General features: G+C 53.4%; 229 protein-coding genes, 2 pseudogenes, 1 riboswitch and 1 other annotated feature. Of the genes and pseudogenes, 60 read left to right on the top strand and 171 right to left on the bottom strand.

Going from position 1 to position 222,778, the window contains the following annotated elements; translation table 11 throughout:
* Positions 1–110: 110 nt before the first annotated feature.
* From KNP64_RS08680 to hprK, 13 genes are all read right to left on the bottom strand, one after another.
* Positions 111–806 (bottom strand): MerR family transcriptional regulator, encoded by a 696-nt coding sequence (locus KNP64_RS08680; RefSeq protein ID WP_214787657.1) that lies wholly within the window; start codon positions 804–806, stop codon positions 111–113.
* A 57-nt stretch (positions 807–863) separates the two neighbouring features.
* Positions 864–1,304 carry a hypothetical protein gene (locus KNP64_RS08675; RefSeq protein ID WP_214792831.1) on the bottom strand — a complete coding sequence of 147 codons (441 nt, stop codon included), beginning with the start codon at positions 1,302–1,304 and terminating at the stop codon, positions 864–866.
* Between the two features lie 62 nt (positions 1,305–1,366).
* Entirely contained in the window at positions 1,367–1,882 is a 516-nt protein-coding gene (locus KNP64_RS08670) for a DUF2179 domain-containing protein (protein WP_021065440.1), read from the bottom strand.
* Between the two features lie 95 nt (positions 1,883–1,977).
* A complete protein-coding gene (locus tag KNP64_RS08665) occupies positions 1,978–2,214 on the bottom strand; it encodes a hypothetical protein (protein ID WP_021065439.1) in 237 nt (78 codons plus the stop codon).
* Between the two features lie 86 nt (positions 2,215–2,300).
* Positions 2,301–3,254 carry a DNA-binding protein WhiA gene (whiA, locus tag KNP64_RS08660; RefSeq protein ID WP_034778536.1) on the bottom strand — a complete coding sequence of 318 codons (954 nt, stop codon included), beginning with the start codon at positions 3,252–3,254 and terminating at the stop codon, positions 2,301–2,303.
* Between the two features lie 31 nt (positions 3,255–3,285).
* Positions 3,286–4,281, bottom strand: a complete 996-nt coding sequence (locus KNP64_RS08655) for a gluconeogenesis factor YvcK family protein (RefSeq protein WP_034778537.1) — start codon at positions 4,279–4,281, stop codon at positions 3,286–3,288.
* Between the two features lies 1 nt (position 4,282).
* On the bottom strand, positions 4,283–5,155 hold the full coding sequence (rapZ, locus tag KNP64_RS08650) for an RNase adapter RapZ (protein WP_029595053.1): 873 nt from the start codon (positions 5,153–5,155) through the stop codon (positions 4,283–4,285).
* 125 nt (positions 5,156–5,280) lie between these two features.
* Positions 5,281–6,234 carry a thioredoxin-disulfide reductase gene (trxB, locus tag KNP64_RS08645; RefSeq protein ID WP_029595052.1) on the bottom strand — a complete coding sequence of 318 codons (954 nt, stop codon included), beginning with the start codon at positions 6,232–6,234 and terminating at the stop codon, positions 5,281–5,283.
* A 68-nt stretch (positions 6,235–6,302) separates the two neighbouring features.
* On the bottom strand, positions 6,303–7,775 hold the full coding sequence (locus KNP64_RS08640; protein WP_251126374.1) for a tetratricopeptide repeat protein: 1,473 nt from the start codon (positions 7,773–7,775) through the stop codon (positions 6,303–6,305).
* Between the two features lie 295 nt (positions 7,776–8,070).
* Positions 8,071–8,553 (bottom strand): acyltransferase, encoded by a 483-nt coding sequence (locus KNP64_RS08635; RefSeq protein WP_034778539.1) that lies wholly within the window; start codon positions 8,551–8,553, stop codon positions 8,071–8,073.
* Entirely contained in the window at positions 8,546–9,196 is a 651-nt protein-coding gene (gene ppaX, locus KNP64_RS08630) for a pyrophosphatase PpaX (RefSeq protein WP_034778540.1), read from the bottom strand. Before ppaX ends, KNP64_RS08635 begins: the two co-directional genes overlap by 8 nt.
* Positions 9,196–10,014: a prolipoprotein diacylglyceryl transferase gene (gene lgt, locus KNP64_RS08625; RefSeq protein ID WP_138859070.1), complete on the bottom strand. Its 819-nt coding sequence runs from the start codon at positions 10,012–10,014 to the stop codon at positions 9,196–9,198. Before lgt ends, ppaX begins: the two co-directional genes overlap by 1 nt.
* Positions 10,014–10,952 carry an HPr(Ser) kinase/phosphatase gene (gene hprK / locus KNP64_RS08620; protein ID WP_214792828.1) on the bottom strand — a complete coding sequence of 313 codons (939 nt, stop codon included), beginning with the start codon at positions 10,950–10,952 and terminating at the stop codon, positions 10,014–10,016. Before hprK ends, lgt begins: the two co-directional genes overlap by 1 nt.
* 151 nt (positions 10,953–11,103) lie before the next feature.
* On the opposite strand from hprK, the gene KNP64_RS08615 reads away from it, so the two are divergent.
* Positions 11,104–11,460, top strand: coding sequence for a hypothetical protein (locus tag KNP64_RS08615; RefSeq protein WP_029595046.1), 357 nt, complete (start codon positions 11,104–11,106; stop codon positions 11,458–11,460).
* Positions 11,461–11,509: 49 nt separating this feature from the next.
* Here the strand turns inward: KNP64_RS08615 and KNP64_RS08610 are convergent, their stop codons facing one another.
* The 4 genes from KNP64_RS08610 to uvrB form a co-directional block, all read right to left on the bottom strand.
* A complete protein-coding gene (locus KNP64_RS08610) occupies positions 11,510–11,869 on the bottom strand; it encodes a hypothetical protein (RefSeq protein ID WP_214711535.1) in 360 nt (119 codons plus the stop codon).
* A 63-nt stretch (positions 11,870–11,932) separates the two neighbouring features.
* A complete protein-coding gene (locus KNP64_RS08605; protein ID WP_214792826.1) occupies positions 11,933–13,111 on the bottom strand; it encodes a DUF4097 family beta strand repeat-containing protein in 1,179 nt (392 codons plus the stop codon).
* Positions 13,112–13,177: 66 nt separating this feature from the next.
* Positions 13,178–16,051, bottom strand: coding sequence for an excinuclease ABC subunit UvrA (uvrA, locus tag KNP64_RS08600; protein WP_029595043.1), 2,874 nt, complete (start codon positions 16,049–16,051; stop codon positions 13,178–13,180).
* Positions 16,052–18,028, bottom strand: a complete 1,977-nt coding sequence (gene uvrB / locus KNP64_RS08595; RefSeq protein WP_251126373.1) for an excinuclease ABC subunit UvrB — start codon at positions 18,026–18,028, stop codon at positions 16,052–16,054.
* Positions 18,029–18,172: 144 nt separating this feature from the next.
* Between uvrB and KNP64_RS08590 the strand changes: the two genes are divergently transcribed.
* The 3 genes from KNP64_RS08590 to glpK all read left to right on the top strand — a co-directional run bounded on the left by KNP64_RS08590 (position 18,173) and on the right by glpK (position 21,384).
* On the top strand, positions 18,173–19,027 hold the full coding sequence (locus KNP64_RS08590; RefSeq protein ID WP_214792823.1) for a sulfite exporter TauE/SafE family protein: 855 nt from the start codon (positions 18,173–18,175) through the stop codon (positions 19,025–19,027).
* A 101-nt stretch (positions 19,028–19,128) separates the two neighbouring features.
* Positions 19,129–19,836, top strand: coding sequence for an MIP/aquaporin family protein (locus KNP64_RS08585; RefSeq protein ID WP_214763335.1), 708 nt, complete (start codon positions 19,129–19,131; stop codon positions 19,834–19,836).
* Positions 19,837–19,866: 30 nt separating this feature from the next.
* On the top strand, positions 19,867–21,384 hold the full coding sequence (gene glpK, locus KNP64_RS08580) for a glycerol kinase GlpK (RefSeq protein WP_214752915.1): 1,518 nt from the start codon (positions 19,867–19,869) through the stop codon (positions 21,382–21,384).
* A 41-nt stretch (positions 21,385–21,425) separates the two neighbouring features.
* On the opposite strand, the gene KNP64_RS08575 is transcribed toward glpK, so the two are convergent.
* The 11 genes from KNP64_RS08575 to cspD all read right to left on the bottom strand — a co-directional run bounded on the left by KNP64_RS08575 (position 21,426) and on the right by cspD (position 33,760).
* A complete protein-coding gene (locus KNP64_RS08575; protein WP_214752913.1) occupies positions 21,426–22,562 on the bottom strand; it encodes a PDZ domain-containing protein in 1,137 nt (378 codons plus the stop codon).
* Positions 22,563–22,602: 40 nt separating this feature from the next.
* A complete protein-coding gene (locus KNP64_RS08570) occupies positions 22,603–24,006 on the bottom strand; it encodes a S41 family peptidase (RefSeq protein ID WP_214752911.1) in 1,404 nt (467 codons plus the stop codon).
* A 99-nt stretch (positions 24,007–24,105) separates the two neighbouring features.
* Positions 24,106–25,470, bottom strand: coding sequence for a murein hydrolase activator EnvC family protein (locus tag KNP64_RS08565; RefSeq protein WP_214792820.1), 1,365 nt, complete (start codon positions 25,468–25,470; stop codon positions 24,106–24,108).
* 30 nt (positions 25,471–25,500) lie between these two features.
* Positions 25,501–26,403, bottom strand: coding sequence for a permease-like cell division protein FtsX (gene ftsX / locus KNP64_RS08560; RefSeq protein ID WP_214792817.1), 903 nt, complete (start codon positions 26,401–26,403; stop codon positions 25,501–25,503).
* Positions 26,393–27,079: a cell division ATP-binding protein FtsE gene (ftsE, locus tag KNP64_RS08555; RefSeq protein ID WP_214707244.1), complete on the bottom strand. Its 687-nt coding sequence runs from the start codon at positions 27,077–27,079 to the stop codon at positions 26,393–26,395. The genes ftsX and ftsE overlap by 11 nt, the downstream gene beginning before the upstream one ends.
* 429 nt (positions 27,080–27,508) lie before the next feature.
* Complete coding sequence (gene cccB, locus KNP64_RS08550; protein WP_021065416.1) at positions 27,509–27,841, bottom strand: cytochrome c551; 333 nt, start codon at positions 27,839–27,841, stop codon at positions 27,509–27,511.
* Positions 27,842–27,948: 107 nt separating this feature from the next.
* Positions 27,949–28,806, bottom strand: a complete 858-nt coding sequence (locus tag KNP64_RS08545; RefSeq protein WP_214792814.1) for a YitT family protein — start codon at positions 28,804–28,806, stop codon at positions 27,949–27,951.
* Positions 28,807–28,867: 61 nt separating this feature from the next.
* Entirely contained in the window at positions 28,868–29,968 is a 1,101-nt protein-coding gene (prfB, locus tag KNP64_RS08540) for a peptide chain release factor 2 (protein ID WP_214792811.1), read from the bottom strand.
* A gap of 54 nt (positions 29,969–30,022) precedes the next feature.
* A complete protein-coding gene (gene secA, locus KNP64_RS08535; protein ID WP_138859058.1) occupies positions 30,023–32,545 on the bottom strand; it encodes a preprotein translocase subunit SecA in 2,523 nt (840 codons plus the stop codon).
* Positions 32,546–32,687: 142 nt separating this feature from the next.
* Positions 32,688–33,248 (bottom strand): ribosome hibernation-promoting factor, HPF/YfiA family, encoded by a 561-nt coding sequence (gene hpf / locus KNP64_RS08530; RefSeq protein ID WP_021065412.1) that lies wholly within the window; start codon positions 33,246–33,248, stop codon positions 32,688–32,690.
* Positions 33,249–33,562: 314 nt separating this feature from the next.
* Positions 33,563–33,760 (bottom strand): cold-shock protein CspD, encoded by a 198-nt coding sequence (gene cspD, locus KNP64_RS08525; protein WP_021065411.1) that lies wholly within the window; start codon positions 33,758–33,760, stop codon positions 33,563–33,565.
* 273 nt (positions 33,761–34,033) lie between these two features.
* Between cspD and KNP64_RS08520 the strand changes: the two genes are divergently transcribed.
* From KNP64_RS08520 to KNP64_RS08485, 8 genes are all read left to right on the top strand, one after another.
* A complete protein-coding gene (locus KNP64_RS08520) occupies positions 34,034–34,528 on the top strand; it encodes a competence protein ComK (protein WP_214707226.1) in 495 nt (164 codons plus the stop codon).
* An 88-nt stretch (positions 34,529–34,616) separates the two neighbouring features.
* The gene (locus tag KNP64_RS08515; protein WP_251126372.1) at positions 34,617–36,281 is read left to right on the top strand and encodes a hypothetical protein; all 1,665 of its coding nucleotides are present in this window, start codon (positions 34,617–34,619) and stop codon (positions 36,279–36,281) included.
* A gap of 9 nt (positions 36,282–36,290) precedes the next feature.
* Positions 36,291–36,581, top strand: a complete 291-nt coding sequence (locus tag KNP64_RS08510; RefSeq protein WP_214792804.1) for an EscU/YscU/HrcU family type III secretion system export apparatus switch protein — start codon at positions 36,291–36,293, stop codon at positions 36,579–36,581.
* Complete coding sequence (locus tag KNP64_RS08505; RefSeq protein WP_214760512.1) at positions 36,578–36,958, top strand: flagellar export chaperone FliS; 381 nt, start codon at positions 36,578–36,580, stop codon at positions 36,956–36,958. Before KNP64_RS08510 ends, KNP64_RS08505 begins: the two co-directional genes overlap by 4 nt.
* The gene (locus tag KNP64_RS08500) at positions 36,942–37,766 is read left to right on the top strand and encodes a flagellin N-terminal helical domain-containing protein (RefSeq protein WP_131472868.1); all 825 of its coding nucleotides are present in this window, start codon (positions 36,942–36,944) and stop codon (positions 37,764–37,766) included. Before KNP64_RS08505 ends, KNP64_RS08500 begins: the two co-directional genes overlap by 17 nt.
* Before the next feature lie 20 nt (positions 37,767–37,786).
* Entirely contained in the window at positions 37,787–38,230 is a 444-nt protein-coding gene (locus KNP64_RS08495) for a YaaR family protein (protein WP_029595028.1), read from the top strand.
* 9 nt (positions 38,231–38,239) lie between these two features.
* A complete protein-coding gene (locus KNP64_RS08490; RefSeq protein WP_214792801.1) occupies positions 38,240–38,905 on the top strand; it encodes a DUF2225 domain-containing protein in 666 nt (221 codons plus the stop codon).
* A 282-nt stretch (positions 38,906–39,187) separates the two neighbouring features.
* Positions 39,188–39,688 (top strand): DUF1572 family protein, encoded by a 501-nt coding sequence (locus KNP64_RS08485; RefSeq protein WP_214792798.1) that lies wholly within the window; start codon positions 39,188–39,190, stop codon positions 39,686–39,688.
* 31 nt (positions 39,689–39,719) lie between these two features.
* Here KNP64_RS08485 and KNP64_RS08480 read toward each other — a convergent pair whose 3' ends face one another.
* The 3 genes from KNP64_RS08480 to KNP64_RS08470 form a co-directional block, all read right to left on the bottom strand.
* Positions 39,720–40,361 carry a DUF4352 domain-containing protein gene (locus tag KNP64_RS08480; protein WP_251126371.1) on the bottom strand — a complete coding sequence of 214 codons (642 nt, stop codon included), beginning with the start codon at positions 40,359–40,361 and terminating at the stop codon, positions 39,720–39,722.
* Positions 40,362–40,509: 148 nt separating this feature from the next.
* A complete protein-coding gene (locus KNP64_RS08475; protein WP_214792796.1) occupies positions 40,510–41,139 on the bottom strand; it encodes a DUF4352 domain-containing protein in 630 nt (209 codons plus the stop codon).
* A gap of 147 nt (positions 41,140–41,286) precedes the next feature.
* On the bottom strand, positions 41,287–41,472 hold the full coding sequence (locus tag KNP64_RS08470; RefSeq protein WP_029595024.1) for a hypothetical protein: 186 nt from the start codon (positions 41,470–41,472) through the stop codon (positions 41,287–41,289).
* 164 nt (positions 41,473–41,636) lie between these two features.
* Here KNP64_RS08470 and KNP64_RS08465 point away from each other — a divergent pair, with 164 nt between their 5' ends.
* The gene (locus KNP64_RS08465; RefSeq protein WP_214792793.1) at positions 41,637–42,014 is read left to right on the top strand and encodes a DUF3021 family protein; all 378 of its coding nucleotides are present in this window, start codon (positions 41,637–41,639) and stop codon (positions 42,012–42,014) included.
* A gap of 35 nt (positions 42,015–42,049) precedes the next feature.
* Here the strand turns inward: KNP64_RS08465 and KNP64_RS08460 are convergent, their stop codons facing one another.
* From KNP64_RS08460 to KNP64_RS08445, 4 genes are read right to left on the bottom strand one after another with little or no spacing between them, the layout of a single operon-like run.
* Complete coding sequence (locus tag KNP64_RS08460; RefSeq protein WP_214792790.1) at positions 42,050–42,403, bottom strand: flagellar protein FliT; 354 nt, start codon at positions 42,401–42,403, stop codon at positions 42,050–42,052.
* On the bottom strand, positions 42,400–42,774 hold the full coding sequence (gene fliS / locus KNP64_RS08455) for a flagellar export chaperone FliS (protein WP_214792787.1): 375 nt from the start codon (positions 42,772–42,774) through the stop codon (positions 42,400–42,402). The genes KNP64_RS08460 and fliS overlap by 4 nt, the downstream gene beginning before the upstream one ends.
* A gap of 14 nt (positions 42,775–42,788) precedes the next feature.
* Complete coding sequence (gene fliD, locus KNP64_RS08450; protein ID WP_214792784.1) at positions 42,789–44,486, bottom strand: flagellar filament capping protein FliD; 1,698 nt, start codon at positions 44,484–44,486, stop codon at positions 42,789–42,791.
* Between the two features lie 12 nt (positions 44,487–44,498).
* A complete protein-coding gene (locus KNP64_RS08445) occupies positions 44,499–44,855 on the bottom strand; it encodes a flagellar protein FlaG (RefSeq protein WP_214792780.1) in 357 nt (118 codons plus the stop codon).
* Positions 44,856–45,100: 245 nt separating this feature from the next.
* On the opposite strand from KNP64_RS08445, the gene KNP64_RS08440 reads away from it, so the two are divergent.
* Complete coding sequence (locus KNP64_RS08440) at positions 45,101–45,937, top strand: endonuclease (RefSeq protein ID WP_214792777.1); 837 nt, start codon at positions 45,101–45,103, stop codon at positions 45,935–45,937.
* A gap of 439 nt (positions 45,938–46,376) precedes the next feature.
* On the opposite strand, the gene KNP64_RS08435 is transcribed toward KNP64_RS08440, so the two are convergent.
* The 5 genes from KNP64_RS08435 to KNP64_RS08415 form a co-directional block, all read right to left on the bottom strand.
* Positions 46,377–47,564 carry a flagellin N-terminal helical domain-containing protein gene (locus tag KNP64_RS08435; RefSeq protein ID WP_214792774.1) on the bottom strand — a complete coding sequence of 396 codons (1,188 nt, stop codon included), beginning with the start codon at positions 47,562–47,564 and terminating at the stop codon, positions 46,377–46,379.
* A 232-nt stretch (positions 47,565–47,796) separates the two neighbouring features.
* Positions 47,797–49,089, bottom strand: coding sequence for a methyl-accepting chemotaxis protein (locus KNP64_RS08430; RefSeq protein WP_214792771.1), 1,293 nt, complete (start codon positions 49,087–49,089; stop codon positions 47,797–47,799).
* Between the two features lie 123 nt (positions 49,090–49,212).
* Positions 49,213–49,536, bottom strand: a complete 324-nt coding sequence (locus KNP64_RS08425) for a hypothetical protein (protein ID WP_214792768.1) — start codon at positions 49,534–49,536, stop codon at positions 49,213–49,215.
* Positions 49,537–49,546: 10 nt separating this feature from the next.
* Positions 49,547–50,374, bottom strand: a complete 828-nt coding sequence (locus tag KNP64_RS08420) for a GNAT family N-acetyltransferase (RefSeq protein ID WP_214792765.1) — start codon at positions 50,372–50,374, stop codon at positions 49,547–49,549.
* 58 nt (positions 50,375–50,432) lie between these two features.
* Entirely contained in the window at positions 50,433–50,918 is a 486-nt protein-coding gene (locus tag KNP64_RS08415; RefSeq protein ID WP_214792763.1) for a hypothetical protein, read from the bottom strand.
* 156 nt (positions 50,919–51,074) lie between these two features.
* Between KNP64_RS08415 and KNP64_RS08410 the strand changes: the two genes are divergently transcribed.
* On the top strand, positions 51,075–51,572 hold the full coding sequence (locus tag KNP64_RS08410; RefSeq protein WP_214711596.1) for a hypothetical protein: 498 nt from the start codon (positions 51,075–51,077) through the stop codon (positions 51,570–51,572).
* A 32-nt stretch (positions 51,573–51,604) separates the two neighbouring features.
* On the opposite strand, the gene KNP64_RS08405 is transcribed toward KNP64_RS08410, so the two are convergent.
* Positions 51,605–51,901 carry a putative quinol monooxygenase gene (locus KNP64_RS08405; RefSeq protein ID WP_214792758.1) on the bottom strand — a complete coding sequence of 99 codons (297 nt, stop codon included), beginning with the start codon at positions 51,899–51,901 and terminating at the stop codon, positions 51,605–51,607.
* 2 nt (positions 51,902–51,903) lie between these two features.
* A complete protein-coding gene (locus KNP64_RS08400; RefSeq protein WP_214792755.1) occupies positions 51,904–52,857 on the bottom strand; it encodes a DMT family transporter in 954 nt (317 codons plus the stop codon).
* A 117-nt stretch (positions 52,858–52,974) separates the two neighbouring features.
* Here KNP64_RS08400 and KNP64_RS08395 point away from each other — a divergent pair, with 117 nt between their 5' ends.
* Positions 52,975–53,889: a YitT family protein gene (locus tag KNP64_RS08395; RefSeq protein WP_214707187.1), complete on the top strand. Its 915-nt coding sequence runs from the start codon at positions 52,975–52,977 to the stop codon at positions 53,887–53,889.
* A 31-nt stretch (positions 53,890–53,920) separates the two neighbouring features.
* Here KNP64_RS08395 and KNP64_RS08390 read toward each other — a convergent pair whose 3' ends face one another.
* The 11 genes from KNP64_RS08390 to KNP64_RS08340 all read right to left on the bottom strand — a co-directional run bounded on the left by KNP64_RS08390 (position 53,921) and on the right by KNP64_RS08340 (position 61,747).
* Positions 53,921–54,976 (bottom strand): GGDEF domain-containing protein, encoded by a 1,056-nt coding sequence (locus KNP64_RS08390; RefSeq protein ID WP_251126369.1) that lies wholly within the window; start codon positions 54,974–54,976, stop codon positions 53,921–53,923.
* A 99-nt stretch (positions 54,977–55,075) separates the two neighbouring features.
* Positions 55,076–55,303, bottom strand: coding sequence for a carbon storage regulator CsrA (csrA, locus tag KNP64_RS08385; RefSeq protein ID WP_021066562.1), 228 nt, complete (start codon positions 55,301–55,303; stop codon positions 55,076–55,078).
* Positions 55,303–55,740 carry a flagellar assembly protein FliW gene (fliW, locus tag KNP64_RS08380; protein WP_138859041.1) on the bottom strand — a complete coding sequence of 146 codons (438 nt, stop codon included), beginning with the start codon at positions 55,738–55,740 and terminating at the stop codon, positions 55,303–55,305. Before fliW ends, csrA begins: the two co-directional genes overlap by 1 nt.
* Before the next feature lie 15 nt (positions 55,741–55,755).
* Positions 55,756–56,331, bottom strand: coding sequence for a DUF6470 family protein (locus KNP64_RS08375; RefSeq protein WP_214792753.1), 576 nt, complete (start codon positions 56,329–56,331; stop codon positions 55,756–55,758).
* A gap of 3 nt (positions 56,332–56,334) precedes the next feature.
* Positions 56,335–57,264: a flagellar hook-associated protein FlgL gene (flgL, locus tag KNP64_RS08370; RefSeq protein ID WP_138859039.1), complete on the bottom strand. Its 930-nt coding sequence runs from the start codon at positions 57,262–57,264 to the stop codon at positions 56,335–56,337.
* Between the two features lie 6 nt (positions 57,265–57,270).
* Entirely contained in the window at positions 57,271–58,764 is a 1,494-nt protein-coding gene (flgK, locus tag KNP64_RS08365) for a flagellar hook-associated protein FlgK (protein WP_214792750.1), read from the bottom strand.
* A 12-nt stretch (positions 58,765–58,776) separates the two neighbouring features.
* A complete protein-coding gene (locus KNP64_RS08360; RefSeq protein WP_214763394.1) occupies positions 58,777–59,133 on the bottom strand; it encodes a flagellar export chaperone FlgN in 357 nt (118 codons plus the stop codon).
* Positions 59,134–59,245: 112 nt separating this feature from the next.
* Positions 59,246–59,497: a flagellar biosynthesis anti-sigma factor FlgM gene (locus KNP64_RS08355; protein ID WP_034778628.1), complete on the bottom strand. Its 252-nt coding sequence runs from the start codon at positions 59,495–59,497 to the stop codon at positions 59,246–59,248.
* Positions 59,498–59,521: 24 nt separating this feature from the next.
* Positions 59,522–59,866: a flagellar protein gene (locus KNP64_RS08350; RefSeq protein ID WP_052090149.1), complete on the bottom strand. Its 345-nt coding sequence runs from the start codon at positions 59,864–59,866 to the stop codon at positions 59,522–59,524.
* Positions 59,867–59,924: 58 nt separating this feature from the next.
* Positions 59,925–60,593, bottom strand: a complete 669-nt coding sequence (locus KNP64_RS08345; protein WP_214792747.1) for a ComFC family protein — start codon at positions 60,591–60,593, stop codon at positions 59,925–59,927.
* Entirely contained in the window at positions 60,590–61,747 is a 1,158-nt protein-coding gene (locus KNP64_RS08340) for a helicase-related protein (RefSeq protein ID WP_214792744.1), read from the bottom strand. The genes KNP64_RS08345 and KNP64_RS08340 overlap by 4 nt, the downstream gene beginning before the upstream one ends.
* Before the next feature lie 182 nt (positions 61,748–61,929).
* Between KNP64_RS08340 and KNP64_RS08335 the strand changes: the two genes are divergently transcribed.
* Positions 61,930–62,283: a hypothetical protein gene (locus tag KNP64_RS08335; RefSeq protein WP_214792741.1), complete on the top strand. Its 354-nt coding sequence runs from the start codon at positions 61,930–61,932 to the stop codon at positions 62,281–62,283.
* A gap of 52 nt (positions 62,284–62,335) precedes the next feature.
* Here the strand turns inward: KNP64_RS08335 and treC are convergent, their stop codons facing one another.
* The 6 genes from treC to KNP64_RS14985 all read right to left on the bottom strand — a co-directional run bounded on the left by treC (position 62,336) and on the right by KNP64_RS14985 (position 69,251).
* A complete protein-coding gene (gene treC, locus KNP64_RS08330) occupies positions 62,336–63,973 on the bottom strand; it encodes an alpha,alpha-phosphotrehalase (RefSeq protein ID WP_214792738.1) in 1,638 nt (545 codons plus the stop codon).
* A gap of 83 nt (positions 63,974–64,056) precedes the next feature.
* A complete protein-coding gene (treP, locus tag KNP64_RS08325; RefSeq protein ID WP_214792735.1) occupies positions 64,057–65,505 on the bottom strand; it encodes a PTS system trehalose-specific EIIBC component in 1,449 nt (482 codons plus the stop codon).
* A 203-nt stretch (positions 65,506–65,708) separates the two neighbouring features.
* The gene (treR, locus tag KNP64_RS08320) at positions 65,709–66,374 is read right to left on the bottom strand and encodes a trehalose operon repressor (protein ID WP_251126381.1); all 666 of its coding nucleotides are present in this window, start codon (positions 66,372–66,374) and stop codon (positions 65,709–65,711) included.
* A 91-nt stretch (positions 66,375–66,465) separates the two neighbouring features.
* On the bottom strand, positions 66,466–67,314 hold the full coding sequence (locus KNP64_RS08315; protein WP_214792730.1) for a DegV family protein: 849 nt from the start codon (positions 67,312–67,314) through the stop codon (positions 66,466–66,468).
* Positions 67,315–67,408: 94 nt separating this feature from the next.
* The gene (locus KNP64_RS08310; protein ID WP_034778646.1) at positions 67,409–68,101 is read right to left on the bottom strand and encodes a response regulator transcription factor; all 693 of its coding nucleotides are present in this window, start codon (positions 68,099–68,101) and stop codon (positions 67,409–67,411) included.
* A 25-nt stretch (positions 68,102–68,126) separates the two neighbouring features.
* Positions 68,127–69,251, bottom strand: a complete 1,125-nt coding sequence (locus KNP64_RS14985; protein ID WP_214792727.1) for a sensor histidine kinase — start codon at positions 69,249–69,251, stop codon at positions 68,127–68,129.
* 174 nt (positions 69,252–69,425) lie between these two features.
* On the opposite strand from KNP64_RS14985, the gene KNP64_RS08300 reads away from it, so the two are divergent.
* The gene (locus KNP64_RS08300) at positions 69,426–70,067 is read left to right on the top strand and encodes a YigZ family protein (RefSeq protein WP_214792724.1); all 642 of its coding nucleotides are present in this window, start codon (positions 69,426–69,428) and stop codon (positions 70,065–70,067) included.
* 41 nt (positions 70,068–70,108) lie between these two features.
* Entirely contained in the window at positions 70,109–71,131 is a 1,023-nt protein-coding gene (locus KNP64_RS08295) for an LCP family protein (RefSeq protein ID WP_214792721.1), read from the top strand.
* A 52-nt stretch (positions 71,132–71,183) separates the two neighbouring features.
* Here KNP64_RS08295 and KNP64_RS08290 read toward each other — a convergent pair whose 3' ends face one another.
* The 5 genes from KNP64_RS08290 to KNP64_RS08270 all read right to left on the bottom strand — a co-directional run bounded on the left by KNP64_RS08290 (position 71,184) and on the right by KNP64_RS08270 (position 75,325).
* A complete protein-coding gene (locus tag KNP64_RS08290; RefSeq protein WP_214792718.1) occupies positions 71,184–72,236 on the bottom strand; it encodes a glycosyltransferase family 4 protein in 1,053 nt (350 codons plus the stop codon).
* A 126-nt stretch (positions 72,237–72,362) separates the two neighbouring features.
* Positions 72,363–72,776, bottom strand: coding sequence for a Rok-like winged helix domain-containing protein (locus tag KNP64_RS08285; protein ID WP_034778654.1), 414 nt, complete (start codon positions 72,774–72,776; stop codon positions 72,363–72,365).
* Positions 72,777–72,994: 218 nt separating this feature from the next.
* On the bottom strand, positions 72,995–73,660 hold the full coding sequence (pgmB, locus tag KNP64_RS08280) for a beta-phosphoglucomutase (protein WP_138859026.1): 666 nt from the start codon (positions 73,658–73,660) through the stop codon (positions 72,995–72,997).
* A gap of 200 nt (positions 73,661–73,860) precedes the next feature.
* On the bottom strand, positions 73,861–74,196 hold the full coding sequence (locus KNP64_RS08275; RefSeq protein ID WP_034778659.1) for an Asp23/Gls24 family envelope stress response protein: 336 nt from the start codon (positions 74,194–74,196) through the stop codon (positions 73,861–73,863).
* Between the two features lie 73 nt (positions 74,197–74,269).
* A complete protein-coding gene (locus KNP64_RS08270; RefSeq protein ID WP_138859025.1) occupies positions 74,270–75,325 on the bottom strand; it encodes an acyltransferase family protein in 1,056 nt (351 codons plus the stop codon).
* A gap of 279 nt (positions 75,326–75,604) precedes the next feature.
* Here KNP64_RS08270 and KNP64_RS08265 point away from each other — a divergent pair, with 279 nt between their 5' ends.
* Complete coding sequence (locus KNP64_RS08265; RefSeq protein WP_034778666.1) at positions 75,605–76,093, top strand: hypothetical protein; 489 nt, start codon at positions 75,605–75,607, stop codon at positions 76,091–76,093.
* Here the strand turns inward: KNP64_RS08265 and KNP64_RS08260 are convergent.
* Positions 76,090–76,689: an alpha/beta hydrolase gene (locus KNP64_RS08260; RefSeq protein WP_214763407.1), complete on the bottom strand. Its 600-nt coding sequence runs from the start codon at positions 76,687–76,689 to the stop codon at positions 76,090–76,092. The genes KNP64_RS08265 and KNP64_RS08260 overlap by 4 nt on opposite strands.
* Positions 76,686–77,630, bottom strand: coding sequence for a VOC family protein (locus KNP64_RS08255; RefSeq protein WP_214792715.1), 945 nt, complete (start codon positions 77,628–77,630; stop codon positions 76,686–76,688). Before KNP64_RS08255 ends, KNP64_RS08260 begins: the two co-directional genes overlap by 4 nt.
* A 115-nt stretch (positions 77,631–77,745) precedes the next feature.
* Here KNP64_RS08255 and KNP64_RS08250 point away from each other — a divergent pair, with 115 nt between their 5' ends.
* The 3 genes from KNP64_RS08250 (at position 77,746) to KNP64_RS08240 (ending at position 80,308) form a co-directional block, all read left to right on the top strand.
* On the top strand, positions 77,746–78,636 hold the full coding sequence (locus tag KNP64_RS08250) for an ABC transporter ATP-binding protein (RefSeq protein WP_214792712.1): 891 nt from the start codon (positions 77,746–77,748) through the stop codon (positions 78,634–78,636).
* The gene (locus tag KNP64_RS08245) at positions 78,626–79,819 is read left to right on the top strand and encodes an ABC transporter permease (RefSeq protein ID WP_021066530.1); all 1,194 of its coding nucleotides are present in this window, start codon (positions 78,626–78,628) and stop codon (positions 79,817–79,819) included. Before KNP64_RS08250 ends, KNP64_RS08245 begins: the two co-directional genes overlap by 11 nt.
* A gap of 63 nt (positions 79,820–79,882) precedes the next feature.
* Positions 79,883–80,308: a hypothetical protein gene (locus tag KNP64_RS08240; protein WP_214711662.1), complete on the top strand. Its 426-nt coding sequence runs from the start codon at positions 79,883–79,885 to the stop codon at positions 80,306–80,308.
* A gap of 38 nt (positions 80,309–80,346) precedes the next feature.
* On the opposite strand, the gene KNP64_RS08235 is transcribed toward KNP64_RS08240, so the two are convergent.
* The 3 genes from KNP64_RS08235 to KNP64_RS08225 all read right to left on the bottom strand — a co-directional run bounded on the left by KNP64_RS08235 (position 80,347) and on the right by KNP64_RS08225 (position 82,071).
* Entirely contained in the window at positions 80,347–80,835 is a 489-nt protein-coding gene (locus KNP64_RS08235; RefSeq protein ID WP_214792709.1) for an SMI1/KNR4 family protein, read from the bottom strand.
* 49 nt (positions 80,836–80,884) lie between these two features.
* Complete coding sequence (locus tag KNP64_RS08230; RefSeq protein ID WP_214763415.1) at positions 80,885–81,484, bottom strand: helix-turn-helix domain-containing protein; 600 nt, start codon at positions 81,482–81,484, stop codon at positions 80,885–80,887.
* Positions 81,485–81,570: 86 nt separating this feature from the next.
* The gene (locus KNP64_RS08225) at positions 81,571–82,071 is read right to left on the bottom strand and encodes a PTS sugar transporter subunit IIA (RefSeq protein WP_029594982.1); all 501 of its coding nucleotides are present in this window, start codon (positions 82,069–82,071) and stop codon (positions 81,571–81,573) included.
* A 206-nt stretch (positions 82,072–82,277) separates the two neighbouring features.
* Between KNP64_RS08225 and KNP64_RS08220 the strand changes: the two genes are divergently transcribed.
* On the top strand, positions 82,278–83,972 hold the full coding sequence (locus KNP64_RS08220; protein WP_214792706.1) for a M3 family oligoendopeptidase: 1,695 nt from the start codon (positions 82,278–82,280) through the stop codon (positions 83,970–83,972).
* An 11-nt stretch (positions 83,973–83,983) separates the two neighbouring features.
* Here the strand turns inward: KNP64_RS08220 and KNP64_RS08215 are convergent, their stop codons facing one another.
* Positions 83,984–84,412, bottom strand: coding sequence for a carboxymuconolactone decarboxylase family protein (locus KNP64_RS08215; protein ID WP_214763418.1), 429 nt, complete (start codon positions 84,410–84,412; stop codon positions 83,984–83,986).
* 116 nt (positions 84,413–84,528) lie between these two features.
* Between KNP64_RS08215 and KNP64_RS08210 the strand changes: the two genes are divergently transcribed.
* Positions 84,529–84,969 (top strand): Lrp/AsnC family transcriptional regulator, encoded by a 441-nt coding sequence (locus KNP64_RS08210; protein ID WP_214792703.1) that lies wholly within the window; start codon positions 84,529–84,531, stop codon positions 84,967–84,969.
* Between the two features lie 14 nt (positions 84,970–84,983).
* On the opposite strand, the gene KNP64_RS08205 is transcribed toward KNP64_RS08210, so the two are convergent.
* The 22 genes from KNP64_RS08205 to KNP64_RS08100 all read right to left on the bottom strand — a co-directional run bounded on the left by KNP64_RS08205 (position 84,984) and on the right by KNP64_RS08100 (position 103,539).
* The gene (locus KNP64_RS08205; protein WP_305794620.1) at positions 84,984–85,874 is read right to left on the bottom strand and encodes an aldo/keto reductase; all 891 of its coding nucleotides are present in this window, start codon (positions 85,872–85,874) and stop codon (positions 84,984–84,986) included.
* Positions 85,871–86,374, bottom strand: a complete 504-nt coding sequence (locus KNP64_RS08200) for a cupin domain-containing protein (protein WP_214792700.1) — start codon at positions 86,372–86,374, stop codon at positions 85,871–85,873. The genes KNP64_RS08205 and KNP64_RS08200 overlap by 4 nt, the downstream gene beginning before the upstream one ends.
* 323 nt (positions 86,375–86,697) lie before the next feature.
* Entirely contained in the window at positions 86,698–87,543 is an 846-nt protein-coding gene (locus tag KNP64_RS08195) for a pentapeptide repeat-containing protein (protein WP_214792697.1), read from the bottom strand.
* A gap of 84 nt (positions 87,544–87,627) precedes the next feature.
* Positions 87,628–88,881: a hypothetical protein gene (locus KNP64_RS08190; RefSeq protein WP_214792694.1), complete on the bottom strand. Its 1,254-nt coding sequence runs from the start codon at positions 88,879–88,881 to the stop codon at positions 87,628–87,630.
* 74 nt (positions 88,882–88,955) lie between these two features.
* A complete protein-coding gene (locus tag KNP64_RS08185) occupies positions 88,956–89,384 on the bottom strand; it encodes a CBS domain-containing protein (protein WP_128123335.1) in 429 nt (142 codons plus the stop codon).
* A 403-nt stretch (positions 89,385–89,787) separates the two neighbouring features.
* Positions 89,788–90,588 (bottom strand): alpha/beta fold hydrolase, encoded by an 801-nt coding sequence (locus KNP64_RS08180; protein ID WP_131472910.1) that lies wholly within the window; start codon positions 90,586–90,588, stop codon positions 89,788–89,790.
* A gap of 86 nt (positions 90,589–90,674) precedes the next feature.
* Positions 90,675–91,787, bottom strand: coding sequence for a M14 family metallopeptidase (locus KNP64_RS08175; protein WP_214792688.1), 1,113 nt, complete (start codon positions 91,785–91,787; stop codon positions 90,675–90,677).
* 88 nt (positions 91,788–91,875) lie between these two features.
* Entirely contained in the window at positions 91,876–92,277 is a 402-nt protein-coding gene (locus KNP64_RS08170; RefSeq protein WP_214792685.1) for a hypothetical protein, read from the bottom strand.
* A gap of 110 nt (positions 92,278–92,387) precedes the next feature.
* Positions 92,388–92,858, bottom strand: a complete 471-nt coding sequence (locus KNP64_RS08165) for a flavodoxin family protein (RefSeq protein WP_214792682.1) — start codon at positions 92,856–92,858, stop codon at positions 92,388–92,390.
* A gap of 78 nt (positions 92,859–92,936) precedes the next feature.
* On the bottom strand, positions 92,937–93,845 hold the full coding sequence (locus KNP64_RS08160; RefSeq protein ID WP_214792680.1) for an SWIM zinc finger family protein: 909 nt from the start codon (positions 93,843–93,845) through the stop codon (positions 92,937–92,939).
* The gene (locus KNP64_RS08155; RefSeq protein WP_131435423.1) at positions 93,842–94,264 is read right to left on the bottom strand and encodes a hypothetical protein; all 423 of its coding nucleotides are present in this window, start codon (positions 94,262–94,264) and stop codon (positions 93,842–93,844) included. Before KNP64_RS08155 ends, KNP64_RS08160 begins: the two co-directional genes overlap by 4 nt.
* Positions 94,261–94,911: an SIMPL domain-containing protein gene (locus tag KNP64_RS08150; protein ID WP_214712872.1), complete on the bottom strand. Its 651-nt coding sequence runs from the start codon at positions 94,909–94,911 to the stop codon at positions 94,261–94,263. The genes KNP64_RS08155 and KNP64_RS08150 overlap by 4 nt, the downstream gene beginning before the upstream one ends.
* A 19-nt stretch (positions 94,912–94,930) precedes the next feature.
* Entirely contained in the window at positions 94,931–95,353 is a 423-nt protein-coding gene (locus KNP64_RS08145; protein ID WP_214712873.1) for a hypothetical protein, read from the bottom strand.
* Between the two features lie 22 nt (positions 95,354–95,375).
* Positions 95,376–95,549 carry a hypothetical protein gene (locus KNP64_RS08140; RefSeq protein WP_214712874.1) on the bottom strand — a complete coding sequence of 58 codons (174 nt, stop codon included), beginning with the start codon at positions 95,547–95,549 and terminating at the stop codon, positions 95,376–95,378.
* Between the two features lie 341 nt (positions 95,550–95,890).
* Complete coding sequence (locus KNP64_RS08135) at positions 95,891–98,461, bottom strand: ABC transporter permease (RefSeq protein ID WP_214792677.1); 2,571 nt, start codon at positions 98,459–98,461, stop codon at positions 95,891–95,893.
* Positions 98,458–99,141: an ABC transporter ATP-binding protein gene (locus tag KNP64_RS08130; protein WP_138859001.1), complete on the bottom strand. Its 684-nt coding sequence runs from the start codon at positions 99,139–99,141 to the stop codon at positions 98,458–98,460. Before KNP64_RS08130 ends, KNP64_RS08135 begins: the two co-directional genes overlap by 4 nt.
* A gap of 85 nt (positions 99,142–99,226) precedes the next feature.
* A complete protein-coding gene (locus tag KNP64_RS08125) occupies positions 99,227–100,231 on the bottom strand; it encodes a sensor histidine kinase (RefSeq protein ID WP_214792675.1) in 1,005 nt (334 codons plus the stop codon).
* A 1-nt stretch (position 100,232) separates the two neighbouring features.
* A complete protein-coding gene (locus tag KNP64_RS08120) occupies positions 100,233–100,913 on the bottom strand; it encodes a response regulator transcription factor (protein WP_214763436.1) in 681 nt (226 codons plus the stop codon).
* 119 nt (positions 100,914–101,032) lie between these two features.
* A complete protein-coding gene (locus KNP64_RS08115; RefSeq protein WP_214707035.1) occupies positions 101,033–101,524 on the bottom strand; it encodes a hypothetical protein in 492 nt (163 codons plus the stop codon).
* Positions 101,525–101,558: 34 nt separating this feature from the next.
* The gene (locus KNP64_RS08110; RefSeq protein WP_214707034.1) at positions 101,559–101,729 is read right to left on the bottom strand and encodes a hypothetical protein; all 171 of its coding nucleotides are present in this window, start codon (positions 101,727–101,729) and stop codon (positions 101,559–101,561) included.
* Between the two features lie 105 nt (positions 101,730–101,834).
* Positions 101,835–102,842 carry a tRNA dihydrouridine synthase gene (locus KNP64_RS08105; RefSeq protein WP_128123324.1) on the bottom strand — a complete coding sequence of 336 codons (1,008 nt, stop codon included), beginning with the start codon at positions 102,840–102,842 and terminating at the stop codon, positions 101,835–101,837.
* 100 nt (positions 102,843–102,942) lie between these two features.
* A complete protein-coding gene (locus KNP64_RS08100) occupies positions 102,943–103,539 on the bottom strand; it encodes a TetR/AcrR family transcriptional regulator (RefSeq protein WP_128123323.1) in 597 nt (198 codons plus the stop codon).
* A 217-nt stretch (positions 103,540–103,756) separates the two neighbouring features.
* On the opposite strand from KNP64_RS08100, the gene KNP64_RS08095 reads away from it, so the two are divergent.
* Positions 103,757–104,716, top strand: a complete 960-nt coding sequence (locus KNP64_RS08095) for a DUF5692 family protein (RefSeq protein ID WP_128123322.1) — start codon at positions 103,757–103,759, stop codon at positions 104,714–104,716.
* Between the two features lie 105 nt (positions 104,717–104,821).
* Positions 104,822–105,382 carry an AAA family ATPase gene (locus KNP64_RS08090; RefSeq protein WP_128123321.1) on the top strand — a complete coding sequence of 187 codons (561 nt, stop codon included), beginning with the start codon at positions 104,822–104,824 and terminating at the stop codon, positions 105,380–105,382.
* A 53-nt stretch (positions 105,383–105,435) separates the two neighbouring features.
* On the opposite strand, the gene KNP64_RS08085 is transcribed toward KNP64_RS08090, so the two are convergent.
* From KNP64_RS08085 to gatC, 15 genes and pseudogenes are all read right to left on the bottom strand, one after another.
* Positions 105,436–105,975 carry a putative immunity protein gene (locus tag KNP64_RS08085; RefSeq protein WP_128123320.1) on the bottom strand — a complete coding sequence of 180 codons (540 nt, stop codon included), beginning with the start codon at positions 105,973–105,975 and terminating at the stop codon, positions 105,436–105,438.
* Positions 105,975–106,448, bottom strand: coding sequence for a DUF7000 family protein (locus KNP64_RS08080; RefSeq protein WP_128123319.1), 474 nt, complete (start codon positions 106,446–106,448; stop codon positions 105,975–105,977). Before KNP64_RS08080 ends, KNP64_RS08085 begins: the two co-directional genes overlap by 1 nt.
* 385 nt (positions 106,449–106,833) lie before the next feature.
* The gene (locus tag KNP64_RS08075; protein ID WP_041844908.1) at positions 106,834–107,712 is read right to left on the bottom strand and encodes an AraC family transcriptional regulator; all 879 of its coding nucleotides are present in this window, start codon (positions 107,710–107,712) and stop codon (positions 106,834–106,836) included.
* A 143-nt stretch (positions 107,713–107,855) separates the two neighbouring features.
* The gene (locus tag KNP64_RS08070; protein ID WP_052514478.1) at positions 107,856–108,113 is read right to left on the bottom strand and encodes a hypothetical protein; all 258 of its coding nucleotides are present in this window, start codon (positions 108,111–108,113) and stop codon (positions 107,856–107,858) included.
* Positions 108,114–108,175: 62 nt separating this feature from the next.
* A complete protein-coding gene (locus tag KNP64_RS08065) occupies positions 108,176–108,670 on the bottom strand; it encodes a nucleotidyltransferase domain-containing protein (protein ID WP_123779059.1) in 495 nt (164 codons plus the stop codon).
* Between the two features lie 196 nt (positions 108,671–108,866).
* A complete protein-coding gene (locus tag KNP64_RS08060) occupies positions 108,867–109,505 on the bottom strand; it encodes a Vat family streptogramin A O-acetyltransferase (protein WP_128123318.1) in 639 nt (212 codons plus the stop codon).
* A gap of 34 nt (positions 109,506–109,539) precedes the next feature.
* Positions 109,540–109,986: a DUF5946 family protein gene (locus KNP64_RS08055; protein WP_123779057.1), complete on the bottom strand. Its 447-nt coding sequence runs from the start codon at positions 109,984–109,986 to the stop codon at positions 109,540–109,542.
* Between the two features lie 135 nt (positions 109,987–110,121).
* Positions 110,122–111,585 (bottom strand): ABC-F type ribosomal protection protein Msr(D), encoded by a 1,464-nt coding sequence (gene msr(D), locus KNP64_RS08050; protein ID WP_128123317.1) that lies wholly within the window; start codon positions 111,583–111,585, stop codon positions 110,122–110,124.
* 120 nt (positions 111,586–111,705) lie between these two features.
* Positions 111,706–112,923, bottom strand: a complete 1,218-nt coding sequence (gene mef(A), locus KNP64_RS08045) for a macrolide efflux MFS transporter Mef(A) (RefSeq protein ID WP_214792672.1) — start codon at positions 112,921–112,923, stop codon at positions 111,706–111,708.
* A gap of 518 nt (positions 112,924–113,441) precedes the next feature.
* Positions 113,442–114,553 (bottom strand): annotated as a pseudogene (locus tag KNP64_RS08035) (IS3 family transposase).
* A 182-nt stretch (positions 114,554–114,735) separates the two neighbouring features.
* Positions 114,736–116,100 (bottom strand): 23S rRNA (uracil(1939)-C(5))-methyltransferase RlmD, encoded by a 1,365-nt coding sequence (rlmD, locus tag KNP64_RS08030; protein ID WP_214707032.1) that lies wholly within the window; start codon positions 116,098–116,100, stop codon positions 114,736–114,738.
* 96 nt (positions 116,101–116,196) lie between these two features.
* A complete protein-coding gene (locus KNP64_RS08025) occupies positions 116,197–117,198 on the bottom strand; it encodes a diacylglycerol kinase (RefSeq protein ID WP_128123314.1) in 1,002 nt (333 codons plus the stop codon).
* Between the two features lie 61 nt (positions 117,199–117,259).
* On the bottom strand, positions 117,260–118,690 hold the full coding sequence (gene gatB, locus KNP64_RS08020; RefSeq protein WP_214707020.1) for an Asp-tRNA(Asn)/Glu-tRNA(Gln) amidotransferase subunit GatB: 1,431 nt from the start codon (positions 118,688–118,690) through the stop codon (positions 117,260–117,262).
* Positions 118,691–118,702: 12 nt separating this feature from the next.
* Positions 118,703–120,145, bottom strand: a complete 1,443-nt coding sequence (gatA, locus tag KNP64_RS08015) for an Asp-tRNA(Asn)/Glu-tRNA(Gln) amidotransferase subunit GatA (protein WP_214707018.1) — start codon at positions 120,143–120,145, stop codon at positions 118,703–118,705.
* Between the two features lie 11 nt (positions 120,146–120,156).
* Positions 120,157–120,447, bottom strand: coding sequence for an Asp-tRNA(Asn)/Glu-tRNA(Gln) amidotransferase subunit GatC (gatC, locus tag KNP64_RS08010; RefSeq protein WP_021066487.1), 291 nt, complete (start codon positions 120,445–120,447; stop codon positions 120,157–120,159).
* A 218-nt stretch (positions 120,448–120,665) separates the two neighbouring features.
* Between gatC and KNP64_RS08005 the strand changes: the two genes are divergently transcribed.
* Positions 120,666–122,369 carry a methyl-accepting chemotaxis protein gene (locus KNP64_RS08005; protein WP_214792669.1) on the top strand — a complete coding sequence of 568 codons (1,704 nt, stop codon included), beginning with the start codon at positions 120,666–120,668 and terminating at the stop codon, positions 122,367–122,369.
* Positions 122,370–122,408: 39 nt separating this feature from the next.
* On the opposite strand, the gene KNP64_RS08000 is transcribed toward KNP64_RS08005, so the two are convergent.
* The 3 genes from KNP64_RS08000 to KNP64_RS07990 form a co-directional block, all read right to left on the bottom strand.
* Complete coding sequence (locus tag KNP64_RS08000; protein ID WP_214792666.1) at positions 122,409–123,785, bottom strand: alanine/glycine:cation symporter family protein; 1,377 nt, start codon at positions 123,783–123,785, stop codon at positions 122,409–122,411.
* A 230-nt stretch (positions 123,786–124,015) separates the two neighbouring features.
* Positions 124,016–124,453 (bottom strand): thioredoxin-dependent thiol peroxidase, encoded by a 438-nt coding sequence (bcp, locus tag KNP64_RS07995; protein WP_214718011.1) that lies wholly within the window; start codon positions 124,451–124,453, stop codon positions 124,016–124,018.
* A 12-nt stretch (positions 124,454–124,465) separates the two neighbouring features.
* Complete coding sequence (locus KNP64_RS07990; protein ID WP_214792663.1) at positions 124,466–125,281, bottom strand: nuclear transport factor 2 family protein; 816 nt, start codon at positions 125,279–125,281, stop codon at positions 124,466–124,468.
* A gap of 172 nt (positions 125,282–125,453) precedes the next feature.
* On the opposite strand from KNP64_RS07990, the gene pruA reads away from it, so the two are divergent.
* Positions 125,454–126,998 (top strand): L-glutamate gamma-semialdehyde dehydrogenase, encoded by a 1,545-nt coding sequence (pruA, locus tag KNP64_RS07985; protein WP_214792660.1) that lies wholly within the window; start codon positions 125,454–125,456, stop codon positions 126,996–126,998.
* A gap of 53 nt (positions 126,999–127,051) precedes the next feature.
* Positions 127,052–127,420: an iron chaperone gene (locus KNP64_RS07980; protein ID WP_214792657.1), complete on the top strand. Its 369-nt coding sequence runs from the start codon at positions 127,052–127,054 to the stop codon at positions 127,418–127,420.
* A gap of 48 nt (positions 127,421–127,468) precedes the next feature.
* On the opposite strand, the gene KNP64_RS07975 is transcribed toward KNP64_RS07980, so the two are convergent.
* The 6 genes from KNP64_RS07975 to KNP64_RS07950 all read right to left on the bottom strand — a co-directional run bounded on the left by KNP64_RS07975 (position 127,469) and on the right by KNP64_RS07950 (position 132,927).
* Entirely contained in the window at positions 127,469–128,284 is an 816-nt protein-coding gene (locus tag KNP64_RS07975) for a ZIP family metal transporter (protein ID WP_214792655.1), read from the bottom strand.
* 95 nt (positions 128,285–128,379) lie between these two features.
* The gene (gene ribH, locus KNP64_RS07970) at positions 128,380–128,844 is read right to left on the bottom strand and encodes a 6,7-dimethyl-8-ribityllumazine synthase (protein WP_034778766.1); all 465 of its coding nucleotides are present in this window, start codon (positions 128,842–128,844) and stop codon (positions 128,380–128,382) included.
* Positions 128,841–130,025 (bottom strand): 3,4-dihydroxy-2-butanone-4-phosphate synthase, encoded by a 1,185-nt coding sequence (gene ribB, locus KNP64_RS07965; protein WP_214792652.1) that lies wholly within the window; start codon positions 130,023–130,025, stop codon positions 128,841–128,843. The genes ribH and ribB overlap by 4 nt, the downstream gene beginning before the upstream one ends.
* Entirely contained in the window at positions 130,025–130,666 is a 642-nt protein-coding gene (ribE, locus tag KNP64_RS07960) for a riboflavin synthase (RefSeq protein ID WP_214792649.1), read from the bottom strand. Before ribE ends, ribB begins: the two co-directional genes overlap by 1 nt.
* A complete protein-coding gene (gene ribD / locus KNP64_RS07955) occupies positions 130,647–131,726 on the bottom strand; it encodes a bifunctional diaminohydroxyphosphoribosylaminopyrimidine deaminase/5-amino-6-(5-phosphoribosylamino)uracil reductase RibD (RefSeq protein WP_214792646.1) in 1,080 nt (359 codons plus the stop codon). The genes ribE and ribD overlap by 20 nt, the downstream gene beginning before the upstream one ends.
* Before the next feature lie 152 nt (positions 131,727–131,878).
* Positions 131,879–132,021: riboswitch (FMN riboswitch) on the bottom strand.
* Between the two features lie 93 nt (positions 132,022–132,114).
* On the bottom strand, positions 132,115–132,927 hold the full coding sequence (locus KNP64_RS07950) for an undecaprenyl-diphosphate phosphatase (RefSeq protein ID WP_138858986.1): 813 nt from the start codon (positions 132,925–132,927) through the stop codon (positions 132,115–132,117).
* A gap of 450 nt (positions 132,928–133,377) precedes the next feature.
* Here KNP64_RS07950 and KNP64_RS07945 point away from each other — a divergent pair, with 450 nt between their 5' ends.
* Positions 133,378–134,019, top strand: coding sequence for a homing endonuclease associated repeat-containing protein (locus tag KNP64_RS07945; RefSeq protein ID WP_236634549.1), 642 nt, complete (start codon positions 133,378–133,380; stop codon positions 134,017–134,019).
* A gap of 390 nt (positions 134,020–134,409) precedes the next feature.
* Here KNP64_RS07945 and KNP64_RS07940 read toward each other — a convergent pair whose 3' ends face one another.
* Together KNP64_RS07940 and KNP64_RS07935 are read right to left on the bottom strand one after the other, a co-directional pair.
* On the bottom strand, positions 134,410–136,092 hold the full coding sequence (locus KNP64_RS07940) for a GGDEF domain-containing protein (RefSeq protein ID WP_214792642.1): 1,683 nt from the start codon (positions 136,090–136,092) through the stop codon (positions 134,410–134,412).
* Positions 136,093–136,213: 121 nt separating this feature from the next.
* Positions 136,214–137,044, bottom strand: a complete 831-nt coding sequence (locus KNP64_RS07935) for a DegV family protein (protein ID WP_214754012.1) — start codon at positions 137,042–137,044, stop codon at positions 136,214–136,216.
* 168 nt (positions 137,045–137,212) lie between these two features.
* Here KNP64_RS07935 and KNP64_RS07930 point away from each other — a divergent pair, with 168 nt between their 5' ends.
* From KNP64_RS07930 to KNP64_RS07920, 3 genes are all read left to right on the top strand, one after another.
* The gene (locus KNP64_RS07930) at positions 137,213–137,911 is read left to right on the top strand and encodes an ABC transporter ATP-binding protein (protein ID WP_214754014.1); all 699 of its coding nucleotides are present in this window, start codon (positions 137,213–137,215) and stop codon (positions 137,909–137,911) included.
* Between the two features lie 5 nt (positions 137,912–137,916).
* Positions 137,917–140,238 carry an ABC transporter permease gene (locus tag KNP64_RS07925; protein WP_214792639.1) on the top strand — a complete coding sequence of 774 codons (2,322 nt, stop codon included), beginning with the start codon at positions 137,917–137,919 and terminating at the stop codon, positions 140,236–140,238.
* An 88-nt stretch (positions 140,239–140,326) separates the two neighbouring features.
* Positions 140,327–141,055: a DUF4261 domain-containing protein gene (locus KNP64_RS07920; protein WP_214792636.1), complete on the top strand. Its 729-nt coding sequence runs from the start codon at positions 140,327–140,329 to the stop codon at positions 141,053–141,055.
* A gap of 10 nt (positions 141,056–141,065) precedes the next feature.
* Here KNP64_RS07920 and KNP64_RS07915 read toward each other — a convergent pair whose 3' ends face one another.
* The 7 genes from KNP64_RS07915 to KNP64_RS07885 all read right to left on the bottom strand — a co-directional run bounded on the left by KNP64_RS07915 (position 141,066) and on the right by KNP64_RS07885 (position 149,887).
* On the bottom strand, positions 141,066–141,983 hold the full coding sequence (locus tag KNP64_RS07915; RefSeq protein WP_214792633.1) for a DUF5996 family protein: 918 nt from the start codon (positions 141,981–141,983) through the stop codon (positions 141,066–141,068).
* A gap of 106 nt (positions 141,984–142,089) precedes the next feature.
* Complete coding sequence (locus tag KNP64_RS07910; RefSeq protein ID WP_138858979.1) at positions 142,090–142,413, bottom strand: thioredoxin family protein; 324 nt, start codon at positions 142,411–142,413, stop codon at positions 142,090–142,092.
* Positions 142,414–142,432: 19 nt separating this feature from the next.
* The gene (locus tag KNP64_RS07905; protein ID WP_138858978.1) at positions 142,433–143,284 is read right to left on the bottom strand and encodes a DegV family protein; all 852 of its coding nucleotides are present in this window, start codon (positions 143,282–143,284) and stop codon (positions 142,433–142,435) included.
* A 133-nt stretch (positions 143,285–143,417) separates the two neighbouring features.
* The gene (locus KNP64_RS07900; RefSeq protein ID WP_251126368.1) at positions 143,418–143,834 is read right to left on the bottom strand and encodes an RDD family protein; all 417 of its coding nucleotides are present in this window, start codon (positions 143,832–143,834) and stop codon (positions 143,418–143,420) included.
* 18 nt (positions 143,835–143,852) lie between these two features.
* Entirely contained in the window at positions 143,853–144,926 is a 1,074-nt protein-coding gene (locus KNP64_RS07895) for a nitric oxide synthase oxygenase (RefSeq protein ID WP_214763458.1), read from the bottom strand.
* 199 nt (positions 144,927–145,125) lie between these two features.
* Positions 145,126–148,047: a type I pullulanase gene (gene pulA, locus KNP64_RS07890; protein ID WP_214792627.1), complete on the bottom strand. Its 2,922-nt coding sequence runs from the start codon at positions 148,045–148,047 to the stop codon at positions 145,126–145,128.
* A gap of 181 nt (positions 148,048–148,228) precedes the next feature.
* Positions 148,229–149,887, bottom strand: a complete 1,659-nt coding sequence (locus KNP64_RS07885) for an FAD-dependent oxidoreductase (protein ID WP_214792624.1) — start codon at positions 149,885–149,887, stop codon at positions 148,229–148,231.
* Between the two features lie 225 nt (positions 149,888–150,112).
* Between KNP64_RS07885 and KNP64_RS07880 the strand changes: the two genes are divergently transcribed.
* Entirely contained in the window at positions 150,113–151,246 is a 1,134-nt protein-coding gene (locus KNP64_RS07880; protein WP_214792621.1) for an RNA-guided endonuclease TnpB family protein, read from the top strand.
* 77 nt (positions 151,247–151,323) lie between these two features.
* On the opposite strand, the gene KNP64_RS07875 is transcribed toward KNP64_RS07880, so the two are convergent.
* Genes KNP64_RS07875 through KNP64_RS07855 form a run of 5 tightly spaced genes read right to left on the bottom strand, consistent with a single transcriptional unit; the run spans position 151,324 to position 155,375 of the window.
* Positions 151,324–152,607: an arsenic transporter gene (locus KNP64_RS07875; protein WP_214763463.1), complete on the bottom strand. Its 1,284-nt coding sequence runs from the start codon at positions 152,605–152,607 to the stop codon at positions 151,324–151,326.
* Between the two features lie 30 nt (positions 152,608–152,637).
* Entirely contained in the window at positions 152,638–152,916 is a 279-nt protein-coding gene (locus KNP64_RS07870; protein WP_214792618.1) for a Fe-S cluster assembly protein HesB, read from the bottom strand.
* On the bottom strand, positions 152,913–154,670 hold the full coding sequence (gene arsA, locus KNP64_RS07865) for an arsenical pump-driving ATPase (protein ID WP_483299150.1): 1,758 nt from the start codon (positions 154,668–154,670) through the stop codon (positions 152,913–152,915). Before arsA ends, KNP64_RS07870 begins: the two co-directional genes overlap by 4 nt.
* A 14-nt stretch (positions 154,671–154,684) precedes the next feature.
* Positions 154,685–155,044, bottom strand: a complete 360-nt coding sequence (gene arsD, locus KNP64_RS07860) for an arsenite efflux transporter metallochaperone ArsD (RefSeq protein ID WP_029594925.1) — start codon at positions 155,042–155,044, stop codon at positions 154,685–154,687.
* Between the two features lie 13 nt (positions 155,045–155,057).
* Positions 155,058–155,375: an ArsR/SmtB family transcription factor gene (locus KNP64_RS07855; RefSeq protein ID WP_214792612.1), complete on the bottom strand. Its 318-nt coding sequence runs from the start codon at positions 155,373–155,375 to the stop codon at positions 155,058–155,060.
* 224 nt (positions 155,376–155,599) lie between these two features.
* On the opposite strand from KNP64_RS07855, the gene KNP64_RS07850 reads away from it, so the two are divergent.
* The 7 genes from KNP64_RS07850 to KNP64_RS07820 all read left to right on the top strand — a co-directional run bounded on the left by KNP64_RS07850 (position 155,600) and on the right by KNP64_RS07820 (position 162,662).
* Positions 155,600–157,081 (top strand): SulP family inorganic anion transporter, encoded by a 1,482-nt coding sequence (locus tag KNP64_RS07850; protein ID WP_214763465.1) that lies wholly within the window; start codon positions 155,600–155,602, stop codon positions 157,079–157,081.
* 109 nt (positions 157,082–157,190) lie between these two features.
* A complete protein-coding gene (locus tag KNP64_RS07845) occupies positions 157,191–157,604 on the top strand; it encodes a universal stress protein (protein ID WP_214792609.1) in 414 nt (137 codons plus the stop codon).
* A gap of 106 nt (positions 157,605–157,710) precedes the next feature.
* Positions 157,711–157,914: a PLD nuclease N-terminal domain-containing protein gene (locus KNP64_RS07840; protein WP_021066453.1), complete on the top strand. Its 204-nt coding sequence runs from the start codon at positions 157,711–157,713 to the stop codon at positions 157,912–157,914.
* A complete protein-coding gene (locus KNP64_RS07835; protein WP_214792607.1) occupies positions 157,911–158,759 on the top strand; it encodes an ABC transporter ATP-binding protein in 849 nt (282 codons plus the stop codon). Before KNP64_RS07840 ends, KNP64_RS07835 begins: the two co-directional genes overlap by 4 nt.
* Positions 158,759–159,517: an ABC transporter permease gene (locus KNP64_RS07830; protein WP_214763467.1), complete on the top strand. Its 759-nt coding sequence runs from the start codon at positions 158,759–158,761 to the stop codon at positions 159,515–159,517. The genes KNP64_RS07835 and KNP64_RS07830 overlap by 1 nt, the downstream gene beginning before the upstream one ends.
* A gap of 113 nt (positions 159,518–159,630) precedes the next feature.
* The gene (locus tag KNP64_RS07825; protein WP_214792604.1) at positions 159,631–161,265 is read left to right on the top strand and encodes a C39 family peptidase; all 1,635 of its coding nucleotides are present in this window, start codon (positions 159,631–159,633) and stop codon (positions 161,263–161,265) included.
* 161 nt (positions 161,266–161,426) lie between these two features.
* Entirely contained in the window at positions 161,427–162,662 is a 1,236-nt protein-coding gene (locus tag KNP64_RS07820) for an exo-beta-N-acetylmuramidase NamZ family protein (protein WP_214792602.1), read from the top strand.
* Positions 162,663–162,747: 85 nt separating this feature from the next.
* Here the strand turns inward: KNP64_RS07820 and KNP64_RS07815 are convergent, their stop codons facing one another.
* Positions 162,748–163,401, bottom strand: coding sequence for an SMI1/KNR4 family protein (locus tag KNP64_RS07815; RefSeq protein WP_214792598.1), 654 nt, complete (start codon positions 163,399–163,401; stop codon positions 162,748–162,750).
* A gap of 215 nt (positions 163,402–163,616) precedes the next feature.
* Between KNP64_RS07815 and KNP64_RS07810 the strand changes: the two genes are divergently transcribed.
* A complete protein-coding gene (locus tag KNP64_RS07810) occupies positions 163,617–164,540 on the top strand; it encodes a CAP domain-containing protein (protein WP_214792595.1) in 924 nt (307 codons plus the stop codon).
* Between the two features lie 40 nt (positions 164,541–164,580).
* Here the strand turns inward: KNP64_RS07810 and KNP64_RS07805 are convergent, their stop codons facing one another.
* Together KNP64_RS07805 and KNP64_RS07800 are read right to left on the bottom strand one after the other, a co-directional pair.
* Positions 164,581–164,778 (bottom strand): CsbD family protein, encoded by a 198-nt coding sequence (locus KNP64_RS07805; protein ID WP_034778818.1) that lies wholly within the window; start codon positions 164,776–164,778, stop codon positions 164,581–164,583.
* A gap of 55 nt (positions 164,779–164,833) precedes the next feature.
* Complete coding sequence (locus tag KNP64_RS07800; RefSeq protein WP_021066446.1) at positions 164,834–165,232, bottom strand: hypothetical protein; 399 nt, start codon at positions 165,230–165,232, stop codon at positions 164,834–164,836.
* Positions 165,233–165,378: 146 nt separating this feature from the next.
* Between KNP64_RS07800 and KNP64_RS07795 the strand changes: the two genes are divergently transcribed.
* The 3 genes from KNP64_RS07795 to KNP64_RS07785 are packed head-to-tail and all read left to right on the top strand — an operon-like array spanning position 165,379 to position 168,543.
* Positions 165,379–166,311, top strand: a complete 933-nt coding sequence (locus tag KNP64_RS07795) for an ABC transporter ATP-binding protein (RefSeq protein WP_214792592.1) — start codon at positions 165,379–165,381, stop codon at positions 166,309–166,311.
* 5 nt (positions 166,312–166,316) lie between these two features.
* Positions 166,317–167,456 (top strand): ABC transporter permease, encoded by a 1,140-nt coding sequence (locus KNP64_RS07790; protein ID WP_251126366.1) that lies wholly within the window; start codon positions 166,317–166,319, stop codon positions 167,454–167,456.
* Positions 167,443–168,543: an ABC transporter permease gene (locus tag KNP64_RS07785; protein WP_214792586.1), complete on the top strand. Its 1,101-nt coding sequence runs from the start codon at positions 167,443–167,445 to the stop codon at positions 168,541–168,543. Before KNP64_RS07790 ends, KNP64_RS07785 begins: the two co-directional genes overlap by 14 nt.
* Positions 168,544–168,585: 42 nt before the next feature.
* Here the strand turns inward: KNP64_RS07785 and KNP64_RS07780 are convergent, their stop codons facing one another.
* Positions 168,586–171,270: an HD domain-containing phosphohydrolase gene (locus KNP64_RS07780; RefSeq protein WP_371815309.1), complete on the bottom strand. Its 2,685-nt coding sequence runs from the start codon at positions 171,268–171,270 to the stop codon at positions 168,586–168,588.
* A 201-nt stretch (positions 171,271–171,471) separates the two neighbouring features.
* Here KNP64_RS07780 and KNP64_RS07775 point away from each other — a divergent pair, with 201 nt between their 5' ends.
* Positions 171,472–171,780 (top strand): PadR family transcriptional regulator, encoded by a 309-nt coding sequence (locus KNP64_RS07775; protein ID WP_214792583.1) that lies wholly within the window; start codon positions 171,472–171,474, stop codon positions 171,778–171,780.
* Positions 171,781–171,785: 5 nt separating this feature from the next.
* Complete coding sequence (chrA, locus tag KNP64_RS07770) at positions 171,786–172,970, top strand: chromate efflux transporter (RefSeq protein WP_214792581.1); 1,185 nt, start codon at positions 171,786–171,788, stop codon at positions 172,968–172,970.
* A gap of 35 nt (positions 172,971–173,005) precedes the next feature.
* On the opposite strand, the gene KNP64_RS07765 is transcribed toward chrA, so the two are convergent.
* The 18 genes and pseudogenes from KNP64_RS07765 to KNP64_RS07680 form a co-directional block, all read right to left on the bottom strand.
* A complete protein-coding gene (locus tag KNP64_RS07765) occupies positions 173,006–173,509 on the bottom strand; it encodes a YdcF family protein (RefSeq protein ID WP_058764363.1) in 504 nt (167 codons plus the stop codon).
* Positions 173,510–173,588: 79 nt separating this feature from the next.
* Positions 173,589–174,830 carry a DHHW family protein gene (locus KNP64_RS07760; protein WP_214792578.1) on the bottom strand — a complete coding sequence of 414 codons (1,242 nt, stop codon included), beginning with the start codon at positions 174,828–174,830 and terminating at the stop codon, positions 173,589–173,591.
* A gap of 18 nt (positions 174,831–174,848) precedes the next feature.
* Complete coding sequence (locus tag KNP64_RS07755; protein WP_034778837.1) at positions 174,849–176,282, bottom strand: MBOAT family O-acyltransferase; 1,434 nt, start codon at positions 176,280–176,282, stop codon at positions 174,849–174,851.
* A gap of 24 nt (positions 176,283–176,306) precedes the next feature.
* Entirely contained in the window at positions 176,307–176,786 is a 480-nt protein-coding gene (locus tag KNP64_RS07750; RefSeq protein WP_034778840.1) for a hypothetical protein, read from the bottom strand.
* A 76-nt stretch (positions 176,787–176,862) separates the two neighbouring features.
* Positions 176,863–177,969, bottom strand: coding sequence for a non-hydrolyzing UDP-N-acetylglucosamine 2-epimerase (wecB, locus tag KNP64_RS07745; RefSeq protein ID WP_034778842.1), 1,107 nt, complete (start codon positions 177,967–177,969; stop codon positions 176,863–176,865).
* An 80-nt stretch (positions 177,970–178,049) separates the two neighbouring features.
* Positions 178,050–178,826: pseudogene (tagH, locus tag KNP64_RS07740) on the bottom strand (teichoic acids export ABC transporter ATP-binding subunit TagH); the annotation flags it as partial.
* A 7-nt stretch (positions 178,827–178,833) separates the two neighbouring features.
* Positions 178,834–179,631, bottom strand: a complete 798-nt coding sequence (locus KNP64_RS07735; RefSeq protein ID WP_034778846.1) for an ABC transporter permease — start codon at positions 179,629–179,631, stop codon at positions 178,834–178,836.
* A gap of 16 nt (positions 179,632–179,647) precedes the next feature.
* Entirely contained in the window at positions 179,648–180,937 is a 1,290-nt protein-coding gene (locus tag KNP64_RS07730; RefSeq protein ID WP_214792575.1) for a nucleotide sugar dehydrogenase, read from the bottom strand.
* A gap of 141 nt (positions 180,938–181,078) precedes the next feature.
* Positions 181,079–183,253 carry a glycosyltransferase gene (locus KNP64_RS07725; protein ID WP_214792572.1) on the bottom strand — a complete coding sequence of 725 codons (2,175 nt, stop codon included), beginning with the start codon at positions 183,251–183,253 and terminating at the stop codon, positions 181,079–181,081.
* A complete protein-coding gene (locus KNP64_RS07720; RefSeq protein ID WP_214792569.1) occupies positions 183,250–186,321 on the bottom strand; it encodes a CgeB family protein in 3,072 nt (1,023 codons plus the stop codon). Before KNP64_RS07720 ends, KNP64_RS07725 begins: the two co-directional genes overlap by 4 nt.
* An 82-nt stretch (positions 186,322–186,403) precedes the next feature.
* Positions 186,404–186,730, bottom strand: coding sequence for a hypothetical protein (locus tag KNP64_RS07715; protein ID WP_034778855.1), 327 nt, complete (start codon positions 186,728–186,730; stop codon positions 186,404–186,406).
* Positions 186,731–186,740: 10 nt separating this feature from the next.
* Entirely contained in the window at positions 186,741–189,428 is a 2,688-nt protein-coding gene (locus KNP64_RS07710; RefSeq protein ID WP_214792566.1) for a glycosyltransferase, read from the bottom strand.
* Positions 189,429–189,626: 198 nt separating this feature from the next.
* Positions 189,627–191,702: a bifunctional metallophosphatase/5'-nucleotidase gene (locus KNP64_RS07705; RefSeq protein ID WP_214763488.1), complete on the bottom strand. Its 2,076-nt coding sequence runs from the start codon at positions 191,700–191,702 to the stop codon at positions 189,627–189,629.
* A 262-nt stretch (positions 191,703–191,964) separates the two neighbouring features.
* A complete protein-coding gene (locus KNP64_RS07700) occupies positions 191,965–193,908 on the bottom strand; it encodes an asparagine synthetase B family protein (RefSeq protein WP_214792563.1) in 1,944 nt (647 codons plus the stop codon).
* 71 nt (positions 193,909–193,979) lie between these two features.
* Positions 193,980–194,480 (bottom strand): hypothetical protein, encoded by a 501-nt coding sequence (locus KNP64_RS07695; protein WP_214763490.1) that lies wholly within the window; start codon positions 194,478–194,480, stop codon positions 193,980–193,982.
* Between the two features lie 223 nt (positions 194,481–194,703).
* Complete coding sequence (locus KNP64_RS07690) at positions 194,704–197,109, bottom strand: Ig-like domain-containing domain (RefSeq protein WP_214792560.1); 2,406 nt, start codon at positions 197,107–197,109, stop codon at positions 194,704–194,706.
* Positions 197,110–197,869: 760 nt separating this feature from the next.
* Positions 197,870–199,195, bottom strand: a complete 1,326-nt coding sequence (locus tag KNP64_RS07685) for an Ig-like domain-containing protein (RefSeq protein WP_214792558.1) — start codon at positions 199,193–199,195, stop codon at positions 197,870–197,872.
* 152 nt (positions 199,196–199,347) lie between these two features.
* The gene (locus KNP64_RS07680) at positions 199,348–199,722 is read right to left on the bottom strand and encodes a nuclear transport factor 2 family protein (protein WP_034778866.1); all 375 of its coding nucleotides are present in this window, start codon (positions 199,720–199,722) and stop codon (positions 199,348–199,350) included.
* 180 nt (positions 199,723–199,902) lie between these two features.
* Between KNP64_RS07680 and KNP64_RS07675 the strand changes: the two genes are divergently transcribed.
* From KNP64_RS07675 to KNP64_RS07665, 3 genes are all read left to right on the top strand, one after another.
* Positions 199,903–200,184: a hypothetical protein gene (locus KNP64_RS07675; RefSeq protein ID WP_052090159.1), complete on the top strand. Its 282-nt coding sequence runs from the start codon at positions 199,903–199,905 to the stop codon at positions 200,182–200,184.
* Between the two features lie 73 nt (positions 200,185–200,257).
* Positions 200,258–200,481 (top strand) — a binding site (T-box leader).
* Between the two features lie 54 nt (positions 200,482–200,535).
* The gene (gene trpE / locus KNP64_RS07670; protein ID WP_214792555.1) at positions 200,536–201,867 is read left to right on the top strand and encodes an anthranilate synthase component I; all 1,332 of its coding nucleotides are present in this window, start codon (positions 200,536–200,538) and stop codon (positions 201,865–201,867) included.
* On the top strand, positions 201,864–202,442 hold the full coding sequence (locus tag KNP64_RS07665; RefSeq protein ID WP_214792552.1) for an anthranilate synthase component II: 579 nt from the start codon (positions 201,864–201,866) through the stop codon (positions 202,440–202,442). Before trpE ends, KNP64_RS07665 begins: the two co-directional genes overlap by 4 nt.
* Before the next feature lie 3 nt (positions 202,443–202,445).
* Here KNP64_RS07665 and KNP64_RS07660 read toward each other — a convergent pair whose 3' ends face one another.
* The 7 genes from KNP64_RS07660 to KNP64_RS07630 form a co-directional block, all read right to left on the bottom strand.
* Positions 202,446–203,144 carry a dihydropteridine reductase gene (locus tag KNP64_RS07660; protein ID WP_214792550.1) on the bottom strand — a complete coding sequence of 233 codons (699 nt, stop codon included), beginning with the start codon at positions 203,142–203,144 and terminating at the stop codon, positions 202,446–202,448.
* A gap of 17 nt (positions 203,145–203,161) precedes the next feature.
* Positions 203,162–203,914 carry an iron ABC transporter ATP-binding protein gene (locus tag KNP64_RS07655; RefSeq protein WP_214792547.1) on the bottom strand — a complete coding sequence of 251 codons (753 nt, stop codon included), beginning with the start codon at positions 203,912–203,914 and terminating at the stop codon, positions 203,162–203,164.
* Positions 203,911–204,987, bottom strand: coding sequence for an iron chelate uptake ABC transporter family permease subunit (locus KNP64_RS07650; protein ID WP_214792544.1), 1,077 nt, complete (start codon positions 204,985–204,987; stop codon positions 203,911–203,913). The genes KNP64_RS07655 and KNP64_RS07650 overlap by 4 nt, the downstream gene beginning before the upstream one ends.
* Positions 204,984–205,976, bottom strand: a complete 993-nt coding sequence (locus KNP64_RS07645; RefSeq protein WP_251126376.1) for an ABC transporter permease — start codon at positions 205,974–205,976, stop codon at positions 204,984–204,986. Before KNP64_RS07645 ends, KNP64_RS07650 begins: the two co-directional genes overlap by 4 nt.
* 24 nt (positions 205,977–206,000) lie before the next feature.
* Positions 206,001–207,002: a siderophore ABC transporter substrate-binding protein gene (locus KNP64_RS07640; protein ID WP_200881490.1), complete on the bottom strand. Its 1,002-nt coding sequence runs from the start codon at positions 207,000–207,002 to the stop codon at positions 206,001–206,003.
* Between the two features lie 553 nt (positions 207,003–207,555).
* Positions 207,556–207,846 (bottom strand): hypothetical protein, encoded by a 291-nt coding sequence (locus KNP64_RS07635; protein ID WP_214792540.1) that lies wholly within the window; start codon positions 207,844–207,846, stop codon positions 207,556–207,558.
* On the bottom strand, positions 207,843–208,415 hold the full coding sequence (locus tag KNP64_RS07630; protein WP_214792538.1) for a zinc dependent phospholipase C family protein: 573 nt from the start codon (positions 208,413–208,415) through the stop codon (positions 207,843–207,845). Before KNP64_RS07630 ends, KNP64_RS07635 begins: the two co-directional genes overlap by 4 nt.
* 109 nt (positions 208,416–208,524) lie before the next feature.
* Here KNP64_RS07630 and KNP64_RS07625 point away from each other — a divergent pair, with 109 nt between their 5' ends.
* From KNP64_RS07625 to KNP64_RS07605, 5 genes are all read left to right on the top strand, one after another.
* On the top strand, positions 208,525–209,052 hold the full coding sequence (locus tag KNP64_RS07625; RefSeq protein WP_214792530.1) for a TetR/AcrR family transcriptional regulator: 528 nt from the start codon (positions 208,525–208,527) through the stop codon (positions 209,050–209,052).
* A gap of 1 nt (position 209,053) precedes the next feature.
* A complete protein-coding gene (locus KNP64_RS07620; protein ID WP_214718146.1) occupies positions 209,054–209,362 on the top strand; it encodes a DMT family transporter in 309 nt (102 codons plus the stop codon).
* Positions 209,363–209,373: 11 nt separating this feature from the next.
* Positions 209,374–209,715 carry a DMT family transporter gene (locus KNP64_RS07615; RefSeq protein WP_214792527.1) on the top strand — a complete coding sequence of 114 codons (342 nt, stop codon included), beginning with the start codon at positions 209,374–209,376 and terminating at the stop codon, positions 209,713–209,715.
* Complete coding sequence (locus KNP64_RS07610; protein WP_214792524.1) at positions 209,705–210,052, top strand: nuclear transport factor 2 family protein; 348 nt, start codon at positions 209,705–209,707, stop codon at positions 210,050–210,052. The genes KNP64_RS07615 and KNP64_RS07610 overlap by 11 nt, the downstream gene beginning before the upstream one ends.
* A gap of 135 nt (positions 210,053–210,187) precedes the next feature.
* Positions 210,188–210,697, top strand: a complete 510-nt coding sequence (locus KNP64_RS07605; RefSeq protein WP_214792521.1) for a hypothetical protein — start codon at positions 210,188–210,190, stop codon at positions 210,695–210,697.
* A 35-nt stretch (positions 210,698–210,732) separates the two neighbouring features.
* Here KNP64_RS07605 and KNP64_RS07600 read toward each other — a convergent pair whose 3' ends face one another.
* The 6 genes from KNP64_RS07600 to KNP64_RS07575 all read right to left on the bottom strand — a co-directional run bounded on the left by KNP64_RS07600 (position 210,733) and on the right by KNP64_RS07575 (position 213,911).
* Positions 210,733–211,095, bottom strand: a complete 363-nt coding sequence (locus KNP64_RS07600; protein WP_214718149.1) for a VOC family protein — start codon at positions 211,093–211,095, stop codon at positions 210,733–210,735.
* Entirely contained in the window at positions 211,092–211,865 is a 774-nt protein-coding gene (locus KNP64_RS07595) for an ABC transporter permease (RefSeq protein ID WP_214751501.1), read from the bottom strand. Before KNP64_RS07595 ends, KNP64_RS07600 begins: the two co-directional genes overlap by 4 nt.
* Positions 211,862–212,566, bottom strand: a complete 705-nt coding sequence (locus tag KNP64_RS07590) for an ABC transporter ATP-binding protein (RefSeq protein ID WP_214718158.1) — start codon at positions 212,564–212,566, stop codon at positions 211,862–211,864. The genes KNP64_RS07595 and KNP64_RS07590 overlap by 4 nt, the downstream gene beginning before the upstream one ends.
* Before the next feature lie 15 nt (positions 212,567–212,581).
* Complete coding sequence (locus tag KNP64_RS07585) at positions 212,582–213,115, bottom strand: GNAT family N-acetyltransferase (RefSeq protein ID WP_214718354.1); 534 nt, start codon at positions 213,113–213,115, stop codon at positions 212,582–212,584.
* Positions 213,115–213,333 carry a DUF6440 family protein gene (locus KNP64_RS07580; RefSeq protein WP_214718161.1) on the bottom strand — a complete coding sequence of 73 codons (219 nt, stop codon included), beginning with the start codon at positions 213,331–213,333 and terminating at the stop codon, positions 213,115–213,117. The genes KNP64_RS07585 and KNP64_RS07580 overlap by 1 nt, the downstream gene beginning before the upstream one ends.
* A gap of 131 nt (positions 213,334–213,464) precedes the next feature.
* On the bottom strand, positions 213,465–213,911 hold the full coding sequence (locus KNP64_RS07575) for a GntR family transcriptional regulator (RefSeq protein WP_251126364.1): 447 nt from the start codon (positions 213,909–213,911) through the stop codon (positions 213,465–213,467).
* Here KNP64_RS07575 and KNP64_RS14980 point away from each other — a divergent pair.
* A complete protein-coding gene (locus KNP64_RS14980; RefSeq protein WP_215188179.1) occupies positions 213,850–214,011 on the top strand; it encodes a hypothetical protein in 162 nt (53 codons plus the stop codon). The two genes, KNP64_RS07575 and KNP64_RS14980, sit on opposite strands and share 62 nt — an antisense overlap.
* Positions 213,936–214,109, top strand: a complete 174-nt coding sequence (locus KNP64_RS07565) for a family 4 glycosyl hydrolase (protein WP_214792837.1) — start codon at positions 213,936–213,938, stop codon at positions 214,107–214,109. Before KNP64_RS14980 ends, KNP64_RS07565 begins: the two co-directional genes overlap by 76 nt.
* Positions 214,110–214,421: 312 nt before the next feature.
* Here the strand turns inward: KNP64_RS07565 and KNP64_RS07560 are convergent, their stop codons facing one another.
* Positions 214,422–214,982, bottom strand: a complete 561-nt coding sequence (locus KNP64_RS07560) for an AAA family ATPase (RefSeq protein ID WP_214763514.1) — start codon at positions 214,980–214,982, stop codon at positions 214,422–214,424.
* Between the two features lie 259 nt (positions 214,983–215,241).
* On the opposite strand from KNP64_RS07560, the gene KNP64_RS07555 reads away from it, so the two are divergent.
* Positions 215,242–216,477 (top strand): hypothetical protein, encoded by a 1,236-nt coding sequence (locus KNP64_RS07555; RefSeq protein ID WP_214792515.1) that lies wholly within the window; start codon positions 215,242–215,244, stop codon positions 216,475–216,477.
* 12 nt (positions 216,478–216,489) lie between these two features.
* Here the strand turns inward: KNP64_RS07555 and KNP64_RS07550 are convergent, their stop codons facing one another.
* Positions 216,490–216,654, bottom strand: coding sequence for a hypothetical protein (locus KNP64_RS07550; RefSeq protein WP_214718166.1), 165 nt, complete (start codon positions 216,652–216,654; stop codon positions 216,490–216,492).
* A 19-nt stretch (positions 216,655–216,673) separates the two neighbouring features.
* Positions 216,674–216,901, bottom strand: a complete 228-nt coding sequence (locus KNP64_RS07545) for a DUF3221 domain-containing protein (protein WP_214792512.1) — start codon at positions 216,899–216,901, stop codon at positions 216,674–216,676.
* A gap of 125 nt (positions 216,902–217,026) precedes the next feature.
* Between KNP64_RS07545 and KNP64_RS07540 the strand changes: the two genes are divergently transcribed.
* Positions 217,027–217,911, top strand: coding sequence for a hypothetical protein (locus tag KNP64_RS07540; RefSeq protein ID WP_251126363.1), 885 nt, complete (start codon positions 217,027–217,029; stop codon positions 217,909–217,911).
* Positions 217,912–217,983: 72 nt separating this feature from the next.
* On the opposite strand, the gene KNP64_RS07535 is transcribed toward KNP64_RS07540, so the two are convergent.
* From KNP64_RS07535 to KNP64_RS07525, 3 genes are all read right to left on the bottom strand, one after another.
* Positions 217,984–218,730, bottom strand: a complete 747-nt coding sequence (locus tag KNP64_RS07535; RefSeq protein WP_214792509.1) for an SDR family NAD(P)-dependent oxidoreductase — start codon at positions 218,728–218,730, stop codon at positions 217,984–217,986.
* Between the two features lie 126 nt (positions 218,731–218,856).
* A complete protein-coding gene (locus tag KNP64_RS07530) occupies positions 218,857–220,563 on the bottom strand; it encodes a methyl-accepting chemotaxis protein (RefSeq protein ID WP_214792505.1) in 1,707 nt (568 codons plus the stop codon).
* Between the two features lie 193 nt (positions 220,564–220,756).
* Complete coding sequence (locus KNP64_RS07525; RefSeq protein WP_214792502.1) at positions 220,757–222,580, bottom strand: methyl-accepting chemotaxis protein; 1,824 nt, start codon at positions 222,578–222,580, stop codon at positions 220,757–220,759.
* Positions 222,581–222,778: the final 198 nt, after the last annotated feature.

Raw genomic sequence — 222,778 nt, 5'->3', positions numbered from 1 at the left:
GTATGTCGACTTCTCGTCATAAAAAAACACTCCCCAATCAGATAAACAGATTTGTTATTTCATCTGTCTACTTATTGGGGAGCATATCACTCCGGGAAAGGCGCTTCTTTTTATTGGACAGGTAACCAAATTTCAATCAAATCGTCAGCCCCGTCTTGCCCATGAATGTAGCGCTCAAAATCGAGTGCATCCCGCAACGTTACATCCGGCAACGCTAGAAGTTGATTATACGTCGTGGGGATGGCCGGGATTCCGCCTTCGACCGTGGCTACAAGGTAACGTCCTGCCGACAGTTCAACCTGTCTTCCCTCTTCTCCTATGACAGGATCAGTCATCCCTGCTAGATAAGCTTCTTCTTTCGCCAAACAGACGCCATATGATTCGTCTGTCGTCAGCTCTGGTTGCAGTTTTTCCCAAACGAATGGGATTGTGGTGAGTTCGGATACATAACCGTTTACGATTTTCGGTCGGTCCCACATCTCATAACGTACTTTCATTGAATCTCCCCCTGTTTGCATCCATTTGATTTGTTGCTCGACTTGTCGCAACGCCTCGATTTCGCGTTGGACCTCATCAAGTCTGCTGTCGAGTAACTCGCTCACACTTTTTGCCGTCTGAATTTGTTCGAGCGAGATACCCATTTGGCGTAGTAACTTGATTTCGTTCAGGCGTCTTATTTCTTCCATCCCGTATAACCGATACTGATTATCTAAACGAGTCGGTCGGACGAGTCCTTTCGCTTCATACCATTTGATTGCTTTAGTGGACAACCCCGTTAGATGGACCACTTTTCCGATTTGAATCATTGGCGTCCCCCCTTCTCGTTGATCATAAAGCCGCCCGTAGCGGACAGGTCAACTCTTTTATTCCTCGACCTCGACCCCGAACACATAGCGGCTGTCCCCACGCGGCCACTCCCCGCCCGTCTCGAACAAATAGACGCCCGGTGCGTCGGGCACGACGGGTTCAGACCGTACGAGCTCCCCGTCGATGATTTGATGGAATGAGACGTTCGACGGCTCGGCATGGAACTCGACATCAATCTCGGCACCCGGCTCGACGGGCACGAGCTGCAAGTCGTCCGCTTCCGGCAACCCGTGGTCTTCACATACCGCCTCGCCCCCATTGAACCAGCAGAACGTCGACTGTTTCACTTCGGCCGTCACCGATCCGATCCGGACTGTCGGGAGCGGCGGTTTGATCGAGGACTCCGACTTCCAAAACGAGGTGGCGAACAGCGCGCCGCCGACGAGAATCAACCCAACCACGACGATCCATAACCCTTTTCGTCTCAACTCGCTCATCTCCTTTGTTCCTGTATTCCCCGTTCCACGAAAAAACGACCCACTTCCGTGAGTCGTCCCGCTCATTTCGGGCGTCGGAGCCCTTTCATCATATAGCCGCCTTTAAAGTCGATCGGATCGAATGCGACGAGGAACGCCTTCGGCTCATACTCCTCGACCATTTGCCGCAAATCTTTCATCCGTGTCCGTGCCGCCAAGACGTCGAGACGATATCGGATGCCGTCACGTCCCTGTCCTTGGTAATGCGTCACGCCATAACCGCTGTCGCGCATCTTTTGGATGAGCTCGGCCGGGAACTCTTGTGTGTGGACTTGGATCATGTTGTAGCCGATGGCAAGCTTACGCTCGACGTAACCGCCGACGAGAATCCCGAGCCCGAATCCGACCGCATAGACGATCATGCCGAGCGTCGTCAAATCTTGGAACACGATCCCGAGCGCGAAGATATAGATCAGCGTCTCAAGCGTCCCGAACAGCCCCGCAATCATCGTTTTTCCTTTGACGAGCATGATTGTCCGAAGCGTCAGCACCGGTACGTAGACGAGTTGTAATACTAGGATGAGCAAGATTTGCCCCATAGGATCGACCTCCATTCGAATTCAATATAACCACTATTCCAAATTTTAAGGCCGGATGCAACCAAAAAAGGCTGACCGCAGTCAGCCTTTCGCAATTATTTGTCTAAGTTATCCACGCTCGTGAGCAGTTCATAATCTTTGCGGATGACCTGATAGATGGCGTTCGTGTCACCTGACAATACTTCTTCCGCGCGCAATTGGTTGAGGAAGAGGCTTGTCGCGAACGTGACGAGGGCGCTTTTCGGGATCCCGATTTGTTTCGCACGCTCCGTGATGACCTGGTCTAAATCAGCGTCGATCGTGAGCGAGATTCTTTTCTTTGCATTCGACATAATCATGAAGCTCCTTTAAGTTACATTTCTAAGTCCTATACACAATTGCTAATTATATAGGAAGAACGGTTTTGGTGCAACCGGGGTCACGATGAGCTGATTTCTTCACCGTTTCGCACCTTGTCCGCGATCTGGTCGATCTTGCGGAGCCGATGGTTGATCCCCGATTTCGAGATCGGTCCCGTCTCGAGCATCTCGCCGAGTTCTTGGAGCGAGACGTCTTGATGGGTGACCCGGAGCTCGGCGATTTCCCGGAGTTTGACCGGTAAGATTTCAAGCCCGACCGTGCGCTCGAGGAACTTGATGTTCTCGACTTGGCGGAGCGCCGCCCCGACAGTCTTGTTCAAGTTCGCCGTCTCACAGTTGACGAGCCGGTTGACCGAGTTGCGCATGTCTTTGATGATACGCGCGTCCTCGAAGTCGAGCATGCCGCGCGTCGCCCCGATGAGTTTCAGGAAGTCCGAGATCTTTTCACTCTCTTTGATATAGAGGATGTGCCCTTTCTTCCGCTCGAGCGTTTTCGCGTTCAAGCCGAAGCGGTTGGCGAGGTCACGGAGCGCCTGGTTATGGTTCTCGTACAGGCTGTACACCTCGAGGTGATACGACGACGTCTTCGGATGGTTGATTGACCCGCCGGCAAGGAACGACCCGCGTAAATAGGCACGGGCGAGGTTCTCGTCACGTGTCATGTCCGAGTTGAGCGTGCGGATCATCTCGTAGTTCTCCCCGAGGATTTCAAGGTCTCGAAGCATCGTCTCGGCACGCTGGGCGACCCGGACGATATAGACGTTGTTCTTCTTCAACCGCATTTTCTTCCGTACGAACAAATCGAGATGATGGTCGTACAGCCGTTTCATGAGGGAATAGATTCGACGTGCGATGGCGGCGTTCTCAGTCGAGACGTCGAGCGTCATCCCTCGCCCTAAAGCGAGCGAAATGACGCCGTTCATCCGGACGAGCGCGGATAGTTCCGCTTTCGCCTCGGCATCGGTCACGACGAGTTGCGTCAATTCTTTTTTGACGTCAGAGGCAAAGCTCATGCCGGTCCCCTCCTTTCTGTTCAATCACAACTTATTTCAGCTCAAGTTCTTGGAACGAGCGTGGTTTCTTGATGCGCAGGACACGTTGCATGACGAGTCCGGCGATGGCGTCCGAGTCGTGGCGGATATAGTCACGGTTATAGTCGACGATGTCCCCCGCGAGCACGTTCGTGCCGTAATTTCGAAGCTTCTTCCGATCGAAGCGGACTTCTTCCGAGCCGTCCTCGAGGTAACGCTCTAAATAGATGTCCTCGATTGGCTCGTTGTTGACGACGATCGTGTCGACCGTCGACTTGCCGAGATACGCCTCGATCGATTTCAAATGTTTCATCGCGTCGTACCCTTTCGTCTCACCGGGCTGCGTCATGACGTTGCAGATGTAAACGACCGGTTTCTTGGAGCGGACGATGGCGTCACGCACTTCTGGAATCAAGAGGTTCGGGATGATGCTCGTATACAAGCTCCCTGGACCGAGCACGATCAGATCGGCGTCCTCGATCGCCTCGACGACACCAGCCGCCGGCTTGATACCTTCCTCGAGCAAGAACAGGCGCTTGATTTGTTTCTCGACGAGCGGGATCTTTGATTCACCTTTGACGATCGTCCCGTCCTCGAACTCGGCGGCGAGCGTCATGAGTGTCTCCGTCACCGGGAGCACCTTGCCTTGGGCGTTCAACAGCTGCGACAAGACGTCGACCGCCTTGACGAACGAGCCTTCGCAGATGTGCGTCGCCGCCGTCAACATGAGGTTGCCGAGCGAGTGCCCTTCGAGCCCGTAACCGCTGTCGAACCGATACTGCAAAATCTTGTCCATGAGTGGCTCGACCTCGGACAAGGCGAGGATGACGTTCCGGATGTCGCCCGGCGGTAACATATGGAACTCGTCACGGAGGCGCCCCGAGCTGCCCCCGTCGTCCCCGACCGTGACGATGGCCGTGATGTCGAGCGGATAATGCTTCAAGCCCCGGACGAGCGTCGAGAGGCCCGTCCCTCCACCGATGGCCACCACTTTTCTATCGCGTCTCATCTTATTTCTCCTTCGTCGCATGCGCGAGATCGCGATGGACGGTCTTGACGTTATAGCGTTCGGCGAAATGGGCCGACACTTTCTCGGCGAACGTGATCGAACGGTGCTTCCCGCCCGTACAGCCGAAGGCGACGACGACTTGCGTCTTCCCTTCGCGCTTGTACTGCGGCAACAGGAATTCGAGCATGTCGATCAGTTTTTTATAGAACGCCCGCGCCTCGGGGTGCGACATGACGTAATTCTGGACTTCTTCCGTCTGCCCGGTGAGCGGACGGAGTTCCGGGATATAGAACGGGTTCGTGATGAAGCGGACGTCGAACAACAGGTCGATGTCGAGCGGGACGCCGTGTTTGAACCCGAACGACATGAAGTTGACCGTGAACGGGATCCGTTCCTCGTTGAACTGGAGCAAGATGCGGTCTTTGAGCATCTGCGGCTTCAGGTCGCTCGTATCGTAGAGCGTATGGGCCCGGTCACGGAACCCTTCGAGCAACGAGCGCTCCATCCCGATGCCGACGAGCGGTGCGTCTTCCGGGGCGAGCGGATGCGACCGGCGCGTCTCCTTGTAGCGGCGCACGAGCACTTCGTCCCGTGTGTCGAGATACAACAAGTGCGGGTGCACGTTCTTCTGTTCCAAGTCGTCGATGACGATGAACAGGCTGTCGATGAAGTCGCGCGTCCGTGTGTCGATCGCGACGGCGATCTTCGGCCGGACCGAGCTGATGACATCGATCAATTGCGGCAAGAGCACCGGCGGCAAGTTATCGACGCAAAAATAGCCGAGATCCTCAAAGCTATTCATTGCGACCGATTTCCCGGCCCCGCTCATCCCGCTGATGATGATCAATTCTTCCAATCCTTTAAAGTCTTCCATGTCACTGACGCCCCCTTAAAATTGACAACCGAGCCGTGTGTGCAGCTCTCTTCTGTCCTTAGTATAACGAACGTCCGAAAAAAAGAGAAGGGATTGCGGTCGCCCGCAATCCCTTCTGCCTCATGTCACGCGTTTTGTTCGTGCAACGCCTCGAGGAGCCCCTCGATATAGTGTTGCGCGTTTTGAGCGGCAATCGATCCGTCGTTCGTCGCGGTGACGACTTGACGGAGCGTCTTGTCACGTACGTCGCCGGCTGCGAAAATCCCTGGGATCTTCGTCTCCATCGCTTCGTTCGTGACGATATAGCCTTGCTCGTTCGTGATGCCGAGGTCTTTGACGAAACCAGTGATCGGGTTCATACCAATATAGATGAACACACCGTCGATTTCGTGGTCCGACTCGGTCCCATCGACCGTGCTGACGAGACGTGCCCCACCGACTTTACCATCCGCTTCCACGATCTCTTTGAGCGTGTGGTTCCAGATGAAGTCGATTTTCGGGTTGTCGAACGCCCGTTTTTGAAGAATCTTCTGCGCGCGAAGCTCGTCGCGACGGTGAACGATTGTCACCTTGTCAGCAAAACGTGTCAAGAACACGCCTTCCTCGACAGCTGAGTCGCCGCCGCCGATGACGAACAAGTTCTTCCCTTTGAAGAACGCCCCGTCACAGACCGCACAATACGATACACCGCGGCCGCCGAGCTCTTCTTCGCCCGGGACACCGATTTTCTTGTACTGTGCGCCAGAAGCGAGGATGATCGCCCGTGCTTTATAGTCACGGTTGTGCGCGTGGACGACTTTATATTCCGTCTCGTCCGAGATGCTTTGGACGTCGCCATAAGCGTACTCCGCCCCGAATGCTTTCGAGTGGTCGAACATTTTTTGAGACAAGTCTGGGCCGAGGATGCTGTCATAGCCCGGATAGTTTTCGATATCTTCCGTGTTCGCCATCTGTCCACCTGGGATACCGCGTTCGATCATAAGTGTCGATAAGTTGGCACGCGACGCGTAAAGTGCAGCCGTCATTCCGGCTGGGCCGGCCCCGATGATAATGACGTCATAGATTTTTTCTTCTGTCATAATGATTCCACCTCTGCATGAAATTGATTGACTTCAGTATAAGAAACCTAGGGAGGTATCGTCTATCTTTATGCTTGTTCGAGTGTCTGTTTGAACGAACGGATCGTGCCCGTGAGCGTCGCGACGTCGATTCCGAACGTGTCGGCGCAGTCGTTGAGGATGAGGGCATCCCGTTTCGCATAGAACATCCAAACGAGGGCCGCGGCCGATGCCGTGACGTCCTCGAACGATGCCCCGGCAAGGAGCAGGAGTGAGAACCGTTCATAGAAGTCGCCGTCGAGGCTCATCTGTTCCGCTTCCGTCACTTCCGTCTCGGCGAGCACGAGGGCCTCATACGCCTGAGCGATCCGGGCGTCACCGGTGAACGGTGCCCCGCAAATCTCAGCACGGCATTTCTCGGCGAAGGCGAGCACCGTCTCGTTGTCGGTGATCCCGTTCGTCAACGCGAGTGCTTCAAACGCCTCGTCGTCGGCAAGTTTCGAGATGATTCGGATGATTTCGATGCGAGCCGCGTCTTCTTCTTGGCGCAACCCTTGGACGAGTGCCGAACGGAACTCGAGGTTGTCGCGGATGTCATACGGGCTCGCTTCTTCAAATTGTTTCAACTCGTCACTGTTCAAATAGGTGGCCGCTTCTTCAAGACGCCCGGTCTTGTAGGCGGACACGCTGAGCCAATGCCCGAACAGTGAATCCCCACGGAATCCGCGGTCTTTCAAAAGGCGGAGTTCTTCGTACGCGCGGTCGTATTGACCGACGAGCGCGAGTGTCGTGGCGAGTTTATAGCGCAAGTCGAACTGGAGCGGGCGGACCCGTGTCAGCGGGACCGACAATTGGAGCGCCGCTTCTGATTGTCCGGCCTCATGCAACAACAAAATCGTGTTCAAAATCGCATGCAAGTTGCCCGGGTTTTCATCGAGCACGTACTCGAGCGTCTCGAACGCCGCTTCATCGTTGCCGAGATAAAAATTGACGACGGCCAAGTTGTTGAACGCCGGCCAAAAGCGCGGATAGCGGTCGATTAACCGTTCGAGCGTCGACTTGGCGGCGAACAAGCGGCCTTTGTCGATATGCTGCTGGGCCTCGGTGTGCCACGTGATCAACTCGTCTTCATCTTCGTCCTCGAGTTCTTGCTCGAGTTCGATCAGTTCTAATAGCGATTGGACCGAGTCCGCATAGCGCCCGTGTGCCTCGACTTCGAGGTAACGTTTCGCATACATCGCTGCTTCTTCATATAAAGAGATATAAGCGCAATTGCTCGCAAGGTGATACAAGGCCTCGGTTGACGTCTCATCGAGTTCTAGCACCCGTTTCCACACGTCATTGGCGTGATAGATCTCCCCTACTTCAAATAACAGTTCAGCGTACTGTTTGTGATAGTCGACGCGGTGCGCTGCAGCGGCAGTGGCTTCAGCCATGAAAAAAGTCGCTTCATCTAGGCGACCTTCACGTAACGCACGACGACCTCTATAGTAGTGGAGCTCCGCGGCGAGCGGAGATTCTGGTTCGGGTAGCGTCATTACTGCTTCATAGTTCGCTTCCATATTCTAAATCCTCCACATCATCTCTAAATCTATTTTTAGTTGCAGGGTTAAGAATACCTCACTCAAACAACGAGGGCAACTGAAAAACTTAAAAAAAATCGGGACTATATTCCTTCTATAATGAATATATTTTGCTAGGTCGTTCAAATGCTTTTCGACAAAAATATGGAGGTTTCATGTCAGCGCTCATAGACACAAAAAAGCGGTATCGCCTTTAAAAAAAGTGATACCGCCCTAGTAATTTTATGAGGCCCCATATGTCTTGACCTCAAAATGATTTCGCGCTAAATTGTGTCTATTTTGTGTCGATGGTATGGAGCTTTGCCCCAACGACGCGCTCTCCGGGCGCGACATCACGATGGACGACGGCCCCGGCACCGATGACGGCCCGGTCGCCAATCGTCACGCCAGGTAAAATCGTGACGTTCGCCCCGATCAACACCTCGTCCCCGATGTGGACGTCGCCAATCCGATACTCGTCGACGAGATACTCGTGACAGAGGATCGTCGAGTTGAACCCGATGACCGTGTTGCGGCCGATCGAAATCCGCTCCGGGAACATGACGTCCGGCGTCACCATGAGGGCGAGCGCGCTATACTCCCCGATTTCCATACCGAGGAACGTCCGGTATAGCCAGCGCTTCGCCTTGACGGACGGGAAGTACCGGCCGATCAAGACGACGGTCGTGTTTTTGAAGACACGCAGGAAACGAATCGTCCGATACATCTGCCAGAGCGGATTCGGACCGTCGAGACGAAACCGTTCCGTCTTACGCATGGACCGTGACCTCGTCGAGCCACGCCTCGAAATGTTCCATCGAGTCGATGATGACGTCCGGTTCGAGCGCTTCGAGGAACGCACGGCCTTTAATGGCCCAGCCGACAGCGACCGTCTTCGTCCCGGCGTTCTTGCCGCTGAAGATGTCCGTGTCGTTGTCCCCGACCATGACAGCGCGGTCCGCCGTCGATCCGAGCGCACGGAGCGCCCGTTCGACCGGTTCGGCGTGCGGTTTCTCATATTCCACATCGTCGGCCGTGACGACCACATCGAACAGATGGTCGATCTTGAACAGACGCAAGCCTTGCTCGACGACGGGACGGCCTTTCGAGGTGACGACGCCCATCTTGTAGCCTTTGGCGTGGAGGCGATACAGCCCCTCGATCACACCCGGATATTCGGCGACGAGCTGGTCGTGCATCGCGATATTGAAGCTGCGATAGAACGCCTGCATCTCTTTCCATTCCGGTTCATTGAGCGCCTTGAACGACTTCTCGAGCGTCGGTCCGATGAACGGGAAGATATCCTCATCGCGATACGTCTCGTCCGGGAAGTAGTACCCGAGCGTGTGACGGAAACTCGCGATGATGAGCGGGTTCGTATCGAGCAACGTACCATCCAAATCGAATAGAAGTGTATCCATCAATCAAACAGTCCTTTCTCTGAAGGGTCGTCGTATCGTTTCGCTTTGCGGCGGACGATCATCATGACGACACCGAATACGATCATCGCAATCGAGACGAGCTGGGCCGTCCGAAGGTCACCAACCATGAGGCTATCTGTACGGAGCCCTTCGATATAGAAGCGTCCAATCGAATACCAGACGAGGTACGATAAGAAGATGTAGCCGCGCGGCGGGTTACCGACCATACGCCAGACGACGAGCAAGATGACGCCGAGGATGTTCCAGACGCTCTCGAACAAGAATGTCGGCAAGTAATAAGCGCCGTCGATATACATCTGATTGACGATCCAATCCGGGAGGAAGAGCGTCTCTTTCAAGAAACGGCTCGTCGTCTCGGCACCGTGCGCCTCTTGGTTCATAAAGTTCCCCCAACGTCCGACCGCTTGCCCGAGCAGGAGCGACGGAGCGAGGATATCGGTGATCTTCCAGAACGACATCGACTTGCGCATGCAATAGATGATGACGACGAGCAGCGCTCCAAAGATGGCACCATGGATTGCAATCCCGCCTTGGCGGATGTCGATGATCTGTCCAAGGTTCTCACTGTAGTAGTCCCATTGGAACGTGACGTAATAAATCCGGGCGAAGACGATGCTGATCGGAATCGACCAGATGATGACATCGACGACCCGCTCCGAATCATAATTGAGTCGTTTCGCCTCGAACAAGGCGAGAACGAGCCCGAGCATCGCTCCGAAGGCGATGATCATCCCGTACCAATAGATCGGGAGTGACCCGATTTCAAACGCGACGCGATCAAACGTTGGCTCTACCATTATTCCATGTCTCCTTCGTTATCGTGGATGGCGTTCGCAAGTCGTTCCGCGAACTCTTCAGCCGTGTTGATCCCCATATTTTGCAGGCGATAGTTCATCGCCGCGACTTCGACGATGACGGCCAAGTTACGTCCTGGGCGAACCGGGATGGTGAGTAACGGCACTTCGCTGTCGATGATTTTCATCGTGTTGTGGTCGAGTCCGACACGATCATATACTTTTCCAGCATTCCAGTTTTCAAGGTTGATGATTAAGCTGATCTTTTTGTGTGAACGGACGGCACCGGCTCCGAACAGCGTCATGACGTCGATGATCCCGATCCCGCGAATCTCGAGCAAGTGACGGATCAACTTCGGTGCCGAACCGACGAGCAACTGGTCCCCGGTCTGGCGAATCTCGACTGAATCGTCGGCGACGAGGCGGTGACCCCGCTTGACGAGTTCGAGTGCGGTCTCAGATTTCCCGACACCGCTCTGTCCTTTGATGAGCACGCCGACGCCGTAGATGTCGACGAGCACGCCGTGCATCGCGGTCATCGGTGCGAGTTCCATCTCAAGGAAGTTTGTGATCTGTGACTCGATCGACGTCGTCATCGCGTTCGTGCGCATGAGCGGGACGTTCGCCGCTTCGGCCTCTTCTTCAATCTCTTTCGGGATATCGAAGCCGCGTGTGATGAGGATGCCCGGTGTCAATTCCGTGCATAAAATCTTCGCCCGCTCGCGGCGGCTCTCTTCTGATAAGCTCGCATAAAACGTTAGCTCGGTCTTCCCGAGCACTTGCAGCCGATTTTTCGCATAGTGCGTGTAGTAGCCGGCAAGGACGAGTCCCGGTCGACTGAGGTCCGGTGTGGCGACGGGACGATGGAGTCCCTCTTCCCCGGCGATGACTTGAAGTTTGAAGCGCTCAACGAGTTGAGCCGTGCGTACGATATTTTGCATGAGTATCTGCCCCTTTCACGCTCATTATTGTATCATAGCTCTTCTGGAGAAGCGTCAACGAAAGTGAGCCGAAATGTGTCAAAAAAAGAGATGAAACTAATTCGTGGCGATTCCGTAGAACGGGTATAGAGGATTAGGGAGGTGAAATCACATGAATTCACTATTTTGGATTGCCATTGTCTTTATTTTTATCGTCGGGATCGCGGCACTCGTCTACTTGGTCAAATCACTGTTTGATATGTGGCGCGAGTATGCGGCGACAAAAAACGAAACGGTGCTCTTATTGTTCATCTTGAACATCGTCGGCCTGTTCTTGTCCGGGTCGCTGTTATCGATGATCGTCGCCATCATCTTCTATTGGAAACGGTCGAAGACGATGCGGAACCTCGGGATTTTCTTACTCATCGCCGGACCGGTCCTCTTCATCCTGTTCATCATCGGCTCATTCACGCTGTATGACGGTCAAATGATGGATTGGGAACAAATGGAGTATCAAATGAATCTATGACATGACAAAAACCCGGAGGCAACCGCCTTCGGGTTTTGTCATGGATGTCTCATTCGCCCGGTACATAGCCGACCACGGTGTTCGACTCCGGTGCGACCGAGATCGTCGGTACGTCGACGCTACTGTTCGGGTCCGCTTCGAACGAGACGGCGAGCGCCTCGGTCCCGGCATACGCATCGTCCAACAGTTCATAACCGTCATCGACCGTGACACGATGTACCTCGGCACTTGCTCCCGCATCGATTGCGGGCTCCTGCCAGTTCCGCGCGGTCACATACGCCCAGGCGACAGCAATCGCTTCGTCGCCAGCCGGCTCGTTCTCATTGACGATGCGCTGTTCGTCGGCACATCCGCCAAGCACCAGCACCGCAATCATCATCCATCCGTACGCTGACACAAATCGCTTCATCCCGTCCCTCCTCGTCTCTCAAGTTAAAAGAAACCCGAAGGCGAGAGGCCTTCGGGTTGTCGGTCATTGCTGATGGAACGGGTTGTTCAAGTCGGCCGGATTGACCGGGTCGACTGGGTCGATTGGTTCCGTCGGTTCGTTTTTGTCCTCTTCGAGGAACGTCGACGGTGTGTGGAGCGAACCGTGTTCGAGGTCGATCGTGCCGGTACGCGTCCCGGCCTCGACTTCGATCCGCGGTGTCTGGCCACGGCCCGACAAGAATTCGAGTCGGCGTTGGGCGACGTCTTTCCGGTCGCGGATGATCTCGAGCTCGTCTAAATTACAGTGGAGACCACCGAAGTTCGTCTCGAGTTCTCCTTCGACCTCGACGCCGTGCGGCAAGACGAGACGGACGTTTCCGGCGAGCGAGGCGAGCTCGAACTTGGCCGGACGTGCCGTCGCGAGTTCGGCGCGGATGTTCCCGTTGCCGGTCTTGAGCGACGCCTTGTCGTATTTGCCGTTCAGGATGACGGCTCCGTTGCCGGTCCGGACGTGGACGAGTTCAGATTCGACCGCTTCGACTTCGACCGTTCCGTTCCCCGTGTTGAGGAGCAGCTCCGAGGCATGTACTTCATGAAGTACGACCCGGCCGTTCGCCGTCTGGATACGAACGCTCTCGACGTCGAGGCCGTCGGCACGGACCTCACCGTTGAGCGTCTGTACGTGTAGGTGATCGAAATGATGATGCGGGACGTACAGTTCGACGTGCGCCCGGACGAGCTTGTCGCGGAGTGACACGACGAGACGGTCACCGATGACCGAATGCTTGACGGCTGACTGGAGCTGTTCGAGCGCCTTGTCCGCGTCCTGCTGACGGAGCGGACGTCCGGTGACGATCAGTTCACACTCGTCGTTGTCCGACGAGACGATCGTCGCCGAGGCGTTGAACAAGTCGAGCGAGATATCTTTCCCGGTGAACGGGAACGATTTCGAATACGTCACTTCCGGCCCGAAGTTCGAGCTGAACGTGAAGTCGCTGTCACGAAGTTTCGTCACGAGCCCTTCGACCGCCGACGTCAGTTTCGTCGTGAGCGACTCGACCGAGTAGGCATCGACTTTCTCCGTCTCTTGACGTTCCTCGAGCGCTTGGACACGCTCAGGCTCCAACTTCTCGAGCCGTTCGAGCTGGGTCATGCCTTCTTCAATCGTCAACTTCCCGTCTTTCACTTGCTGGAGAATCAGTTCACGCATTTCTTGTTTCACTGTTCGTTTCCCCCTTCGATTTGGTCACACGTCAATCATGTTCCCGTTTCTCATCACTTCTATACCTTACTTCCGTTTTCCTGCTTTCGGTTTCGCTCGGGCCGCATCCCGTTCTAACACCGGTTTCAAATACTTGCCGGTGTACGACGCGGCGACTTCGGCGACTTCTTCCGGCGTCCCGGTCGCGACGATCGTACCGCCGCCGTCCCCGCCTTCCGGTCCAAGGTCGATCAAGTAGTCGGCCGATTTGATGACGTCGAGGTTATGCTCGATGACGAGCACCGTGTCCCCGTTCTCGACGAGGCGTTGCAGCACTTTCAACAGACGAGCGATGTCGTCGACGTGAAGACCCGTCGTCGGCTCGTCCAAGATGTAAATCGTCTTCCCGGTCGAACGTTTATGGAGCTCAGAAGCGAGCTTGACGCGCTGCGCTTCCCCGCCGGACAGTTCCGTCGCCGGTTGTCCGAGTTTCATATAACCGAGACCGACGTCAAAGATCGTCTGGATCTTGCGCTTGATTTTCGGAATCTTGTCAAAGAAGTCGAGCCCTTCCTCAATCGTCATATCGAGCACGTCGGCGATCGTCTTACCTTTGTACTTCACTTCGAGCGTCTCACGGTTATAGCGTTTCCCATGACACACTTCACACGGGACGTAGACGTCCGGCAAGAAGTGCATCTCGATCTTGATGATCCCGTCCCCGCGGCACGCCTCACAGCGTCCGCCCTTGACGTTGAAACTGAAGCGCCCTTTCTTATAGCCGCGCATCTTCGCCTCGTTCGTCGACGCGAACACGTCACGGATATCATCGAATACACCGGTATATGTCGCCGGGTTCGACCGCGGCGTCCGTCCGATCGGTGACTGGTCGATATCGATGACTTTGTCGATATGGTCGAGTCCTTCAATCTTCTTATGCTTCCCTGGTTTCGCCTTGGCCCGGTTGATGTGGTGGGCGAGCGATTTATACAGAATCTCGTTGATGAGCGTCGATTTCCCGGAACCGGAGACGCCGGTGACGGCGATGAACATACCGAGCGGAATCGAGACGTCGACCCCTTTCAAGTTGTTCTCTTCCGCCTTCAAGATTTTCAAGAAACGCTCGTCCGGCACTTTCCGTTCGGCCGGGAGCGGGATGAACTTCTTACCGGACAAATATTGGCCCGTGAGCGACTTTCGGTTCTTCATGAGCTGCTTCGGCGTCCCGGCGGCGATGACTTCTCCGCCGTGTTCGCCGGCACCCGGTCCGATGTCGATCAAGTAGTCGGCTGCCATCATCGTGTCCTCATCGTGCTCGACGACGATGAGCGTGTTGCCGATGTCACGCATCTGTTTGAGCGTCGCGATCAAGCGGTCGTTGTCACGCTGATGCAATCCAATCGACGGTTCATCGAGGACGTATAGGACGCCCGTGAGCCGTGAGCCGATTTGGGTCGCGAGACGAATCCGCTGCGCTTCCCCGCCCGAGAGCGTCCCCGCCGCCCGTGACAACGTCAAGTAGTCGAGACCGACGTTGTTCAAGAAGCTGAGCCGCTCACAAATCTCTTGCAAGATGAGACGGGCGATGGCGATATCTTTCTCGCTCAACTCTGTCATGATCGAGTCGAACAACTTGATGGCGTTGACGACGGACAGTGAGGTCACTTGCCCGATATGGTGGCCCGTGATTTTGACGGCGAGCGTCTCTTCTTTCAACCGATAACCGCTGCATGTCGGACAAGCGTGTGTCGCCATGTACGTCTCCATCTGTTCACGGATATAATCGGACGTCGTCTCTTTATAGCGGCGCTCGATGTTGCGGAGCACCCCTTCGAAGAAGATCGTGTTCGTCCGGACTTGTCCGAAATCGTTCTCGTAACGGAACAAGAACGACTCTTCGTCCGTCCCGTGCAAGACGAGGTCTTGGTCACGCTTCGACAGACGTTCGAACGGCACGTCCATATCGATGTCAAAGTGTTTGCACATCGAGGCGAGCAGTTGCGGATAATATTGCGAGCTTGTCGGCTGCCAGGCGACGACGGCGCCTTCCTTCAGCGTCTTCGACGGGTCCGGGATAACGAGTTCCGGGTCGACATCAAGCTTCGTACCGAGCCCGTCACACGTCGGACAGGCACCGAACGGCGAGTTGAACGAGAACATACGCGGCTCGAGTTCGCCAATGGAGAAGCCACAAATCGGACAAGCGTGATGTTCGCTGAACAGGAGCTCGGTGCCGTCCATCTTGTCGATGATGGCTCGGCCGTCGGCAAGGCGAAGCGCCGTCTCGAGCGAGTCGGCAAGACGACCTTCGACGTCAGCGCGGACGACGAGGCGATCGACGACGACTTCGATCGAATGTTTCTTATTCTTATCAAGCTCGATCTCATCGGTCAGTTCGATCGTCTCGCCATTGACACGAACGCGGACGAACCCTTCCTTTTTGAGCGAGTCGAACACTTTGACGTGCGTCCCTTTACGGCCCGAGACGATTGGCGCCAGGATTTGCAGGCGCGTCTTCTCTGGAAGTTCCATCACTTGGTCGACCATCTGCGAGATCGTCTGGCTTGAGATCTCGATGCCGTGACGCGGACAGACCGGTTTCCCGATGCGAGCGAACAAAAGACGTAAGTAGTCATAGATTTCCGTCACCGTTCCGACGGTCGAGCGCGGGTTACGGCTCGTCGTCTTCTGGTCGATCGAGATGGCCGGGCTCAGCCCTTCAATCGTATCGACGTCCGGTTTGTCCATCTGTCCGAGGAATTGACGGGCGTAGGCCGATAGACTCTCGACGTAACGGCGCTGCCCTTCGGCGTAGATGGTGTCGAACGCGAGTGACGATTTACCGGAACCGGACAAGCCCGTCAAGACGACGAGCTGGTCCCGTGGAATATCGATATCAATGTTTTTCAAGTTGTTGACGCGCGCCCCTTTGATGACGATCGCATTTTTCTTTTCAGCCATTTAATTCCCTACCTTCAACTCCAAGATTAAGTCACGCAATTCGGCCGCCCGTTCGAACTGGAGGTCGCGGGCCGCTTGTTTCATTTCTTCTTCTAGCTTGGCGATGGCTTCCTCACGTTCAGCCGGCTTCATCGAGCTGAGTGATTCGAGCACATCCTCCTCGGCGTCGACCGTCGCGCGGATGACGCCGCGTACTTCTTTACGGATCGTCTGCGGCGTGATGCCGTGTTCTTCATTATAGGCTTGTTGAATCGAGCGACGACGATCGGTCTCTTCAATCGCGCGCGTCATCGAGTCGGTCATCTTATCAGCGAACAAGATGACGTGCCCGTTCGAGTTCCGCGCCGCCCGCCCAATCGTCTGAATGAGCGATCGGTCCGAACGGAGGAACCCTTCCTTGTCGGCGTCTAGAATCGTGACGAGACTCACTTCCGGGATGTCTAGTCCTTCCCGCAGTAAGTTGATTCCGACGAGGACGTCGTATTTTCCGAGACGCAGGTCACGGATGATCTCAATCCGCTCGAGCGTCTTGATTTCAGAGTGCATATAGTTGACCTTGATGCCCGCTTCACGCAGATAGTCCGATAAATCCTCGGCCATCTTTTTCGTGAGCGTCGTCACGAGGACGCGTTCGTCCTGTTTGATGCGGTCGCGAATTTGGTCCATCAAGTAGTCGATTTGTCCTTTGATCGGATGAATCTCGATCGTCGGGTCGAGCAGTCCTGTCGGCCGGATGATCTGTTCGATCATGTGCGGGGTATGCTCGAGCTCGAACGGACCTGGTGTCGCCGAGATAAAGATCGCTTGCGACAACTTCTTCTCGAACTCGTCGAACTTGAGCGGACGGTTATCTTTAGCTGAAGGCAGGCGGAACCCGTGGTCGACGAGCACTTGCTTCCGGGCCTGGTCACCGTTATACATGCCGCGTACTTGCGGGAGCGTCACGTGCGACTCATCGGCGACGAGTAGGAAGTCTTTCGGGAAGTAGTCGATGAGCGTGTAAGGCGTCGCCCCTGCCTCGGTCAAGTTCAAATGACGCGAATAGTTTTCGATGCCTGAACAGTAGCCCATCTCACGCATCATCTCGAGGTCATAGTTCGTCCGCTGTTCGAGACGCTGGGCTTCAAGCAGTTTGCCTTCCTCGCGGAACTTCGCGAGCTGTTGTTCGAGCTCGGCCTCGATGTTGACAATCGCTTTTTGCAGCTTCTCGTCGCGGGTGACGAAGTGGGATGCCGGGAAGATCGAGACATGCTCGCGATCGGCGATAATCTCGCCGGTGAGCGGGTCCATCTCGCGGATCCGGTCAATCTCGTCTCCGAAGAACTCGACGCGCAAACACTGCTCGTCGCGTGACGCCGGGAAGATCTCGACGACGTCACCTCGGACACGGAACCGTCCGCGTTGGAAGTCGATATCGTTCCGCTCATATTGGATGTCGATCAACTTGCGGAGCATCTGATCACGGCCCAACTCTTTACCGACGCGGAGACTTAAGACGAGGCTGTTATATTCTTCCGGGTTACCGAGACCGTAGATGCACGACACGGAGGAGACGATGATGACGTCATCGCGCTCGAACAAGGCCGACGTCGCCGAGTGACGAAGTTTATCGATCTCATCGTTGATCGAGGCGTCTTTCTCGATGAACGTGTCCGTCGATGGGACGTACGCCTCTGGCTGATAGTAGTCGTAATAGCTGACGAAATATTCGACGGCGTTGTTCGGGAAGAATTCCTTGAACTCCGAATAGAGCTGCCCGGCGAGCGTCTTGTTGTGGGCCAAGACGAGCGTCGGCTTCTTCACTTCTTGGATGACGTTCGATACGGTGAACGTCTTCCCGGTGCCGGTCGCCCCGAGCAACGTCTGGTACCGGTCGCCGCGATTGACGCCCTCGACGAGCTGTCGAATCGCCTCCGGTTGGTCGCCGGCCGGCTTATATTCTGATTGTAAGCCGAACGGAACGCTAATCTTATCCATATATATTCCTCGCTTTCTGTTCCTTGCATATTGACTTGATTATAGCACATACACGAACAAATATTCGCTTCTGACACGCTTCCCAAATCGTTCCACTTTTCGTTATCATGGAGAGTGAATCTAAGTAGAAACGAGTTGGTCGTCATGTGGTCACTTCTCTTCATCCCGCTCGGTGCCATCGTCGGCGCCTTGTCCGGATTCTTCGGCATCGGCGGCGGGGTCATCATCGTCCCAGTGCTGCTCTTTAGTGGTTATTCGGCAGCAGAGGCCGTCGCCACGTCGCTCTTGTTCGTCGTCGGGACGAGCCTGTCCGGCGCGAAGAAACATACGTCGCTCGGCAACGTGTCTTGGTCGACCGGCATCACGGTCGGACTGACCGGCGCCGTCACGGCACAGCTGTCGAGCCGCCTCGTCCTCTCGATCTCGGGGACGTATGATTGGTTACTGAACTTATTTTATCTGGCTATCCTATCTTATTTTGCCGTTACGCTATTAAAGAAAACATCGAAACCGCAGAAGCCGAAAAAATCGACCGTTCTCGCGGGTGTGATGATCGGAGCGATGGCCGGACTATTGTCCGCCCTCCTCGGCATCGGCGGCGGGTTCATCATCGTCCCGCTCCTCGTCAGTTGGCTCGGCTTCACGACGCATCGCGGGGTCGGGACGAGCCTCGCTGCCGTCCTGTTCATCTCGCTCGGCGGACTCGTCGGCTATCTGCCGTCGCTATCGCTCGATTATGTGACGCCGCTTGCCCTCGTCCTCGGGGCGTTCATCGGCGCGCCGATTGGGGCATCCCTCACGGACCGTTACGACGATAAAGAGATTTCGCGGCGCCTCGCTTGGCTCTACCTCGCCGTCATCGCTTCGATTCTCCTCGACCTCGGCGCCACGAGCTTTCCCCCGCTCGGTTACGTGAGCTTGATGGTCCTGCTCGTCTTTCTCGTCGGGATCATCCTCGACTTCAGACGCCGGATTACCAATCAAAACCACTTTTCATGAGAAAAGTGGCTTTTTTTGCATATCCGGTTTTGAAACGCTTTCATTTGGGGCATATAATGAAGTGGTGAGCCAAATTTAATATGGAAGGAAGGGAGTATCACATGTCAGCATTCGTCAGCGAAATTATTGGTACAATGCTACTCATCTTGCTCGGTAACGGTGTCGTCGCCGGCGTCGTCCTCCGTCATTCGAAAGCGGAGAACGCAGGCTGGATCGTCATCACGTTCGGTTGGGGCTTGGCCGTTATGGTCGGGGTATACGCGGCCGGTATCTATGGAGGGGCGCATATCAACCCTGCCGTCACCATCGGACTTGCGACAGCAGGCTCATTCCCATGGGCCGATGTGCCAGCGTATATTTTGGCACAATTCATCGGGGCGTTCATCGGGGCCGTCCTCGTCTATGTCCACTACAAGCCGCACTATGATGCGACCGACGACCCGGGCGCCAAATTGGCGACGTTCTCGACCGCACCGGGGATTCGTAACACGCCGTTCAACTTGATCGGGGAAATCATCGGCACGTTCGTACTCGTCTTCGCCCTCTTGTCATTCGGGGCCAACACGTTTGCCGACGGTTTGAATCCGCTCATCGTCGGTTTCTTGATCGTCTCGATCGGTCTCTCGCTTGGTGGTACAACGGGATATGCCATCAACCCGGCGCGTGACCTCGGACCGCGGATTGCGCATGCGATCCTTCCTATCAAAGGCAAAGGCACGTCGGACTGGGGCTACTCATGGATCCCGGTCGTCGGACCGATCATCGGGGCGGTCATCGCCGCATTGTTATACGGTATTCTCGTACCATAATCTTTCTAATTTCTAAGGAGGCTCTCTCATATGGAGAAAGAAAAACGCTACATCTTAGCACTTGACCAAGGAACGACAAGCTCACGGGCGATCATCTTCGACCACGACGGAAAAATCGTCACGACCGCTCAGCGCGAGTTCAAACAGTACTTCCCTAAGCCAGGCTGGGTCGAGCATAACGCCAATGAGATTTGGGGTTCTGTCCTCGCCGTCATGGCCGAGGCGTTCGGTTCGGCCGACATCGATCCAAAAGAGATCGCAGCTATCGGCATCACGAACCAACGGGAAACAGCCGTCGTCTGGGAGAAGTCGACAGGACGTCCGGTCTATAACGCCGTCGTCTGGCAATCGCGTCAAACAGCCGGTATTTGTGATGAGTTGAAGGAAGCCGGTCATGCCGACTTGTTCCGCGATAAAACGGGTCTCTTGATTGACGCCTACTTCTCAGGCACGAAAGTCAAATGGATCCTCGACAACGTCGAAGGCGCCCGTGAGAAAGCCGAAGCTGGTGACCTCCTCTTCGGAACGATTGACACTTGGCTCATCTGGAAACTGTCAGGCGGCCACGCTCACGTCACGGACTATTCGAACGCGTCACGGACGCTCATGTACAACATCTATGAGCAGAAGTGGGACGATGAGTTGCTCGAGATCTTGACGGTACCAAAGTCGATGCTCCCGGAAGTCAAACCGTCGAGTGAAGTGTACGCCAACACGATCCCGTACCACTTCTTCGGCTTCGAAGTTCCGATTGCCGGCGCGGCCGGTGACCAACAGGCAGCCCTCTTCGGTCAGGCCTGCTTCGAGTCAGGAGAAGGTAAGAACACGTACGGTACAGGTTGCTTCATGCTCATGAACACGGGCGAAGAAGCCGTCAAGTCGGACCATGGTCTGCTCACGACGATTGCATGGGGATACAATGGTAAAGTCGAATATGCGCTCGAAGGTTCGATCTTCGTAGCCGGTTCGGCCATCCAATGGCTCCGTGACGGACTCCGTATGCTCAAGTCGGCGAAAGACACGGAACAGTACGCCAACCGCGTCGAGACGACAGACGGCGTCTACGTCGTCCCAGCCTTCGTCGGACTTGGTGCCCCGTATTGGAACTCGGACGTCCGTGGTGCCATCTTCGGCCTCACGCGCGGGACGGAGAAAGAACATTTCGTCCGGGCGACGCTCGAGTCACTCGCCTATCAGACACGCGATGTCTTGACGGCGATGGAACAAGATTCTGGCATCGAGTTGAAGACGCTCCGCGTCGACGGCGGTGCGGTCAACAACAACTTCCTCATGCAGTTCCAAGCGGACATCTTGGACGTCCCGGTCGAACGGCCTGAAGTGAGCGAGACGACGGCTCTCGGTGCCGCCTATCTCGCCGGTCTCGCCGTCGGGTTCTGGAAAGACCAAGCAGAGATCAAACAACAGTGGAAACTTGACCATCAATTCGAACCGAAGATGGACGAATCACACCGCGAAAATCTGTATAAAGGCTGGCAACACGCAGTCGAAGCGACAATGGGCTTCAAACCATCAAAACTTGAACTTTAATTGAACGCACGAAAGGGAGCATCCACCAAGGATGCTCCCTTTTATAGTTTCCGTAACCGCAAACGCGGGCTTGCCGGCTCGGCGACGAACAAGATGCCGAGCTCGTGCGGGTCGGTCTCATACATCGCCCGTTGCACGAAACGGATGTCCCCGTTTAAGTTGAGCACCTCGAGCTTGATGTACGGTTTATGCAACTGGAGCGCCTCATAGAAGCTGCTCCCGCCCGTGATGACGGTCCCGTTCACTTTGTAGATCGATTCGCCCGGGATGAGCTGCATCGCCTCGCCCGGTGAGCCCGGGAGCGTGTCGATGATGACCGCTCCTCGGTTGCCGTTGATGAACACCGGCGTCGTCCCTCGATTCTCTCGCTTGATGAGTTGTAGCGCCAACTCATACAAGACGAACAGACCGAGCAAGATGTAGGCCGCGTACGGGACGTCGATGGCGTAGGAAGCTCCGAACAAACCGATGGCGATGAGCGCGAGCAGGCCTCGATATAGGCTCAAGCGGCCGAGGAGCGTCCCTGGGAGTGCTCCCGTCGACAGCAGGCTGACCCCGATCGGGATCGGCAAGATGATTGGCACTGGGCCGTCGAGACCGAAGGACGGGGGTAGGAAGACGACAAGCGGGAAGAACCAGAGCCGTTTGACGACGTGCCCGCCGATGAATTGGCCCCGTTTGGACAAGATGAGCGTCGGTGATGTCTCGACCGGACCGTTCCACCGTAAGAGGATCGCCTCCGCGAGCGTCACGACACCGAACACGAGCGCATACACCGGCCAGTCGACCTCGGCCAATCGATCCATCCACCCTGTCAGTCCCCCATACTCGATGACGTCACGAAGCGCGACTGCCGTCAGCATGATCAAAAACGGGAACGCTGGGCTGCTGAAACGCGGGTGCATCGTCAAGACGATAAGCGCGTACAGCACGCTGAACGTCACGACCCATTCCCAGTTGACGGTCGTCTCGAGCAGAATCAGCGCCGCCGAACCGATGACGGCGAGGAGCAGGCTCGGCCATAGAAAATGGCGCCAGTCCGATTTCGGCGAACGCCGACGCGAGCGAAACATGCCCCGCTCCCGTTTGATACGCGTCGTGGATATGTAAGCGAGGGCGACGAGCGTCGCCCAGAGTAGCGGACTACCGATCAAGGTCAACAAAGCAGTAAAACTCATTCGTAGAACGTCCACACTTGTCCAATCCTTTCCCTAATCCTTATTTTGCAGCTTCTTCGAGCGCGCGATTCAATTGGGCATCGTTCGCCTCGTCTTGAATCTCCTCGAGCAAGCGTGACTCGAGCGCCGACGCCGTCGCTTCATTGACGATCCCGTCTTCCGGCAAGTTGTTGTCGGCTTGGAAGGCACTGACGGCACGGCCCATCGTATCACCGAAATAGCCCGGCTGTCCGCCCGGCTCATAGCCGATGCCCGTCAACACGGTATGCAAGTTCGAGACCGCTTCCCCGTAGTCCCCGACTTTGAGCGTATCCGCGTCGGCGAGGATGCGGGTGACATTGAAGTAATCCGGTTGATTGACCTCGACGTCCGGTTCGATGCCTTTCTCGTTGATCCAGTTCCCGTCCGGTGTGAGCCATTTGCTCGTCGTCAGCTTCAAGTTGCTGCCGTCCTCTAAATCGAACGCCGTCTGGACGACGCCTTTCCCGAACGTCTTGTTGCCGATGATTGTGGCCCCGGCACCTTCTTTGAGGGCCCCGGCCAGAATTTCAGATGCCGATGCCGACCCTTCGTCCGTCAAGACGAACAAGTCGTATGGCTTCGCTTCCCGGGCACGGCCGCTCTGCGACTCACGGTCCCCATCCGCATTCTCGATTTGGACGACCGGTTTGTTCGTCGAGACGAATCCTTCGGTCATCTCGATGACGGCAGGGAGCAATCCACCCGGGTTGCCTCGTACGTCGATGATCAGGCTATCGATCCCTTCCGATTCGAGCGTCTCAAGCTGCTCCAAAAACTCATCGGCCGTCGGTTCGGAGAACTGGGTCACCTCGATATAACCGATTTTCTTTCCATCTTGCTCTTTCACTTCCGAGTAGACGGTCTCAATTGGAATCGTATCGCGTGTAATCTCGTAGTCGGCCTCTTGGCCGCCGCGCTGAATCGTCAGCGTGACGACGGTCCCTTTCTCGCCCCGGATGAGTTGAACCGCCTCTTCGACGGCCATCCCTTCAATCGATTCCCCGTCGACCGCTGTGATGACATCACCGGACCGAAGACCTGCCGCTTCGGCTGGTGCGCCTTTGATTGGAGCGACGATTAAGATGTCTTCTCCTTTCTTCTCCAAAGTCGCGCCGATTCCTTCAAAGCTCGACTCGATTGAGTCGGTGAACTGTGACGTCTCTTCGGCATCGAGGAAGTCCGAGTACGGGTCGTCGAGCGCTGCCGTCATCCCGTCGAGGGCACCGGTCAATAAATCCTCTTCCGAAATATCCTTCAATGAATGCGTCTCGATCAATTGCCGGACTTGGTCGACCTTGTCCCAGCCTTCTGCCTTCGGTTGAATCGGCAACGCCGTATCCGTAAACGCCATCGTCGCGAGCCCTGCACCGGCCCCGGCGACGAACGTAGCGCCAGCTAGTAATCCTGCGGTTGTATTTTTCACGGGTGATTCCCTCTTTTCTCTTTGTCAGTCTTTCATTCAGTATAGCAAAAAGTTCAGAAAAACGGACGCGTTCCACAAATTTGGAACACGTCCGTCTCATCAGTAACCGATATAAGGACCCGGGTCGACCGCATTCGGTTGCCCTGGCGCCCATTGTCCGCGATGTAATTCGAAGTGGAGATGCGGTCCCGTCGACCAGCCCGTGTTGCCGAGCGTACCGACGGTCTGGCCAGCGGACACCGTTTGCCCAGACGAGACCGTGATCGAGTCGAGATGGGCATATACGGTCGTCCAGACGGCCCCACCGACGATGTGGGAGACGAAGACGACGTTGCCGTATCCTGTCGCCGGCGCCGCCTTGATGACGATGCCTGGTGCCGCCGCGACGATCGGGGTCCCGGTCGCATTGACGAGATCGATGCCGCGATGCGACTCCGCCACGCCTGTCAATGGGTTTTGGCGAGGACCGAACGGGCTCGACACGTAACCGGACACCGGACGGACGAACGAGGTCGCCGGCCCCGACACGTTCGTCGGGGCTTCCGCAGGCGGTGGGGGCGTCGGTGCTGGTGAGGCCGTGGCCTTCTCGTCCGACTGTCCTTTCGCTTCCGCTGCAGCTGCGGCTTTGGCCTCGGCCTGTGCTTTCGCCTCGGCTTCCGCCTTCGCCCGTGCTTCCGCTTCGGCTCGGGCCTGCGCTTCGGCCGCTTCTCGTTCCGCCGTGGCGATCGCTTCGAGCTGTCCAGCGATGATGCGGCTCTGTTCGTTCATGAGCGCCTGCTCTTCGGCACGGCTCATTTTTTCAAGTTCGAGCAGTTCGACCTGTTCGTTCAGCTCCGACAACAAGTCGCGCTTCTGTTCGGCGGCGACGTCGAGCGCTTGTTTCGTCACGACGAGCTCACGTTCTTTTTGTTTCAAGAATGACAGCTGCGTCCGTTGCCGTGCCTCGAGCGTTTCGAGCCGCTCGACTTCATTCATGTAGGTATGTATGAGGTCCCGGTCCTGCTCCGCAATCGTCTGCGCGGTCAACAGCCGCGTCACGAAGTCTCCGAACGAGCGGGACTCAAAGACGACTTGGAGATAGGACCGGTCCTCGTGTACTTGAAGCACACGAAGACGCTCACTAAGGAGCGCCTTCTGGCTTTCGAGGTACTGCCCATGGGCAGCGAGTTGATCACGGGTTTCCTCGAGCTCGGTGCGCGCCGCGTCCGCTTCTTCCTGCTGGACGGCGATCTGTTCACTTAATCCCTCGAGACGTTCATTGACGGCGCGAATCTCTGTCGCTACCGCGTCGCGTTCCGCCTCGGTGATGTCGAGCTCGGCGTCCGTCTCGTCTTGCGCTTTCTTGGACTCCTCCAATTGATTGGATAGACGATCTTGTCGTGCTTTCAGCGTGTCTTTCTCCGTCGCCATGACCGGCGAGGCAAGTAGCGTCAAACTTAATCCAAGCGCAAGCGAACGTTTCATCCGCCAACTCCTCCTCATATTTAAATTAGATTAGACTTTCAAGAACCGACCGAGTGATGTTGTCGAGCCCCAGATCCCGATGAAAGCACCGAGCGCCAAGAGGACGAGCGACACTTGTGTCGTCAGTACCGATGGATCAATCAATTTAAATATATCACTATTCAGTTGATCTAGCGATGGTTGTAAAGCACTATATGCGACGTCATAACCGAAGTAGATGACGGCGATCGGGATGAGCGCGCCGAGCACACCGAGGAGAAGTCCTTCGATGAAGAACGGCCAGCGAATGAAGCTGTTTTTCGCCCCGACGAGGCGCATGATCTCAATCTCGCGACGGCGTGAGAAGATCGTCATCTTGATCGTGTTCGAGATGAGGAACATCGCCATGAGTGTGAGACCGACGATCAACACGAGTCCACCGATGCGAATCCCGTTGAAGAAGGCGAACATCTTGTCGATATAGTCCTGTCCGTATGTGACCTTATCGACGTTGTCGAGTGATTGCACGGCGTCGGCGACCGTCTCCGTCTCGAGCGGGTCTGATGCCTTGACGATATAGCGGTCATGGAGCGGGTTGTCTTTCTCGACCGTTCCATAGGCGTTGGCGTCTTCCCCGAGCTGGTTACGGAAGTTCTCCAGTTCATCCTCTTTCGAGCTGAACGTGACCGATGCGACGCCTGGAATCTGCTCTATATTCTCGCCTAGCTTCTCGACGTTCGCTTCCTCCGCGGTCCGGGTGACGAATACTTGGATCTCGACGTCGTTCTCGACGTTCTCCGAGATCTCATTGACGTTGAACATGACGAGGGCGAACACCCCGACGAGTAACAAGGTGATGGTGACGGCACTGACAGCCGCAAACGTCATCCACCCGTTGCGAAGTGTTCCCTTGAACCCTTCGCGCAGATGACGGATTCCACTTTTAAATATCATAGCCATATGCTCCTTTCTCTTCATCGCGGACGACTTTTCCGTTCTCGATCGCGATGACGCGATGACGGATCTTGTCGACGATATCACGGTTGTGCGTCGCCATGACGATCGTGGCCCCGCGACGGTGAATCTCTTCAAATACTTCCATGATGCCCCAAGCCGTGTCCGGGTCTAAGTTACCGGTCGGCTCGTCGGCGATGATGAGCTTAGGCTTATTGACGATGGCACGGGCGATCGACACACGTTGCTGCTCCCCACCCGACAGTTCGTCCGGATAGTTGCGCGCCTTATGCTTCAGGCCGACGAGGTTCAACACGTCCATGACCTGTTTGCGCATCGTGCCCGTGTCGGCTTGAACGACCTCGAGTGCGAACGCGACGTTCTCATATACCGTCAAAGACGGCAACAACTTGTAGTCTTGGAAGATGACGCCGAGTTGACGGCGCAGTTTTGGGACGTGGCGGTTTTTCAGTTTGCCGACGTCGATCCCGTCAATCATGAGCTGACCGCTCGACGGTTTCTCCTCCCGATAAATCATTTTCATGAACGTCGATTTCCCGGCGCCGGATGGTCCGACGACGTATAGAAATTCGCCGTCTTCGATCTTCAAATCGAGGTCGTCGACTGCGACGACGCCGTTTGGATATACTTTGCTGACTTTTTGCATCGATATCATAACGTATTCCCTACCCTTTTTATATATTTTCCATGCATCTATGACGAATTCTGAATTGGTTTCATCGAATTGATTCGTTAAGTGAATATTTTCGCCTAACCTCTGTTCTACACGATAATCAGATAACCTGTCAAGCGACCATATAGCAGTCACCTCTATCCAATTCATCGCTGAGGCGACAGTTCAAGCGCCTACAATTATAACAATCGAACTTTTAAATAACCATTACAGGATTGTTTCAGTTGGATGGAGTTCGGTGGGAAATTGTCGAAATGAAGATGGGCTTCACGAGATCGACACAGACGGTGAAACGCACATTCAAAAGATACCTGCATCTGTGAATGCTTCCACTGAATCATGGGCGCTTCATATTTAGTTAAAGGAAATGAAGACAAAAAAAACCACGAGTCGCCTCGTGGTTCCCCATAATTATTTTTTCTCGGCGAGCCAAGCCGCGACAGCCGTGATCTCTTCTTCGTCCTCAATCACGTTCGCAGGCATGGCGCCTTTCCCGTTCTTGATGACTTCTTCGATTTCACTCGCCGATAGACGTGAACCGACGTCCGAAAGTTTCGGACCGCTCATGCCTTCTAGGTTTGCACCGTGGCAGGCCGCACAGTTTTGTGCGTAGACCGCTTCCGCGTCGACCGACGCCGTGTTCGCGCCGTCCCCGTTGCTCGTCGACTCTTCTTCATCGCCACCGCCGCACGCACCGAGCGTGAGCATGGCGCCAAGTCCAATCGCCATCATCCATTTCTTCATAATCAGGTTCCCCTCCTATGTCGTAGAAATAACCTACTTTTACCATTATAGCCGTTATGAACCGCTTTCTAACCTAACTCACGAAAAATACACAAAGATTCCACATGTTAGGGAACGTTGATATAGCGCTTATCGGACGTGAACCCTTGGCCCATCACCTCATGCGCCTCACTGAAGATGAGGAACGCGTCGGGATCGATACGGCGAATGATCTCTTTCAAACGACTCACCTCGTTCTGACGGACGACGACGAGCAACATCGGGCGGTCGAGACGCGAATACGCCCCGATCGCTTGAATCTCTGTCGCGCCGCGGTCGAGCTCATCGAAGACGGCACGCGTGATGACGTCCCGCTGCTCCGAGATGACGTAGGCCATCTTGTCCTGCGTGAAACCGAGCTGGACGAAGTCGATCATCTTGATCGTGATGAACAGGGCGATGAGTGCATATAGCCCCGTCGTGAACGAGAACGTGACAGCGGCAACGAGGACGACCGCCCCGTCAAGGATGGCGATACAGAGGTAGAGCGGGATATGGGTGAATTTATGTAAAATCTGCGCGAGCAAATCCATCCCCCCGGTCGAGGCGCGCCCTCGGAAGATGAGGCCGAGCCCGATGCCGACACCGGCCCCGCCGAAGATGGCCGCGAGCAGCGTGTCATTGACGGCGGCACCCGCATCGATCGCTTCATAAAATAAGATCACGCCCGGCAAGAAAATCGACCCGACGAGCGACTTCACCCCGAAGCCGAGCCCGAGAATCATCCATCCGACGAGGAGGAGCAACACGTTCGACACGAGCTGGAACGCCCCCGGCGAGATGTTGAACAGCTCGTACGTGATGATCGAGATTCCGCTGACGCCGCCCGAGGCGAGGTTGTTCGGCAATAGGAACAAACTGAACGCCGAGGCGACGAAGACGGACCCGGTCAGTAAATAGATATAGTCTTTGACGATTTGCTTCATTAAAGGTTTTCTCCTCTACATACAACGTGGCCCAAAGACGTGAGTCCTTGAGCCACTTGCATCACATATTTGTCTTGCGGAGGTATGCGTCGATGAAGCCCATAATGTCTCCATCCATGACGCCGCTCGTGTTCCCGACTTCATAACTCGTGCGGTGGTCTTTGACCATCGCGTACGGGTGGAAGACGTACGAGCGGATTTGGCTGCCCCAACCGATGTCTGTCTTCTCGCCACGGATCTCATCGAGCTTGCGTTGCTGCTCGTCGAGTTCGCGTTGATACAGTTTTGCCTTAAGCATCTTCATCGCCGACTCACGGTTCTTGATTTGCGAACGCTCCGTCTGACACGAGACGACGACGCCCGTCGGCACGTGTGTGATTCGGACGGCCGAGTCGGTCGTGTTGATGTGCTGACCGCCGGCGCCTGACGCGCGGTACGTATCGATTCGGAGGTCTTCGGTCTTGATGTCAACTTCGATGTCGTCATCGAACTCCGGCATGACGTCACACGAGACGAACGACGTATGACGGCGGCCCGACGAATCGAACGGCGAGATGCGCACCAAGCGGTGAATCCCTTTCTCCGCCTTCAAATAGCCGTAGGCGTTATGCCCGACGATGCGGAGCGTGACCGATTTGACGCCGGCCTCTTCGCCTGGCAGATAGTCGACCGTCTCGACTTTCCAGCCTTGCTTGTCCGCGAAGCGCTGATACATACGGAGGAGCATCGATGCCCAATCTTGTGACTCGGTACCGCCCGCCCCCGGGTGAAGCTCGAGGATGGCGTTGTTGGCATCGTACGGTCCGTTCAAAAGGATCTCGAGCTCGAACGCGTCGAAATCGGCCTTGAGCGCCGTGACCATCTCCCCTAACTCGCCTTGCATCTCAGCGTCCGGCTCTTCTTTAATGAGTTCGAGCGTGACTTCGCCGTCTTCATGTCCATCGGCGAGCTCTTGGTATTTGTCGACCATCGCTTTGAGCGCGTTCGACTCGTCGATGACTTTCTGTGCTTTCTCTTGGCTGTCCCAGAAGTCTGGGTACGTCATCTCGTTCTCGAGCTCGGCGATGCGGGCCTGCTTCTCTGTCAGGTTGAGCGATTGGCGATAATTCTCGAGGCGTTTCGCCATCGCCTCAAGTTCGTTGCGAATATCTGAAATTTCCATAGTGTAGGTCACCTTTCCGTAGGAAAGAGGCGAGCGGGCTCGCCTCTTTCAAAATTAAGCCTGTTGTTTGCCGTGGCAGTTTTTGAACTTTTTGCCTGAACCACACCAGCACGGGTCGTTGCGCCCGAGCCGTTGGTCTTCAGAGCGACGGACCGGCTTTTTCTTCACCGGCGTGTCGTCCTTGCCAGACACCGCCACTTCCTCCTCGACGACTTTCTCGCGTCGGAGGTTGTCGCCGACTTCGGCACGGAGCACGAAGCCGGTCACTTCTTCGGAGATGGCCACGTTCATCGCATCGAACATGTTGATCCCTTCCGCCTGATACTCACGGAGCGGGTCGTTCTGCCCGTAAGCGCGCAAGTGAATCCCTTGACGAAGCTGGTCCATATGGTCGATGTGCGCCATCCAGTGCGAATCGACGGCCCGGAGAACGATGATCTTCTCGAACTCGTTGAAGCGTTCCGGCGGCGCGAGTTGGCGTTTCGCCTCATACTGCGCGTTCGTACGTTCGCTCAACAGCTCGATGATCTCTTCGCGCTCTTTGCCGAAGAAGTCCTTGCCTTCGACCGGTTGCTCGAGGGCGAGCGTCTGGTTAGCCCAGTGCGCGAGTTCCTCGATGTTCCACTCTTCCGGCACGAGTTCGAGCGGCGTATATTGCGCCACGCCCGTCTCGACCGTCTCTTGAATCATCGAACGGACGATGTCCGTGACCGATTCGTTCTCGAGGATGCTGGCCCGGTCTTTGTACATGACTTTCCGTTGGTCCGCCATGACGTTATCGTAGCCGAGGAGCTGCTTCCGTGCGTCATAGTTGTTGCCTTCGACACGTTTTTGAGCCGACTCGACCGCCTTCGAGACCATGCGGCTCTCGATCGGTTGCGTGTCGTCCATGCCGAGGCGCTCCATCATGCTCTGGAGGCTGTCAGTACCGAAGCGGCGCATAAGCTCGTCTTCGAGTGACAAGTAGAACTGGGATTTACCCGGGTCCCCTTGTCGTCCGGCCCGTCCACGGAGCTGGTTGTCGATCCGGCGCGATTCGTGGCGCTCGGTCCCGACGATGTATAATCCGCCGAGCTCGATGACGCCTTCGCCGAGCTTGATGTCGGTACCGCGTCCGGCCATGTTCGTCGCAATCGTGACCGCACCTTTTTGTCCGGCGTTCTCGACGATTTCGGCTTCACGAGCGTGGTTCTTCGCGTTCAACACTTCGTGTTTGACCTTCTTCTTCGAGAGGAGCTTGCTCAAATACTCCGACGTCTCGACGGCGACCGTCCCGACGAGGACCGGTTGTCCCGTCGCGTGGGCTGCCATGATTTCGTCGACGACGGCTTTGAACTTGCCTTCCATCGATTTGAAGATGAGGTCCGAACGGTCTTCCCGAAGGATCGGTTTGTTCGTCGGGATCGTCACGACCTGCATGTTGTAGATGTTACGGAACTCTTCTTCCTCCGTCTTCGCCGTCCCGGTCATCCCGGCCAGCTTCTCATACATGCGGAAGTAGTTCTGATACGTGATCGTCGCGAGCGTCATCGATTCGCGTTGAATCTCGACGCCTTCTTTCGCCTCGATCGCCTGGTGCAACCCTTCCGAGTAGCGGCGTCCGTCCATGACCCGACCCGTGAACTGGTCGATGATCATGACTTGGCCGTCGCGGACCATATAGTCGACGTCATGATGCATGACGGCGTTGGCACGAAGGGCGAGCCCGACGTGGTGGTTGACCGAGACGTGCTCGATCGCGAACAAGTTGTCGATGCCGAAGAACTTCTCGGCGAGGTCGACCCCTTTGTCCGTCAAGAGGACCGATTTCGTCTTCACGTCGACCGTGTAGTCGTCCTCGATCTTGAGCGTCCGCACGAACGCGTCGGCCCGTGTATAGAGTTCTGTCGATTTTTGAGCCGATCCCGAGATGATGAGCGGGGTCCGCGCCTCATCGACGAGAATCGAGTCGACTTCATCGACGATCGTGAAGTAGAGCTCGCGTTGGACACGGTCTTCTTTATAAAGGACCATGTTGTCACGCAAATAATCGAAACCGAGCTCGTTGTTCGTCGAGTACGTGATGTCACAGTTGTATGCCGCCTGCTTCTCGACGCGGTCCATGTTCGACACGTTGAGGCCGACCGAGAGACCGAGCGCGAAGTAGAGCGGTTCCATGAGTTCTTTGTCACGGCGGGCCAAGTATTCGTTGACCGTCACGACGTGGACGCCGCGGCCCGTGAGCGCGTTCAAGTACACCGGAAGGGTCGCGACGAGCGTCTTCCCTTCCCCGGTCTTCATCTCGGCGATGTCGCCGTTATGGAGCACGTAGCCCCCAATGAGCTGGACACGGTAGTGGCGCATGCCGAGCACGCGCTCGGACGCCTCGCGGCAGACCGCGAACGCTTCTGGCAAAATATCGTCAAGCGTCTCGCCCTTGTCCAAACGCTCCCGGAACTCAATCGACTTCGCCTGAAGTGCTTCGTCAGACAATGCCTTGATCGGTTCGGCGAATGACTCGACGAGGTCGGCCGCTTTTTCTGCTTTTTTCAATACTCGTTTCTGTGGAGCAAATAAATCTTTCAAAAAGTTCGCCATACGCTTTATCTCCTCTGCATTCACTGAAAAAATGCATGTTTTTTCCCTAATGTACAGTTTAACCGAAGTGACCCTTGCTTTCAAGGAAAGGCAAAAGGAAACGGCCCTCCGAGTCGGAGGGCCGTGTGGTTTCAAGGTTGAATTATTCAGGTTCGATCAAGCCGTATTTGCCGTCTTTACGACGGTAGACGACGTTCGTGTTGCCCGTCTCTGCGTCTGAGAAGACGAAGAAGCTGTGACCGAGCATGTCCATCTGAAGAATCGCTTCTTCTGTGTCCATCGGTTTGAGCGTGAAACGCTTCGTCCGCACGAGTTCGAGTTCTGCCTCGTCCTCGTCATAGACGACCACGTCTTCGGGACCTTCGAGTGATTTGAAGTACTCGCCGATACCGCCATCTTTGGCACGTGATTTACGGTTGAGTTTCGTTTTGTGTTTACGGATTTGACGTTCCAATTTGTCGACGACGAGGTCGATTGCCGCGTACATGTCGAGGTTGGTCTCCTCAGCACGGAGCAACAAGTTCGGCATCGGGATCGTCACTTCCACTTTTTGTTTCTCATTGTACACTTTCAAGTTGACGTAAGCCGTCTGTGCATCCGTAGGAGTTGTGAAATACCGAGTCAATTTGTCCAGCTTTTTCTCGACATAGTCTTGGATGGCTGGTGTGACTTCAATGTTTTCGCCGCGAATGTTATAAATCATCTGAACTCCTCCTTAAAATAACCGCTTGACCCAATGATTCGTCAGATTGGACCGAATCTCCTGCTTCATTTCTGAAAAGAAAGTGGAACCAGGTGGCTCATATATAGTATACCCCGAATCCGAATCGTTTGAAAACGTTATCATCAGAAAATAATGACAATTTTGTTCCGACAGGTCCGTCTTCCACGTGAATCGGTAGTATAGAAACAAACTACCCGTTTTACCCGTTCTTAAACGCGATTTTGATTGGGAAGGACATTATGTGAGAAAAACAAAAAAGTCGGCCCCGTTAGGAGCCGACTCGTGGTTCGAAATTATAATTTTGTAACGTTAGCCGCTTGTGGGCCACGCTCGCCATCAACGATTTCAAACTCTACCTCTTGACCTTCGTCAAGTGATTTGTAGCCGTCAGTTTGGATTGCTGAGAAGTGTACGAATACGTCTTTGCCGCCTTCTACTTCGATGAATCCAAAACCTTTTTCTGAGTTAAACCATTTTACTTTACCTACCATGTGTAAATCCATTCCTTTCACCATTGAAGAATACAGAGGCTTTCCCTCTATCGGTAATCTTACCACCTTCTTGCAGGCGTGACAAACACTTTCTCAATTTTTTGCAAACGAATGCTCATTTGGCTTACATTGGAATTGTATTTCCCTACTTTTCATATCACCTTATTGAATTTACATATTTTGTGATATATCATGGAAGGGATGATTTAGGTTTGTGTTCCATCTGTTATGGCCGAGCCTGAAAATCCAATACGAAAAGGACGGTGCAGCTGTATGCGCCCCTACCATTCCGAGGAGAAATACCGGATCACGAAACGGACGGTGGCGATTTTGCCATGTCGAGACATGACGATGCAATCGCGGATCATTCTCGAGGACGGATCTGAGATCATGACGCCGCTCCGGCCCTACCAGCTGTTGCAGCTCTCGTGCCGCCAGTACAGCAGTTCGATCGAGGAACGCATCTTCGTTGCCAAGCGCGTCGCCGGTGTCAAAGGCAAAGTGCCTGTCGTCATCGAACCGACGTCCGGGCTCGTCTTCTTCCCGACGAAGTCCCCGAAGCGCCCTGATTGCGAATGGTACGCCTGGTCCCACATCCGTGACATCTCGAGTGACCCGCTAGAGCCGAACGGCTCGGTCGTCACCCAGGACGGGCACCGGATTCAAACGAACGCGACCGCGTACGTCCTCCGCAACCAGCTGAAAGCGACGGGCGAACTCGTCGCTCGGTTTCAACAATTGAACCAGAACGCCTTGCTCGAATCCTGACCCTTCCGTCGTCCGACGGGAGGTTTTTTCTGTCGGTTTCGCTTCACTTTTTGAAAAAGAGGTCGATATATTGGTCGAGGTGACAACTATGCAAATCCAAGCCCCATTGACCGCGGCCGTCGCGGTCACGGCCGGTATCCAAACGAACCGGGTCTATAAGGCCGAACTCGTCAAACAGACCGGACCCGACTCCGGCATCGTTAAAATCAACGGCGAGCACGTCGAAGTCACGTTCGAAGGCGGGCTCCCGAAGACGAATCCGTTCCAATTGACGCTCGCCGAACAAGACGGCCAGCTGATCGGGACGATCGTCGTCAAGCCTGAGCCGGAGACGCCGGACACTTCGAGCGGCCAACCGGTGAAACTCGATACGAAGATTCAGGCGTTGCTCGCGTCGCTACCGCTCGAGGTGCGGAGCGCCGTCAGCCGCTTGCTCCAATCAGGACGGTTACCGATGAACGAGGACACGGTGCGACTGCTCGAAACCGTCTTTAAAGGCGACCTGCGCGATGCGGTCCTTTGGCTAAAGACGATCGAGGCACCCACGCTCCCGCGTGACGTCGTCCGCGACATCGCCGTCGCGTCATTAGATGAAGCGAGACAACAAATCAAACCACCGGCACCTGACGCGCCGTACCCGCAGAAAGAACGGTTCATCGAGCACGTCAATCTGTCGCGCCCCGTCAGCGAACGTTTGACACCGACACCTGAGACGGTCGACCGACTCATCAACGAGTTGCCGGAGCCGCGCCCGACGCGAATCGAACTGCGCGAGGCGTTACCGCCCGTTCTCGGCCGACCGGTGCTCGTCAAAGAAGTGACGACACATCTCGCGACCGTGACGAACACGTTCCGAAACGAGCAAGTGACGGTCACGAAACAGCTCGGCCAAGTCGCCGCCCTCGTCGAGACGAACCCGCATCAGGCACGTCCCGCGCTCGAGACGGTGTCGACCCGGCTGACGCAACTCATCCAAAAGACGGACGCCTTGCTACATACGAGCGCGACCCAAGAGAAGGCGCTCGTCGCGATGACGGCGAAGCTCGACGTCGCCCTCGGCCTGCTGTCGACGAAACCGGCCGAGAGCGCCGCGCTCATCAAAGAAGTGCGCGCCAGCTTGAACGAGTTCCGCTACGTGCCGAACCATGTCCGGCTCGAATATATCCCGCACCAAGCGACCCGCGCCGGCGAACTGCCGCGCGTCACGCCGTTCAAGGTCGACCCGAACTTATCCGGCCGTGTCATCCAAGAGACGGCGCAGCGCGTCCAGGCGTCAACATTGTCATTGAAAGCTGACGCGGCGACACCTGAAGCACAGCGGCTCGCCTCGTTCTTCCAAGTCCAACAGACGTTGAACCGGCTCGACGGCGGACAGCTCCAACAGCTCATCCTCGCCTTGCCGGCGAAAGTCCAAGAGATCGACACCGGCATCCACGTCCATATCCAAAACCGGGAGGCCGGGGACGTCGTCGACTGGGAGAACAGCGTGCTCTATATCCGGCTCGAGACACCGCGTCTCGGAGAGATCGGCGTCAAACTCGAGGCGATTGACCGGAATCTTCGGCTCACGCTCGAACACGATGACCCGGTCATCGAGACGCTCGCCAAGCCGCTTCTCGGCAAGATCGAGACGACACTCGAAGCGATCGGTTACCGGAGCGTGACGACCCAGTTCCGCCCACTGACGAAGACGGACCGACCGGAGACCGAGCGTCCGACGCTCGAGACGACCGGCTATGATTTCCGCATCTAGGAGGCTGTTATGTATCAACGCATGGATTTGACGAAACGCAAGACGGCCGCCGTCGTCCGCTATGACGAGACGATTGACCGCGCCCCGGTAGTCGTCGCCCGCGGCACCGGCGCCGTCGCCGATAAAATCTTAGACGAGGCGAGAGCGCGCGGCGTCGCCATCGAGCATGACCATTCGCTCCTTGGCCACCTGCTCGACCTCGACCTCGGGGACGCGATTCCGCCCCAACTGTATGACGTCATGGCCGAAGTGCTATTACTGATTGAAGAACTCGACACCATCAAAGGAGACCCATCATGAACCCGAACCGACTATACGAAATGAGCCCGGAAGAGCTGACCCAAGCGATGCTCCACGCGCTCGTCTATCATTATGAACAAGCCAGGACGGCGACCATCGCCGAACGCAACCGCCATTTGCGCCAAGCGCGTGAACTGCTCGCGAAGCTTCACCAAGGCCTCCACGACGGCGGTGGCATTATTTCAGCTCAACTCGATGAGCTTTACCTCTATATGGCGAAATCGAGCCTCGAGGCGCTGATCGAGCAAGACATGGATAAAATCGAGGAGCTTCACGGTCTCGCGACCGAGCTCGACCAGACATGGGGCGAGGCGATCGAGAATGCCCGTCTGAAACCCGTACCGGCAGGAGGAAACCGCTATGAAAATTACCAATAACGTCCAGGCACTCAAAGCCTACTCATCGCTCACCGTCAATCAGGCGACGATGAAGAAAACGATGGATCGCCTCTCGAGCGGTGTCCGAATCAACAAGGCGTCCGACGACGCGGCCGGGCTCGCCATCTCCGAGAAGATGCGCATTCGGCTCGACTCGTTGTCGATGGCCGAACGCAACACGCTCGACGGCATCTCGCTCACGCAGACGCTCGAAGGCGGGATGAGCGAGACCCATTCCCTCCTCCAACGGATGCGCGAGTTGTCGGTCCAAGCGTCGAACGGGACGCTGAGCGGTGATGACGCCAAGGCGATTCAAGACGAGATTGCGGCACTCACCGATGAAGTGACCCGGATTGCCGAGACGACCGAGTTCAACTCGAAGAAAATCATGAACGGTGACTTTATCGCCGGCAATGAGACGCTCTTCTTCCAACTCGGTGCCGGCAGCGGCGAGGGCGTCGTCTTGAACGTCGACGACATGCGCGCCGGCGCGCTCGGAATCGACGGCTTAGACGTGACGACACAAGGTGGCGCCAATGACGCCATCGCCAAGTTCGACGCCGCGATTCAAAAGGTATCACTCGAACGTTCAAAACTCGGTGCCATCCAGAACCGGCTCGAGGCGAACGTGAGCGTCGTGACGATCGGGTCCGAGAACTTGACGGCGTCCGAGTCACGCATCCGTGACGCCGACATGGCGCGCGAGATGATGGACTTCGCCCGCCTCAACATCTTGAACCAATCCGGCATGGCGATGATCGCCCAGTCGAACGCCTTGCCGCAAGGCGTGCTACAATTGTTGAACTAACTTAAGGAAGGACGGATCCTATGGACATTCGTCGCATCATGGAGACGCAGTCGCTTCACGGCGCCGGTAAGGCGAAACGCCCCGAGGCTGAGCCCGGCGTCTCGTTCCAGAACGTCATCGGTCAAAAACGTGAGGACCGCGAGCACGAGCGCTTCCAACGCCAAATCGCGGCCATCCACGAGAAAGGTGAGCTCCTCGCCGAGAGCCAGACGGTCGAGTCACTCGCTGAATATAAACAGCTCATTAAAGACTTTATGAAAGACGCCGTTGACGCGGCGCTCCGCCTCGAGGACAAACGCGGCTTCAACCGCCGTGGTCGCGCCAAGATTTATAAGATCGTCGAACAGGTCGACCAGAAGCTACTAGCGCTGACGGACCAGGTCATCTCGGGTGAGGCGTCTCGTTTGTCGCTCCTCGACCAAGTCGGTGAGATTCGTGGACTTCTCGTCAATGTATACGTGTGAGGTGAGATGATGGCAGAACATATCTTTTCGAAAAAAGTGAAATGTCCGTATTGCTTGAAACAGAGTGAGACGCCACGTGTCTTGTCGCGCCACATCCGGCCGCAGGAAGTCGCGAAGGACGGATATACGACATACGATGGCGCCAACCCGTACTTTTATGAGCCGACCGTCTGCAGTCACTGTCACCTCGTCTTCCATGACTCGTTTGACAAGGTACGGAAAAACAATCGCGAGGCGCTCGAGTCGGGCTACTTCGACCGCGTCAACGCCGAGGCGCTCAACGGTGACCGTTCGGCCGAGCACGTCATCCAGCTCTATAAGTTCGCCGTCGTGACGGCCCAATTGAGCGGCCAGAAGCCGTCCGTCGTCGCCATGCTCGGCATGCGGCTCGTCTGGATGTATCGCCTGACGGGGAACGAGGCGTCCGAGAAGGAATGGATGAAGCGGACGCTCGACAAGTACAACGAGGTGCAGGAGGCGTACACGGACCAAGTCCGGACCGGCCTCCCGTACGACCAGCTCATGTTGCGGATCGCCGACTTGTCGGCCGCACTCGGCCTGTATGAGGACGCAAGGCGTTGGTACGGAATTTTGCTCGGCAGCAAGGAAGTGTCAGAGCGGATCAGGACCCAGGCCCGGTCACACTGGGAAGATTTTCGGATCGAACATACCTAAAAGGGAGAGCCGCGGCTCTCCCTTTTCGCATACAAAAAAAACCGCGCTCATCCACTCACGGACAAACGCGGTCGGTTCTCTTCACGGATGAACCCCCAAACCGAAAGGAGATATACACGACATGACTCATGTCAAAACCTAAACAGGGCACCCAAGAACCGATCGCGCGGTGGCGTCTTGCACGGTTCATTCTTATTATAATTTGGTTTTCACTATTTTACTATTATTTTTATCACATTCAGATTGGGGTATGCTTAGTAGGAATCCAAAGGAGGTCATTCCATGTTTGAAGCCCGCTATATCGAAACGGTACGCTCGATTTTCCAGGAACAAAAACAGCTCGCCGAGGATGCGTTGAAGCAAGTGAACGACGAGGACATGCATCGTGTGCTCGCGAAAGACACGCTCTCGCTCACGGTCATCGTGCAGCACATCTCGAACAACATGAAGTCCCGCTGGACCGACTTTTTGACGACGGACGGCGAGAAGCCGGACCGAAACCGTGACGCCGAGTTCGAGGACCAACAACAGTCTCGCGCCGAACTGATGGCGACGTGGGACGAGCGCTGGCAACTGTTGGACGACGTGCTCTCGAGCCTCACGCCGGAAGACCTCGGCAAGACCGTCTTCATCCGCGGTGAAGAGAAGACCGTCATCTGGGCGATTGAGAAACAAGTGTCGCACTACAGCTATCACGTCGGACAGATCGTCTTTCTTGCGAAAGTATTTGCTGGCGAGAACTGGAACGTGTTGACGATTCCGTTGCCGCATCAACGTAAATAAGAGAACGCGCATCGCGAAGATGCGCGTTCTCTTATTTGGTGACGTCGATCGTGAATTCATAGCGCTCTTCGGCAATTTTACGGAACTGATCATTATAAGGTCCCTCCACAACAAAGCGGACTTCGGTCAGTTCTTCAGGCATCGACTCGACATGGAACAGCACGCCGCCCTCTTTCTTCACTTTTCCTAAAAACTCCCCGCCTACATCCTCTGAAATGACGAGGTCAGCATCAACCTGTTCGCCTGTGTTTGTGACGAGCCTGGCTTGGTTTGGATGAAAGCTGACCGTCTCATCACTCGTGTTTTCGACGATGACATTGAATGAGACAATAGTCACTTCTTTTTGATCATCGAAGAAGAAACGATAATCAGAAGCGACTTCTAGACGCAGCGTTTGGACCTTATCGATTTGAAAGATGATTGGCCCAATCGTTTCTTCAATCCCAAGATTTCGATTCTTCATGTAAATTTGACTGCGGCCAATCTCATCTTCCTGTACTTCAAACTCTTCCTCTTGTACGGTTTCTGTTTCTGTCGTCTCTTCTTGGCTGTCTGTCGACGGAACGCTTTCACTTTGGCTGGTAGGTTCGGTAGTAGTCGATGATGACTCCGTGTCTCCACATCCGACTAACACGAGCAAGGGAATGGCTAAGATGAATCCGTACGACTTCAATCCAATCCTCTCCTTTACCTCAAGACTTTTCCAACTTATATAAATCTTATTCCCCATTTTTAAAAGGGCATTCAAGGTAAACGTTAAATTTTTTGGGTATTACTCTGGACATAAAACGGCCGCACCAGTTCCCTGGCGCGGCCATTGTTTATTTCTCGACGTTGATTGTATATTCGTAGCGGGATTCCCCAATCGACTGATAGTTCGCGTCCGACGGTCCATCGATGACGACTTTCACGTCCGCTAACTCTTCCGGCATCGCTTTGACGAAGAAGAGGACGTTCCCTTCCTTCTTCACTTTCCCGAGGAACTCGCCGCCGACATCATCCGAGAACCACAAGTCAGCCGACACTTGCTCCCCCGTGTTTGTCACGAGCGTCGCCTGGTTGGGGTGGAAACTGATGGTGTCGTCAATCGTATTCTCGACGATGACATTCATCGCGACGACTGTCACTTCTTCTTGCCCGTCAAACGAGTCGCGATACGCTTCGTTGACAGTGAGTCGGGATGTCTGCACTTTATCGATGGCGAAGTTGACAGAGCCAATCGCCTCTTTGATGTCGAGCGCCTTGTTCTTCATGAAGATTTGGTTTGAACCAAGTTCACTCTCCTGCACTTCTGCTTCTTCTTTTGTGTCTGCCGCTGGTTCTTCCTTTTTCTCTGCCTCTACAACTTCCTCCGTATCGGTCGCTGTCGTCTTCAGTTCATCGGCCTCTCCACAGCCTACAAGTAGTGTTAAAGGTAAAGCGAGGATCAATCCATATCGTTTCATGTTCATCTTAGTTCTCTCCTTTTTGTATGAGTGGTGGTTGATAAGATGAGCATGCTGGATTGTCTAGTCTGACCGGTGTAAGAAAACGTATAGGGTCATCACCCTGAATAAATAAAAGCCAAGGTCCGCGATTGGACCTTGACTTCAACTGATTTATCCTCGTGATTTGAGCTCTTCTTCTTCATACGGATCGGGCCCGTCCTCGATTGGCGCATCGTCTTCGATGTACGCTTCAAGTTTAGGGTCACGTTCCACATACTCATCGTACGCCCCTTCTGGACCGTAGACGAAGTAACGACGATCTTTCGATGACTTAGGCTTTACCTTTTTCTCACTCATCTCGTTTCCCTCCCCTTTCCAGAACAGAAGCAACGGTTACAGTGGTATTTACCCGATTTTATACGAAAACAGGCGCCTTTGCATCCTTACATCCATATTAAAACTTTTTCCAAATCGAATCGTATACTATACAAAGACAATACGTGAATGAGGAGACGAGATAGATGAGTTTATTGAAAACAGGATTCGTTCGTGGCGTGAAGTGGTTCGCGCTATTCGGATTGCTTGCAATGTATCAGTGGTGGAATGGAAATATGGAAGGAGTACATAGTATGCTCGTCTATGGCGGGATGGCGTTCTTCCTCGGTCTGACGAGTGTCATCTATGAAGTGAGACGGTGGTCGTTCCCGAAACAAATTTTGATCCATTGGATCACGATGCATATGACAATCCTTCCGCTCGTCATATTCAGCGGCTTTATACCGGTGATGTCGGTACATGATGCCCTATTGGCTTACTTGAAGTTCAATGTGAGTGGACTGATTCTATTTAGCACGTCCTATGTAATACAAAAGGCACGACGACAAGCTAAAACTTTATAAACGAAAACAGCTCGAAGGCGTTCCTTCGAGCTGTTTTATGTCTGTTGATCGAATAATCCTGAGAAGTTCGAATCGACGTCTTCATACGGATCGATGTACGACTTGACCGTCTTCCGTTCTTGCCGTGCCGTCCCAAGCGTCATGCCAAGCCGTTGATGTTCGGCCTCGATTAATCGGGCAATCTGTTGGCTGTCATCGACAAGCTGGCGAATCACCGTCTGGTCAGCGTCCTTCAAGTCCGGTCCATGCGCCGCAAGCAACTGCTCGCGGTCATCGAGCAACTCATGGATTTGGTCCATCCATGTATCATACGTCGGTTCTTCCGGTACTTTCGCTAGTAAATCTTTTAATCGCTGTGTTTTGAAGATGATTTTATCGATGGGTCTCATGCTTGCTTCGCGAGTTTCATCGCTTCTTTCCACGTATCGCGTAGCTCCGTCGTGAAATCAAGTACTTCATCGAGAATGTTCGTGTCGTTTTTGACGTTCGCATCGACGAGACGACGCCACATATACTCATAGAGCGAGTCCAAGTTCGCTGAGATGGCAACGTCTTTATTCAACGTCAAGCGCATCTCCTGAAAGATGGCTTGTGTCTTCTGAATGTTCGTGTTCTTTAAGTCTGGATTTCCTTGCTCGATGGCGAGTTTGGCGAGGCGCATGAACTTGAGCGCCCCGTCATACAGCATGAGCGTCAATTCCTGTGGATTTGCGGTCGTGACCGCGTTGTTTTGATATGCTGCATATGGATTGGCTACCATTTAAATTCCTCCTCTTACATCCCGCCGCCTAAGAACTGTTGCAGTGAGGCGGCTTGCGAGTTCGCCTGGTTCATCGCCGTCTCCATCGCCGCGAAGCGACGGTAGTAGGCGTTTTCTTTATCGACAAGTAGTGCGTTCAAGCGCTGGATGCGGGTATCGATGGCCGTCATTTCTTTCCCCATCGAGTGGGTCTGCGAACCAGATCCGTCCGCTCCGGCAATCCGTGTGATTGTCGCTCTCGAATCAGCTGCCGCATCACGGATTTGTGGAAGCAGTCCACTCTCCGCATTCGTGAACAGTTGATACACCTGTTCTGGATCTTTCTCGATGGCGGTTTTGAGTTTCTCTTCGTTTAACTCGATTTTTCCGCCGTTCGTGAAGTCAGCACCAGTCGCGAGACCGATTTGGAACAGCTGTTGCATCGTGTCATCGTTTGTTGAAGATGATGTGCTCGACCACTTGCCACGCATCGTATCCATCGCACCGCGGACAATCGTATCGCCACGGAGCATACCGCTCATCGCTTTTTCTTCCCACTTCTTGATTTCATCTTCAGATAATTCATCACGTTGCGCTTGCGTGAGCGGTGCGAATGAACGGAAACGGTCTTCTTTGACTTTCTTATTCATCAAATCAATCGTTTCATTGTACTTATCGACAAAACTTTTAATATTATCAAAGATTTTTTGTGTATCAGTTGCGGCTGATAGCGTGACCGGTGTTGGGTTACTTGCTGCCTTAAACTCAGCTTTCAAGGTGATGGTCATGTTGTCAAATGTGACAGTATTCGAGGAACGCGTCACATCAATCCCGTTGATTTTAAACTTCGCATCCACTCCTGTTGGTGTAGTGCTTAATCCGAGAGCAGTTCGCGATTCTGCATCAAAATCGATTGTCGCGGCTTGCCCTGTCTCTTTCGTCGAAATTGAAATTTTTCCAGTTGACGGTTCAAAGAATGCCGATAGGCCTGTATCTTTTCCATTCAATTGACTAATTAAATCTTGAACGGTCGCATCCGCACCCAGTTCGATTTTTTGATGTGATCCTATCGCAGACGACTTAAATCCTAGTTCATATCCTGTACCGTTCGTGTACTCCGCAACGACACCTTTCGGAATGACGCCTTCTGGATACTTCGTCAGTTCGTTTGCCGTCAGCTTACCTGTGGCTGCATCATAAGTGAAATCATCATTGATTAACGTGTTGCCATCTTTATCTTGTAAAACGACGGTTGAAAAGTCTAATCCTTTAGCCAATATCATTTCTTTACCATCGACGTCTTGATGGACGCGTTTTTGCCCGGCAACTAAACCTTTGAGGTCAGAAATTTTAGTGGCTGCCGTGATTGGTAGATCAGCTTTTGTTAATGGTTCAACTACGGTTGAAGCAGCAGTAGCCAAATTTTCAACGGATTCAATTTTGATTGCCGTGTTCCCGCTCGATGGTCCAGCCACTACGGAGATACGCGACCCGTCAGATGAGCTCGACGTCTTCGCATAGAAATTCCGGCTAAACATAAGGTCGACCGCGCTATTTCGTAAGCTCATAAGGGAGCGGTTAATTTCACGGTAGGCATCTCGTTTCCATTCAGTCGTTTGTTTTTTTTGCTCGAGCTTGTCGACTGGTACTCGTTCCACTTGCATCAATTGTTTGATAATTGTATCTGTATCGATCCCACTAGCGAGTCCGCCAAATCGGATAGGTGATGTCATAATGTACCTCCTTTAGACACGTTCATCGAACAGTTGGTTGAACTCCATAAACGCAGCGAAAAAGTCGAGTGACTTCTTGCTTGGGATTTCACGGATGACTTCGTTGTTCGTGTCCACAATTTGAATATAATAGTCGTTTAATTGTTCGTGTTTCATAAACTTTAGACCGGTACGTTGTTGCTCGAGTACCAAGTTCGCCTTCTCGACGGCCGCTTCTAGCTTTGTCACGTGTTGAGGCGTCGGGAGAATGACGATGCCTTCGTCGGCGAGGGCTTTTTGATTCGCTTCGACGAACACGTTTTTCGTTTGTTCATACGGCAAGACAGAAGAAGGTAGGTGAAGCCGGACTTCAGACATAATCGGATTCATAAACTTCTACTCCTCATTTACTAATTGTTCTCGTTTACTATATCGACATGTTTCTTCATAGTTTGTAGCAATTTATCGAAATGGAGCTAGTATCTCTAAAAGAATAATTTTTCATAACCAGATTCTAATTAATCGATTAAACCAAAGAATATGAATATTTCCGACGGTACACTTTAATGTTGCAGGTCTTCTGAAAAAATCGGGAATGTATTTAGTAATGAGTTTTAATAGGGAGATGATACCTAATGGATTGGGAAGGACTGAAAGATGAGCAAATCGCCATCTTACTTGCAAGTATTTTAGGAGATGGAGAGATTACGAAATGTTATCCGTACGATCGTCGTATTAACAACAGTTATCGAGAGCATTTCAGCATGGGACAACTGTCCTACAGGGAATGGAAACAGAAAAAACTACCTGACTTGCTTTACTTACGCGGCGACAATCTAGTATCACGTTCAATTCCTCTCATGACAAGTTTGTTCCCGCTTTTCTATCCAAACAACAAAAAGCATATTCCGTTCGAACTACTCGATGGCGTGCATCATCCCGCATTTTTATTGACTCTTTATCTTGATGATGGTTCACTTCTACTCAGCAAACGATTTAATCATCGCAAAAAAGAGATTCAATTCACCCCGCATATCGCGTTGTATTTACAAGCGTTCTCAAAAGGACAGTTAGAACAATTGGCCGTATTTTTATTTGAACGCTTCAATGTTAATGTCAGAACTTCAGGTACTCCAAGCGGAACGGGATACTATCTTAAAACGACCAAAGTGATAGATACGTTTCAAATCCTTAATCTTTTGTATCCCTATCTTAACGAATTACCAGCATTCGCATATAAATTAGATTGGGAAGCACGTCTTGCCTCTGAGATTGAACAAAACAAATTAATACATCCTGATTACACAGTAAGGGTCTCCGTTCCCGCCCGTCCCTACACAGATGATGAAGTAACTTCATTGATTGAGTGGAAATTCCAAGGAATCACTGATTTAGAAATCGCCTATCGACTCAAACGAACATACTGGTCAGTCGTTTATAAGTGGCGAGACGTGAAAAACCGCGAAGCATAAGCTTCACGGTTTTTAGTATAACTTTTAAATAGTCAATTGCTATATTAACGGAGCAATTGAAGTACAGCTTGCGGCTGTTGATTTGCTTGCAGACACCCATATTTTTCAACATGGTCCAGACTATATCTTCACCCTTTTACAATTTTTATATAATATCAAATATTATTGTAAAGTAGGGGCTGGGCACTTCCCTCGCCGTTGCCGAGGTACGGATCTCATAACCATGGACGTGAAGTCGGTAGGTCGTTCATCCTAGTCGTTGAACCTTCATCACAGTTTCCTGACAGATGCTTGGCTGCTGATTGTCCAATCCCTTCCTTTTTTCATAACGCTCACGCTCACCGTTTCCAGTCACGTTGTCGTAAGGAGGGCTCTAAGGAGTCCCAGCAATTCACCCAGTGGTACTCTTATCCGTTACCAGATAAGACGCCCGTAAATCTTAACGAAGAAGTTGAAGGACCGCTTCCGGTTGAGATTTCGATTGAGCCATCATTGCTTGCGCAGCTTGGTTGAGAATGTTGTTCTTCGTGAAGTTCATCATCTCTTTCGCCATGTCTACGTCGCGAATACGTGATTCAGCAGCTTGAAGGTTTTCAGCTGAAGTACCAAGGTTGTTAATAGTATGCTCAAGACGATTTTGTGCAGCCCCGAGTTTTGAACGTTCTTCTGAGACTGTTTTGATTGCATTATCGATTGTAGCGATACTGCTCTCCGCGTCACCTTGTTGTTCGATAGTAATACCCGTGACTGATGTACTTGCTCCACTCACCTTGATATTTACTTCGTCGCCTCCAGCAGGTGTCGCCGCGCCTGTAATTTTAATTTCTTGCCCGCTTCCCAAAACTGATGAGAAATCAGCTGAGCCAAGGGTGAAAGTCGGTGTAGCAGCAACATCACTATCCGCAGTAATCGTCTTCGTAACGTTGTTAATCGTCACATTCGCAGTAGCAGATGTTCCACTACCATTACCTGCGTTAATTACTTCAATTTTGATATCTAAATTTCCTGATTGAGTATATCCGCTTAAATCGACACCACCTGCAACGAACTCATCGCCGTCACCTGTAACAGTAGCAACCTCATCTACAGCAGCTGCTGCACCTGCACCAGCAACACCTACTCCAAGCTGAACAGAGTCCATTCGTGCGATAGAAACATCTAATGTTTGACCTCCGTTAGCACCGATTAGGAACTTACCTTGGAATTGATCGCCTGAACCCATTAACGTCTTTTTGTTAAATTCTGTTGTGTCGGCGATACGAGTAATTTCAGAGGCAAGTTGATCCATTTCATCTTGTAAGTTACCACGATCGTCTTGTGTAACAGTATCATTCGAAGATTGAACAGCAAGTTCACGCATACGTTGAAGAATAGAGTGCGTTTCGTTCAAAGCTCCTTCAGCAGTTTGAATGAGCGAAATTCCATCTTGTGCGTTACGTGTTGCTTGATCCAAACCGCGAATCTGTCCGCGCATTTTTTCAGAGATTGCAAGACCAGCCGCATCGTCACCCGCACGGTTGATACGAAGACCTGAAGACAATTTCTCCATCGCTTTACCAGTTTGTGCCGTGTTGAACGACATGTTACGGTGTGCGCCCATAGCATTCATGTTGTTATTGATAATCATTTTAATTTCCCTCCATAGGTTTAAGTTTTTTCCGCTCTTCCAAATCCATTTGTCCGAGCATACAAGGCTTAGGCCGGCCCCTCACCTTGTATTAGTTGGAACGTTTTATCGTTTCCATACTCTATATCGGAGTCATCTTCATTCTGTTTAGTCTTTTTCGAAAAAAGTTACACGTTTCGAGTAGAAAATCTAAATAAAATAGAAAAACGACCCATCACTGGGCCGCTCCTCCTTACGCTTCCACCTTCACTTGCTCCGTCTCATTCTGCAAACTCTCCGCGACACGGACGAGCTCCGTCATCGCGCCGTTCACTTCACCGAGACTGGCTGCCTGTTGGCTGGCCGCTGACGTGACTTCCGTCGCGTAGCGTGACGCCTCTTCGACCATGCCGACGATGCCGGCCGAGTTCGTGACGACCGAGTCAATCTGCCCACGCGACTCATCTAAGAGCGCATCGACCGAATGGACGTGGCTGTACACTTCGTTCGCCGAGTTGTGGATCGACGCGAAGGCACCGCCCGCCTTCTCGACGAGACCGACGCCCGTCTCCACTTCCGCTTTCACGTTCGCCATCGATGACGACGTGTCGCCGACGAGACGTTTGACGTCGACAATCAAATCGGTGATCTCTTGCGTCGAGTTCGCCGTCTGTTCGGCGAGCTTCTTGACCTCGGCCGCAACGACCGCAAAGCCACGTCCATGTTCCCCAGCCCGTGCCGCTTCAATCGACGCGTTCAAGGCGAGCAAATTCGTCTGTGCCGAGATGTCGCTGATGACGTCCGTGATACGCGAGATCTCGCCCGTCATCTCCGTCAACTTGCTGTTGAGCGTCGATGACTGCTCGACTTTGCCGGCAATCGCATGCATCGCATCGACCGACGTCGAGGCGAGGCCTTTCCCGCTCTCGGCCTCTTGTTGCATCTCGCTTGCCGAATCGAGCGCCGAGCCCATCTCCTTACGGATGTTCTCCATCGTCCGAGCGACAGCACCGAGCAAATCCATCGAGCTGTATGTCGCGTTGACGTTATCCTCGAGCATCTTGTTCAAGGCGTCCATCGCTTGGCGAATGTTGTCGCCGGCGACATTCCCTTCTTGTACCGCTGCCGCAATCTCTTGCGCCGAACCGGTGAGCTGGTCCGCCGTGTAGCGCATGTTCGTCCCTTGTTCCCGCAGGTGTCCGACCATGTTGTCCATCGACAGTAGCAGACGTCCCATCTCCGACCGGTCTGTCGTCGTCTCGCTCGCGAACACGACCGTCAAATCGCCATTACCGACCTCGACCGCCTTATCCGACGCCGACTCGATCGCCTTGAGCGGACGACGGGCGATCAAGTAGATGACAGCTCCACCTAAACCTGAGATGAGCAAGGCCACGGCCGTCCCGACGAGCATGACCTGACCTTTCGCCATCTCAAGCTCCGTGAGCAATAAGAGCGTGATCCAGCCGACCGCTCCGCCCGTGATAAAGGATGTGACCAAAATCCAAGCGAGCAGTTGGGTCGTAAAGTTTTTGAATAGCTTCACTATGAGTTCCTCCTCTGTGTAATTCATCACCTACTATATCGTCCGATTGCCAGCTTTTGTATAGCGTTTTCAGTTGAAGTTTTGGTCAATGAAAAAACGCCCTCGTCACCGAGAGCGTCTTCATTAAAAACGGTCATCTTCTTTTGTCATGTGCACCTGTTCGCGCGGGGTCATGAGTGCGTCGATTGCGAGGGCGATCGCGGCGGCCCAATGTAGCATCATGCCGAGGAACGGGATGAACCCGAGCACCGACGCTGTGATCCCTACGAGTGCCCCGACCGAAATTCGTTTCAGCCGCGACAGCGACACGACGAGCAAGACGATGTGGAACACGAGCATGAACCCGAGCGGTGTGTAGCCCATGCTGATGATGAACAGCCCACCGAGTGCTGGGATGCCGAGGAACGCCTCAAAGGCGGCCCCGAGCCATTTAAAATTCCGAACCATTCGTCTCACCTCACAGTTCTAATAGATAGAACTCATAGCCGCCGTTTTCAGCGAACCCGGCCCGCTTGTAAATCTCGAGCGCGGCCTTGTTTTCCGTCTCGACGTCGAGTTCGAGTTTCGTCCGGCCCATGCGGAACAGTTGCTGGACCATCTGTTTCAACATCTTCGTGCCGTATCCCTTGCCTTGCTCGTCCGCCTTGACCCCGAACGCGTGGATGCTGCCGGCATCGTCGCCTGACAGGAGCGCGCGGATGACACCAACGGGACGACCGTCGACTTCACCAATGTACGTCACGCGGTCCGGTGTGTCGATTTGTTGATAGATGTTCTCTGTCACGTCGACCGGGTCCCCGAACGCCTCACTGAGCGTCTCGATGATAAGCGAACGGTCGGCATCGGTCGCCTCGCGGAGCGACACCTCGTCCGGCTTCAAGAACAGCTCGGCTTTTTTCAGCACCAAGTTATATTCCGAGAACTGATACGCCGCGCCAAGATGATCGATGACCGCCTTGCCGTCCTTCGATTTGCGGTCGATGACGAACGTGAACGCCTCACAACCGTTCTGTTTCGCATCCTGTTTCGCCGCTTCAAAGAGCGCCGTGAAGACACCTTGCTTCCGATAGTCCGGATGCACGATCGCGTTCACCTCATATTCGTTCGGGAGATATGGGAAAAGTACCATATACCCGACGAGCGTATCATTGTCATAGACGGCGTAGTCGTTCTGACCGATTGACACATGTCCAAGTTTCACGTCAATCTTGTCAAATGCGTTGGCCGCTGCCTCGAGCGCCGCCACCTGTTCTGCTTGTCTCACTTCTTCTACTGTCCAATTCATGTGATCACCTCACGTCATATTGTAGCACAATCGAAAAAGCCCGCCGTAGCGGGCAGGCTCATAACGTACGGAACTCGAGCTCCGGAAGCGTCTCAATCAGCTCCGCGATTTCATCCGTGTGTGCCTCGGCACCCGGGACGGCCTCGGTCGGTTCGACCCAGAAGAACGTCTTGTCGCTCGCTCCGAGGTAGTTGCCATAGCCGACTTCCTCCGCGAACGCCGCTTCCGATAGTTCACGGTCAATCAAGTCCAAATGGAACAACAACTGGTCGTCGCCGTCCTCGACGTTATAGTAGAGGTCGAACGTGCCATAGCTGTTCTTGTCGCCGACATCGACGACGTCTTGCGCCTTCTCGATATAGACGTCCCCACGCTCAATCGCCTCGACGATTTTCGACGGGAGAATGATCTCATAACCGAGCTCACGGTCACGAATCGTCTGCGTCGTATCGTCCGTCCGTCCCCGGGACGAGACGACACCGACCGTTGCGACGAGGGCACCCGTCACGCCGAGCGCGACCGCCCATTTCATTGTTTTGTTCATATGGATTCACTCCTCTTTAGTCTAGCCATGAGACGATTATCGCACAAAATGACCTTAAATCATTAAATATTCTGAAAAAATGTTTAGGGATGCGTTGACGCACGTTCCGCAATCCCATACGATAAAAGTATCGTATTATAGAAAAGAGGAACCGACATGTCAAACGAACAACAATTGTCACGCGCACAGCTCGACGCGCTCTTAAAAAACGTCTTCGCCCTTCAAATCCCGGTCATCGAGAAGTTCATGACCGACCTGTTCCGAAAATATGTCTCAACGGCGTCCACGTTCAAACAGGACATGGATACGATGAAAGAATCGGACTGGCATAAGCAGTTCTTCGGCCAAAAAGTCATGCCACACCTCTTCATCGAGAACCTCGGTTTCGGTGCCTCATTCCGTCACCAGGAACAAGACAAGGTCGTCAAAATTCCAGACAACATGACGGTCGTCAAGCCAGACTCGGACGATCAGATCGAGGAGATCCTTCAAAACCTTGACAAGACGCTCGCGTCGATGGACAACATCAAAAACAAAGGACTCGTCAAAAAGTTCTATAAAGAGACGCTCGAACTCATCTGCCAGCTCGGTAGCCGGACTGGGATGATGGACGAGTTTTATGAGCAAGTCAAAGGCAGCTTGACGAAAGCATGACCTTTCATCCACGTCCACGGACGTGGATTTTTTTAATTTTTGCTTCTCGGCTCGAACATGGCCAAGCGTTCGATGTTGGCCAAAATCGGCTTCGCCCGCCCGATCAACGTCTGCGTCGTCTCGAGCGACAGCGACTGTTGATGCGCCTCGACACTCTCCCATACCTCATAGACGACGATCGACTCGTCGTCGAGCGACGCCGCGACTTGATACACGCAACACGTCGCCTCTCGTTCCATCGCCTCGGCCGCCTCGAGCAAGATGGCGAGAAGCATCTCGTGCTCGCCCGGAACGGCCGTCAATTTGCCGAACAATCCATACGGTTTCATCTTCATCCCTCCTTGTTGTATCGATTCGCCGCCGGCACCGTCTTCTCCTTTACACGAAACTGGCTACGGCTGTGAAAGACGACCCCAATCATGACGAGCGAGATGCCGACGAGCGACAGCCCGGACGGCAGATGTGCCCCGAGGAAAAACAATTCCCCAATAAGCGCGAACAACACCTCGAGCGCCTGCGTCGCCTCGATCGTGGCGAGTTTCCCCATGTCGTGTTTGACGAGGTCGGTCGCCTTGAAGAAGAGTACCGTCGCGACGACGCCCGACAAGAGTGCGACGAGGAGCGTCTGCGTCAGTTGCGAACCCGTGGGCGCACCGGTCGTCAGCCCGTAGCCGAACAACAGGAGCCAGACCGGGAGCGAGCCGATGCACATGCCTAGGATGCGCTCGAACACGTCGAGGTCGGTGTGGGCCATCATCTTCCGGTTGCCGAACGGATAGGCGAACGCAGCAATCAGTACCGGGAGCACACCCACCACCAAGAAATGTGGCTCGAAGTCGGCGAGGAACTCGACTTGCATCAAAACGACGCCGAACAGAATGAGTCCCGAGAAGCGGAGCGCCGTCCACGGAATCCGCTCTCGCGTCCCATCGCTCCGGCGGAACAGCGGTGACAACAGCGCCCCGGCGATAATCGTCACTTGCCACGTGCCGGCGATGAGCCAAGGCGGGGCGACCTCGGCGGCGAGACAAATCGGGACGTAAAACAGACCGAAGCCGACCGTCCCCCAGACGAGCCACGGCCACGGCTCATCGATGATGGCGCGACGCACCCGGGTCATACCACCCCGGACGTAGACGACGAAAGCGAGGAACGGGATCATGAACAGGAAGCGGAGCGAGGCACTGTACGCCCAGTGACCACCTCCGACTTGCATCGATTCGTTCAACACGAACGTGCTCGCAAAAAACAAGGCGGCGAGTACACCTAACAGAAGCGGACGCATACGTACTCTCCTTTCCGAATCCCCATGTGTTCCATAACTTGTGTCAGATTTCCTGCTTCATCCACTAAATTCCGTGTGAGGTTTGCTATACTAAAAAGAAAAAGGGAGTGACCCCCGATGCAGCGTCCACCGATGCCTTCCCCGACTCCGGAGGAAGTGCTCCGCTTGAAACGTGTCCATAACCCGATCAAACCGACCGAGCTTCTCGCCAAGGGGCTGCTCCTGTTGCTCGGCGCCTTCATCTTCGCGGTCGGGCTCGAGGCATTCCTCGTCCCGAACCAGATCATCGACGGCGGCATCGTCGGCGTCTCGATCATCACGTCATATTTGACCGACACGAAGCTCGCCATCTGGCTCGTCTTGTTCAACATCCCGTTCATCTTCTTCGGCTATCGCCAAATCGGGAAGACGTTCGCCGTCGTCACGTTGTTGGCGATTACGCTCATGTCCGGCTTCACGATCTTGCTCCATTCGGTCGAGCCGTTCACTGACGATTTGCTGTTGTCGACCGTGTTCGGCGGCTTCTTGCTCGGCGCCGGGGTCGGGCTCGTCATCCGGGCCGGTGGGTCGCTCGACGGGACCGAGATTTTGGCCGTATCGTTCACGGACCGGTTGCCGTTCTCCGTCGGTGAGATCGTCATGTTCTTCAACATCTTCATCCTCGGAATGGCCGGGTTCATCTTCAGCTGGGACCGGGCCATGTACTCGCTCCTCACGTATTTCATCGCCTTCAAGACGATCGATATCGTGCTCGAAGGAATTGATCAGTCGAAGGCCGCGTGGATCATCACCACCTCACCCGATGACGTCGGTCAAGCCATCATGGACCGACTCGGCCGGGGTGTGACGTATTTGCACGGGGAAGGCGCCTACACCGGCGACGGCAAGAAGGTCGTCTTCACCGTCATCAGCCGACTTGAAGAGACGAAACTGAAAGACATCCTCGACGACTATGACGAGAAGGCGTTCCTCGCCATCGGCAATATCCATGACGTCCGGGGCGGCCAGTTCAAAAAGAAAAATATCCACTAAAAAAATCGGCCCCCCGGGACCGATTTTTTGTTTATCCGATTTTTGCTTGATCGCGCCCGCTCGTCTTCGCCGCGTAAAGGGCGGCGTCGGCCCTTTCGAACACGACCGTGCCCAGCTCGGCCCCGGCGAGCGATGCCCCGAGCGAAACCGTCATCGGGATGTGCATCCCTTCAAACGAGAACGGGGTGTCGCGGATGACCTTGACGATATCGTCCGCGATCAACCGGACGTCACCGGCATCCTCGAGCACCATCAGAAACTCTTCCCCGCCGTAGCGCCCGACGAAGCCGTCCGGCGGACAGTTCGCCTGTAACGTTTGACCGATGTGGTGAAGCGCTGCGTCACCGGCTCGATGACCATATGTATCGTTCAACTGCTTGAACCGGTCGACATCGATGACGAACAGCGCCCAAGGGAGACCCGACATCTCGACCTCGTTCAAACGTTCGAGCGTCATATAGCGGTTCGGGAGACCCGTCAGCTCGTCAATCGTCGCCCGCTGCGCGTGCAGCCGGAACATGCGCAGGTGCGTCTCAATCTGTTTCGCGACCCAGTAACACATCCAGCCACCGAGGAACGTCATGACGAAATACGGCAAGAACACGGTCGTGAACGCCTGAATCGGGACGTTGCTAGCAATTCGAAACAAGACGAGCACGGCCCCGAACACGAGATAGGCCGAATACAAGTGACCGCGTCGCATCACCAGTCGATTTAACACGAGCGACAACACGAAGAACAAGCCGAGCGTGCCGAACGAGCGGATGAATTGGTCGGTCATGCCGTCGAGACCGAAGCGACTGAGAAGAGTCAACCCCATCGTGACGGCGACTCCGACCGGTCCGGCATAGGCGCCTGAGAGCGCGAGCGGGATAATCCGGAGGTCGACTCTTGCCTCTCCGACTTGAAACGAGTTGACCGTCAACAGTACGGCCGCGAGCCCCATGGCGAGACCAAACCAGATGCGAACCGCATAAGGAGAACCTGCCTGAATCGGCAACAGCTGGCGCATGAGATACAGGGCCAGTGATAAAACGAGATAGATGATACTGACATTGATGAAAAAGATGTTGATGACTTGACCCAAGCCTTGTCCTCTCCCGCCATTTCTTTCCTCCTATCCTATCGTACAAAAGTGACGCATGTCACCCTATCCAAATTTTAGGACAGCTAAAAAGCCGGAAGCTCACGCTTCCGACTTGTTTTGCATCATCTGTTTCATCAAGTTGGCGCTGTCGCGGGCCGATTCGTTCTCGGCCTGCATCTGGACGTACACCTCATGACGATGGATGTCGATATGGCGCGGGGCGTCGATGCCGAGCTTGACCTGGTCGCCTTCGATGGCGAGCACGGTGAGCGTCACATCGTCCCCGATATGGATGGCCTCGCCTTGTTTTCGTTTCAATACGAGCATCAGCGCACCTCTTCTTTCTGACCGCCGAGCGGGAACCGGGCCGGGTAGACGTCATCCAAGATGACTTGCTTCCCGCGGCGCTCTTTCGTCTCGATGACGATTGGGGCCTTCAAGTTGAGCGTCGAGGCGTCGAACGGTTCGCGGAGCGTCACGATGGCATACACCGAGACGTGTTCCGCCTCATCGATGCCAAGTTGCTCTTTCGCGCCGTCGGTCAATTCGAACGCATAGTCCGGCTTGTGCCAGAACGGGTTCGTCACGACGAAGGCGCAGGCCGGGTCCTCGAGCGACTGGAGCGACCAAAACGGGAGCTCGTCGCCGTACGGGATGAGGGTGAACGTCTTCGAGTCCGGGAATCCGGGAATCTCGCTGACGAACGAGATCGTCTCTTCTTCATTTACTTCGATTTTGCCAAAATAGTCTGTCTCAATGAACATGGGTTGTCCTCACTTTCAACGCGTCTCATCATACATGCCACCGACCGGCCACATTTCGAGCGACGCCTGCTGACGGAGCGAGATATCCGTCGTCCATGGCGTGAACGAGATGTCGGCCGGGGTGAGTGATACATCAATCTGTGCCGGCGTCAGGTTCCACTCGATTTTGACATCCGCCGGCGTATACGTCAACTTCACGCGGTCGAGCGATTTCGGCATGAAGTCCATGTCGACGACCGGGTACGGGGCGCTCGTCTTCTCAGCGGCCATCGCGGCGATCGGGTTGCCGTTCTCGATGCGCATGAGCCGGTCCCCGTCCCGGGCCGTAGTCGAGGTCGCTTCCTGGGCCGCCTGTTCCCCGAGCTGACCGAAATGGCGCCCGAGCTCGAGCGCCGCCTTCAAGTTGCTTTCACTGCGCGCGACCGACGAGTCGACCTCGAGCGTACCACCTGTCGTCTGTTGGGTCATCTCGACCTTGCCTTGCGTCATCGACACATCGGCCCGGCCTTGCCTCATCTCGAGGTGGGGCCGGTTCGACGTGATTTGGATGGCAGCCTGCGTCTGCCGCATCTCAAGCCGGGCGATGTTCATCGTTTACCGGAGGAAGTCGAGGAGCGTCGGTTGAATGATTCGGGCGCCGGCCGATAGCGCGGCCCGGTGCACCGTCTCGTGAGACTTGAGCTCCATGATGACTTTTTCGATGTCGATGTCTTCGTTATCAGACATAATCGTCTTGGCGATGATCTCATGTTCTTGCAGACGGTTATCGACGAGTTCTAGCCGGTTCGCGCGCGCCCCGAGCTCGGCCCGTTCCGTGATCAAGTTTTGGGCGATCACGTCGAGGTCGGCGAGCTCGTTCGAGAGAACCTCACCGGTCGTATTCGGATCGGCCAGTTTCGAGACGAGGTCGTGGAGTCCGGCGAACACGTCGCTGCCGAACACCGTCTCCGGCTGCATGTTCACTTGGACGGTGATGCCTTTCGATACTTCGAAGGCGACTTTCCCGCTCGCTGCCGGCGCTCCGTCCGGATAGATGCTGTTGACGTCCCCGTTCGGGTCGGCAAGGAACGCCTTCAAGGCGTCCATGTCGACGAGTGGTTGGTCCGTCTTCGTGCCGTTGTAAATATATTTCTCGCCCGACTTCGCGTTCGCGAGTGAGCCGATATGTTCGATCAACTGATTGACCTCACTTTGGATAATTTGACGTTGCGACGACTCGTACGTGTCGTTCGCCGCCTGCGTCGTCAGTTCGCGAATCCGTTTGACGGCCTCCGTCACTTCGTTCAACGTCGAGTCGGTCAAGTCCATCCAGCTCGTCGCTTCGCTGACGTTGCGGCGGAATTGGTCGACCTCACGCACCTCGGTCCGGTAGCGCATGCCTTGCATGGCGACGACCGGGTCTTCCGAGGCCCGTTGAATCCGTTTCCCGCTGATGAGCTGTTCTTGCACTTGGGCGAGCTTGTTATAGCTGCTCGATAAGTGTTTCAAGTTCGTCTGTGTGAGCATCGTCTGTGTGACTCGCATCAAGCATTACCTCCCTACGACACCCATGCCGTTGATGATTTTGTCGAGCATCTCGTCGACGGCCGTGATGTTGCGGGCCGCCGCGTTATAGGCGTGTTGATATTGAATCATCATCGTCATCTCTTCGTCGAGCGAGACGGCGCTCACTGCCTGGCGGCGCTGGTCCGAGCTCGCCATGAGGGCGAACGTGCTGGTCGCGAGTCGTCCGCTCTGGTCGGCGGCGACAGCCATGTTCCCGATGACGTTCTGATAGTACTTCCCGATCGACGTCTCTGTCTGGACCGATCCGTCGAAGCTGAGCGTGGCCGACTTCAAGTTCGCCAAGGCAAGTGCCCCGCTGCCGTCCCCGATGTTGCCGTCTTGAGACGCGGCGATCAAATCGAGGTTGTTCATGACGGCGTCGCTCACTTTGATCGTCGCGGCGCTCGCCGTCCCTTCGAAGAAGTTCGCCGTCCCGGCGTTGCCTTTGGCGTCCTTGTTGTTGCTGTGGGCCGTGTTGAAGGCCGAGGCGAACTGGCTGGCCATCTCGTCCAAGTCTTTCAACATCGTCGCATACGCGCTGTTCACGCTGCCTGATTCGGGTGTGTCCGTACCGTACATCTCGACGAGCGCTTTCCATTTACCGTTTGGCATCGATGCATGCGTGAGGGCCACGTCCGCTCCGCTCGCATCGGTCATGTCGAGACCGTCGAACGAGCCGACCGTGCCGTTGATCCCATCGACGAGCTTATGGTCGACGCCACCGATCGTGACGACGATGTCAATCCGCCCTTCCGCGACTTTCTGTGAGTTCCCGCGCGATTCCCCGTTCGTATAGTCGACCGGGACGCGTTTGAAGTCCATATATTGGGCAAGCTCGTCCATGTAGCGGTCACGCTCGTCATACAGTTCGTTCGGGAGCACGCCGAGCGGCTCCGCGTCACCGATTTGACGGTTGACCTCACTGATTTTCGTCATCAAGTCGTTCACTTTCTTGACGACGACGTCCGCCTCGGACGCCAAGTCGGTCTGCACTTTTTGGAGCGAGGACGACATGTAGTTGAATGTTTCCGCGAGCGTCATCGCCCGTTGGCGCACGACGCTCCGCGCGCCGGCGTCGTCCGGGTTGACCGACAAGTCTTGGAGCGAGGCCCAGAACAAGTCGAGCGATTTGGCGAGGCCCGTCTCGGACGGCTCATTGACGATGTCCTCCATCCGGCCGAACGCCGCCTCTTTCGTGGCGTAGTAGGCGTTCTTGACCGATTCGTCACGATATTGCTGGTCGATCATCAAGTCACGGATCCGAGCGAGCGTCTCCCCGCGGACACCCGTCCCGAACTGCCCGGCCTTCGTTCCGCCGAAGTTGACGCTGAGTTGTTCGGTCATGCCGAGCGATAGGCGCTGGCGTGAGTAACCCGGGTTCGAGGCGTTGGCGACGTTGTTCCCCGTCGCCTGGAGCGCCCACTGGTGCGTCGTCAAACTGCGACGCGCCGTCTCTAATCCCATAAATGTTGAGCCCATTAAACTTCCTCCTTATACATCCCGGCTGAACGAGCGCGTCTCGAGCGCCTGTTGACCGTACGTGAAATCATCTGCCTCTGGCAGGAGCATATCCAAATGCCATTCGATATACCGGAGCGACTGTTCGAGCAAGACGGCGTTCAATTCATTCTGCCGTTTCAGCTCGAGGACGATCGGTCGTAGTGCTTCTTTCTCTTCATCGTCCAAAATGTACGTTCCTTGAAGTCGTTCCGCCTCTTTTTGTTTGATTTGTCGGACGAGCGTCGCCTCTTCCTTGACGAGCGCGCTGAACGCGGGCATATCGCCGTTGACGAGCAGTCGTTCTTTTTCATAAGCGATTTCGAGTAAACGTGTATGTAATGTGAGCATAAGTCTCTCCTTTTTCCAAAAAAAGAGCCGACTAAAGAAAGGGTGTCCCTTGTTTAGTCAGCTTCCGTGCCATCATATTTATGCGAAGGTCTCCCTCGGACCTCGCTTTCATTCATCCTTGTAGAAAGCGTTTGGCGATTTCGCGCGCGTCCCGTGAATACGTCCCGGCGTTGATTTCCGCCTTCAAGGCGTTAATCTTCTCCAGGCGCTCCGGATGTTTCACCGGTTCTTCAAACCGGGCGCGGGCTTCGGCCGATATCGATAGTTGGTCCGTTTGGCGTGTCAGCTCGGGCTTCGTCTCAGGTTGCGTTTTCTTCTCATAAGTGTTCGGTAAGTGTACCCACTTTGCAGAATCGATGCGCATACGTGTCCCCCCTCTTCTCAGTTGTTAGTCCAAACGATAAGCGCGAACGCTTTGTTTCGTGACGGTGGCTTGTAGCCCTTTCAGTTCTTGCTGCATGTCGGTCTGACAGTCCGCGCATACCTTTCCTTGGTTCGTCGGATTGCCGCAGCGCACGCAGGCGATGTTCAGGGACGGGTTGTCCTTGATGATCAAGCGTCCTTCATGGATATATCGCGTGATATCAAGTTCGGAGACGCCTGTCGCTTCGACAAGGGCCCCAATCGTCGTCTGTTTGTTGGCGGGTTCGCGGATGAAGTCCCGGACTTTCAAGAAGTTTTGGAAATCGACTTCCGCGCAGGATGGGCAGTAAGGCGAGCGGCTTTGTTTCATGAACAGCCGTCCGCATGTTTGACAAGTTGTTGCTTCCACAGTCATTCACCTCTGCCCTTTATATCGGACGCATTTTTGATTTGTTTAGCGTCCGGAACAGGCAAACGGCAGAAACTTGTTCCGCCCCGGCCCGGCGCAAGGTGAGCGCCGCTTGATGCAACGTCGTCCCGGTCGTGTAGACGTCATCGACGAGGACAATTTTGCCACAGCGCGGTAACAGCTGTACAGTGAACGGGTTCGCACGGTGCCGCCTTTCTTCTTTCCCAAGTTCGCGCTGACTTGAAACCTCGGCTTTCACGAGCGTCCGTTCCATCGGTCCGATCAATCGGGCGAGCACCTCGGCCTGATTGAAACGCCGCGTCCGTAACCGCTCCTCGCTGAGCGGGATCGGCACGTAGACGACGTCCGGTTCTCGCAGCTGCCTTAGTACCGGGCGCATCTGATTGGCCAGGACGACGTCACCGCCGAACTTGTAGCGGTGGAGCCAGTTCACACCCGCCTCGTCATATAGGTAGAGCGAGCGCACGGTCAAATCGAGACCGAGGGCAAGCCACCGGACGCAATCGTCGCATGTCGCCCCGTCCTCGGTCGGATGGCCGCAGCGCGGGCAGCCCGAGATGATCGGGGTCAATCTCCCCTCGCAGTCCGGGCAGACCCAGTCCCGTTTTAAGAGCGTCGCCGGGCTCCACGGAATAGCGAACGGTTTTCGGCAGACGAGACAGTTCATCGCAGGTTCGCCTCCTCGATCTCGCGGATGGCCCGGTCTTGCCGGAACGTGCGCTCGTGGTAGAAGAAGACGACGTCCCCGGTCGGCGCGGTCGGTTTCCGACCGGCCCGACCCGCCATCTGGACGAGGGCACGGGACGAGAACAAGGCGTGGCTGCTGTCGAGGACGGCGACGTTGACCCCGGTCACGGTCATGCCCCGCTCCCAAATCGACGTCGCGAGCACGATGCCGTTCGTCTCCTCGAGCCATTCGAGCGTATCCGTCCGCTCATTGGTATCTGCCGAGACGGCCTGGTAGCCGAACCCGTTCGCCGCGAGCAGTTCCCCATAACGGACGAGGTCCGGCTTCGTCGGGACGAACAACAGGCGCGGCGTCGACTCATGACGCTGACAGAAGTCGAGGATGGCCTGCCCCGTCTCACGCATGAGTCGCGGCACCGGCAAGTCGTGGCCGTGATAGCGACGCGATAGCTGCACGGTCGGGAACTGGCGCTGCCAGACGGTCGGCGTCGCCGTCACGAACAAGAATAGGCCTTTCCCGGCTCGGCGGAGCGTCCACCAAAGTGCCAAATCGAAGGCGAACGGAAAGGCATCAGACTCATCGACGAGAACGTAATCGAACACATATCGTAAGTTCACGAGCAGCGGCGCCGTCGCGACAGTGATCATCCCAATCGTGTCCTTGTCCCCGCCCCCGTAGCGCCGGGTGACCGGGACGGAGAAGGCGGCCTCGAGCCGGTCGACCCATTCGATGGCGACGTCACGGCGCGGCGAGACGATGAGGACACGCTTCCCTTCATTGACGACGCGCGCGATGACCGGGAATGTCATCTCCGTCTTCCCTGCCCCGCAGACGGCATGGACGAGCCCGCTCGTCCGAGATTCCCACCAGGTGAGCAACTGCCGGCTGATGTGTTGCTGGTCGGTCGACAGCTCGAACGGCATGACGAGTTCCGTCGGTTCGACCGGTGTCGTGATGTCTTCTTCCCCGAGACGGTCGCACTGACAGACACGGCCGAGATGGAGGCAATTCCGGCAATAGCGGCACGCACCGTGGTGGCACGTGAACGAGCGGGTGTCCGCGCTCAGACAGCGTTGACAGATGCCGAAGCGGATGGCGGGCGTGCCGGTCGGAGCGATGATGAGTTGTCCCAATACAATCAGTCCTTTTTGAATGAGGATATCATGTGAGAAGCCGTCGGACATGAGGCGTTGTCAGCATGTAGCGGCACCATTCCCGTACGGAACCTGAGCCAATTGCGACTTACGACCGAGGCGAACGGTGCAACATCTCTTTTATACTAAGCGTAGTCCAATAATTGGAAAGCAGGTGTCCGATGCACAAACGACCGCTTCATAACGTCTTGACCGTACTTGGAATGATAGCCGTGTTCTGTCTCGGTTGGTGGGTGTGGTATGTGCTGAACGGCAGTGAGGCGGCCGAACAACGAGCCGTCCGAGCAGCCGAAACGTATGTCGACAAGACGTATCCCGAGATGGAACTCGTCGTGACCGACGTGACGTACTTATCCCTGTACGATGCGAAGTATTACGTCTTGTTCGCGTCCCCGTCCCATGTCGAAGCTGAGTTGTGGGTGCGCGTCACTCGAGCCGGAGACGTCGTGGACGACAATATCGGGGATGTCGCGAACGTCTCACGGTCATTGGACCGACGCGACGCCTTCGACTAACACCTATAATCAAAAAACTCGCCAGACGATTTCGTCTGGCGAGTTTTTCTCGTTATGCGTTCCGTTTGTAGAACATGATCGCCTCATACGCCCGGAGCGACAACGTCGTCCCGTCGAGCTGCGGCACGTCATAGTTGTGGCTGACGACCTCGGCCTGCGAGAAACCTGCCGGGATCTCATACGTCGTCTCAGGGCCGTAGAAGTTGGCGACGACGAGCACTTCCTCGTCTTCCGTCTTCCGCGTGTACGCCCAGACATCGAGCGCGTCCGGTGTCAGGAGCGTATAGTCCCCGTCCGTCAACACGTCGAACTCTTTGCGGAGCGAGATCAAGTTCTTGTAGTGGTAGAACACCGAGTTCGGGTCGTCGAGCGCCGTCTCGACGTTGACGTCCGGATAGTTCGGCGCCACGTTGATCCACGGCGTCCCGCTCGTGAAGCCGGCGTGCGGCGTCGCGTCCCACTGCATCGGCGTCCGCGAGTTGTCGCGCGACTTCTGTTTGATGGCGGCCATCATGTCCTCGTGCGACACGCCCTGTTCGCGTTTCAAGTTATAGGCGTTGAGCGTCTCGATGTCACGATACTCGTCGAGCGAGTCGAAGCCTGGGTTCGTCATGCCGATCTCCTCGCCTTGATAGATGTACGGTGTCCCTTGGAGGCCATGGAGCACGGTCGCGAGCATCTTCGCGCTCTCGACGCGATGGTCGGTGTCGTTGCCGAACCGGCTGACGACGCGCGGCTGGTCATGGTTGCACCAGAAGATAGCGTTCCAGCCCTTGCCGTGCATCCCTTCCTGCCACGTCGACATGATGTCTTTCAGTTGGATGAAGTCGAACGGGGCGGCGACGAACTTCTCGCCGTTCGGATAGTCGACTTTCAAGTGATGGAAGCTGAACGTCATGCTGAGCTCGCGCTCGTCCGGGCTCGAGTAGCGGACGCAGTGGTCGAGCGTCGTCGATGACATCTCGCCGACCGTGATGACGTCGTGGCCGTCGAACACCTCGCGGTTCATCTCTTTCAAATATTCATGGATGCGCGGCCCGTCCGTATAGAACTTGCGGCCGTCCGAGTCGTCTTCCGGGAAGTCCTGCTGCTTCGAGATCAAGTTGATGACGTCGAGGCGGAACCCTTTGATGCCTTTGTCACGCCAAAAGCGCATCATTTCATAGACGTCCTCGCGCATCTGCTCGTTCTCCCAGTTGAGGTCGGCCTGGGTCACGTCGAACAAGTGGAGATAATATTGGCCGCTCTTCTCATCATACTTCCAGGCGTTGCCGCCGAACTTCGACTCCCAGTTCGTCGGCTCGTCGCGCCAGATGTAATAGTCGCGGTAGCGCTCGTCGCCGGCGAGCGACTTTTGGAACCACTCATGCTCGGTCGACGAGTGGTTGACGACGATGTCCATCATGAGCCCGATGCCACGCGCCTCGGCCTCACGGACGAGCTCATCGAGGTCATCCATCGTCCCGTACGACGGGTCAATCGCGTAATAGTCGCTGACGTCATAGCCGTTGTCGTTTTGTGGTGACTTGTACACCGGCGTCATCCAAATGTATTCGATGCCGAGCTCGGCCAAATAGTCGAGCTTGGCCGTCACGCCTTTGATCGAGCCGGTGGCATTGCCTTCCGGGCTATAGAAGCTTTTCGGATAAATTTGATAGACGACAGATTTGCGCCAGTTTGATGGTGTCATAGGTGTAGTCTCCTTTTGTAAGAGTTTTCATTTGTACAGGAAAAGGGGAAGAACCTCCGTCCCTCCCCTTGTCAGTCATCTTCTTATGCGACTTTGTTTTTCTCGATTTCGCCTTTTTTCATGTAACGTTTCGACAGAGCGATCGTCAACACGAACGGTATGACGAGGGCGATGACCATCCCGACGATGAAGATAAGAATCTTATCGGTGAAGATTGACAGGAATCCAGGAAGACCCCCGACCCCGACAGCGAACGCTTGGACGTCGTTCAACGTGATGAACACCGCCGCGACGGCCGACCCGATCATCGCCGAGTAGAATGGGAACTTGTTTGGTAAGTTCACCCCGAACATGGCCGGCTCGGTAATCCCGAAGAATGCCGAGATCGATGACGTTGAAGCCATACTCTTTTGTTTGGCGTCATGTTTGAACACGAGGAACATCGCGAGTGCGGCTGCACCTTGGGCGATGTTCGACAAGGCGAGCATTGGCCAGAGGAACGTCCCGTTCGTTTCCGCGATGAGCTGCAAGTCAATCGCGAGGAACAAGTGGTGCATCCCCGTGACGACGAGCGGTGCGTAGAGCAGACCGAACAGGAGTGCCCCGACGACCGGTACCGCTTCGAACACGTTGACAATTCCTGTTGCGATCACGTTACCGAGGCCACGTGTGAGCGGTCCGACGATCGCGAGCGCGAGGAAACCGGTGATGACGATCGTCGTAATCGGCACGACGAGCAATTGAATCGCGTTCGGGACGTGTTTTTTCAAAAACATCTCAATATGGCTCAAAATAAAGGCCGCGGCCAAAATCGGAAGAATCTGACCTTGGTAGCCAACTTTCTCAATCTCGAACAAGCCGAGGATATTGAACGTCGGAACGTCGCCTTCAAGCGCCGCCTGCCCATAACCCCATGCATTCAAGAGATCCGGGTGGACGAGCAAGAGACCCATGACGATCCCGAGCACTTCGCTGCCGCCGAACCGTTTCGTCGCCGACCAACCGACGAGCGCCGGGAGGAAGACGAACGCCGTGTTCGCCATCATGTTGATCAGGTCCCAAAGTCCTTGCAGGTTCGGGTACGCCTCGATCAGCGTCGCATCATCGACGAACAGCCCTTCCGACGCGAGCAAGTTGTTGATCCCCATCAATAGACCGGCGACGATGATGGCCGGGATGATCGGCATGAACACGTCCGAGAACACTTTGACGAGTTTCTGGAGCGGGTTCATCTTCTTGCCGCCCGACGATTTGACCTCGGCGACCGTCGCCGCTTCAAGCCCAGCGAGTTTGATGAACTCGGCGTAGACACGCTCGACGTCCCCGGCCCCGATGACGACTTGATACACACCCGAGTTTTCGAATGCGCCTTTGACGAGATCGGCTTCTTTCACTTTCGCTTCATTGACGAGCGACTGGTCTTTCAACGAAAGACGGAGCCGCGTGACACAGTGTGCCGCTTTGTCGACGTTATCCTTGCCCCCGATGGCTTCAAGGATATCCGCGGCGATTTGACGGTAATCTGCCTTCATATTGTAGGCCTCCTTTGTTTGAAAGCGTTTGTTGAAAACGGTTACTTATGAGTACAAACAAACTTTAACTTATGTAGACGAGTTCTGTCAACAACTTATCTATATAAGTTATGCGTGACAAATTCGTGACAGGCGTTCACTATTTTTGTTCCCTCTCCCCTCGATTCAAAACGAAAAAAAAGACCCCTTCGAAAGAAGGGGCGCTAGCGGCGAGCCACGTCACTGAACTGAAACTTGTCGAGCCGGTGCCGGGACTCGGTATACTCGAACTGTCTGCCCTCATAGAGGAACGTGTCGTTCGTGATGACGATGACGTACTCGTAATCGTGGAGGTCGAGCCGCATCCGGTCGAGCTCGGTCACATCCTCGGCCGCGATCTTCCGCTTGGCGTAACTGATCTGGAGCCCGAGCTCATGCTCGACGTACTCATAGATCGAGCGGGCGGCGATCTCTTCCGTCAGCCCAGGAACGAGGTCTTTGACGAAATAGTTCACGTCTAGGATGACGTCCTCCCCGTCGAAGTTTCGGACCCGTTCGATCCGGTACATCTGCGTCCCCGGCTCCAGGTTCATCCGGTCGGCGAGCCAAGTCGGCGCCTCGATGTCCTCGAACGAGGCGACCGACGTCTGGATCGAGCGGCCGAGCAAGGAAGCGTACACTTCCGAGAAGCTGACGATGCCGTTGAATTGGAATTCGATTTGGTCGCGCCGGAGCACGAAGACGCCTTTCCCGTGATGCTTCCGGACGTACCCGTGCTCTTGGAGCAGGTCGAGCGCTTTCCGGACCGTGCCTCGGCTCGCCTCATACTCATGCATGAGCTCGGTCTCGGATGGCAGCTTCGACTCCGCCGCATATTCCCCGGTCTTCATCCGCTCGGCGAGGCGCTCATAGATTTGACGATATTTGGCCACAGGCTCACTCCTCTCTATCGAAAAAGACGACCGGATGGCCGTCTTTTATTTACCACTCGCGGCGATACCACGTGATGCCGATCGCACCAGGTCCAAGGTGTGTCCCGATGACCGGTCCGAAATGACCGCCCGTGACATGGGCCTGTGGGAATTTCTGTTTCATCGATGCGATCTCCTCGGCCTGACGGTCCGGGCAGTTGGCGTGGATGATGCCGATACAGTAGCCTGCACCGTCGCCCTCGATCGATTGTTCCATCATCTCTTCGATGCGGCGGACCGCCTTCTTGTACGTCCGAATCTTTTCGAACGGGACGATCAACCGGTCTTGGAAATGCAACACCGGCTTGATTTGAAGGAACGATCCGACGAGCGCCTGTGCCGCGCTGAGTCGCCCGCCTCGTTGGAGATGAGCGAGGTCATCGACGACAAAGTACGCGCGAATCAACTCGCGCATCTTTTCAAGCTGAGCCATGATCTCCTGTGCCGACGCGCCTGCGTCACGCAGATGAATCGCTTCTTCGACGAGGAACGCTTGAGGCATACATGAGATCTCCGAATCGAACGCGTGGACGTTGACGTCGACCATACCGTTCAAGGCGATCATCGACTGGTACGTGCCGCTGATTCCGCTCGAGAGGGTGATCGCGATCACATCCGTCACCTCGTCCGGCAAACGTTCAATCAATTCGATCGTTTCCCCGATGCTCGGTTGGGAAGTCGTCGGCAAGTTCCCTGCCTCGATCCGGTCATAAAACGCCTCGGTCGTGATATCGACGGCTTCGCGGAACGACTCCCCGTCAAAAATCACGCTGAGCGGTGCGACGTGGACGTCGTGGCGCTCACAAAATTCGGCCGGCAAATAGGCGGTACTGTCGGTCAAAATGGCTATGTTTCCCATGCTATATCCTCACTTTACATCGTTTCATTTTCCAATTGAATGTGGATTCCATTCCATATTGTAGCATAAAAACGATATATTGCATCGGAAGAGGTCAAATCTCAACCCATCCGCGACGGATGGCGTCGACGACGGCTTGTGTCCGGTCGTTCACTTCCATCTTGCGGAGCACCGACGAGACGTGGTTCTTGACCGTCTTCTCGCTGATGAACAACATGTCGCTGATGTCGCGGTTCGAACGACCTTCGGCGAGCAGGTGCAACACTTCGACTTCACGGCGCGACAACAATTGGTAGACCGGATCGTCCGTGCGGTTCTCGACGTTACGGCCGGCCTGTTCGCCTTTGAATTGGAGCAGACGACGGTATTCCTTCAAGACGTTCGTCGTCACTTTCGGGTGCAGGTACGCCCCGTCTTTCGCGACCGAACGGACCGCCGAGATGAGCTCGGTCGAAGCCACTTCTTTGAGCAGGAAGCCCGATGCGCCCGCTTCGAGCGCGTGCGTGATGTACGACTCGTCGTCGTGGATCGACAGGATGAGGACACGCGTCTCCGGTGACAGCACCGACAACTGTTTCGTCGCCTCAATCCCGTTCAATTCAGGCATGTTGATATCGAGAATCAAGATTTCCGGCTTGTGGTCCGCGGCGATGCGAATCGCCTCCGTCCCGGTCCGTCCTTCGGCGACGACCGTGAACTCGTCCTCTAAATCAAAAATCCGTTTCAAGCCTTCTCGAAACAGCTCATGGTCATCCACAATCGCGATGCGTGTTTGTAATTGTTCCATCTGGATACTCCCCCTTGTTCTTGTCTTACGTGATCGGAATCGACATGCGGACGACCGTCCCTTTGCCGACTTCCGAATCAATGGTCATGCTTCCGTTCACAAGCTCGATCCGTTCTCGCATTCCAACGATCCCGAACGACTCTTCGCCAATCGAACTCGGCACGAATCCGACCCCATGGTCCCGTACATGAATATGTATCGCGTCGTGCGCTTGCTCGACGTTGACGATGATCTCCGCCGTCTTCGAATGTTTGATCGCGTTTTGGACGGCCTCTTGGACGAGCCGGAACACGTTGATCTCCAGTTTTTCAGGCAATCTGGCCCGAGACCCCCGGTAGTTGAGCCGTGTCTTGATGGTCGTATATTCCTCGGTCTGGTGGAGGTATCGTTCGAGCGTCGGCAAGAAGCCGAGGTCGTCAAGTGACATCGGACGAAGGTCGTAGATGAGCCGCCGGACGTCGACGAGTGCGCCGCGGATGAGGCGTTTCAGCTCGTGCAGTTCGGCGAACGCCTCGTCTTTCCCGCGCTTGTCGAACGTCTTCTCGATCAAATCGGCTCGAATCAAGATGTGAGCAAGCGATTGCGCCGGTCCGTCGTGCATCTCACGGGCGAGGTGGCGCCGTTCCCGTTCGGCCGCCTCGAAGACGCTGATCGCCATCTCTTGTTTCTTCATCATGTCCGAGTACTCTTGTTGCAGGTCGTCCCGAAGGAAGTTCAGCACGACGGAGACACGGCTGACGAGTTTGTCGGCCCGTTCGATCGTGTCCTCGAGGACGAGCAGGCGGCGTTCGAGGTCGTTGCGACGCTGTTGGCCGGCCATCTCTTCTTTTTGGATGAGAAAGCGCTCGAGCTGCATTTGATTGGCGCGTTCGTACGCCTCTCGAATCTCTTGCTCGCTATGTATATGAAACTTCTTGCTCACTTGGACGAGTTTGTTCTTCGCCGCTTTCACGAGCAGGTCGAGTCGTTCCGACTCCTCGATATAAAACTCGATCTTTTGCGTCAACTCTTTCAGTTCGTTTTGAATCAACGAATACTCGTTGGCCGAACTCTCGGTAATCCGGACGATCTCCTCTTTACTTTCCGTCACCGTATCAATCATATTTGTTATGATATGTTCTAAAGCTGTACGATCGGTAATATGATTCACGATGCCATCCCCTAATAATTCGGTAGTAAGTCTTCATCTATTCCTATTATCGACTGCGGAACGTTCGTTTACAGTAAAAAATGGAGGCTCTCCTTCCCATTCGCCGCACCAGGCGTTGACGCCTACTTGAATTTTAAAAAAAATATTCAAAAATAGAAAGGAGAATTTTCAGAAATGTCTACTGAACAAAATTATACTATAAAACAAGACGGAGAATACGAGGTCGTCATTCAAAAGTCAAAATTTATCGCCCACTTCAAACGGGTCACCTCTGAAGCAGAGGCGCAGGCGTTCATCCAAGCCATCAAGAAAGCGCATTGGAGCGCCACTCACAACTGTTCGGCCTATATCATCGGCGAGCGGAACGAGTTCCAAAAAGCGAACGATGACGGCGAGCCGAGCGGGACGGCCGGGCTGCCGATGCTCGAGGTGCTCCGGAAACGCGAGTTGAAAGACACGGTCGCCGTCGTCACCCGCTACTTCGGCGGCATCAAGCTCGGTGGCGGCGGACTGATCCGCGCATACGGCGGCACGGTGAGCGAAGGTCTCGACGCGATCGGCATCGTCGAGCGCATCCCGATGCAACGCTTGACGCTCACGGTCGATTACGGCTGGATTGGCAAGGTCGAGAACGAACTGCGGCAATCATCGTACCTCCTCGACGACATCGTCTACGCGGACACCGTCACGTTCCACATCTCGGTGCCGGTCGAAGAGACCGAGGCCGCGATGGCATGGCTCGTCGATTTGACGAACGGACAAGGGGGACTCGAGACCCAGGACCAACGCATCATCGAACGTGATTTTGTGCGGTAGGTCACGTATACTAAAGGAAACGAATGAAATGAGGAGACGACATGGAACAAGACTCCCGCAAGAAACGCCCCGTGTGGAAGATCGTCCTGCTCGTGCTCGGCCTCATCCTGTTGATTGGCGGGTCGGCCTTCGGCTACTTCGTCTTTAAGGCGAACGAGACGGCGGAGAACACGAACAGCGAGCTGACACGAGGTGACAAGTCGGACCGTCGGGAAGAGGCGGTCGACCTGACGAAAGATCACTTCTCCGTCCTACTCGCCGGCGTCGATGGCGGCGCCTCGCTCGAGGAAGGACGGACCGACTCGCTCATGGTGGCGACGTTCAACAAGGAATCGCGCCAAGTGACGCTCGTCAGCATCCCGCGCGACTCATACGTCGACATCGTGACGACGGACGGCGAGTTCAAAGACAAGATCAATCACGCCTACGCCTACGGCGGCATCGACACGACGATCGCGACGGTCGAGAAGCTGTTCGACATCCCGATCGACTACTACGCGACGATCAACTTTGACGGCATCGAGGATCTCGTCGATGCAGTCGGCGGCGTCGAGGTCGATGTGCTCGTCCCGATCTCGGGCCGGGCGACCGGTAACGTCGAGCTCGAACCCGGCGTCCAAATGTTAGATGGAAAAGAAGCACTCGCCTACGCGCGCATGCGCAAGGACGACCCTGAAGGGGACGTCGGACGGGCGAAACGTCAACAGCAGGTGCTCGAGGCCATCATCAACGAGGCGACGACGATCAATTCGTTCACGAAGCTCAACCGGATCATGAATGCGGTCGGCGATAACATCCGAACGAATATGTCCTTGTCCGAGGCGTCACAGCTGCAGCCGTATACGAAGTCGCTCCGCTCGTTCAACCAAGAGACGCTCGCAGGCGGTGACTTGACGCTCGGCGGTGTGTATTACTACGAACTCGACCCGGCCGATTTGAGCGAGAAACGCACGCTCTTGAAGAGCGAGCTCGGCCTGCCGGTGACGGCGGAAGACAGTGACAACGGAACCGGCGACGGCTTGAATGAAACGGAAGAAGGTTTCAGCGAGACGACGACGTACTGATACCAAAAAACGACCGGGGACGCGTGTCCCCGGTCGTTTTCATATGGTCACATCAGGCCTTCGGCCGGCCGAGCAGGCGTCGTGATGTCTGGATGATCGGCTTATAGTTCGGATGAATCAACTCGGTCGATTCGACGATCAGCTCGATGACGATGAGCACGATGACGAACGTGATGACCGCCCCGAGCATCGTCGTCTTGGCGAACAGAATCGAGGCGATACCGAAGAAGAATGTCATCCCGTACATGAGCAGAACGGCCTGCCGTGTCGTGAAGCCCATGTCGATCAACTGGTGATGCATGTGCGACTTATCAGGCGACATCGGCGGACGGCCTTGCACGAGCCGGCGGACGATCGCGAAGATCGTGTCCGAGATCGGCAGTCCGAGCAAGAGCACCGGTACGACGAGCGAGAACAACGTCACGTTCTTGAAGCCGATGAGCGAGAACACGGCGAGCATATAACCGAGGAAGAGCGCCCCGGTGTCTCCCATGAAGATCTTCGCTGGATAGAAGTTATGGACGAGAAAGCCGAGCGTGCTCGCCAGGAGCAACAAGGCCATCATCGTCAAATAGACGTTGCCTTGGATGATGGCGAGCAGGGAAATCGTCCCGAGGGCGATGCTTGAGACGCCCGCGGCGAGCCCGTCGAGCCCATCGATCAAGTTGATCGCGTTCGTGATCCCAATCAGCCAGAGCACCGTCACCGGGATGCTCCATGAACCGAGATAGAGCTGCTGGTCGAACGGGAGGTTAATCAATTCGATGCGCATACCGGCGTTCAAGACGATGACCGTCGCGATCATCTGCCCCATCAGCTTGACGCGGGCCGTCAACTGGAACCGGTCATCGATGAAGCCGGTCAAGATGATGACGACCGCCCCGATCAAGATGGCATCGTTATATCGACTCGTCGGCAGCAACAAGGCGTAGCCGATGAAAAAAGCGATGAAGATGGCGAGGCCGCCGATCCGTGGCATCGTTTGTAAATGTACTTTTCGGGCGTTCGGGTGATCGACCGCTCCGATCAGAAAAGCAAACCGGCGAACGAGCGGCGTGATCAAGATGGCCATCACAAAACTGACCAACATGGCAATCCATAGCATGGGCCAACGTTCCTCTCTCATAAAAAAATAGACTCTGGCGAATTATAGCATATTTCCCTTGAGGCGAGACGTATCAGAAATGTTACAACGAAAAAATCCCGACGAGGTCGTCTCGTCGGGTCACGTTCAGGCGTGGGCCGGATGCGTCGTCACTTCATCCGTGGCCTCGTATGTATACAAGCCGCGGCCAATCTTTTTGATGTCAGGATTGACCGATTCGATTTTCACCATCAATTGGTAAATATTGCTAATGTGATGCCGATAGCGCAATTCGAGCTCCATTTGGATGTCCCGCACGCTCATCGTCTTCCGTTCTTTCAACAGGTCTGTTACCTGATGGACATAGACCTCGAGCGGATAACGTTGATTGACGCGACGCGGGCGCAGTCGTTTCGCCGGATCGAGGAGTGATTCCTCTTCGCGCTTGTTTCGGTTCAACTCTGAAATCAAGTATTCCGCCCGGCGTTGCAACTGACGATATGACTCTTCGATCTCCATCAGTTCCCGATAGATATTCTCATTGACGTCCGTAGATTCCATGCACAAGTCCTCCTCTACACTTAATTGATGTTCCCCATTACCCAATTTCATCAATTATTGCCAGTTATTACTTATTCCCAATTAAAAGTGTAACGGTTTTGTAATGTGCTTGTCATCTGTTTTTAGGCACTTTTATCTATTTAGGCCTTTTGACCCAACACAAAAAAGATGACGACTGTTCGGGGCAGTCGTCATCTCACGGAAGATGATCGTAGTCTTTACGCGCCGACGCGTTCGAGGATGCGTGCGAGCGAGAGTTCGTCGGTCGAAGCGACGATGAGGTCTGCATGACCAAGCATCGATTCTTCCCCGACGGCGACAGCAAACATGTTTGCCGCTTTGATTGCAGTCACGCCTGCGGCTGCGTCTTCAACACCGATGGCATGTTCGGGTTTCACGCCAAGGGCAGAGGCAGCCTTCAAAAACACTTCGGGATGTGGTTTCGATTCGGCGACAGTTGCTGCATCGACAATGTGATCGAAGTAATGACGGACACCAAGTGCGTCTACGACCGCGAATGCGTTTTTAGAAGCCGAGGCCATTCCGATTTTGAGACCAGCCTCTTTGATTTCATCGAGGAATGAAATGATGCCCGGCAACAAATCGTCTGAAGAGATGTGTTGAATGAGTTCAACGTAATGCTCGTTCTTCTTCTGTGCGAGTTCCGCTTTTTCATCCGGTGTGAAATCGTCCTGTCTCCCACCGAGCGCGAGGATGCGCTCGAGCGAGTCTGTCCGACTCACGCCTTTTAACGTCTCATTGAACTCGCGGTCAAACGGAATATCGAGCTCTTCTCCGAGTTGTTTCCAAGCGAGGTAATGGTACTCCGCGGTGTCAGTGATGACACCGTCCAAATCAAAAATGACTGCTTCAATCGTCGACATACATGCTTTCCGCCTTTCCTTCTAATGTTTCTGTCGTCAGACTACATTAAGGGAACTTGACAAGTACCCGTTGCACGATTGGTCATTGATGCAAACGGTTGCACTTGTTCGATTTCTATTATAAATGAAAAAGCCATCATCATGCAACCGCTTTCGCAAAAAAATAAAAAAGCAGGAGAAGCATTCGCCTCTCCCACTGCTTACAACTGGATGCCGACGACTTTCACGTTGACCGATAGCGGTGTCATCGCGAGCATCGTATCCATGTCTTGCGTGATGCGTTCTTGTACGGCTGTCACCGTCTTGACGATCGATTGACCGTAAGCGATGTAGAGCGACAAGTTGATCGTGACGCCTTCTGACGATTCGTCGACTTTGACGTGCTTCATGAGCGCACGCTCCGACAGTTTCGTATCTTCTTGCGTGAACGACACGTGTTTCGTCTCTTTGACCGCGACTGCGGCGATCATTTCGACGACGTGACGTGAGACGTTGACGTCTCCTTCTGTGCTATGCATTCCATTTTCGTATGGCATGGTGTCACTTCCTTAACTCTAGTTTCGCTTCCCTTTATAAAGTGTAGCGGAAAACGTCCGTTTAGAAAAGGGTTTACGGTTTTGCATCTTTCACATCTTGGGCACGGCGGACGTCGATCTCGACGAGCGGCTTCAATAGCTTGACGACCGGCGGGCTGATGATCAATAGGACAATCAAGAAGGCGACACCGAACAAGACGAGCAATTGGAGCCATGACGTCGGCATGAACCCAGCCGGCACGAACGCCTTCCAGGCGACGACGAGGAAGACGTGCACCAAATAAATGTAGAGACTGTACTTTCCGGCCCGAGTGATGACCGGTAGCTCGCGCCCCGGGATGATGAGTGCGAAACTGATCGCCATGAGAATCGATACCGTATAGACGATCAAGAAGGCGAACGGCCCGCTCCAAATCGCCTCCGGCACCGCCGTCTCATAGGCGAACCGGAACTTGAACAAGTTGCCGATATGATAGAACGCGCTCTCGTTCTGAAGACTCATCGAGGCGAGCAGCCCGAGCGTGAGCGCCGTGAAGACGGCAAATCCGCCGATCCGATACCGGTTCCGTTGCTCGGCCCGCTTCGGCAGTTCGAAGAAGTTCATCGTGTTCCGCGCGCTCATCCAGTTCCCGATCAAGAAGAACGGATAGAACATGATGACTTTCCGCAGGGCGAAGAAGCCGGTCGATTCAGCTTGGAAGCCGAACAAGAGCGCGAATAGGAGCGCGTACAGCACGTATCCTTTCAACTGGGTCACATACGGGGTGATGACGTACCAGATGATGATCGCCATCAAGTACCAGAGCGCCCAATACGGCTTCAATAGAATCAGTCCCGGGTTCTCGAGCGACAAGAGCGGGATGCCCTCGGTGAAGGCAAACCATGAGCCGAGGATTACTTGCCAGATGACGTAGACGACGAACAGCTGGATGACGCGCAAATAGCGGTTCTCCCGGAAGAAGTAACCGCTCAGCATAATGAATAACGGCATATGGAACGTGTATAAGAATAAATAGACCCATTTCGGCAAGATGTCGTCGTAAGCACCGCGCACGTCCGTCAACAAGTGACCGAACACGACGAGCAAGACGAGCACGCCTTTAATATTATCGTACCAATGATTTCGCATGTCTTTCCCTCTAGTTCTCTGTTAGTTTTCTGATTGTACTCTCTTTTTTTGCCTCATTCATCATAGCCGATTTTTTGAACGGGTGAAATTACGTTTCCACAAAAAAATGATGACGTCACTGTCATCATTCCCCGGATTTGCCCTTCGCAAGCCGAAACGTCAAGAAATCTTCATCCGACAGCATGTTTCAAGCGTATTCAAATAGACGAGAGTGGGTACAGTATAGTATAGTAGTCTTACCAAATAATCAGAATATTCTAATAAAAGGAGGTGTGGAGAATGGCTTCCGTCATTCGTAACCGTCACCACATGGTACATGACCCGAAACGTTCATTCTCTAACTTCGGATTTTGGTGGTTCACCGGCGCCTTTTCCGTCGGACTGCTCATCGTCGCCTTCGAACCGATCCGGGAACGATTCACTGCCATCCATCCGATTCTGTCCGTGCTGTCCTTTGTGTTCCTTTCGTTCTTCATCGGCGTCGCCATGAAACTCGCGCGTGACGTCTGGTGGCTCAACTACCTGCTCGAACGCACATCGAACCGATACATGTACATCGGGGCCGACACGCTCCGTAGCTGGCAGTACACGCTCGACTCCATCTGGTTATTGACCCGCACGTCACAAAAAAAGCTCGGCCGATTGTATATCCAAATCGACCGAACTGTCCGTTCTGAAGAGGCGAAGCGTCTGTTCGCCGCCTATTTGATTGATCGTGGTGTGCTTGTCGTCTACTCGAGACCATCGAAACCGAAGAAGATGGCTTAACCGAGATACGGCGCCAGCCAGGTCTGTGCTGCCTCGACTTCTTCCATACGCAGCTCGTGCCCGCCTTCGTGATAGAAGAGTTCAACGTCCGCTCCGGCACTTCGGAGCGTCGATGTGAGCTCTTCTGTTTCTGTTTTCGGGCAAATCGGGTCACGCTCCCCGGCCGAGATGAACACGTTCGCCCCCGTAAGGTCTGGCAACGTGAGTGAACGGTCGGGCACCATCGGGTGGAACAAAAGGGATGCGTGGAACGCATTCTTCCGGTAAAGCGCCGATCCGATCAAGTTGGCCCCGTTCGAATAGCCGAGCGGGATCATCTGGTCGCGGTCGATGCCATATTCCGCCGCCGCATCATCCAAGAACGTCAAGAACCGTTCCGTCTGCTGCTTCAAGTCCTCGAGGTCAAGGACCCCTTCCGCGTGACGGCGGAAGAAGCGAGACATGCCGTTCTCGAGCACGTCCCCGCGGAGCGTCAAAATGTTCGCCTCGGGAGCGAGTCTTCGTGCGAGCGGAATCAAGTCCTGCTCCGTCCCCCCTGTGCCGTGCAATAAAACGAGTGTCGTCTCGGTCGTGCCTTGAATGAATTGATGTATCATGTCATATCTCCTCTCGGGATTGTAATCGTCGGTAACGTACGGGTGATCGCGTCACGGTCTTGTTCGAACCAGGCCGGGAGCTTGAGCGTCGAGCCGAGGCCCTCCAAACTCTCATCAATCAAAAAGCCGGGCGCATCGGTCGCCAGTTCATGAAGAATTCGGCCAGCGTCATGGAAGTAGACCGAGCGGAAGTAATGGCGCTCTTTCACTTCGGTCGGACGGAGCCCGAGCTCGAAGATGGCGTCTTGCCACGTCGTGTAGTCTTCCCCGTCGCCAATACGCCACGCGATATGATGGACCGTCCCCGAACCGGGCACCCCGTTCGGCAGGATGGTCTTTTTCACGTCGATGACGTTGCCGTAGTCGGCTGAGGCGTGTAGGCGAATCCATTCTGAATCTTCCCCTACCGTCTCAAAGCCAAACAGTCCCGTCAACAAGCGGACCGTCGCCTCAGGGTCTTTCGACAACAGCGTCGCTCCGGCAAAACCGGTGATTGCTTCAGCTGATGTTACGCCCGGCACGACCCAACTCGTCTGTTTCGAACTCGCCCGGGCGACGAGCTCGACGACGAGTCCGTCCGGGTCTTCAAACAAGAGCGACGGCTCACCGAACCGTTCGGTCGCGACCGTGCCGACGCCATGGTCGTTCAATCGTTTCTCCCAGAACAAGAGACTGCCTTCTGGGACGAGGTAAGCCGTGACCCCGACTTGTCCGCTGCCGACGCTGCCTTTGCCGATCCCTGGAATCGGGAAGAACGTGATGACCGTCCCCGGTGACCCTTGCTCGTCCCCAAAGTAGAAATGGTACGTGCCCGGGTCATCGAAGTTGACCGTCTGTTTGACGAACCGGAGTCCGAGGACATTCCCGTAAAAGTCTAATGTGCGTTGTGGGTCTTTCACCATCGCCGAAATGTGATGGATACCCGCTGATTGCTTCGTCATCTCATGTCCTCCTTTTATTATCTTGATTTCAAGATAAATCATTTTCGAAGAAATGTGAAACTTTTTGCTCAATATGGCGTACGCTAATAGTAGACACCTATAAGGAGGTACATATATGACGTTACAAATCGATCGTGTGTCAAAACAGTTCGGCGAATTCACGGCTGTCGACGACTTGAGCTTCCACGTCCCGAAAGGCGAGATGTTTGGCCTGCTCGGGGCGAACGGGGCTGGCAAGACGACGACGTTCCGCATGATTCTCGACATCCTAAAACCGAGTGACGGGACGATCCTCTGGGACGGCCGAAAAGTCGACCACCGCATCGTCGGCTATCTGCCGGAAGAACGGGGCCTCTATCCGAAGTCACCCGTCCGGGACCAGCTCGTCTTTTTAGCAAGCTTGAAAGGAATGCGCCAAGCCGAGGCGAAACGGGCGGTCAAGTCATGGCTCGAACGACTCGAAATCCCGCAGTATGAGACGATGCGCGTCGAACAACTGTCCAAAGGGAACCAGCAGAAGATTCAACTCGTGGCCGCCCTGCTCCACAACCCGGAGCTGCTCATCCTCGATGAACCGTTCAGCGGGCTCGACCCGGTCAACGTCGAGATCTTGAAACGTGAAGTGCTCGCCCTCCGCGACGCCGGGACGACGATCGTCTTCTCGAGCCACCGGATGGAGCACGTCGAGGAGCTGTGCCAACACATCGGCATCTTGAAAGGCGGCCGCGCGGTCGTCAGCGGCGACGTTCCGACGATCAAGGAACGTTACGCTGAACCGGTGCTCTTTATCGAGACGGACCGACCTGACGTGCTCCAAGCCCTCCCGGTCGTCCGGGCGGTCGAACCACATAAGGATGGCCACTTCGTCCGGCTCGACTCGTTCGACGACAGCGATGCGGTGCTCGGTGCCCTCGTCTCGAACGGTGCCGCCGTCAAGACGTTCATGCGCCAACCCGTCTCATTAAACGACATCTTCATCAAGGAGGTCGGCCAACATGTTTCATAACTTCGGACCACTTTACTCGTTCACGTTACGCTCGAAACTGCGCTCGAAGGCGTTCCTCATCTCGACGTTGTTGACGATCCTGTTCATCTTCGGTTTCACGAACATCGACCGATTGCTCGCGAATTTCGAGGACACAGACCAGGCGCAAGCCATCCTCGTCACCGACAATAATGAACTGACGACGCTCATGCAGTCGCTCGGTTATGAGGACATCGAATCGTCCGCGATTTCCGAGTCCGAAGCGCGCGCTGGGCTCGACAATGGGGATTATGAGATTGTCGCCTTCATCGAGGGCGATTCGGCCCGCGTTTTATCGGAACGGCCGGAACCGGATTTCACGACGGTGTTACAGACGGCGCTACGCGAAGTCCGGAACGCCGAACTGATTGAGGCGTCGAACATCGATCCGACCGTCCTCGCAGCGTTGAATGAGCCTGTCACGGTCGAGGAATCGTACCTCGGCCGCGGCGGAGAGAACTCGGACGAGCTGTTCTCGTCGTTCGCCTTCGTCTACGTCATGCTCATGTTGCTCTACGTCTCAATCATCACGTACGGCTCGATGATTTCGACCGAGGTCACGACCGAGAAGTCGTCACGCGTCATGGAGCTAATTATCTCGACGACGCATCCGGTGACGCACATGCTCGCCAAAATCTCGGCCATCGGGACGCTCGCGTTGCTTCAAATCGCGATTTTCCTCGGCTTCGGGTACTTCAGCGCCCGCAGCAACGAGATGGCCCAGTCGGTCATCGATAACGCCGGCAACGTCCGGGCCGTCGTCTATCTGTTGACGTTCTTCACGCTCGGCTACCTGCTCTATGCGGCCATGTTCGCCGTGCTCGGCTCACTCGTCAGCCGGGTCGAAGAATCGCAACAGATGACGATGCCGGTCATCATGCTGCTTGTCGCCGGGTTCCTCGCCGCCATGTTCGGCTTGAACAACCCGGAAGCACCGATCGTCACGATTTTGTCGTACGTACCCTTCTTCACGCCGATGCTCATGTTCCTTCGTGTCATGCTCGTCGATGTGCCGGTATGGGAAGTAGCGTTGTCGATTGGCATCATGATTGCCACGATCGGTGTGATTTTGTGGGTCGGCTCGAAATTTTATCGCGGCGGCGTCCTATTCTACGGCAACAACGCGATTAAACAATGGCGACAAATATTACAGAATCGACAATAACGTTTACAGCATTTTCGTTTTCGTATACTCTAAAGAATGTGCAAAATGAGGAGGAAACGAACAATGCGATCACGATTACTCGCAGCTTTAATCTTTACTTTCATGACGACGCTCACGACGTTCATCTGTTATACCGTCTTCTTGGACGCCGATGCGCTGTGGCAAATCTTGCTCGCATATGCGGGAAGCACGTTCCTCGGGACGCTCGCTTTTTGGTATCCGGTCAGCCGGCGTCCAGAGACGTCGCGGTTCGGCGGCGCGTGGATCGGCATCTTGATCACGACGACGACGCTCATCGGATTCACCGTGATCCGCTTCACCGTTCGCGGTGACGCCGCGTCCTTACTCGACTGGCAGACGATGCTCGCGAGCCTCGCCTATACGTTCGGTTACGTCGGTTGGGTGCTCACGATCCTCAACATCGTGCTCGGCTTCCTACTTGCCGGGACACGACCGAAAGTAAGATATGACGCACGTTCTGTGCGCTGAACGACAGAACGGCCACCCAAATGGGCGGCCGTTCTTTTTTATGCTCGATACCAATCCCAAAATGAAGCACCTTGTGCCACAATCACATAGTCCAACCATTGCGAAAAGTTGAAGGGAAAACGATGTAATTTAGCGCCCTCTTCATCAAAGCTCAAAAATTCTCCAATCCACATCCGATTGTCCGTCTCACTTATGTATTCACAAACCATCCATTCTCCGTCACGCCCCGCCCCTATCGGTAGAAAACGCGCCGGACAGTCCCATAATTGTTGGTGCTCAAGGATCTCCTCGATCGAGAACAATTCGATTGCTCCGCCGTATTCCGGGTCTTCGAACAGTTTGGCACCGTTCTGTTCGGTTAACCATGCACGGACCGCTGCCGGTGTTTCTTTCGGCAACCGCTCTAACTCCGTCGCAGTAGCTGGACCGTTGAAGGAGAATGTCAGTTGATTCACGTATCCTTCTTCTAACTGGACATCGAGCCGGTTGTTCACCAACCGTCGTTTCAGTACTTGAACAGCAATCATCACATTGTTCCTTTCATCCATAATGAAAAACCGTGGTCCCCCACGGCCCTCACTGCAATTTATACGATTTATCGACGACCCCGAACTCTGTATATTGGAACGAGTTGTCGACGAACTGGTCCGGTACGAGCTGCTCGATATAGCGAGCGAACGGCACGATCCGATGCGTCGGTTCGTGCGAGCGTCCCAGGTCGAGCACAGCATCGACGAGCGCCTCGAGCGCATGATGTGTCGTCGGTTCCTCGTCTTCGGCGAAGATGCGACGGAGTTCTTCCTCATGCATGAGGTCGAAGATGCGCATCCGCGCCTCGAGCTGCCGCTGCATGTCCTCGGTCGACTTGCCGTGCATCGCCTCATCATAGGCGAGCTTCATCTGCTCGAGCTCCGGGACCGTCCCTTTCATGAGCACTTTAAGCGACTCGCCCGTCCAAATATGGCGGGCCAAATAGTTCGCGTCGATCTTGAGCGCCTCGGCGAGCGCCTCTATGTAAGGCATCGTCGGGTAGACTTCACTCAGTTCGGTCCGGCGAATAAAGTACGGGGCGACGCCGATGCGGTCGGCGAGTGCCTCGACCGAGATGCCGGCCCGCTCACGTAAAATTCGAATCCGATCTCCATATCCCCGATACGGTGCGTTCTTTCCATCCATGTCTCTCTCCCCCTCTCTTCTTAGTATAGTTCCCGAATCCATAAAAAAATACTCGGAAGCGTATGCCTCCGAGTAAAATGTTCAACTTATTTTTTCGTCAATTCGACGACTTCTGAAGAACCGGCTGTGACCGTGTCGCCTTCAGCAACGAGTTTGTTGACGCCGAAGCTGTCGTGGTTCGTGATGATGACTGGTGTAATCGTCGACGGCGCGTTCGCTTTGATGAAGTCGAGGTCGAATGTGACGAGCGTGTCGCCAGCTTTAACCGCTTGACCTTCTGTCACGTGCGTTTCGAAGCCTTCACCTTTAAGGTTGACCGTGTCGAGACCGATGTGAATCAAGTACTCTGCACCGTTGTCAGCGTTGATCCCAATTGCGTGTTTTGTCGGGAAGACAGTCGCGATTGTACCGTTGACCGGCGAGACGACTTTGCCGTCTGTCGGTTCGACGGCGATGCCGTCACCCATCATTTTTTGCGAGAACACTTGGTCAGGAACGTTTGTGATGTCAATGACCTTCCCTGTAAGCGGTGAAACCGCGTTAAGTTGTTCTTCTTTACCACCAAATAGTTTTTTAAAGAATCCCATAGCTTAATCCCTCCAACATGTTCTGTTAATCAAAGTCTTAGCTTTTATACCCGAAAAGCTTCCTCTTCAATCCCTACCCTATAAACGGTATAGTTGTAATAAGGTAGTGCGAATTCGTTTACACATCGTAAGAATACGAGTGTGCAACCGCTTTTGCAAGCCCTTTTTACACTTTATAAAAATTTCACATGATGGAGGCGCTTACAATGACGACTTTCACAAAATTGTCATATGAACGGCCCGACTTGGACGCTTTGAACAGCCGCTTGTCGGACTATTCAGTCGAATTGCAACAAGCGAGCACACTCGAAGAGGCGAACGAATTGATTCGCCAAATCAACCAGGAACGGAACGCGTTCGAGACGCAAAGTCAACTCGTCGCAATCCGCCACTCGATCGATACGCGTGACGCGTTCTACGAGGCCGAGCAGACATTTTTTGACGACGCGTTACCGGTTTACGAGAAAGAGGTCCAAGCGTATTATCGCGTCTTGACCGAGCACGACCTGCGGAGCCAACTCGAACAGGAATGGGGCAGCCAATTGTTCGAACTCGCCGAGCGCGCACTCAAAACGTTCGAGGAGTCGCTCATCCCGAAACTGCAGGAAGAGAACCGATTGGCGACCGCCTATCAGAAAGTCATGTCGGCGGCCCAAATCGAATTCGACGGCAAGACGCTCAACTTGTCCCAGTTCGGACCTTATCTACAATCTCCTGACCGCTCGGTACGAAAAGCGGCATCCGAGGCCCGTTATACATATCTGGCCGACAACGGAGACGAACTCGACCGCATCTACGGCGAACTCGTCCGCGTCCGGACCGACATCGCGCACGCGCTCGGCTTCCCGTCGTTCGTCGAGCTCGGTTACGCCCGGATGCAACGTGTCGGCTATGACGAGTCGAACGTCGACAACTTCCGCAAACAAGTGCGCGACGTCATCGTCCCGCTCGCGACGACCTTAAAAGAGAAGCAGGCGAAACGGATCGGTGTCGACACGCTCACGTACTACGACGAGTCGTTCGTCTTCCCAGACGGCAACGCGACGCCACAGGGCGACGAGGCGTTCATCATTGAAGGCGGGAACACGATGTATCGTGAACTCTCAAAAGAGACGGACGAGTTCTTCCAATTCATGCAACAGCGCGGCGCCCTCGACTTGACGGCGAAACCGGGCAAGGCCGGCGGCGGTTACTGCACGTACCTCCCGTCGGAAGGTCTGCCGTTCATCTTCTCGAACTTCAACGGGACGGCCGGCGATATCGACGTGCTCACGCACGAGGTCGGTCACGCCTTCCAAGTTTACGAGAGCCGTCATTTGACGACGCCGGAATACGCGTTCCCGACTTACGAGGCGTGTGAGATCCACTCGATGTCGATGGAGTTCTTCTGCTGGCCATGGATGGAACTGTTCTTCGGCGATCAAGTCGACAAATACAAGTTCAATCATTTGGCAGGAAGCATCACGTTCCTCCCGTACGGCGTCCTCGTCGACGAGTTCCAGCACGTCGTCTACCGCAACCCTGACATGACGGTCGCTGAGCGTCGCCAGGCATGGCGTGACCTTGAGAAGGTGTACTTGCCGCACCGTGACTATGAGACGAACGACTACCTCGAGACAGGCGCTTGGTGGCACCAACAAGGACACATCTTCCAGAGCCCGTTCTACTACATCGACTACACGCTCGCGCAAGTGTGCGCCTTCCAATTCTGGGTGCGCATGCATGAGGACCGTGAGGCGGCGTGGAGCGATTACCTCACGCTCTGCCAAGCCGGCGGCAGCCGCTCGTTCCTCGAGCTCGTCGAATTGGCCGGTCTCAAGTCGCCGTTCGAGGACGGCGTGTTGAAACAGACGGTCGGACAGATTGAAGACTATCTATTGAAACACCCATTAGCGAACTAAAACGAACCCACTCACGTCAGCGTGAGTGGGTTTTCGCGTTCCAGCCCGAGCATGGCGCCGACGTATTGCGAGGCCGTCATGAAGGCGATAAAAGCGCAAAGTTCACTGATCTCGGCATCCGTGAAGACGTCTTGGAGCACACGAATTGATGAGGCCGGCATGTCGCCTTTCAGTTGTAAAAATACATCGGCGAACCCAACGGCGAGTGCCGTCCGTTCGTCGAACATATGCGGTTCAGGCTTTCCTTTCGCCTGGCAGTAGTCACAGCCGTTTTGTTGGGCGAGCGTCCGTCGTACCTGTTCTTTCAACTCGGCGGACAGTCTCCCCTCGCCCGTTAACGTGTCTCCGAGCGCTGACCACTGTCGCATCACGCCCTCGTCATGCCCAATCAATCGTTCAAACGGCGTCTTTCCGATGACAGCTGGTTGGATTCGACTCATTTCAACACCTCCTGTATATAAGTATAGAAGGTGATTACAGTGTTTCCCATTTCATTCATAACGGAATCCAGGTACAATACATGCCATATAATACGAAAAAAAGGAGAATTCATTTCATGCTAAAAATCGACGATATCGACCGTCTCCTCTTACATGAACTAACAAACGACAGCCGCCTCTCGATGAGCGAACTCGGGCGCCGCATCAATTTATCGGCTCCGTCCGTCGGCGAACGCGTCCGCCGGCTCGAGTCATTTGGCGTCATCAAAGGCTACACGATTGATATCGATCATGAATTGCTTGGTCGACCGATTCAATGTCTCATCGAGGCGACCGTGAAGAACGGGAACTATGAGGCGTTCACTCAGTTTTTGGGTCAGCAGTCGAACGTGTCATTCTGTTATCGCATCTCCGGGAGCGTCTGCTATATGCTGAAGATGCAATTCGCGACGTTCGCCGAGGCCGAGCAGTTCATCGATGCGGCCATCCCTTACGCCCAGACCGTCACACATTTCATCTTCTCCGAGGTCAAGACGCAACAACAGGTGAGCCCGTGAGCCCACCTGTGTCTTCAAATCACATCTAATGGTTCTTTTTGGCTCGGTGGCGGGAACGCCTCGTCGAGCGCATTGAAGTCGTCCTCGGTCAAGTTGAGGAGCAACGCCGCGCCGTTCTCTTCGACGTGCGCTTTCTGACCCGCTTTCGGGATGGCGATGACGTTTCCGCTCCGCACCGTCCACGCAAGCAAAATTTGGGCCGGCGTCGCACTGTACGCCTCGGCGATCCGGTTCACCGTCTCGTCGTTGAAGACTTTCTCTTTCACGTCGCTTCCTTCCGCGAGCGGGGCGTAAGCCATCATCGGGATTCCTTGCTCCTGTAAAAATGGCAACAAGTCGTATTCGACGCCGCGGCTGCCGAGATGATAGAGCACTTGGTTGACCGCGCAATGTTTCCCCTTCGGCAAGGCGAGCAGTTCTTTCATGTCGTCGACATCAAAGTTCGAGACACCCCACGCTCGGATCTTATCGTCCGCCTTCAACTGTTCGAGCCCGTCGACCGTCTCCTCGAGCGGGATGTTCCCGCGCCAATGCAGGAGATATAAGTCGAGGTAGTCCGTACCGAGCCGTTCGAGCGTCGCGTCACAAGCTTGGACGAGTTTGTCGCCCCCGGCGTTATGCGGATACACTTTCGAGACGAGGAACACGTCTTCCCGCCGGTCTTGAATCGCTTCACCGACGAGCGACTCCGATTTCCCTTCCCCGTACATCTCCGCAGTATCGATGACGTGCAACCCGCAGTCGAGTCCCGTCCGGAGTGCCTCGATCTCGGCTTCCCGTTTCGATTCGTCTTCTCCCATGCGCCATGTGCCTTGCCCGAGGGCCCTCATCTCACGCCCGTCTGGCAATTCAGCCACGTGTTGTTTCAGTGCCGCCAAAATTAATGTATGTGGAATGCGGTTCATGCCATCTCCTCCTTCGTCCATTGTTCATGTAACGGTCCGGTCGTCCCAAAGACGGGATCGGTCGCCGGTTTGTCGACTCGTTCGATCCGTTGCACACTGTCCGGTCGTTCTTCCGGTTTCCCTGTCAACGTGTCATAATCGCGTCCTTCCGGATAGGCACCGACGATGGCAAAGTCTTCACTCGCCTCGAGACGGCGATGTCCCGTCCCGGCCGGCAAAATCAAGACGTCTCCTGCTTGAAGCGAGACGAGGTCCCCGGTCGCACCGCCAAGTTGGACGGTCGCCCGGCCCGACTTCACGCCGAGCACTTCATGCGTATTGCTATGGTAATGGTGATAATCGAACACCCCGTTGACCCAGCTGTTGCCCCAACCGTTATGTTCGAACGTCTCTTGCATGCCGTCCGTCTCGTCGAACACGCCTCGGTATAAAAGCACCGGAAAATTTGGATTGTTCGGAATTGAACCGTCGTCTTCAAATCGATATGTCTTCATATTCATTGTCATCCCCTCCTTTGTCTCTTGTGACTGTACCCGACATGAGGCAACAAAAAACGGCTGCTCGGCACGAGCAACCGTTTCGTCAGGAAATCACGTCTTCCCCAGGCACACATCATATTCAAAATCGGTTGGAAGTATTATCCCAGTCCCCATTTTCCCAGCAACAAGTGCTCAGTGATTGGCACGATTCAGGTCAGACTCAATTTCAATTTGGGGTATGACCCAGACGAGGTCATCGAGGAGCTCGGTGAATCATTTCTCGCCGCTCTCGTAACACAAGCACATCAAAAAGACACTTTCCATTGTGGAAGTCGTCACTTGCGTTACAGCCAATGGCTCGGCCGCGTGAAAACGGGCGCCAGTCTCGTATGCTGGTCCCCGTTCATCGCGTTCACTTGCATCTGTGTCAAAAACAGACTGTCGGTTAACACCGCTCCTCGCACGTCGAGATCTCGTACGTCGGCCCCCATGAAATCGACATAGGACAGGTCTTGCCCACGTAAGTTAGCACCAATCAACAAGGCGCCTCGGTAACACGTTCCTCTCACGTCATGCTTGGTCACGTTTCGTCCAATCAAATCGGCACGGTCTTGCTCGTGTCGTGACGTCAACGTCAGGCCGCCCAGTTTCAGTCCTTCCGCACGTATGTGCTGATTGAGTCGGACGAACAACGGGCGGGCCTGTTGTCGGAATGCCATCAGCGCCGTCCCGGTCAACTGTTCAGGCGCTAACTCACGGAATGACAGCAGTTCTTCCAATAATGTCTCGAGTAACCGAGCATCGTGCTCTGGGATGTCCCGGCTCAGGATGTCAGTGATGTAGAGCAGCAACTCGTGGACTTGGCTCATGATTGGCACTATCGCGAACATGCGCGGCCCATCGACCTTCCCCTCTCGCCAGCTTCGTCCGTGAAACGTCACTTGTGACACGAACTGCCCTGCCCCGAGACAGTCATACACCGTACATCCTTTGAAGCCCCGCTCGCGCAGTTCGGAATGGATGTTGCAGGCATACGAATCTGCCAAATGGACACACGGCTGTCCTGCCGGTTTGTCCATCGGGAAATCCTCAGATTTCAAGTAGTGGAACGCCACACAACAGAGACCGAAACAATTCGCACAATCCGGTTTGAGCGATTCACGCAACATATGTAAATCGGGCATCGCCATCCATTGTCACTCCTTTCTTGTATGTCTTGACTCTATACATACAAGTATAAAGAATGTCCCTATTTTTCCATAGCCTCTATTCAATCAATCAAGGTTGCCTTCATCCTTTTCCCCATAAAGCAGTTGCTCCCTCGTTCGCCTTTTCTGTTGTGCCTCGGATATTTCTTTGTAAAGCGCAATCACGGCATCGAACGAGCTTTCGACGTCGATTCGTTGTTCCAACAGTTGATCAACATAGAATCCGTGACGCAAATCTTCAAGGTAGAGCTCCGCTGCTTGATCGAACATCATCTCAAACTGCTCTTTTGCGTCTCGAATCTCATCATGTGGTTCCCTATCCGTCAAAAGCCGCTGGTCGAAAGGGTCTGTCGATTGAATGAGCTCGTCCCACGCTTCAGGCGACAGTCTGGCTTTCCAATAATCATAGCCCGATTCAAAGCGTTGCAACGGTTGACCGGATGGAAACGATTTTTCGGCATATGCTTCGTACAGTTTCTTCCAATGTTCGAAAAACCAATTGATCATCGCCATGTCCCAGTCCATGAATATCTCTGATTTGTCATGTTCGACATATTGGACCCTTCCGCCTTTATACGTCACCTCATAACGAATCGTCCCTTGAATGGACTCGTCGCGATAAAACATGTCATCGCGATACTCCATATCATCTAAATCAAGGTTTGCTGGCTTCTGATACGCTTCGAGTGCACTCGCAAGCGATTGGACAGCTCCTGTCGTCAGATTGGTGAACGTCACTTCAATTCGCTCGATGGTTCGGGGTGTCTCGATGATTCCTTCGTTGTAACAGACGGCCAAGACGAGCGGTCGTAGGCTCTCCGTCGAATCGGGAATCGCCATCCATTCATGCAGTAGCGGGTCATGGTAATACCCCGCTTCGATTAACGCTTCTGTGTTGTGGGCATCATTTTCAATGATTGAATACAACAGAACGTCAAGTGGTTGAACTTCACCGTATGGGATTATTCCATAGAAGTTTTCCTCGATCTCGTCACCCGTCCGGAAGTCCCGACCGCTCCACCACTCCACGACAAAACGCCATCGCTCGACGAGCCACCATACCCACTCACCGCCGTTCATACCGGTTTGCCATTCATTCCGTTCATAGGCGACCCACTCGTCTTTATCGTACGAAACGGACTGAGTGGTCCCGTCTTGGTAGCGGACCTGATAGGTGAAGATGCCGTGTAACGTGTCTCGGTGAAGCAAAGAATGCGCCGATTCATTCATAAACAACATGAAATCGATGAAGTTCACTGATTCCTCAGACCCTACCTCTTGAAACCATAGTTCAATCGATTCAATGACTCGTGCTTCCATCTATAGTTCGCCTCCCCGTTGCTTGTATTCGCACATACAAAAACCAACCCGCTTTCACAGGTTGGTCCGTTCGTTCAGTTCACTTTATTCTCGAGCTGTTTCAACTTCGTCGAGTAGTACTCGATGATGTCGCGGCGCCGGATGATGCCGATGAAATACTTCCCGTCATCAACGACCGGCACGAAGTTTTGATCGGTGATCGCATCGACGAGCTCCTCGATTTGCGCCGTGATGGCGACCGGCTTATACCGTACGCGTTGCTTAATATCTTTCAACCGTGTCCGGAGCACTTTTTCGTAGTCTTCTTCCCCGCGAAGCTGTTCGGCGAGTGCCCAGAGCAAATCCCCTTCTGTCATCGTCCCGGCGTAAAAGCCGTTCTCGGATACGAGCGGCACCGAGGTGAAGCGATGATGTTTCATCTTCTCGAGCGCTTGACGCACCGTCGATTCCGGGTCTAAATATTTGACGTCTTCTTTCGGATATAAAAAGAAAGCGATATTCATGTACAATCTCTCCTCAATCTAAAAATCCACCTCTCCATTGTACCATGTATTAAGGTCTAGTCAGCACAAATTGACCATCTAAATGTCATCCGTTCTAGCAAAAGGAGGCTTATTTCTTTTTTCTTGTGAAGCGTTTCCAGACGAGCTGTTCGAATTGTGTGAGAACACAAAAATAGGCACGGTCCCGAGCGGCTTTTCCATAGCCATCCTTGACCGTGTGACGAACACCAACGACCCTACGTCAAAACCTCGACATACAGCAAACTTGTTCAATCTCAACTCGAACAAAGTGCTTCATTTTAGCTATACCCGTGTACAAGTCGTTCTAGCCTCAAAATCCGTAACAAACATGCTACAGATGAGCATCAAAAAAGCCTAGGAACGTCCTAGGCTTGTCACACACTCAAATAAATCCGAGCAACGTCTTGTTGAATTTGTCCATCTCATCGAGGACAGTACCGTGACCGCTCTCTTCGAACCGCTCGATGCGGGCGTTCGGGATGCCTTTTTCCATCTCGAGCGCAAACTCGAACGGACAAATTTTGTCGTGCACCCCATGGATGATAAGCGTCTCGACATTGACTTTCGGCAAATCCTCGCGCAAATCCTCATCACGGAGTGCTTTCGCCGAAGCAATCGTCCCGTGGCTCGACGCGACGAGCGAAAGATGATGGAACCAGTTTTGCATCGGTTTCGAATGTTCTTTCTCGAAGAAAATCTCACCGAACCCTTCGAGCATCTTCGGACGGTCTTTCAGCGTATCTTCAATCAACGCGTCGACCTCGGCTTGCGTCATCCCGTACGGATAGTCCGGACGTTGCGTGAACACTGGTGCCGCTGCGCCTGAGAGGACGAGTTTCTTCAACCCGTCATCCGGGAAATCGACGGCGTAACGGATGGCGATGGCCCCGCCCATCGAGAAGCCGACGAGCGTGAAATCTTTGATGCCAAGCCCGTCAACGACCATGTGAACGTCCGACGCCATCGTCGCATAATCATAACCTGTCGCCGGTGCATCGGACTTGCCGTAGCCACGATAGTCGATCCCGACGTAGCGATAGCCTGCTTCGAGCAACGCATTCTTTTGATACTCGAACATGTTGTTGTTTGCCGGCCAGCCGTGCAAGAATACGACGGCATCGCCTGTCCCGACGTCTTCCACGTAAATACTCGTTCCATCATGTGCTGTAATATAGTTCCCCATTGGTCAAAACCCCCAGTTGGATTGTTGAGCGGCGTGCGTGTTTGCCCACAACCCACTTTTTCCCGTTTGACCGAAGTGGAAACCTGTCAACTGTCGCGCCAGAGCGATTCGGCTTTCAAGACATGCTCAATCGCCGCCGCTCCTTCGCGTAATACGGACGTCCGCCACGACTCATCTTCCGGATAAAACATGGCCATGAACTCTTTTCGAATGCCGTTGCGGGCTTCCGGGTCTTTCGTCCCTTCAAAGTAGAGCCGGTTCTCGAGGATGATCGTCAAGAACTCGCGAATCGTCGCTTTCGTCGACGTCCCGAATGTCCCGAACTCGAACAACGCCGAGACGAGTTGTTTGTCCGGATAGTGCGTGTCCCGTACGTAATAGAAATGGTTCGTCGAGTCTCCGAGGACGTCGGTCGGGTCATACGTCTGGATATTTTTCAGTCCGTATGTCCGCTTCAGTTCGTCCGCATCACGCCCGTCCAGTTCACTGATGACCATCGTCACTTCGTTCGTCGGACCGAGCGCCGTATGCCAATCCATGTGGACGACGCGGTCATAGCGATCGAGCAGGTCATGTTGAATCTCCTTCAAAAAGATGGCGGACGGCTCATCCGACTCACCGCCGTAATAGACGCCTTTCGGGAACTGATATTGTCCCATCCCTTTCGCCTCGGTCATCGCCTCGAAGCCGTCGAGCTTGATACCAGAACCGAGGAACGAGTAGATATGTTCGCGCGATTCATGGTAGTCATCGATGACGCCGTCCGGGACGAACAAGTGCCGCATGACTTCATACTCTTTATTGACGTTACGCGGGAGTGATTCCCGGTCGATGACGTAGTTCCGGTTCAAGTCGACGTTATGTTCATTGACGCGGCGGAAGTGCTTCATCCCCCACGGATTGACCGCATGGATGAGACAAATTCCCGTCGACTCATGCCGAAGGTTTTCGAGCTGCGTCTCGACGAACTGATGCGTCACGGCGGCACCGGCATACCCTTCGATGCCATGCTCCCCAATCGTCATGAGGAGCACCGCCTCGCGTGACCCCGCCGGCTCACCGATGATCAAGTCGATCGTGTCCTCGCCGATCGAGTGGGACATCACGCGGGCCGTCGGATAATAGGTTTTAACGTTGTCGAGTAAGGCGAGAAACTTCTCACGCGACTCTTCGTATGATGATGAAAAATACTGACTCATGGTGATTCCCTCCATTCTAATCTTCTGTACCCCATTCCCATTCCAGACCAGACTAAAAACGCCTCCATGCCGGAGACGTTTTCTAAATTTAGTGGGCCCCGGCTTTCGTCCCACGGTTTTGACGCCGGAACTCGAACAAGTAGACGAGCGGAGCGAGCAGAACGGCGCCGAACACCCAATACGCGCCCGGGCTCACAAACAACATCTCGAACGCCCGGAAAAACCAGGCGACGAGCGAGAGGCCGACGACGAGTTCGGCCGTCCAAATGACACTACGACGAACAGCGAGCGTGAGCGTGTTCGTTTTTTGGAAGAGGGCCGCGAGAAAGGCGATCAAAATGGCCGGTAAGCTACTGAGCCAAAGCATCCGGTTCATCGTGGACTCGGCAAAATACGTGTTGCCGAGTGATACCGTGATCACATAATGCGCAACGAGCACCAATAAGACGACAATCCAACCCATAAGGACGTCACGTTCCCATTTTTTCATTGTTCTCCCTCCGTTCCACACAAAAGAGCTACCCTTATATTTACCCGTTTTGCGAACACTTCGGACAATTCTGCGTCAAAAAAGACGCGTCCCATAAGGAACACGCCAGATTATTTGTCCATCAAGTGACGGGCCCATTCGGTCGCCCGCTCGAGCTCTCCGTCTTTAAGTGGCCCTTCTTTATCAAGGACGATGAACGATTCTTTCAGCACCGGCTCCGCACCTTTTTCGAGCAGTAACTGCTCCATGCGGGTCGAGGCGTGACCGAACCATTTGACGATTTTCCCGACGAAAAAGCCTTGATCTTCTTCGGCCATACTCGTATCGAAGGCTGCAGCTCGTGTACCACGCAGCGCATGGTCCGACAAGCCATCGAGAAACGTCTTCACGTCCTCGGTCTCGCGCCCTCCGTGAGTCGGCGAACCAACGATGAACAAATCAAGATTGGCGAGGTCGCCGTATCCGACGTGGCTGATTTGCATGATGTCAACTTGGTGCAAGTCGCTGAACCCCTCCTTGATGACATAAGCAACTTTTTCAGTGCACCCGTACATCGAATCAAAGATGATGAGGATTTTCATGTCTGTCCCTTCTCTCTCCAAGACTGGGTGACCCCTACATGAGTCTGTTCCCTATTTCCATACTTGATTATCACCCTATCAACTTTCTTCTGTTAACACTTTCGTGAACTCGTCTAGGTGCTCCAAGTCACTAGCCTCGGCGTGCGTGTTTCTGAACCGATCGATTTGGTCAATGAGAAACGTCTTATCCCCTTCATAGATGGGGACAATCCCTTTCAACAATTGAACATGAACGTCATTGTAAACGGCCAGATGCAGTTCATGCCACATCAAAATGAAACGTTGAAGAACCATGTCTCGTTCCGCCTTCGGGATTTCCTCAATGGCTGACACCATCAAATCAGTGATCTCGTCTCGCACAGCGAACAACAGATGGATAAACGTATCACATCTCATTATTGTCGGAGTGACGATATCAAGAAATGAAATACTATTGAATAAGCGTGATATAGGATTTTCGTCTGACTGAATCACATTTATTTTACGAAACAGATAACGTTTCAAGGTCTTCATTTCCTGTTGATGAATCGTGCCATTTGAAAACTTTCCGACAATTTCTCGCTCACATACTTGAACGAATGTTTCTGGATTGCTTGATGGCGGTGCGAAGTCGTGTGCCAATCGATGGTGAATATCCGAGTCATGCGCCAGCTTCAAAATCACATCGATGAGCTCGACCTTTTTCAACTTACCGAGTTCTTTTGCTAAATCAAACGGTGACCCCGGTGTAAGCCGATCGCGTAACCAATAATAAACTGCGACTTCATGTTTACACGTGCCTTGATTATAAGGGCAATCGCATGACGATTGAATCATCCACTCATTCGCACATGTAACCTCCACTCGATAAACGATACTGCCATTTACATCAAACAAGTACGTATTTCGAGTTTGTGACACTAATTCGAGGTTCCCGCTCATATAGTAACTGTAGCCACGGTCCTCGATTCGCCGTGATACATATCTTTCAAACTCGAATAGATTCATCTTGTCCTCCTAAATCGATACATGACGAAAACCACGAGGCCGAGTCCGACGAATCCATACGCCACCTTATCCAGATGGTCACGCATGCTGAACGGGGCATCATGCCGATACTCGGCCCGCTTCCATCCCGACTCGTCCTCGACCGCGAGTACATCCTCTATCGCTTCCCCGTTCACTTCTCGATAGGTCGTCCCAATCGGATACATGTTCGAGGCATCCCCGTAATAGCTGCCATCCATATCGTCGGCCATCGTCTTCACCTCGCCGACGACTTCACCCAAATCAGCCTCCAATACGGCAACATCCATCACTTCATATACTCGTCCGTCCAACACGACGAACGCATACGCCCACGATAAGGCTTGAGCCGACAAAGAGACAGACAGAAGCAGCAACACCAATCCGATGACGCGCCTCATCGAATCGCCCACACGAACGTCGCCGAGTCACTCAAGTCAATCTCGTCCGGTTCAAGTTCCGGCATCGCCGCCTCCGAGAAGAGTACCTCGTCATGAAGCGTGAGACGCGTCGGCGAATAAAGATGGAGCTCGCCCCACGTATAGTCGATTTGAAGCAAATCGCCGAGCGTCGCCCCGGCGCCCTTTGCCAACAGTTCGGCCCGATGGCGCGCGTTCGCCGCCGCACTCGCAAGCAGTTCGTCTTGAACGGCATCCGCATCCTTGATCGTGAACGAGATGGACAGCTTCGGTTCGGCTAGCGAATTGCTGACGTGTTCGATGACCGAGGACAACTGTTTGGTATCGAGCGGAAACTCGAGTTTCGTCTTCTGCTGACAGACGTAACCTCGGAACCGAGACTTGTAATTGCCTTGTTTGTCCCGGTAGCTCTCATAGTCCGTGTCAATCGAGAAGTCGGTCGTCTTTAAATCCGTCTTCGCGAAGCCCGCCTGCTCAATCGCTTTTTGCAGCCGCGTGACGGCAATCGCCGCCCCGTTCATCGTCTCCTCATAACGAACGGCTCTTGATGTTAAATCCATTCTCACGACAATCAAATCGGGCTTAGCCGATACTTTTCCTGTACCTTTGACGGTGATCGTGCGGTCCATATGATTTCCTCCTTTTGATTCACGAAATGCCGAACAGTTTTATGACGTCCTCCCAGTTATCCGGATAAGCGTTGCTGCCGTCGTATGTCCGTGTGGTGCTGTCTGGCTGTGTAATGGTCAAGCTCCATTGTGTCCCGTCGCGGGTCAGCCACTCGTCTTCGTCTTCAAACGTAGACGGCCACTCCTCCGTCCCTAACGCTATAAACGCCGCGTATACACCTTGTGCTTCTGCTTCCTTATATCTGACGAACGTATCGCCTGGCTGAAGTTCATATTCTTGCCGGTCAATAGATCGGACAGCCGTCCCGTTTGGAAAAAATGTCAGTTTGGATTCGTTTGCAATTCCGAATCCTCCTACTCGGAATGTGATTTCAAGTACTTCTTCCCTCTCCTCGTGAACTTTTTTTGTTCGAAACCACTGCCTAATTTTCTTTGTGATCATCCTCGTCACTCCTATTATTTAGTTATCTCTTTCCGGCCAATGAGATCACGAGTCCAATGAGATAGCCGAGTGCCGCACCTGCCGCAATCCCATACACCAGTTCAAAATCAAATAGGAGCGATCCGATGAAGCCCATTCCGGCTCCAAACACCAGTCCGAGTCCTACACCCGACGCTCGCCAATTCTGCTCTGTCATCGTAGTCCTCCTCTCTTTTTTATCCCTTCCCGTTAACGGAACCGTTCCATCATGAATGCTTCCGTCTTGTTATCAACTGGGCTAAGTGTTACCTCACTTCTTGTTGGGTGGCACGATACAGTTGCTGGAACAGGGACGTTTGATACGCTTAAATCTCCGGATGTTGGCACGTCATTTTCTCCATCGCATCTACGTAATCGACTGTGCACAAATTCTGAACACTTATAAATTCTCCGATGTCCACTCTCCTACCTCTTTCTTCGTACTCGTTTTACAAAAAAAGGGACTCAGTAGACACTGAATCCCGTTACATCTATTTTTGAGCGACTGTGCGCCAATCATCAATTGTTCTCTTGCTTCAATCGGTCGATAATATTATCCGACTTCACTTTCGAAATCGCGTACAGCATCGAAGAACCAACGATCAGGAAAATTACGACCGTGACGAACAAGATGTCGCCCCACGGCAACGTGAACGCTGCTTCGAACGTGTTGATCTGTGCCCGGTAAATGAGGTACATGATGAGAATACTGACCGGGATTGCATACGCCAATGCTTTCACGCCGTAGAAGATGCTCTCATAGTACACCATCTTGTTGAACCCTTTCGGTGTCATCCCGACCGAACGGAGCATCGCGAATTCGCGGCGCCGTAGCGAGACGCTCGTCGAGATCGTATTGAAGATGTTTGCCACTGAGATGAGCGAGATCAAGACGATGAACCCGTAGACGAAAATCGACAACAGCAACAACACTTGCTCTTGTTGTTCACGTTGCTCCGACACGTTGAAGATGTATTGGTCCATGTTCTGTTCCGCCTCAATCACTTGTTGCGTTGCATCAGGATTGCTTGTGTTCAAGGCGATCGACGGGCTCGATTGTTGCATCAATTTACCAATCGCATCGTCTTCAAACGTCCCTTCTCGAACAATCACATCGAGCCACCCGAGTGACTTCGTCATCACACCGGTCGGAGCGACGTCGGTCATGGCCGCGATTTTGATTGTTTTGAGCGGTGTCGTGCCGTCCGTTGCGTTCTCGTTTTGGAGTTCGAGCGTATCACCAATTTCGGTCTCAATCGTCTTCGAGTTGACGAACTTTTTCTTGTCGACGTCTTGATATGAAATTTCATCAATCAAGACGGCACCCGGCATCTCCCCGTCTTCAAAATTGCTGGCGGATGCCCCGATCTGCTTCAAGTACGCATCGAAACTTTCATCATCTAATTGATAGAGGGAGACATAATACATGAATTTCCCATCATCGAAGTTGAATGCCAAGTCTTCGTTCTCGATGACCGCTCTCGGTAACCGTGCTTCGTCGACCATCGTCTGGACGGTCGTGTTCTCGAAGTACGTCCCGCTCGTCACATGGTCCAACATCTCATAGCGACGTAAGTCATCTTTACTGAGATTCGACCCGTTCACGAGAATATCGAACTCATACGTGCCTTGTGACATCTCGAGTGACTGTTCGAGTCGATCTGTGAAGTAACTGACGACTAAAAAGAGCATGATACTGATGACGAGCGAGAACACGGTCGCCAAATACCGTTTCCGGTTGCGTTTCGTGTTTTTCAATCCAATCTCCGCTTCCAATCCGAAAATGCGGCGCACGAGTTTCGAGGTCTTCACGTTCTTCGACGTCAGTCGCACGTCCTGGGTTTGACGAATCGCATCAATCGCCGAAATCTTAGATGCGCGGCGGGCCGGCAGGTAGCAGGAAATGAAGATTGTTACGCTCGAAATGAGGACCGTCAACAAGAGTGTGAGCGGTGTGACGACGACCTCAAACTTCTCTGTCACGTTGAGCGCCTTCTCAGCAAAAGCGTTAATGAACAGGAACGTGACCCCGATCCCGGTCACCCCGGCAAGGATACCGAGCGGGATGCTGATGCCCCCGATGACGAACCCTTCAAAGAAGACCGAGTTCCGTTTTTGCCGTTTCGTCGCCCCGACACTCGCCAGCATCCCGAGATAGCGTGAGCGCTCGGATACGCTGATGGCGAAGGCGTTATAGATGAGCGAAATCGAGCCGATGACGATGACCGTCATGATGATCCCGACGAAACCATACAACGTCTTACGCAATCCGCCGTCGTCTGTCACTCCGTAATAGCGAAGCAACGAAGAGTTATACGCGATGCCTTCAATCTGTTGCTCGCGCATCACTTGTTTCGTATCTTCATAAATCGAACCGTTCACGTCGTTCAAGGCGACGAACGTATCGACGGTTGCACCATTCAATGCTCTGTCGTCAATGTATCCGACGACCGTGTAACCCGGCGACCACGTGGGCTCCCAGGCTGGGCGCGTCATCGTGCCGACGACGGTCAACGTCACTGTCTCCTCGATGTTCAACTGTTCAAGCATCGTCTCCCCGTCACGCATCAAGCCATCGCTTTGCGTCAACACGCGACCTGACGATTCGTCAATGCGCTCGCCGATCTCGAGCGTCAACTCGTCACCGATGTTGTACGTGACTTGTGCGTTTTGACGGATAGCTTCAGAAATGACGACTTCGCCTTCTTTGTTCGGCAAGCGTCCCTCCGTCAAGTCGACGGGAAAATTCTTCAACCCCGAAGTATTATAGTTGCGGACGTATAAGTATGGTTTATAGGCATTCTGTGATTCTTTTAATTCCGCATAGCCGTCACTCGACAGGATGACGTCCTTCGTGGCCGCGTCATTCCGGATCGCCTCGACCTGGTCTTCGTTCGTGTTGACATATTTGACGTGCCACTCCCCATTGTCCGCGATGTCTTGACGGATCATCAAGTCTAAGAACGATGAACCGAGTGTCGTCACAGCCGTAATCATCGCCACCGAGATGATGACCCCGATGATGGTGACGAGCGAACGCCGCTTGTTTTCACGCAAGTGTCGAAGCGTCATTTTATTGATGATGTTCATGAGCGGACGACCTCGTTCTTCGCAATCTTCCCATCCTCGATCGAGATGATCCGGTCGGCCTGCAAGGCGATTCGTTCGTCATGCGTGATGATGATCAGCGTCTGATTGAACTTCTTGTTGAACAGTTTGAGGAGGCTCATGATTTCTTCACTGTTTTGACTGTCCAAGTTCCCCGTCGGCTCATCGGCCAAGATGATGGCCGGATTGCTGATGAGCGCCCGGCCGATGGAGACGCGTTGCTGTTGCCCGCCCGACAGTTGGTTCGGCAGATGCGTCAACCGGTTCGACAGTCCAAGGATGCCGATGATGCGCTCCAAATGGGCGGCGTCGACTTTTTGTTCATCCAACAACATCGGTAGCGTGATATTCTCCTCGACCGTCAAAATCGGAATCAAGTTGTAAAACTGATAAATCAACCCGATTTGGCGACGCCGGAAGATGGCGAGCTGTGTCTCGTCCAACTTGTAAATATCCGTGTTATCGATGAACACCTGTCCACTCGTCGGCACGTCGACACCGCCGAGCAAATGTAACAACGTCGACTTTCCCGAGCCCGACGGTCCGACGATACAGACGAACTCGCCTTTTTTGACCGTGAACGACACGTCATCGAGCGCCCGCACTTCCATCTCGTCTTTCCCGTATACTTTTGATAAATTTTGCACTTCTAATATATTCATGGTTGCACCCTCCAGTACTTGATCTACTTTGAGTGTACCGAGCGAGTGTGACACGTCCGTGACTCGAAAGTGACTGTTTCGTCACTTAGACGATTGCTTTGTAGAATCGAATTTGAAACGCAGTCCCAGCTCCGCGTTCACTACGTACGGTCAGTTCACCTTGTTGGCTTGTGATGATGCTGTGGGCCATGGCGAGCCCGATGCCGACGCTGTCGTCACTCGCATTCATACCCTTATAAAAACGTTGGAAAATATACGGGATGTCTTGCTTGGCGATGCCATTCCCCGTATCGCGAATGACGATTTCCGTATACAGTGTGTTCTCACTGTAATCGATGAACAGCTCGCCTTGTTCCGGTGTATGCTCGACGCAATTCTTTAAGATGTTGATGAGCGCCTCGGTCGTCCACTTTAAATCGCCTTCGAACATGACATCATCCTCACCCGCGATCTGAAGCCGTTGCATTTTAATATCAATCGGCACGAGCATCGGTTCCGTCACGGCTTGAACGAGTGCGGGGACGGACACCGGTTCCCGTTTGAACTGAATCGTCCCGGCATCGATTTTAGACAGCTTGAGCAGTGACGAGACGAGCCACTCCATCCGCTCGAGCTGCACCTGTACGTTATGCGTGAACTCTTGCCGCTTGTCATCTGACAGCCGTGGGTCACTGAGCAAATCCGCCATGACGGTCATCGAGGTGAGCGGGGTCTTCAGCTGATGGGAAATGTCGGAGATAGCATCCGTCAGCTTCTGCTTGTCTTCTTCGAGATGCGTCCCTTGCTCGGACAGCATCTTCGTCACTTTATAGATTTGGCTCTTCAATAGACTGAGCTCGCCTTCACGATTGTCGCGGACATCGAGTTTATAGTTACCGTTGCTGATTTCTTGCAGGTAGCTCGACAGCTGATCGATCTCCCGATAGCGCCACGCCGTGAACCGATATGTCACGATCAAGAACGCAACCGACAAAAGGAGGACGAGAATGACGGCCTCCATCGATAGGAACAAAGCTGCGACGATAGAAGCCACCCCAATCAGCAGCAACAGACTGACTAAATAGATACGGATTTCTCGATTGCGCAACATATCAGCGTTCCACCTTATAGCCAATCCCGCGAACCGTCTTAATCAACGTCGGCCGCTGCGGGTCATCCTCGAGCTTCTCGCGTAACCGTTTGATGTAGACGGTCAACGTATTGTCATTCACGAAATCCCCGCCCATGTCCCAAATCTGGTCGAGCAGCTGGGTCCGTGATAACACTTGGCCCGTATGTTTCCCGAAGATGAGCAGTAAACGATACTCGAGCGCTGTCAACAGGATCTCGCTTCCATCTTTTTTGACTTTCGCGTCTTGCGTGTTGATTTCGACCGACCCGATTGTCAAAACGGGCGAGCTGACCTGTTTATGGTAGCGGCGCAACACCGAATGAATCCGCGAGATAAGTTCACGGACCCGGAACGGTTTCGTGATGTAATCGTCCGCTCCCATATCGAGTCCCATGACGACGTTCACTTCATCATCGAACGCCGTCAAAAAGATGACGGGCGTATCCTGTTTTTGCTTCACGAGCCGACATAAGTCATAGCCGCTCCCGTCCGGCAACGACAAGTCGAATAGACACAGGTCGATCGTATGTAACTGTTGTTCAATCACACGTGTCGCGTCGGTCGCGTTCTGGCACAACGTCGTCGTGAATTGTTCTTGTTCGAGCGAATATTGGAGACCGGAGGCGATTGTCCGGTCGTCTTCAACGATTAAAATGTGCATCTGATTCCCTCCTGACTCTTCTCTTCATAATATATCAGTCTTTTTCAAGTGAGGAGACAAAACAAAAATCCCGAACGAGACATCTCGTTCGGGATGGCCAGACGTCGGTCACGCTCAGATTAGGATGTTGTCACACGAAGGCACTGTGGTCGTTCGAATCCGTCTGCACCTAAAAACCGTAGCGCATCAATCGTTAACGCGTCGAGCTTGATGGATTGAACGCTCGGCTCCGTCTGTTCATCGACCCACACTTTCCAAACCTCGACTTCATCCGCCGTCTTCAAGTGATCGGTTATATACTCGACGAGCTGTTCGGCTCTCGCATCGGAATATCGCCAGCGCAACTCCACGACGTGCGGTTTTGAAGAATAAGCCTCGACGTTCGCCACGTCATAGTATAGGTCTCGCTTAATTTCGATTTCATCAAGCTGCTCTTCTGACTCGACGTTCATCAAAATCTTTTCATCACGGTCAAGGTCTTCGTCGTCTGTAAGCATGTCAGGCAACACGACGCCTTTTTTGATGGCCTCGTTGATCGATAAGAACTCGATATACGGATTTTCGACTTCTTTCAGTGGGTGATTGCTCGTAATAAATTGGAATTCACTCATATTGAAACGCTCCTCCTGTTTTAATAATGGGTCGTTATCGTTTCATCGCACGGATAGAGATGAAGAGCCCAATCCAATAGCCGATAATCGAACCGATGACGATTCCATACATGGACGGAAAATTGAATAATAATGAGATAATTAGCCCGCCAGCCGTTCCAAATACAAGTCCAAGACCGACCGCTGATTCGCGCCACTCGTTCATGTTCATCCCTCCCATCCCTTCTTACGAACCAAGTGGATCAAAAGTTTCGATTCATTATCGCCACATAAAAAAGGGACCCAGTATACACTGAATCCCCGTAAAACATTATTCGACTGTCGACGCCGCCTCGGCAAGCGCCGCTTCTTCTCTATGATAGTTCTCGACGAACGCATCAAGGTGTGCCCGCACTTCGTCTGTCGATTTCGTGTCCATGAGCTTCACACGGAGGTCGCTCGCCCCGCGGAACCCTTTCACGTAAATCTTGAAGAAGCGGTGCAAGTTTGAAATCGAACGTGGCACTTCTTCTTGGAACTTATCTTGCAAATCGAGTTGGAGACGAAGCAAATCGAGGTACTCTTCCATCGAATGCTCACGCGGCTCTTTCTCGAACGCGAACGGGTTCTTGAAAATCCCGCGGCCGATCATGACGCCGTCGACGCCATATTTCTCGACGAGTTCTAACCCCATCTGACGGTCGAGGATATCGCCGTTGATCGTGATGAGCGTATCCGGTGCAATCTCATCGCGCAGTTTGACGATATCCGGAATCATCTCCCAGTGCGCGTCGACTTTACTCATCTCGTTACGTGTGCGCAAGTGAATCGACAAGTTGGCGATGTCTTGCTTCAAGAGATGCGTCAACCAGTCGCGCCACTCATCGAGTTTCGCGAAACCGAGACGCGTCTTGACGCTGACCGGGATGCCGCCGGCTTTCGCCGCTTGGATGAGTTCCGCTGCGACGTCAGGGCGGAGGATGAGTCCGCTCCCTTTCCCACGCTTGGCTACGTTCGGAACCGGGCAACCCATATTGATGTCGAGGCCTTTATAGCCCATCTCGGCCATGCCGATGCTCATCTCGCGGAAGTAGTCCGGATTGTCTCCCCAAATGTGGGCGACCATAGGCTGCTCGTCCTCGGTGAACGTCAAGCGTCCACGCAGGCTGCCTTTCCCTTCCGGATGACAGTAGCTGTCCGAGTTGGCGAACTCGGTAAAGAACACGTCCGGGCGTCCCGCATGGGCGACGACGTGGCGGAAGACGACATCGGTCACGTCTTCCATCGGGGCAAGTATAAAGAATGGACGCGGAAGGTCGCGCCAGAAGTTTTCGTTCATAAAATCATTCCCTTTCGTAGTCAATCCAATAAAATCACTTTATCTATCTTATTATGGACGCGGGAATGTATCAACTGACAATACTTCAAGAATCTATGCGCTATTCATTTTCGATGAGTTTAAAGAAGTGTGAAAACCCGTCCTGCAGCAAATACTCCAGTATACGATTCGTATGAACAGACTCGACGACTTGAACATTCAATAACGTTTGGAGCACCATCCCATCAATTGCCGCCATCGTCCATGCGGCGACCGCTCTCGTCGAAGGTCCGCTTTCAACGCCGTACGCTCTCACAAAGATGGCTTCGACGCGATTGATCCAATCCTCATATTTTTCCTTAAACTTATTTTGTAACTCCACATTCCCGAGCATCGCCTCATGGGCCAAATAAAACTGCAAACGGCTTTCCGCATCTTTTTTGAGTCGGTCTTGCATCCCATCGAAGATTTCTTGAATGATTTCGCGGGCCTCTTTCTTGTCTTCAATCGAGATGGTCGCGATTCGTCGAATCTCACCTAATCCTTCGTCCATCACGTCATACAGAATGGCCTCTTTCGAACTGTAATAATGATAGATCGCGCCCGTGCTAAACCCTGCTTTTTTTGCGATTCCCCGAAGCGTCGTACCTTGAATCCCGTTTTCGATAATCGTCGCTCGCGCCGCTTCTAATATCTTTTGTTTTCCTTCGTTCATCATATGCTCCGACGCTCCTCACGTAATAATGGCTAATTATATCATAATGATTTATCCGAATTATGACATGTCACCGTGACGTGCCAAATCACATTGACAACGCTTTCATTAATTTGTTACACTTTTCACATAAACATAACGAACGTTCGGTATGTTTGGTGACATCATCTTTTCATCGTTGCTTCATCACTATCCTTTAGAAATGAAAGGAGCGTTATCGATGTTCTTCTTTGAGTCTATCCCTTGGTACAATGTCGTGATGTGGTTCGTCGTATTCGGTCTATTGATCGGGTTGAATGAAATCGTCCGATCTAGCAAAAAAGCGAGTATCTTCATGTTCATGGCCGTACCGATCGCCTTGACCCCGATTTGGTTTTTCACCGCCGATCCTGAAATCACCTCGTGGTTCCATTGGGTGAAAGTGTATTCAGCATTAGCCGGAAGTTTGATTTACATGGTCATCCGCTTCACGGATTATCATAAGAAACATCCATGGTATTTGATGCTCGTCCCAGGTATTTTGGCACTCAACATCGCCGAGGCCGTCGTTCGAGAGTTCCAAGTCGGTATCATGGGATTTGAAGGTATGGTCGATGGGATGTACTATATCTCGGGCGGTTGGAACTACGTGAACGCCGTCGCGGGAATCTTGAACTTGGTCCTCATCTGTGGCTGGGTCGGTATTTTTGCCACATCTGGTAAGAAAAAAGACATGCTCTGGCCGGACCAAACGAAACTTTGGATTGTCGCTTACGGCATTTGGAACATCGCTTACGTCTATTCATGCGCACCAGGTAACGCTTTTTATTCAGGCTTCGCCTTGAACATCGCCGCGACGGTTCCCGCCTTGCTTTGGGCAAAAGGCACATGGATGCAAAACCGGGCGCAGACGCTCACATTTTGGATGATGTGGGTCATGACATTCCCTTACTTCTTTGCTGTCGGTAGTACGTTCAATGTGAGTGTGTCCTACAATCCGGCAGCGAACTGGACGATCGCCCTGATCAGTTTGGCACTGAACGTCGTCCTCGCTGTCTGGCAAGTGACACGGATTGTCAAATACAAACTCAATCCGTTGAAAGATGAGTTGTGGAAAGACACGAACGAATATAAAGAAATCAACGCGATGCGTGAAGACGCTGTTTCTGAACAGGAAACTGCGGCCAGTAGAGTGCTGTAAATATGAGACGGGCTGCGTGACAGTCCGTCTTTTTTATTTTTTCAGGACAATCGTCAAACCAATCAGAATGGTAATACAGAAAGTATTTTGGAAGGATGGATAAAGATGATCGTTTGGATCAACGGCGCTTTCGGATCAGGAAAAACGACAGCCGCCAAACAATTGCAACAACGGTTACCGAACGCGTTTTTATATGACCCGGAACAAGTCGGCTTTTTCATTCGCGACAATCTGCCCAAAGACATGCGACTTGCCGATTTCCAACATCATCCGGAATGGCGGGCATTCAATGTTGAGATGTTGGCGAAGATTGCCCGTTCATACGATGGCGTAATCATCGTCCCGATGACGCTCGTGGACCATCTCTACTACGATGAAATCATTGGAGCCCTACAACGTGACGGGATTCGGGTCGACCATTATATTCTCCACGCCGATAAGCGGACACTTGTAAGACGATTGAATAAGCGCTTCGAATGGTTCAATTCGTGGGGCAAGGCACAAATCGACCGCTGCCTCCACGCCTTTCGTCACGACATCACACATGATAAAATCGAGATCGATGACCTTACAGTCGAACAGACCGTCGAGGAAATCGCCGAGCGGAGCGGATTGACCCTACTAGCCTCACAACGCAGTCTCTTCGTACGCGTGTTCCGGTCATGACGAAGCAAGAACCCTCCCATCTACCGATTGAAGGGTTCTTGCTTGAAGGGTCTTTAGTCTTTCATCATGAACGCGGCCCATTCATATTCAATAGTATGCTCGCGCCAAAATTCAATCCGCTCCATATAGTGCTTCATGCGTGCTTCGACGATTGGTTGACACACCCGTACACCGTGACGATGAACGAGTGCTGTCAACTCATAGATCGGAAACCCTAGCGCGTGTCCTCGTGTATGAACGACGCTACAGGCTTGCCCGATGGCATGGCACAAGGCCTGATCTTCAAGTGAATCAAGTTCTTTCGCCACCGCATGGGCCTGTAAAATCGATTGTTTTGCGACGGGCATCTTCACGTTACCCGCAGCCCACTCTCTAGACAGCTGGACCGCATTTTTCAGTCTCGTTTCATCCGGATAACGTTCAGATAGCGTTTGAACGGTTGCATCGGCCAATTCGAACGCCCATAACGCCAGCGTGCGCCGGTTCTGCTCTTGAATCAACGCATTCAAATCGGTTAGAAGCGCACTTTCTTTCGCAAATAGAAGTTGATTGCCTCGCTTCAGTCTCATTTCTACTTCGGCCATCCAATCCATCAGCGCCCTCCCTCAAGTGTTGCTTCCACATCTTGAATGAACTGTTCGACTTCCCGTTCAATCAATTCAGCCAACTGCTCCAGCTCATCAAAATTCGGTGCCGATGTCAACGTCCGCTCGATGACGGCATCTCGGTTTTGGTCATCATGGAAACCCGACATTGCTTGAAACGTGGTCGCGTACTGTTCCGTTAACACTCGATTGCGAGCGGACAACCATATTTCAAAATGTCCGGTCACATGGAGATACACCACAGCGATTTTAAGCCCGTTCCCTTTTAAGTGCGATGTGTTTACCGATACGTAGGACATATCCATATAGCCCGGATAGAAACCACTCACCTCGTATTCGCTCTTGGCGAAACGAGATCGCAACCGTCCCATGAACTCAAGGATGCTTCGATAAGCAAGCGGTACGTCGCCTTGTTGGACGGTAGATGTGTACGCTCGAATCAACTCATTCAATGATTTCAAATCGAGTTTCCTTCTTCAGAAATCAAGTTTATAACCAGTCCCCATCTCCATATGGCGGTCAATCGTTATCCTATTCCCTTGTTCACGCTGAATGATGACAACACCTCTTTATCACGACTTAGTTTCTAAACAAATGTACAAAAAACCTCCGAAGTTTACATCCGAAGGTTCATCTGCATTCATCTTATTCCACTTTTTCTAACCACGCCACCGTCTCCACATGGCTCGAGAGGACAGAATGAATGTCATTTGAAGTTGCCCGTTCTCGGAAACATATCCACTACGTTTTTGGCACTGTCAGTAGACGGGAACATATCCACCAATCGTACCATTTACGAAAAGGGCACTCTTACTAGAGCGCCCTCAATCATAAACATTGATGTCATTAATAGTCTTTTTTCTTTACTGGAATCCAGATTTCGCTTCGATACTTTGGATTTCCAGTGTCTGGACTCTCATTCCATAAAATTTCAGGACCTTCAACCGCCTCGTATCCTGAAGATGGAAACCACTCTGAGTATATCCTACCCCACACATTTTGAAGTGTTTCCGGAAATGGTCCAATCGATTCAAATACAGCCCAGGTACTAGCATCAATTTTTAATACATCAAAATCTGCAGTTTCATTACTTGATGTTGCTACCCCGATGTAATGATCTAATTCTCCTTTCTCTTCCATTCTACCTTCTGAAAAATTAGTGGAAGCACTAATAATACCTGTAGGTTCTACATTTGAAATTGCTTTTAATTGATTAATAACATCCATGGTTAAAAGTTCAGTCATTTTTGCAATCTCTGGATTGACACCTTCAAAAATAATTGGAACTCTCTTCTTAAATCCTACTAACTTAAAAGGTCCTTTCTCAACAATACGATAGTTCATTTCGCATCCTCCTTTAATTGATAATTGAAAGGTCATTCGAGGATAAGCTTTTAATTGTGTATTCTCACACCTTGCCTCAGAAGGGAGAAAGCCATGCAGAGAATGAAAAGCACGGGAAAATGAATCAGCCGAATTATAGCCATATTTGACGGCTACATCAATTATTCTCAAATCCCTATCTTTCAAATCAAGTGCAGCCAACGTCAGTCTTCTTCTCCGAATATATTCTGATAAACTTATTCCTGCTAAAAAAGAAAACATTCGCTTGAAATGATACTCCGAACAATATGCGATTTTAGATACTTCACTATAATCAATCTCCTCTGTTAAGTGCTCTTCAATATACTCCAATGCATTATTCATACTTCTTAAAGAATCCATCAAACAACCTCCTTTCATCATCAATATTATCAGGGGATGCATTTACCCGTCCGACAATCTGTGCACAGTATTGTCGATTCCCTTTCATGTAATTAGTATCGTTAAACTGAATTTATCTTTGGGATGTTTACCACAGGAATCCTTTACTTTTCTTCAGTGTGTCTTTCTTGCTGCAAAAATCCCTTTGCCTCGCTAAGGCGTAAATCCCAATATTTTTGCAAAAGGTAAATGATTTTCTCATCTTCAACTTTGGCTTCCTTCAGAGCCGCAGTTGCCTTTTCAATCCCAATGACTCTTTCTTCAAAGGCAGCTTCATCTAGCCATGCATTGCTATCTTCTCTTATTCGTTCCAACAGTTCACTTCCAAATCCCGAAAGGGAATCTCTAATTGAACGTGCCATATCTATTCCTCCTCTAAATTCTAATTTATTGCACTATTGATAGACAAATTGGAATTTGTCAGTTACTTGTATTCACTCGGAACAGGAATATTAAATCTCTCGCACAATAGTTTTACATCATGCATATCATTTTCATCATACTCATAGCCCAGATGAAATAATACTTGATTTTCAGCATCAATACATCTAACCATTTTATCGCCTATTTTCCCAATGCCACTAAACACTTTTGGTGGATATGCTTCTCCTTCAAAAACAATGTATCCTTTTTCGTTGAAATTAAATATATGAAGATCAATTACCCTACCTTTAGTATCCTTCCAAACCGTGTGAGATGTGGTGGTATATGCTTCTGTAACTTCCGCAAAGCCTTTTTCTTTTATTATTTCAATAAACTTTTTACTATTACTTTCTTCCACAAATAAATCAATATCATTGTGTGCTCTTGTTTCTTCTTCTAATAGTGCATCTACTCCCCAACCGCCATCAATCCATATGTTAATTCCATTTTCTTCAGCGTATGTTATTATCTCAATGGCATCAGTTTTACTTACCATGTAATCCCTCCGTTCAAATTAAATCTATAAGTGATAAATCTCAAAGCTATTTCTCCTTAATATAATGTCTATTGTTCCAATCAAAGCTAAAGATGAAGCTTGCCTTCTTTAGCTCGCAATAATTAGAGCTAAATCGAGGTTCCAGCACCCCCTAGATTTAAGTTCCCTTTTGTGCCGTGGTAGAAAGGCCCCAAGTCTAGGAATTTTTCATGAATTGCTCTAACCCTGCTTTGGTTGTTAACATTTCAAGATTATTAAATATTTCCTCTTCGCTCCAGTTCCACCATTGTAGCTTTAGCAAGAATTCAATCTTTTCGTCACTAAAGCGTTTTTTGATAAACTTAGCTGGATTCCCACCATATATTGTATATGGCTCAACACTTTTCACTACTGTTGAATTAGCGGCAATAATCGCACCATCACCAATTTTAATACCCGGCATAATGGTAACATTTTGACCTATCCATACATCATTGCCAATCACTGTATCTCCCTTAAAAGGAAGTTGTTCAATTGTAGGAGTCACCTTTTCCCATCCATGGCCAAAGATATTAAAGGGATAGGTTGTAATTCCATCCATTCTATGATTTGCACCATTCATAATAAACTTAACACCCTCTGCAATTGCACAGAACTTTCCTATTATAAGTTTATCCCCTAGAAATTCGTAATGGTGCTCTATATTATCATAAAATTTCTCCGGTGTTTTTTTATTATCGCTATAATAGGTATTTTCCCCAATCTCCACATTGGGTCTTTTAGGTAGATTGCTTATAAAACAAATCGTCTTTATATTTTCATTTGGATAAAGTTTTTTCTTATCTGGTCCTATCATAAAATATTAGCTCCTTTAATCTTTAATTACTTCATTACCTTAATTCGTTTCTTATTTGCTCTTTCCATTTATTAATATTAACGATTGCATTTTGCTCCCGACCTAAATATATATCTTCAATTGTCATAGGCCAAAGTCTTAGTTCACGCTTTCTTGCGTTGCTTGGTAAAGGGTTTGTTATTTTGCTTAATGACTTTACTATTTCTCGATTTTTCTTAAGAATATATGGTGTATCCCAATCATTATCAAAAGCGTTAATAAAAAGATTTACTAAATTTGTATATCCTTCTTCAGTAAAATTCGAAGGATGCTGGATCATATAGCACGAAACAAGCCAAAAATGTAACTCATATAGCTTTGGATCATTATGCTCCCATACAAGAGGGAACCCGAATAGCTCATGGCATGAAAAACCATCGGTCTCTTTAGCTCCACATTCTATACATCTCCCAGATTTCATGACTGTGTTATTATCAACCACCTATAACCAACCTCCCTTATTTAAATTATTTTAATATTCATTAATGTAATGTTTGCCAAAGAAAAAAAGTCTTTTTACTTTAACAACGAAGCCGCCAGCCAGAGAAGACTATTCTGACCAGCGACTACCTTAAGTTTAATGTTTCAGATTTATTTTCTTATCACTAATTTCATAAATCACATCAGCCACATTATCAAGCAACCGTTTGTCATGGGTGATAAACACTATAGTTCCAGCATACTCCTTCATTAAAATTTCCAAAGCCTCTAAGCTTGGTATGTCAAGGAAGTTGCTTGGTTCATCCATTAGTAGGATGTTATATCTGCCCATAAGCATTTTAGCTAGCAACAATTTTATAATTTCTCCGCCGCTTAAAACAGATAAACTTTTCCCAATATCGTTTTGTTTAAACCCCATCGATGCTAGCACTGAACGAATTTCTGAAACATTGTAATCACTATCTTCCTGCATAAACTCCAATACTTTCTTATTACTGTCGTACTTGTAACCATTTTGTGCAAAGTAGCCTATTTTTGCCTTAGGTGAAATAGAAATTCCATCTTCATGGTTTAAGATCATTTTGATTAAAGTTGTTTTTCCTGTTCCATTACCACCAGTTAATGCCACTTTTGCGCCAAGCGGAATTTGAAAAGATACATTTTCAAACAATACTTTATCTCCAAATATTTTATTAATTTCCTTACCGACAATAGGATATGGATTGTGGAGCTCCAATGCTTTACTTTGCCTGAAACGAATCCTACGAATATCTTCTGGAGCTTCTACACTTCCTAAGGCCGCAATCCTATGTTCTAGGGATTTAGCGGCATTATGCATCTTTTTTTCCTTACTTCCTATTGATTTTTGATGAGCTAAACGCCCTCCGCCTTCAGTACTTTTTTTCTTTGAAGCACCTTTTGCCTTCTGTCCTATTTTACGAGCCTGTTTTCGCTTTTCCTCTGCAGCCCTTTCCAATCGGGCACGTTCCGCAACAAATTGTTCGTATTCTGCAGCTTGGCTCCTGCGTTCTTCTTCTTTCTGGCGAAGATAATCAGAATAGTTTCCCCAATACTCAGTGATTTTGCCATCTTTCAGTTCCCATATTTTATCTACTACCTCATCAAGAAAATAACGGTCATGGCTAATAACTAACAGTGCACCTGTAAAATATTTTAACTGTCCAATTAGAAAATCAATTCCTTCACGGTCTAAATGACTCGTAGGTTCATCCGCTAAAATACCATGAACCTGTGCTGATAAAGCCTGTGCTATTTTAAGCCTTGTTTCTTCACCACCGCTCATGGTCTGTATATCTAATTGTTCAACACCAAGCTTTCCTACAAGTGCAAAATCTTTTTCTTTCTGCAAAGTTACTTCGTCCAACTGAGGGATATAGGCAAGTTCACCCAGACGATTTAATTTACATCCTGGGGGAGTTAATTCTCCTAAAAGTACCTTGAGTAGAGTGCTTTTCCCTGCACCATTTGCTCCTACTAAACCAATACGGTCATAGTCATATACTTCTAATTCATCTATATCTAAAACATCGCGTCCTTTGAATTCCACACGAATGTCTTTTGCTTTTAATATCAATTCCATAACATTATCCTCCTGTCTATAATCGCATGTTTTCATTTGCTTGTACGCAGGGAAAACCCTGCGATTTAAGCAGGAAGAATTACATGAAAATAAGATACATAAATATCCCTCCAATATTGTTTATTTTAAATCTAATTTTCTAACCTCAGTTATCATGGGGCAAACTATAGCAATGCCAATAATTAAAATACCTGATAGTAAAAACCAATGATTTACACCGATCCTATCAGCAAAGAACCCAGAAAGAATTAACCCAATTGGCATTGCAAGTGACATGATACTTCCGGTCAAAGAAAATACACGTCCTAAATATTCAGGCTTAATTTTCTCCTGAAAAAGAGCTGTTTGCACACCGCTATAAAACGGCACCGAAAGCCCCATTATTGCACAGCAAACTACAAATATAACAAATCCACTTGGAGGAAGTATTCCTGAAACGGCTAAACTGGCCCCCATTATAAAAAACGAACCTGTTATTAGTAGTACACGCTTTTTGAAACTTCCTAATCTCCCCAATAGTAAGCCTCCTACTAGCATTCCAGATGCAAAAGCGATTTCGGTAATAGAAATATGCACAGGTGTTCCATTAAAGTATTCCATGCTTATTAAAGGAAATAGTGCATTAATTGGCATATAAACAAAAGTATATATTGTTCCTAAGAGTAATAAGGCAAATAATCCTTTGTTTTGTCTCAGTACGACAATTCCTTCTTTCATTTCTCTTATGAAATTTGGTTTCAAGCTTTGCACTTGATCGCCCAGCTTAGGAATCCGTACAATTGCCACCGTAATAGACGCAATCACAGCACCTAATACATCGATGGCAATAATAGCATTTAATTCCCAAACAGAATATAACAATGCTGCAACCGCTGGACTAACAATATAGCTTATAGACTGCAAAGACTGACTATAGCCTGCGCATTTCGTAAGCTGCTCTTCTGGTACTAAAAGTGGCGTAACTGCATTGAGTGCTGGGGTATGAAAAGCTGTTCCAACGCTGCGGATAAACAATACTACCATAACCATCCAGACAGGTAACTCCATATACAATGCAACAATAGCCAGCACTGCCCCAGCTGCTGCGATAATTAAATCAGCACCAATCATTATCTTCTTCCTATCATGACGATCCACTAATACACCTATGGCAGGTCCAAAGACAGCATAGGGTAAAAAACCTACTAGTGAAGCCATAGACAAGACCATCGCAGATCCTGTTTTTTCTGTAAGGTAAAGAATAATCGCCATTTGCAGGATAGCACTAGTGATTAAAGAAACTGCCTGCCCTGCCCATATTGTAATAAACTTAAGTTTCCAATTGTTGTATTTTTCCATTTATATTTTCTCCTGCATAATTATTTTGCTTGAATTTCTATTTTGAATAGCATTCTAGGCAATAAAAAATGCAGGCCTAAATCCACAATGTGGCTTTTGGTCTGCATACATACAATTTGGAAACATTCATATTAAAGACACAGTTAAATAAAGGTATAGTTAAATAACCTATATTCTGACCGCAACTAATGAATGCTCAATATCGTATAAATAAGCACAACAAAAAAGCCTATCATAAGGGATAGATTCTGCCTTTTTTATTGCCAGCTTATCTTAAACGCATTGAGGCTGTCATAGTTTCGGTTCCTCCTACATCTTTATTTATATCAATTTATAAAATAACACAACAAGATGATATGTTCAATATAAAAATTATGGAATGAGTCTCATACTTCCAATTCGATGCCAGATTTAAAGGTTATGATAAAGTGGTCTTCATAGACTGTAACGCTCTGGATTATCTTTCTCACAAGCTTATCGTCGTACTCTGGTATGTCAACACTTAATTAGACAACTTTTTAAAGGTTTGATAATTTGTATTCTTGTGGCGATAAGTAACCGAGCGACCCGTGAATACGAATCTTATTGTACCAATTAACGTAATCAAACAGTTCAAGGTCCAGTTCTTTCTGATGTTCAAAAACACGGCCATTAATCAATTCTGTTTTAATCGTTTTAAAGGTAGCTTCTGCTACAGCGTTGTCGTATGGAGTGCCTTTATTGCTTAAAGAGCGTTTGATACCAAAGGTATCTAGTGCTTTGTCGATGAGATGATTTTTAAATTCACTTCCCCGGTCTGTGTGGAATAATTTAAGACGAGTTAAATTGTACGGAACCGTTGAAAAAGCGCGTTGAACTAACTCCGCGGTCTTATTTGGACCAGAGCTGTACCCAATAATCTCACGATTATATAAGTCTACCAGAACACAAATATAGTGCCATTTTTGTCTTACGCGCACATAAGTTAAGTCACTGACAATAACAGTCAATTCCTTCTCTTAATTGAATCTTCGATTCAGTACATTAACTGTTTCAGACTCATTAACGGTCGATTTACTTGGTTTGAATTGAGCAATCGTATATTTAGAGAGTAGACCTTGTTCTTTCATGATTCGACTAATTCGACGACGTGAGACTTGCCAGCCCAGCTTTTGGAGTTCGACTTTTATTTTTCGCTGACCATAAATGTTATGACTAGCTTTAAACACCTGAACAATTAACTGTGTTAGCTCTTCTTCTTGATGATCACGTTGTTTCGCTTCGTAATAGTAGGTGCTTCTTGAGATTTGCAGGACTTCGCACATTGCTGATACCGAGTATTTGTGAAGGTTATTCCGAATCACATCTACTTTCGTCCCATTATCAGCGCTGCTTGTTTTAAAATATCGTTCTCCATCATAAGACGTTGATTTTCTTTACGGAGCTTTATTAATTCTGTTTCTTCAGGCGTACGATTATCTTTTTCTTGAAATGAACCAGATGATTGGTGTTGACGAACCCATCTGTCCAAGGCCGAAGGCGTCAGATCATATTCTCTAACAATATCTGCCCGAGGCTTTCCAGCTAAATGCAGTTGAACAACTTGTTCTTTAAAGTCTTTAGAAAACGATCTTCTCTCTCTTTTAGTCATGATGTTTTTCCTCCGTTGTGATTTGACTTAAGTGTATAAGACCTTATAATTATTGTCCAACTTAGTGTAGCCTATCCAGTTTTGGATAAGTTCCCACATAATAAAAATCCGTGATTATCCTTCCGTTTCAAAACCGGACCTCAAACCACGGAAAGCCTTTATTTACTTATCTTATTACACTCTTACTTCTCAACCCTTGACATCAATACTACCGTCTCAACGTGCGCCGTATGCGGGAACATGTCGACCGGTGTGACTTCGACTAATTTGTAGCCACGGTCCGCAAGATAACGCATATCGCGCGCTTGCGTCGCGACGTTACACGACACGTAGACGATGCGCTTCGGTGCCATCTCGACCATCGTCTCGAGGAACGACTCGGCACAACCTTTACGCGGCGGGTCGACGACGATGACGTCAGGATTGATGCCATCCTTCTTCCACTGCGGCAACACATCTTCTGCCGCTCCACACGCGTATGTCACGTTGTCGATTTCGTTGACGAGCGCGTTCTGTTTCGCGTCCTCAATCGCTTCCGGTACGACTTCGACGCCGTACACGTGCGCCGCTTTCCGGGCGAGGAACAGACTGATCGTCCCGATGCCACAATAGGCGTCGACGACTTGTTCGGTCCCAGTCAGTTGCGCGTATTCGAGCGCCTTGCCGTACAACTTCTCCGTCTGGACCGGGTTGACTTGAAAGAACGAGTGCGGAGAAATCGTGAACGTCAGTCCACCGATCTTGTCCTCAATCGTCTCATGGCCATACAACAATTTGTTTGTCGAACCCAAGATGACGTTCGTCTTGTCCGGGTTGATGTTTTGCATGATCGACGTCACGTCCGGCAGACGTTTCAAGATGTCGGCGACAATCTCGTTCACGCCTTTTATTTTCGTCGTCTTCGTGATCAGGACGATCATCAATTCACCCGAATGGTAGCCGTAACGGGCCATGACGTGGCGGATGACGCCGCGCCCGGTCTTCTCATCGTACGCCGGCACACCGTGCGCCGCGAGCACGTCACGGACGACTTGGACGACCTCATCGTTGCGCTCGTCTTGGATGAGACATTCCTTCATCTCGACGATGTCGTGCGAACGTGGACGATAAAAACCGGCGACGAGGCGGCCGGCCTCGTCTTTGAACGGCACTTGCGCCTTGTTGCGGTAACGCCATGGTTCCGGCATACCGATCGTCTCGTGGACAGGCACATCGAATTGGCCAAGTCGCTTCAACGAATCGACGACACGGTCCCGTTTTTGACGGAGCTGGCCGTCGTAGCTGAAGTGTTGGAGCTGACAGCCCCCGCACTGATAGAAAATCGGGCACGGTGGCTCAACGCGGTCCGCACTCGCTTGCTTCACATCGATCAAGCGGGCGAACCCGTACTGTTTATTCGTCTTCGTCACGACGATCTCCACGGTCTCTCCCGGAAGTGCGTTCGGGACGAACAACGTATAACCGTCGACGCGTGCCACGCCCGCGCCTTCATGCGTGAGGTCGTGGATGTGGACATCGAGACGGTCATTTTTTTGGACTGGTAACATGAGTCTCTCCTTTCCCGATTCAAAAAATAGTGTGTATTGGTTCATACCCGTTCCAAGCGAACGAAAAGCTCGGCGTGTGCGCCACGCCGAGCCGAATCATTCTGCTTTCTCGTTCGCTACGTTGAACAGCTGTTTAATCATCTGTTCGCGTTCATACTGGGCGTTCAAGTCTTCCATCTCACGGATGCGCGCGTTTGGTGCGAGCACCGTCAAGTGACGGAACAAGTTTCGCATCTCGCCCGTGCATTCGCCGCCGTATTCACCGTCGATGTTGAGACTCATCCGTTCCGTCGTCGTCTTCATCTTGACGCGTCCCGTCTTGACGTGCTCGACGAGCGGACTCGACAAGTGTTCGCCGCGGAGCAATAAACGGACGACGTGGATGAACTCGAACAAGTTACACTTGCGCAAGATGAACAAGTCGAACAGTCCGTCGTTCAATGACGCGTGCGGTGAGATCTTCTCAAAGCCACCGACCGAGTTCGAATTCGACGTGAGGAAAATCATGACCTCGCCGCTGAACGTGCCCTCGTCGTGTTCGAGCTCGATATACGTCGGCTTGATGAGTGGGAGCTTTTCCATCCCTTTGACGTAATAGGCGAGCTGGCCGAGCGCCGTCTTCAGTTTCGACGGCACTTCATACGACAGCTCCGTCATGATGCCTCCGCCGGCGATATTGATGAAGTAATGGATGTCGCCTTTTTCCCCTTCAATCTCACCGAGGTCGACCGGCATCTCGAACCCGTCACAGATGACGTCGAGGGCGCCGACGACGTTGAGCGGGATTCGCATCGCCCGGGCGAAGTCGTTCGTCGTTCCGACCGGGATGAGTCCGATCGTCGGACGCGTGTCGAGCGGAGCGAGTCCCGAGATGACCTCGTTCAGCGTCCCGTCCCCACCGGCCGCGATAATCAAGTCGAACTCGGCCTCTGCGGCCCGAACGGCCTCGAGCGTCGCGTCGCCGATCGCTTTCGTCGCGTACGTCGACGTCTCATAACCCGCATCCTCGAGGCGGTTCAAAATGTACGGGAGTTCCCGTTTGATCACTTCTTTTCCAGATGTCGGGTTATAGATGACCCGTGCGCGTTTTCGTTGCATAATGTTCTCTCCCCATGCTCAAGTCGAGCGAAAAGCGAGACACAAGTGCCTCGCCGCTTGTTTAGCGTTTGGCGATCTCTTCGTGGAACAAGCCATCGAGGAGTGCCGGGTTCGCCATCCCTTTCGTCTGCTTCATGATCTGCCCGATGATAAAGCCTTTGGCACGGTCTTTCCCGTTCTTAAAGTCTTCAATCATCTGCGGATGCGCTTCGAACAAGTCGAGGATGTAGCCGCGGAGCAAGTTCTCGTCCGAGATTTGGGCGAGACCGTTCGCTTCGACGTACGCCTTCGGCTCGGCGCCTTCTTCGATCATAGCTGTGAACACGCGTTTGGCGATCTTCGAAGAAATTGTACCTTCTCCAATCAAACGAATCAACTCCGCGAGCGAGCTCGGCGTCAATTTCATCGTCTCGATCGTATCGTCCGATTTGTTCAAGTGGCCGAGCACTTCGCCCATGAGCCAGTTCGCGGCTGCTTTCGGTTCGGCACCGGCAGCAGTCGTCGCTTCGAAGAAGTCCGAGAACTCCCGCGTCGACGTGAGCGCCTTGGCGTCATAAGCCGACAAGCCGTAGTTGTTCATATAACGTTCGCGACGTGCGACCGGAAGTTCCGGAAGCGTGGCGCGGATGCGTTCTTTCCATTCTTCATCGATTTCGAGACGGACGAGGTCCGGCTCTGGGAAGTAGCGGTAATCGGCCGCTCCTTCTTTGACACGCATGAGGATCGTCTTCTTCGCCGCTTCGTCAAAACGGAGCGTCTCTTGACGCATGACGCCGCCCGTGATGAGCAGTTTGCGGTGACGCTCTTCCTCATACTCGAGCGCCTTCAAGACGTTCGAGAACGAGTTCAAGTTTTTGAGCTCCGTCTTCGTGCCGAACGGCTCTTGACCGAACGGACGGACCGAGATGTTACAGTCGCAACGAAGCGACCCTTCTTCCATCTTGACGTCCGAGACGCCCGCGAACGAGAGTACTTCTTTCAAGCGCTCGAGGTAAGCAACAGCATCTTTCGGTGAGCGCATGTCAGCCTCACTGACGATCTCGATGAGGGGTGACCCGGTCCGGTTGAAGTCGACGACCGAGTGTTTCTCGCCCGTGTGGTTCATCTTCCCGGCATCTTCCTCGAGATGGACGCGTTCGATGCGGAACCGCTTCATCTCACCGTCGACTTCGACGTCGACGTGACCGTTGAAGCCGATTGGCTGGTCGAACTGCGAGATTTGGTACGCTTTCGGCGTATCCGGATAGAAGTAGTTCTTGCGGTCGAATTTCGTATCGGTCGCGATTTCGCAGTTGAGTGCCATCGCGGCCTTAATGGCGAGATTGACCGCCTCTTCGTTCAATTTAGGCAAGACGCCCGGGTGTCCGAGACAAATCGGACACGTCTGTGTATTCGTTTCGGCACCGTATGTGCGCGAGCAGCCACACCAAATCTTCGACTTCGTGCTCAGCTCGGCGTGCACCTCGATCCCGATGATCGTTTCAAAGTTCATCGTACGTCCTCCTTAGAGCTGTGGCATCTTGAAACCGCCGTTTGCTTGTTCAAAAGCATGGGCCACGCGGTAGAGTGTTGGTTCACTGAAATGGTTCCCGATGATCTGTAAACCGACCGGGAGACCTTCTGACAAGCCAGCCGGTACCGAGATGGCCGGGATGCCCGCCAAGTTGACCGGAATCGTCATGATATCGTTGGCATACATCGTGAGCGGATCTTCGAGCTGGTCACCGAGTTTGAACGCGACCGTCGGCGCAGTCGGTCCGATAATTGCATCGTAGTCGGCGAATACGTTCGCGAAGTCTTGCTTCATGAGCGTGCGGACCTGTTGCGATTTTTTGTAGAACGCATCGTAATAACCCGAGCTGAGTGCGTATGTCCCAAGCATGATGCGGCGTTTCACTTCTTCCCCGAAACCTTGTTCGCGCGAGTACGTGAACACTTCTTCGAGCGCATCGGCCTCGGCGCGGCGCCCGTAACGGATGCCGTCAAACCGGGCGAGGTTCGAAGACGCTTCCGATGACGCGAGCAAGTAGTATGTCGGGAGCGCATATTTCACCGTCGGGAGCGAGACCGTCTCGACCGTCGCACCGAGCGACTTGAGCGTCTCGACCGCTTGTTCAATCTGTTTACGGACACCGTCTGACACGCCTTCGGCCATGAACTCTTGTGGAAGTGCGAGCTTCATGCCTTTGATATCACCGTGAAGCGATTTCGTGTAATCCGGTACGTCGACCGTCGCTGACGTCGAGTCCATGTCGCAATGACCGGCAATCGCGTTCAACAAGTAGGCGTTATCTTCGACCGTACGTGTGAGCGGACCGATTTGGTCGAGCGACGAGGCGAACGCGACGAGACCGTAACGTGAGACGAGACCGTACGTCGGTTTCATCCCGACGACGCCACAATAGGCCGCCGGTTGACGAATCGAGCCACCCGTATCCGAGCCGAGGCTGAATAAGACTTGGCCGGCCGCGACCGTTGCCGCTGAACCGCCTGACGAACCGCCTGGTACGCGGTCTGTGTCCCACGGGTTGCGGACGACTTTGAACGCCGAGTTCTCGTTCGATGAACCCATCGCGAACTCGTCCATGTTGAGTTTCCCGATTGTGACGGCACCGGCGTCATGGAGACGCTCGACGACCGTCGCGTCATGGGCCGGGACAAAGTTCTCGAGGAACTTCGAGGCACACGTCGTGCGTGTCCCTTTCGTGACGATGTTGTCTTTGACGCCGATCGGCAAACCGAAGAGCGGGTTGTCCAAGGTCTTGGCGAGCTCGTCCATCCGTTTCGCCTGTTCGAACGCGTCTTCGTTGAGCGTCAAGAAGGCACCGATTTTCTCGTCGGTCGCCTCGATGCGGTCAAATGATTCTTTGACGAGGTCGGATACCGTGACTTCGCCTTCTTTTATAAGCGTATGCAGCTTGGCTACACCGTGATCAAATAAACTCATGAAGGGCCTCCTTATTCAAAGACCGCTGGGACACGGACTTGGCCGTTCTCCCAATCAGGTGCCATCCGTTCGACTTCCTCGCGTGGAAGTGAAGGACGAACCTCGTCTTTGCGTAGTACGTTTTTCAAATCTAGGGCATGGGTCGTCGGGATGACGCCCGTCGTATCGAGTTCATCGAGTTGCTCGGCGAACTCGAGGATTTTTGTCAATTGCTCCGTGAAGTGCGTCACTTCATCTTCTGTGATCGCAAGTCGGGCGAGTCCGGCGACGTGCCGAACTTCAGCTTCTGTGATTCGAGCCAAAGGTTCCACCTCCAACAGTTTTCAATACATCGTCCATTATCATACCACTTTTTTAAAAGACAAAAAAGAAAATCCCATCTCGCCAATCTTGATGTCTTTTTTGAAAAGTTAGGGAATGTCCCTGTAATATTGACTCGTTTCCAAAAACGCCTATTCGGTCCGTCCCTCAATCTCATTATGCTTAGAAAGAAGCATTCTTTTTTTCGAGGAGGATCCCTATGTCAATCCGTAACAAACTGATCGTCGCCTTCACCGTCTTGCTCGTGTTGTTGCTCGGGGTGAGCGGCTACTCATTCTATGCGTTGAACGCGTCCAAGGCCGCCCAGCAAGATATGAACGTCTCGTGGGTGCCGGGGATGGACCAAATTCATCAAGTCGATAAACAGCTGCTTGAGATTCGCCAACAGATGATGCGTCACGCCTTGGTCGAAGACGAGGTGACAAAGCAAAACGTCGAAACGAACCTCGACACGGGCATCACGATTCTCGAGCAACAGATGAGCGGTTATGAGTCGACCATCATCACGAAAGCCGACCAGGAGCTGTTCGATCAAGCGACGGACCAATGGACGACATTTAAAACGAATATCGAGGAGCTCGTCCGCATCTCGAACACGGACGGTCAAGCCGCAGCCGATGCCTATATCCGGGACACGGCGACACCGGCCGCCGACGCCCTCTCGAACACGCTCGGTCTGCTCGTCAACTTGAACCGCGACGCGATTCGGTCTGACACGGAATCCGGTGCGGCGCTGTTCGAGCAAGTTCAGTTCACGCTCATGGTCATCATGGCCGCGGCGGTCGTCTTTACAGTATTGATGATGGTATTCATCTTCCGTTCGATCTTCGAACCGCTCAAAGAGTTCAAACTGAAGATGCGCGAACTCGCCACGAGCCAAGGCGATTTGACGACCGCCATCCCGGTGAAGCGACGCGACGAGTTCTCGGGACTCGCCCGCGACTTCAACCAATTCCTCGCCAACCTCCGTCAATTGATCCTTCAAGTGAACGGTGTGTCACGCGGGGTGACCGAACAATCCGCTCACATGTACGACGAATTGAAAGCGCTTGATACGTACATGACGACGACCGCCGCGACGACAGAGGACTTGACAGCCGGCATGCAACAGACGGCCGCGAGTGCACAAGAGATGAACGCGTCGGCCTCCGACATGGAACGGACGCTCCACCATATCGTGACGATGGCCGCCGAGCGAAAAGCCGAGGCCGCACAAATCGATGCCCGTGCCGTCGCCCTGCGTGACCATGCCGTCGAGGCGAAAGCGTCCGCACTCAGTGTCCTGTCATCGACACGTGTCAATTTGGAGAAAGCGATGCAGGATGCCAAAGCCGTCCGGGAAATCGCGACACTCACGAATGACATCCTCGACATCGCCGCCCAGACGAATCTCCTGTCCTTGAACGCCTCGATCGAAGCCGCTCGGGCCGGTGAAGCGGGACGCGGGTTCGCCGTCGTCGCCGATGAGATTCGAAAACTGGCGGAGACGAGCCGGACGACCGTCGAACGGATTCAAGCCATCTCGACGACCGTGCTCCACTCCGTCGACCATTTAAATGACACGTCGAGCGAGATGCTCGGTTTCCTCGATACGAACGTGTTGAAAGACTATGATCAGCTTGAGGAAGCGGCCGAGCATTACAGTGAGGACGCCGGCCGATTCGAGACGACCGCATCAGAATTCGCCGATGCCGCCGTCGAACTCGAACAGTTGACGTCGAACATGATCGGGGTCATCCAAGATGTCGCCGTCACGGTCAACAACGGGGCGCTCGGCACACAAGAAATCGCCGAGAAAGTGACGATGTCCGTCGACCGGTTCAGTGAGTTGAACCGGGCCACCGAGATGTCCCAACAAAAAATGGATGAGTTGAACGAATTGATCGGTCAATTCAAAGTATGAAAAAAGGAAGCGTCCTCGCATGAGGATGCTTCCTTTTGATTAGGCGGCCGCTTGCCGCAATTCTTTTTGCCGTTCGAGCTCGAAACGCTTCGTCTCGGCGACGACGACACCCGACAAGAACAAGAGACCAATCAAGTTCGGAATCGCCATCAGTCCGTTGAAGACGTCCGAGATGGCCCAAATCAGATTCAAGTTCGTCGTCATCGCGCCGAGTCCGGCGACGAGGATATAGACGACACGATACGGGACGATCGACCGTTCACCGAGCAAGTAATAGACCGAGCGCTCCCCGTAGTAACACCAACCGATGACCGTCGAGAAGGCGAAGAAAACAAGTGACACCGTGACGATGATTTCCCCGATTGGACCGAGGAAGTATGCGAATGACGCTTGCGTCAACTCGATGCCTTGCAGCCCGCTCGTATACTGACCGCTCATGACGATCGTCAAGCCTGTGATCGAACAGACGATGAGCGTATCAATCAATACTTGCGTCATCGAGACGAGCGCTTGCCGTCCCGGGAAATCGGTCTTCGCAGCAGCGGCTGCGATTGGTGCCGAGCCGAGACCCGCCTCGTTCGAGAACACGCCGCGGGCAACTCCGTAACGGATGGCCGCACCGAGCGCCCCGCCGCCGATGGCCTCCGCACTGAACGTGCTCGAGAAGATGGTCGCGAATGCCGACGGAATCAACTCGAAGTTCATGACGAGGATAATGAGTCCGCCCCCGACATAACCGATAATCATGACCGGTACGAACACACTGACGACTTTCCCGATTGATTTGACGCCACCGAGGATGACGAATCCTGTAAGTACCATGAGCACGATACCCGTCACGAGCATCGGAATTCCGAATGACGTATTGAGCGCCATACTGATCGAGTTCGTTTGGACGCCGTTACCGATACCGAACGCGGCAATCGCAGCGAACAAGGCGAACGTCATACCGAGCCATTTTTTCTTCAATCCGTGCTCCAAGTAATACATCGGTCCACCGGCAATCTCGCCCCGCTCATCGACGACACGATATTTGACGGCGAGAATCGCCTCGGCGTACTTCGTCGCCATCCCGATGAAACCAGAAAGCCACATCCAGACGATGGCGCCCGGTCCCCCCAGGACGACCGCCGTCGCGACACCGACCATGTTCCCGGTCCCGACCGTGGCCGCGAGCGCTGTCATGAGCGCCTGGAAGTGCGAGATGTCCCCGCGTTGCGTTTTCTGTTTTTCCGCTTCCGCTCCCGTTTTCGGTTTCGGGAGAAATGCTTCTTTCAACCCGAACCCGAGCCGCGTCACTTGGATGAAGCCGAGCCGGAACGTCAAATAGACGCCCGTCCCAATCAGTAAAATGAGGAGATGTGGTCCCCAGACGAGGTTGGATAGACTCGTCACCCATGATTCAAATTGCTGCATACGCTTATGCCCCCTATGTATATCTCATGTTCACCGTTCCTTCATATTTTTCAGAACATTCTCAACTTCGTCAAGTTGACAAATGAGCCAAACATCTGATATCAGCGTAATACTTTCGTAATATACCTCTCTAACCTATTGAAACACCTCGATTCCGATTTTAGTATTTGAAATAAATTTGTAATGCGAGACGCACAAAAAAACGGCCCCCATAAGGAAGCCGTCCTGCCTCATTTTGTGAGCGCCGCGACGACCTCGTCGACGTGTCCGTTCACTTTCACACTACGCCATTCCTGTTCGATATAGCCGTCCTCGTTGATGAGGAACGTCGAACGGACGATGCCGTAGTACTCTTTCCCGTAATTCTTTTTCAATTGCCAGACGCCGTATAGTTCCGACACCTCATGCGTATCATCGACGAGCAAATCGAACGGGAGCTCGTGTTTGGCGATAAAGTTTTGGTGCTTCTTCTGGCTGTCAGCCGAGATACCGATGACGACGGCCCCGTTCAGTCGCGGTGTCGCGTCGCGGAAGTCACATGCCTCGGTCGTACAACCCGGCGTCGCGTCCTTCGGATAGAAATAAAGAACGACTTTCTGTCCCCGGTAGTCCTCGAGCGAGACCATGTCCCCGTTTTGGTTCGGTAATGTGAATGTCGGTGCTAACATATGATTTCCTCCTTATCCGAACGACGGGTCGACGAGGTTCTCGTCATACCCATCGATCGCTTGTTCTAATTTTTGTTTGAGCGGTTCGAGCGACTCGAGATACTCGACCGGGTCTTCTGTTGCAGCGGCCTTTTTAAGTGCTGCCTCATTGTCGGTATACCACGTCCGGTACGCCTCGAAGTAGTCGGCCATCGTGTCTTGATTCTCCGGCACGGTGAGCGTCTCCGCCATGAGCAAGAAGACGTTATTGTCGGCCTCGAGCGCGACGTAGTCGGTCTGGGCGTTCACTTGGTCATAAATCGGACCGGCTTCATCTTCCGGCACGTCGGCGAGACGGGCGTTCGCTTCCGGATTCACCCCGTACTCGTTCGCCTCGATGCCCGTCAGCATGACTCCGACTTCTCCGATCACGTCGGCCGGGAGCAAGGCCGGTGTGACGACGAGCTTCCACTCATCCTCTTCTTTGATGGCGACTTTCGAGAGCCGGTTCGGCAGTTCGTTGCCATCCGCGTCTTCCATCTCGTGGACGATGAAAGCGACGTCCCCGTCCTCGTTCACCCAGCTCTCGTACATATCGCCTGGTGTGAGCTCGCGCGTCTTCGCGCCCGTTGCCGGGATGGCGGTCAACTCGCCCGCATAATCGATTGCTTTAAGCGCGGCCGCATCCCCGTCCTCGAGTGCTTGTCGATACGACGCATACACCGTTTCAACCACTTCCGGGAGCGGCGCTTTCGTCTCTTCGGCTGTCTCCTCGACCGGCGCCTCTTCTCCCGTGCCGCACCCCGCAAGCAGGGCGGCGAGGGCGAGCGGCAATATCCACTGTTTCATCGAATCATTCCCTTCACATGACGTCCTGTACCCTCATCCTACCACGACTCGATTTCGAGCGAAAACGACACGCTTTTCTGGAAAATTGTTTCACTAGGATTTCACCAAGATTTTCGATACAATACAGACGTAAGCGCTTAACTGCTTGATCACTTTTTAAGGGGGAACGAGAATGATTCCATACAAACATGAACCATTCACAGACTTTACAAACAAAGAGAACGCCGCAGCCATCCAAGCGGCAATCGAGAAAGTGAACGGTGAGCTCGGAAAAGACTATCCGCTCGTAATCGGTGGGGAGAAAGTTACGACGGAAAGCAAAATCACGTCTTACAACCCAGCTAACAAAGAAGAAGTCATCGGACACGTCTCGAAAGCGAACCAAGAGCTCGCGGAGCGTGCGATGCAAGAAGCGCTCACTGCGTTCGACTCATGGCGTCACGTCGACCCGGCCGTCCGTGCCGACGTCTTGTTCAAAGCGGCGAACATCGTCCGCAAACGCAAGCACGAGTTCTCGGCCTACCTCGTCAAAGAGGCAGGCAAGCCGTGGAACGAAGCAGACGCAGATACAGCAGAAGCAATCGACTTTATGGAATACTATGCACGTCAAATGCTCGAACTCAAACCAGGTAAAAAAGTCGAGAGCCGTCCGGGCGAATACAACCGCTATGACTACATCCCACTCGGGGTCGGGATCGTCATCAGCCCTTGGAACTTCCCGTTCGCAATCATGGCAGGGACGGCCGTTGCGGCCATCGTTGCCGGTAACACGATCCTCTTGAAACCAGCATCGACGACACCGATCGTCGCTGCGAAATTCGTCGAGGTCATGGAAGAAGCAGGTCTTCCGAAAGGTGTCCTCAACTTCATCCCAGGACCAGGCGCAGAAGTCGGTGACTATCTCGTCGACCATCCAAAGACTCGCTTCATCAGCTTCACAGGTTCACGTGACGTCGGCTTGCGCATCAACGAGCGTGCCTCGAAATTGAACGACGGCCAAATCTGGCTCAAACGCGTCATCGCAGAGATGGGCGGAAAAGATACGATCGTCGTCGACGAATCAGCGGACCTCGAACTCGCGGCCCAGTCAATCGTCAAATCGGCGTTCGGCTTCTCTGGTCAAAAATGTTCGGCATGTTCGCGCGCAGTCATCGTCGACAGCGTCTATGACACAGTACTTGATCGCGTCGTCGAATTGACGAACGAACTCTCGGTCGGCAATACGGAGCAAAACGAACACTTCATGGGACCGGTCATCGATGCGGCCGCGTTCAAGAAGATCACGTCGTACTTCGACGTCGCCAAAGAAGAAGGCAAAATCGTTGCCGGCGGTAAAGCTGACGACTCGACAGGTTACTTCATCGAGCCGACGGTCGTCGCTGACGTCGCACCGAAAGCACGCCTCATGCAAGAAGAAATCTTTGGACCAATCGTCGCCTTCACGAAAGCGAAAGACTTCAAAGAAGCGATTGTCATCGCCAACAACACGGAATATGGCTTGACGGGTGCCGTCCTCACGCGTGACCGCTCGAACCAAGAGTACGCGCGTCAGAACTTCCACGTTGGGAACTTGTACTTCAACCGTGGTTGCACAGGCGCCATCGTCGGCTATCAGCCGTTCGGCGGGTTCAACATGTCAGGGACAGACTCGAAAGCAGGCGGACCGGATTACATCCAGCTCCACATGCAAGCAAAAACGACGTCTGAGACGTTTTAATCCATCAGCCCGGCTCATCTGAGTCGGGCTTTCTTTCACAAAGGAGGTTTCCCATGGAGACGTTTGACGATTTTTTAGCAACGATTGACGACCCGGAACACCGGGCCAAGCTGGACGACGTATTCGCTTGGGTCCGGAAGACGTTCCCGCAACTCGAGGAGCGCATCGCCTGGAATCAGCCGATGTTCACCGATCACGGGACGTTCATCATCGCTTTCAGCGTGGCCAAAGCACACTTTGCCGTCGCCCCGGAGGCCGTCCCACTCGAGGTGTTCAATGAGCGAATCCAGGAGGCGGGCTACACGCAGACGAAGCAACTGTTCCGTATCAAGTGGAGCCAAGACGTCGATTACGACTTGCTCCGTGACATCATCGCGTTCAACATCGAGGATAAGGCTGGTCACACGTCGTTTTGGCGTTGACCTAAAAAGAAAGAGCGATGACGCGCATGTCATCGCTCTTTCTTGTGCTTATCCTAACGCCACGTCCAACATCATCATGATTGTGAAGCCGAGCATCAACGCCATCGATGCCATATCTTTATGCCCGTTCTCTTGCGACCCCGGGATCACTTCTTCGACGACGACGAAAATCATCGCCCCGGCGGCAAAGCTGAGCGCGAACGGCAACAGCGGCTCCATGACGAGCACGGCCCATACACCGACAAGCGCGGCCACCGGTTCGACCATACCCGATAACTGACCATAGAAAAAACTGCGGCGCCGGGAGAGCCCGTCCCGTCTGAGCGGGAGCGATACGGCAGCCCCTTCCGGAAAGTTTTGAATGCCGATGCCGATGGCCAGCGCGATGGCACCCGTTAGCGAGGCGGACGGGAAATCGGCTGCGACCGCCCCGAAAGCGACGCCGACGGCCAGTCCTTCCGGAATGTTGTGCAGCGTGATCGCCAAGACGAGCAACGTGCTCCGCTTTCGTTTTTGCGGGCGGATACCTTCCGCGTCCTCAATCGGAGATGTCGGATGCACGTGCGGGATCAGTTTATCGACGACCGCCAAAAACAGACCGCCCGCTAAAAAGCCGACGGTGGTCGGCAACAAAGCCGGCATCGCGTCTTGCTCCGCCATCTCGATGGCTGGCGCAAGGAGTGACCAAAAACTAGCGGCGATCATGACCCCGCCGGCAAACCCGAGCATACTGTCCATCAACCGCGCGTTGATCGACTTCGTCATAAAGACGATGGCCGCCCCAAGCGCGGTCATCCCCCACGTGAACATCGTCCCGAGCAGTGCCTGCATGGCCGGGCTCAGTTGAGCCACCCATTCCCACATCACCGTCGCCCCCTTTTCACCTTATTCTTTTCCCGGGACACACGCGTTGCTAACGACAAAAAAAAAGGAGAGCCGGTTCGCTCTCCTCCATACTATTAAAACGCGCGCATCAAGTTCGCCATCTCGATGGCCGCCGTCGCTGCTTCCCACCCTTTATTTCCGGCTTTCGTACCGGCGCGCTCGATGGCCTGCTCGATCGTCTCGGTCGTCAAGACGCCGAAGATGACCGGTACTTCTGACTGATAACTTGCTTGGGCGACACCTTTCGCCGCTTCGCTGCAGACGTAGTCGAAGTGCGGCGTCGCCCCGCGGATGACGGCACCGAGTGTGATGACGGCGTCATACTTCTTGCTCATCGCCATCTTTTTGGCGACGAGGGGGAGTTCGAACGCTCCCGGGACGAATGCGATCTCGACGTCATCTTGTTCGACGCCGTGGCGCTTGAGCGCATCTTTCGCCCCGTCCAGCAAGCGCATCGTGATGAGATCATTGAACCGTCCGACGACGATTCCGACTTTCAAGCCTTTTCCGACTAAGTTTCCTTCAAATGTATGCATTATGATTCTTCTCCTCCAAAGTGGTTCATTTTTTGTTGTTTCGTCATTCGGTACTTCTCGTTCGCCGCATGGGCGCCGACGATAATAGGGACACGTTCGATGACCGTGATCCCGCACGCTTCCAAGGCGTCGACTTTTTCCGGGTTGTTCGTCATGAGCCGGACTTTCGTGATCCCGAGGTCACGAAGCATCGCCGCGCTGACCCGGTAATCGCGTAAATCGGCGTGCAGACCGAGCGCGACGTTCGCCTCGACCGTATCAAGCCCTTGTTCTTGTAGTTCGTACGCCTTCAACTTGTTGAGCAGACCGATGCCGCGCCCTTCTTGTCGCATGTACAAGATGACACCGCCTTCGGCTTCCACTTTCGCCATCGCTGTGTCGAGTTGTGGCCCGCAATCGCAACGATAGGAGCCGAACACGTCGCCGGTCAGACACTCGGAATGGATGCGGACGAGCGGCGCATGTTCGAGTTCACCTTTGACGAGTGCGACGTGCTCTTCCCGGTCGAGGACGTTCCGATACCCGATCAATCGGAAGTCCCCTTTCACCGAGGGGAGCGATACGTCCGCCTCTCGACTGGCGAGGTCTGTCTCCATATAGCGGACGAGCGCCTCAATCGTGATGAATTTTAAATCATGCTCTTCCGCGACGCGTGCGAGGTCCGGCACCCGGGCCATCTCGCCGTCCGGGCGGATAATCTCACAGATGACGGCGACCGGTTCACTTCCGGCGAGTCGCGCCAAATCGACCGACGCTTCCGTATGTCCACGTCGTACCGAGACGCCACCTTTTTTCGCGATGAGCGGGAAGATATGTCCCGGACGTTGAAAATCAGCCGGACGGGCGTTGATGTTCGCGAGTTCGCGCACTGTATGCGCCCGTTCGCTCGCCGAGATGCCCGTCGTCGAATCGATGTGATCGACGCTGACCGTGAACGCCGTCCCGTGTGGATCGGTGCTGTTTGCGACCATCGGCTGCAAGTCGAGCCGGACGGCCACTTCTTCGGCGAGGGAGGCGCAGACGAGTCCTTTCCCTTCCGTGATGAGGAAGTTCATCGTCTCTGCGGTCATTTTATCCGCGAGCATGACGAAGTCCCCTTCGTTCTCACGGTCCTCATCGTCGACGACGATAATCGGTCGTCCCATCTTCAAGTCTTCGACTGCTTCTTCAATCGTGTGGAACATTACCATCCCGCCTTTCCATACCCTTGCGACGCCAGCGATTCGAGCGTCATCGGTTTTTGACTTACGAGTTTTTCCATATATTTAGCTAACATGTCAAATTCCAAATTGACCGCGTCTCCTGCCTGTTTCATCCCGAGCACCGTCTCACTGTAAGTATGCGGGATAAGCGACAACGTGAATCCGCGTTCGGTGACATCAAACACCGTCAAGCTCGTCCCGTCGACCGAAATCGAACCTTTCGGGACGATATAGCGGAGGAGCGACGGCTCACAGCTGATGTCGACATAGACGGCGTTCGCCAGCGACCGTTTTTTGACGATGCGTCCGACCCCGTCGACGTGACCCGAGACGAAATGGCCGCCGAAGCGTCCGTTCGCGGGCATGGCCCGCTCCAAGTTGACGCTCGTACCGGGGCGGACCCCGTCGAGACTCGACGCCTTGAGCGTCTCCGGCATGACGTCGACCGAGAAACTGTCGCGGTCGAACGTCGTCACGGTGAGACAGATGCCGTTGACGGAGATGCTGTCACCGAGCTTCACATCCTCGAGGACGACCTGTCCGGCGAGCGTGAGCCGGAGAGACGGACCGTTCCGCTTTACTGCCTTGACACTGCCAATCTCTTCAACGATTCCCGTGAACATCGGACTCCTCCTTTCGCATGATCAGTTTGATATCGGTGCCGACCGTCTCGACCGATTGAACCTCATACCGTTCGACCGCATCGAGCGGCCCATCATGATGCGAGCGGTAGAAACCGCCCTTGCCGCCGAATACGCGTGGCGACTGGTACATGACCCACTCGTCGACGAACTGTCCGTCCAAGAGTGAAGTGACGAGTGTCGGTCCCGCTTCGACGAGCAGGCGGCCGATGCCGCGTGCGTAGACGTCTTGCAGGACAGCTTCGAGCGACGTGTAGTCGGCGATTTCGACGCCATTCGCTGTCAGCGCGTCACGTTTTGTTTGGTCGTCCGAAGTCGTGTACAGAAGCACCGGTACGTCGGTCGCCGTTCGGACGAGCTGACTCGAGAGCGGCGTACTCAACTCACGGTCGAGCACGATTCGGAGCGGTTGTGTCGTCTCACGGTCGAGCCGGACGGTGAGTGCCGGATCGTCGGCGAGGACGGTGCCGACACCGGTCAAGACGGCATCGACCGTCGACCGCAGTTCATGGACGTCCCGTCTCGCTGCCGTCCCCGTCACCCACTTGCTGTCACCAGTATCGAGGGCGACTTTGCCGTCAAGACTCGTCGCGGTCTTCAAGACGACGTAAGGCCGTCTCGTCTCGAGCGAACGCAAGAACGCCACATTGAGCGCTCGTGCCTCACGCTCGAGCAGTCCGACCTCGACTTCAATCCCGGCCGCTTTCAACCGGGCGATGCCGCGCCCTGACACGAGCGGGTTCGGGTCTTCCATCGCGACGACGGCACGCTTGATGCCGGACTCGACGAGCAGATCGGCGCACGGTGGCGTCTTGCCGTGATGCGAGCACGGTTCGAGCGTGACGTAAATCGTCGCACCGTACGCGGCAGCGCCGGCCATGCGGATGGCGTGCACCTCGGCGTGCGCTTCTCCTGCCTTCAAGTGGGCACCGAACCCGACGACCCGGCCGTCCTTGACGACGACGGCGCCGACGCGCGGGTTGATGCCGGTCGATGAGGCGAACTTGGCCAATTGGATGGCTTGTTGCATGTACTGATTCATAATCTCCCTCCTTGTTTCGCACAAACAAAAAGACCTCAAGGAATGATCCTCAAGGTCTCGGTGGGAGGTGTAGGTCGTCATTTGGGCAAGCCAAATAAGCGTTTTCTTTACAGAAAAACGTACGACGAACTACAGGTCGCGCGGACCTGTTCTGTTTCCTTCTCCCATCCAGACTATACTGTCGGCTCTAGAATCGCACTAGATCCACCGTTCGCACACGTGCGCCCGGGTCACGGACTTAAGGCTCGCGCCTATCACCGCCGGTTGGGACTTTCACCCGACCCCGAAGGAATATTTGTTTGTACGATTCCACTTTAGCGCAAAAATAAATCGATGGCAAAACGAAATGCGCAAAAAGGCGCCGCTCGTTTGAGCAGCGCCTTCAGAATCATGCCAAGAATAGGACGACGAGGAGACCGACGATCCAGCAATAGAACGAGAAATATTTGAGTTCGCCTTTTGCCATGATGTGTTGGAACCATTTGAGCGAGATGGCCGTGAGCGCATACGAGGCGATGAACGCCAAGATGAGCGGTCCGAACAGTTCGCGCGTTTCCGGATTCGTGAACAGCGCCGGTCCATCTAAAATCATCGTCCCGAGACTGACCGGGATGAATAAGAAGAACGAGAAACGGAGCGCCGACTCTTGTTTGATGCCGAGCAGCATCGCCATGACAATCGTGGCGCCGGAGCGGCTGATTCCTGGGATGAGGGCGACCGCCTGGGCAAGACCGATTAAAATCGCGTCGCGGAGCGTGATGCCGCCGTCACCTTTGTTCCCACGCATGTTGCGGATGAACCAGAGCGCGAGGCCGGTCAAGATGAGCGTATAGCCGACCGTGGCGACACCGCCGAGCGTCTCGCCGATCCAATCGCCGAACAAGACGCCGAGCAAACCGGCCGGTACGGTCGCGACGAGCAAGAGTCCGATGAACTTGACGTCAATCATCGTCTCGTCGCTGCGATCTTTCTTAAATAAGAACGTCCATAGACTCGCGATGAGACGGACGACGTCTTTGCGATAAATCGTCAAGACAGCGAGTAGCGAGGCAAAGTTCACGAAAATCTCGAACGAGAGTCCCGGTAATTGGATATCAAACAGCTCTTGGAAGATGACCAAGTGACCGCTTGACGAGATTGGGATCGGCTCCGTGAAGCCTTGAATCAAACCGAGCAGTAAGTAGAACAACCATATTGTCATATCATAATATCCTCTTTTCGTTTTTACATCAATTCCATTATTTTAGCAGACCACCTATTCCACTGACCACCCTTTCAAAAAAATTCGTTATTTTCAAAACTTTCATTGATTAGTCTGAAAATTAAATTTATTATAGAAGAGTACTCAACTGGTGCAACGGTGATGACCCCATTGGCCAGTTGGGTACTTTTTCGTACAGAATATGACATTTCAGTCACCATAAAACTTTTTGTTTACAATTGAACCCATTTACTATTAAATTTGTAATAGAACTGTTACCATTTTTTCTAATTTCATACCAGACCTTAGACCTATCCCGTTTCAAATTTGGTATGAAAAACTTGAAAAATGCACTTATAAATTGTAAAAACTGGCCGATAGTATGATTGTAGAAGCAATTTCGTAATCTTTGTCGGTTCAGATATGAGTCCATGGAAGGAGGAACCATCATTGAGTCAAACGCTATCCACTAAATCCCACCACTTGTCCACCGAGCAACAGAGGATGATTCACTGTATCCGTCTACTCGGCGACTTGTTGAAGGAACGTCCACGTCGCTCTGTGTATCGTCGCTTCGCGATGGAACAAAGCTGGCCATCTCCCGAGTCGATTATCCGACAGTTCGGGTCATGGGCCGAGGCGCTCGCCATCGCCGGCTACGAATGGCATGGAGAGGCGACCGTCGACCTCCCGGATAAAATGCCGAAGTACACGCGCGAAGATATCATCGAGACGCTTGCCCTCTACTCGCGTGACATGGGATCGATTATCACGCTCAAAAAATATCAGGAATGGCGCAAGCTTCATCCGAAAGCACCGAGCCATTACCATATCGTCAAGACGTTCGGCTCATGGCACGATGCGTGTGCCGAGGCCGGACTTGAAGCGAGTGTGACCTATTCCAAATCCGAGCTCTCGAACGCACTCCGTGAAGCGATTCACGAGATGGGCTTTTCTCTTTCCTTTGAAGCGTATCGCGAATGGGCAAAACGAAACAACAAACCATCCACGAAAGCCATCCTTCATCGTTACGGCTCGTGGTCGGCGGCGATTCACGCGGTCGAGTCAGACATCTTCAATCAGAAATTATAATCTTTCATTCATAAGGAGGACGCCGGGTATCCGGTGTCCTCCTTTATTTTGTAGGTGTACCGTTGTCGCTCGTCCTTTCGGCGCCCACGCTTTCTGCAGGCAATCCCGGAGCCGCATCGCTTACGCTGTTGGGTCTCCGTCGGATTGCTGTCCTGCAAGAGTCGGGGCGCCGAGGGACGAGCGAATCGAATTCGATTTAACATTCGTTCAACGGCGCCTAGGCCGGTGCCCGAACTCCTAGGGGAGAGCGATGCAAGGATGACCCCGTAAAGCGCGGTACGCGCTGCGGAGGCATCCGCATCGCCCCAGGAACGGAGGGCATCGGCCCAAGCATCGTTCATGTCGATCAGACAAAAAAGGAGAACACCGATGAGCCGGTGTTCTCCTTCATCATTGAATCCGTTCCGTCGACGTGTCGCGGTAATGGGCGACCCGGTCCCGTCCATTGAATTTCGCACCGACGTACATGGCCCGGTCGGCGTGGCGGAGCAATGTATCGAGATCCTCGTACTCGTGGATCGTCTCGATGCCGATGCTCGCCGTCACCTGGACGCGAATCCCTTCCGATCCGAACGGATGGTTGCGGAGCGCTTGACGAATCTTCTCCCCCGCCACGATGGCCGCGGCCTCATCCATCCGTGGGAAAACGAAGACGAACTCTTCGCCGCCGTAACGGATGACGAGGTCCCCACTCCGGATGAGACGCGTAAACAACACGCCGGCCTCAATCAACACCTCATCCCCGAACGCGTGACCGTACGTGTCGTTGATCGCCTTGAAATGATCGAGGTCGACCAAGAACACCGACAACGGATACGATGCGACATCGTTCAACCGCTCTTTCGTCCACCGCTTGAGCGCCCGCTGGTTCGGGAGTCCCGTCATCGGATCGGTCAAACTTTCATGTTGGAGACGGTTCCGTTCGTCGATCCGTTCGAGCGACCAGGACAGTGTCTTCAACAGGCGATGGAGCTCGACGGCGATCGCCCCGTCGTAAGCCCCGTTCGCCGTCGTCGAGATCATACAGCTGACCGCGTTCGTCGTGCTCGACACCGGTTGGATGACGAGTGCCGAATGATGGAGCTCGGTTTGATGTGCCTGCAGGTCGGGATGCCACTCATGAAGCGAATCATACACAAAGTATGGTTCTTCCGCATCACGGTGCCGTTCGAGTGTGTAGGCGTCGGCGACGGGGGTGGACGTACGGCCGCTGATATCATAAAACGTCCGGTGCTCGTCCCGATTGACTTGGAGCCAGCCGCGCTCGAGCTCGACGACTTCCCGGAGCCCGTTCCAAAACTTCTCGATGAGCAGTTGCTCGTTGTCGACGCGGTACAGTTGCTCTTTCAACCGTTCGACTTGATCGATCTTCGACTGCGTCTCTTCGGTCTCCGTCGCTTTCGATAACCCCATCTTGAGGAGCGACAGGATGAGGAACGTCGCCATCAGCCCCGTGTATCCGAACAGTTGGAACGCCTCGATGGCGACCATCGTGAACAACAGCTCGAGCGAGATGACGAGCCAGTCAAAACGGAGCAAACGCCACATGATCGGGAGCGGGATCCGTTCCCCAATCAAGAACCGCGATAGCAGGAAACTGAAGCCGAGGACGAGGAACAAGACGGCAAAGAACCCAATCAGCGCCGTACCTTGTTCGAGCAAATGAACGTTCGGTCCAATCTGTCCGCCGAGCCGCAAATAGACGAGCCCCGGCAAGACGAGGAGCATCGCCTCGATCAACGTATTGAGCGGATAGAAATGCAAAAAACGCCGACGTCCGACTTTGTTCGTGAACGTCCGGGCCTGAAACGTGAGTAAGAGGAGCTGTCCCATCAACAAGGCCGGCAACAGGCCGTACAAGAAGAACGTCATGAAGACGAACATCTCATGGAACGTAAAGTGAAGGTGCCGCCGCTTGAGCGGGTTCATGACGAACAGGGCGCCGAGCGTGAAGATGAACCAAAATAACGACCAATCAAACGTACCGATGCCGAGCCACATGTAGGCGAGGATTCCCATGAAGACGAGCGACCACGAGAACCAGCTTCTGATGAGGTACTTCCGAAATCGCATCGTCTCCCCCCTTTTCTTTATCATTCCTACATAGTATGAAGGGTTTTGGTGGAAGATTCCAGCCGTTGTTTGAAAGTTGTGACAATGAAAAAAGATCGCGACTCGCGTCACAATCCTGTCATCACTTTGCTTTTAAGAACGAAAAACCGATCGAGCCTGACCCCGTGTGGGCCCCAAGGAGCGGTGCGAGTGTGTCGACCCGAATTTTGGCTTTGTCGCCGAGCTCACGTTTCCACGACTCGGCCAGTTCTGGCACGTTCCCGTGGAAAATCGAGACGTCCGTGCATTCACCCGAATCGATGACTTGACGGAGCGCTTCGAACAACTGGGCTTGCGCCTTCTTATACGTCCGAACCGTTTGATACGGAACGATAAGACCGTCTTCGAAGCGAAGCACCGGCTTCAATTGCAACATATTCCCGATGAGCGCTTTCGACTTCGAGATCCGGCCGCCTTTTTGCATTTGCGTCAAGTTTTGCAAAATCAATTCGATGTGGACGTCCTCGACTCGTTGTTTCATATACGCTTCGACGTCCTCGAGTGTATCCCCACGCTCGACGCGTTCAATCAACTCTTCGAGCATGAGCCCCATCGTGTAGATGCCGGCCCGTGAGTCGATAGCGAGCAGTTTGAACTCGGCGATCTCTGCACCTTGAACCGATGCCGAATACGTCCCGCTCAAGTCCGACGACAAGTGGACGGCGATGCCCATATCATATTGATCTTTGATGCTCTCATACAAAGTGACGAAGTCGCCGATGGCCGGTTGGCTCGTCGAGACGCGTTCACCTGCGTCGATCCATTCGTACACAGTCTTGGCATCGACCTCGACCCCGTCTTTATACGGCTGGTCGCCTTTGACGACGTAGAGCGGAACGATATGGATGTCCGGGTGGTGTTGAATCGAATCAGGAAGGACGACCGTGCTGTCCGTAATATAAGCAATTTTCATAGTAGGATTCTCCTTCAATCAATATTAGTACCTGGTAATATTATTTTATCACAGGTGAAGCGGTTTCACTATTTTTTCAAAATTGAAATCCTATGAAGTTTCACATATTCCCGTCCGCGATATGCTCGAAACGGGTAAAAGATAACATCGGACAAAGGAGGAATCGGTATGATTCACATTCAGCACGTCAATAAAATCTATAAGACCGGGGACGTCGAGACCGCGGCGTTGAAAGACATCGATTTGACGATCAATGACGGGGCCTTCGTCGTCATCCTCGGCCCGAGCGGGAGCGGCAAGAGTACGCTGTTGAACGTCATCAGTGGCCTCGACACGGTGACGTCCGGGACGATCACGTTCGGTGACACCGTCTTGACGGACTTATCGTCCGAGCAGATGACAGCGTTTCGACGCGACCATCTCGGCTTCATCTTTCAACAATATAATCTACTCCAAAACTTGACCGTCTACGAGAACGTTCAAATCGGGGCCGATTTATCGACCGACCCGCTCCCAATCGAAGAGTTGTTGGATCAAGTCGGGTTAGCGGCTGCCCGCGACAAATACCCGTACCAATTGTCGGGCGGCGAACAACAACGCGTCTCGGTCGCCCGGAGTCTCGCCAAAAATCCGTCCATCATCTTCTGCGACGAACCGACGGGCTCGCTCGATGAAAACAATTCAAAACGGGTGCTCGAACTGCTCGAGCGCTTGAACGAGACGTACAACAAGACGGTCGTCGTCATCACGCACAACACGGGCATCAGTGAGATGGCCGATGACGTCATCAAAATGAACTCGGGACGGATCGTGGAGTACACGCACAACCCGGTCCGAAAAGCCGCTCGCGACATCCACTGGGGGTGAGACAGATGCTGTATAAAAACGTATGGAAGACGCTCGCCGGCAAATGGATGCAGCTCCTTGCCATCGCCGTCATCATCGTCATGAGCTCGCTCACGTATACGATGATGTTTTATGGCATCAGCGGCATCGAAGTGCCGACCGAGGAGTATCTCGCCTCATCGAATCAAGAGGATTTTGCCGTCGAGATGCTGAACCGGGTCACGGAAGAAGAGGCGGCCTTGCCTGAGTTGGCGGACTTCATCGCCTCCGGCCGCTACACGCTCTCGGACTTGCGACGTGTCGACGAGGCGGCGTTCGATGACTTGATCGCGGCACGCATCGACGCCGTCGAGGGCGAGATGGACGGCGCGACGCTTGAGCTCCGCGCCTCGAAGCTATTGACCTACCCGTTCGGCTCGAGCGAACACCGCGGACTCGTCTTGAAAGAAGCGGACACGATCAACGTGTCTTATCTCGAGGCTGGCAAGCGGCCTGAGCAAAACAATGAGATCGCCATCAATGCGAAATACGCCGAAAAGAACGGGATTGAAATCGGTGATTCGCTCGACCTCGGTACCCCTTTCACGGTGAGCGGATTCGTCTTGTTCCCGGACTACACGCTCCCGCTGTTTGATGAGAACTTCTTCAATTTGGATCCCGGCACGCAGACACTCCTTTTGATGACGGACGCCGCCTACGACGAGGTGATTGGAACCGAATCGTTCCGCCTTGCCGGTGTCACTGACGGGACGGTCGTGACCGACGTCGAGCTCCCGTTCGTCATCTCGGTCATGGAAACGGAAAACATCATGCGCAGCGGCGCCATCTATAGCGAGATCTCGTCTGGTAAAGCGATGGCGCTCGGCTTGAGCCTGTTCATCGTCTCGATTGCCGTCATCATCGTCGCCATCCTGATTTCGAACATGCTCGAGGCCGAGCGCGGACAAATCGGGCTCTTGAAAGCGATTGGCTACAACCGCCGCCAAATCGCGGGCCCGTACCTAGTCTTCATCTTGTTGTTCGCGACGCTCATGCTCGTCATCGGCTATTTCCTCGGGCTCTACTTCGCCGAGCCGCTCAAAAACCTGTACCTCGATTTCTATCTATTGCCGTCCATCACCATCGCCCAAAGCCCGCTCGTCTTTCTCACGGCTGTCTTCGCCCCGCTCCTGTTCTTCGCGCTCGTGGCGGGAGCCGTCATCTATAAAATCATGGGCGAGAGCGCTCTCGCTTTGCTGTCGCCTCGAGACAACGCCTCACTCAATCGACTGAGCCGCATCGTCAGCCGTCTGCTCCGGAACGCCCGCGGCAAGACGAAGTTCAAATATTTATACGCCGTCAAAAGCACGGGCAGTTTCATCATCTTCTTCCTCGGCATCCTGTTCTCGACCCTTCTCATCGTCTTCGCCCTCATGATGAACGGGGCCGTCGACCGGATGACCGTCGGGGAATTGAATGAGGCTGACTATGCGTACGAGGCGTATACAACGACGCAGCCCACGCTTCGTGACGGACAAGAACCGTTCCTCACCTACCCGTTCGCCTTCGCTCAAGACAACCTTGTCACGTTGAAAGGGCTCGATGCGACGAACACACTCTACCCTCTCGAAGACGAAGACGGGAACGAACTGGTACCGAAAGCGGATGAGATCATCGTCAACGCCTCACTCGCCTTGAAGCTCGGCCTCGAGACCGGGAACACGCTTGACATCGAACTCGACAACGAGACGTTGTCGTACCCGATCGGAGGTATCGCCGACGAATATGCGGGCGATGTCGTCTACCTGCCTCGGGCAACGCTCAGCGAACAATTATCGGGCGGGACGACACGTGATTTGTTCAACGGGATTTACGCGACCGAACGGCCGGACGAGACGGGCTATCCGACGGTCATCTCACGAAGCGGTCTGATTGAGCAGTCCCAATCGATCAATGAGTACATGAACTTGATGATGAACGTCATGATCGGCGGATCGGCCTTGATCGCCTTCAGCATCCTGTTCGTCTTGACCGCACTCACGGTCGAGAAAAATTATTACGTCATCTCGCTCTTGAAAGTGATGGGCTACGACCGGCGCGAGGTCCGCTCGATGATTCTCAATAGCTACTTCATCTACGCGCTCATCTCGGCACTGCTCAGCATCCCGATCGCCCTCCTCATCTTGCGGGTCATCATCGTCGTGTTCGCAGAAGATTACGGCCTCGTCCTGCCGCTCGAATTTGAATGGGTGTACGTGCTGTATACGCTCGGCGCGGTGACGCTCCTCTTCTTCGCGAGCACGTTCATCAGTCGTCGGAAAATCGATCAAATCCCGTTACAAGAAGTATTGAAGACGTATCAAGAATAATTTTTCGCCAAATAGGGCATAATAAGAGAAAAGACCAGGCCTCTCCCTGTGAGGGGCCTGACTATTTGAAGAAGAGGATGATTCTTATATGAACCGTACACAAGTGTTGCTCGCCATTCCAGGAAACTGGTCATCGGCCGAGGCAGTCAGCGAACAAATCAGTTTACATAGCGAAGGCTACACGATGGCTGGCCTACTGCTGTTAGAAGATGAGACCGGAAAAGCATTCACGGTCGAAGTCGTCGAGCGCGACCCGGCTCTCGCCGAAGCGATGATTCATGCCAGCTCGGGCGGTTTCACGCCGAAAATCGCGAAAGGGCTTACCCGCCACACGCATATCGTCTATTTGATCGTCGACGTCAATGACGTGACGGACATCGCGGCGGCCCGCCGTGCGGCCAATGCCATCTTGAACGCCGGCGGACTCGGCGTCATGGTCGAGACGGCTGGGGTCGCCTACTCGAAAGACGAATGGCAAGAGTCGAAAGAAGAAGACCTCGCCCTCCACTACTCGCTTCTCACAGCCATCACGGAAGAAGAAGACGCCTACGTCTCGTGGGGCATGAAAGCGTTCGGTCACGCCGACGTCGCCGTACCGGCCACGCTCGAAATTGAAGACGCGATTCACGTCGTCCATTCGTTCAACTTCCACCTCATTTCGGGTGGATCGATGTTCGGGGACGGGGACAGCTTCACGTTCGAGGACGGCAAAACGTTCACGGTCGAGATGGGTGAAGACGAGCGGACGTCCATCGACAACTTGCTCCATAACCCGTTCGGCTTGATTTACCTCGTGCCACAAGTCGCAGCAGAATAAAAACAAGGGCTCACAGACTTTCGTCTGTGGGCCCTTGTTTTGGTTGCGGCGGCATATCGAGCGGCAAGAAATAATGCGCGCACCCTTCCCAACCGAGCTGTTCACTCAACAGGTCTAACGATGTCCGGAAGAACGCTTGGATGTCACTTGACCGATCGACCTTCTCGAGCGACAAGAAACATTCGCTCATGTTGGCGTCATAGTAGGCGTCCGCTGGTTGAATCCGGTCCGAGGCGAGCTCGGAGTATTGAAACGGATACGGCAAGATAAAGAACATCGGCACGTCGACGGACGCATCCCCGAGCCAAAACCCGAACTCGATCAAGTGCTCATCGAACGCCGCCTTCTCAATCAGTTTGTCTTCCGGGAACGGCTCGAACTTCCCGTAGACGATCATCGACGACACGTCAAAAGTGCCCCAAAACAAAGCCGGTTTCACTTTCCGGCATCGGAGCGGGGCGAGAAACCTCGCTTGTTCCCGCGCGGCATATTGGAACAGCCGCACCCCTTTCAGCGCGGCATCGGCATCGTAAGCGAGCGGCGCCACATCCCGGTCCAAGTATCTGAGTTCTCGCATTTCCTGCGTCTTCGGATTGAGGGTAAGGCGGATGCCGGACGCTTGAAGCGTACCGATGATTTCCATGTAATACGTTTTGAGCGATTTTCCGTCCTCAAGCGGAAACATTGTCCGATTCGACTCGACGTGCACTGTGATGATTCCAGCCGCGACATCGATGTCCAGCTCGAACAACGTCTCCCCGCTCCAGAGCGGTCCGGTCGAAAACCCGTTCACGGTGAGCGGCAACGTGACGTGGGCCCATTGCGGTTCTTGCGGGGCGAGCCCGAGTTTGATTTTCCCTAATATTTGCGACAACAGATGTAGTGTGAGCTTCGTGTCCGCCCATTCGGAGTGGCGTATGATTTCCATCAGCGTTTCCTCATTTCTTCATTCGAACAAGTGACGCAGCTACTCCCCTGATTCCCTGTCCTCGACGCAAACAACCAAAAAAATCCACAGACGAGTGTCTGTGGATTCAACCGCGCATCTCTTGGAGACGCTCGAGTTGATGGGTCAGCTCGCCGATGGGGACGAACCGGGCCCGGCGGAGCGTCTCTCTGCCGTCGAGGAAAAACAGGACGACCGGGACGGTGAAAATCGAGTAGGCGCCGGCAATTTCCGGTACCTCGTCCGAATCGACGGCAATCGCCTCGATATCGGGGAACTCCGTCAACATCTCTTCGACTTGCGGTTTGAGCGAGTGGCAGACGCTACAGGTCGGATGCGAGACGTAGACGAGCAATTGGTCCGAGTCCGCAATCCGGTCTTGTAGCGCCGTGAGTGTGGTGACAGCTTCCATCAAACTCCCTCCTTTACGGTTACGCGTTGAGCCAGAGAATCCCGACCGTCTCAAACCCTGCGTGAACCGCGATCGACGGACAGAAACGCGTCTTGACGATTTCAATGTCAGGCAATTTTGCTTGGATGAGCGCGACGATATTGTCTTGCATCTCCGGCGCGAGCGCCGTTTGGACGAAGACGCGGTTGTTGTGGATGCCGTTCGCGGCGTGCCGACGTTCGAGCTCGGTCACCATCTCGGCGTATGCTTTTTTAAGCGAGCGTGCTTTTTTGAACGGGATGACTTTCCCCGTCTCATCGAGCGTGATAATCGGTTTGATGTTGAGGATGTTGGCGAGGAACATCTCGCCTGACGAGACGCGGCCGCCGCGGCGCATCGTTTCCATGTTGCCGATAATCATGAAGAAGTTCTTCTTATCGCGCCACGCTTCGAGCAAGGCGACAATCTCTTCGACCGACTTGCCTTCAGCTTCGGCGGCAAGACCGAGACGGACGAGTTCTTGCTGCGCCTCGAGCGCTGCGTGCGAATCGACCGTATATACTTTGAAGCCGGCCGCTTCGGCCGCTGCACTCGAGTTCTTCACGGTCGAACTCAAGCCGTTCGAGCAATGGACGGCGATGGCGCAATCATATCCTTCTTCTTTCAAACGTTCATAGCGGGCGATGAAGTCGCCGAAAATCGGCTGTGACGTCTTCGCCTCTTTCTTTTGGTCGATCATATAGCGGTGCAAGTCTTCGAGCGACAAGTCGACTTCGCTATAGCCGCTGCCGTCGACAATCAGTTGAATCGGGACGATATCGACACCGAGACGGGCCGCCTCTTCCTTCGAGAAATTGGCCATACTATCGGTAATCCATGCGATTTTGGTCATAACAAAAATCCTCCAATGGTCGTTCAATTTTTTCCTTTCTCATTATACCTTATTTTCCGGATTCGTTCCTTTCCGACTCATTCGCACGAAAAAAGACAGCCCGACTCGTCGTCGCGCTGTCTTCGGATTCGACTCATCGTGTCGAAATCAGTTTCGTATGAGCAAACTCATCATGCGGCAATTCCATGTTCTTGCCCGACTTGATCTGTTGCAGCGCTTTTAACAGCGGCAGACCGAGCGTGGCCGGATAGACGACGTCTTTATATAGCGTCCGCTTCACGACTTGTTCGAGCGAGAGCGAGCGCCCGTCTTGACTGACGACTTTAATCCCAACGACCTGGTCGCCGATTGTTTGGCCATTTTTACTGAGCAGGAAGTATACTTCCCCGGCCATCGTCACGAGCGTCGGTAAATAGTAACGTTTCACTTCTTTTCCAGGAAACAACTTCTTCCGAATCGTCTTCTCGACAAGTTTCGCTGGTGTTTGAAAAATGAGTTGGTCGATTTGACTGGCGACGGCACGTTTCCAAATTGGGACTGCCACGTTCATCATCCTCTCGTTTCGGTTCTAGGCTTTAGATTCCTCTTTTGCCTTCGCTTGAAACGCCGAAAACGGACAACCCGAGCGCGCGAACAAGTTCGGCGTCACAATTTTGTCATCATAGTGGCGGTGGAACACGTGCGTCGCGGCCGGAGACAGCGGTGGGATGAGCCAGCTCCATTGCCCGGTCACGTCGCGCCCGGCGTCCTGCTCGTTCTTCTCGAACCGTTTGAACTGTTTCGCCGCCGTATGGTGGTCGACAATCGTCACGCCGGCCCGTTCGAACGACTGCAAGACGGCGACGTTCAATTCGACGAGGGCCCGGTCGCGCCAAAGCGTCCGCTCTTTCGACGTGTCGAGCCCGAGCGATGCGCCGACGAGCGGCAACAGGTCATAACGGTCCGTATCGGCCAAGTTGCGCGCCCCAATCTCGGTCTCCATATACCAGCCGTTGAACGGGACCGAGGTGAAGCGCAGCCCACCAATTTCCAGTTCCATGTCGGCGATGGCTGGAACAGCGTGCCATTTAATCGGCCGTCCGCCGAACAAGTCGTACGCCTCGTGCTGAATGTCGACCTCGAGTACCGCATCGTCCGGCAATTCATAGAGCCGAACGTCACTCCCATCCGTGATCAGGAGCGGCAAGATGTCAAACGCAGTCCTGGTCCCGCTCCAACCGAGCCGTTCGGCCTGACGCGTCATCGTCAAAGACAGTGGATCGCCGATGATGCCGTCTTCTGTCTCATATGCCGCATACCGGATGAGTTGCGTGTTCAAGAGACGGAACTCGTTCGGGAGCACCGTCATCGTCGAGCGGATTTTCCCGCCGTTCGTCGCGTAACGCAAGTGGTCGATGAGTGCTTCGAACACATCGTCGAACGTCTCCGCGCCGCGGGCATCCCGGACGGTGAGCGTCTGCCAAAACAGACGGCCGATGCATCGGTTTGAGTTCCGCCAGGCGAGTTTCGCGCCCTCGGTCAACTCGTCGGTCGTGAGCGTATACGTTCCCGTACGGTCGATTTCTTTCGCAATCTCATCGAGCCGGTCCGTCTGATCGCCTTTTAGTTGTGAGAAAAAGTGTCGGGCTGCCTGAATCTCCATCTCATGTATCTCCTCTTTCGTTCTGTCCCTCCCATCTTAAGGGAAACCACACCCGTTTTCTACCCGGACGCGATAAAAAAGCAGGACGATGTGCGGGCTGTTCGATTGAACAAGCATGGGAATGATTTTTCGGAATCGCACATTGAACCGGATGGACATATAAAAAAAACCAGAGGTCGTTTGACCTCTGGTGAACTACTTAACGTTGTTTCACGACGACCGAGCTGTATGCTGGTACATCGACCGTGCCCGAGACGCGTTTGATCGCCTTCGTGCCCGCTTGTTTCCCATCGACGATGAGGTTCCATTGCCCGCTCGGCAATTTCACTTTGACCGTCTTGCCGTTCGCGTTGTGCGTGACAAACAAGTCTTTCTTCTGGCCTGGCGCTTTGTCATCGATCGAGTAGCTGATGACGTTCGCTTCGGCTTTATAAAATTTCAAGTTTTTCTTCACGTCTGTTGCTTTTGTCATGCGAAGACCTGGGTTGTCTTTACGCATTTCGATCAAGCCCTTCATGTACTGGACGTCCGCCTTGCGGTCAGCAGCCCGTTTCCAATCCATTTGGTTGATGCGGTCCGGCGATTTATACGAGTTGTGGTCGCCTTCTTTCGTCCGCATGAACTCTTGACCGGCATGGATGAACGTTGTCCCTTGGCTCGTCAAGAGGATGCTTGACGCGAGACGGTGCATTTTCGTACGTGTCGCTTCCGACGTTTTCGCGTTCGTGAGTTCGAGCTTGTCCCAGAGCGTGTGGTTGTCGTGCGCCTCGACGTACGTGATTGCTTGTGTCGGTTCTTTCGTGAAGCCTTTAATGTCGGCGCTGTAATCGATTTCGCCGACGATGCCTGTCTTGATGCGGTTCTCAAGGCCGGCTTTCCCGTTGATGAAGCCGTTGTCCGAATCGATGAAGACACTGCCTTTCAAGCCGTCGCGGATGTTGTCGTTGAAGTGCGCGATGCCCGGCATCTTGTATGCGTTCTTCTGGTTCGCTTTCTTCGCCGGGTCGAGCGGCGTGCTGAGGTCCCAACCTTCGCCGAAGACGAGGATGGAAGGGTCCACTTTGTTCAACGCCGAACGGACTTGGTTCATCGTCTTGACGTCATGGATGCCCATGAGGTCGAAACGGAACCCGTCCCAATGGTACTCTTGCGCCCAATAGACGACCGAGTCGACGATGAGCTTCTGCATCATCTTGCGTTCCGACGCGGTGTCGTTGCCGACGCCTGTTCCGTTCGCGAAGTCGCCGCCCGCTGTGTAACGGTAGTAGTAACCTGGAACGATCTTATGCAAGTTCGAAGCCTGCGCATCGAACATGTGGTTGTAGACGACGTCCATGACGGCGCGCAAATTATTGTCATGGAGCCCTTGAATCATTTGCTTCATCTCGCGAATCCGGACTTTGGCGTCATACGGATTCGTCGAATACGAGCCTTCCGGTGCGTTATAGTTTTTCGGGTCATAGCCCCAGTTGTACGAAGCATCCGGTTTCGTCTCATCGACCGAAGCCGTGTTATAGTCATACACCGGAATGAACTGGACATGCGTGACACCAAGGTCTTTTATATGGTCGAGACCCGTCTTCGTGGCCGTTTTCTTGCCGTTGACGAGAAGGCGTGTGCCTGGCTCGACGACGCCGAGATATTTGCCTTTGTTTTTGATGCCTGAGTCGTACTTGTCTGACGTGACGTCGAAAATCGACAAGTCGCGGACGTGCGTCTCATAGATGATCGCATCTGTTCGTTTCGCCAATTTCGGCTTCATCGAGTTCCAACGTTTCGGTTTCGTCTCGTTCAAGTCGACGACGACCCCTTGGTCCCCGTTCACACCGACCGCCGTCGCGTACGGATCGACCGCGCGGACGCTGCCTGATGCGTGCTTGACGTTGTACGTGTAACCGATGCCGTCCAAGTCGCCGCGGACGTCCGCGACCCATGTCCCGCGTTCGCCACGCTTCATCGAAATCGTCTTCTTCAAATCTTTATCCGAAGCTGGACGCGTTTTCGGCATGTTCCATAGTTCGAGTTTCACGTCTTGTGCCGTCGGGGCCCAGAGGACGAATTGTGATTTTGAGTGTTTGTACGTCACACCGAGCTTGCCGTCAAAGGCGTACTTCGCATCGAACTCCGGTGACCGGAGCACGTCGCCCGCTTGGAGCACTTTGTCTCCGAACGTCGGGTGCTTCGCCGTGATGACCGCCGCCAAGTCGATGTCGGCCTTGAAGCGGACCGTGACCGACTTGTCGCCTGACTTCTCGAGAGATTCGACCGTTGCGCCTTCGACCGTCAATTCGCTCAAGAACTTGTCATCGATGACGCGGTTGAGCTTGAGTTCCGCTTGGCGGAACGTGTCCGCCTCGAATGAGATGATTTTCGGTGAGCGATCGATTTCAGGTTCTGAGTAGTAAATCGTCGAATCTCCTTCGACGAGCCAAATCTCTTTCGCCGTGCTGAGTGCGAACCGGTCTGGCCCATCTTTTTCGGCCCATTCGCCTTTTTTCGTGACGAGTCCGATGAGCTTCTTCGCGTCCGGGTTGGCGAACTTCACGTTCGCGACACCGCCGAATGCGTCCGTTTCATCAAAGTTGATGCTTTGACCGTCTCCACCGTCTGGCCATGTCCAAAGACCCCAGTCCGTGTATGTATTGTCGTAACGGAAGTAATGAACTTTCATATCCACGTCCGTTGCTGCCGTCTCCCCGTCCGGGTTCGACGTATAGATCTTCGAGTCCCCTGACTTGATCCACACTTCGGCAACTCCGTCTTTAATCATATCGCTCGTGATGAAGCGGTCGTTCTCCGACCCTTTATCTTTCTCCCAGTTGTCCGTTCGGACGATGAGACCGAGCTTTTCTGGTGCATCGACCGGGAATTCGTAGGCCGCCACCTTTCCGAAGTCGTCTTCGCCATTGAAGGCGAACGGTTTGTTCGGGAAATAATCTGGGTTATTCGCCCAAAGCCATAAGTTCCAATCCATTTGATTGTCCGGTGCCTCTTGATAGTGCACGACGACGAGTGTCGACTTGTCTTTCTCGAGAGCGGACGATGACATCGGAAACATTGAGAACACTAGTGCAAACGTTAGCACAACTGCCCATGCCTGTTTCCATCGTTTGTTGACCATGTGGGTCCCTCCTTGTAGCATAATTTCAGGAAAACGCTTACACAAAAATTGTAAACGTTTCCTTTTCGAAATACAATCTTTTTCTAAACAATAGGGAAGTACTCCTATCTCGAGAGTGACTTTGGAAGGCGATGACAAAACGGCACAAAAAAGGCGACCTGATGATGCAGGCCGCCGCATATTAATTCCCATATTTCTTGAACAACTGATAGTTCTTGTTCCCACCCGACAAGTTGTAGACGTCAGTGAATCCGAGGTTACGGAGCACGTTTTGCGCTGCGTTCCCCGTCACCCCACCGTTGCAGTACACGACGGTCGGCTTGTCTTTGTCCATGTCTTTGGCGGCTTCGCGCAAATTGCCGAGCGGTACGTTCACGGCACAGTCGACGCACGCTTTCTCGAACTGCGAGGCTTTGCGCGTATCGATGATTTGCATGTCCTCCCCTGCATCAATCCGTTTCTGCAGCTCGCCCGGCGTGATGAGACGCGCCGATTGGTTCATACTGTTCGCGAGTGCCATGCCTGTGTACATGACCGGATCTTTCGTCGTCGAGAACGGCGGGGCGTACGCGAGGTCGAGATGGAACAAGTCATCGACTTTCGCCTTGAACGTGATGGCCGTGACGAACACGTCGATGCGCTTGTCGACACCTTCGAAGCCGACGATTTGAACGCCGAGCAGTTGGCGTGTCGCCCGGTCACCGATCGCTTTAATCGTCATGTCCTTCCCACCCATATAACCCGGTTTGTCCGGCTTCGTGTTATGAAGCACTTCGATATCGTAGCCAAGTTCACGAGCTTCCCGTTCTGACAGACCGGTCTGCGCGACAGCGAGACCGAACACTTTGAAAATGCCCGTCCCGAGGATGCCACGGTGTTCCAGGTCGCCTCCTGTGATTAAATCACCGAGGGCGCGCCCCATCTTGTTCGCCGTCGACCCGAGCGGACGCCAAATCGGCTTGCCTGTGACGAGCGAGAAGCTTTCGGCGACATCGCCAGCCGCATAGACGTTCTTCACGTTCGTCTCCATGCGCTCGTTGATGGCGATCGCGCCCGTCTCCCCGATTGTGACACCAATCGACTTCGCCAGTTCCGTGTTCGGACGGACACCGACGGAGAGAATGACGAGGTCCGTTTCGACCGTCTTGCCGCTCTCCGTGACGACGCGTTCGACGTGACCATCACCGACCAGTTCCGTCACCGTCTCACCGAGCATGAGTTCAATGCCGTTCTTCTCGAGGTGATCCTCGACGCGGCAGGCCATGTCCTTATCGAGCGGCGGCATCACTTGTGGGAAACGCTCGATGATCGTCACATCGATGCCGCGCAATTTGAGCTGCTCGGCCATCTCGAGGCCGATGAAGCCGGCGCCGATGATCGTCGCGTGCTTCGGATTCGTTGCGTCGACGAAGTTGCGTGTCGCTTCCGCGTTCAGGATGTTACGGATCGGGAACACGTTGTCCGAGTCGACACCCGGGATCGGCGGGATGATGCTCGAGGCACCTGTCGCGAGGACCAACGAATCATAGCTGTCCGTGAACGATTCACCCGTCTCAAGGTTCTCGACCGTGACCGTCTGTGCGTCGGCATCGACTGCCGTCACGTTATGACGTGTCATGACGTCAATTTGATAGCGCTTCTTGAAGAATGCCGCGTCACGAGGCGTCAAATCGTCGCGTGACTCGACTTCGCCGCCGACGTAATACGGGATGCCGCAACCTGAGTACGAGATATCGTAATCGCGATCGTAAATCGTAATCTGTGCGTCTTCATTGTTACGACGTGCTTTTGCCGCGACCGACGTACCGGCGGCGACTGAACCGATGATGACCAATTTCATAAAAAACACTCCTTAACTGATTTAGGCGAGAATTCTCCCTCCTCTAAGCGTCTGGGGCGAAGCCCAGCGTAGGTGGGAGATGAATCGCCCGTCCCTTACACCTTCGGCCACCGCTGTGACGAAACGACGAACAAAAGTTCGTGATTCCGTCAGATTTCCTTGCCCCTCCGCGGGTATCGGAATGGGACGAGCATCATTCTGACACCGGGAAAAGGAGGGACGGACATGCTGAAGGGCTACAAATACCGGCTCCACCCGACGCCGGCACAGGCCGAGTTCCTAGTCAAGACGATCGGCTGCGCCCGCTTCGTCTACAACAAGCTGCTCGAGGACCGCATCGCCATCCACGAGGAGGCGAAGGCGAGCGGCGGGCCGAGGCGGAAGCCGCCGACGCCGGCCTCCTACAAGCCGCTGTTCCCGTTCCTTTGCGAGGCGGACAGCCTCGCGCTCGCGAACGCGAAGCTACACCTCGACACGGCGTTCGCGAGGTTCTTCGACGGGACGGCCGGCTTCCCGGTGTTCAAGTCCAAACGAAAATCGCGCGCCTCCTACACGACGAACAACCAGCACGGCACGGTCCGCATCGAGGCGGGAAAAGTCCGTCTGCCGAAGGTCGGGTTCATCCGGTTCACACAGCACCGCGACTTCGACGGCGAGATCCGCTCCGCGACCGTGTCGATGACGAGGACGGGCAAGTTCTTCGTGTCGCTCCTCGTCGAGCAGGACGACGAGCCATGGATCCCGGCCGAGCACAAGGTCGGCATCGACCTCGGGTTGGAACACTTCGCCACCATGACGAACGACAATCTCGTCACGGAGAAGATTGCGAACCCGCGCAACCTGCGAAAGGCCGAGGCGCGGCTCAAACAAGCGCAGCGCGCCCTCGCCCGCAAGAAGCCCGGCAGCAGGAACCGCGAAAAGGCCAGGCTCATCCTCGCGAAGAAGCACGAGCAGGTCAGGAACCGCCGGCACGACTTCCTCCACAAGCTGTCGCGACGCATCGTCGACGAGAACCAAGTCGTCGTGGTCGAGACGCTCCGAACGAGGGAGATGATGCAGGACCGCCGCCTGGCAAAGTCGATCGGGGACGCCGGGTGGGGCGAGTTCGTCCGGCAACTCGAATATAAATGCAGGTTCTATGGACGGACACTGATCAAGGCCGACCCGTGGTTCGCCTCGACCCAGGTCTGTTCGAGCTGCGGCGAGAACGGCGGCAAGAAGGACCTGCATATCCGCGAGTGGACATGCAGCGCATGCGGCGCACACCACGACCGCGACGTCAACGCGAGCCTCAACCTGCTGCGTCTCGCCGACCGGAACACCTCAGGGCAGGGACTGCCCGACGAGCTTGGCAAATAACCGTGGCTGGTCGAAGCACGGTCTTCCCAAGAAGCTCCCACTTCAGGTTGCGAAGCAAGCAAGTGGTGAGTAGTTCACTAAAGTAGTAGGCTGATATATAGTCCGAGCAACGTGATGGCGAGCGTCGGGATCGTCAAGATGATTCCGACTTTAAAGTATTGACCCCAACCGATTTTAAGCCCTTTCGTACGGAGCACATGGAGCCAAAGCAACGTCGCGAGTGACCCGATTGGTGTAATCTTCGGACCAAGGTCGGAACCGATGACGTTCGCATAGATGAGCGCTTCCCGAATCTGACCGGTCGTATTCGTCAAATCGATGGCGAGCGCGTCGATCATGACGGTCGGCATATTGTTCATGACCGATGACAAGATGGCGGCCAAGAAGCCCATCCCGAACGTGGCGCTGAAGGCGTTCACGGCGAACCAGTCGATGAAGTTGGCGAGCACTTGCGTCAGTCCCGCGTTTTGCAGACCGTAGACGACGATATACATCCCGAGCGAGAAGAAGACGATCGCCCAAGGCGCCCCGCGTAGGACGGACCTGGTCGGCACGGCCGGTGAACGGTTCGCCATGATGAGGAAGAACAACGAGATGACGCCTGCGACGAGCGAGACCGGGATGCCGATGACGTCACTCGTGAAGTATCCGATGACGAGAAGTGCGAGCACGACCCATGACAAACGGAACATTTTATGGTCTTTGATGACCGAGGCCGGCTCGACGAGTTTCGATAAATCGTATTGCTTCGGAATGTCCTTTTTGAAATACAAATACAAGACGAGCAAACTTCCGGCTACGGCGAATACGTTGACGAACACCATCCGCGCCGCATATTCGGCGAAACCGATGCCGAAGAAGTCGGCCGAGACGATGTTGACAAGGTTCGAGACGACGAACGGCAGACTCGCTGTATCGGCGATGAACCCGGACGCCATGACGTATGCTAACACGACCGCGTCCGGAAGCTTGAGCGCCCGCACCATCGCGAGCACGATTGGTGTCAAGATGAGCGCCGCTCCGTCATTGGCGAACAACGCCGCGACGAGCGCACCGAGCAACGTGATATAGACGAACAGCTTCACGCCGCCGCCTTTGGCGATGCGGGCCATATGTAAGGCAGCCCATTCAAAAAATCCGATCTCGTCCAAGATGAGCGAGATGATGATGATGGCGATAAATGTGAACGTCGCGTTCCAAATGATGCCCCAAACGGTACCGACGTCGTCCAAATTGACGACCCCGGTGAGTAAGGCGATGACCGCCATCCCCATCGCCGAGTAACCGATGCCGAGGCCTTTCGGTTGCTTGATGATGAGGAAGAGCGTCACCAAAAAAATCAAACTAGCAATCCACTGCACAATGAGTTCCTCCAATAGTTCTCTATTTGTTTAGCACGTCTGTTGTAAGCCGCGAAGCACGAGGCTGACGCCGTCTTCTGTCGACTCGACGTCGAGCGTGACGTTCTCCGCTATCGCTTCGGCATCTTTCGCGACGGCGAACGTGAGTCCGTCGAAATCTTTCACATCATCCGTCGTTTCCGGAGCCGCGACGACGAGACCGAGTGTCGGGCCACAGCACCCGGCTTCCGTACAGATGCGAACCGATTTTATTTCCTCTTTAATCAGTGCATCTTTCATAAAATCGATCGCTTCATTCGTAACGTTCATGTAACTTCCTCCTTGAGTAGTTGTGACAGTGCCGGATAACCGACCGGCAGTTGTTCTTGCCATGCGAGTAACGTCGGACGCGGATAGGCGTTCACCCGCTCGAGCCATGCCGCCTCGCTCGCGACTTTCGCCGTCAGCAACTTGCTTGTCACATCGAGTGGTGTGAACGATTGGTTGACGACCCAGGCGAACGGTTGAATCTCGGCCCGTTCTAAGTCAGCGACGAGCCGCTCGGCTTCATACACTGGTGTCGCTTCAGGCAACGTCGTGATGACGACGTGCGTCTGTTTCGGGTCGCGCAGTTTTGGTAACAGCTCGCGGACCGCGTCCGGGACGACCCCGGTCGACCGTTCGAGTTCGCGGTGATAACTCTCGGTCGCATCCAAGAGAAGAAGCGTATGACCCGTCGGCGCCGTATCGATGACGACGAAGCGGTTTTTCGCTTTTGCCACTTGATTGGCAAAGGCACGGAAGACGGCAATCTCTTCGGTGCAAGGCGAACGTAAGTCCTCTTCGAGCATCATGCGCTGCTCGTCGTTCATGTCCCCCGCTTCCCGGAACACATCCATTCGGTACTTCTCGATCTCGACTTTCGGGTCAATCGCATCGACGGTGAACGTATCCGGGACGTCCAAACCGATCGTAAAAGCGACATGCGCGGCCGGGTCCGTCGTCGTCAAATGGACGGCGTGTCCTCGCTCACTGAGCGCGACGGCGACGAGCGAGGCGAGCGTCGTCTTGCCGACCCCACCTTTCCCCATCGTCATGATGACGCTCGGTCCGTCCGCCTCGATTTCGTCGACGAGACGATCGATGGATCCGTAACGGTTCGTGTCATAACGTGTGTCCGGGACGGCGACCGTCTCCCCGTTCACAAAACGACGGAGCGCCGGGACACCGACGAGGTTCTCATAGGCATATGGGAGCGTGAACGTCTCAAGGTCGGCGACACCTTTCGGAAGTTCACGGAGCGCCTGTTGTTGACGCTCGATGAACCGTTTCGTATAGCGGTCCGTCCCTTCATCTGAAGCGACGACGCCGTTGATGACAAGTTGCATCTGTTCGATTCCGATTGCATGAAGTTCGGTCGCGGCACGTGCCGCTTCGACGAGCGTCGACGTCTCCGGACGAGCGACGAGCAACAGCGTCGTTTCCTTGCCGTTGGTGAGCGTCTCGACGGCCCGTTTATACTGCAGTTGCTTGTCAGCTAAACCAGCGAGCGGACCGAGGCAAGACGCACCAGTCGTGTTCGTCTCTAAAAATTCATCCCACGCACTTGGCAACGTCAATAACCGCAGCGTATGACCAGTCGGCGCCGTGTCAAAGATGACGTGATCGTACGTCTCACGTGCCGACTCGGACGTCAACAGCTCGGTGAACTGGTCGAACGCCGCGATCTCGACTGTACAGGCGCCGGACAGCTGCTCTTCCATCGACTGGATAGCCACGTCCGGAAGCACGCCGCGATATGGTCCGACCATGCGTTCCATGTATTGTTTCGCTGCCTCTTCCGGGTCGAAGTTGGCGATGGCGAGCCCTGTTTCCGGGACGAGGCGCGGTGTCTCGTCAAGTTCCATCTCGAACACGTCCTGAAGGTTGCTCGCAGGGTCGGTCGAGATGAGCAAGACACGCTTGCCTCGGTCAGCGAGCGTCAAGGCGAGGCTCGAAGCGGTCGACGTCTTGCCGACACCGCCTTTACCGGTCAAAAACACATAGCGCGTTGGTTCGATTGTCGTGAAATCAAAGCGATTCATCATGACCCGCCTCCTTATTTTTTAAGCGTGATGCGGACTTTCGGCTTTTCGCCATCTTGTTTCGCGAACGCTTCGACCGGGAGTCCTGTCAACTCGGCAATCTCCTCGTTCGTCATGTAAGCGCCTCGTTTGACGACGGCACCGTCGACGACCGTAAGTGGGAGCGTCTCAAGGCCGTTCGCGATTTCAGCTTGAACATGGACGTTCTCGACGAATCGGTTCGGCTCGGAGGCAAGGTTATAACGGGCCACATCAAAGCCGCGTTGTTTTAATACGTAATGGATGGTCGCAATCCGCGTCAGCTCCGGATCGATTGAAGGACCACAAAGTCCGGTCGGGCAGCACATGGCTGGTTCGAATACTTCAAGTTTCATCGTTGACTCCTCCTTAAATCGCACAGTCCGTTTCGCAGGCACAATTCGCCTCGACCGTCTCGATTTTGTCGAGCAAATCGATGACGATTGAGTAGAATGGGCTCGTCTCGTTCAATCGATAGTGAATCCATTGCTTGTCGCGGCGCTCTAACAGGAGCCCTGCTTGCCGCATCATCTTCAAGTGGCGGCTAATGGCTGGCTGCGAAATGTCGAAACAGTCAACAAAACTGCAGGCACATTGCTCACCGCCTTGCATTTGTTTGAGCATCGTCAAACGGGTCGGGTCGGCGAGCACTTTGAGCACTTTACTTAAATCATCTACCGTATGCATCGTCATTCTCCTTCTCTGTATAACAAATCCGTTATATAACCTTTACGTTATGAAAATACCATAGTTTCTCATGCGGAGCAATTGTCTTCTCATAAAAAGTTCGGTATGATGAAACACGTTGTGAAAACATGTGTCGGTCGAACGACTTCTTTCATATAATGCGGCGTTTGATCTTCGTGAGACTCGGAGATCAAAGTCAAAAATATATAGAGAGGTGTGTTCTTTTGGAAAAATTGAATACGATCAAACAAGATTGGCTCGGCAACGTCCGGGCCGACGTCCTAGCCGGCTTCGTCGTCGCACTCGCCCTCATCCCTGAGGCGATTGCGTTCTCGCTCATCGCTGGAGTCGATCCGATGGTCGGGTTATATGCGTCATTCATCATCGCGATGGTCATCTCGATTGCCGGTGGTCGTCCGGCCATGATTTCGGCTGCGACCGGGGCGATGGCGCTCGTCATCGTCTCGCTCGTCGCCGACTACGGGTTACAATATTTACTCGCGGCCGGGATTCTCGCTGGGATCATTCAAATTGCGCTCGGCTATTTCGGCATCGCCCGCTTGATGAAGTTCATCCCGCGCGCCGTCATGGTCGGCTTCGTCAACGCGCTCGCGATTTTGATTTTCCAGGCACAGTTGACGAACTTTGAAGGTGAGAGCTGGATTATCTGGGCGCTCGTCATTGGATCGCTCGCCATCATCTTCTTGTTCCCACGCATCAACAAAGTCATCCCGGCACCGCTCGTCGCCATCGTCGTCATGACGATTCTGGCGGTCACGCTCGGGCTCGAGACGAAAAACATTAGCGACATGGGTACGATTTCAGCAACGCTCCCGGAATTTTTATTCCCGAACGTCCCGTTGACGTTTGAGACGTTGATGATCATCCTCCCCTACTCGATCTCCCTCGCCTTCGTCGGATTGATCGAATCGCTGTTGACGGCACAAATCGTCGATGACATGACGGGCACGGATTCGAACAAGAACCGAGAATCAAAAGGACAAGGTATCGCCAACATCATCGCCGGTCTCTTCGGCGGGATGCCAGGGTGTGCGATGATCGGTCAATCGGTCATCAACGTCTCGTCCGGTGCTCGCGGCCGACTGTCGACGTTCGTCGCCGGACTCGCGTTATTTATCATGATCATGACGATGAGCGATGTATTGATGCTCATCCCGGTCGGCGCCCTCGTCGGTGTCATGTTCTTCGTCTCGTACGCGACGTTTGACTGGGGCTCGCTTAAGGCGATGCGCACCGCTCAAAAATCAGATACGGTCGTCATGCTCGTGACGGTGCTCGTCACGGTTGTCACCCACGACTTGTCACTCGGTGTCTTCGCCGGGATCTTGACGGCAGCGATTCTCTTCGCCGCAAAAATCTCGAAAGTCGAACTCGATCGCAGTGTAGACGCCGATCGTGCTCGTTACATCGTGAACGGTCAGCTCTTCTTCGCCTCGACGTCTGAGTTCGTCAATCAGTTCGATGTGACCGAAGACGCCGAAGCCGGTGTCAAACACGTCACGATCGACTTCTCGAACACCCATCTTTGGGACGACTCGGCCATCGGTGCCATCGATAAAGTCGTCTTCAAGTATCGCGAAGTCGGGATCGAGCCGGAACTATTAAACTTGAACAAAGATTCAGAGAAACTGCTCAATACGCTCGCGCTTCACTTGAAACAACAAGAAGCAAACGCTGGCCATTGATTTGGTCTCTACAGGAGTGGACAATCGCGTTCACTCCCATTTTTTTATCCATGGCTCTACAAAATCGCATATACTAAAAGTAGATTGTGTGAAAGAGGAGGACGTTTTTATGGGAAAGGTATTTTTAGCGGCAGACGGATCTGCCCACTCGAAGCGAGCGCTTGAGAAAGCGATCCAGCTCGCCATCGCATCAGACGCATCGATCGACATCGTCCATGTCGTCAGCGCCAAAGAATCGAAAGAAGCCGCGCTCAACTCGACCGGAAAACTCGATCTCGAAGCGAAGCGAAAATTGATGTTACAACCCCTGTTCGACCAAGTGGTCGCGGCCGGGCTCGAATATGAATATATCGAACTTCGTGGGGAGCCGGACATCGAGCTCGTCAAATATGCGAACCATCAACCATACGAGTATGTCGTCGTCGGTTCACGCGGACTGAACACGTTCCAAGAGTTTGTGCTCGGCAGCGTCAGCCATAAGCTCGCCAAGCGCGCCCTCGCCCCGGTCATCATCGTCAAATGATTGTCACCCTTTCTTTACGGAGAAAGGGCTTTTTTCTGTTCCATACAGGAAATAGGTCCTATATGTGGAATGAAGTAGTGAACTCATTTATGAAGGAGGAACATAATTGGACATTACCAATGACTCAAATTTATTGCTCATCCTCTTGCCGTTGCTCGTGTTGCAACTCATCTTGCTCGTCGTCGCCTTGATTGATTTGCTCAAACGGCAAGAAACGAATGGACCGAAATGGGTATGGCTCCTCGTCATCCTATTCATCAACATTCTCGGGCCGATTGTCTACTTCCTATGGGGACGGACGAAGCGATGAACGTCACTCAACTGACGAAACGGTTCGGCACGTTCACCGCGCTCGACGACGTCAGCTTCTCGCTCCGCCCTGGCTGTACCTCACTTCTCGGTGAGAACGGGGCCGGCAAGACGACACTGCTCAACATGATCGCCCGCGTGACGACACCGACGTCCGGACAAATTGTTGGACACGATGCCATCCGCATCGGTTATCTGCCACAACGTCCGGCGCTCTATCCCTCGCTCACCCCTGTCGAGACGATTCGCTATGCGGCCGAGTTGACCGGCGTCACGACTATCGACCCGGTCCATCTGTTGAAACGGGTCGGACTCGAGCCTGTCAATCGACCAGCAGCGCACTTGTCCGGCGGCATGCGACAGCGACTCGGCATCGCCCAGGCGCTCGTGCATGACCCCGAGCTGTTGTTGTTAGACGAACCCGTCTCGGCGCTCGACCCGCGCGGCCGCCGGGAAGTACTCGACCTCTTAAGCGATTTGAAACGAGAGCGGATGATTCTCTATTCGACGCACGTGCTCCCCGATGCCGAGGAAGCGAGCGACTGGGTGCTCCTGCTCCGGAAAGGACGGCTGCTCATGGAAGGGACTGTGACCGATTTACTCGGCTCGAAGTCCTCGATTCAAGTCCGTCTGTTCAATGACGTCGTGACGGAGGATGAGTGGCGAACGCTCCCGGGTGTCAGCCACGTCACCCGCTCCGGGACGACATGGGAACTGGAGACGGACGCGAAAGACGTGACGGAACGAGCGTTGCTGCAGCTGCTGCTGGAGCGCGGTCTAAGACTCCAATCGCTCCATGTCGGGCATCCATCGCTCGAGTCACTCTTTTTGGAGGTGAACGCCTGATGAAACTGGCCATCTTCAAACAAGAGTGGAAAGAGTCATGGCGCAATAAGCGACTCATCTGGGTACCAATCGCCTTGATGTTGCTTGCGGCGATGCAACCGCTCACGCTTTATTTCCTCCCGGACATCTTGGCCTCGGGCGGCAACTTGCCGGACGGGGCGGTCATCGAAATTCCGACCCCGTCACCAGAAGAAGTGCTCATGTCGGCGAGCGAACAGTTGCGACAAATCGGACTGCTCGTCGTCCTCTTGTCCGCCATGCATACGTTCAGTCACGAACGGTCGCTCGGCACGCTCGCCTGGCTCAAGTCGCTCAAGATTCCAGGCACGCGCATCGTGCTCAGCAAATGGGGACATTATTCGCTACTCGCCGTCGTCGCCATCGGCCTCGCCCAATTGAGCGCCGCCTACTATACAATCGTCTTGTTCGATTCGTTCGACGTCACCGATTTCTTGATCGCGACCGGATTACTCATGCTCCATTTCGTCGTCCAGCTATCGATTTTCTTCTTGTTCGCGGCGTTGCTCGAGAGCGGCCTCGTCGCCCTCGTGATCACGCTCGCCCTCCACTTCATCATGTCGCTCCTAATTGGGTGGCTCGAGTGGGACTGGATGCCGTGGCGGCTCGGCTCGTTATCGGCCGAAGTGCTCATGGGCGAGGGTTTACTCGTTTGGCCGATCATCAGTAGTGTCTTGTTGATTGGCGTGACGCTCTTCGTCGCCTCGAAACGGTTGTTGTTCATCAGCCGTTCGTCCTGATGTAGCACCTTCTCAAAATAGTCCTTTAGCCGTCGAGTCAAGGCGGCTTTTCTCATGTATACTTAATTTACAAAATAATACCAATTTTTCAATTCGATTGTGGAGGAACGCCTATGAAGTGGAGTCATGTAGTGGCCGGTTTGGCCGTCAGTATGAGCATCATCCTCAGTAACGATCACGTCCATGCCGCGGCCGGGTTTCAAACGACCGCAACGGGAACGGTCTATATGACAGAAGACGGCACGATGCTGACCGGCTGGCAAGTGATTGACAACAAGACCTATTATTTTGCAGCAGATGGGACGATGACCGTCGGTTGGCAAGCGATCGATGGCGCTACATATTATTTTGAAACAGACGGTGCGCTCGTCACCGGGCGCTATTCGATTGACGGGGCGACCTACTTGTTCGCCGCCGACGGGAAGCAGCTGAAAGGCTGGCAACAACTCACGGATGGGCTCTACTACTTCAAATCGAACGGCGTCATGGCGACCGGCTTTTTAACCGTGGACGGGAAACGCTACTTGTTCTCTCTTGAAGGGAAACAGTTGAGCGGTTGGCAAACCGTCAACGGCGTGAAGCATTACATATTCGAAAACGGAACGATCCGGTCGGGCATGTACACGATTAACGGCAAGAAATACTTGCTCTTGAAAGACGGACAGGTCGCGACCGGCTGGCAACAAATCGGCACGCGCCACTACTACTTCGGTACAAGCGGTGTACGCCAGCACGGGCTGAAAAAGATTGGGACGACCGTTTACGGTTTCCATGAGACGTACGGCTATCGGTTGGCCGGCGTCCAAAAAGTCGCCTCTCGCTATTACTATTTCGGGACGGACGGAAAACGTCGCTACGGTCTGCAGACGATTGACGGCAAAGTGTACGGGTTCCATCCCGTCTACGGCTATCGTCTGCAAGGAAAACACAAGGTCGGGACTCGCTATTACTACTTCCACTCGACCGGCGTCCGTGAGACTGGTTGGAAGTATACGACGCAATACGAATATTTTGCACCGACCTTGACGAAGAAGACAGATTGGCAAGTCATCAACGGCAAATGGTATTTCTTCAATCCGTCGGGCGTCATGTATAAGAACAAACGCATCGGCAACGCCGCGTTCGATGTCCGGGGCGCCTATAGCAACCCGCTCTCCACTTATAAGATGAGCGTGCCGCTCTATCGTCAATTTGCTATGGGCTATCCTTCCGGCTGCGAGTTCTTCTCACTCAAGATGGCGCTCGAGAAAAAAGGACGCGTCGTCAGCGCCGAGACGTTATATCGGGAAATGCCAAAAAGTATGTGGAACGCCCGCTATGAGAATCGGCTCTACCGCTGGGTCGACCCGAACGTCATGTTCACGGGCGACCCGAAAGGCAAGCTCAGCAAATATCGCAACTACGGGATTTATCCGAAAGGCATGATCAACTTCTCGAGCAAATACCGGCCTGTGAAAGACTTGTCCGGCCAAGGATTAGCTTCAATTGAGCGCGAACTCTCACTCGGCAACCCGGTCATCGTCTGGGCGAGCGTCGACTTCATACAGCCATACGGTCACTTCAATTGGTACACCGCTTCGAACAAAAAATTCACCGGTTTCGTCAATTATCATGTCATGCTCGCGACGGGCTATGACAAGAATAACCTCTACATCAACGACCCGTACCGCGGTCGCCTCGTCATCCCGAAAAGCCAAGTCAGCTCTGTCATGGGCGCGACGGGATGGAAAGCACTTGCCGTACGATAATCGTCCAGCCATCGGAAAAATCCGGTGGCTTTTTAGGTACAACGAATCAAATTCAGAAATAAAATTTCCTATTTTATTAACTTTATATTGAATTAAAAATACAGAATGGTACACTTTCCAATAAGTAGTAAAGCGCTTACATTCATAAAGGAGGAATAGTTATGAAGAAATGGATTGGCGGCTTCGCCGCCCTCACGCTCGTCACGTCATCTGTCATGTTGCTCGATGCCGATGCCAAGTCAGAGCCGAAGAAACCGAAAGTCGAGCTCGGGGTCGACCGGTTGATGGCCAATCCTGAAATCTTGGCCGGTAAACGAGTCGGACTGATTACGAATCCGACCGGAATCGATGCTAACATGACGAGCATCGTCGACTTGTTCCATAACTCAGATGATTTCGAATTGACGGCACTGTACGGACCAGAACACGGTGTCCGCGGTGATGCGCAAGCCGGATCGACAATCAGTTCATATATCGACGAAGTGACGGGACTCCCCGTCTATAGTCTGTATGGGGCGACGAAAAAACCGACGGCCGAGATGCTCAAAGACGTCGACGTGCTCGTCTTCGACATTCAGGACGTCGGCACACGCTTCTATACGTACATCTATACGATGGCGTATGCGATGGAAGCCGCAGCCGAGAATGACATCCCGTTCGTCGTCCTCGACCGGCCGAACCCGCAAGGTGGTCTCCGCGTCGAAGGTCCTGTGCTCGACCCGGCCTATTCGAGCTTCATCGGTCTCTATCCGATTCCGCTCAAGCATGGCATGACCGTCGGTGAGCTCGCACGCTTGTTCAATTCGGAGTATCAGATTCAAGCCGACCTCGAAGTCGTCAAGATGAAGGGTTGGAAGCGCTCGATGCTGTACGAGGATACGGGACTCCCGTTCGTCATGCCGTCACCGAACATGCCGACGACGGACACGGTCAACGTCTATCCGGCGACCGGTCTGTTCGAAGGGACGAACCTGTCGGAAGGACGCGGCACGACGAAGCCGTTCCAATTGATTGGCGCCCCGTACGTGAAGGCGCATGACTATGCCAAGACGTTGAACGGACTCGAACTTCCGGGCGTCACGTTCCGCGCTGCCTCGTTCACGCCAACGTTCTCGAAGAACGCGGGCAAACTGTCGCACGGCGTCGAAGTGTACGTCACAGAGCCGACGAAGTTCGAAGCGGTCAAGACCGGCATTACCATGGTCAAGACGGCACACGACCTGTATCCAGACGAGTTCGAGTTCCTCGCTAATGACTTCATCACGAAGCTGACCGGGAACGCCTACGTAAAAGACATGATCCTCGCCGGGGAGTCGCTCGAGGCGATCATGACGAAAGTCGATGCCGAGCGCGATGCGTTCTTGCCGATTCGGAAAGAGTATTTGTTGTATAAGTAATGGCTAAAGTTAGGAAACTTAAATTGATATTTCAAAAGCAAAATAACAGAGCATTGAAGAAATCCATTCAATGCTCTGTTTTATTTTAATTTTTGAGTCCTAACCAATTTTTAAATCGGTCGGCCGTCTCCCCCTCAGCTAAAATCCCGCTTGTTGAATTCATTGTAAAAGGAAGCCACTGATCATCTTCACATCCTACAAATCCCAAGCTTGACCAACTTTCAATAAGTTCAATGAAAGTGTTGGCTAATCGATAGCCATGTCCTTCTCCATCGTCATGACTCAAATAGACAATTGGAGCTTCATCGAGACCGTCTATTAAGTCAAAGGCAATATAATCTCCATTTCCTACTTCACAAAAGACGAGCTTGTTGTGCCAAATTTTGTCGTACTCATCTCCCGCATTTGGAAACACTTGATTGACCCACTCTTTTCGTTCTTCTTCCAATCGCGGAAGGCTTTCGAAACTCCAATGAAAGCTGCCACTAACCGAATCTCTAAACTCGTGTGGAATGATTAAATCTTCAGGCAGAGACCAATAAAAACTGAATCCCCCAGCAAACTTTTGTAGAACACTTTTAAAACTCTTAGGGAAGGTAATTCCAAGCTGTTTTTCCATTTGAAAGATTTGCTCTTCAGAAACGGGTTCGTCGATTACAATTTCCTGAACCTCCCCGCCAATCTGTTGGATCTTGGAAGCAGTAGTGTGAACTCTTTTTTTGAACAACTCGTAATCCATTTCGTTCCTCCCATTCGTATCTTGCAAAGTCATCGATAAAAACAATATATCAGCAGGTTGCTAATGCATATGCATGTTTAGGTTTTTTCTGTTATTTAAAAGGAAAAATGTCTGACTTAAGCACACACCTTTCAATTGTAATCCAATGGTAATACCCATCATCGCCCTATTCAATATATTATATGGTTATATGATCGAAAAAGGAGCTTCCCATTTTGAAAAAACCTGCCTCAGTCTTACTAGCTGCCGCCCTTGCGACCGCGTTCACATTCACCCCGTCGACCACTCCGCTCACCGTCAATCCGACCACGGTCGAAGCCTCATATCGTGAGACCGCCGTCAACACGAAAGGTTTCGTTACGGGCATCAGTCAAATCAACGTCCGCAAAACACCTTCAAGCTCAGCGTCAAGTTTAGGTAAAATTGTTCGGGACGGCACGATGATGGTCCGGACGTCATTCACGACGAACGGGACCCGCTGGTACAAAATCCAATGGGGCACGGGCTATGGGTACGTCCCGGCTGCCTATGTCAAGCTATCGACAGCCGAAGTCGCGTTCACGAAGGCGACGTACGTCGCCCCATCGAGCGTCTACTTAAAATCGCGTCCGCTCACGACCTCGTCGAACGTCGTTTTCCTGCGCCAAGGGATGAAGCTTGAGACGATTTCGTATCGATACACGGGCACGACACGTTGGTACAAAGTGCGCGTCGGGACGAAGACGGGTTATATCTTGGCGAAGCACATCACGTTCAAAGCACCGGCGAGCGGCGTCTTGGGTGAGACGAATGAAGAGCGCCAGGCGGCCGGTTTGTCAGCGCTCTCCGCGTCGAGCGAGGCGAACCGCGTCGCCCAGGTCCGGGCCGACGAGATGGCACGGACGGGACAGTTCTCCCACCAGCTCCGTGAGAACGGAAGCCCAGGGAATACGCTCGACGCCTATAACGTCAGCTATCGCGGTTGGGGTGAAAACATCTACATGGGGTCGAGCGACCCCACGCAAGCCGTCAGTGCCTGGATGAACTCGACAGGTCATCGCGCCAACATCTTGAACGGAAACTTCACCCACCTTGGTGTCGGCGCCGCCAAGAACGCACAAGGGTCGACGATTCACGTCCAAGTCTTTTTGACGAAATGAAAAACCGGGAAGTCGCATTGATCGCGATTTCCCGGTTTTTTTAGCGGCGTTCGTCTTTCAGGCTTTCAAGGTTTTGTTGGGCCTGGCCCGTCTTCTCTTTGGCCGTCCCTTTCACTTGGTCTTTTTGTCCTTCACGTTTGAGCGATTGATTGTCCGACGCTTTGCCGACCGCTTCTTTCGCTTTGCCTGCCGCCTTATCGATTAAGCCATCAACTTTTTTGTTAAGTCCGTCTTTCATCTGAATCTCCTCCTCGTGATATCATGTCTAATTCATGTACCACTGTGAGAAAAACTCAAACATAGTGCTCTTTGACAAGAACCCGGAAACGCGGTCGGACGGTCAACTCGATCGTCGTCACCGTGCGGTTCCGGTCCTCGTTCATGACGATCAACAGTTCGCCGTGATCGCGTCGATCCTCGAGCACCTCGACTTTCCCGACCGTTCGCAGCAGCTGATAGTACAACAACTCCCCCGACGCGTCCTTGACGTTCACCTCAAACTCGTGATAGCTCGGGGAGATTTTAAAATAAAATGACTCCGTCCCGTTCGAGAAACGGAACACCGACTCGTCATAATAAAACGGGAGTGTCGTATCCATCCGTTTCGGCTCGACCGTACAAAACAACGCCCACGCCATCTCATCTGGAAACTTCTCGCTCGATTCTTCTTTGTTGAACTGCCACCCTTTCATCGCGATCCCTCACTTCAACTTCCATTAATTGTCTGAATAATTCGACTATTATAATTCATTCGTCATTGGGTTCGGAAGTTCCTGCAAACGGGAACAAAACATTGTATGCTTTTTCACGTTCCTGATTTGAAAGGAGTTGCGTCCACGTGTCTATCATCGCGCTCGACCATGTCACGAAACGGTTCTGTGAGACAATTGCCTTGAACGACTTTTCACTTCACGTCGAGGCCGGTGAACTGTTCGGCTTGCTCGGACCGAACGGGGCCGGAAAGACGACCGCCATTTCTGTCATGCTGAACTTATATCCTGCCGACAGCGGTACCATCCGTATTTTCGATCATTCGATGCCAAAAGACGAGCAAACGATTAAACGGCGCGTCGGTATCGTCCCGCAGCATGTCTCCGTGTACGACCAGCTGACGGTGTTCGAGAACATTCAATTTTTCGCCGAGCTGTACGGGTTCAAACCGGCCGAGGCCAAACAAAAGACCGTGGCCGCCCTCGACTTCGTCGAACTCACCGCGCACCAAAAGAAACGTCCGCCGGAACTGTCCGGGGGGCTCCTTCGTCGTCTCAACATCGCCTGCGGCATCGTGCATGAACCAGAACTTATCTTTATGGATGAACCGACCGTCGCCATCGACCCGCAGTCACGCAACACCATCCTCGAGAATATCCGCGAGTTGAATCGACGCGGGGCGACGATCATCTATACGTCCCACTATATGGAGGAAGTCGAGATGCTCTGCGACCGTGTCGCCATCGTCGATGAGGGACGAATTATCGCCGAGGGCACGCAAGATGAGCTGAAAGATCAAGTCATGACGCTCGAGACGGCCCGCATCAAAGTCGACGCTCTCACCCCTGGCCTCCTCGAACGTCTCGAATCGCTCGAGCGAGTGAAGAAAGTCGATTACGAGGAACCGTTCCTCGACGTATCACTCGAGAAAGACACCCCGCTCGCCCCGCTCCTTGACGTGCTCCATGACGAACGGGTCCGTTTCACCTCGATCACCGTCGACCGTCCGTCCTTGAATACCGTCTTTCTGGCTCTGACCGGCAAGACACTTAGGGAGTGAGTCCGATGAAACTATGGACGTTCATCAAATACGATGTCAAACAGCAACTGCGTGATCGCTCGACCATCTTTTGGATGCTCATCTTCCCAATCATTCTCATCTTCGGGCTCGGCACGATGTTGTCGGCCATCTTCAACAGCAACTTCTCGCTCCCGGTCACGGACGTCGCCTACGTCGAACAGTCGACCGACGACTATCGGGTACCGCTCGAGACGTTCCTCGCCGACGATGACATAAAAGAGTTTATCCGTCTCGTCCCGTATGACAGTCTGGCCGCGGCCGAGACAGGCGTGAATGACGGTGATGCCGACGTCATTCTCCACTTGGACGGTCCTGACGTGCGCTTACTGTACGAGGAACCGTCGACGATCGAGTTCGACGTGCTCGAGGCCGTGCTCCGGCAATATACGGACGTCGCCAATCAGCAAATCACACTCGCTGAGGCGGGCATCTCCGCCCCGTTTACGCCTGAATCGTTCATCGACAGCGAGAGCGTCGACTTGTCAGGTCGGACCCCGACGTCACTCGAATATTTCACCGTCACGATTTCCATCATGACAGCGTTGTTCGGCGCCTTCTACATCACGGGCATGCTCAGTGAGGAGCAGCCGATGACGGGGAGCTATCTTCGGATCCAAGCCGCTCCGGTCAAACGGATCGAATATCGCCTGGCCCGCAGTTTGAGCCGTTACACGCTCATCTTTTTGCAACTTGTGCTCGTGTTTTGGTTCAGTCACTTCGTGTATCGCAGCTTCTCGCTCGACTACGTTCACTTCAGTCTATTGTTCGTCTCTTGGCTCGCCCTCGCTTTATACGGCACCGCGTTCGGGTTCTTCATCTCAAGCTTACCCCGTATCTCGCGCGCGACGAAAGACGCGATTGTCAACGGGTTCGTCGCTATCATCATGATTCTCTCTGGCGGCTATGTCCCTGGTTTCGACCAAGTGACGCTGAGCGTCGTGCCGTGGGCTAAGTACGTTTTCATGCCGATTTTCATGCGGGAAGGGATGCTTCAGGTGCTCTTGCGCGGTGGAGACACGTCCGTGTTTTGGCAAAGTCTCGGTTGGCTCGCCATCCATCTGTTCGTCTTTGCCGGGATCAGCCTGCTGCTATGGAAAGGGGTGAACCGCCGTGGTGCTATTTAGACATGTCGCCAAGCGTATGCTTCGGAAAAAAGGGCTATGGGTGTTCACGTTCGTCTCCGTGTTCGGGTTCGCCCTCATCCTGTCGTTCCTCAGCTCGACGTCCGCCTTGAACGCCTCGATTGGTGTTCTTGACCGCGACGGCGGAACACTCGCCGGTCGCGTGATTGAAGAAGCGGGACGGTTCGGCTCGGTGACACCGCTTGAGACGGACGAGACCGACGAGGCGTTGCTCCAAGGACAAGACATCGTCTTAGTGATTCCGGACGGATTCTCCGAGGCGCTCTTGGATGGCGAGACGCCGCGATTGTCGTTCAGTGCGACCGAAGGGAGTGACGCCGCATTGATTGAACAAGCGCTCAATTCACACTTGTCCCGTGAGCGACAACTATTGATTGCAAGTGAGTTTGACGAGGAACGGTTCACCGAGCTCGCCGAACGTGAGACGGAAAACGGCTATACCCTCTCGAGCGAGCCGTTCCAACAGAGCGTGGCGACGACGGCGCGGACGCAGGCGTTCCTCGGCCTCTTGTCGTTCGTCATGATGTCGGCGTTCCTTCAGTTCATTCCGTTGTTCGTCGCCGACGACCGGGACGAGAAGATTTATTCACGCCTATTTGCGGCCCCAGTCACGCCCCGGCGTTACATCGGTTCGCTGTTCGTGTCGTTTTGCGCGGTCGGACTGCTCTACGTGCTCATGTTGCTCGCCTTCAGCGCTGTCCTCTATCGACAGGACGTACTCGCGCACCTACCCGTCCTCACGCTGTTGTTCATCGTCTATTTGTTCGTCTGTCTCGCCATCGGGTCGCTCATCGCCATCCTGGCGACGAACCGGGAGAAGGCGAATATTTGGCAGACGTCCGTGACGATGGCCGCTGCCATCACCGGCGGCGCCTTCATCAGTCTGACATGGCTACCTGATACGCTCCAGGTCGTCGGACGCTTCTTGCCGACGTACTGGTTCAATTACGGGGTCGCCCAAATGTACGAGGACCATTTCCCACTTCAATCCGTCCTCATCATGCTCGGGATGGCGCTCGCTGTCTTTCTCCTCAGCGCCTGGGCGTTGAAGAAACGGCCGCTCACATAAAAAGGAGAGCCATCGCGGGCTCTCCTTTTTATAATGCTTCAATCACCTCTGTAACGTCGGCACGACTTTCTTGAAAAACACCTCGACGAGTTCCGGGTCGAACTGCCGGCCTGCTTCTTCTGCGATGACCGCGAGCGCTTCGTCGAGCGTCTTCGCTTTCCGATACGGGCGTCCCGTCATCATGACGTCGAACGTGTCCGCAATCGAGATGATGCGTGACGCGAGCGGGATTTGCTCTCCGCTGATCCCTTTCGGATAACCGTTCCCGTCCCATCGTTCATGGTGGGCGAGCACGATTTCGGACAGTGGCCCATACTCCGGCACCGTGCTCAAGATGTTGTAGCTCACTTCGGGATGACGTTTGATTTCACGCCATTCGGACTTGGTCAACGTGCCCGGCTTGTCTAAAATCTCATTGCTGATCGCGACCTTGCCGATATCATGCAGTGTCGCCGCCGTGACGAGTTCGTTCACATCGGCACTCGTGAAGCCCATCGCCTGTCCGAGTTGCCGCGACAGCTCGGCGACGCGTTGCGAATGTGCTTCTTCGCGCGGGATTTTCTCATAAAGCGTGCGCATGATAAGCTGAATCGAGTAATGCCTCCGACTTTGTTTTTCAGACACTTTATGGTGATACATCCGGTCCTCGGCCAAATTGAACACTTCCGCGATGGAGAGCGCGTCATCTTCCTTTACCGCTTCCCCGAACGATGCCGAAATCGGCAGCCCTTCGATCGATTTGGCGAGGAACAGTTGGCTCAGGCGATCGGACAAGCGGTTCGCCTCTTCAAGTGACGTATTCGGCATGATGATGACAAACTCATCTCCACCGATTCGAGCGACCGTATCCTTTCCTCGAATCTCACGTTTGAGCGTCAACGTCGCCTCGATCAACAAGCGATCCCCGACGAGATGACCGAACGCGTCGTTCGTCAGCTTCAACCCGTTGACGTCGACGACGATCAAAGCGAACGGATAATAGTCCGGCTCGTCGTACGTGATGAGCGCCTCATCGAAGTAACGGCGATTCTTCACCCCGGTCAACTGGTCGTGATAACTCAAATACTCGATTTCCATCTCGTATTTCTTCTTCTCGGTCACGTCACCGATATAGCCGTGCCAAAGGACATGCCCTTCATCAAGCTTCTCTGGACGCGACGATCCTAAGATCCACGTCGTCCGGCCGTCGGGCGTCAGGACACGAAACTCCGCATCCCAAATCGTCAAGTTCTCGTACGACGTCTCAATGCTCGCCATCACGTTCGGATAATCTTCGGGATGGATTTTTGAGAACACGAGACCCGGGTCTTGTTTCATCTCCTCGAACGTAATACCGGTCAGCACCTCGAATCCTCGGCTAAAGAATGGGAAGTGGAAGCTGCCGTCCGGGCGCCGCTCGAACTGATAGATGGCACCGGGCACTTGATCGGACAGCTTCGTGAGCAATCGGTCCCGCTCGGCGAGTTCTTCCTCGAGTTGGACGCGTTCCGTCACGTCTTTGGCGACGGCGTAAATATAGTTGCCTTGGACTTTTGAATGCCACTCGATTGATCGATAGTCTCCATCGATCGTCCGGTATCGGTTGACGAAACGGAAGATGTCTTGGCCAGCTTCGAGCAAGGCGAACGCTTCATTCGTCTTCTCGACGTCATCGGGATGAATCAGGCTCGTGAAGTCCATGTTCTCGAGTTCTTCGAGCGGAAACCCGAGCACACGCTCCCACGCCACGTTCAAATGGAAAATCTCATGATTGGTCAGGGACATGATGCACTCCAAGTCGACGGTCGCGAACCCTTCGAACATCGACTCTTTCGCATCCCCGATTTGCCGGTCCGCTTTCGTCATCTGTTCGAGGATGTGCACGATATACAATTCGACGAGCCCAAGGCGGCTCGCCTCTTTATTTCCTTGCATGACAATCGTCAAATCCCCGTAAAAGACACCGTCCTTCTCGATTTTAAACAAGACGACTTGGCCAAGGTCAAAAATCCGTAAAATATTTTTGATCAGTCGTTTCGGCAACACCCCGTCGACGAGCGGTAAAATGTCGTCGAACACGATTGGGCTCGGTGCCTCGAGTAACTTGGACCGTTTCGGGCTCATCGGCCATTTGCGGCCGACCGGATGGAAGCCTAGCACATCGAGACTGCGCTCGAGCAGTTCATCAATGCACGAGAGCGCTACGGTCGAGTACGTCTGTCCATCATCGTCGACTAAATTGAGCATCACGGCCTTGGCACCGGTGAACCCTCGAATCTGGTCTAGGAAATGTTGGTTCATCAACAATTCTCGTCCGGTCGTCACGAAGCGGTGCGACACGTTGACGAGTTGTTTCAGCGCATTGTTTTCTTGGACGTGCGGTGTGATGTCGTGGAACAGCGTCGACACATGACCCGGACGCTCGCTAAAGACAGACAGTTCATACCAGGCCTTGTTGCGACGTGAGAAATGTTCGAACGTGATGGCTTCGCCACTACTGACAGCACGCGCGACTTGGACGATCCATTCCCGTTCGCTGTATTCAAAATCTTTCAACTTGTCGGTGATCCGTCCACCGAGAAACTGTTCGCGCTTTGCTTTCATGATGCGCTCGAACGCTTCGTTCACTTCATGAAATTCGTAATCGACGGGCTCCCCCGCCTCATCGTAGAGCACTTTAAACTCGACGTAGCCTTGGGGCATATGGCGCAACAAGGATTGAAATTTGGTCTGGTCTAAGTCTGCCACGTCGGTCCCTCCTCCGTTCAATTCTACTTTTCAGTTTACCTCATTTCTTACAAATTCCCTATATTTTCCGAATCGATTCTCGCCAATATGCGCACATTAAGTTTTTGTAAATGACACCTCTCGGCTTGCACCTCCCCATCTCGATTGTTAGTATGATTACGAAAACCGATATCGAAAATCGATTTCAAGGAGATGATGTATGTGGAAGACCGCGTCCTTCGCAAGCTGTTCCTCGGCTTTATTCATATTCACATCTTGCATCATGCTGCCGAACATCCGGTATATGGCGCGTGGATGGTCGAAGAACTTCGAGAGCACGGCTACTCGATCAGTGCCGGCACGCTCTATCCGATTTTACACACGATGGAGCAGGATGGCCTGCTCGTCCGGGCGAACGAGCTCGTCGGAGGCCATATCCGGAAGAACTATACGACGACCGAAAAAGGTCTCGTCGTCTTGGCGGAAGCCCGTCAAAAAGCGTATGAACTATTTAAAGAGATTAAGGAGTGAATCACATGTCTAAACAACGTGTAACGTTTAAAACGTTACTAGAGATTTTATTCGTCTCGACCCGACTCGGACTGACCTCGTTCGGCGGACCGGTCGCCCACCTCGGCTATTTCCATGAGGAGTACGTCCGTCGCCGCAAATGGATGGACGAACGCGCCTACGCCGACCTCGTCGCCCTCTGTCAGTTCTTACCTGGCCCAGCCAGTAGTCAGGTCGGGATCGGGATTGGTATCGTCCGAGGTGGGATTCTCGGTGGAATCACGTCGTTCATCGGGTTCACGGCCCCGTCCGTCATTGCCCTCATCTTATTCGCCCTATTGGTATCGGGACTCGACGTCTCAGACGCGGGCTGGCTTTATGGATTGAAAGTCGTCGCCGTCGCCATCGTCGCCCACGCCATTCTCGGAATGGCCGGTAAATTGACGCCGGACGCGAAGACGCGGACAATCGCGTTCTTCGCACTCGCCGGAGTCCTGTTATGGCAGACGACCTATAGCCAAGTGCTCGTCATCTTGCTCGCCGGACTTGCCGGGTTCTTGCTGTTCAAACCGCAAAACCTCGACGTCAAGTCGGCTTCGTTCCTGCTCTCGAAACGACTCGGGGCGACGCTCCTCGGCCTGTTCGGGGCGCTCCTCGTCATCTTGCCGATCTTACGGGAGACGATCGAGAGTCAATCGGTCGCCATGTTCGATAGCTTTTACCGCGCGGGGGCCCTCGTCTTCGGCGGCGGTCACGTCGTCTTGCCGCTGCTCGAGCGTGAACTCGTACCGGCCGGTTTCTTAAGTGAAGAGGCGTTCCTCGCCGGTTACGGGGCCGCCCAAGCCGTACCGGGACCGCTCTTCACATTCGCGTCTTATCTCGGGACGGTCATCAATGGCGTGCCGGGAGGTCTGCTCGCCACGCTTGCCATCTTCTTGCCAGCGTTCCTGTTGATTCTCGGTGCCTTGCCGTTTTGGGATGCGCTCCGTCGCAACCCGAAAGTCGCGGGCGCACTCATCGGGGTCAACGCCGCCGTCGTCGGAATTTTGATTGCGGCGTTCTATCAGCCGATTTTTACAAGTACCGTCAACGGTGCGATCGACTTCGTCTTCGCCGCTTTCTTGTTCGTCATGATTGCATATTGGAAGATGCCGCCGTGGGCGCTCGTCATCGTCGGGGTCATCGGTGGGATGATCATCGGCACGTTATAACACGAAAAAGGGACTTCATTGCGAAGTCCCTTTTGTCATGGCCGCCATTTCCAGCGCATATAGTTGATGAATAGCTTCACGTACGCCAGCTGCTCGCGGACGACGTACTTCAATTTCGTTGCCGGGGGCGTCTTTGCGTAGAGCGCATCGATCGCTAGGCCAAAATACAGCTTACCGACGAGCCGGGCCCGCCTGACGTGAAAATCGTTCGTGACGATCGTTAGTCCAGGTTCCCCATCCCAAATCGGACGGCTGAACAGAAAGTTCTCGTACGTCGACGTCGACTCCGCCTCGATATGGATTCGCGCCGCGTCGACGCCACGTGCCATCAACTCCCGGGCAATGACGCGCGCTTCCGCCATCCCTTCATCGGGTCCTTGCCCGCCGGAGGCGATCAACTCGACGTGTGGATGTCTGTTCGCATATGCGGCCGCCGCTTCAATCCGGTGCATCAAGGCCCGAGACGGTTGAATCCCGTTCACTTTCGCACCGAGGACGAGCACGTAACGATACGTGCCGTCAGCGTTTTGTCGTTTCATTCACCTCACCTGCCTATCTGTTAGTATAGCGGGCCCCCATGAAAAAAAGCCAATCATCGCGTGGATGATTGGCAGTTTGTTAAAAGCTATCTTCGTAATCCCCAGACATTCCGGAGATGCGGTCGTTATGCATGAACAAGACGAGGTCGACATCGTTCTCTTCGACATAGTCCGTGATATCGACTTTGCCTTCCGTGTAGCGGACGTCAATAGCCGACACCGTCCCGAACGATTCACCGAGGAAGCCGAGCACCGGGTTGGCGTACGAATCCTTCAAGACGAGCACGTGCAAGTCGTTGACCGGATCTTTCTGCTCGATGCGCAGCTGTCCGTAGTTGTCTCCCATGAATACACGATAGAAGTCAGAGAACCGAGCCGTCTCTTCGGCTTCTTCGCGGGCGATGACAGAGTGGCCGCAGTCATCACCGTTCCGGCAGACCTCGGTCGTGAAGCCATCTTTCGGTTCCAACCATTCCAAGTAGTCGAGTTTCTCGACGTACGGGAGTGAGATTTCACGGGCGTGCGAGCCGAAGTACGGTTGGTCGATCTTGTACGTCTCCATATCGGACGCCTCAAGTTTCGGTACATCCTTATAGTCTTCTTGGAGCCGCTCGATGATTTGTTGATACCCAAGGAAAGCCCCGTGGACGTTCCAATGGTGGTCATTGTAGAAATAGATGTCTTCCATCGGTTGATTGAAGATTGTCTCGCCGAGGTCGATGAGTTCGAACTCGGCCCCTTCGACCGCGTCATGTAGATTGCCGCGGCTCTCCAAGTCCCCGCTCATGACGTAATCCGGAATCAACTCATTTTTAGAGGCGAAAGCCGGCTTACTTGGAGCTGAGGCGAAGTAGACCGGGACGTCCTGTTCTTGCATCGCCGCCCCGAATTCCGGGAACAGGCGCTTCATGTTGTCAAACCCGCGCACCGGTTCGTCCGGACTGACGAGCACCTCATTATCGAGGGCGAGCACCCCGTTATTGACTTGTTGTCGGAAAATGTTCTTTTGGAAACCGGCCTGGAGCCCCATCCAACGGTCACGTTGGAACACTTGGTCACTCGAATAGGTTTCAAACGCTTCCATATAGGAGCCATCGCGCACGGCCTTGACCGATGCTTCCGGTTGTTGTGCGAGTTCACGCCCTTCTAACACGGACACTTCCCGATCTTGACCGAACCAATACGTGGCCAGACCGAGAAAAAGTACGCCTAGAAACATACCGAGCAATAGAAAATCAGCGAACCAGGACTTTTCAAGCCCCTTCGGTTTTTCTTTGATCGGGCGTGGACCAGGCTTTCGAGAATCTAACGGCTTCTGCATCGTATTGCTCCTTTCTCTTTAGAAGCGGAAGTAGATAAATGGATTGAACGTGCTCGACACGATATACGAAATCGATAAGAAGAAGAGCACGGTCACGCCCGTCACACGGACAAGTCCGACGATGCGACGAGTCGTCATCGATTTCGTCTCATCGAGTTCTTGGCTCAATAGTTTCCCGACGACGATGCGCGGGATTGGCGTTGCCCCTATGATGGCGATCGTGAGGACGACACCGTATTGAACCAAGTAGTAGAGCGCTTGTTGGTCGAATAGCGGACCGCCGTGAAGACCGAACATCGCCTGTAAATAACTGATCGCATATGGGAAATCGTCGGCTCGGAAGAACACCCAACCGATGATGACGACGAACAGCGTGAACGATAGCGACAGCCAAGACGGCATCGCTTTCAACCATTTCCCAAGAAATGCACGTTCGAGCATGATGAATACTCCATAGTATACACCCCAGGCGATGAACGTCCAGCTCGCCCCGTGCCATACACCGGTCAAGAGCCAGACGATGGCCAAGTTACGATACGTCTTCCACTCGCCTTGGCGATTTCCACCGAGCGGGATGTAGACGTAGTCTCGGAACCAGCTTCCGAGAGACATGTGCCATCTGCGCCAAAACTCCGAAACGGAACGTGAGATATACGGGTAGTTAAAGTTCTCTAAGAAGTGGAACCCAAACATGCGCCCTAGCCCGATGGCCATATCCGAATAACCTGAGAAATCGAAGTAAATTTGGAGCGAATAGGCGATGACCCCGATCCAGGCGAGTGTCGTCGACATCTCGCCGGCCGGCATGCCGAAAATCTGGTCGGCGACGTAGCCGGCACTGTTCGCTAAAATCATCTTCTTTCCGAGACCGATGACGAAGCGCTGAATCCCAGACACGAAGTCATCGATCGTCTCGCGCCGGTCGACAATTTCATCGGCGACCGTCTGATAGCGGACGATCGGTCCGGCAATCAATTGCGGGAAGAACGAGACGTAAAGTGCCAAGTCGAAAATGTTGCGCTGGACTTGACCGTCTTTGCGGTACACGTCGATGACATAACTCATCGCTTGGAACGTAAAGAACGAGATACCGAGCGGGAGCGGGATTTCCGGGTCGTTCAGCGAGAAGCCGAGGACGCTGTTGACGTTCTCGACGAAGAAGCTCGCATATTTGAACACCCCGAGCATCCCTAAGTTCCCGAGCACCATGAGCGTCATCCATAACTTGATTTTCTTTTCATGTTGTCGGTCACGATCGACGAGACGTCCGAAGACGTAGTTCATCACAATCGACGCGAGCATGATCAAGACGAATCGCGGTTCGCCCCATGCATAGAAAAACAGACTCGCGGCAAGCAAAATCATATTTTTGACGGGACGCGGCGAGATGAAGTACAAACCGATGACGATCGGCAAGAAATAGAATAAAAAGACGGTTGAACTAAATAGCATCTGAGTTAGTCCCTTCCTACAAGATTACTCCTCAAACGAGAGATATAAATCGTCGAGTCGAATGGTCCGGGGCTCCGTCGTCTCAATCACATACTTGTAAGAGAGTTTGAAATACTCCGCACCTTCGACTTGAGGAATCGACTCCTCAATCTGGTTGACGCCCGGGTTGAGCGTCAACTTGAAGCGTTTGTTCGAGACACGTTCCTTATCTTTATATTGCATGAAATACATCTCGAGCTTCACGGTCGCATCGCTGAGCACGTGAATCTGTGTATCGAGGCCAATTGTCTTACAAGGGTCCATCTTGGCGTCGGGTAAAAACATTTGTGACGGCGGGATTTCAAATTTCAAATCGAACAGTTGCACATAAATTGAGTCGGACTCACTCTCCGGCATGAACGTAACTTCTGTCTTATACCCTTCTTCACGCATCCGTAAATGGTCTTTTTGAAAGCCGCGCGGATAATAATGATAAATCGCAGGGCGAATTCGTTTGACTGCCATATCGTTTCCTCCGTTTATAAGAAAAGAGTCGCCGTACGCATGTACGAGACAACTCTTATTCTTTTACATTAAGTTATTAGAAATCCGTTGCCAAAATGGCGTCGACGATGCGTCGTGACGCTTCCCCGTCACCGTAAGGGTTCGAGGCTTTCGACATCTTCTCGTAAGCCGTTGCATCCGAAAGAAGCTCATCAGCGAGACCGAAGATGACTTCTTCCTCGACACCAGCGAGTTTCAACGTACCAGCGGCCACGCCTTCTGGACGTTCCGTCGTGTCACGAAGGACGAGGACCGGAACACCGAGTGACGGTGCTTCTTCTTGCACGCCGCCTGAATCCGTGAGGATCAAGTGCGAGATTGATGCATAGTTGTGGAAATCGAAGACGTCGAGTGGCTCGATCAAGTGAACACGATCGATGTCGTGTAAGATCTCGTTGGCGAGTTCACGGACGACCGGGTTCATATGGACCGGATAGACGACTTCGATATCGTCATACTTCTCGATCAAACGACGGACGGCGCGGAACATGTTGCGCATCGGCTCGCCGAGGTTCTCGCGACGGTGGGCCGTGAGCAAGACGAGACGGCGGCCTGATTCACGGATTGAGTCGAGCAACTCGTTCGTGTAGTCTTCACGGACCGTCGTTTTGAGTGCGTCGATGGCCGTGTTGCCCGTGACGAAAATCTTGTCTTCCGGTTTGTTTTCACGAAGCAAGTTCTCTTTCGACGTTTCCGTCGGTGCGAAATGAAGGTCGGCCATCACGCCTGTGAGCTGACGGTTCATCTCTTCCGGGAACGGTGAGTACTTGTTGTACGTGCGAAGACCCGCTTCGACGTGTCCGACCGCGACTTGGTTATAGAACGCCGCGAGCGATGCCGCGAACGTCGTCGTCGTGTCACCATGGACGAGGACGATATCCGGTTTCGTTTCAGCGATGACTTCACCCATGCCTTTGAGCACGCGTGACGTCACGTCATACAACGTTTGTTTGTCTTTCATGATATCCAAGTCGTAGTCTGGCTTGATCTCAAACAACTCGAGCACTTGGTCGAGCATTTGACGGTGTTGCGCCGTGACGACGACGATCGGTTCGACCCCTTCACGTTTCTTCAACTCGAGGACGAGTGGTGCCATTTTAATCGCTTCCGGGCGTGTCCCGAAGACAGTCATTACTTTTTTCATCGATTCGCTAACTCCTCTTCTGTGAGCGGCGGCAAGATATACGTCTCGCCGAGCTCTGTAGATTCGACAACGGTTGTCCGGCGTTTCAACTTATCCGCTTTGAACGCGTCTTGTTGGTCTTTCGATAAGTTACGGAACCATTTTAAAAACTTGTTGTATTCGCGTGCGACTTCTTCGACCGGTCCGTATTCGCGGACCTCGCCGAACTCGAGCCAAAGTCCGAGCGTACAGAACTGCCGGACTTGTGACACGGAGTGGCTGATGAAGAAAATCGTCTTGCCTTGATCCTTGAACTCGTTCATCTTCGTGAGACACTTGTCGGTGAACGTTTGGTCACCGACCGAGAGCGCCTCATCGATGACGAGGATGTCAGGGTCGATATTAATCGAAATCGCAAATCCGAGACGCGACTTCATCCCGCTCGAGTATGTCTTGACGGGTTGATAGATGAAGTCACCGATATCGGCGAACTCAACAATCTGTGGCGTCAGCTCGGCGATTTGTTGTTTCGTCATCCCGAGCATGAGCCCTTTCAATTCGATATTCTCCATCCCGCTCAAGTTCCCGTTCAAGCCAGACGAGATTGCGATGAGCGCCGTCTTGCCTTTTAACTGGATTTGACCGTGGGTGGGCGGCATCACATCCGCGAGCAGGTTCGACATCGTCGATTTCCCTGACCCGTTGATGCCGATGATGCCGACGACTTCGCCCGGCGGCACTTCAAACGTGACGTTCCGGAGCGCATAGAATTGCTTCCCGTTCGTTTTATTGAGGAAAATCTCCTTCAATTTGTCGGTCGGCTTGTTGTATAACGTATAACGTTTTGACACGTTTTCAAATTTAACTTGATACATGATAGCCTCCTCAAATGTAATCGATGAAATATCGACGGAAGCGCATATGGATCATCGAACCAACAAAGAAGAGGACGAGCACGATCGCCCAGTAGTAGAGACCATACGCCCAGTTGTTCGCGAGCCAATCGGTACCGAGGAACATCGAACGATAGCCTTCAATCAAGTAATACAATGGGTTGACTTGAAGAATATCTGCGAGACGGCCGGTCGGAACCCAAAAAATCGGCGTCAAGTACATGAGCATTCGCATGAGCGATTGCAATAAGTTTTGTAAGTCGCGCACGATGGTCGTCAGTGCGGACGTGATTAACGCTAGCGAGTAAAGTAAGGCAAGAGCACTGATCGCCAAGTAAATGAACCAAAGCGAATGCAGCCCCATCGGATAGCCGAACGCCCACATTAACACGTAGGATACCGCCACTAAAATGGCATGGCGATAAAACAACGATAACAGGACGTACGCAGGAATCGTTGAGATTGGAAAGCTCATCTTAGAAACTAACCCAATCTTCGAATAGACAGACCGAGCCGTGGAAGTGATTGCCGCGGCAATAAAGAACCAGACGACAATCCCCGCAACGAGCCATGGCAGAAACGGCACGCCATCAATCGGCCTGCCGCTTCGAATACCAAATCCAAATACAAACCAATAGACTGCGATTTGCAGCAATGGCGTGACGAATTCCCATAAAAATCCGAGGTACTGCATTGAATAGTTGCTCTTCGTCTCATACGTCGCGAGACGCATGATCAGATACTTACTCGACTGCAGTTCTGAAAGAATAGCTTTCGCGGATTTAAACATGTGAATTCACCTTGAATCAACGTACGAGATTCGTTTCCTTTGTAAATTTGTACAAGTTGCCGTAGTTAACGACTGCCACATCCTCGCCAGCTGGCTTCACGATGTTGCGCGTATCAAAGATCATCGGACGACGCATCGCTCCGCTAAGTTCAGCGAAATCGAGTGTCTTGAACTCGTTGTGGTCGACGAGGACGAGGACGAGGTCCGCGCCTGCGATCGCTTCTTCTTTCGAGACGAGGTCGAAACGGCTCGATGTCGACTTCTCGACGTGACCGTCATGAACCGAGATGTTCACGCCACGGTCGAGCAAGAGCTCACAGATGTCGACAGCTGGGCTTTCACGCATGTCGTCAACGTTTCCTTTGTACGTCACGCCGAAGACAGCGACTTTCGCGTCTTCGATGCCCGCAACGAGCTTCTCGACGTTGTCGGCCACGTAGGCTGGCATCGAGACGTTCGTCTCACGCGACAAGTTGATGATTTGAGCGAGGTCAGGTGACTTCGCGACGATGAAGTATGGGTCGACCGCGAGGCAGTGACCACCGACGCCAGGACCTGGGCTATGCAAGTTGACGCGCGGGTGTTTGTTTGCCATCTCGATGACGTCGAGGACGTTGATGTCGAGGTCGTTACACACTTTAGCGAGTTCGTTCGCGAGTGCGATGTTGACGTCGCGGAACGTGTTCTCCATGAGTTTCGACATTTCAGCCGTCTTCGCATCCGTCTTGACGATCTCGCCTTCGACGAATGTGCCGTAGACGCGTGCGCCAGCTTCCGCACAGGCAGGCGTGATGCCGCCGACGATACGGTTGTTGTGCACGAGCTCGTGCAAGATTTGTCCTGGAAGGACACGCTCTGGGCAGTGAACGAGGAAGATGTCTTCGCCCACGACGAATCCAGCTTCTTCAACGATCGGCTTGACGAAATCGTCCATTGTACGTGGCGCGATTGTCGACTCGACGATGATGACGTTGCCTTTCTCGACGAATGGAAGGACTTTACGTGTCGCGTCCAAAACGTAAGTGAGGTCGCACGACTTGTGCTCGTCATCATTGTTTGGTGTCGGGACGGCGATGATGAAGGCGTCCGCTTTCTCCGGTGAGAGTGACGCACGGAATTTACCTTTTGCGACGACGTCGGCTACGACTTCGCCAAGACCTGGCTCTTCGATGTGGATTTCACCACGGTTCAATTTATCTACGACGTTTTGAGAGATATCTACCCCAACGACGTCGACGCCGTATTTAGCGAAGACTGCCGATGTCGGCAAACCAATATACCCAAGACCTACTGTACATACTTTCATTTGTAGTAACCTCCAAGTGTGTGTGTGCCCTGCGATTTCTCAGTGCGAGCATGTCCATCATTTTATTTCAGTTTCGACAATAAAACAATACTCATTATACTCTTGAACAAATCAGCCGAGCAATTACATTTTAATGACAAATCAATGTTTTTCCGTTTCGGACAACGCCTCTAGTATAAGCTGTTCCAGCTTTTTAGCAAGTGTTTCGACCGCGAAGTGCTCAAACGCATAGGCTTGAAGCGGTTTTGCGGCTTCGAGCAAACGGTCTGAATCGTCGGCGTACGAGCGAATGATGTCGACGGCGTCGGACACATTTTCGAGCAATACGTCGTCCGGATAAATCGTCTCGCTTCCCGTCCAGTGACGGATGAGCGGATACGTCCCCGACGTCATCGCTTCGGCCGGAGCCAAATGGAAGCTCTCAAGATCGCTCATCGAGAGGACGAAACCGATCTTTTGCAACCATTCCGGCACGTCGTCGCCGTGGCCGTCGAACTGGACGCTCGATTGGAATTGCGGCTCTTCGAGACGGGCGAGCAACTTGTCGTAATACGCCCGCTCCTCTTCCCGCTTGTTGATCCAGTAGATCTCGTTCGGGTGATGTCCTTTAATGAAGAGTTTATAGCGGCTGTCTTGTTGTAACAGCTGCTCGAGCAAATCGAGCGCCAAATCGAGCCGTTTCAGTTTCGGGTTGACGCCGATCATACCGAGGTGGAACGTCAAATCTTGTTTCACTTTCGGCTGCGCCAAACGCTTGCCGTCGACGGCGTTATAAATCATCGTCATCTTATGGCGCGGAATGCGGAACAGACGGTACATCTCTTCGAGCATATACGGCGAGACGAGGATGATTTTGTCGATGTTGTGCAAGTTGTATTGGCGCGGGAATGGCGTCTCTTTCTCTTGACGGTGAATCCGGACGATCAGCTTCTGGTGCGGCAGCTTATGCTCCGAGTACCAGACGGCGTTGCCGAGTCCCCACTCACAGAAGATGATGTCGGCCTGCTCAAGACATGCCTTACTATGGTTGACGTTGTGAATCTTATGGCCATCCCATTGGTCGACGAGCACGTTGAAGCGCGGGTTCTCCGAGAACTGCTTCATGAACAGCTTCAAGAACTTCAAGTCATGACCGGCGAAGACGATCGTCAACTTCTTCATCGCCCACAACTCGTCGCGCAGACGCGCGTACGTGTTCGTGAACGTGTAGTACTGGGCCATGTCGTACAAGCGCTTGGCGGCCTCACGGTAGATGCCTGCGTCCGTGAGTGCGAGGCGTGCCTTGTCGATGAACTCCGTCTCCGAGTTGACGAAGAGCGGATAGTCCGCCCCGAGGATGAGCTCGTGCATCGGGTTACGGTTGAGTAGTACCGGTTTTCCGAGCGCCCCGTATTCGAGCAGCTTCGTCGACAGCTCGAGCGAGGCATCGAGTTCCGGATGGCGCCAAGATACGCCGACCGCACTCGACTCGATTAACGTCTCGACGTCGCGGCGCGGGATGCCTTTCAGCCACGTCACGCCTGGATCGTGACCGAGTCGATGTGTCACGTCTTTGCGGAAGTTCGGGTTGTTCGGGTCTTGATTGAACTTGTCCCCGGCGACGTGAAGCTCGGCCGCCGGATGTATGCCACGCAGTTTCGCGAACGCCGTCAAAATCTCGCTCGAATACCAGAGCGGGGCGAATTTGCCGGTATAGACGAGGCGGTCGTTCGGTTTCGTGAACGATGGTGTCGCCTCTTTCACGTTCGGAATCATCGGGTTCAAGATGAGGAACGGACGCTCTGTCGGAAGGAACGTTTCAAAATAATCTTTCATCGCCGACGTCTGGCAAAGCATGCGGGCCGAGCGTGAGGCGATTTGTTTCAAGCGGGCAAGCTCTTCGTCCGACGCCTGCGTATGGTCGTGCGTGAAATCCGTGATATACGTCCACGTCTTCGCCATCGTGTCTTCATATGCTGACAAGTTGTAGGCGAGCTGGAAGCCGCGGATGAACGCCAAGTCGTACGACCCGCTCATCATGAGCTCATGGATGAGCTGGGCCGCCTCAGACGGCTCGAGCACTTTCTTCTCGTAATAAGGTTCGTCCTTCTTCGGTGACGTCTCGCTGAACACGTCGAGGAAACGGACGTTCGGCAACTCACGAATCGACGCCGTCACTTCCGGCTTCACGATCGAGCGTTTCAATAAGATATCGACGTGAATCGACGGGTCTTGTTTCAACATATGAACGACGGATGTCAGCCAAATGGCCGACCCGTCGATCAAGTTCAAGTTCACGTCCCCATAGACGAGGACGCGGAGCGGTGCTTTCGTCATAACGTTACCTCCTGGACCATTGCGTCGGAGAGATTAGCTCCGCCTTTGACGTATTGATACGGGTCGATGCTGAAAATGCGCTCCCCGGACTGGGCCAGTTCTTGGAGTGACGCATCTTTCGTCAACACGTCGAGTGCCTCTTTCACGCTATAGAAGCGGAGTGCCGCCGGTTTGACGAGCGAACGTGTCGGCACAGCGTCGAACACGTAGCGATAGCTCGCATCTGTGTCTTGTTTCTCGAGCGTCCCGTCAAACGTGTAATGGTCGCCTTTCGTCAAGATGTTGGCGTCGGCATAACGCGCCGCCAAAATATAATCGGACACGTACGACGGGCCGTAGTAGTCTTCCCGGTTGACGTACGCCATCCATTCGAAGCCGTCCAAAATCTCGGACAAGGCGTTGTACTGCGTCAAATAGCTGAGCATGAACGTCGAGATCTCCTCGGTGTTGTACTCGTTATAGACGTCGATGTAACCGTCGAACTTGTCGAGGAACACGACGAGATGCGTGTGGGCATAGTCTTGCGCTTGATAGATCGACACGACACGCTCCATCTCTTCTTTCGAGCGGACGATGGCGACCATGGCGACTTTGGCGTGATCGACCCGATACGGGATGCCGATCGCACCGACGACTTGGGCGAGTCGTTGCGTGTACGTGTGATACGTCAACACGTGACGCATCCCGCGCATGGCGACGTCCTCATAGAACGCGTCATCCGTCAACAGCTTCTTGAACGTCTCGTCGAGCATGGCATCTCCCTCATCGAGGAAGACGTAATCGCCGAGCATCTGCTTGACGCCAATCGAACGCGTGCTGACGACCGGTGTCGCACAGGCGAGTCCTTCGAACACACGACGCGAGAACATCGTCGGCGAATCGTTGACCGAGTTGACGTTCAGCATGACTTTGAAGCCTTTGTATGCTTTCGCGATCTGGTTATATTTCAAACTGCCGCGAATCGAGTCACGGAACTGCTCCGGGAATTGGAGCTGGTCCGTCTCGCCGCGTTGGTTCATCTCATAGTTGCGGTCATAGATGACGAGGCCGTAACGGTTCGCTGCGGCGAACAGGCGGTCCATATCTTGACGACGCGACTCATGACGGTTCGCGTAATACGAGCCCGCGAACGATGCGTACGGTTCACGCGTACCCGGCAAGCGAATCGGGTTGTGCTCTTTCGGTTGCGCGGCGAACGGGAGCGCGCCGACGCGGTCGTGACCGCAGTCGCGGATATAATCCTCGACTCGATTCTCGTCGGTCGTGTAGACGTAGTCAAACCGTTTGGCTGTCTCGATGAAGCGATCGTAGTGGATCGGGTCTTCCTTGTTCCAGAACACGGTCGGGATGTTGTTATGACGGCACCATTCGAGCAGGCCGTCGAGTTCTTCCCACGTGTTCGTGCCGTATTTGACGATTTTCTTCTCCCACGCCCCGGCGTTCCCTTTCCACGCCGACTCGACCATCAAGAAGTCCGGCTGTTCATCGGCAAGCACGGCCGTCCAGTTGTCCGGTGTGAACGTGATCAAGTCACATTCTGGACGGTACGATGCGGTCGTGAACTCATCGAAGATGGCCGCGACTTTCAGTTCGTGCAGCTCACGCGGCACGGCACGGAAAAGACGGGCCTCACGCACGTCGAGCCATTCCGGGCTACGCGTCCGGTCGCTGATGATTTCCTCGGTGACACGAATCCGGTCGATGACCGCTTCCCCGTCCCCGTCGACACGAAGCGCAAAACGGAGGCGACGCGCCTCTTTCTCGAACTCGAAAATTTTCTCTGAACCGAGTTGGACTTGCTGCATATTCAATCGGCCTTCCGTCGAATACGTGATGATATAGAGGACGACGTTCGTCCCTTCACCCATCTCTCCATCGACCGTGACCCGGTAACGACTGTTCGATTTGACGTCGAACAAGAAATCGACCGGCAACAGTTTGAAGCTGTTGTTCGTCTCGGCGTACGAGATATAACGGCGATTGCCTTCCCCGGTCTTCAACTTGACGACCAGCTGGTCGTGTTTATGTTTCAGTTTGATCGTATCCGGCGTCGGCACCGTCCACATCGACGGTTTGAGCGACAGGATTTCTTCGCGACGGACGCTCTTCTCGCGGACCATACCGAGCTTCAATCCATGAAGCTCACCGTGACCTGAGAAACGGACAAAATAGCGGACCGTTGTATGGCTCGGTGTCAGGCGGATAATGCCGCTTAGCCCGAGCGGGACCTCGATCATCTGGTCTTGGCCGTCCGCCGTGTACGTGACGACGAACAGGGAAGCGTTCGCCGTGCCGGTCACCGTCCCTTTTAAATAGAAACGATAGACGTCATCGTCCATGTCCCCGAGCGGGAAATCGATGGCACGTTTCGTGTTCACGTGCGGGAGCGCCGACTCGCCGACGCCGAAATGGACGTACTGGCTGCCGACGCCGTGAAGCAACAGTTTATCGTCTTCGAAGTCGACGACGCGGTTGATTGCCGAGATCAACTCGAGCTGTTTTGGTGTCAAATCGATGCGATAGTCGAAATCAGCGTCTTGCATATGGTAAGCCATACCTTCGACATCCCAAAGCGAGACACCGTTGACGTTCAACTCGATGACGCTATAAGAGCCTTTCCCTTCCGTCTCGATGGCGAAGCGGACTCGCGTCTCGTTCGCGAGCAAGGCGATGTCGGTCGGTGCTTGATTGTAGATGAACACGTCACGTGAGTGCTTGTTCCGTTGGTAGAGCGACACTTTGACGACGGGATTGACGTCTCCTGTCGCCTTCGCCCGAAACTGGATGTGCAGATGACGAGTTGATTTTGAGAACATTTGCTTGAGGTCAAGCGCCTCTTCTTTTCCATCCGCTCGGTACGCGAGTGCGACCGCTTCCGGCCGTGAGACGATGACGTCCGCTCCTTCTAAGTGCACCGCATTCGATGCGGTATACCAATTCGGGACGATCGGTCCCCCTTTACGGGAAATCACGCGATTGCGCGTCTTATTGATGATTCGTTTCCCGACGCGACGTGAGCGCTGTAAACCAAGATGTGCCGCACGACGTGCTTTCGTTTGCCAACCCATATGTCTTTCCTCCAAACTGCGGGGTTGTTCCCCTCGATTTCACTAATAAGGAAGCGACACATCACATGTCGCTCCCGGTTGGTCATTTTCGTTTGACGATTTTGCCGACACGGCTTCGGATGGCCCGCACTTTAAGGAGTACTTTGCCGACTTTAGACTGTGTCAAACTTTGATATTTACGATTGATTTGGGTAAATTTCCGACTCATTTGGTGATAGCGTTTATCGGCCTTCTCGACTTCTTTCGAGATCCACTCTACCGTATAGAGCAGTTCGGCGTAACGATGCAAGAGACGTTGGTATTGTTGACCCCTGATCCGGTATTCACGTTGAAGTCGTTTGTTCTCCTCGATTTGTTCAGCGAGCTGCATCTCGAGAAGGTTCTTTTCTTGTTTCAATTGTTCACTCATGGTTGTCACCTCAACGGAATACGTCGAAATATAGACGTTTCAATTCATTTTTTTGACCGCTCTCGTACAGATCGATGAACTGTTTGAAGCGCGGGCTTCTCGGTTCGAGCGGCTTGAACTGCTCATAGATGGCATATAACAGGTCCACATTGCCGAGGAAGTCCTCTTCCCGCGACCGGCGAATGAACTGGAGATACCATAGCTCGAAGAACCGTTCAAAGCGCGTCTCGCGGTAAACGTCGAGCACACCTTCACGTTCGAACGCTTTCGCTCGGGCCGTCTCACGCAAGAGACACTTCTCGAAGTAACGGCGTGTGATCGTGTTGACGGTCGACCCGGCCACGGCCGCGTAATAATCGTGGATCGTCAAATCGACGAGTGCGACCCGTTCTGCCGACAAGAACATCTCTTGGAAGAAGAGCGAGTCTTGACCGACCGCACCGATCACTTGCTTCAATCCGTTCTCGACGATGAAGTCGCGGCGGATGACCATCGCTTGGATGCTTTGGACTTTGAAGTTGTGCTCGAGCAAGTAGGCGCGCGGATCTTCGATCATGCGAATGCCATCTTTTTCGAGCCCTTCGAGTTCAATCATCGCCTCACGGTTCGACAGCTTCAACATACTGCCGACGGCGAGGTCGAGTCCCGGTTCGCGTGTCATCAACTGATACAGCTCATGATAGCCGTCGTTGACCGCCTCGTTATCCGGATCAAGGAACGCGATATACGGAGTCGTCGCAAGCTCGACGCCCTTATTGCGGGGGCGTGAGGCACTGCCGCTGCCGCCATCCGCGAACGAGTACGTGTAGACGTTCGCGTGCTCACGTGCCAAGCGCTCGACGTAACGAGCCGTCTCGTTGTCGGTCGAACCATCGTCGACGAGCCAGATTTCCATGTCGTCAAACATCGAGCTCCGCTTCAAACTGAAGAAGCATTTGTTATACAAGTAACGGCCGTTGTTATATACCGGCACGACGACAGACAGTTTATAGTCACGTGGTGCGTTCGGCGTCACGACGACCTCGCCTTTGACGAGCTCGTATCGGTCAATCGCATAACCTGATAACGTGCGTGTTTTGAGCGTCCGCGTCGCGACTTCTTTTAGCGACAACTGTTCGGCGACGAACACCGAACGGTGGACGTCGGTCACGTCCGTCACATAGTCATGTTCCGGGCCCGTGACGAACGTCTTGCCGTCGAAGTAGGCCGCTTTCGTCACGAACGAGACGTCCGTGTATTTGAAGGCGTTAATCATGTCTTCCAAGTAGTACGCCTCATACGTATAGGCCGAGTCAAAGAACGCGACGAACGCCGTTTCTTGTAAATCTGTCTCGGTCACGGCGTCTGCCATGCGGAAACGGACGCCCGCATATGTCTGTGCGTCGATCATCGCTTGGAGACGCGACTCGTCACCCGAGCCGACGACGAGGACAGGGCGGGCCCCGAGTGCCTCCGTCTCGAGTCCGAGCGCGAACAACATCTCTTCAAACCGGTCGTGTAGCGTATGGCCGCCCATAACCGTGCGAACACCAGACAGTTGCTGGCGGACCATCTCGTCTTCTGTCTTGAACATGCTCAAGATTTGTTTTGCGTCCAAACGTCCCGTCGCGATGAACACGTTTGGGAAATCGTTGTTGACGGCGATATTATAGTTCGTCAAGACGAGATTGCCGCGCGCCTGTGCATCATAGATCTCTTGGGCGCAGTAAGTCGGACTGTTCTTCACTTCGTTGACATGAAGAATCCAGTCGACCGATTTTTTCAAGTCATCCATGTTTGTCTCGCTGGCGACGAGATATGGACGATACGCCTCAGCGACTTCTGTATGTTGATCACGGTTCGACTTCGTCACAAAGAGTTGATGGTCCGTCTCTAACACACCGTCCATCAATTTGTTGACGTCGTCCATGAACACGTTGCGCATCGGGAAGTCGTTCGTGACGAGCACATCGTTCAGACGCGGGCGCGTCATCCCGATCGGATTATGAAGCAATTGGTTGACGAACGGCTTGATGACGAAGACACGGTCATGGTTGCACAGTTCCGTGTAATCTTGAACCCGTTCTTCGTTGGCCGTAAAGACGACATCACATTTTGCCGCGAGTGATGCGAAACGAGCGTAATGGTTCGTATCGGCCTCCGTGTGGAACACGGTCGGGATGTCCCGATAGTTCGCTTGTTTAATCAGTTTTTCGAGCCATTCGCGCGAATGTGAACGTGGTGTCCCCATATGCTCAAAACTTGTCGCCGCTTCTCCTGGAAGAATCGGGCTGATCATCAGGAACTCGATGTTCACATCGGCATTGATGAGTTCTAAAAACTCGGTGACCGTACTGAACGTATGGATGTTGCAGACGTTACGCCACGTCTCGGCCCGTTCGACCGGTCCGACGAACGCCACGTCGATGAGTTTCTTCTTATAATAATACGCGGTTCCGTTCGACGACGGGAATGAAGACACGTCGCTCGGGAATCGCTCGGACGCCGTGCCCCATTCTTGTTCGAGAGCCGTATGGTAGGCTTCGAGTTTGGCGTCGTCCCAATATGGGAGCTGGGCTTTCTTCGTCAAAGACGGCAAGTCGTTAATGAGAACGACATCGCCTTCATCTAGTGGTTCTTTTTGTGAAATCCGTTCCCGTTCGGCACGTACCCATTTCGTGTGCGCTTGAACGTCGGACAATAATCGTCTTACATCCATTAAATTCGCCTCATTCTTTCATCATGTCGTATCGTAGGCTTCACACCTACACCCTCTGTCATAGTATCAAATATCAGATAGGCAAGCAATTTCAGTCAGATGACAATCCATTGACCCGCCCCTCTTGTCGTATACCCGACTTTCACGACCATTAACAAAAAAAACACTCCCCTGAAAAGATCAGGAGAGTGAAACTGCTTAGTTTGCTGCTGTGTCGACGATGCGACCTTCGACTTTCGGCTCAACGGTTTTGAGACCGGCCACGTGGTCACGCAAGTTTTCCCAGTCCGAGAGACCGAGGTCTTGGACGCGTCCTTCTGCGTATGCTTTGCCGAGTTCTTCGAAGCCGTCGCCGCCTTTCGCCGTGAAGGCGTTCGTTGCGACTTTATAACGCGTCGTGTCGTTCGCAACGAGGACGTATGCGTCGTCTTTCAAGTACTCGATTTTCGTCACGCGTGAGCCTGACGGTTTCGAGCTATCGTACGTCACTTTCAAGCCGGCGACGTGAAGGAAACCGCCGTTTTCGTTTGGAAGCGGTCCGACGCTGCGCTCGAACGTTTGGTAAATCTCTGTCCCACTGAGGTCAGCGATGGCGAGCGTGTTGCCGAACGGAAGCGTCGTGAGCACTTCACCGATCGTGATTCCCCCTTCATCGATGGCTGCACGGATGCCGCCGCCGTTTTGCATCGCGCCGATGACGTCCGCGTTGAACGTCTTCGCTTTCGCGAGCATACCGTCTGTGATCAAGTTACCGAGTGCCGTTTCGTTTTTACGGACGCTCTCACCTGTCGTGTTGTCCGGATCTCCCGATCTTGGGTTCGTCAACGCTGCCGTCGCTGTAGCGCCGGTCGGTTGGTTTTTCAATGCGTCGACGTCTTCTTTGAACGGTGCAAGGAGTTGCGTCGCTTTCGCGTCCGCCTCAAGTTTTGACACGTCGATGACCGTACCTTCATGCGCGACGACTTTGCCGTCATGGTCGAACGTGACGTCGAGTGTGCCGAGGTATTGGCTGTACTGGTACGCCTGGACGATGATGGTCGGGTTGTCTGTATCCGCGTTCTTCACGACCGGTTCCTTGAGAAGCGAATGCGAGTGTCCGCCGATGATGACGTCGATCCCTTCAACTTCTTCCGCGAGGATTTGGTCGTTGTCGACCGCTGCGTTGTCATCATAGCCTAAGTGCGTGACCGCGACGATGTTGTTAACGCCAGCTGCCTCGAACGCTGCCACGGCTGCTTTCGCTTCCGCGATGTAGTCTTGGAATTGCGTGTCGCCTGGGCTGGCGATGTCAGCCGTCTCTTCTGTTGTGAGACCGAAGAATCCGACTTTGACGCCGTCTACTTCTTTGATGACACCTTCATAGAGACGACCGTTGTATGGCTTGTCCGTCACCGCATCACGGAAGAGCGGGTTCAAGTTCGCATCAGCTGAGAAGTCGAGGTTCGAACTGACGAACGGGAAGTTCGCATAGCGGATGAACTTGGCAAGCTCTGCGTTGCCGTCTTCGTCGCCGCCGAGGTCGAACTCGTGGTTCCCGAGCGTCATCAAATCGTATTTCATGTAGTTCATGAGTTTCAAGTCAGCCATACCTTCAAACTTGTTGAAGTAGAGCGAACCTGAGAATACATCCCCCGCATCGATCAAGAGAGCGTTCGGCTTCTCGGCACGAACTTGCTTCACAGCTGTCGCGCGTTTCGGCGCCAAGTCGAGTGAAGCGTGCGTGTCGTTCGTGTGCATGAACGATACTGTATTCCCACCGACCGAGTATGGAAGTTCGGCTTCGATTGTGCGGCCGTTACTCGTGAATTTCGCGTGAGCTGTGAACGAACCGATTTTCGATGTATCGATACCATGAACGCGGACGAGACGCTCGACCGTACCGTTCGCAAAGCGAACATCGAGACGAAGTGCGCTCGGCACGTTTTCCCCTTGTTTGAACGAGAGCGCTTCAGCCGGCTCGATGGCGACCGGATAGTTCAAGACGCGGACGCGCTTCTCGACTTTCAACCCCTTACCGAGAACGATTCCTTTCGCCGTTTGATATGTACCGAGTTTGTTCATCTTGACCGAAGACTTGTACCAGTGGATTTTGGCCCCTTTGTATGTCTTGTCGAGTGACGCGTCGAGGTCCCCTCCGCGGACGAAGTCCGTTTTCAGTTTGACCGTCTTCGCTTTCGGTGCCGCGTCAGCTGTCGCTGCCGGAACGATCGATGAAGCGGTGATGGCCGCCACAGCGAGTGAAGCGTACAACTTGTTCGTTTTTCGTGTGAGCATTTGATTTTCCCCTTTCAAATGTGGTGAAGCAGAACTGAAACGAATAATAGCGCTTACAATGTCTGACGGATGACAATTGGCCTTGCTCCCTATTCCGTCTTCAGACCTATCGTTTCAGAGATCACTCTCCTCTCTAAACATATCCAATTCCACTAGTAAATACAATTAATTTTTCGTTAATTCCGTGTATCTTTTCCAAAAAATCCCCCGACTGCAACATCGAGGGATTCCTTGGAAATTGAAACACGTTAGGCAAAAAGCCTTACTCCACTTCAATCAACTCATGAACTTGTGTGAACGGACTCGATGCCCCAGCCTTCAAATGACCGTGCTCGATTTCTTGAAGACGCAGCGCCTCAAGTTGCATCTTTGAGGCCGCGCCCCATTTGTTTGGTCCACAGTCACGGAGGGCGACCGTCCGGACCATGAACTCGGTCGTCTCAGCCGTCGCATCGAACTCGACCCATACTTGGTTCGGGCCGCCCCAGGCCGCGATATCCTCGGACAAGTACAAGACCCCGTCGACCCAAATCTCGTAGCGCATCCGTCCTAGGCCAAGGGACGACCGCTTTTCGAACGGGTTGAGCACGTTCAAGTTCAAGCGATACGTCTGTCCGGATTTCGTCGGTAGAATTTGCGTGTAGACCATGTGATCGCCTTTTTTCATCGCGTTCGCCTCAAGATGATACGACACGTTTGTCGTCAAGCGACGTACGTTCAACGGGATCGTCGACTCATCCAACCGTCCGCTCGTGATGACCCCGTTCAACGGCATCCAGTCTTGGTCGAGCGTCGGATGCAGATAATCGCGCATCGTGTCGCGTTTGTTCACGCCCCAGAACGCGAGCACTGGCCACTCATGACCGATCACTTCATAGAACAGCTTGGCGTATAGACGGTCCCCATACTCCGGCATGAGGAACAGCTCAAGGATGGCCCGGGCGTTGAACGGGATGTACGTCTCGAAAGCGACGTCGCTCTCAGCGAGCACTTGCTGGTGCCACATGCCCATCCGGTACTCCCAATATAACAAGTCGTACGGGTCATAGCCGTGGAGCGTCGCTTCGGTCAACCCGACCGCTTCAACGTAAGACGTCCATAACGCGACGACGCGGTCATCTTCCCGCGACTTCCACGAGTAGCAACGAATCGCGCCTTCGACGGTGAACTCGGCTGGGAGGGTACGGTTTTTCCGGTAAAAGGCACGGCCGATCTCGAGGATGTTCGACCGTAGATGTCGCGTCGGCCGGTCGTTGTACAGCTTCATATATTCATAGGCGTGGGCATGACCGTGATTTGATGTCACACTTTGGCGCATCATATCGCGAAACGGTTTTGTCTCGTCCGCTTGTTCGAACGCTCGGCCGTCGACCGGGATGATACGATGGGCGAACCCGAGGTCGCGCGCCATCATCGTGGCGACTTCCGCATCGATGTCGAGCGACTCGACGTGCGCCACGTTTTGGTACGTGAACGCCTCGATGTTTGCGAGGAACGGTTTCAGGAGCGCGAGCGACAGACGACTGTCGATCCCGGCTGTGAGGGAAAAGATGATGCGTTCGTCTGTCTCGAACAGCTGATGCAACTGGTTGTCGAACCACGTCCGGAGCGGTTCGATTGCCGCCTCGACTGGTAGCGATTCAAGCGGACGCCGTGGATAATAACGCGTCATCACACATGAACCATCGACGAAATGGTTCGGGACGAGAATCCGGATCGTCTCATAGATCGTGAAGTGACCCGGCAAGTGGTAATGGTTGTGTTGACGCAACTCGCTTGAACAGAGCGGGTGCGGTGCGGACTGGACGTCTTCTTGCAACAGCTCTAAATGACTGGCGGCCCGGAGCGGCGCTTCTGTCGTGAAGTAGACGCCACGCATCCCCGTCGCATCGTGGTAGAGCCGGACGGATGCCTCGTCGCCACGAATGAGCACATAACGACCGCCCATGAAGTCGAGTGACTCATGAAACGCTTCCGTCGTTTCTGCGTTCAGTCGCGCAAGCAAGTTCATCCGGTCACGCTTCATCGCTCGGATGTCAACGACATCCCCCAAGGCGAGCATCCACCGACTTCCATTTTGAATCAAGTCGACCTGAGTGATTGGGTCATAGTAAAAGAAGTCACCGTTCGGCAAAGTGACCACATCCCACCCGTCACGTTTGGTCTGTGTCGGCGTCATTAAAAATCCACGTTGATAAGCTTGCATCGTTTTCCCTCATTCTATAGTAAATTCTGGCCTCGACTCGAAAAAAGATGAGCACCGGACATGCCGGTAACTCATCGAGATTGACTGATGATGGTCATCCAAATATTAGAGGTAGAACCCGCTGCTTTTGCATAGTCAGCCGGTTTAGCCAAATTGAGCTGAACACCGTTTTGATATAAATACAAGTGGGTCACTCTCCCGCCACCAGAAGCCCCGATCGTGATGCCTCGTTTCGTGAGCGTCTCGTCCGGTTCGGCAATGATAGAGACGACCGAATCGCCGCGATCACGACGGACGACAATCGTCCCACGTTTCGGGTCGATTTCGGCCCCTGTGAAGCCCATCGGTTTATGACTGCTGTTCGAGTGTATGTATAGGCCTTTCGCATCTAACCGTAGCGCCATCCCGCTAAATCGCAAATCGTTTCCCAAGGTAGACGCATGAAGCTTCACTTTCGCCTCGGCTTCTTGGTTTTGTTGATAGATGACGCCAGATAAAATCAGACAGACCAAGACGAACGTCCTGACGAGAAATTGGAACTTTCGTCTCTGTTTCCGTTGTGCACGACTCATAATACCCCTCCAAATTATATATTATTCCTAAAGAAAATAGAACCAATATAATAATACCTTATTTGTTTTAAATTCCCATAATTTATTGGGATTAATATGTATTATTTTCAGTTTACTACATAGTAAAACCGGCAGCGTCAGACGCTACCGGTTTCAAGATGGCTCCGCCTGAAGGCTTTGCTCTATTTAACCCTAAGGGAGGGTCAATGAATGTCAGCGCTAATTACTTAGCGATGTTCACCGAAGTGAACAATGGGTGTTTGTTGTTCGCGAGGTCGAGGACTTCGAACGCAGCACCCGGTTTGAGCGTGAGCGTTTGAGCCGTCTCAGCCGGAGTCAACACACGGTCAACCGTGATTTTGACTTGGTTCGACTGCGATCCCATGACTTCTGAGACTTTCGCAGATTTCGCGAGGTCTTGGTCGCCGACGAAGAGTTTGAAGTCTTCATAGCCGTCCTCGATTGAGTAGTCTGCGATCGACTCATCGAACGTGAGCGTGATGATCGCGTAGTCGCCTGACACGTTGTTCGACGTGAGAACTGCCGAAGTGAGACCTGGAAGGTCGTTTTCAGCGAACTTCTCGTTCAAGGTGAGTGTATCCATGACGTTGCCCGCCACGTCTTTAACGTTTTGGATTGTGAACGCGTATTTACCAGATGTCTGGATTGCGCCTTCTTTGAGCGTCAACTTGATGACGTCACGTTTCTCGTTCGTGAAGACGGCTTTCTCAGCGATCGCTTTGCCTTCGATCAAGAAGTTGCCCAAGTAGAGTGATGATGGGTCAAGTTTCTCGCTGAACTTGAGGTAAAGTGTGCTGTTGTCCTTCTCTTGGAAGTAGTAGCCATCGAACGTCGGCTTCTCTTTCTCGATTGGGCTCGATGTGATTGAGAACTTGATTGATTGAGCCGCGCTCGCGTTGCCGACGACATCCTCTACGAGGTTCTTCGGAAGCGTGACCGAGTAGTTTCCAAGTTCAAGATCCGAGATCGGCGTCTTGATTTGGTTCTTCGAGTAGTACGAAGCGTCTGTCCATGCTTTGACTTTCTTCTCGACACCGTTCGGCGTGATGTACGAACCGACCATTTCGCCATCGTAGAGCGCGTTCACTTCTTCAGAGAACGTGAGGACGAGGTGGTTCTTGCCGTCGATGACTTTCACTTCTGCCCCAGTCACAGTCGGTGCAGTCGCATCGTTTGTGAAGTTGACGAGTTTCGTCGAAGCAGCACCGTAGTTGCCAGCGAGGTCGCGGAACTCAGACACTTTCACGTCGATTTGACCGATGAACGTGCTGTCACGGACAGTGAGGACTTTGCCTGACTCGTCGAGCCATGCGTTGTCGTCAAGGTCAGCTTCGATGTCACCGTTTGTAAGCGTGATTTTCGCAACATGGTTGTAACGATCCACGTAGACAGCCTCAGAGAATGTCACTGTGAGGTAGCCTGGTTTCGAAGCCGACATGCCGACGACTGCAGGCGCTACACCGTCAACGACTTTCTTCTGAACGACTTTCGTCACTGGGTTTGGTGTGATGAAGTTGCCAGCGAAGTCACGGAGACCGACGAGCGTCAACTTGTAATCTTTTCCTGCGACGAACTGAGCGTCTGACAAGTCAAGGATGAACGACTTACCGTCCCACGAGAGCTTGTCGACATCAACTTTGTAGCCAGCGCCAGAAGCGTCTGTCAACTCAAGTTTCTTCTCAAGCGCTTCTTCTGAGTCAACGTTGACCGGCTCAGAGAACGTGAACTTCACGCGGTTGTTTTCAAGGTACTCAGGATCGTTAAGGACTGGGCGCACGTTATCTGTGAGCGTGTAGATTCCTTTGAACGGTACGAGATCTTTGCCGTCAAGACCTTTGATCTTCGAGCTGGCAAGCACGGCGTAACGGCCGTCGAATGTCTTCTCGGCGCGAACGACGAGCGTTTTGCCGTCTTTCGAGAGTGTGCCGCGAAGTCCTTTGAGGCGTTGTGCATCTGGAATGTGATCGATTTCGACCGTTCCATCTTTGAGCATGCCGTTATAAAGAAGTGTGCTCGCGTCAACCGGTTTCGAGAAGTTGATTTGAAGTTCTTTGGCGTTGAGCAACTCGACGCTTGATACCATCGGTGCTGACTCGACGACTTTATACTTGAACGATTTCGAAACCGTTCCATACGCTTTGTTCGAGTAAGTGAACGTCGCAGTGAACTCGCCGACTTGCGACGTGTCGATACCAGACCATGAACCCGGCTTCATGTAGACGCGGTCTGCAAATTTGACCGGCTGTGAGCGGATACCTGAGACGGCTTGTCCTTTTTCGAAGACGAGCATTTCTTTCGGTCCGATCACTTCTTGAGCGTAGTTCAAAACGCGAACGCGCTTCTCAACTTTGATGCCCTTCCCTTTGACGAAACCTACCGCCGTTTGGAAGACACCGAGCTTGTTCATGTTGACTGAAGACTTGTACCAGTGAATCTCTGATCCGTGATACGTCTTGTCAAGCGCTGCATCCAAGTTCCCTTGACGTACATAGTCCGAGCTGAGCTTGACGACAGGCATTGCCGCTGAAGCTGACATTGCTGGTGCGACCGCTGCCGCTGTCACTGCAAACGCTGCCGCTGCCGTGACAAATTGTTTTTTGTTTGCCATCTTGTTTAAATCCTCCCTTTGGTAAAATGCGATTTCTGCGTCTTCGACTCCCCCTCGTCCTCTCGATCACGCCTCAAGGCACCCTTACTGCCATGAGTTATGTATAGCATCGATAGGACTTGGGTCATACAAAAACAGGTATCTAAAACCATACATTGACTTTTAGCCTATGCATCGTCCCAGATTGCTTACATCCATAATATACATAACGTTTCCAATTGAAACAAGCGACTTTTTATCGAAAAAGGGAAATGATAATGCATTTTCGTATTTTTATTTAGAATATTCAAGACATCAATATGGAATTACCAGTGTGATTAAAATCGCATAAAATCAACAAAGTAAGCGCTATCAATGTTTTTAATCAAGATCAGACTTCTGTCATCGGATTCGATTTTTATGAAACGAATGCTTAAAATATAATTTCCAGTTATCGTTTTGGCTTTTACATTTAATAAACCTATATTACCTTTAATTGACATTTAATTATGCGAGTAATGTTTTTTAATAAACCAATTCATTACCAATTCAGAACTTCTACTGATTCGTCCGACACGAATTACGCTTTTCGAATAGGACTTTTGGGTCAGATGAATATGGACGATTCATAGCCGGTGAGACGTTTTTTCTTCAATACGACAGAAAATATCCAGTAAATGGTTATCGAGAAATCGGAGTATGGTTCTTGTATTGTCATTTTGCTAAATGATCACACACAAAAATCGCCCTTCCTGAGAAGGGCGATCTGAAGTATTGCTTTTTAATATCCAGCGTAGCTGAGTGATTCGATGAAGGCGCGTTTCTCGCCAGCGTAGAGCGGCCATTTAACGACACCTTCGCTGCCTTCCACCGTGACGATGATCCGGTTCTGTGGACGGACGTTCGTTTTGATGAACTGAATGAGTTTTGCATCCGGCTCAAAGATGTACCACTCCCCAACCGAACCATCCTCATACTCCATGTACTCGACCTCTTCCGGGTCGATGTTCACTTTGTATGACTTGCTGCCGACTTGGATGCGGAGCGTATCCATATCGAGGTAACCTTCATCTGATTCGATGTCGACGAGAAACACCATATTGGCTTTTGATGGCTTCCCGAAGAAGACAGGCGCGAACGTCTCAGCGTAGCGGACGTCCCCTTCGCTATCGAATACTTCTTTATGAAGCGTCATTTGGCCAGGCAAGCGATAGAACTTGTTGTATAGCGCATGTTGCACGCCGAGCTTGAGGGCTCCGCCTTTATTGCCGGCTCCGTCGACCACGTACAACTCGATCGGTTGTCCGAGCTTTTGTTTCGGGATCTTGATGGCAAATTTCCCGGTCGACATGACTGGGGCTTTATACGTCTTCGTCCCGATCTTCGCATAGACGGTTGCATACGCTTCGGCCGTACCAGTGATTGCCGTTGCGGTCGTCGTCACGCTCTGCGTAACGCGTGGACGCATCGGGGCACGACCGTCTTTGATGACTTTCGTCGAACGTGTGAGGCTCGTCGCCCCCTTCGCGTCGACTGTCGTTGCCCGGATGACAGTGCCGATCGGAAGGACCGCTGTCGTACGGCGATAGACGCCTTTCGCGTCATAACGTGCCGTGTACGTCGCGTTCCCGACTTGAAGCGTCAATTTTGCACCCGGTGTGCCGGTCACGACGATGTGACGGGCCGTGCTGTTGACTGTGCCGATTTTCGGCGTCGCCGGACGTGCGACCGGATCGACCGCGACGACGACTTGTGTCGTCTCGCTGACGTTTCCGGCAGCGTCACGCAAACTGACCGAGATGACTTTTCCGACCGACTGCGGGCTCATGTTGAATTGAGCCGTTCCTGCCTCTGTGACGACGCGCGTATACACTTTGCTGTTGATGCCGATTAAAGCTGTCGTACCGGCCTCACCTTCGATGACGATTGATTTCGACGTGTGGAGCGGTGTCGAGACGACCGGTGCGAGTGGCGCCGTGACGTCGACCGTCTCGACGACCGGTGGCTCTTCTGTCGTCGAGCCTTCCGCTTGCGCGTGAAGCGGCAAGAGTGGCGAGACGATGAGCGAACCGGCTAAGAACAACTTTAAATACGATGAATGATTCATGACTTTCCTCCATTATCTAGGTTTAACATTAATTTGGTTTGTTAACATACTCTATTGTAATAATATCTCTACTAAAAGGTTTTCTTTTTGTAAAATCAGGTAAATGATTTCACAAAAAAACTGCTTTGGATGTACCAAAGCAGTCCTCCCTCTCATACTTCATGAATCATCGTCGCCTGGCCGCCTTGCCAAAGCCACGTGTCGTTCTCTTTCACATAGACATGCAGCACCCAAAACCGGCCTTCGTAGGCGTTCGTTCCGAGGATGAAACGCTCTTCAAGCAATAGTTGCACGAGGGCGATCTCGCCTGCTACCGTCTCGTCGAACGTGACGGTCTCCTGCGTGATCCACTGGACCGACGCTGGGTCGACGAACTGATCTAAAAACGTTTCTTTATCGAACTGACGTCCGCTCGAGTCGACGTAACGAAACTCGTCGTGCATGATGCCGCGCATCGCGTCCAGGTCGCCCTTGACTTGAAGCGCGGCCCGTTCGTCAGAAAGTTGTTTTAAGTTGATTGTTTCCATTGATGTACCTACCTTTCGCGTCCATCATAACATACTCGTATGCTCGAGTCGTCCCACTCGTAATGGTCGTCTCAATTGTTCGATTGTACGTAACCACATCGGTACTATTCTTTTTCTTATCCCCTATTCCCTGTATACTTATCAATATACAATTTGTCCCATTTAGAAAGGACGATGCTTATGGATTTAATCGACCCGTTCATCTGGCAACTCGTCATCGTCCCTATCCTCACCATCGGGACCGGTGTCCTCATCGCGTTACGATTCGAAAAGGCTTATATTGCCCCGCTCATCACGTTGGTGCTCAATCTCGCAATTGAAATGACGATGGGCCTCGTGTACTACGGGACGCTCACTTCTCCATCGTCTTGGAATTGGCTTTTCCCGATTCCCTCGTTTCTCATCGCCTATACGTTTCTCAGTAAACGGAAGACCGAGCGCCAGATAGAAAAACATTCCTGAACCTTAATCATTCTGACAGTTTCGATATTGACATTCTGACTTCAGCCCGTTAAAGTAACGATAACATTCATACGAACTCGCGATGAGAAAGAAGAGTAGCGTGAAGATTCGTCTCCAGAAAGCCGGTGGTCGATGCGAACCGGTGACGTGTCTCACGTGAATGGGCTTTTGAGCGTTCAGACCGATACGTAGGCTCTGACGGGTCCTCCCGTTACCGAGGACAGCGAATGATGGTTCGCGATGAGTGGGGGGGAGCTCCCCCAACGAAGGTGGCACCACGGGTCCCCCGTCCTTCATGTCTTTTTAGACATGTCGGGCGGGGGACTTTTTTTATTTCAAGGAGGAGATCATATGAAACAACTCATCATCAACGGCGACGAACTGACACCGGTGGCAATCTTCCACCGCTTAGAAGGTAAACGGAAAGTGTTGCTCGAGAGTCGCGCCGAAGGCAAGCACGGTCGCTACTCGATCATCGCTTCGAACCCGGTCGAGACGATTCGCGCCGACGGCAACGAAGTGACCGACGCATCCGGCACGATGCACACGGAAGATCCGCTCGCCCTGTTATCGGAACTGGTTGCGCGAGACACACCGGACGCCCCCTATCCGTTCATCGGCGGTGCCGTCGGCTATATCGGCTATGACATGCAGCGGGTTTACGAGCCGATTCCGAATACCCCGAGTGAGACACGCGGTTTGCCAGATGCCTTGTTCCAACGATATGAGACGGTCGTTCTCTATGATCACGTCGAGGAGCAGGTCATCGTGATTGACACCGGGGATGCTGATGCTGAAAAGCGACTCCACCACGTCAAACGAGCCCTCGAGACGGCGAAGACACACGAGCTCGCCCCCGTCGTCCGCACGAGTGAACGCGTGTTGACTGGCAAGGATGAGTTCGTCGAACGCGTCTTGCAGGCGAAAGAAGCCATCCTCGCTGGAGAGGTGTTCCAACTCGTCTTATCCCAACGAATCGATGCGACGTTCACCGGCGATCCGTTCCACTTTTACCGGACGCTTCGGAAACAAAACCCGAGCCCGTATTTGTTCTATATCGATCTCGGCGAGGCGATCATCCTCGGGGCGTCCCCGGAAAGTCTCGTCCGCGTCGAGGGCAATCGTGTCTCGACGAACCCGATCGCCGGCACCCGCCCCCGTGGCAAAACGGTCGAAGAGGATGTCCGTCACGCCGCTGATCTCATTCAAGACGAGAAAGAACTCGCCGAGCACCGGATGCTCCTCGACCTCGGTCGCAACGACATCGGCCGGGTCGCCAAAGTCGGCTCGGTCACGATTCCGAAACAGATGGAAATCGAGCGCTTCAAAAACGTCATGCATCTCGTCTCCGAGGTCGAAGGTGAACTGCGCGACGACTTGAATCCGATTGACGCGCTGCGGGCCTGTCTCCCGGCCGGTACCGTCTCGGGCGCCCCAAAGATTCGAGCGATGCAGCTGATCGACGAATTGGAAACGGTGAAGCGCGAAGTATATGCCGGGGCCGTCGGCTATCTCGACGTCCGGGGCGGCTATGATTTCGCTCTCGCCATCCGGACGATGGTCGTGCAAGGGGATACGGCCTACGTCCAAGCGGGCGCCGGCATCGTCTACGACTCGGACCCGGTGTCAGAATATGAAGAGACGTTGCATAAAGCCAAATCTCTTTTGGAGGTGTTCGCATGATTCTACTCATCGATAACTACGACTCGTTCACGTATAACGTGTATCAAGATGTCGCCCGGTTCAGCGACGTCTTGGTCGTCCGCAATGATGAACTGACGATTGACGCGATCCGCGACCTCAACCCGACCGGCATCATCATCTCTCCGGGTCCAGGTGGCCCACTGGATGCCGGTGTCTCGCTCGACGTCGTCCGCTCTTTGTCTGGCACCATCCCCATCCTCGGTGTCTGTCTCGGTCATCAAGTCATCGCCGAAGCGTTCGGCGGGACAGTCGGACGGGCCGAGCAGGTCATGCATGGGAAGACGTCCGTGATCGAGACGACCCCGGGCGTCTTGTTCGACGGGAGTCCGAGCGAGGTCATGCGCTATCATTCGCTCGTCGTCTTGGAGACGGACCTCGTCGTGACCGCTCGCACGCATGACGAGGTCATCATGGCGCTCGAACATCCGACACACCCGACATACGGCGTCCAGTTCCACCCCGAGTCGATTGGAACGCCGAACGGACGCGATCTGTTCAAGCGCTTCATCGCCTTGTGCCATGCAAAAAGACCGAGGAACGTGTCCTCGGTCTGAGCGTCAGGCCTTCAAGAAATCTTCCATTTGGAAGTCGTGTTTGTCGAGCATGATTTGGTCCAGCGTCACGCCATTTTGACGCAATTTGGCAATCGTCTCATGCAAGAAGTCATCGCTGCCGACAAGGTAAAACAGTCCGTCTTTGTCTGCGGCGAGCGTCTCGACCAGCTGGTAATAGTCCGGACGATTGTCGACGAACTCGGCCGTGAATCCATTCGTTGACGCGAACACATCGTTAAACAAATATTCTTTCGACGAGTCGACGTTCAACGAGTGGAGGTGCGGCACACCTTCCCCGTTCGCCAAATACGCGAGTACGAGCGGGCGGAACGTCGCAATGCCGACACCCGACGACAACAGATAGACGTTCTTCCCTTCCCGCTTCAACGGCACGTTCGAATGCGTCTTGAAGATGGCGACCTTGTCCCCGATGTTCATGTCACGCAAGATTGATTTAAACGTCGAACATTCCGGTTTGACCCGGGTCGTGATACCGATTGCGCCTTCATGCGGCAACGTCGAGATTGACATATGGCGAATCAACGTCCGGTTCGGTCGATCTTCCTGATTGAAGCCCTCGAGCGCGAAGTGCGTGTGCGCGCCTTCTTCCCACGTGAAGTCTGCCGGCAGTTCCAGTTTGAACGTATATGTATCTTGCGCTTCCTCCACGACTTGTTGAATCGGTGTCCAGTAAATCAGCATCGAATCCCGTCCTTTCTTTAATAGACTGCGATCGGTCCATACGGCCCTTGAATGATCTCCAGTTTCGTCTCAAAAATGTCAGATAGGATGTCTGCGTCCATAATCTCTTCGACCGTACCAAAGGCGGCGATGTTCCCGTCTTTCATCGCACAGATGCGGTCCGAATATTTCGCCGCGAAGTTGATGTCATGGAGCACCGTGACAATCGTCCGTCCGAACTCGTCGGCGACGTGCCGCAAGTATTCCATCATCTGGACCGAGCGAGCGATATCGAGGTTGTTGAGCGGCTCGTCGAGGAGCACGTATTCCGTCTCCTGACAGAGCACCATTGCGACGTACGCCCGCTGGCGCTGTCCGCCCGACAATTCATCGAGATAGCGATGCTCGAGTTCCGTCAAATCGAGGAAGTCGATATATTTCGAGATGATCTGTTCATCCTCTTTCGTCAACCGCCCTCTCGAGTATGGAAAGCGTCCAAAGCCAGCGAGCTGACGGACGGTGAGACGCGTCACAAAATTGTTCTCTTGACGTAAAATCGTGACGATTTTCGCCAAGTCTTTCGATCTCGTGCTCGACACGTCCATCCCAGCGACCTGGATTTGACCCGCGTCTAAGTCGAGCAACCGGCCGATCATCATGAGCGTCGTCGATTTCCCGGCCCCGTTCGGTCCAATCAACGACGTAAAGCCGGCCTTCGGGATATCGAGTGTGATCGGTCCGATTTGAACGTCATCCGTATACGATTTTTGTACGTGTTCCAATTGAATCATAGCGACCTCTTCCTTAAAATCACCGCTAAGAAAATCACGCCGCCGAACAGTTCGATGATGACGGACACGACACTCGGTGTATTGAGAATGTGATACATAAAGAAATAGGCGCTCGTCAACACGAAGAAGCCGAGCGCGAACGCCATCGGGAAGACGTATTTGTGATCATACGTCGAAGCGACTTGATAGCTGAGCGTCGCGACCAAGAACCCGAAGAATGTGAGCGGTCCAATCAGCGCCGTCGATACCGACATTAACAGCGAGATCAGAATGAGCGTAAAGATGACGCTCCGGCGATGGTTCACCCCGAACGATGTCGCCACGTCTTTCCCGAGTGCGACGACGTTCAAGCGATTCGAGAAGCTATACAACACCATCCCGACGACAAGCACGATCGGAATGACGATCGGGAAGTAGGCGGCATCGGCATGCATGACCGACCCGAACAGACGGGCCTGCAGGATATCAAAATCAGACGGTGCGAGCATGCGTCGCATGAACGAGGACACTGAGTTCAAACCGGTCCCGATGATGATTCCGACGAGGAGCATGAGTTGCAAGTTGCCGTATTTCCCTGACAAGAGCCAGCCGTACAACAGCAAACTCATGAGCACCATGAGACCGACCTGGGTCAAAAAGGCACCCGTTCCCGAAAAGCCAATCAGCGCACCCGCTCCGAAGAAGAAAATCATGCTCGTCTGAATCGTCGAGTAGAGCGCGTCGAACCCGAGCAATGATGGCGTGATGATGCGATTGTTCGTCACCGAATGAAACGCGACCGTCGCCAAACTCTGACAGAGCGCGGCAATCGCCATCGTGATGACGGCGACGACCCGACGTTCGACGACCGGGATGAACGACGGTGAATCAAACGGGACCGGATTGTTATAGACGAGCAACCCGAACGCACAGAACAATCCCCCGACAATGAAGAAGGCCAGGAACAACCAATAGCTGCACTGTTCTCGTTTGGAACGAAACGCCGTCGCACACCGATCGTCTGTATGCACGGACCGACCATCAACATCGTATGCTTCCCGATGCTTCGTCTTATTTTCAATAAGTGTGCTCATCGTACCCCTCCCGTCTTCCGCTGTCTCAAGAGAATTACGATAAATACGATTGACCCGACCGTACCGAGAATGAGCGATACCGGCAATTCAAACGGCATGATGATCGTCCGCGAAATCAAATCGCTGACGAGGACCGTTCCCATCCCGATGACGCATACCCACGGCAAGTTGCTGCGGAGGTCATCCCCGCGAAACATCGAGACGATGTTCGGGACGATCAGCCCGAGAAACGGCAGATTGCCGATGACCGTCGCCACGACCCCGACCGCGAGCGCGATCAATCCCGTCGCAATCAAAATCAAACGGCTGTAGTTGACGCCGAGGCTCGTCGCGATGTCTTCTCCGAGTCCAGCGAGCGTCAAGCGGTTCGCGAGGATGAAGATGAAGAACGTGACGAGGATGATGAGCCACAGATATTCATACCGTCCGACCTGCACCGATGCGAACGACCCGACGAACCAACCTTCGATCGTCTGGCTGGCTTGAAAGAATAGACCGAGAAACGTCGATACGGCCGAGACGACCGCCCCGAGCATGAGTCCGATAATCGGGACAATCAACGACGAGCGGAGTTTGACCGAACGCAGAAACCAGAAGAAGACCATCGTTCCGATGAATGAAAAGACGATTGCCCCCGTCATCCGCATCATGAGCGTCGGAGCCGGGACGAGCAGATACACAGCGAGCAGGCCGAGCCCCGCCCATTCGAGTGTACCTGTCGTCGTCGGTTCGACGAGACGGTTCTGTGTGATTAGTTGCATGACTAGCCCCGACATCGCCATGGCGGCACCGGTCAACATAATGGCGACCGTGCGCGGAACGCGGGTGATCCAAAACATGTCCGACCCGCCTTCTTGACGAATGTCATAGACGCCGGTCACGAGCGAAAGGCCCGCTAATATGAACACCACGAGCATTGCTACGATAAAGGACTTCGTCCAAATGTTAGAAAAGGAGGGCTGAGACAATGTCTCAACCCTTGCTGTCATTGGTTTTTGCACAACGTGACTCCCTTATTTCGAAAGCGCGGCTGCGATATCGTTGAATAGTTCAGAATAAGTTTGAATCGACTCGTTGATGTACGTATCGTTCGGCGCATACACGATTTTTTCGTCTGTCACGGCTTTCGTTTTTTGGAGCGCCGGTGCGTTATCGATCACGTCCGCTGCAGGCACTGCGTCTTCCATGCTTGAAATGGCCGCATCACGGTCGAGGACGAACAACCAGTCCGGGTCACTCTCGGCAATCGCTTCGACCGAGACCTCATCCCCTTGATGGTCCCCTGTCGTTTTCGCTACTTCGAGGGCTGGTGTCCAGTCAAAGATGTCATACATCGGTCCGAAGACACGTCCTGTGTTCGGTGCCGAGAAGCCGATATTTCCGCCTGAGACGATGACTGACATGACCGTGTCTTCACTGTCGTATGCCTCTTTCACACTGTCAATCGATGCTTCGAAGCTCGCGATGAGCTCATCTGCTTCCGTTTCTTTTTCAAAGATTTGTCCGAGTGAGCGCGTCGTTGTCTCAAAGCCTTCGACCAAGATTTCACCTGGCGTGCCCGCATCTTCCGGGAGCTCGATGTTCAAATCGATGACGGCCGCTTCCGGAACCAACTTTTTAATGTCGTCGTAGTAGTCGGCGAATCGTTGACCGACGATGACGACATCCGGATCCACACCGGCAATTGCTTCTAAGTTCGGTTCATTGTGCATCCCGACGTCAACGATGTCTTTGTCGTTTTTATAAGGCAAGTCCGCTGGAATTAATCCGATTGGGGCGGCGACCAAGTCGATTTCCCAATCTGAGAGCGTCTCGAACGTTCGGTTGTCGAGCGCGACGACCTTCTCCGGGTTGACAGGCACATCGATTGTTCCATGTGCGTCCGTGATTTCAACTGTTTTCGGCGCTGTCTCCGCTTCCGCGCTTCCTGCGTCTTTCGTCTCGTCCGTGCTACCGCATGCGGCTAGCGTGAAGACGAGTGATGTGAGCATGACTGCTGCTTTCCATTTCCCCATTCTTTCCATCTCCCTGTGTATCTGTTTTTGAATGACGACCTTCTCAGTGAGTCCGCAACAGTTTCACGATTCTGCTCTATGTATGGATACTGACGCTTTCTCACTGATAATGATTATCATTGTCGTTTTCATTGAGAAGCATAACAAACAAAAAAAGGTTGTGCAATGCCAAATTTTCAAATTGGAAATGGAAATATTATTCTTTCTATCCAATGCAAACAAAAAAGAAAGCAGCTTGTGTGGCTACTTTCCAGATTATACGGCTATTCTTTTTCTCGTTTTCTTTTCCGACCCCAAATGCTGTAGGTGATAAATAAAACAAGTGTGTATGTGAATGAGAAGACGATGATTTGCAAAATACTGTTCGGAAGAATTTTTGAGATGAATAGGAGTGAGAACAAGATAGACATAATCATATGGGGACCGCGCCTATCTTCTGGCAAATCGCGCCAATAAATCAAGACAAGCGCTAATGCGAGCGGTCCGCACAATGCGAGCAAGATGAAAAACGGAACAGGACGCATCAAAAATGGCACGTTTGATTTATCACCCCTCATGCTTCCGAAATCCCGTTAGCGAGTACCAACAAAAAAATCCAAATCGATAGCGGCACGATCAACCCAAGATTCCCAACGAGGCTGAACACGCGTACCGTCTTCTCTTTCGAGAATAGGCCCCAAATCAATGTGGCAATCAGGGCGACATCTAAGACAATGTAGACCCAAATAGCCGTCATCAAATCCAAATCGGGAAAAAAGCGAGCGTTCAAGGTGAACAGCGCCATGATTGTCAAAATAGAAAGTCCAAACGTCACGTAAAGCGGTGCATAACGTCGTTGAATCATATAATCACCCCACTCTTCTGTTCGACCATCTGTCGACATCGAAGGATGCACGTCTCGACGTAGCCATCGAGCTGGTGTGGCAAAAACATCGTATACGTCCCTTCCTCTGTTGCCTTCGCATCCCGCTCGACTTTCACGACGAGTTCACGTAGTTTATTCGTCGCATGGTTTTTCAACGAAGTGAAATCGAAGACACCTAGTCGTTGAGCTAGGCGTGCATTATACGCATCAAAATCGGCATAATACATCGCCTGCTTTTCTGGGTCTTTCGTAATGACTTGCTTGAGCCAGGATTTATAGAACCCCTGCAACCAAATCTCATCCGCGACGAGATGGCAATAATAGCCGAGGCGGAACGATTGATTCTCGTCCACACTGTCCATCCAATATTGATTAAGGTCGAGCCGTCTTGTCATATCCTCATGCCGTCCCGCGTAATAGTGAGTGTTTTGTTTAGACGTCATCGCATCGGGCGCAAGATTTCCCAACAAAAAAGCCGTGCGATCGACATCTGTCAAATGCGCCAACACCTCATTCGCGATGACGAGGTGCATCAAATGTGAACCCATCATCTCTCCCCCTTTTCCTAATTATCCCATTCATGTATCCATCTCGACAACCCAACTCTAGTTTGGTACATTCACTATACTGACCGTTCAGTATAGTGGGAGGAAACACATGAGTAAAAAACAATTGTTACTGCGGACCGCCGCACAGATCATTCAAACCGAAGGTATTCAACAACTGTCGATGGACCACTTAGCCAAACGCGCTGGCATCACGAAAGGTGGCGTCTTATATCACTTTGAAAGCAAGGCCAACCTGTTACAGCAGATGAATAGAATGGCGCTCGATGAATTTGAAAATCGGATCGTCCATCATCAAACCGAGTTGGATGGTCCTTACCCGTTCACACGCGCCTACGCCCTCGCGACGCTCGATTATAGCGATGGTGATGCCGACTTGATTGCCGTCTTCATCTCATCCCAAGAAGATGCGAGCGGAAAGCTTTGGAATGACGCCGCCAAACGATGGGATAAACAGTTCGCCGCGGATGGTCCTGACGCTGATCGCGTGCTCGAGCTTCGACTGCTCTGCGATGGGTTTTGGTTCGCGTTGACATACGGCTATAGCGCTGCGTTCAAAGACCGGGCCGCCCGCATCATCCGACAAAAGTGCGACGCGCTGTCAAAAGGAGAATCGTAACATGGGCTTCGTCTATCTCGTCGGTGCCATCGTCTCTGAACTGTTCGGTTCGAGCATGTTGAAGCTGAACGCGACGACAACGAGTCGCCTGCCCGTTCTCGGTGTCGCCTTCGGTTACGTGACGGCTTTTTATTTGTTGTCGCTCGCCCTTCTTTCCATCCCACTCAGTTTCGCCTATGCGTTTTGGAGCGGGGTCGGCACGGCGGCAACGGCGCTAATCGGCTTCCTTGTCTTCAAGGAACAAGTCCGGGTTCAGACCGTCATGGGCATCGGGCTCGTCATCATCGGACTCGTCTTGATGAAACTATGAGGAGGGGAATCATGAAATCATACGGAATCTTACTGGTATCGATTGCGTTCGAGGTGCTCGGGACGTCGATGTTGAAGCTGTCGGACGGATTCACCAATCTGTTCCCGAGTCTCGTTCTCTTAATCAGCTTCGCCATCTCGTTCACGTTGATGGGCATCGTCTTGAAAACCATCCCGCTCAGCATTGCCTATAGCGTCTGGGCCGGGCTCGGCACGGTCGCGACCGGGCTGATCGGGGTGTTCGTGTACGGGGAAGTACTGTCGACCTTGAACAGCATCGGCCTGATCGTCATCGTACTCGGCGTCATCGTCATGAATCTTGGAAAACGGGAGGAGCAACTACATGCTGGCTGACTTAATCGAACAACAGGAACGGGCATTACTGACGACCGACGTGCGCACATCGCCTGAGCACTTGCACCGTCTACTCACGGATAATTTTTTTGAAATCGGCAGTTCGGGACGCATGTTATATCGGACGGCATCTGCCGCCACGATGGACCTCGGCGAGATTCACATCACCCTATCCGACTTCGCACTGGAGACCGTTCAAGACGACGTCGTCCTGGCCACGTATCGGACCGAAGACCACTCCACCGGACGCATCGCCTTGCGCAGTTCGATTTGGGTGAACGTGGATGGCCAATGGAAGATGCGGTTCCATCAAGGGACAATCGTTCCGCCTTCTTGAAACTAAATCGTCACCTCAAAAGGGAGTGTCCCAATCGACACTCCCTTTCGTCGTACCTGATTCATTTTTGTACATACCCCTCATGTTCATTTTGCTTATAATCAAGCCATCCGATGAGGTGAAAGGAAGATGAACATGAGTCAACACAAACAACCGCAATGGTTTCAATCCGTTCGTCCGAGGCGTTCCGTAGAAGAACAGCTGGCCCTCAAAGCGTCGCGTGAAGCGAAATTGACGTTCGAGCCGACCATCCCGCTCGATGCCATCCGTAAAAAACGACCGACCGTCACCGTCACGTTCACGGTCGGCGGCTTCGGCGTCCATAACGAGTCCACCTTCACGTTTTTTGAAGATGGCGCGGTCAAACGGGAAATCATCTGGCGCGAAGAGTTCGACTTGAGCACGGCGATTCCCCGTTCCGGTTGGTACAACGAAACAGATGCCTTCCGCGTCCATGAGCGATTCGTGTCGCTCGTCTCCCATCGCTGGCCTGAAGTGTTCGAGGAAAAAGGATGCTTCACGATGGACGGGACGCAATGGAACTTCACCGTGAACCGTCACGGCAAACTGTTGCACCAGCATAGTGGCAGCAACGCCTATCCTTCCAATTGGAAAGCTGTCATCGAACTGTTCGGGATCTCTTGAACGAAAAAAGATCACCCACAGCGGGCACTCTCCATTCAGAGGGCTTGAATCATCTCGACTCGATTGCCGAACGGGTCGCGGAACTCGAACCGGTCGAATCCAGGAATCGGGATGCCCGTGAGCCGCTCAATCCCTTCCGCTTCGAGCTTCTGTCCCCATTCCGCCAAATCGGTCACGGCGTAGGCGACGTGTCCTTTTGTCGACAGTCGGTCAACCCCGTCCTCGGTGCCGACGTGGACGCTCTGGTCGCCGACCTCGAGCCAAAACCCGCCCCGTCCTTGAAGTGACGCCGGTTTCTCGATTTCTGGAAGACCGAGCACGCCACAATAGAACGCACGGGCTCGCGTTTCCTCTCCTTTCGGAATCGTGATTTGCACGTGATGGATGCCTTGAATCATGTCGTTTTCCCCTTTCGATACGTCAAGCCGACGAACTGAAGTTTTTGGTTGAACAGGCGCGGATACGCCAGATAGCCGACCATGACCGCCGAAATCGATGCGGTCGTCAAGATCAGGAATAAGATGAGCAACTGATACAACACCGCCTCCATCGGGTCGGCCCCGCCGATGATGAGTCCGCTCATCATACCCGGTAGTTGGACGAGCCCCATCGTCTTCTGCGCCTCGACCGTCGGAATCATGCTCGTGCGGATGGCGCTCTTCAAACTGCGCTCAATCGCTGCTTTCGGTGTGCCGCCGAACGACAAGATGAGCTCAATCACTTCATCGCTCCGCTCGACCTCGTCTTTGAACTTGTTCAAGAACAGGAGCGACAACACCATACAGTTCCCGATGACCATGCCGCTGATTGGGATGACTTTCTCCGGCTCAAACGGGATGATGCCGAGTCCGAGCATGAGGCCCATCGTCAACGTCTCGACCGTGACGAGCGTGAGCAGAATCATCCATGTGATGCCGGGGATGCCGTCCCCTTTCTTGATGATGTTCTGTGTCGCCGCCCCAATCATCAAGAGAATCATGAGCAACATGAACACCGGGCTGTCGCTCTCGAAGACGAACGTCAAAATGTAGCCGATGATGAGCAACTGAACAATTGACCGCACCGTCGCAATCAAGATGTCGCGTTCGAGCCCGAGTTTCAAGAACAGCGCCAAACCGAGCGGGATAGCGACGAAAATCAATGAGGTCATCAGTTCGATGAACGTCATAGCTCTTCCCCCCTCACAAAACGACCAATCATCGGATTGTCGGACTCGTCGATAAACGTCGCGTCGCCGAATTCAATCAATTCCCCGTTTCGCAAAAACCACATGTCATCACTGACACGCCGGGCCTGATCCAAGTCGTGCGTGATCCAGACGACGGTGACCCCGAAGTCTTTTTGCAGTCTCACAATCAACCGCTCAATCTCTTTCACAGTCCGATAGTCGAGGCTCGCCGTAATCTCGTCCAACAACAGCACGTCCGGCTTGTTGACGAGCGTCCGGGCAATGGCGACACGACTCCGTTCCCCGCCCGACAACGTCTTGATCGGTTGGTCGAGCGAGATGCCGCCCAAGTCGACTTTCTGTAACAGGTCCGCCGCCCGTTCCCGTTCGAGCGTCTCACCGAAGATGGCTTTCGGCAAGTTCATGTTGTCGTACACCGTCCCGTCAATCATCGGCGCGCTTTGAAACGCCATGCCGATTCGCTGGCGCAGTTCGATAACGTCGATCGAATCGATGTTCTCCCCTTTGAAGTAAATCGCGCCGGCGTCCGGTGATAACAGACCGTTGATGTGCTTCAGGCACGTCGTCTTGCCGGCACCGCTCGGGCCGACGAACGTCGTGATGCGTCCTTCCCGGAAATAACCGGACACGTTATGTAAAATGTCTCCATGACTCACGTTTTTGAATTCAATAATCTGCATCGGTGTCGTCCCCCATCATGTCATGCTGTCTGTCTCAAGCAATGAATACATATACAAATCGTCATATTTCCCTTGCGTTAACTCATACCCCCGCAACAACCCTTCTCGCGTAAATCCGACCCGTTCGAGGAGCTGTTGTGACGCGGTATTCGCCGGCTCGACGAGCGCCTCGATACGATGGAACCCGAGTTGTGTGAACCCATGACGAACGACCGCTCGGAGCGCCTCACCAGCAATACCTCTTCCCCAATGATCCGAGCTGAGCTCAAATCCGATTTCTGCCCTCTGGTGCTTCGCTGAAACGTTCAAAAATCCGCAACTGCCGATGACCTCGTCTTGCCCGGTCAACGTGATGCCCCAGCGGACACCTGTCCCTTCCTCGAGAATTGAGTCGTACCAGGCAATCTCTTCTAACGCATCCTCTAACGACGTGAACGGGTCGAGTCCCATATGGCGGACGACTTCAGGTTTCGATAAATACGCCAACAGGTGCGGCGCATCGTCCGCTATCACCCGCCGTAACGTCAGCCGATTGGTGCTGAGTGACATCACGATCGGTACCCTTCCTCGACGACAACATCACCATTCGCATCGAGTAGCGGTGTGATGCCACCACCTGTCCCGACCCATGTCTGGATATAGTTCACGCCGGTGGCCGTATCGACGAGGATGGTGATTTGCCCGAGTTCCGGCAGTTGTTCCGTCAATTTTACTTGAAACCGTTTCGTTCCTGCCGCTTCTTCTGCTGTTTTCTTTTTGAATAACATCCTACCCCCACCTTTCTACTTCTAACTGTACGCAACATAGCTTCTCGTTTCAATGAATGAGAGACATCCATGGCTGCCGGATGCGAAACCCCTTTAATCCATACAAAAAAATACGCCAGACTGTGGCGTGTTCAAGAATAGCTCCGCTCGATGACGAAGCTCGTCTTATCCCCTCTAAAGTAGGAACGTGAATATTCAATCGTACGTCCAGAGGCGTCCTCGGTCACCGTCTCGATATAGAAACACGGCGTACCGAGTGGACAGTCGAGCAGCCCACTCACTTTCTCATCAGCGAGGGCAATCTCGAGCGCCTCCGTCGTCTTGGCGACATGGACGTCATGGACTTGTGACAACGTCTGAAAGAGCGAGTGCTCGGCCTGGTTTTTCGTGATGCCCGGTGCGACCTGCCATGGGATGAACGATACTCGACCGCGCTTCCCTTGTACGGCGATGAACGGCCAGCCGGCTTGGTAAAAGCGTTCCGTACGATTCTGGTTGATTGAGCTCGCCAATGAGATGGCCGTAATTTGCCCGGACGCTTGGCTCGTTAACTTCACGAATCTTGCCCGTATCGTCATCAAAATTCACCTGACGACGCCGTCATCACGAAGTCAGGTCCGCTTCCAATCACCATCGGGGCACTCCCGCTGCCAATCAAAGGATTCATCACAAATTTGAAGACGTTTGAACAACTCGCGATTCAAGAGATTATCTCAGGTTCGCACCACGACGCCTATCCCGCCGGCTTGATGAATCCACTCATCCAAGATGAGTAAAGATTGATTCAGCTATTCGATGTGTATGAAGCGCGTTTACCACAATTCAACTTATTTAGGCGATGTTTTTCGCATCTCTAAGCGTCTCAGGACGCGTTCTACGGTGATGGCGTCACACGAGAGACGCTCGATGCGATTCAACCTGGAGACTCGATTGAGGTCATGGTCCACCCGGCCGATCTCGATCCCATACTCCCGAGCGTCACGTCTTACCTCGATGCACGTCTCGTCGAGAAAGACCTGCTCACCTCCTATCACCGCCCCGATTGGTGGGCATAACAAAAGCGAGTCCTTATGCGGGACTCGCTTTTGTCATAGCTGGAAATGTTGTTTGATTCGTTCAGCGACCGTCGCCGCATCGAGATGCGTGTTGTTGATGCGCAAATAGTTGTCGACGTCGAGTTCCCCGTGCTGTGAGTTCAATCGATAGAGCGTCGCCGTCTGCTTCAACTCACCTTCCGACCAGGCGATATCCCGCTTCGTCGGCTTATGTGTCAGCCGGTTCTCCGTTTGGTTGCGGATCAGCCGCTCTTCGATGTCCGCCTCGAGCTCGACGTAGTAGATATCGGCCCCGTTCGACTCGAACAGGTCGGTCACTTGTTTGATATACGCCCAGTCCTCTACTAAATCAAACGCCCAGACGAACGTGAAAATCATTCCGTCCAAGTCACTTTTCGCGACCGCTTCGAACAATTCGTGGCGGAACAGCTGGACGAGGCGGCGGCCTTCGTCCGTCCCATAACTGAAGAACGGACTGACGAGATCAATCGTCATATGGTTATGGAACAGCTTTAAATCCGTGATGCTGGCGAGCTCTTGTCCGACCGTCATCTTGCCGACGGCTTGTGGACCGAATAATACGACGAACTTCATATCTAATCCCATCCCTACTGTCATTTTCAACAGCATATCATATTGCTCGACTCATCGAATAGGAACGGAAGGCACGGGTCGTCCAAAAGGGCTGCATGTCGGTTTCCCCTTTCTGAAACGTTACTCTAACCCATTCCCGTTTTAAAAAAAGTCAGTCCAAATCCAGATAAATGTGTGTGCCCCAACAAATATTTGTTTACCCCTGCTTCATATGAGGAATAGGCATATCATCTATGTGTATGAAGGAAGGTGTCATCCCGTGACTTGTCCACGCTGCGGAGCGAAGACCCGCTCGAAAATCACTGTTTGTCCGACGTGTGGCTATCGCCCACGTCGCTTGAAATGGATTGCTGTCCCCATCGTCATTGCACTCATCGCATTCGTCTCGTTTTTAACGAACGCCTATCTTACCGACAGCCCGCGCTCGAGTGATTCACTCGCCGACAAAGTCGATTTGAACATCACGAAAGACACGGTCTCAGCCGATGGTGCCACTACCGTCGACCTTGAGACGTTGCAAGATAGCCTGTATACCGTCGGCACGGGTACCGGGTTTTTGATTAGCCCGCAAGATGTATTGACGGCGGCCCATAACGTCGCCGGCATCACCCGCGTCACGATGAAACATGGTGACAAGACGGTGAATGGAACGGTCATCGGCCGGACTGACGCCATCGCCGTCATCCGCATCGAAAAAGTAAAAGCGACCCCGTTCTCGTTCAGTCACGCGATTGTCGGACCAGACGAGCCGGTGTTGACACTCGCACCGGACGAACAGATTGAAGGAACGCTCACGTTCGAAGAAGACAGCTATCGCCGCGAATTCGATTTACCGAACCGCGCCATCGGCAGCCCGATCGTCACGGCCAATGGACGAGTGCTCGGCCTTCACTTGGTGACGAAGACGCTCCCGGTCGCCTTGTTCGAACAAGACGTACTGTCGTTCCTCGAGTCGGACACACCGGCCCCGCCACCGACGACAAAACGCAGTGCCCCGGCCGCTGAACTCGCACCGGTCGCACCGATCACACCGGTCCCGAAACGTGAGGACCCGGTCGAACCCGCTCCGGCGCCTGAACCTGAACCAGCGCCCGAACCGGAACCGGAAGCTGAAGCAGCGCCAGACACACCGGAACCGATCGAGCCTCCAGTTGAAGAACCGGCACCGGTCGAGGAAGAGCCTCCGGCCGAACCGGAGCAACCTGCTGAAGAATCGGAGGCCCCTCCCGTCACGGAGCAACCGACCGAGCCTGACGTCCCCGTGACCGAACCGGCCGAACCGGTCGAGCCGGAACAGCCGGCAGTTCAAGAAAAAGAAACGGAGGCGGCACCAGTCAAGAAACAAGACAAGCCGAAAGCCACCGCTAAACCTGACAAGAAAGAGACGCCGCCCGTCGTCAAGGAGAAACCGGTCGCCGATGACGCGCCCGAAGAAGCCACAGACGAGCCGACTGCAGTTGAAACTGAAGATGAAGAAAGCACGCCATCGGAATGATGACGTGCTTTTTTACGTGTCTTTTCGCGTGCGCCGCTGCAAGTTGCCGACCGCGGCCCCGAACAACAGCAGGATAATCGACAACATCCAAAATGGCATCACGTCCTGCAACAACCAGACGATGAGCGCACTGATGGCGATGACGACACCCATCCATAAGAAATTTGACTGTCCCATTTCGTTCACCTCGGTCTCATCATAGCACATCAATTCGATGCGCCGTCGCCTGGGGCGGCAGCGAGCGGGTCATCTTTTCATCGTGCTCGACGCGCACCTGTTGACCGACGGCGAGCGGCGTCTCATCCTCTCGAAGTGGCTCTTCCCAGTGAAACACAATGCCATCGAACGGCTCGGCATCTTGATTCGGCGCGACCCGCATCCGCGTCGGTTCGAGTTCGACAATATAACCCGTGAACGTGACCATCTCCATCCCTCCATTTCCTCGGAAATCCTTCCCTATTCTTTTCCCATTTTTTGAAATAACTCTACTCGTTCGTCCGAATGCTCGGTATAATGAAGCAACACTCATTTACGCCGGGAGGGACCCTCATGAAACACACCATCGATTTACACCATCCAGACTTTCAACGCACCTTCCTCGAGATGATGCTCCTTGAAGAAATGATTGACGACTATAACGCTGAAGCGATCGAGTCGCTCGTCGTCCGCGGCGAGACAAACTTTCCGGACGACCCGTTTTTTCCGACGATGCGGGCATATCCGCTCATCCGTGAAGGCGAGTTCGGTCAGGCCCGCGACGTGCTCGAAGCCGCGAGCGCAAAAGGCGACCATTACATGATCCACTGTCTCCATGGCATCTTGAGCGACGATACGAATTTCTTGTTCGAGGCCGAGCAACATTTCCTTCGGGCCGTCGAACGCTATCCGGACGTGCCAATCGTCCAACGCACCATCGCCGTCCATTACTTCAATCGTAAGTTTTATGGGGAGGCCGGTCTCCATTTGATGCATTACGTCCGGCTCGCCGGGTTCAACGAAGAGACGGTGCCGATGTTGCTCGAATTCTTCCAAGTGTATGATGAGATTCCACTCGAGATGAACGATGAGCTCCTCAAGGTGGCCATCGGATACTTGAACGCTAACCCACGCAACCCTCGCGCCCACTCGCTTTATGCGTCCATCTGCAGCCATCGGGTCGAGATGCTCGTCAAACGGTTGCCGGAAGACAACCATCAGCTCGATGACGAGACAATCGCGATGTTGCTCGAGGTCGAAGAGCACGGCATGTGGAGTGCGACGTATGACGACAGTGAGGACCACATGTTCCGCGCTATGTTCGCCGATTATATCGACAACGTCGTCTTGCCGAACACGTCCAAACTGTATGTATACCGTTTGCGCCTCCGCTATTGGTATCACAGGCTCACGCACCGCTTAACCGGGGGCTACGGGGATTCGATGCGCTCGTCTTGATTAAATCTGAACAGGGGTCCTGCCACCACATGTCGGTGACGGGACCCCTGTTTGTTTTTTTGTTTGACTTGATCACATATACGGATGAATCGGTCCACGCAACTCGAACGAGTAGTCCTCGTGGTTGACGATGCCGACGACTTGATCGCTTTCGAGCAGTTGCACTAAGAACCCGGCCATCTCTTCGGCCGTATGATACTTCTCGACGTTTTGGCTATAATCAAAGTCCTCTTCTTCACGGGCACGGTTCGCAAAGCCGGTCTCCGTCGCAGCCGGTGCGAGCACTTTCGCCCGCAGTTTGTCTCCATCGTTCATGAGCTCGCGGGCAAGCCCTTCCGTATACGCGCTGACGAAGAATTTGGTCGCGCTATACGTGACACCTTTTTTGGCGATGTGATAGCCAACGACCGATGCGACGTTCAACAGCGTCGCCCCTTCGACGTTATGATAGTCGCGGACGTATAGGCTCGACAGCACCGTCAACGCCTCCACATTCAAGCGGATCATGTTCTCGATTTTCCCGACCTCGACGTCCTTCACGAAATTCGAGTCCCCGAACCCGGCGTTGTTGATCCACGTCTCGATGTCGAGATCGGCGAGCGATTCATACAGCCCGTATACGTTCTCGCTGTATGACAAGTCTTTGGCCTTGATGATGACATCGCTCTTCGGTGCAATCGCCTTGATTTCGTTCCGCAACTTCTCAAGCTCGTCGTGGCGGCGTGCCACGAGTACGAGTGACTTCCCTTGCTTGGCGAGCAATTTCGCTGCTTCATAGCCAATACCTGAACTTGCTCCTGTGATGACGGTATATTTCATAATGCGTCCCCTTTTCATGTTAGTCGAGATGTTGTCTCTCTCCCGCAATTCCCGTAACACCCTCTCGTCAATCCTGACAACACGCAAAAACCGTCCTTTCCCTAGAACAGGAAAGGACGGTCCGTTTTATGTTTGGAAACGTCCGATGAGCGTCTGCAAGTCACCGGTCATATTGCCGAGCGACTCGGCGACGCCGTTCAACTCTTGAATCATCGCGAGCTGAGCGTCGGCCGTCTCTCCGACGCTGCGCATCGTCTCGGCCGTGCCTTCACTGTCACTCGCCATATGAATCGCAGCTGTTGCGACTTGTTTCGTTGTGATTGCAATCTCATTCGAGGCGACACGAATCTGTTCCGTGTTCTCGACCGAGGCGTGCAATTGCCCGACGATTTGTTGGAACGACGCCGTCGCTTCTTCAAGCAGCGCCGTGTTCGTCTCGACACGGCGGGCACTGATGGCGTGACGCTCGAGCACCGCATTCGACTGCGTTTGAATCGATTCAATCAAGCCGGCGATTTGGGACGCCGATTGTTTCGACTGTTCCGCAAGCTTGCGGACTTCTTCGGCGACGACGGCGAAGCCTTTCCCTTGCTCCCCGGCCCGGGCCGCTTCGATGGCCGCGTTCAAGGCGAGCAGGTTCGTCTGGTCGGTGATCGACTGGATGACCTCGGTAATGAGGGCAATCTCATCTGACTGTTGTTTCAACGCCGTGATTGATTGACCGGTCACGACCGTCTCCGATTCGAGGGCGAGCACTTCTTGTTTCGCTTGTTGAATCGTCTGTTCCCCGCGTTCGGCGAGCTTCAGACTCGTCTGGACGTCTTGGCTGATCGTCCCGATTGACGTGGCGATTCGTTCGACGCCTTCATCGGCCGCCGCGACCGCCTGTCCGCTCTTCGAAGCAGCCGCCGCCTGGTTGACCGTCTCACCGACGACTTGTTCAATCATCCGCGTCGTCTCCTCTGTCTGCGACGACATCTCTTCTGTGCTCGCGTACAGTTCTTCCGACTGCGCCGTGATTTCTTGGGCGTTCCGGCTCACTTCGTCGATGAGTTCGCGGAGATTGCCTTTCATCTGGTTGAAGCCAAGCATCAACTCGCCGATTTCATCGCGCGTGAGCGCTTGAAGGTCAGCGCGTGTCAAATCACCGTCGGCGACGATGCCGACCTCGTCCGATAGTTGGCGAAGCGGGACCGTGACCATGCGTTGGAGGAAGTAGCCGGCGCCGAGCGTGAGTACGAAAATGATGACGGCGATCACTGCAGAGTATATCAATGCACTTTGACCTCGACTCTCAAGCTGCGCTTGCTTCGCCAACATCGCGGCTTCCGATTCGGCTTGCATCGTCTCTCCTGACTCAATGATTGATGCCGTCACATCCGGCAACAACCGGAGCGCGAGTCGGTCCACTGTCTCTTGATCATCCGCGTCGATTGCTTGAATCAACTGTTGTGCTAAGTCATCGTAACCTAATGCGTATGACATCAAGTTCTCTAGTTCTTTCGTCTCTTCTGTCGAAGGCGAAAGTTCTAACAAGGCATTGATTGCTTCTTTTTTCTCTTCTGACCCTTGCTGCTCTGCTTCAAGCCGGGCCGGCTCTTGTTCAAGAATATAACCACGCAGGCCATACGCCTGACGGACCATCCCTAACGATAATTCATCGGCCGCCTTCATCCGCATGACATCTGATGAAATCATTTCTTCATATCGGCTCGTCGCATCGTTCAACGCCATCAGATTGTAACCCATCCCGATTACGACGAGTAAAAGAATCATTCCGATCCCGCCAAACAGTTTCTGCGTCAATGTGAGTTGATTTAGCCTTTTTTTCATCTTCTCGAGGAACGCGTCCTCTCACACCTCTATTTCTATCAAATTTTGGAATCACATGATTTCTATCGGTTTGTGCAAACGGTTTTCCACATTTGTTTCCAATTATTTTAATGGATTGACCTTATTTACGAGTCTTATGTTCCATTTATTGTCACAAAAAAAGACCACAGCCCATCATGGCTGCGATCTAGCTTCATAACTTGAACTGTGACACGCGATTCGATAGTTCGACCGCACGTTGTTCGGTCTCCTGCATCCGTGCCTGCACGTCGTTGAAACGCTCGACGGACAGTTGGACTTTCTCCGAAATCGATTGGGTCCCGTCCGCCCCTTCGGTCACGGTCGTCGCGACTTCTTGGATGACGTGGAGGATGCTATCGGTCATATGACGGAGTTGGAGCGCATTCGTCTCGAACGTCTCTGCCGTCTGGCCGAACACGGTCGCATCTGCCTCATATTGAGTGGCCGACTCCTCGAGACGGTCGTAATCCGCGAGCACTTTCGTGTCGAGGAACGTCAGCATATCGGCCGAGCTTGTATTGAGCCGGGCGACCGAATCGATGACCGTATGCGATACCGCTTGAATCTCGTTCACCGTCTGGCGCGAGTTCTCGGCAAGCTTTCGAATCTCCGAAGCGACAACCGCGAAACCACGGCCGGCATCTCCGGCCCGAGCCGCCTCAATCGATGCGTTCAAGGCAAGCAAGTTCGTCTGGTCGGCGATGGTGAGAATCGCGCTCGTCAAGACCCGGATCTGTTCGACCGACTGCGCCCCTTTAATCGCCTCGTCGAGTTCGATGCGTTTCTGCTCGATGATGGCGTTCGCTTCCGTCTTCGATGCGACGGCTTGTTCACGCATGGCGTGGGCGCGACGTTCGACGTCGCCCGCTGTCGCCGCGCTGTCGTTCGACAAGTCGACGATGGAATCGATAGAACTGCCCATCTCGGTCGTCGACGCGCTCATCTCTTGTGAAGATGCGGCCGTCTCTTCCATACCCGCCGTCAATTCCTCGACCGTGCCTGACGTCTCTTCCATGTAACGGCTCAGTTCAATGACTTCCGCCGCCACTTCTTTTGACGAGACGAGGACGACTTTTGCCGTCTTGTCGACATCGACCATGATGTCACGCAACGTGGCGAGGAACGTGTTGAACGAGCGGCTCACTTGAGCGATCTCATCGTTCGACGTGACCGGGATGGCCATCGTCAAATCGCCGCCTTGCGAGGCCAATTCGTCAAATTTCTCTTGGAGCACCCGCATCGGTTTGATGATTGAGCGCAATAAGCTCAGTCCGAGGAACAAGAGAAGGACGAACGCTCCGATCGTCACGACGAGCAGTGCGATGAGCGACTGCCCGAACTCACGTTCCATGTCGGCGCCGACACGTTGTGAGCCTTCCGAGTTGTAGTCGACGAGTTCGGTTAAGCGTTGCGTGAAGTTGTCGTATGTCGATTGTGACTGGGCGTCATAATACGAGCGGGCCATGCCGTTATTGCCGGACGTGCTGAAGATGAGCATGTTGTCCGACACGCGCTGATACATCTCCCACTGTCGACTGAAGTTGGCGAACAGCTCTTTGTCCGTCTCGCCCGTCGCCGTCTGTTCGTATTTCGGGGCGATCTCATTGATGCGCGTCCGAATGTCTTTCATCGCGGTCATCAATTCTTCTTTCGCGGCCGCGTCGTCGGTCACGATGTGTTCGAGTTCGAGCGCGCGATAGTTTGCTGCGAGCGTGTTCAGCTCGTGGGCGTAGTCGAGCCCTTTGCTCCAGTTGTTGACGATATCATCGCCTTGCCGGTTCGCATCGGCGAGCGACAAGAGCGAATAGCCGCCGACCCCTGCGACCATGAGGAGCGCGAGGATGACGAGTCCCCACAGTTTTTGACGGATGGTCAGGTTCTTGCCGGTCACTCGCTGTTTTGGGCGTGTGCTCGACTTTCGCCACTTCGGTTTCCATTGAAAGCGCCGGACGTTCACACGGTTCCGTAACGCTGTCCACTTCTGTTTCACTGACATATGTATATTCCCCTCTCGCATGCAACGTTTCTTCCTATATCGTCTTGACGTCGAGGAATCTAAAGGGAATTGACCAAAATAAAAAAAGATGACTGAAAACTCAGTCATCTCAGATTGTAGACAAAGTCACGTTTCAGGCGAACTGAAACGTGACTTTGTCGTTTTCGGGCCTTTAGGCGCTCTGCCCGAGCCCCTTTT

Origin of the sequence: Exiguobacterium sp. s64 (assembly GCF_018618035.1) — a bacterium.
Taxonomy (GTDB): domain Bacteria; phylum Bacillota; class Bacilli; order Exiguobacteriales; family Exiguobacteriaceae; genus Exiguobacterium; species Exiguobacterium mexicanum_A.
The sequence above is the reverse complement of the archived record's forward strand: the minus strand, read 5'-3'. Positions and strand labels throughout refer to the sequence as shown.

What these genes read in the sequence shown, in the direction of transcription:
- KNP64_RS07530 (WP_214792505.1), bottom strand. Translation starts at nt 220,563, where the DNA reads ATGAAAAAAAGGCTAAATCAACTCACATTGACGCAGAAACTGTTTGGC.
- uvrA (WP_029595043.1), bottom strand. Translation starts at nt 16,051, where the DNA reads ATGGCTGAAAAGAAAAATGCGATCGTCATCAAAGGGGCGCGCGTCAAC.
- KNP64_RS07685 (WP_214792558.1), bottom strand. Translation starts at nt 199,195, where the DNA reads ATGAATCATTCATCGTATTTAAAGTTGTTCTTAGCCGGTTCGCTCATC.
- KNP64_RS08405 (WP_214792758.1), bottom strand. Translation starts at nt 51,901, where the DNA reads ATGAAACCGTATGGATTGTTCGGCAAATTGACGGCCGTTCCGGGCGAG.
- rapZ (WP_029595053.1), bottom strand. Translation starts at nt 5,155, where the DNA reads ATGGAAGACTTTAAAGGATTGGAAGAATTGATCATCATCAGCGGGATG.
- KNP64_RS08400 (WP_214792755.1), bottom strand. Translation starts at nt 52,857, where the DNA reads ATGCGTCCGCTTCTGTTAGGTGTACTCGCCGCCTTGTTTTTTGCGAGC.
- KNP64_RS07830 (WP_214763467.1), top strand. Translation starts at nt 158,759, where the DNA reads ATGAAACTGGCCATCTTCAAACAAGAGTGGAAAGAGTCATGGCGCAAT.
- KNP64_RS07590 (WP_214718158.1), bottom strand. Translation starts at nt 212,566, where the DNA reads ATGCAGATTATTGAATTCAAAAACGTGAGTCATGGAGACATTTTACAT.
- glpK (WP_214752915.1), top strand. Translation starts at nt 19,867, where the DNA reads ATGGAGAAAGAAAAACGCTACATCTTAGCACTTGACCAAGGAACGACA.
- KNP64_RS08410 (WP_214711596.1), top strand. Translation starts at nt 51,075, where the DNA reads ATGTCAAACGAACAACAATTGTCACGCGCACAGCTCGACGCGCTCTTA.
- KNP64_RS07545 (WP_214792512.1), bottom strand. Translation starts at nt 216,901, where the DNA reads ATGGTCACGTTCACGGGTTATATTGTCGAACTCGAACCGACGCGGATG.
- KNP64_RS07895 (WP_214763458.1), bottom strand. Translation starts at nt 144,926, where the DNA reads ATGGAGATTCAGGCAGCCCGACACTTTTTCTCACAACTAAAAGGCGAT.
- KNP64_RS08345 (WP_214792747.1), bottom strand. Translation starts at nt 60,593, where the DNA reads ATGAACTGTCTCGTCTGCCGAAAACCGTTCGCTATTCCGTGGAGCCCG.
- KNP64_RS07665 (WP_214792552.1), top strand. Translation starts at nt 201,864, where the DNA reads ATGATTCTACTCATCGATAACTACGACTCGTTCACGTATAACGTGTAT.
- secA (WP_138859058.1), bottom strand. Translation starts at nt 32,545, where the DNA reads ATGGCGAACTTTTTGAAAGATTTATTTGCTCCACAGAAACGAGTATTG.
- KNP64_RS07525 (WP_214792502.1), bottom strand. Translation starts at nt 222,580, where the DNA reads ATGTCAGTGAAACAGAAGTGGACAGCGTTACGGAACCGTGTGAACGTC.
- KNP64_RS07695 (WP_214763490.1), bottom strand. Translation starts at nt 194,480, where the DNA reads ATGAGTCGTGCACAACGGAAACAGAGACGAAAGTTCCAATTTCTCGTC.
- KNP64_RS07980 (WP_214792657.1), top strand. Translation starts at nt 127,052, where the DNA reads ATGGAGACGTTTGACGATTTTTTAGCAACGATTGACGACCCGGAACAC.
- KNP64_RS07630 (WP_214792538.1), bottom strand. Translation starts at nt 208,415, where the DNA reads ATGGGTTCACATTTGATGCACCTCGTCATCGCGAATGAGGTGTTGGCG.
- KNP64_RS08640 (WP_251126374.1), bottom strand. Translation starts at nt 7,775, where the DNA reads ATGGAAGCGAACTATGAAGCAGTAATGACGCTACCCGAACCAGAATCT.
- KNP64_RS08415 (WP_214792763.1), bottom strand. Translation starts at nt 50,918, where the DNA reads ATGAACAAAACAATGAAATGGGCGGTCGCGCTCGGCGTGACGGGTGCC.
- KNP64_RS07815 (WP_214792598.1), bottom strand. Translation starts at nt 163,401, where the DNA reads ATGGATTACGAGTTGTTCAAAAAAAGAGTTCACACTACTGCTTCCAAG.
- KNP64_RS08090 (WP_128123321.1), top strand. Translation starts at nt 104,822, where the DNA reads ATGATCGTTTGGATCAACGGCGCTTTCGGATCAGGAAAAACGACAGCC.
- KNP64_RS07730 (WP_214792575.1), bottom strand. Translation starts at nt 180,937, where the DNA reads ATGAAAGTATGTACAGTAGGTCTTGGGTATATTGGTTTGCCGACATCG.
- KNP64_RS07790 (WP_251126366.1), top strand. Translation starts at nt 166,317, where the DNA reads ATGAAACTATGGACGTTCATCAAATACGATGTCAAACAGCAACTGCGT.
- KNP64_RS07870 (WP_214792618.1), bottom strand. Translation starts at nt 152,916, where the DNA reads ATGAACGTTACGAATGAAGCGATCGATTTTATGAAAGATGCACTGATT.
- KNP64_RS08495 (WP_029595028.1), top strand. Translation starts at nt 37,787, where the DNA reads ATGGACATTCGTCGCATCATGGAGACGCAGTCGCTTCACGGCGCCGGT.
- KNP64_RS08575 (WP_214752913.1), bottom strand. Translation starts at nt 22,562, where the DNA reads ATGAGTTTTACTGCTTTGTTGACCTTGATCGGTAGTCCGCTACTCTGG.
- KNP64_RS08590 (WP_214792823.1), top strand. Translation starts at nt 18,173, where the DNA reads ATGTGGTCACTTCTCTTCATCCCGCTCGGTGCCATCGTCGGCGCCTTG.
- KNP64_RS07650 (WP_214792544.1), bottom strand. Translation starts at nt 204,987, where the DNA reads ATGAGCACACTTATTGAAAATAAGACGAAGCATCGGGAAGCATACGAT.
- KNP64_RS08445 (WP_214792780.1), bottom strand. Translation starts at nt 44,855, where the DNA reads ATGAATCCGATTATGTCTGAAGTCCGGCTTCACCTACCTTCTTCTGTC.
- KNP64_RS08145 (WP_214712873.1), bottom strand. Translation starts at nt 95,353, where the DNA reads ATGATCACAAAGAAAATTAGGCAGTGGTTTCGAACAAAAAAAGTTCAC.
- KNP64_RS08245 (WP_021066530.1), top strand. Translation starts at nt 78,626, where the DNA reads ATGTTTCATAACTTCGGACCACTTTACTCGTTCACGTTACGCTCGAAA.
- KNP64_RS08500 (WP_131472868.1), top strand. Translation starts at nt 36,942, where the DNA reads ATGAAAATTACCAATAACGTCCAGGCACTCAAAGCCTACTCATCGCTC.
- KNP64_RS07935 (WP_214754012.1), bottom strand. Translation starts at nt 137,044, where the DNA reads ATGAAAATTGCTTATATTACGGACAGCACGGTCGTCCTTCCTGATTCG.
- KNP64_RS08110 (WP_214707034.1), bottom strand. Translation starts at nt 101,729, where the DNA reads ATGAACGAGTGGCGCGAATCAGCGGTCGGTCTTGGACTTGTATTTGGA.
- KNP64_RS08195 (WP_214792697.1), bottom strand. Translation starts at nt 87,543, where the DNA reads ATGGCGATGCCCGATTTACATATGTTGCGTGAATCGCTCAAACCGGAT.
- KNP64_RS08460 (WP_214792790.1), bottom strand. Translation starts at nt 42,403, where the DNA reads ATGAGACCCATCGATAAAATCATCTTCAAAACACAGCGATTAAAAGAT.
- KNP64_RS08300 (WP_214792724.1), top strand. Translation starts at nt 69,426, where the DNA reads ATGTCTACTGAACAAAATTATACTATAAAACAAGACGGAGAATACGAG.
- KNP64_RS07755 (WP_034778837.1), bottom strand. Translation starts at nt 176,282, where the DNA reads ATGCTATTTAGTTCAACCGTCTTTTTATTCTATTTCTTGCCGATCGTC.
- fliD (WP_214792784.1), bottom strand. Translation starts at nt 44,486, where the DNA reads ATGACATCACCTATCCGATTTGGCGGACTCGCTAGTGGGATCGATACA.
- KNP64_RS08545 (WP_214792814.1), bottom strand. Translation starts at nt 28,806, where the DNA reads ATGAAGCAAATCGTCAAAGACTATATCTATTTACTGACCGGGTCCGTC.
- whiA (WP_034778536.1), bottom strand. Translation starts at nt 3,254, where the DNA reads ATGAGCTTTGCCTCTGACGTCAAAAAAGAATTGACGCAACTCGTCGTG.
- KNP64_RS08360 (WP_214763394.1), bottom strand. Translation starts at nt 59,133, where the DNA reads ATGCTCACATTACATACACGTTTACTCGAAATCGCTTATGAAAAAGAA.
- KNP64_RS08665 (WP_021065439.1), bottom strand. Translation starts at nt 2,214, where the DNA reads ATGTCGAATGCAAAGAAAAGAATCTCGCTCACGATCGACGCTGATTTA.
- KNP64_RS08490 (WP_214792801.1), top strand. Translation starts at nt 38,240, where the DNA reads ATGGCAGAACATATCTTTTCGAAAAAAGTGAAATGTCCGTATTGCTTG.
- KNP64_RS08255 (WP_214792715.1), bottom strand. Translation starts at nt 77,630, where the DNA reads ATGACGAAGCAATCAGCGGGTATCCATCACATTTCGGCGATGGTGAAA.
- hprK (WP_214792828.1), bottom strand. Translation starts at nt 10,952, where the DNA reads ATGCAAAATATCGTACGCACGGCTCAACTCGTTGAGCGCTTCAAACTT.
- ribB (WP_214792652.1), bottom strand. Translation starts at nt 130,025, where the DNA reads ATGTTCCACACGATTGAAGAAGCAGTCGAAGACTTGAAGATGGGACGA.
- KNP64_RS07705 (WP_214763488.1), bottom strand. Translation starts at nt 191,702, where the DNA reads ATGCTCACACGAAAAACGAACAAGTTGTACGCTTCACTCGCTGTGGCG.
- KNP64_RS07560 (WP_214763514.1), bottom strand. Translation starts at nt 214,982, where the DNA reads ATGAAGTTCGTCGTATTATTCGGTCCACAAGCCGTCGGCAAGATGACG.
- pruA (WP_214792660.1), top strand. Translation starts at nt 125,454, where the DNA reads ATGATTCCATACAAACATGAACCATTCACAGACTTTACAAACAAAGAG.
- flgL (WP_138859039.1), bottom strand. Translation starts at nt 57,264, where the DNA reads ATGCGAGTCACACAGACGATGCTCACACAGACGAACTTGAAACACTTA.
- KNP64_RS07990 (WP_214792663.1), bottom strand. Translation starts at nt 125,281, where the DNA reads ATGAAACAGTGGATATTGCCGCTCGCCCTCGCCGCCCTGCTTGCGGGG.
- KNP64_RS07680 (WP_034778866.1), bottom strand. Translation starts at nt 199,722, where the DNA reads ATGGAAACAATCAACTTAAAACAACTTTCTGACGAACGGGCCGCGCTT.
- KNP64_RS08230 (WP_214763415.1), bottom strand. Translation starts at nt 81,484, where the DNA reads ATGGATGGAAAGAACGCACCGTATCGGGGATATGGAGATCGGATTCGA.
- KNP64_RS07900 (WP_251126368.1), bottom strand. Translation starts at nt 143,834, where the DNA reads ATGAACGTGGCAGTCCCAATTTGGAAACGTGCCGTCGCCAGTCAAATC.
- KNP64_RS08060 (WP_128123318.1), bottom strand. Translation starts at nt 109,505, where the DNA reads ATGATAGGACCAGATAAGAAAAAACTTTATCCAAATGAAAATATAAAG.
- KNP64_RS08585 (WP_214763335.1), top strand. Translation starts at nt 19,129, where the DNA reads ATGTCAGCATTCGTCAGCGAAATTATTGGTACAATGCTACTCATCTTG.
- ftsX (WP_214792817.1), bottom strand. Translation starts at nt 26,403, where the DNA reads ATGATATTTAAAAGTGGAATCCGTCATCTGCGCGAAGGGTTCAAGGGA.
- KNP64_RS07855 (WP_214792612.1), bottom strand. Translation starts at nt 155,375, where the DNA reads ATGCATACGGTAGATGATTTAAGTAAAGTGCTCAAAGTGCTCGCCGAC.
- KNP64_RS07615 (WP_214792527.1), top strand. Translation starts at nt 209,374, where the DNA reads ATGAAATCATACGGAATCTTACTGGTATCGATTGCGTTCGAGGTGCTC.
- KNP64_RS07585 (WP_214718354.1), bottom strand. Translation starts at nt 213,115, where the DNA reads ATGTCACTCAGCACCAATCGGCTGACGTTACGGCGGGTGATAGCGGAC.
- KNP64_RS08130 (WP_138859001.1), bottom strand. Translation starts at nt 99,141, where the DNA reads ATGAATATATTAGAAGTGCAAAATTTATCAAAAGTATACGGGAAAGAC.
- KNP64_RS07690 (WP_214792560.1), bottom strand. Translation starts at nt 197,109, where the DNA reads ATGGCAAACAAAAAACAATTTGTCACGGCAGCGGCAGCGTTTGCAGTG.
- KNP64_RS07700 (WP_214792563.1), bottom strand. Translation starts at nt 193,908, where the DNA reads ATGCAAGCTTATCAACGTGGATTTTTAATGACGCCGACACAGACCAAA.
- KNP64_RS08100 (WP_128123323.1), bottom strand. Translation starts at nt 103,539, where the DNA reads ATGATGAACGAAGGAAAACAAAAGATATTAGAAGCGGCGCGAGCGACG.
- KNP64_RS07535 (WP_214792509.1), bottom strand. Translation starts at nt 218,730, where the DNA reads ATGAAATATACCGTCATCACAGGAGCAAGTTCAGGTATTGGCTATGAA.
- KNP64_RS08355 (WP_034778628.1), bottom strand. Translation starts at nt 59,497, where the DNA reads ATGCGCATCGATTCTGCAAAGTGGGTACACTTACCGAACACTTATGAG.
- cccB (WP_021065416.1), bottom strand. Translation starts at nt 27,841, where the DNA reads ATGAAGAAATGGATGATGGCGATTGGACTTGGCGCCATGCTCACGCTC.
- KNP64_RS07825 (WP_214792604.1), top strand. Translation starts at nt 159,631, where the DNA reads ATGAAGTGGAGTCATGTAGTGGCCGGTTTGGCCGTCAGTATGAGCATC.
- KNP64_RS07580 (WP_214718161.1), bottom strand. Translation starts at nt 213,333, where the DNA reads ATGTTATTCAAAAAGAAAACAGCAGAAGAAGCGGCAGGAACGAAACGG.
- KNP64_RS08505 (WP_214760512.1), top strand. Translation starts at nt 36,578, where the DNA reads ATGAACCCGAACCGACTATACGAAATGAGCCCGGAAGAGCTGACCCAA.
- KNP64_RS08250 (WP_214792712.1), top strand. Translation starts at nt 77,746, where the DNA reads ATGACGTTACAAATCGATCGTGTGTCAAAACAGTTCGGCGAATTCACG.
- KNP64_RS08180 (WP_131472910.1), bottom strand. Translation starts at nt 90,588, where the DNA reads ATGGGGAACTATATTACAGCACATGATGGAACGAGTATTTACGTGGAA.
- KNP64_RS07920 (WP_214792636.1), top strand. Translation starts at nt 140,327, where the DNA reads ATGAACCGTACACAAGTGTTGCTCGCCATTCCAGGAAACTGGTCATCG.
- KNP64_RS08350 (WP_052090149.1), bottom strand. Translation starts at nt 59,866, where the DNA reads ATGAAACAAAGCCGCTCGCCTTACTGCCCATCCTGCGCGGAAGTCGAT.
- KNP64_RS08095 (WP_128123322.1), top strand. Translation starts at nt 103,757, where the DNA reads ATGTTCTTCTTTGAGTCTATCCCTTGGTACAATGTCGTGATGTGGTTC.
- KNP64_RS08475 (WP_214792796.1), bottom strand. Translation starts at nt 41,139, where the DNA reads ATGAACATGAAACGATATGGATTGATCCTCGCTTTACCTTTAACACTA.
- KNP64_RS08615 (WP_029595046.1), top strand. Translation starts at nt 11,104, where the DNA reads ATGAATTCACTATTTTGGATTGCCATTGTCTTTATTTTTATCGTCGGG.
- arsD (WP_029594925.1), bottom strand. Translation starts at nt 155,044, where the DNA reads ATGAAACTTGAAGTATTCGAACCAGCCATGTGCTGCCCGACCGGACTT.
- KNP64_RS08200 (WP_214792700.1), bottom strand. Translation starts at nt 86,374, where the DNA reads ATGAATATGAAGACATATCGATTTGAAGACGACGGTTCAATTCCGAAC.
- KNP64_RS08025 (WP_128123314.1), bottom strand. Translation starts at nt 117,198, where the DNA reads ATGCAACGAAAACGCGCACGGGTCATCTATAACCCGACATCTGGAAAA.
- KNP64_RS07845 (WP_214792609.1), top strand. Translation starts at nt 157,191, where the DNA reads ATGGGAAAGGTATTTTTAGCGGCAGACGGATCTGCCCACTCGAAGCGA.
- KNP64_RS07645 (WP_251126376.1), bottom strand. Translation starts at nt 205,976, where the DNA reads ATGACAGCAAGGGTTGAGACATTGTCTCAGCCCTCCTTTTCTAACATT.
- KNP64_RS08155 (WP_131435423.1), bottom strand. Translation starts at nt 94,264, where the DNA reads ATGAGGCGCGTCATCGGATTGGTGTTGCTGCTTCTGTCTGTCTCTTTG.
- KNP64_RS07550 (WP_214718166.1), bottom strand. Translation starts at nt 216,654, where the DNA reads ATGGGACAGTCAAATTTCTTATGGATGGGTGTCGTCATCGCCATCAGT.
- KNP64_RS07835 (WP_214792607.1), top strand. Translation starts at nt 157,911, where the DNA reads ATGAACGTCACTCAACTGACGAAACGGTTCGGCACGTTCACCGCGCTC.
- KNP64_RS08185 (WP_128123335.1), bottom strand. Translation starts at nt 89,384, where the DNA reads ATGAATATCGCTTTCTTTTTATATCCGAAAGAAGACGTCAAATATTTA.
- KNP64_RS07800 (WP_021066446.1), bottom strand. Translation starts at nt 165,232, where the DNA reads ATGAAAGGGTGGCAGTTCAACAAAGAAGAATCGAGCGAGAAGTTTCCA.
- KNP64_RS07940 (WP_214792642.1), bottom strand. Translation starts at nt 136,092, where the DNA reads ATGCGATTTCGGAAGTACCTCATCAGAAGCTGGTTCTCGTGGTCGCTC.
- KNP64_RS07540 (WP_251126363.1), top strand. Translation starts at nt 217,027, where the DNA reads ATGAAACACACCATCGATTTACACCATCCAGACTTTCAACGCACCTTC.
- KNP64_RS08655 (WP_034778537.1), bottom strand. Translation starts at nt 4,281, where the DNA reads ATGAGACGCGATAGAAAAGTGGTGGCCATCGGTGGAGGGACGGGCCTC.
- KNP64_RS07765 (WP_058764363.1), bottom strand. Translation starts at nt 173,509, where the DNA reads ATGAAACGACAAAACGCTGACGGCACGTATCGTTACGTGCTCGTCCTC.
- KNP64_RS08210 (WP_214792703.1), top strand. Translation starts at nt 84,529, where the DNA reads ATGCTAAAAATCGACGATATCGACCGTCTCCTCTTACATGAACTAACA.
- KNP64_RS07720 (WP_214792569.1), bottom strand. Translation starts at nt 186,321, where the DNA reads ATGGGTTGGCAAACGAAAGCACGTCGTGCGGCACATCTTGGTTTACAG.
- KNP64_RS08510 (WP_214792804.1), top strand. Translation starts at nt 36,291, where the DNA reads ATGTATCAACGCATGGATTTGACGAAACGCAAGACGGCCGCCGTCGTC.
- KNP64_RS07805 (WP_034778818.1), bottom strand. Translation starts at nt 164,778, where the DNA reads ATGAAAGACGGACTTAACAAAAAAGTTGATGGCTTAATCGATAAGGCG.
- KNP64_RS08670 (WP_021065440.1), bottom strand. Translation starts at nt 1,882, where the DNA reads ATGGGGCAAATCTTGCTCATCCTAGTATTACAACTCGTCTACGTACCG.
- ribE (WP_214792649.1), bottom strand. Translation starts at nt 130,666, where the DNA reads ATGTTCACGGGAATCGTTGAAGAGATTGGCAGTGTCAAGGCAGTAAAG.
- KNP64_RS07660 (WP_214792550.1), bottom strand. Translation starts at nt 203,144, where the DNA reads ATGCTGATTTACTGGACACCGATTCAACAAGTCGTGGAGGAAGCGCAA.
- KNP64_RS08680 (WP_214787657.1), bottom strand. Translation starts at nt 806, where the DNA reads ATGATTCAAATCGGAAAAGTGGTCCATCTAACGGGGTTGTCCACTAAA.
- KNP64_RS08520 (WP_214707226.1), top strand. Translation starts at nt 34,034, where the DNA reads ATGCGCCCCTACCATTCCGAGGAGAAATACCGGATCACGAAACGGACG.
- KNP64_RS08105 (WP_128123324.1), bottom strand. Translation starts at nt 102,842, where the DNA reads ATGAACGAAAACTTCTGGCGCGACCTTCCGCGTCCATTCTTTATACTT.
- KNP64_RS08425 (WP_214792768.1), bottom strand. Translation starts at nt 49,536, where the DNA reads ATGGTTCGGAATTTTAAATGGCTCGGGGCCGCCTTTGAGGCGTTCCTC.
- KNP64_RS08515 (WP_251126372.1), top strand. Translation starts at nt 34,617, where the DNA reads ATGCAAATCCAAGCCCCATTGACCGCGGCCGTCGCGGTCACGGCCGGT.
- KNP64_RS08120 (WP_214763436.1), bottom strand. Translation starts at nt 100,913, where the DNA reads ATGCACATTTTAATCGTTGAAGACGACCGGACAATCGCCTCCGGTCTC.
- KNP64_RS08215 (WP_214763418.1), bottom strand. Translation starts at nt 84,412, where the DNA reads ATGAGTCGAATCCAACCAGCTGTCATCGGAAAGACGCCGTTTGAACGA.
- uvrB (WP_251126373.1), bottom strand. Translation starts at nt 18,028, where the DNA reads ATGGATAAGATTAGCGTTCCGTTCGGCTTACAATCAGAATATAAGCCG.
- KNP64_RS08470 (WP_029595024.1), bottom strand. Translation starts at nt 41,472, where the DNA reads ATGAGTGAGAAAAAGGTAAAGCCTAAGTCATCGAAAGATCGTCGTTAC.
- chrA (WP_214792581.1), top strand. Translation starts at nt 171,786, where the DNA reads ATGTCTAAACAACGTGTAACGTTTAAAACGTTACTAGAGATTTTATTC.
- KNP64_RS07710 (WP_214792566.1), bottom strand. Translation starts at nt 189,428, where the DNA reads ATGGATGTAAGACGATTATTGTCCGACGTTCAAGCGCACACGAAATGG.
- KNP64_RS08170 (WP_214792685.1), bottom strand. Translation starts at nt 92,277, where the DNA reads ATGAAAAAATGGGAACGTGACGTCCTTATGGGTTGGATTGTCGTCTTA.
- rlmD (WP_214707032.1), bottom strand. Translation starts at nt 116,100, where the DNA reads ATGTTACCAGTCCAAAAAAATGACCGTCTCGATGTCCACATCCACGAC.
- treR (WP_251126381.1), bottom strand. Translation starts at nt 66,374, where the DNA reads ATGAAGACCGGGGAATATGCGGCGGAGTCGAAGCTGCCATCCGAGACC.
- KNP64_RS08440 (WP_214792777.1), top strand. Translation starts at nt 45,101, where the DNA reads ATGGATTGGGAAGGACTGAAAGATGAGCAAATCGCCATCTTACTTGCA.
- KNP64_RS07640 (WP_200881490.1), bottom strand. Translation starts at nt 207,002, where the DNA reads ATGGGGAAATGGAAAGCAGCAGTCATGCTCACATCACTCGTCTTCACG.
- pulA (WP_214792627.1), bottom strand. Translation starts at nt 148,047, where the DNA reads ATGGTCAACAAACGATGGAAACAGGCATGGGCAGTTGTGCTAACGTTT.
- KNP64_RS08375 (WP_214792753.1), bottom strand. Translation starts at nt 56,331, where the DNA reads ATGAACATCGCCCGGCTTGAGATGCGGCAGACGCAGGCTGCCATCCAA.
- KNP64_RS08150 (WP_214712872.1), bottom strand. Translation starts at nt 94,911, where the DNA reads ATGGACCGCACGATCACCGTCAAAGGTACAGGAAAAGTATCGGCTAAG.
- KNP64_RS07595 (WP_214751501.1), bottom strand. Translation starts at nt 211,865, where the DNA reads ATGACGTTCATCGAACTGATGACCTCATTGATTTTCGTCGCTATCCCG.
- trxB (WP_029595052.1), bottom strand. Translation starts at nt 6,234, where the DNA reads ATGACAGAAGAAAAAATCTATGACGTCATTATCATCGGGGCCGGCCCA.
- KNP64_RS08435 (WP_214792774.1), bottom strand. Translation starts at nt 47,564, where the DNA reads ATGATTATCAATAACAACATGAATGCTATGGGCGCACACCGTAACATG.
- KNP64_RS07620 (WP_214718146.1), top strand. Translation starts at nt 209,054, where the DNA reads ATGGGCTTCGTCTATCTCGTCGGTGCCATCGTCTCTGAACTGTTCGGT.
- KNP64_RS08160 (WP_214792680.1), bottom strand. Translation starts at nt 93,845, where the DNA reads ATGAATCTATTCGAGTTTGAAAGATATGTATCACGGCGAATCGAGGAC.
- KNP64_RS07880 (WP_214792621.1), top strand. Translation starts at nt 150,113, where the DNA reads ATGCTGAAGGGCTACAAATACCGGCTCCACCCGACGCCGGCACAGGCC.
- KNP64_RS08315 (WP_214792730.1), bottom strand. Translation starts at nt 67,314, where the DNA reads ATGGGAAACATAGCCATTTTGACCGACAGTACCGCCTATTTGCCGGCC.
- pgmB (WP_138859026.1), bottom strand. Translation starts at nt 73,660, where the DNA reads ATGTCGACGATTGAAGCAGTCATTTTTGATTTGGACGGTGTCATCACT.
- hpf (WP_021065412.1), bottom strand. Translation starts at nt 33,248, where the DNA reads ATGATTTATAACATTCGCGGCGAAAACATTGAAGTCACACCAGCCATC.
- KNP64_RS08610 (WP_214711535.1), bottom strand. Translation starts at nt 11,869, where the DNA reads ATGAAGCGATTTGTGTCAGCGTACGGATGGATGATGATTGCGGTGCTG.
- KNP64_RS08140 (WP_214712874.1), bottom strand. Translation starts at nt 95,549, where the DNA reads ATGACAGAGCAGAATTGGCGAGCGTCGGGTGTAGGACTCGGACTGGTG.
- treP (WP_214792735.1), bottom strand. Translation starts at nt 65,505, where the DNA reads ATGAAGGCAGATTACCGTCAAATCGCCGCGGATATCCTTGAAGCCATC.
- KNP64_RS08135 (WP_214792677.1), bottom strand. Translation starts at nt 98,461, where the DNA reads ATGAACATCATCAATAAAATGACGCTTCGACACTTGCGTGAAAACAAG.
- KNP64_RS08675 (WP_214792831.1), bottom strand. Translation starts at nt 1,304, where the DNA reads ATGAGCGAGTTGAGACGAAAAGGGTTATGGATCGTCGTGGTTGGGTTG.
- KNP64_RS08285 (WP_034778654.1), bottom strand. Translation starts at nt 72,776, where the DNA reads ATGGAATCTACGGACGTCAATGAGAATATCTATCGGGAACTGATGGAG.
- KNP64_RS08235 (WP_214792709.1), bottom strand. Translation starts at nt 80,835, where the DNA reads ATGATTGCTGTTCAAGTACTGAAACGACGGTTGGTGAACAACCGGCTC.
- KNP64_RS08005 (WP_214792669.1), top strand. Translation starts at nt 120,666, where the DNA reads ATGTCAATCCGTAACAAACTGATCGTCGCCTTCACCGTCTTGCTCGTG.
- KNP64_RS07675 (WP_052090159.1), top strand. Translation starts at nt 199,903, where the DNA reads ATGGATTTAATCGACCCGTTCATCTGGCAACTCGTCATCGTCCCTATC.
- KNP64_RS08270 (WP_138859025.1), bottom strand. Translation starts at nt 75,325, where the DNA reads ATGCGAAATCATTGGTACGATAATATTAAAGGCGTGCTCGTCTTGCTC.
- KNP64_RS07635 (WP_214792540.1), bottom strand. Translation starts at nt 207,846, where the DNA reads ATGATTCAACGACGTTATGCACCGCTTTACGTGACGTTTGGACTTTCT.
- KNP64_RS08295 (WP_214792721.1), top strand. Translation starts at nt 70,109, where the DNA reads ATGGAACAAGACTCCCGCAAGAAACGCCCCGTGTGGAAGATCGTCCTG.
- flgK (WP_214792750.1), bottom strand. Translation starts at nt 58,764, where the DNA reads ATGGGCTCAACATTTATGGGATTAGAGACGGCGCGTCGCAGTTTGACG.
- KNP64_RS07575 (WP_251126364.1), bottom strand. Translation starts at nt 213,911, where the DNA reads ATGACGATACGGGCAAGATTCGTGAAGTTAACGAGCCAAGCGTCCGGG.
- KNP64_RS08420 (WP_214792765.1), bottom strand. Translation starts at nt 50,374, where the DNA reads ATGAATTGGACAGTAGAAGAAGTGAGACAAGCAGAACAGGTGGCGGCG.
- KNP64_RS08240 (WP_214711662.1), top strand. Translation starts at nt 79,883, where the DNA reads ATGCGATCACGATTACTCGCAGCTTTAATCTTTACTTTCATGACGACG.
- KNP64_RS08085 (WP_128123320.1), bottom strand. Translation starts at nt 105,975, where the DNA reads ATGGATTGGATGGCCGAAGTAGAAATGAGACTGAAGCGAGGCAATCAA.
- KNP64_RS14980 (WP_215188179.1), top strand. Translation starts at nt 213,850, where the DNA reads ATGGCCGTAATTTGCCCGGACGCTTGGCTCGTTAACTTCACGAATCTT.
- KNP64_RS08190 (WP_214792694.1), bottom strand. Translation starts at nt 88,881, where the DNA reads ATGGAAGCACGAGTCATTGAATCGATTGAACTATGGTTTCAAGAGGTA.
- KNP64_RS07930 (WP_214754014.1), top strand. Translation starts at nt 137,213, where the DNA reads ATGATTCACATTCAGCACGTCAATAAAATCTATAAGACCGGGGACGTC.
- treC (WP_214792738.1), bottom strand. Translation starts at nt 63,973, where the DNA reads ATGACACCATCAAACTGGCGCAAATCTGTCGTCTATCAAATTTATCCG.
- KNP64_RS08220 (WP_214792706.1), top strand. Translation starts at nt 82,278, where the DNA reads ATGACGACTTTCACAAAATTGTCATATGAACGGCCCGACTTGGACGCT.
- KNP64_RS08175 (WP_214792688.1), bottom strand. Translation starts at nt 91,787, where the DNA reads ATGAGTCAGTATTTTTCATCATCATACGAAGAGTCGCGTGAGAAGTTT.
- KNP64_RS08565 (WP_214792820.1), bottom strand. Translation starts at nt 25,470, where the DNA reads ATGAAACGTTCGCTTGCGCTTGGATTAAGTTTGACGCTACTTGCCTCG.
- KNP64_RS08465 (WP_214792793.1), top strand. Translation starts at nt 41,637, where the DNA reads ATGAGTTTATTGAAAACAGGATTCGTTCGTGGCGTGAAGTGGTTCGCG.
- prfB (WP_214792811.1), bottom strand. Translation starts at nt 29,968, where the DNA reads ATGGAAATTTCAGATATTCGCAACGAACTTGAGGCGATGGCGAAACGC.
- KNP64_RS07760 (WP_214792578.1), bottom strand. Translation starts at nt 174,830, where the DNA reads ATGCAGAAGCCGTTAGATTCTCGAAAGCCTGGTCCACGCCCGATCAAA.
- KNP64_RS07735 (WP_034778846.1), bottom strand. Translation starts at nt 179,631, where the DNA reads ATGTTTAAATCCGCGAAAGCTATTCTTTCAGAACTGCAGTCGAGTAAG.
- KNP64_RS08275 (WP_034778659.1), bottom strand. Translation starts at nt 74,196, where the DNA reads ATGCCATACGAAAATGGAATGCATAGCACAGAAGGAGACGTCAACGTC.
- KNP64_RS08115 (WP_214707035.1), bottom strand. Translation starts at nt 101,524, where the DNA reads ATGAGTGAATTCCAATTTATTACGAGCAATCACCCACTGAAAGAAGTC.
- KNP64_RS08290 (WP_214792718.1), bottom strand. Translation starts at nt 72,236, where the DNA reads ATGCTATGGATTGCCATGTTGGTCAGTTTTGTGATGGCCATCTTGATC.
- KNP64_RS07915 (WP_214792633.1), bottom strand. Translation starts at nt 141,983, where the DNA reads ATGGAAATCATACGCCACTCCGAATGGGCGGACACGAAGCTCACACTA.
- KNP64_RS07820 (WP_214792602.1), top strand. Translation starts at nt 161,427, where the DNA reads ATGAAGAAATGGATTGGCGGCTTCGCCGCCCTCACGCTCGTCACGTCA.
- arsA (WP_483299150.1), bottom strand. Translation starts at nt 154,670, where the DNA reads ATGAATCGCTTTGATTTCACGACAATCGAACCAACGCGCTATGTGTTT.
- cspD (WP_021065411.1), bottom strand. Translation starts at nt 33,760, where the DNA reads ATGGTAGGTAAAGTAAAATGGTTTAACTCAGAAAAAGGTTTTGGATTC.
- KNP64_RS08335 (WP_214792741.1), top strand. Translation starts at nt 61,930, where the DNA reads ATGCACAAACGACCGCTTCATAACGTCTTGACCGTACTTGGAATGATA.
- KNP64_RS07975 (WP_214792655.1), bottom strand. Translation starts at nt 128,284, where the DNA reads ATGTGGGAATGGGTGGCTCAACTGAGCCCGGCCATGCAGGCACTGCTC.
- KNP64_RS08000 (WP_214792666.1), bottom strand. Translation starts at nt 123,785, where the DNA reads ATGCAGCAATTTGAATCATGGGTGACGAGTCTATCCAACCTCGTCTGG.
- KNP64_RS07950 (WP_138858986.1), bottom strand. Translation starts at nt 132,927, where the DNA reads ATGACAATATGGTTGTTCTACTTACTGCTCGGTTTGATTCAAGGCTTC.
- ftsE (WP_214707244.1), bottom strand. Translation starts at nt 27,079, where the DNA reads ATGATATCGATGCAAAAAGTCAGCAAAGTATATCCAAACGGCGTCGTC.
- KNP64_RS08265 (WP_034778666.1), top strand. Translation starts at nt 75,605, where the DNA reads ATGGCTTCCGTCATTCGTAACCGTCACCACATGGTACATGACCCGAAA.
- trpE (WP_214792555.1), top strand. Translation starts at nt 200,536, where the DNA reads ATGAAACAACTCATCATCAACGGCGACGAACTGACACCGGTGGCAATC.
- KNP64_RS07725 (WP_214792572.1), bottom strand. Translation starts at nt 183,253, where the DNA reads ATGACGAAAGCACCGCTCCGCGTCCTCGTCTATGGGGACGTGAACTTG.
- KNP64_RS07715 (WP_034778855.1), bottom strand. Translation starts at nt 186,730, where the DNA reads ATGAGTGAACAATTGAAACAAGAAAAGAACCTTCTCGAGATGCAGCTC.
- KNP64_RS08065 (WP_123779059.1), bottom strand. Translation starts at nt 108,670, where the DNA reads ATGGTAAGTAAAACTGATGCCATTGAGATAATAACATACGCTGAAGAA.
- bcp (WP_214718011.1), bottom strand. Translation starts at nt 124,453, where the DNA reads ATGTTAGCACCGACATTCACATTACCGAACCAAAACGGGGACATGGTC.
- KNP64_RS08070 (WP_052514478.1), bottom strand. Translation starts at nt 108,113, where the DNA reads ATGGCACGTTCAATTAGAGATTCCCTTTCGGGATTTGGAAGTGAACTG.
- fliS (WP_214792787.1), bottom strand. Translation starts at nt 42,774, where the DNA reads ATGGTAGCCAATCCATATGCAGCATATCAAAACAACGCGGTCACGACC.
- KNP64_RS07625 (WP_214792530.1), top strand. Translation starts at nt 208,525, where the DNA reads ATGAGTAAAAAACAATTGTTACTGCGGACCGCCGCACAGATCATTCAA.
- gatA (WP_214707018.1), bottom strand. Translation starts at nt 120,145, where the DNA reads ATGAGTTTATTTGATCACGGTGTAGCCAAGCTGCATACGCTTATAAAA.
- KNP64_RS08165 (WP_214792682.1), bottom strand. Translation starts at nt 92,858, where the DNA reads ATGAAAATCCTCATCATCTTTGATTCGATGTACGGGTGCACTGAAAAA.
- KNP64_RS08205 (WP_305794620.1), bottom strand. Translation starts at nt 85,874, where the DNA reads ATGAACCGCATTCCACATACATTAATTTTGGCGGCACTGAAACAACAC.
- KNP64_RS08635 (WP_034778539.1), bottom strand. Translation starts at nt 8,553, where the DNA reads ATGCGTAAGACGGAACGGTTTCGTCTCGACGGTCCGAATCCGCTCTGG.
- wecB (WP_034778842.1), bottom strand. Translation starts at nt 177,969, where the DNA reads ATGAAAAAAGTAATGACTGTCTTCGGGACACGCCCGGAAGCGATTAAA.
- KNP64_RS07610 (WP_214792524.1), top strand. Translation starts at nt 209,705, where the DNA reads ATGCTGGCTGACTTAATCGAACAACAGGAACGGGCATTACTGACGACC.
- KNP64_RS07905 (WP_138858978.1), bottom strand. Translation starts at nt 143,284, where the DNA reads ATGACCAAAATCGCATGGATTACCGATAGTATGGCCAATTTCTCGAAG.
- ribD (WP_214792646.1), bottom strand. Translation starts at nt 131,726, where the DNA reads ATGAATCAGTACATGCAACAAGCCATCCAATTGGCCAAGTTCGCCTCA.
- KNP64_RS08310 (WP_034778646.1), bottom strand. Translation starts at nt 68,101, where the DNA reads ATGGAACAATTACAAACACGCATCGCGATTGTGGATGACCATGAGCTG.
- KNP64_RS08225 (WP_029594982.1), bottom strand. Translation starts at nt 82,071, where the DNA reads ATGGGATTCTTTAAAAAACTATTTGGTGGTAAAGAAGAACAACTTAAC.
- KNP64_RS07655 (WP_214792547.1), bottom strand. Translation starts at nt 203,914, where the DNA reads ATGATTCAATTGGAACACGTACAAAAATCGTATACGGATGACGTTCAA.
- csrA (WP_021066562.1), bottom strand. Translation starts at nt 55,303, where the DNA reads ATGCTCGTATTGAAACGAAAACAAGGCGAGGCCATCCATATCGGGGAC.
- KNP64_RS07750 (WP_034778840.1), bottom strand. Translation starts at nt 176,786, where the DNA reads ATGGCAGTCAAACGAATTCGCCCTGCGATTTATCATTATTATCCGCGC.
- KNP64_RS08075 (WP_041844908.1), bottom strand. Translation starts at nt 107,712, where the DNA reads ATGGATTCTTTAAGAAGTATGAATAATGCATTGGAGTATATTGAAGAG.
- gatB (WP_214707020.1), bottom strand. Translation starts at nt 118,690, where the DNA reads ATGAACTTTGAAACGATCATCGGGATCGAGGTGCACGCCGAGCTGAGC.
- KNP64_RS07925 (WP_214792639.1), top strand. Translation starts at nt 137,917, where the DNA reads ATGCTGTATAAAAACGTATGGAAGACGCTCGCCGGCAAATGGATGCAG.
- KNP64_RS07605 (WP_214792521.1), top strand. Translation starts at nt 210,188, where the DNA reads ATGAGTCAACACAAACAACCGCAATGGTTTCAATCCGTTCGTCCGAGG.
- KNP64_RS07910 (WP_138858979.1), bottom strand. Translation starts at nt 142,413, where the DNA reads ATGGAAGCTGTCACCACACTCACGGCGCTACAAGACCGGATTGCGGAC.
- KNP64_RS08125 (WP_214792675.1), bottom strand. Translation starts at nt 100,231, where the DNA reads ATGTTGCGCAATCGAGAAATCCGTATCTATTTAGTCAGTCTGTTGCTG.
- KNP64_RS07885 (WP_214792624.1), bottom strand. Translation starts at nt 149,887, where the DNA reads ATGAAATTGGTCATCATCGGTTCAGTCGCCGCCGGTACGTCGGTCGCG.
- KNP64_RS07600 (WP_214718149.1), bottom strand. Translation starts at nt 211,095, where the DNA reads ATGATTCAAGGCATCCATCACGTGCAAATCACGATTCCGAAAGGAGAG.
- lgt (WP_138859070.1), bottom strand. Translation starts at nt 10,014, where the DNA reads ATGGTAGAGCCAACGTTTGATCGCGTCGCGTTTGAAATCGGGTCACTC.
- KNP64_RS08260 (WP_214763407.1), bottom strand. Translation starts at nt 76,689, where the DNA reads ATGATACATCAATTCATTCAAGGCACGACCGAGACGACACTCGTTTTA.
- ppaX (WP_034778540.1), bottom strand. Translation starts at nt 9,196, where the DNA reads ATGGATACACTTCTATTCGATTTGGATGGTACGTTGCTCGATACGAAC.
- fliW (WP_138859041.1), bottom strand. Translation starts at nt 55,740, where the DNA reads ATGTTCATTGAGACAGACTATTTTGGCAAAATCGAAGTAAATGAAGAA.
- KNP64_RS08485 (WP_214792798.1), top strand. Translation starts at nt 39,188, where the DNA reads ATGTTTGAAGCCCGCTATATCGAAACGGTACGCTCGATTTTCCAGGAA.
- KNP64_RS08395 (WP_214707187.1), top strand. Translation starts at nt 52,975, where the DNA reads ATGCAGCGTCCACCGATGCCTTCCCCGACTCCGGAGGAAGTGCTCCGC.